General features: G+C 48.5%; 188 protein-coding genes, 1 tRNA gene and 1 pseudogene (1 of these 190 cut by a window edge). 99 read left to right on the top strand and 91 right to left on the bottom strand.

The features are described from left to right. Both ald and NT073_RS13835 read left to right on the top strand, forming a co-directional pair. Positions 1-282 carry the end of an alanine dehydrogenase gene (gene ald / locus NT073_RS13840; protein WP_297374365.1) on the top strand. 849 nt of this gene lie to the left of the window's left edge, so only the last 282 of its 1,131 coding nucleotides appear in the window; its start codon lies beyond the left edge, outside the window; its stop codon occupies positions 280-282. Between the two features lie 92 nt (positions 283-374). Continuing rightward, positions 375-860 carry a group II truncated hemoglobin gene (locus NT073_RS13835; protein WP_297374363.1) on the top strand — a complete coding sequence of 162 codons (486 nt, stop codon included), beginning with the start codon at positions 375-377 and terminating at the stop codon, positions 858-860. Here the strand turns inward: NT073_RS13835 and NT073_RS13830 are convergent. From NT073_RS13830 to NT073_RS13805, 6 genes are all read right to left on the bottom strand, one after another. Further along, on the bottom strand, positions 857-1,153 hold the full coding sequence (locus NT073_RS13830) for a hypothetical protein (protein ID WP_297374361.1): 297 nt from the start codon (positions 1,151-1,153) through the stop codon (positions 857-859). The genes NT073_RS13835 and NT073_RS13830 overlap by 4 nt on opposite strands. 12 nt (positions 1,154-1,165) lie before the next feature. Continuing rightward, positions 1,166-1,963 (bottom strand): RsiV family protein, encoded by a 798-nt coding sequence (locus NT073_RS13825; protein ID WP_297374359.1) that lies wholly within the window; start codon positions 1,961-1,963, stop codon positions 1,166-1,168. 67 nt (positions 1,964-2,030) lie between these two features. After that, complete coding sequence (locus NT073_RS13820; protein WP_297374357.1) at positions 2,031-2,768, bottom strand: response regulator; 738 nt, start codon at positions 2,766-2,768, stop codon at positions 2,031-2,033. Between the two features lie 77 nt (positions 2,769-2,845). Next, on the bottom strand, positions 2,846-3,934 hold the full coding sequence (locus NT073_RS13815; protein WP_297374354.1) for a histidine kinase: 1,089 nt from the start codon (positions 3,932-3,934) through the stop codon (positions 2,846-2,848). Between the two features lie 44 nt (positions 3,935-3,978). Beyond that, positions 3,979-4,104 (bottom strand): hypothetical protein, encoded by a 126-nt coding sequence (locus NT073_RS13810; RefSeq protein WP_297374351.1) that lies wholly within the window; start codon positions 4,102-4,104, stop codon positions 3,979-3,981. After that, positions 4,101-4,736: a histidine phosphatase family protein gene (locus NT073_RS13805; protein ID WP_297374348.1), complete on the bottom strand. Its 636-nt coding sequence runs from the start codon at positions 4,734-4,736 to the stop codon at positions 4,101-4,103. The genes NT073_RS13810 and NT073_RS13805 overlap by 4 nt, the downstream gene beginning before the upstream one ends. A gap of 68 nt (positions 4,737-4,804) precedes the next feature. On the opposite strand from NT073_RS13805, the gene NT073_RS13800 reads away from it, so the two are divergent. From NT073_RS13800 to NT073_RS13780, 5 genes are all read left to right on the top strand, one after another. Then, positions 4,805-5,221, top strand: coding sequence for a hotdog fold thioesterase (locus NT073_RS13800; RefSeq protein ID WP_012927452.1), 417 nt, complete (start codon positions 4,805-4,807; stop codon positions 5,219-5,221). Between the two features lie 101 nt (positions 5,222-5,322). Beyond that, positions 5,323-6,273 carry a hypothetical protein gene (locus tag NT073_RS13795; protein WP_297374342.1) on the top strand — a complete coding sequence of 317 codons (951 nt, stop codon included), beginning with the start codon at positions 5,323-5,325 and terminating at the stop codon, positions 6,271-6,273. A 73-nt stretch (positions 6,274-6,346) separates the two neighbouring features. Continuing rightward, positions 6,347-8,614 (top strand): NADP-dependent malic enzyme, encoded by a 2,268-nt coding sequence (locus NT073_RS13790; RefSeq protein WP_297374338.1) that lies wholly within the window; start codon positions 6,347-6,349, stop codon positions 8,612-8,614. Between the two features lie 213 nt (positions 8,615-8,827). Continuing rightward, positions 8,828-9,805, top strand: coding sequence for a tryptophan--tRNA ligase (gene trpS, locus NT073_RS13785; protein WP_297374335.1), 978 nt, complete (start codon positions 8,828-8,830; stop codon positions 9,803-9,805). 114 nt (positions 9,806-9,919) lie between these two features. After that, the gene (locus NT073_RS13780; protein ID WP_297374332.1) at positions 9,920-10,153 is read left to right on the top strand and encodes a helix-turn-helix transcriptional regulator; all 234 of its coding nucleotides are present in this window, start codon (positions 9,920-9,922) and stop codon (positions 10,151-10,153) included. A gap of 82 nt (positions 10,154-10,235) precedes the next feature. Here the strand turns inward: NT073_RS13780 and NT073_RS13775 are convergent, their stop codons facing one another. Further along, a complete protein-coding gene (locus NT073_RS13775; RefSeq protein ID WP_297374329.1) occupies positions 10,236-11,279 on the bottom strand; it encodes a hypothetical protein in 1,044 nt (347 codons plus the stop codon). 198 nt (positions 11,280-11,477) lie between these two features. Here NT073_RS13775 and NT073_RS13770 point away from each other — a divergent pair, with 198 nt between their 5' ends. From NT073_RS13770 to NT073_RS13760, 3 genes are all read left to right on the top strand, one after another. After that, positions 11,478-12,392 carry a sugar phosphate isomerase/epimerase gene (locus NT073_RS13770; protein ID WP_297374326.1) on the top strand — a complete coding sequence of 305 codons (915 nt, stop codon included), beginning with the start codon at positions 11,478-11,480 and terminating at the stop codon, positions 12,390-12,392. A 3-nt stretch (positions 12,393-12,395) separates the two neighbouring features. Further along, positions 12,396-12,971, top strand: a complete 576-nt coding sequence (locus tag NT073_RS13765) for a phosphatase PAP2 family protein (RefSeq protein ID WP_297374323.1) — start codon at positions 12,396-12,398, stop codon at positions 12,969-12,971. Positions 12,972-13,084: 113 nt separating this feature from the next. Further along, on the top strand, positions 13,085-14,239 hold the full coding sequence (locus tag NT073_RS13760; RefSeq protein ID WP_297374321.1) for a glycosyltransferase: 1,155 nt from the start codon (positions 13,085-13,087) through the stop codon (positions 14,237-14,239). 152 nt (positions 14,240-14,391) lie between these two features. Here NT073_RS13760 and NT073_RS13755 read toward each other — a convergent pair whose 3' ends face one another. The 3 genes from NT073_RS13755 to NT073_RS13745 are packed head-to-tail and all read right to left on the bottom strand — an operon-like array spanning position 14,392 to position 16,844. Further along, complete coding sequence (locus NT073_RS13755; protein ID WP_297374318.1) at positions 14,392-14,979, bottom strand: SAM-dependent methyltransferase; 588 nt, start codon at positions 14,977-14,979, stop codon at positions 14,392-14,394. Continuing rightward, positions 14,942-15,736, bottom strand: coding sequence for a PIG-L deacetylase family protein (locus NT073_RS13750; RefSeq protein WP_297374315.1), 795 nt, complete (start codon positions 15,734-15,736; stop codon positions 14,942-14,944). Before NT073_RS13750 ends, NT073_RS13755 begins: the two co-directional genes overlap by 38 nt. After that, complete coding sequence (locus NT073_RS13745; RefSeq protein ID WP_297374312.1) at positions 15,720-16,844, bottom strand: acyl-CoA dehydrogenase family protein; 1,125 nt, start codon at positions 16,842-16,844, stop codon at positions 15,720-15,722. The genes NT073_RS13750 and NT073_RS13745 overlap by 17 nt, the downstream gene beginning before the upstream one ends. Before the next feature lie 231 nt (positions 16,845-17,075). Between NT073_RS13745 and NT073_RS13740 the strand changes: the two genes are divergently transcribed. Beyond that, positions 17,076-18,017, top strand: a complete 942-nt coding sequence (locus tag NT073_RS13740; RefSeq protein WP_012927466.1) for a ribose-phosphate pyrophosphokinase — start codon at positions 17,076-17,078, stop codon at positions 18,015-18,017. Between the two features lie 93 nt (positions 18,018-18,110). Then, positions 18,111-18,677: a 50S ribosomal protein L25/general stress protein Ctc gene (locus tag NT073_RS13735; RefSeq protein WP_297374308.1), complete on the top strand. Its 567-nt coding sequence runs from the start codon at positions 18,111-18,113 to the stop codon at positions 18,675-18,677. A 131-nt stretch (positions 18,678-18,808) separates the two neighbouring features. On the opposite strand, the gene NT073_RS13730 is transcribed toward NT073_RS13735, so the two are convergent. The 3 genes from NT073_RS13730 to NT073_RS13720 all read right to left on the bottom strand — a co-directional run bounded on the left by NT073_RS13730 (position 18,809) and on the right by NT073_RS13720 (position 23,309). Next, the gene (locus tag NT073_RS13730; protein ID WP_297374305.1) at positions 18,809-21,112 is read right to left on the bottom strand and encodes a heavy metal translocating P-type ATPase; all 2,304 of its coding nucleotides are present in this window, start codon (positions 21,110-21,112) and stop codon (positions 18,809-18,811) included. A 7-nt stretch (positions 21,113-21,119) separates the two neighbouring features. After that, the gene (locus tag NT073_RS13725) at positions 21,120-21,326 is read right to left on the bottom strand and encodes a heavy metal transport/detoxification protein (RefSeq protein ID WP_297374302.1); all 207 of its coding nucleotides are present in this window, start codon (positions 21,324-21,326) and stop codon (positions 21,120-21,122) included. 123 nt (positions 21,327-21,449) lie between these two features. Next, positions 21,450-23,309, bottom strand: a complete 1,860-nt coding sequence (locus tag NT073_RS13720) for a sugar-binding domain-containing protein (RefSeq protein ID WP_297374299.1) — start codon at positions 23,307-23,309, stop codon at positions 21,450-21,452. A 256-nt stretch (positions 23,310-23,565) separates the two neighbouring features. On the opposite strand from NT073_RS13720, the gene NT073_RS13715 reads away from it, so the two are divergent. From NT073_RS13715 to NT073_RS13705, 3 genes are all read left to right on the top strand, one after another. Beyond that, entirely contained in the window at positions 23,566-26,664 is a 3,099-nt protein-coding gene (locus tag NT073_RS13715) for a CusA/CzcA family heavy metal efflux RND transporter (protein ID WP_297374296.1), read from the top strand. A gap of 475 nt (positions 26,665-27,139) precedes the next feature. Then, positions 27,140-27,817 (top strand): response regulator transcription factor, encoded by a 678-nt coding sequence (locus tag NT073_RS13710; protein ID WP_297374783.1) that lies wholly within the window; start codon positions 27,140-27,142, stop codon positions 27,815-27,817. Between the two features lie 104 nt (positions 27,818-27,921). Beyond that, positions 27,922-29,325, top strand: coding sequence for an ATP-binding protein (locus NT073_RS13705; protein ID WP_297374293.1), 1,404 nt, complete (start codon positions 27,922-27,924; stop codon positions 29,323-29,325). A gap of 124 nt (positions 29,326-29,449) precedes the next feature. Here NT073_RS13705 and NT073_RS13700 read toward each other — a convergent pair whose 3' ends face one another. Next, positions 29,450-30,754: a 3-phosphoshikimate 1-carboxyvinyltransferase gene (locus tag NT073_RS13700; protein WP_297374290.1), complete on the bottom strand. Its 1,305-nt coding sequence runs from the start codon at positions 30,752-30,754 to the stop codon at positions 29,450-29,452. 107 nt (positions 30,755-30,861) lie between these two features. Between NT073_RS13700 and nagA the strand changes: the two genes are divergently transcribed. After that, the gene (gene nagA / locus NT073_RS13695; protein ID WP_297374287.1) at positions 30,862-32,031 is read left to right on the top strand and encodes an N-acetylglucosamine-6-phosphate deacetylase; all 1,170 of its coding nucleotides are present in this window, start codon (positions 30,862-30,864) and stop codon (positions 32,029-32,031) included. A 12-nt stretch (positions 32,032-32,043) separates the two neighbouring features. Here nagA and NT073_RS13690 read toward each other — a convergent pair whose 3' ends face one another. Continuing rightward, entirely contained in the window at positions 32,044-33,459 is a 1,416-nt protein-coding gene (locus tag NT073_RS13690) for a tetratricopeptide repeat protein (RefSeq protein WP_297374284.1), read from the bottom strand. 608 nt (positions 33,460-34,067) lie between these two features. Here NT073_RS13690 and NT073_RS13685 point away from each other — a divergent pair. Together NT073_RS13685 and NT073_RS13680 are read left to right on the top strand one after the other, a co-directional pair. Beyond that, complete coding sequence (locus NT073_RS13685) at positions 34,068-37,022, top strand: TonB-dependent receptor (RefSeq protein WP_297374281.1); 2,955 nt, start codon at positions 34,068-34,070, stop codon at positions 37,020-37,022. A gap of 14 nt (positions 37,023-37,036) precedes the next feature. After that, the gene (locus NT073_RS13680) at positions 37,037-37,546 is read left to right on the top strand and encodes a hypothetical protein (protein WP_297374280.1); all 510 of its coding nucleotides are present in this window, start codon (positions 37,037-37,039) and stop codon (positions 37,544-37,546) included. A gap of 93 nt (positions 37,547-37,639) precedes the next feature. Here the strand turns inward: NT073_RS13680 and ribD are convergent, their stop codons facing one another. After that, positions 37,640-38,698: a bifunctional diaminohydroxyphosphoribosylaminopyrimidine deaminase/5-amino-6-(5-phosphoribosylamino)uracil reductase RibD gene (ribD, locus tag NT073_RS13675; RefSeq protein WP_297374780.1), complete on the bottom strand. Its 1,059-nt coding sequence runs from the start codon at positions 38,696-38,698 to the stop codon at positions 37,640-37,642. A 184-nt stretch (positions 38,699-38,882) separates the two neighbouring features. Between ribD and prmC the strand changes: the two genes are divergently transcribed. The 3 genes from prmC to msrB (NT073_RS13660) all read left to right on the top strand — a co-directional run bounded on the left by prmC (position 38,883) and on the right by msrB (NT073_RS13660) (position 41,383). Further along, on the top strand, positions 38,883-39,731 hold the full coding sequence (gene prmC / locus NT073_RS13670; protein WP_297374279.1) for a peptide chain release factor N(5)-glutamine methyltransferase: 849 nt from the start codon (positions 38,883-38,885) through the stop codon (positions 39,729-39,731). A gap of 99 nt (positions 39,732-39,830) precedes the next feature. Beyond that, positions 39,831-40,808 (top strand): AAA family ATPase, encoded by a 978-nt coding sequence (locus tag NT073_RS13665; RefSeq protein ID WP_012927481.1) that lies wholly within the window; start codon positions 39,831-39,833, stop codon positions 40,806-40,808. A gap of 62 nt (positions 40,809-40,870) precedes the next feature. Then, positions 40,871-41,383: a peptide-methionine (R)-S-oxide reductase MsrB gene (msrB, locus tag NT073_RS13660; RefSeq protein WP_297374278.1), complete on the top strand. Its 513-nt coding sequence runs from the start codon at positions 40,871-40,873 to the stop codon at positions 41,381-41,383. Positions 41,384-41,403: 20 nt separating this feature from the next. Here the strand turns inward: msrB (NT073_RS13660) and NT073_RS13655 are convergent, their stop codons facing one another. The 3 genes from NT073_RS13655 to NT073_RS13645 all read right to left on the bottom strand — a co-directional run bounded on the left by NT073_RS13655 (position 41,404) and on the right by NT073_RS13645 (position 43,216). Further along, a complete protein-coding gene (locus tag NT073_RS13655; protein WP_297374277.1) occupies positions 41,404-41,664 on the bottom strand; it encodes a hypothetical protein in 261 nt (86 codons plus the stop codon). 307 nt (positions 41,665-41,971) lie between these two features. Continuing rightward, on the bottom strand, positions 41,972-42,583 hold the full coding sequence (locus NT073_RS13650) for an MCP four helix bundle domain-containing protein (protein ID WP_297374276.1): 612 nt from the start codon (positions 42,581-42,583) through the stop codon (positions 41,972-41,974). Positions 42,584-42,823: 240 nt separating this feature from the next. Then, the gene (locus NT073_RS13645) at positions 42,824-43,216 is read right to left on the bottom strand and encodes a hypothetical protein (protein WP_297374275.1); all 393 of its coding nucleotides are present in this window, start codon (positions 43,214-43,216) and stop codon (positions 42,824-42,826) included. Between the two features lie 214 nt (positions 43,217-43,430). On the opposite strand from NT073_RS13645, the gene NT073_RS13640 reads away from it, so the two are divergent. The 6 genes from NT073_RS13640 (at position 43,431) to NT073_RS13615 (ending at position 52,063) form a co-directional block, all read left to right on the top strand. Next, positions 43,431-44,102: a response regulator transcription factor gene (locus NT073_RS13640; RefSeq protein WP_297374274.1), complete on the top strand. Its 672-nt coding sequence runs from the start codon at positions 43,431-43,433 to the stop codon at positions 44,100-44,102. A 148-nt stretch (positions 44,103-44,250) separates the two neighbouring features. Continuing rightward, entirely contained in the window at positions 44,251-45,606 is a 1,356-nt protein-coding gene (locus tag NT073_RS13635; protein WP_297374273.1) for an ATP-binding protein, read from the top strand. Positions 45,607-45,973: 367 nt separating this feature from the next. Beyond that, positions 45,974-46,264 carry a hypothetical protein gene (locus NT073_RS13630; protein WP_297374272.1) on the top strand — a complete coding sequence of 97 codons (291 nt, stop codon included), beginning with the start codon at positions 45,974-45,976 and terminating at the stop codon, positions 46,262-46,264. Between the two features lie 55 nt (positions 46,265-46,319). Further along, positions 46,320-47,411, top strand: coding sequence for an efflux RND transporter periplasmic adaptor subunit (locus NT073_RS13625; protein WP_012927489.1), 1,092 nt, complete (start codon positions 46,320-46,322; stop codon positions 47,409-47,411). A gap of 25 nt (positions 47,412-47,436) precedes the next feature. Continuing rightward, a complete protein-coding gene (locus tag NT073_RS13620; RefSeq protein ID WP_297374269.1) occupies positions 47,437-50,640 on the top strand; it encodes an efflux RND transporter permease subunit in 3,204 nt (1,067 codons plus the stop codon). Between the two features lie 34 nt (positions 50,641-50,674). Continuing rightward, entirely contained in the window at positions 50,675-52,063 is a 1,389-nt protein-coding gene (locus tag NT073_RS13615) for an efflux transporter outer membrane subunit (protein ID WP_297374264.1), read from the top strand. An 87-nt stretch (positions 52,064-52,150) separates the two neighbouring features. Here NT073_RS13615 and NT073_RS13610 read toward each other — a convergent pair whose 3' ends face one another. From NT073_RS13610 to NT073_RS13575, 8 genes are all read right to left on the bottom strand, one after another. After that, entirely contained in the window at positions 52,151-53,683 is a 1,533-nt protein-coding gene (locus NT073_RS13610) for an MBOAT family O-acyltransferase (RefSeq protein ID WP_297374261.1), read from the bottom strand. Between the two features lie 169 nt (positions 53,684-53,852). After that, entirely contained in the window at positions 53,853-54,821 is a 969-nt protein-coding gene (locus NT073_RS13605; protein WP_297374259.1) for a glycosyltransferase, read from the bottom strand. Between the two features lie 31 nt (positions 54,822-54,852). After that, positions 54,853-55,854, bottom strand: a complete 1,002-nt coding sequence (locus tag NT073_RS13600) for a glycosyltransferase family 2 protein (protein ID WP_366107270.1) — start codon at positions 55,852-55,854, stop codon at positions 54,853-54,855. 129 nt (positions 55,855-55,983) lie between these two features. Then, positions 55,984-56,718, bottom strand: coding sequence for a glycosyltransferase (locus tag NT073_RS13595; RefSeq protein WP_297374253.1), 735 nt, complete (start codon positions 56,716-56,718; stop codon positions 55,984-55,986). Positions 56,719-56,725: 7 nt separating this feature from the next. Next, positions 56,726-58,156: a DUF6056 family protein gene (locus NT073_RS13590; RefSeq protein ID WP_297374250.1), complete on the bottom strand. Its 1,431-nt coding sequence runs from the start codon at positions 58,154-58,156 to the stop codon at positions 56,726-56,728. Between the two features lie 53 nt (positions 58,157-58,209). After that, positions 58,210-59,157 (bottom strand): DMT family transporter, encoded by a 948-nt coding sequence (locus tag NT073_RS13585; protein ID WP_297374247.1) that lies wholly within the window; start codon positions 59,155-59,157, stop codon positions 58,210-58,212. Between the two features lie 86 nt (positions 59,158-59,243). Further along, a complete protein-coding gene (locus NT073_RS13580) occupies positions 59,244-60,320 on the bottom strand; it encodes an LptF/LptG family permease (protein ID WP_297374244.1) in 1,077 nt (358 codons plus the stop codon). A gap of 94 nt (positions 60,321-60,414) precedes the next feature. After that, positions 60,415-61,071, bottom strand: coding sequence for a metal-dependent transcriptional regulator (locus tag NT073_RS13575; protein WP_297374242.1), 657 nt, complete (start codon positions 61,069-61,071; stop codon positions 60,415-60,417). Between the two features lie 243 nt (positions 61,072-61,314). Between NT073_RS13575 and NT073_RS13570 the strand changes: the two genes are divergently transcribed. Next, on the top strand, positions 61,315-62,661 hold the full coding sequence (locus NT073_RS13570) for an Nramp family divalent metal transporter (RefSeq protein WP_297374240.1): 1,347 nt from the start codon (positions 61,315-61,317) through the stop codon (positions 62,659-62,661). A 288-nt stretch (positions 62,662-62,949) separates the two neighbouring features. On the opposite strand, the gene NT073_RS13565 is transcribed toward NT073_RS13570, so the two are convergent. Together NT073_RS13565 and NT073_RS13560 are read right to left on the bottom strand one after the other, a co-directional pair. Beyond that, complete coding sequence (locus NT073_RS13565) at positions 62,950-64,263, bottom strand: exo-alpha-sialidase (RefSeq protein WP_297374238.1); 1,314 nt, start codon at positions 64,261-64,263, stop codon at positions 62,950-62,952. A gap of 74 nt (positions 64,264-64,337) precedes the next feature. Further along, complete coding sequence (locus tag NT073_RS13560) at positions 64,338-66,182, bottom strand: hypothetical protein (RefSeq protein WP_297374236.1); 1,845 nt, start codon at positions 66,180-66,182, stop codon at positions 64,338-64,340. Between the two features lie 701 nt (positions 66,183-66,883). On the opposite strand from NT073_RS13560, the gene NT073_RS13555 reads away from it, so the two are divergent. Next, on the top strand, positions 66,884-67,471 hold the full coding sequence (locus NT073_RS13555) for a sigma-70 family RNA polymerase sigma factor (protein WP_297374234.1): 588 nt from the start codon (positions 66,884-66,886) through the stop codon (positions 67,469-67,471). Then, positions 67,468-68,259, top strand: coding sequence for a hypothetical protein (locus NT073_RS13550; protein ID WP_297374231.1), 792 nt, complete (start codon positions 67,468-67,470; stop codon positions 68,257-68,259). The genes NT073_RS13555 and NT073_RS13550 overlap by 4 nt, the downstream gene beginning before the upstream one ends. 6 nt (positions 68,260-68,265) lie before the next feature. Here the strand turns inward: NT073_RS13550 and NT073_RS13545 are convergent, their stop codons facing one another. From NT073_RS13545 to NT073_RS13510, 8 genes are all read right to left on the bottom strand, one after another. Beyond that, positions 68,266-69,870 carry a LamG-like jellyroll fold domain-containing protein gene (locus NT073_RS13545; protein WP_297374227.1) on the bottom strand — a complete coding sequence of 535 codons (1,605 nt, stop codon included), beginning with the start codon at positions 69,868-69,870 and terminating at the stop codon, positions 68,266-68,268. A gap of 92 nt (positions 69,871-69,962) precedes the next feature. Beyond that, positions 69,963-70,871, bottom strand: coding sequence for a hypothetical protein (locus tag NT073_RS13540; protein WP_297374224.1), 909 nt, complete (start codon positions 70,869-70,871; stop codon positions 69,963-69,965). Between the two features lie 10 nt (positions 70,872-70,881). Beyond that, complete coding sequence (locus NT073_RS13535; protein ID WP_297374222.1) at positions 70,882-73,101, bottom strand: serine/threonine-protein kinase; 2,220 nt, start codon at positions 73,099-73,101, stop codon at positions 70,882-70,884. Positions 73,102-73,134: 33 nt separating this feature from the next. Continuing rightward, positions 73,135-73,920: a caspase family protein gene (locus NT073_RS13530; RefSeq protein WP_297374219.1), complete on the bottom strand. Its 786-nt coding sequence runs from the start codon at positions 73,918-73,920 to the stop codon at positions 73,135-73,137. Further along, on the bottom strand, positions 73,910-74,731 hold the full coding sequence (locus NT073_RS13525; RefSeq protein ID WP_297374216.1) for a protein phosphatase 2C domain-containing protein: 822 nt from the start codon (positions 74,729-74,731) through the stop codon (positions 73,910-73,912). Before NT073_RS13525 ends, NT073_RS13530 begins: the two co-directional genes overlap by 11 nt. Before the next feature lie 3 nt (positions 74,732-74,734). Further along, the gene (locus tag NT073_RS13520; protein ID WP_297374214.1) at positions 74,735-75,337 is read right to left on the bottom strand and encodes an FHA domain-containing protein; all 603 of its coding nucleotides are present in this window, start codon (positions 75,335-75,337) and stop codon (positions 74,735-74,737) included. 5 nt (positions 75,338-75,342) lie between these two features. Continuing rightward, a complete protein-coding gene (locus NT073_RS13515) occupies positions 75,343-76,320 on the bottom strand; it encodes a hypothetical protein (RefSeq protein ID WP_297374211.1) in 978 nt (325 codons plus the stop codon). A gap of 80 nt (positions 76,321-76,400) precedes the next feature. Beyond that, positions 76,401-77,195 (bottom strand): FHA domain-containing protein, encoded by a 795-nt coding sequence (locus NT073_RS13510; RefSeq protein ID WP_297374208.1) that lies wholly within the window; start codon positions 77,193-77,195, stop codon positions 76,401-76,403. A 672-nt stretch (positions 77,196-77,867) separates the two neighbouring features. On the opposite strand from NT073_RS13510, the gene NT073_RS13505 reads away from it, so the two are divergent. The 9 genes from NT073_RS13505 to NT073_RS13465 all read left to right on the top strand — a co-directional run bounded on the left by NT073_RS13505 (position 77,868) and on the right by NT073_RS13465 (position 87,589). Further along, the gene (locus NT073_RS13505) at positions 77,868-79,820 is read left to right on the top strand and encodes a KUP/HAK/KT family potassium transporter (RefSeq protein ID WP_297374205.1); all 1,953 of its coding nucleotides are present in this window, start codon (positions 77,868-77,870) and stop codon (positions 79,818-79,820) included. 2 nt (positions 79,821-79,822) lie between these two features. After that, positions 79,823-80,884 carry an NAD-dependent epimerase/dehydratase family protein gene (locus NT073_RS13500; protein ID WP_297374202.1) on the top strand — a complete coding sequence of 354 codons (1,062 nt, stop codon included), beginning with the start codon at positions 79,823-79,825 and terminating at the stop codon, positions 80,882-80,884. Between the two features lie 576 nt (positions 80,885-81,460). After that, positions 81,461-81,841, top strand: a complete 381-nt coding sequence (locus tag NT073_RS13495) for a helix-turn-helix transcriptional regulator (protein WP_297374199.1) — start codon at positions 81,461-81,463, stop codon at positions 81,839-81,841. Positions 81,842-82,046: 205 nt separating this feature from the next. Next, positions 82,047-82,229, top strand: a complete 183-nt coding sequence (locus NT073_RS13490; protein ID WP_297374197.1) for a hypothetical protein — start codon at positions 82,047-82,049, stop codon at positions 82,227-82,229. A gap of 281 nt (positions 82,230-82,510) precedes the next feature. Beyond that, positions 82,511-82,684, top strand: coding sequence for a hypothetical protein (locus NT073_RS13485; RefSeq protein ID WP_297374193.1), 174 nt, complete (start codon positions 82,511-82,513; stop codon positions 82,682-82,684). Positions 82,685-82,800: 116 nt separating this feature from the next. Next, the gene (locus tag NT073_RS13480; RefSeq protein WP_297374190.1) at positions 82,801-83,481 is read left to right on the top strand and encodes a hypothetical protein; all 681 of its coding nucleotides are present in this window, start codon (positions 82,801-82,803) and stop codon (positions 83,479-83,481) included. Continuing rightward, positions 83,478-83,987 (top strand): hypothetical protein, encoded by a 510-nt coding sequence (locus tag NT073_RS13475; protein ID WP_297374187.1) that lies wholly within the window; start codon positions 83,478-83,480, stop codon positions 83,985-83,987. The genes NT073_RS13480 and NT073_RS13475 overlap by 4 nt, the downstream gene beginning before the upstream one ends. A 102-nt stretch (positions 83,988-84,089) precedes the next feature. Then, entirely contained in the window at positions 84,090-86,270 is a 2,181-nt protein-coding gene (locus NT073_RS13470) for a peptidase domain-containing ABC transporter (RefSeq protein ID WP_297374185.1), read from the top strand. A gap of 170 nt (positions 86,271-86,440) precedes the next feature. Then, the gene (locus tag NT073_RS13465) at positions 86,441-87,589 is read left to right on the top strand and encodes an aldose epimerase family protein (protein WP_297374182.1); all 1,149 of its coding nucleotides are present in this window, start codon (positions 86,441-86,443) and stop codon (positions 87,587-87,589) included. An 81-nt stretch (positions 87,590-87,670) separates the two neighbouring features. Here the strand turns inward: NT073_RS13465 and NT073_RS13460 are convergent, their stop codons facing one another. After that, complete coding sequence (locus NT073_RS13460) at positions 87,671-88,753, bottom strand: dienelactone hydrolase family protein (RefSeq protein WP_297374179.1); 1,083 nt, start codon at positions 88,751-88,753, stop codon at positions 87,671-87,673. 34 nt (positions 88,754-88,787) lie between these two features. Beyond that, a complete protein-coding gene (locus NT073_RS13455; protein ID WP_297374176.1) occupies positions 88,788-90,536 on the bottom strand; it encodes a hypothetical protein in 1,749 nt (582 codons plus the stop codon). Positions 90,537-91,185: 649 nt separating this feature from the next. Between NT073_RS13455 and NT073_RS13450 the strand changes: the two genes are divergently transcribed. The 4 genes from NT073_RS13450 (at position 91,186) to NT073_RS13435 (ending at position 92,703) form a co-directional block, all read left to right on the top strand. Then, positions 91,186-91,497 (top strand): carboxypeptidase-like regulatory domain-containing protein, encoded by a 312-nt coding sequence (locus NT073_RS13450; protein ID WP_297374173.1) that lies wholly within the window; start codon positions 91,186-91,188, stop codon positions 91,495-91,497. Positions 91,498-91,672: 175 nt separating this feature from the next. After that, on the top strand, positions 91,673-91,867 hold the full coding sequence (locus NT073_RS13445; RefSeq protein ID WP_297374170.1) for a hypothetical protein: 195 nt from the start codon (positions 91,673-91,675) through the stop codon (positions 91,865-91,867). A 322-nt stretch (positions 91,868-92,189) separates the two neighbouring features. Next, on the top strand, positions 92,190-92,378 hold the full coding sequence (locus NT073_RS13440; RefSeq protein ID WP_297374167.1) for an outer membrane beta-barrel protein: 189 nt from the start codon (positions 92,190-92,192) through the stop codon (positions 92,376-92,378). Continuing rightward, on the top strand, positions 92,350-92,703 hold the full coding sequence (locus tag NT073_RS13435; protein WP_297374164.1) for an outer membrane beta-barrel protein: 354 nt from the start codon (positions 92,350-92,352) through the stop codon (positions 92,701-92,703). Before NT073_RS13440 ends, NT073_RS13435 begins: the two co-directional genes overlap by 29 nt. A 148-nt stretch (positions 92,704-92,851) precedes the next feature. Here the strand turns inward: NT073_RS13435 and NT073_RS13430 are convergent, their stop codons facing one another. Beyond that, positions 92,852-93,082 carry a helix-turn-helix transcriptional regulator gene (locus NT073_RS13430; RefSeq protein ID WP_297374161.1) on the bottom strand — a complete coding sequence of 77 codons (231 nt, stop codon included), beginning with the start codon at positions 93,080-93,082 and terminating at the stop codon, positions 92,852-92,854. A gap of 5 nt (positions 93,083-93,087) precedes the next feature. Beyond that, positions 93,088-93,726, bottom strand: a complete 639-nt coding sequence (locus tag NT073_RS13425) for a DUF2975 domain-containing protein (protein WP_297374158.1) — start codon at positions 93,724-93,726, stop codon at positions 93,088-93,090. Positions 93,727-94,062: 336 nt separating this feature from the next. Between NT073_RS13425 and NT073_RS13420 the strand changes: the two genes are divergently transcribed. From NT073_RS13420 to NT073_RS13370, 11 genes are all read left to right on the top strand, one after another. After that, positions 94,063-95,820 carry a phospho-sugar mutase gene (locus NT073_RS13420; protein ID WP_297374155.1) on the top strand — a complete coding sequence of 586 codons (1,758 nt, stop codon included), beginning with the start codon at positions 94,063-94,065 and terminating at the stop codon, positions 95,818-95,820. Positions 95,821-96,030: 210 nt separating this feature from the next. Continuing rightward, positions 96,031-99,369 carry a TonB-dependent receptor gene (locus NT073_RS13415; protein WP_366107260.1) on the top strand — a complete coding sequence of 1,113 codons (3,339 nt, stop codon included), beginning with the start codon at positions 96,031-96,033 and terminating at the stop codon, positions 99,367-99,369. 90 nt (positions 99,370-99,459) lie between these two features. Beyond that, the gene (locus NT073_RS13410; RefSeq protein ID WP_297374152.1) at positions 99,460-101,172 is read left to right on the top strand and encodes a RagB/SusD family nutrient uptake outer membrane protein; all 1,713 of its coding nucleotides are present in this window, start codon (positions 99,460-99,462) and stop codon (positions 101,170-101,172) included. Positions 101,173-101,360: 188 nt separating this feature from the next. After that, positions 101,361-101,783 carry a tRNA (adenosine(37)-N6)-threonylcarbamoyltransferase complex ATPase subunit type 1 TsaE gene (gene tsaE, locus NT073_RS13405; protein ID WP_297374149.1) on the top strand — a complete coding sequence of 141 codons (423 nt, stop codon included), beginning with the start codon at positions 101,361-101,363 and terminating at the stop codon, positions 101,781-101,783. A 92-nt stretch (positions 101,784-101,875) separates the two neighbouring features. Further along, complete coding sequence (locus NT073_RS13400; RefSeq protein WP_297374146.1) at positions 101,876-103,087, top strand: alanine dehydrogenase; 1,212 nt, start codon at positions 101,876-101,878, stop codon at positions 103,085-103,087. 102 nt (positions 103,088-103,189) lie between these two features. Further along, on the top strand, positions 103,190-103,594 hold the full coding sequence (locus NT073_RS13395) for a hypothetical protein (protein ID WP_297374143.1): 405 nt from the start codon (positions 103,190-103,192) through the stop codon (positions 103,592-103,594). Positions 103,595-104,064: 470 nt separating this feature from the next. After that, on the top strand, positions 104,065-106,065 hold the full coding sequence (gyrB, locus tag NT073_RS13390; RefSeq protein WP_297374140.1) for a DNA topoisomerase (ATP-hydrolyzing) subunit B: 2,001 nt from the start codon (positions 104,065-104,067) through the stop codon (positions 106,063-106,065). 68 nt (positions 106,066-106,133) lie between these two features. Continuing rightward, positions 106,134-108,500 carry a polyphosphate kinase 1 gene (gene ppk1, locus NT073_RS13385; protein WP_297374138.1) on the top strand — a complete coding sequence of 789 codons (2,367 nt, stop codon included), beginning with the start codon at positions 106,134-106,136 and terminating at the stop codon, positions 108,498-108,500. 143 nt (positions 108,501-108,643) lie between these two features. Beyond that, positions 108,644-109,885: a nucleoside transporter C-terminal domain-containing protein gene (locus tag NT073_RS13380; RefSeq protein ID WP_297374134.1), complete on the top strand. Its 1,242-nt coding sequence runs from the start codon at positions 108,644-108,646 to the stop codon at positions 109,883-109,885. 187 nt (positions 109,886-110,072) lie between these two features. Further along, positions 110,073-111,764, top strand: a complete 1,692-nt coding sequence (locus tag NT073_RS13375; RefSeq protein WP_297374131.1) for a fatty acid--CoA ligase — start codon at positions 110,073-110,075, stop codon at positions 111,762-111,764. Positions 111,765-111,806: 42 nt separating this feature from the next. After that, positions 111,807-112,298 carry a metallophosphoesterase family protein gene (locus NT073_RS13370; RefSeq protein WP_297374128.1) on the top strand — a complete coding sequence of 164 codons (492 nt, stop codon included), beginning with the start codon at positions 111,807-111,809 and terminating at the stop codon, positions 112,296-112,298. Between the two features lie 49 nt (positions 112,299-112,347). Here the strand turns inward: NT073_RS13370 and ftsH are convergent, their stop codons facing one another. Both ftsH and rsfS read right to left on the bottom strand, forming a co-directional pair. Then, complete coding sequence (gene ftsH, locus NT073_RS13365) at positions 112,348-114,378, bottom strand: ATP-dependent zinc metalloprotease FtsH (RefSeq protein ID WP_012927540.1); 2,031 nt, start codon at positions 114,376-114,378, stop codon at positions 112,348-112,350. A 145-nt stretch (positions 114,379-114,523) separates the two neighbouring features. Next, positions 114,524-114,919: a ribosome silencing factor gene (rsfS, locus tag NT073_RS13360; RefSeq protein ID WP_012927541.1), complete on the bottom strand. Its 396-nt coding sequence runs from the start codon at positions 114,917-114,919 to the stop codon at positions 114,524-114,526. A 115-nt stretch (positions 114,920-115,034) separates the two neighbouring features. On the opposite strand from rsfS, the gene NT073_RS13355 reads away from it, so the two are divergent. Next, positions 115,035-115,811 carry a biotin--[acetyl-CoA-carboxylase] ligase gene (locus tag NT073_RS13355; protein ID WP_297374119.1) on the top strand — a complete coding sequence of 259 codons (777 nt, stop codon included), beginning with the start codon at positions 115,035-115,037 and terminating at the stop codon, positions 115,809-115,811. 61 nt (positions 115,812-115,872) lie between these two features. Here NT073_RS13355 and pafA read toward each other — a convergent pair whose 3' ends face one another. Then, positions 115,873-117,561, bottom strand: a complete 1,689-nt coding sequence (gene pafA / locus NT073_RS13350; protein WP_297374116.1) for an alkaline phosphatase PafA — start codon at positions 117,559-117,561, stop codon at positions 115,873-115,875. Between the two features lie 201 nt (positions 117,562-117,762). Between pafA and NT073_RS13345 the strand changes: the two genes are divergently transcribed. Then, positions 117,763-118,584 (top strand): sterol desaturase family protein, encoded by an 822-nt coding sequence (locus tag NT073_RS13345; protein ID WP_297374112.1) that lies wholly within the window; start codon positions 117,763-117,765, stop codon positions 118,582-118,584. A 72-nt stretch (positions 118,585-118,656) separates the two neighbouring features. On the opposite strand, the gene NT073_RS13340 is transcribed toward NT073_RS13345, so the two are convergent. Beyond that, positions 118,657-119,631: a polyprenyl synthetase family protein gene (locus NT073_RS13340; protein WP_297374109.1), complete on the bottom strand. Its 975-nt coding sequence runs from the start codon at positions 119,629-119,631 to the stop codon at positions 118,657-118,659. 243 nt (positions 119,632-119,874) lie between these two features. Here NT073_RS13340 and NT073_RS13335 point away from each other — a divergent pair, with 243 nt between their 5' ends. Further along, positions 119,875-120,870 carry a patatin-like phospholipase family protein gene (locus tag NT073_RS13335; RefSeq protein ID WP_297374107.1) on the top strand — a complete coding sequence of 332 codons (996 nt, stop codon included), beginning with the start codon at positions 119,875-119,877 and terminating at the stop codon, positions 120,868-120,870. On the opposite strand, the gene NT073_RS13330 is transcribed toward NT073_RS13335, so the two are convergent. The 3 genes from NT073_RS13330 to NT073_RS13320 all read right to left on the bottom strand — a co-directional run bounded on the left by NT073_RS13330 (position 120,871) and on the right by NT073_RS13320 (position 126,462). Beyond that, positions 120,871-122,130, bottom strand: coding sequence for a hypothetical protein (locus NT073_RS13330; RefSeq protein WP_297374104.1), 1,260 nt, complete (start codon positions 122,128-122,130; stop codon positions 120,871-120,873). It lies immediately after the preceding gene. 15 nt (positions 122,131-122,145) lie between these two features. Continuing rightward, positions 122,146-123,015, bottom strand: a complete 870-nt coding sequence (locus NT073_RS13325; protein ID WP_297374101.1) for a glycerophosphodiester phosphodiesterase family protein — start codon at positions 123,013-123,015, stop codon at positions 122,146-122,148. Between the two features lie 75 nt (positions 123,016-123,090). Further along, entirely contained in the window at positions 123,091-126,462 is a 3,372-nt protein-coding gene (locus NT073_RS13320) for a carboxypeptidase regulatory-like domain-containing protein (RefSeq protein ID WP_297374098.1), read from the bottom strand. 327 nt (positions 126,463-126,789) lie between these two features. Between NT073_RS13320 and selD the strand changes: the two genes are divergently transcribed. The 7 genes from selD (at position 126,790) to NT073_RS13285 (ending at position 132,337) form a co-directional block, all read left to right on the top strand. Beyond that, entirely contained in the window at positions 126,790-127,869 is a 1,080-nt protein-coding gene (gene selD, locus NT073_RS13315) for a selenide, water dikinase SelD (RefSeq protein WP_297374095.1), read from the top strand. 3 nt (positions 127,870-127,872) lie between these two features. Continuing rightward, complete coding sequence (locus tag NT073_RS13310; RefSeq protein WP_297374092.1) at positions 127,873-128,646, top strand: alpha/beta fold hydrolase; 774 nt, start codon at positions 127,873-127,875, stop codon at positions 128,644-128,646. Positions 128,647-128,726: 80 nt separating this feature from the next. Further along, a complete protein-coding gene (locus NT073_RS13305; protein ID WP_297374090.1) occupies positions 128,727-129,428 on the top strand; it encodes an SAM-dependent methyltransferase in 702 nt (233 codons plus the stop codon). A gap of 72 nt (positions 129,429-129,500) precedes the next feature. Next, complete coding sequence (locus NT073_RS13300) at positions 129,501-130,142, top strand: MBL fold metallo-hydrolase (protein ID WP_297374776.1); 642 nt, start codon at positions 129,501-129,503, stop codon at positions 130,140-130,142. Positions 130,143-130,222: 80 nt separating this feature from the next. Next, positions 130,223-130,921, top strand: a complete 699-nt coding sequence (gene pssA, locus NT073_RS13295) for a CDP-diacylglycerol--serine O-phosphatidyltransferase (protein WP_297374087.1) — start codon at positions 130,223-130,225, stop codon at positions 130,919-130,921. A 53-nt stretch (positions 130,922-130,974) separates the two neighbouring features. Further along, positions 130,975-131,226 carry a phosphoribosylformylglycinamidine synthase subunit PurS gene (gene purS / locus NT073_RS13290; protein ID WP_297374084.1) on the top strand — a complete coding sequence of 84 codons (252 nt, stop codon included), beginning with the start codon at positions 130,975-130,977 and terminating at the stop codon, positions 131,224-131,226. Positions 131,227-131,329: 103 nt separating this feature from the next. Beyond that, entirely contained in the window at positions 131,330-132,337 is a 1,008-nt protein-coding gene (locus NT073_RS13285) for a beta-ketoacyl-ACP synthase III (RefSeq protein WP_297374081.1), read from the top strand. Positions 132,338-132,431: 94 nt separating this feature from the next. On the opposite strand, the gene NT073_RS13280 is transcribed toward NT073_RS13285, so the two are convergent. Continuing rightward, entirely contained in the window at positions 132,432-132,803 is a 372-nt protein-coding gene (locus NT073_RS13280; protein ID WP_297374078.1) for a CoA-binding protein, read from the bottom strand. A gap of 377 nt (positions 132,804-133,180) precedes the next feature. Between NT073_RS13280 and NT073_RS13275 the strand changes: the two genes are divergently transcribed. After that, a complete protein-coding gene (locus tag NT073_RS13275) occupies positions 133,181-133,774 on the top strand; it encodes an NUMOD4 domain-containing protein (RefSeq protein WP_297374076.1) in 594 nt (197 codons plus the stop codon). A 48-nt stretch (positions 133,775-133,822) separates the two neighbouring features. Here NT073_RS13275 and NT073_RS13270 read toward each other — a convergent pair whose 3' ends face one another. Both NT073_RS13270 and NT073_RS13265 read right to left on the bottom strand, forming a co-directional pair. Beyond that, positions 133,823-137,671, bottom strand: a complete 3,849-nt coding sequence (locus tag NT073_RS13270; protein ID WP_297374073.1) for a HAMP domain-containing sensor histidine kinase — start codon at positions 137,669-137,671, stop codon at positions 133,823-133,825. 112 nt (positions 137,672-137,783) lie between these two features. Next, positions 137,784-138,062 (bottom strand): iron-sulfur cluster assembly accessory protein, encoded by a 279-nt coding sequence (locus tag NT073_RS13265; RefSeq protein WP_297374071.1) that lies wholly within the window; start codon positions 138,060-138,062, stop codon positions 137,784-137,786. 107 nt (positions 138,063-138,169) lie between these two features. Here NT073_RS13265 and NT073_RS13260 point away from each other — a divergent pair, with 107 nt between their 5' ends. Continuing rightward, on the top strand, positions 138,170-138,694 hold the full coding sequence (locus NT073_RS13260; protein WP_297374068.1) for a hypothetical protein: 525 nt from the start codon (positions 138,170-138,172) through the stop codon (positions 138,692-138,694). A gap of 71 nt (positions 138,695-138,765) precedes the next feature. Here NT073_RS13260 and NT073_RS13255 read toward each other — a convergent pair whose 3' ends face one another. The 3 genes from NT073_RS13255 to NT073_RS13245 form a co-directional block, all read right to left on the bottom strand. After that, complete coding sequence (locus NT073_RS13255) at positions 138,766-139,608, bottom strand: hydroxymethylglutaryl-CoA lyase (RefSeq protein ID WP_297374065.1); 843 nt, start codon at positions 139,606-139,608, stop codon at positions 138,766-138,768. Continuing rightward, positions 139,605-139,955: a transmembrane 220 family protein gene (locus NT073_RS13250; RefSeq protein WP_297374062.1), complete on the bottom strand. Its 351-nt coding sequence runs from the start codon at positions 139,953-139,955 to the stop codon at positions 139,605-139,607. Before NT073_RS13250 ends, NT073_RS13255 begins: the two co-directional genes overlap by 4 nt. 112 nt (positions 139,956-140,067) lie before the next feature. Beyond that, on the bottom strand, positions 140,068-140,787 hold the full coding sequence (locus NT073_RS13245; protein WP_297374059.1) for a tetratricopeptide repeat protein: 720 nt from the start codon (positions 140,785-140,787) through the stop codon (positions 140,068-140,070). Positions 140,788-141,054: 267 nt separating this feature from the next. On the opposite strand from NT073_RS13245, the gene galK reads away from it, so the two are divergent. From galK to NT073_RS13225, 4 genes are all read left to right on the top strand, one after another. Then, complete coding sequence (gene galK, locus NT073_RS13240; protein ID WP_297374056.1) at positions 141,055-142,224, top strand: galactokinase; 1,170 nt, start codon at positions 141,055-141,057, stop codon at positions 142,222-142,224. Between the two features lie 89 nt (positions 142,225-142,313). Beyond that, complete coding sequence (gene fsa / locus NT073_RS13235) at positions 142,314-142,979, top strand: fructose-6-phosphate aldolase (RefSeq protein ID WP_012927566.1); 666 nt, start codon at positions 142,314-142,316, stop codon at positions 142,977-142,979. 70 nt (positions 142,980-143,049) lie between these two features. After that, the gene (locus NT073_RS13230) at positions 143,050-143,730 is read left to right on the top strand and encodes an ATP-binding cassette domain-containing protein (RefSeq protein WP_297374050.1); all 681 of its coding nucleotides are present in this window, start codon (positions 143,050-143,052) and stop codon (positions 143,728-143,730) included. A 132-nt stretch (positions 143,731-143,862) separates the two neighbouring features. Then, positions 143,863-145,032: a glycosyl hydrolase gene (locus tag NT073_RS13225; RefSeq protein WP_297374047.1), complete on the top strand. Its 1,170-nt coding sequence runs from the start codon at positions 143,863-143,865 to the stop codon at positions 145,030-145,032. 48 nt (positions 145,033-145,080) lie between these two features. Here the strand turns inward: NT073_RS13225 and NT073_RS13220 are convergent, their stop codons facing one another. The 5 genes from NT073_RS13220 to NT073_RS13200 all read right to left on the bottom strand — a co-directional run bounded on the left by NT073_RS13220 (position 145,081) and on the right by NT073_RS13200 (position 157,784). After that, a complete protein-coding gene (locus NT073_RS13220; protein ID WP_297374044.1) occupies positions 145,081-146,403 on the bottom strand; it encodes a vanadium-dependent haloperoxidase in 1,323 nt (440 codons plus the stop codon). Next, positions 146,400-149,789: a VCBS repeat-containing protein gene (locus tag NT073_RS13215; protein ID WP_297374041.1), complete on the bottom strand. Its 3,390-nt coding sequence runs from the start codon at positions 149,787-149,789 to the stop codon at positions 146,400-146,402. The genes NT073_RS13220 and NT073_RS13215 overlap by 4 nt, the downstream gene beginning before the upstream one ends. A gap of 131 nt (positions 149,790-149,920) precedes the next feature. Beyond that, positions 149,921-151,522, bottom strand: coding sequence for a SusD/RagB family nutrient-binding outer membrane lipoprotein (locus tag NT073_RS13210; protein ID WP_297374038.1), 1,602 nt, complete (start codon positions 151,520-151,522; stop codon positions 149,921-149,923). An 85-nt stretch (positions 151,523-151,607) separates the two neighbouring features. Beyond that, positions 151,608-154,709 (bottom strand): SusC/RagA family TonB-linked outer membrane protein, encoded by a 3,102-nt coding sequence (locus tag NT073_RS13205; protein ID WP_297374035.1) that lies wholly within the window; start codon positions 154,707-154,709, stop codon positions 151,608-151,610. A gap of 522 nt (positions 154,710-155,231) precedes the next feature. Further along, a complete protein-coding gene (locus NT073_RS13200) occupies positions 155,232-157,784 on the bottom strand; it encodes a prolyl oligopeptidase family serine peptidase (RefSeq protein WP_297374032.1) in 2,553 nt (850 codons plus the stop codon). A 266-nt stretch (positions 157,785-158,050) separates the two neighbouring features. On the opposite strand from NT073_RS13200, the gene NT073_RS13195 reads away from it, so the two are divergent. Continuing rightward, positions 158,051-159,625 (top strand): VCBS repeat-containing protein, encoded by a 1,575-nt coding sequence (locus tag NT073_RS13195; protein WP_297374029.1) that lies wholly within the window; start codon positions 158,051-158,053, stop codon positions 159,623-159,625. A gap of 101 nt (positions 159,626-159,726) precedes the next feature. On the opposite strand, the gene NT073_RS13190 is transcribed toward NT073_RS13195, so the two are convergent. Both NT073_RS13190 and NT073_RS13185 read right to left on the bottom strand, forming a co-directional pair. After that, entirely contained in the window at positions 159,727-161,325 is a 1,599-nt protein-coding gene (locus tag NT073_RS13190) for a SusD/RagB family nutrient-binding outer membrane lipoprotein (protein ID WP_366107250.1), read from the bottom strand. Between the two features lie 19 nt (positions 161,326-161,344). After that, complete coding sequence (locus tag NT073_RS13185) at positions 161,345-164,668, bottom strand: SusC/RagA family TonB-linked outer membrane protein (protein WP_297374023.1); 3,324 nt, start codon at positions 164,666-164,668, stop codon at positions 161,345-161,347. Positions 164,669-165,451: 783 nt separating this feature from the next. Between NT073_RS13185 and NT073_RS13180 the strand changes: the two genes are divergently transcribed. Continuing rightward, positions 165,452-166,684, top strand: coding sequence for an ROK family transcriptional regulator (locus NT073_RS13180; protein ID WP_297374013.1), 1,233 nt, complete (start codon positions 165,452-165,454; stop codon positions 166,682-166,684). Positions 166,685-166,763: 79 nt separating this feature from the next. Here NT073_RS13180 and NT073_RS13175 read toward each other — a convergent pair whose 3' ends face one another. After that, positions 166,764-168,338, bottom strand: coding sequence for a PglZ domain-containing protein (locus tag NT073_RS13175; protein ID WP_297374010.1), 1,575 nt, complete (start codon positions 168,336-168,338; stop codon positions 166,764-166,766). 357 nt (positions 168,339-168,695) lie between these two features. Here NT073_RS13175 and NT073_RS13170 point away from each other — a divergent pair, with 357 nt between their 5' ends. From NT073_RS13170 to NT073_RS13155, 4 genes are all read left to right on the top strand, one after another. Beyond that, positions 168,696-169,895, top strand: a complete 1,200-nt coding sequence (locus NT073_RS13170) for a LysM peptidoglycan-binding domain-containing protein (protein ID WP_297373999.1) — start codon at positions 168,696-168,698, stop codon at positions 169,893-169,895. A 7-nt stretch (positions 169,896-169,902) separates the two neighbouring features. Next, entirely contained in the window at positions 169,903-170,115 is a 213-nt protein-coding gene (locus NT073_RS13165) for a hypothetical protein (protein WP_297373996.1), read from the top strand. Between the two features lie 19 nt (positions 170,116-170,134). Then, the gene (locus NT073_RS13160; RefSeq protein ID WP_297373992.1) at positions 170,135-170,956 is read left to right on the top strand and encodes a TIGR02757 family protein; all 822 of its coding nucleotides are present in this window, start codon (positions 170,135-170,137) and stop codon (positions 170,954-170,956) included. A 287-nt stretch (positions 170,957-171,243) separates the two neighbouring features. After that, a complete protein-coding gene (locus tag NT073_RS13155; protein WP_297373989.1) occupies positions 171,244-172,281 on the top strand; it encodes an aldose 1-epimerase in 1,038 nt (345 codons plus the stop codon). Positions 172,282-172,283: 2 nt separating this feature from the next. On the opposite strand, the gene NT073_RS13150 is transcribed toward NT073_RS13155, so the two are convergent. From NT073_RS13150 to NT073_RS13105, 10 genes are all read right to left on the bottom strand, one after another. Further along, positions 172,284-173,012, bottom strand: coding sequence for a DUF1080 domain-containing protein (locus NT073_RS13150; RefSeq protein ID WP_297373986.1), 729 nt, complete (start codon positions 173,010-173,012; stop codon positions 172,284-172,286). 324 nt (positions 173,013-173,336) lie between these two features. Next, positions 173,337-173,783, bottom strand: coding sequence for an NAD(+)--rifampin ADP-ribosyltransferase (gene arr, locus NT073_RS13145; protein WP_297374774.1), 447 nt, complete (start codon positions 173,781-173,783; stop codon positions 173,337-173,339). 74 nt (positions 173,784-173,857) lie between these two features. Beyond that, positions 173,858-174,361, bottom strand: a complete 504-nt coding sequence (locus tag NT073_RS13140; protein WP_297373983.1) for an SRPBCC domain-containing protein — start codon at positions 174,359-174,361, stop codon at positions 173,858-173,860. Further along, positions 174,358-174,678: a metalloregulator ArsR/SmtB family transcription factor gene (locus NT073_RS13135; protein WP_297373981.1), complete on the bottom strand. Its 321-nt coding sequence runs from the start codon at positions 174,676-174,678 to the stop codon at positions 174,358-174,360. The genes NT073_RS13140 and NT073_RS13135 overlap by 4 nt, the downstream gene beginning before the upstream one ends. A 532-nt stretch (positions 174,679-175,210) precedes the next feature. After that, positions 175,211-175,909 carry a hypothetical protein gene (locus NT073_RS13130; RefSeq protein WP_297373978.1) on the bottom strand — a complete coding sequence of 233 codons (699 nt, stop codon included), beginning with the start codon at positions 175,907-175,909 and terminating at the stop codon, positions 175,211-175,213. Between the two features lie 211 nt (positions 175,910-176,120). Next, positions 176,121-176,384 carry a hypothetical protein gene (locus tag NT073_RS13125; RefSeq protein ID WP_297373975.1) on the bottom strand — a complete coding sequence of 88 codons (264 nt, stop codon included), beginning with the start codon at positions 176,382-176,384 and terminating at the stop codon, positions 176,121-176,123. A 318-nt stretch (positions 176,385-176,702) separates the two neighbouring features. After that, positions 176,703-177,446 carry a hypothetical protein gene (locus NT073_RS13120; RefSeq protein ID WP_297373971.1) on the bottom strand — a complete coding sequence of 248 codons (744 nt, stop codon included), beginning with the start codon at positions 177,444-177,446 and terminating at the stop codon, positions 176,703-176,705. Positions 177,447-177,988: 542 nt separating this feature from the next. Further along, entirely contained in the window at positions 177,989-178,621 is a 633-nt protein-coding gene (locus NT073_RS13115; protein WP_297373969.1) for a hypothetical protein, read from the bottom strand. Between the two features lie 2 nt (positions 178,622-178,623). Next, positions 178,624-179,958, bottom strand: a complete 1,335-nt coding sequence (locus NT073_RS13110; RefSeq protein ID WP_297373966.1) for a hypothetical protein — start codon at positions 179,956-179,958, stop codon at positions 178,624-178,626. Between the two features lie 447 nt (positions 179,959-180,405). Then, positions 180,406-181,230 carry a hypothetical protein gene (locus tag NT073_RS13105; RefSeq protein ID WP_297373963.1) on the bottom strand — a complete coding sequence of 275 codons (825 nt, stop codon included), beginning with the start codon at positions 181,228-181,230 and terminating at the stop codon, positions 180,406-180,408. Between the two features lie 211 nt (positions 181,231-181,441). On the opposite strand from NT073_RS13105, the gene NT073_RS13100 reads away from it, so the two are divergent. Then, positions 181,442-181,705 carry a hypothetical protein gene (locus NT073_RS13100; RefSeq protein WP_297373961.1) on the top strand — a complete coding sequence of 88 codons (264 nt, stop codon included), beginning with the start codon at positions 181,442-181,444 and terminating at the stop codon, positions 181,703-181,705. Positions 181,706-181,917: 212 nt separating this feature from the next. Here the strand turns inward: NT073_RS13100 and NT073_RS13095 are convergent, their stop codons facing one another. Continuing rightward, positions 181,918-182,577: a class I SAM-dependent methyltransferase gene (locus NT073_RS13095; RefSeq protein WP_297373959.1), complete on the bottom strand. Its 660-nt coding sequence runs from the start codon at positions 182,575-182,577 to the stop codon at positions 181,918-181,920. A gap of 54 nt (positions 182,578-182,631) precedes the next feature. Then, positions 182,632-184,140 (bottom strand): NosD domain-containing protein, encoded by a 1,509-nt coding sequence (locus tag NT073_RS13090; RefSeq protein WP_297373956.1) that lies wholly within the window; start codon positions 184,138-184,140, stop codon positions 182,632-182,634. Between the two features lie 996 nt (positions 184,141-185,136). On the opposite strand from NT073_RS13090, the gene NT073_RS13085 reads away from it, so the two are divergent. Together NT073_RS13085 and NT073_RS13080 are read left to right on the top strand one after the other, a co-directional pair. Beyond that, entirely contained in the window at positions 185,137-185,313 is a 177-nt protein-coding gene (locus tag NT073_RS13085; RefSeq protein WP_297373954.1) for a hypothetical protein, read from the top strand. Between the two features lie 203 nt (positions 185,314-185,516). Beyond that, entirely contained in the window at positions 185,517-185,702 is a 186-nt protein-coding gene (locus NT073_RS13080) for a hypothetical protein (protein ID WP_297373951.1), read from the top strand. 124 nt (positions 185,703-185,826) lie between these two features. On the opposite strand, the gene NT073_RS13075 is transcribed toward NT073_RS13080, so the two are convergent. The 3 genes from NT073_RS13075 to NT073_RS13065 form a co-directional block, all read right to left on the bottom strand. Then, positions 185,827-186,060 carry a hypothetical protein gene (locus tag NT073_RS13075; RefSeq protein WP_297373948.1) on the bottom strand — a complete coding sequence of 78 codons (234 nt, stop codon included), beginning with the start codon at positions 186,058-186,060 and terminating at the stop codon, positions 185,827-185,829. A 425-nt stretch (positions 186,061-186,485) separates the two neighbouring features. After that, complete coding sequence (locus NT073_RS13070) at positions 186,486-186,731, bottom strand: hypothetical protein (RefSeq protein ID WP_297373945.1); 246 nt, start codon at positions 186,729-186,731, stop codon at positions 186,486-186,488. Between the two features lie 249 nt (positions 186,732-186,980). After that, positions 186,981-187,415 (bottom strand): hypothetical protein, encoded by a 435-nt coding sequence (locus NT073_RS13065; protein WP_297373942.1) that lies wholly within the window; start codon positions 187,413-187,415, stop codon positions 186,981-186,983. A gap of 387 nt (positions 187,416-187,802) precedes the next feature. Here NT073_RS13065 and NT073_RS13060 point away from each other — a divergent pair, with 387 nt between their 5' ends. Next, positions 187,803-187,952 (top strand): hypothetical protein, encoded by a 150-nt coding sequence (locus tag NT073_RS13060; RefSeq protein ID WP_297373939.1) that lies wholly within the window; start codon positions 187,803-187,805, stop codon positions 187,950-187,952. A 159-nt stretch (positions 187,953-188,111) separates the two neighbouring features. Here the strand turns inward: NT073_RS13060 and NT073_RS13055 are convergent, their stop codons facing one another. From NT073_RS13055 to NT073_RS13040, 4 genes are all read right to left on the bottom strand, one after another. Next, positions 188,112-188,777, bottom strand: coding sequence for a hypothetical protein (locus NT073_RS13055; RefSeq protein ID WP_297373936.1), 666 nt, complete (start codon positions 188,775-188,777; stop codon positions 188,112-188,114). A 100-nt stretch (positions 188,778-188,877) separates the two neighbouring features. Next, complete coding sequence (locus tag NT073_RS13050; RefSeq protein ID WP_297373933.1) at positions 188,878-189,468, bottom strand: hypothetical protein; 591 nt, start codon at positions 189,466-189,468, stop codon at positions 188,878-188,880. 548 nt (positions 189,469-190,016) lie between these two features. Beyond that, positions 190,017-191,189 (bottom strand): site-specific integrase, encoded by a 1,173-nt coding sequence (locus NT073_RS13045; protein ID WP_297373930.1) that lies wholly within the window; start codon positions 191,187-191,189, stop codon positions 190,017-190,019. A 114-nt stretch (positions 191,190-191,303) separates the two neighbouring features. Continuing rightward, complete coding sequence (locus NT073_RS13040) at positions 191,304-191,873, bottom strand: GIY-YIG nuclease family protein (protein ID WP_297373927.1); 570 nt, start codon at positions 191,871-191,873, stop codon at positions 191,304-191,306. 67 nt (positions 191,874-191,940) lie between these two features. Between NT073_RS13040 and NT073_RS13035 the strand changes: the two genes are divergently transcribed. Continuing rightward, positions 191,941-192,198, top strand: coding sequence for a hypothetical protein (locus tag NT073_RS13035; protein ID WP_297373925.1), 258 nt, complete (start codon positions 191,941-191,943; stop codon positions 192,196-192,198). 55 nt (positions 192,199-192,253) lie between these two features. On the opposite strand, the gene NT073_RS13030 is transcribed toward NT073_RS13035, so the two are convergent. Beyond that, entirely contained in the window at positions 192,254-193,780 is a 1,527-nt protein-coding gene (locus NT073_RS13030) for an aldehyde dehydrogenase family protein (protein ID WP_297373923.1), read from the bottom strand. Between the two features lie 139 nt (positions 193,781-193,919). On the opposite strand from NT073_RS13030, the gene NT073_RS13025 reads away from it, so the two are divergent. The 6 genes from NT073_RS13025 to NT073_RS13000 all read left to right on the top strand — a co-directional run bounded on the left by NT073_RS13025 (position 193,920) and on the right by NT073_RS13000 (position 201,201). Further along, the gene (locus NT073_RS13025) at positions 193,920-194,960 is read left to right on the top strand and encodes a fasciclin domain-containing protein (RefSeq protein ID WP_297373921.1); all 1,041 of its coding nucleotides are present in this window, start codon (positions 193,920-193,922) and stop codon (positions 194,958-194,960) included. A 182-nt stretch (positions 194,961-195,142) separates the two neighbouring features. Then, positions 195,143-195,697, top strand: coding sequence for a sigma-70 family RNA polymerase sigma factor (locus NT073_RS13020; RefSeq protein WP_297373917.1), 555 nt, complete (start codon positions 195,143-195,145; stop codon positions 195,695-195,697). Further along, positions 195,694-196,518 carry an anti-sigma factor gene (locus tag NT073_RS13015; protein WP_297373914.1) on the top strand — a complete coding sequence of 275 codons (825 nt, stop codon included), beginning with the start codon at positions 195,694-195,696 and terminating at the stop codon, positions 196,516-196,518. The genes NT073_RS13020 and NT073_RS13015 overlap by 4 nt, the downstream gene beginning before the upstream one ends. A gap of 118 nt (positions 196,519-196,636) precedes the next feature. Next, positions 196,637-197,104: a peptide-methionine (R)-S-oxide reductase MsrB gene (gene msrB / locus NT073_RS13010; RefSeq protein ID WP_297373910.1), complete on the top strand. Its 468-nt coding sequence runs from the start codon at positions 196,637-196,639 to the stop codon at positions 197,102-197,104. A gap of 271 nt (positions 197,105-197,375) precedes the next feature. Then, complete coding sequence (locus NT073_RS13005) at positions 197,376-199,940, top strand: transglycosylase domain-containing protein (protein WP_297373907.1); 2,565 nt, start codon at positions 197,376-197,378, stop codon at positions 199,938-199,940. Positions 199,941-200,214: 274 nt separating this feature from the next. Beyond that, entirely contained in the window at positions 200,215-201,201 is a 987-nt protein-coding gene (locus NT073_RS13000) for an alpha/beta hydrolase (RefSeq protein WP_297373904.1), read from the top strand. Positions 201,202-201,304: 103 nt separating this feature from the next. Here the strand turns inward: NT073_RS13000 and NT073_RS12995 are convergent, their stop codons facing one another. The 4 genes from NT073_RS12995 to tsaD all read right to left on the bottom strand — a co-directional run bounded on the left by NT073_RS12995 (position 201,305) and on the right by tsaD (position 204,551). Further along, positions 201,305-201,697: a VOC family protein gene (locus tag NT073_RS12995; RefSeq protein WP_297373901.1), complete on the bottom strand. Its 393-nt coding sequence runs from the start codon at positions 201,695-201,697 to the stop codon at positions 201,305-201,307. Positions 201,698-201,772: 75 nt separating this feature from the next. Beyond that, positions 201,773-202,615, bottom strand: a complete 843-nt coding sequence (locus NT073_RS12990) for a hypothetical protein (RefSeq protein ID WP_297373898.1) — start codon at positions 202,613-202,615, stop codon at positions 201,773-201,775. 62 nt (positions 202,616-202,677) lie between these two features. Continuing rightward, positions 202,678-203,541: an MOSC N-terminal beta barrel domain-containing protein gene (locus tag NT073_RS12985; protein ID WP_297373894.1), complete on the bottom strand. Its 864-nt coding sequence runs from the start codon at positions 203,539-203,541 to the stop codon at positions 202,678-202,680. After that, entirely contained in the window at positions 203,538-204,551 is a 1,014-nt protein-coding gene (tsaD, locus tag NT073_RS12980; RefSeq protein ID WP_297373891.1) for a tRNA (adenosine(37)-N6)-threonylcarbamoyltransferase complex transferase subunit TsaD, read from the bottom strand. Before tsaD ends, NT073_RS12985 begins: the two co-directional genes overlap by 4 nt. A gap of 133 nt (positions 204,552-204,684) precedes the next feature. On the opposite strand from tsaD, the gene NT073_RS12975 reads away from it, so the two are divergent. From NT073_RS12975 to NT073_RS12955, 5 genes are all read left to right on the top strand, one after another. Beyond that, complete coding sequence (locus tag NT073_RS12975) at positions 204,685-209,379, top strand: translocation/assembly module TamB domain-containing protein (RefSeq protein WP_297373888.1); 4,695 nt, start codon at positions 204,685-204,687, stop codon at positions 209,377-209,379. Between the two features lie 73 nt (positions 209,380-209,452). Then, positions 209,453-210,496, top strand: a complete 1,044-nt coding sequence (locus NT073_RS12970; RefSeq protein WP_297373884.1) for a glycoside hydrolase family 43 protein — start codon at positions 209,453-209,455, stop codon at positions 210,494-210,496. Between the two features lie 58 nt (positions 210,497-210,554). Beyond that, entirely contained in the window at positions 210,555-211,703 is a 1,149-nt protein-coding gene (locus NT073_RS12965) for a cellulase family glycosylhydrolase (RefSeq protein ID WP_297373881.1), read from the top strand. A gap of 187 nt (positions 211,704-211,890) precedes the next feature. After that, a tRNA-Asp gene (locus NT073_RS12960) sits at positions 211,891-211,967 on the top strand. Between the two features lie 384 nt (positions 211,968-212,351). Next, on the top strand, positions 212,352-214,073 hold the full coding sequence (locus NT073_RS12955) for an ATP-binding protein (protein ID WP_297373878.1): 1,722 nt from the start codon (positions 212,352-212,354) through the stop codon (positions 214,071-214,073). A gap of 28 nt (positions 214,074-214,101) precedes the next feature. Here the strand turns inward: NT073_RS12955 and NT073_RS12950 are convergent, their stop codons facing one another. Next, entirely contained in the window at positions 214,102-214,512 is a 411-nt protein-coding gene (locus NT073_RS12950; protein WP_297373875.1) for a hypothetical protein, read from the bottom strand. 381 nt (positions 214,513-214,893) lie between these two features. Beyond that, entirely contained in the window at positions 214,894-219,150 is a 4,257-nt protein-coding gene (locus tag NT073_RS12945; RefSeq protein WP_297373871.1) for a CheR family methyltransferase, read from the bottom strand. 170 nt (positions 219,151-219,320) lie between these two features. Between NT073_RS12945 and NT073_RS12940 the strand changes: the two genes are divergently transcribed. Beyond that, positions 219,321-220,346, top strand: coding sequence for a chemotaxis protein CheB (locus tag NT073_RS12940; protein WP_297373868.1), 1,026 nt, complete (start codon positions 219,321-219,323; stop codon positions 220,344-220,346). Positions 220,347-220,461: 115 nt separating this feature from the next. On the opposite strand, the gene NT073_RS12935 is transcribed toward NT073_RS12940, so the two are convergent. Beyond that, positions 220,462-221,280, bottom strand: coding sequence for a LytTR family transcriptional regulator DNA-binding domain-containing protein (locus NT073_RS12935; RefSeq protein WP_297373864.1), 819 nt, complete (start codon positions 221,278-221,280; stop codon positions 220,462-220,464). Between the two features lie 112 nt (positions 221,281-221,392). Next, complete coding sequence (locus NT073_RS12930; protein ID WP_297373861.1) at positions 221,393-222,379, bottom strand: glycosyltransferase; 987 nt, start codon at positions 222,377-222,379, stop codon at positions 221,393-221,395. 252 nt (positions 222,380-222,631) lie between these two features. Here NT073_RS12930 and NT073_RS12925 point away from each other — a divergent pair, with 252 nt between their 5' ends. The 6 genes from NT073_RS12925 (at position 222,632) to NT073_RS12900 (ending at position 229,568) form a co-directional block, all read left to right on the top strand. Beyond that, complete coding sequence (locus NT073_RS12925; protein ID WP_297373858.1) at positions 222,632-223,939, top strand: glycosyltransferase family 1 protein; 1,308 nt, start codon at positions 222,632-222,634, stop codon at positions 223,937-223,939. Continuing rightward, positions 223,936-224,535, top strand: a complete 600-nt coding sequence (locus tag NT073_RS12920) for an HAD family hydrolase (RefSeq protein WP_297373856.1) — start codon at positions 223,936-223,938, stop codon at positions 224,533-224,535. Before NT073_RS12925 ends, NT073_RS12920 begins: the two co-directional genes overlap by 4 nt. Positions 224,536-224,604: 69 nt before the next feature. Next, positions 224,605-225,681 carry a glycosyltransferase family 9 protein gene (locus NT073_RS12915; RefSeq protein WP_297373852.1) on the top strand — a complete coding sequence of 359 codons (1,077 nt, stop codon included), beginning with the start codon at positions 224,605-224,607 and terminating at the stop codon, positions 225,679-225,681. Positions 225,682-225,692: 11 nt separating this feature from the next. Next, a complete protein-coding gene (locus tag NT073_RS12910; protein WP_297373849.1) occupies positions 225,693-227,483 on the top strand; it encodes a carbamoyltransferase C-terminal domain-containing protein in 1,791 nt (596 codons plus the stop codon). A 6-nt stretch (positions 227,484-227,489) separates the two neighbouring features. Next, positions 227,490-228,467 carry a glycosyltransferase gene (locus tag NT073_RS12905; RefSeq protein ID WP_297373846.1) on the top strand — a complete coding sequence of 326 codons (978 nt, stop codon included), beginning with the start codon at positions 227,490-227,492 and terminating at the stop codon, positions 228,465-228,467. 36 nt (positions 228,468-228,503) lie between these two features. Beyond that, positions 228,504-229,568, top strand: coding sequence for a glycosyltransferase family 9 protein (locus tag NT073_RS12900; RefSeq protein WP_297373843.1), 1,065 nt, complete (start codon positions 228,504-228,506; stop codon positions 229,566-229,568). A gap of 106 nt (positions 229,569-229,674) precedes the next feature. Here NT073_RS12900 and NT073_RS12895 read toward each other — a convergent pair. Further along, a pseudogene (locus NT073_RS12895) lies at positions 229,675-230,686 on the bottom strand (malto-oligosyltrehalose synthase); the annotation flags it as partial.

Genomic DNA, 230,686 nt, shown 5'->3' with positions numbered 1-230,686 from the left:
GAAAACCCGACCTTTATTATTGACGGTGTGGTGCATTACTGCGTCGCTAATATGCCGGGCGCTGTGCCTTATACAAGCACACTTGCCTTAACAAACGCTACTCTCCCCTACGCTTTGCAACTTGCCAACAAAGGCTGGCAGCAAGCGTGCCGCGACAATGCCGATCTTAAAATGGGCCTGAATGTGGTTGACGGAAAAGTAGTTTACAAAGGGGTTGCCGAAGCATTTAATCTGCCGCTTACCGAAGTTAGTACAGTACTGACCGAGGAAGAAATGGCTTAATAAAATATTACCTATTCATCGACAGACGCAGGTCGCATTCGCAAGAATGCGGCCTTTTTTTGTAATTTGTCAGAACACTTTCAACGCATCTTATGAATCCGCAAGCAGAAGCACCGGGTCCACCCACCCTATACGAATGGGCGGGTGGAATGGAAAAATTTGAGGCCTGGACCGATTTGTTTTATCAGCGGGTTCACAAAGACACGGTGCTGGAGCCAGTTTTTCATGGTATGTCGGCCGAACATGCCCGGCATGTGGCTCATTTTATTGCTGAAGTGTTTCGGGGTCCGGCTACCTATAGTCAGGAAGGGGGGAGTCACTATGACATGATTCACCACCATTTGGGAAAACACCTGACCGAAGCCCAGCGTCGGCGCTGGATTGACCTGATTCTGGATACCGCCGATGCGGTCGGCTTACCCGATGATCCTGAGTTTCGCTCAGCCGTGGTGGGTTATCTGGAGTGGGGTTCCCGTTTGGCGGTTATTAACTCAAAAGCAGACGTTGTGACCCAGCCACAGGATGCGCCCATGCCAACCTGGGGATGGGGCGAAACGGGCGGGCCTTATGTTCCTTAACGTTCGTTCAGAAATTGCCGTACTAACACATGCCACTCTTCCTCCAGGGACCCGTCGAAAAACGGCGCTTTTGCCCGTCGATACCAATAGTTAGCGTTAAAGCGATCTCCTTCTTTACGGTGTAAATAGGCGTGTAGCCGGTCGTACGGAAGTTCTCCTTCCCGACTTTGCGCAATGTTATGAGCCTCCTCCCACTGGTCTTTAGCATCGAACCAAAGGCCTTTCAAAATAGGATTAAGTCCACTGGGTGGGTTTGTTTGCGTAAGGGTAGCGGTAAATTGATCCAGTGTCATTTGAATGCATAATTAAAGCCAGTCTTCACGAAGTATTCCCTTAAGTTGCTCATAGGGAACTGTCACCTGAATGGGTCCAACGGCGTAGGCCGCAATTTCGTAGGGATTGTAATAGAATAGCATACCTGCGCTGCTCATACCAACATTAGCGGGGAGAAAAAAATGACCATCGCGTAAAAAGTAGCCTTGCTCTTCGAGGTTGTTTTGTGGAGATAACGCCTGCTGCTTTCGAAAAGCTTTTTCAACCAATGCTAACAAAGCCGTTGTGTCCGATACCATATCGGATAGCGTTAGCAGCCGACCCGTTTCGCGGTCGAAATTATACAAAGACATGTTTGTATTTGGGTGAGCACCACCCGTATACGCAAACGTTTCGAACTTGGCCGTCAATGCTTTTTCACCAACATGAAGCGTATCGGCAGCGGTTTTCACTTCCCAGCACCCGCCCAGGCTTCCCATATCTTTTCGAACGGTTTCATAGTCAGCAGCAAAGAGGGCGGCTGCTTTGGCCAGGTCTGTCCGGGCTTGTGGGTTATTGGCAATCGTTGTACTATCGAGCCAGCCTGTTATACTGCTTACGGCCAGTTGACGCAGACTATCATTGATTTTTCGGCCACCATCCGACTCATCTTTCAGAAGAATATACGAAACGGCTACATCGACGCCACTATTTTTGGTCGTATCACATCGGTTTGCTCCGGCATAGGTAAAGTGCTGTTTTCCGAGTAAAGGCAGCTCCGAAGTTCGGGAATGGCAAGCGGAGAGTAGTGTAATTGAGCCGCCGAGAAACAGGGCCAGAAAGTACTTCATGAGAACGTTGTAGTAGAATCACACGTAAGTTCCTGAGCATTAATTCAGGCAACCTACGTGCCATAGACTACAAACTTAGCAAATCTTTAAATCGAATAGCCTGACGGCGGCTAATTTCAATTTTATCCCCACCTCTCAGGGTTACCAGCAAGCCGCCACTAAACCAAGGTTCAATTTTTTCAATCCATTGAAGATTGATAATGTGTTTACGATTAGCTCGGAAAAACGTGGCCGGGTTCAACCGATCCTCGAGCGCATTCAACGACTTGAGAACGAGCGGCTTTTGGTCGTCGAAATACAACCGGACATAATTACCCATCGACTCAAACAGCCGAACTTTACCAAGTTTAACGAACCAGCATTTTTCGCCATCCTTCACAAAGACCTGGTCGTTTTCGCCCAATATTTTTGTCGAAATACCGCTTGAACCAGCACCGGAAGCTTCCGGAATGTGCTGCTCCTCTTCAACCCGATGAATAGCTTCTGAGAGCCGGGCCAGTTCAACGGGCTTCAGCAGGTAGTCGAGCGCATTATACTCAAACGCTTTGATGGCATATTCATCGAAGGCCGTCGTAAAAATAACTTCGGGGGTTTTGCCTTCAATAGACTGCAATAGTTCGAACCCATTCTTACCGGGCATCTGAATATCCAGAAACAGCAATTCGGGTTCCAGCTCCTCGATCATGGGCAGTGCTTCATCCGCATTGGCGGCTTCACCGATAATCTGAACTTTAGGGAAATTTTCGAGCAACCGGCGTAGTTCGTTACGAGCCAGGCGTTCGTCGTCAATTATAAGCGTCTTCATTTATTTTTTTGCTTTTTGGAGTCAGGAACAATAACAGATTGGGAAGGTAAGAACCGTACAGGCGTATGGATATGCGTTCAATTCAAGCTCTTTGTAGCAACCTCTTTCCTGCGAAATATACTTTCAGACTGGGCCGGAATGGTTATTTCGGCACACACAATGGATCCGTTTTCGGCAGATTCTTCTTCCTGGAAAATCTGGAACCGGGCCTCGGGGCCATAGAGTAACTCTAAACGCTGGGCTGTATTGGCCAACCCGAATCCGCCAGAAGCACTCTTATCTCCCAGCACACCCGTATTGCGAATGATGATGTGAAGTTTATCGGCAACCAGATTTGAGCGCACCTCAATAAATCCACCCCGGATGGCCGTTGATACGCCGTGTTTGATAGCATTTTCAACCAGCGTTTGCAGCATCATAGGCGGCACCTGCCAGAACAGCGTCCGACCATCGAGTTCAATGTGCGATGTCAGCCGGTCCTCATAACGTACTTTTTCGAGGGCCAGGTAATCCTCAACGGTTTTGATTTCTTCGCGCAGCTCAACGGTTTTCCGCCGATCGGCCAGGAGCGAGTTACGAAGCAGGTTCGAAAGCTGGGTGATGCTCTGCTGGGCTTTGGCCGGATTTTCGAACACCAGAGCCCGGATACTGTTCAAGGCGTTGAACACGAAATGAGGATTCAGTTGCGACCGCAATACCTTTGCTTCCGTTTCGCGGATACTGGTTTTCAACAGAATCTTTTCAATTTCGGCATTGCGGTTTTCTTCTACGTAATGATAGGCGGTGTAGCTTAATACCCAGGCCAGCATTGTTTTTCCCCAGGTCATGATATATCCAAAAAGCGGCCAGGGCTCATCCATCAGATGCTGTGGTACAATCAAACGGTCCATGGGCAGATTTACCATAGTCATGATTAGGGCCAGTACAAAAACTGACAATAGAACGCGTGGTGCCAGGCGAAAGAAAGGCAACCGTACCCAGTTCCACCGCTGAATCATCAGCCGGTAAAGGTGCGTCAGCGTAATGCCCAGAAAGATATTGGCAACGGCTAAGTAAAGCGTATCCGGATCGAAGCCATCTTCCAGCAAGTAGGCAATATACTCTACCAAGATGAGGAGTGACCACCCAAATAACTGACAAAACCAATATATTTTTTGTTTAGACATACCTGTTTCCTCTGGCACTGCCGGTCAAAAAGCGAATATACTCATTAAGGGTCCAGATGGTCGGTACATACTACACCAATGGAGAAAAAGGAGGAAGGTCGGGCCATCTGGCGGAGAAACGAAAAAGCGGGACTTTCGTCACCGCTCTTTTCCGAATTGTATTTAATCATGCCAGCGCCAGGGACAGCAAATGGGCCGTATCGTTGGCCAGTTCGATGGTAAACGTGGCTTTTTTGTAATCGTACTGGAGTTTATACAGACACAGGTTGCTATGCTCAAACTGGTCCATCGTCGACAGCGGCTGGTTGGTAAGCCAGCAGAGCAGAATGCGCATAGCCCGACCGTGCATGGCCACCAAAACCGTCGACTCGTCGGGATGAGAAAGGATGGTCTCCATAGCCACTTTCTGCCGGGTCGCCACCTGTTCCGGACTTTCTCCGCCTTCGGTGGTCTGGTTGGTTTTGCCCGACTCCCAGGCTTCGATTAGATTCCGGTAATATTCATTATCCAGATTTCCGGGGGCTTTCCCTTCCATAACACCCCAGCTAATCTCGTTGAGGCCGGTCAGTTTTTCGTACGGCAACCCCAGTTCAATAAACGGTTCGGCGGTTTGAAAAGTCCGCTTTAAGCCAGAGATGTAAATCTTGTTGAAGGGTACATGCTGATAGGCCTGGAAAAAAGCCTGCGCCTGCGCCCGTCCCATCTCGTTGAGATCTGAATCTACACCACTTCCCTGTACGACCCCCCGCCGGTTGTAGTCGGTTTCGCCGTGGCGAATCAGATAAATTGTTTTTTGTATCAAGCCCGTTTCCTTGCCTATTGGCAAATTTTACCAATTTTGAGTGCAAAATTACACAAAACGCGCTCTTTATGAAAGCTGGCTTCGATCTTAGTACACTTGATTTTATTCATTCCGACTCTATCGGTACGCACTTGGGTATCGAGTTTACCGAAGCAGGCGAAGGGTATCTAATAGCCCGTATGCCCGTCGACAAGCGTACCCATCAGCCGTTTGGTATTTTACACGGTGGAGCCTCCGTCGTGCTGGCCGAAACGCTGGGCAGCGTGGCGTCTTATCTGATGCTGGACGACCCCACCAAACAACGGGCAGTAGGTCTGGAAATCAATGCCAACCACATTCGTTCGGTGCGCGATGGCTGGGTCTATGGCCGCTGTACACCCATTCACGTAGGCCGTACAACACACGTTTGGGACATCCGCATTACGGACGAACAAAACAAACTCGTGTGCGTTAGCCGATTAACCATTGCCGTCATTGGGAGTTAATAGAATAACTCCAGCGTTCGTTTATGGTAGCTCAACGGGAAGAAACGTTTCGAATAAGCAGGCGTACTATAAATTGGGTACTGTTTGGCCTTGTTATGATTATGACAGCAACAGTTGTTTTGCCCGTTTTTATTGCCGTAGCCGGGCAACTCTACCCCGATCTTAGTTTCGCTCCTTTTTATGGTGCAGCCTGTGCTTTTTTATGGATACCTTATTTAACCGAATGCTGGCGTCTGACCACAACAATAACCCTCACCGACCAGGGTTTCAGTGTTCGTAAACTGGCTCAAAGACCCCGTCAATTTCGCTGCAGTGGTATTATAGCGTACAATGAACGGAGAGAAGTTGGCCGGGGAGGCTCGTTTCTGGTGTTGACGGTTTACCTGAGAAATGATTTTTTCATCGTCAAGTCGAACGCGTTCCCTGATTATGAGCGCATAAAGGCCTACTTCAGTCAAGTTAGCGAGTCGATCCCGTATCAGAAAGTGGTAACCCGACCGGAACGAAATCGACTTCGCTGGCTGTTATCCGGTCTGGCCTTGTTCATTGTGGCCAATATCGTTTTTGGCTATCTGGCCCATAACCATGTTGACCACACTAAGGCGAGGCTGACTGCCGTAACTGATGTAGTTGACCGAGTTACAGAAAACCGGCCTAAAGGAAACTTCAAGGGTGTTTACTTTCGGTTACGCCGATGGCCGGAACTAAACTTTTACGCCAGCAGGAGAGCTTACACCCTATCCCTGCAACCGCTTAAACAAGTAGTTCGTATCAATCAGCCGATCACGCTGTTGATTCCAGATAGCGAATTTCGTAAAAAGATTGCCTACACCGAGCCACTGACCATCGGCGACAAGTACATCAACTACAGCCTGGTTTCGGTATATGGCATTTACCAGGAGCATGCCGTCCGTATTCAGGCGGCAGGGCCCGCTCTTGAACCAACCCGGACAAACCCTTTATTTCGCACCATTCTGCTGGTTTTTTTGCTGCTGGTTTGTTGGGCTGGTTGGGTTTATGTGGACCAGCACAAGGTTATCCGAACAGATTGATACGCTACCCGGCCTACTTTTTCCGTACCTTCGCGCTCCAGTAAGCGAGACAATAATCCTCGCCATCAACAATATGAATCAGAAAATCCGGCGCGAAGATGCCCTCGACTACCACGCCAAAGGGCGTCCGGGAAAACTTGAAGTCGTGCCCACCAAAGAATACAACACGCAGCGCGACCTTTCACTTGCTTATTCGCCCGGTGTTGCCGAGCCATGCCTGGCCATTGAAGCCAACCCGGATGATGCCTTCAAATACACTGCCAAGGGAAATCTAGTGGCCGTCATCAGCAACGGAACGGCCGTTCTTGGGCTGGGCAATATAGGCCCGGACGCCAGCAAACCCGTTATGGAAGGAAAAGGGCTGCTGTTCAAAATCTATTCGGACATCGACGTTTTTGACCTTGAGCTGAACACAACCAACATCGACGAGTTTGTCCGGACGGTCAAGATTCTGGAACCCACCTTTGGCGGAGTCAATCTGGAAGACATCAAAGCGCCGGAGTGTTTCGAAATTGAAGAACGGCTCAAACGGGAGATGAACATCCCCGTCATGCATGACGACCAACACGGTACGGCTATTGTGAGCGGGGCGGCTTTGCTCAACGCACTCGAATTAGTACACAAACCCATCGAAACCGCCAGATTCGTCATTTTAGGCGCTGGAGCAGCCGCTATATCGTGCGCCCGCCAATACATTGCCCTGGGAGCCAAACACGAAAATATGGTGATGTTCGATGTGAACGGCCCACTACGCACCGACCGCACCGACCTGAGCGAACTCATGCAACCGTTTGCCACCAGCCGCGACATCAAAACGCTGGAGGATGCTTTTGCCGGAGCCGATGTGTTTGTGGGTTTATCAAAGGGAAATATCGTTAGTCAGGATATGATTCGCCTGATGGCCAAAGATGCCGTTGTGTTTGCCATGGCCAATCCGAATCCAGAAATCAGTTATGACGACGCAATGGCCGCCCGACCCGACATTATCATGGCTACGGGCCGCTCCGATTACCCGAATCAAGTGAATAACGTTCTCGGTTTCCCGTACATTTTCCGGGGAGCGCTCGACGTTCGGGCTACGGAAATTAACGAAGCGATGAAGCTGGCCGCTACCTACGCGCTGTCTGAATTAGCCAAAAAGCCCGTACCAGACCTGGTCAATCTGGCTTATGGTGAATCGAACATGGTATTCGGCCGGACATATATCCTGCCCAAACCCGTCGACCCCCGTCTGCTCTCTACCGTAGCACCGGCGGTGGCGAAAGCCGCCATGGAATCGGGAGTAGCGCGGTCGCCCATTACGGATTGGGAGGCTTACGAACACCAGCTCGCCCGCCGATTGGGACAGGATAACCAGATTTCGCGGGTGATTCTGACGAAAGCCAAAGCGAATCCCAAACGGGTAGTTTTTGCCGATGCCGAAAACCTGAAAGTGCTGAAAGCCGCTCAGCAGGTACGGGATGAAGGCATTGCGCACCCAATTCTATTGGGCGAACGGGCCAAAATTGAACGCATCATTCAGGAAAACAGCCTCGATCTGGGCCACATTCCGATCCTCGATCCCCGTGCGCCTGAGCAGGCGGGGCTGATCGAGAAATTTGCGAACGTATATTTCGATAAGCGGAAACGCAAGGGGGTTAACCCGACCGAATCGCGGAAAATGATGTACTACCGCAATTATTTCGGAGCCATGATGGTCGAAACCGGCGAGGCCGACGCGTTAATTTCGGGGCTAACGGGTTCGTATCCCGAAACCATCCGGCCAGCACTTCAGATCATTGGTATCGAGCCGGGCGTTAAACGCGTAGCGGGGATGTACATTCTGCTCACCAAGCGCGGGCCGCTGTTTTTCTCCGATACCACCGTAAACTTTAATCCTACAGCAGAGGAAATCGTTGAAATTACCGAACTGACCGCTCAAACCGTGGAGCGGTTCAATATAAAACCCCGCATTGCGCTGGTCACTTACTCGAACTTTGGCAGTGCCAAAGGGGAAGATGCCGAGAAAATGAATCGCGCCACCGAGATTCTGCAACGCAAACACCCCGACCTGGTGGTGGATGGGGAAATTCAGGCCCACTTAGCATTCAATACCGAACTGCTCCAGCAAAACCACCCATTCAGTAAACTTGTCGGCGAAGGGGCGAACACGCTGATTTTCCCAAACCTGTCGGCGGCAAACATCGCCTACAACTTAATGAGTGAAGCCGCTGGTTTCGATGCTATCGGGCCAATTCTGCTCGGTATCCGCAAGCCGGTTTATGTGTTGCAGCTGGGTTCGTCAGAACGCGAAATTGTCAATATGGTCGCCATTGCGGTGGTGGAAGCACAAGGGAAGTAAAATGTTAGTATTAGGGGTTAGGAGCGAGGAGTGAGGAGGGCTGGCGCGGCATTTGCCCGTGCCTGTTCATGTTGCAAGCCGGTCCGGCGCTCCGGTTCGCTTGCGTCAGTAAATACTGACTTGATAAAAAGGCACGGGCGAATACCCGCGCCAGCCGACACGCGTCAGCCCTCCTCACTCCTCTCTCCTAACTCCTCACTCCTATAAAAAACCATGTCACGAATTTTAACGGGTATTCAAAGCAGCGGTCGACCGCATTTAGGCAACATTCTGGGGGCAATTAAACCCGCCATCGACTTATCGAAACAGCCCGACAATGAGTCCTTTTTATTCATTGCGGACCTTCACTCCCTCACAACCATCAAAGACGGCCCCACCCGTCGGGAGTTTACCCGGGCCGTTGCAGCTACTTGGCTGGCGTTTGGGCTGGATACCGCCAAGAACACCTTCTGGCGGCAGTCGCGGGTGGCCGAGCACACGGAACTGGCATGGCACCTGAGTTGCTTCACCCCGATTCCGATGCTGAATAACGCTACATCGTTTAAGGAAAAATCGGACCGGTCCAGTGGTCCGGTCAACACGGGTCTATTCGTTTATCCGGTATTGCAGGCCGCCGATATCCTGCTCTACGATGCCGAAATAATACCCGTTGGGAAAGACCAGCGGCAACACATTGAAATGACCCGCGATATTGCCAGCGCCTTTAACAGGCAATATGACGAAGACGTGTTTGTACTGCCCGAAGCCAGGATTGACGATCGGCTTATGACAATTCCGGGTATCGACGGGGCTAAAATGAGTAAGTCGTATAATAACTACATTGACATTTTTCTGCCGGAAAACGAGCTGTGGAAAGTGATCAAGAAAATAAAGTCGGACTCAACACCACTCGAAGACCCTAAAGACCCTACTACCGATATTACCTTTCAGTTGTATTCGTTGCTGGCGTCGGACGAAAAGGTTGCCGAAATGCGAAGCCTTTACGAAGGAGGAAATTACGGGTATGGAATGGCTAAAAAAGCATTTTACGAACTCATTCTGAAGCAGTTTGCCGAAGAGCGTGAGCGGTTCACCTATTACATGACCAACAACGATGCGCTGGAAGCTGAGCTTCAGGCGGGCGAGGCCAAAGCCCGGCTTGTGGCTGGTCAAACAATAGCCCGGGTACGCGAAAAACTGGGTTTTAACTAGCTGGTTAATAGAAAACTACCGTTAACACAGATGATTTAGGAAAAAGCGTAGGCGCTGTTTATTTTCACCGTTATCTACCGAAGTGAACACTCCAACTCTCCATATCCTGAAATCATGACTAACCAACGCCCTGCTTATAACCTGAACCCGGTTCAACTGAACCCGCGCGAACGTCATTTTTTACAACTGGCCTGCTCCGAATTAACGTACGTTCAAATTGCTGACCAAATGTGCGTCAGTCCCCGTACGGTAGATGGGTATCGTGAAACGCTTTTCGAACGATTCAGTGTAAAAAGCAGGGTTGGACTGGCGCTCTGGGCTGTACGAACCGGACTGGTAACCCCCTGATATCGACTATTTTAAAAATAGATTTACCAAAAAAGAGGTGCATGACGGACACCTCTTTTTTTCAGTACTTTATCTGAACCGATTACTTCGTCGAATTGGCATTACCGGTCGGGCGACGGGCCGTATTGCGGATATTGACCAGCTTGAGCAACAGATCGAACCAGAAGGGAGCCCCAAACGAAAGGGCAGCAACCGTTAGCACCCAGCCTAACAACGCGACGAGATGATCCTGCCCCGGTAACCAGGGGCCTTGTTTACCGGTAAGTACCCAGCCTACCGGCAACTTAAGATCGGCTACCCGACTTTTCACAAAATCGACATAGACCGCCTGCACCACAAGGCTATCAGCACTCGTCAGCGATGGTTTAATCTGAATCTTCCTGCTGTCGAGCGAGTCTTTCTTAACGAGACTGGAGTCATACCGGGCAAGATGGCTTACAAAAGCAGCATCTTTTTTGAAGGATGCCCCTCCATCCGACGTCGTTTTCACGGCGGCCTCTACTAACCGATCCCGCAGACCGTTGTCGTTGAAAAGCTGATTGGTGAGGTGAATGGTGTCGACATTCAGCACTAGGGTTACGGCGATAGAAACACCCCATACCACCCCCTGTGCGTAGCGCTTAAACCAGCCCGATACTTGCTCCATATATCCGTTATACCATTTTTCCAGCTCCGATTTGAACATCTGAAAGTTGTTGGATTTGGCCAGTATGGGTTCGATTAAGTCAATGACAGTCTTAAATTTTTCGGCATCAGGTTGGCTGCTGAATTGTTTTATCCTGTCAAATGTCGCTTCTGTAGGCTTTAGTCCTGACGGCACTGGCCCGGCCGAGCGAGTTAATAAGTCAATCAGCACCGTTGAAAACGACTCGGCCGAGAGGTAGTTGATGGGCTTAAGGAAACCGGCAAACCGCTGTTGCTTTATTTTTGTAAGCTGATGGTCAAAAAAATCGTTTGCCAGGGCTTGCCCCAGTAATTTATCCAGCGCGATGCGGAGCAGCTTCGCCCGTTGCTCAATCAGACTGTTGATCAATTCAACAATCCCCGAAACAAAAATACTGAAAACGAAAAAGATGAAAATGAGCCCAATGGCAACATCGAGCAGTGTAGAGATGTTAATGTGCATGGCAGCTAACTTGTTTAGTGTGGTAATTCAAAGATATAATCTCTGGACAATTGTTTAAAAATCAACCCATTAAGCGGTAGAAAAACCAGTACACGCCGTGTTATTTAGCGCCTTCCTATAGCCTGTACACGACAATCGCTTAACTTAGCCCGCCATTTCCCGATGAACCGGTTAGTACCTTAAACCATACAGTATTCCATGCTTAACCTTGGCTTTGTTTCGGCTATTCTGGCCGATTATGATCTCAACAGCGTATTAAAATTTGCTTCGGAACATCAGTTTAAATGCGTTGAACTAATGTGCTGGCCATCCGGCAATGCCGATGCACGTCGGTATGCCGGGGTAACGCATATCGACGTCGACAACCTCGATGTCGACCAGATTCATGCGCTGACCCGCCAGTATCAGGTGTCGATTTCAGGACTGGGTTATTATCCTAACCCGCTCGACCCAAACCCGGAACAGGCCGAGTTTTACCGGGAACATATCAAAAAAATCATTCGGGCGGCTGCCCGGCTTGGAGTACCGGTGGTCAATACGTTCATCGGCCGGAATCCATCGCTGAGTATTACCGATAACCTTAAACTATACGCCGAGTACTGGCCCGCTATTGTGAAAGAAGCGGAAGCCTGTAACGTCAAAATCGGCATCGAAAACTGCCCGATGTGGTTTACGGACGATGAGTGGCCGGGCGGCAAAAACCTCGCGACGACGCCAGCCATCTGGGACCGGATGTTCGAGATTATCCCCTCGCGGGCGCTGGGCCTTAACTACGACCCAAGCCACCTGATCTGGCAGATGATGGACGAAGTAAAACCCATTTACGACTATCGCGACCGCCTGCACCATATCCATCTGAAAGACGTAAAACTGTACCGCGACAAATTGAACCGGGTGGGCATTATGGCCAATCCCCTGGAATACCACTCGCCCAAACTGCCCGGCTTGGGCGACGTTCGCTGGCGTGACTTTTTTGCTGCCCTGACCGACGTTCGTTACCGGGGGCCGGTTTGTATCGAGGTGGAAGATAAGGCGTACGAAGGTCATCCGGAAGATGTGAAAACTGCCATCCTGACCGCCCGAAATTACCTACGTCAGTTTCTGGTACTGTAATTCATGATTGAGACACTTAATCAACTGGACATCCGGTTCTTTCTCTGGCTGAATGGCCGTTATCTGCCCTGGCTCGATCCAATCATGATCTGGGTTACGGAGCGAAACAGCTGGATTCCGTTTTATGCGCTACTGATCGGCTGGCTGATTTATCAGTATCGCAGGCAGGCGGTTGGATTCATTTTAACCATTATCGTGTCAGTTGCCCTGGCCGATCAGGTGGCGTCTTCGATAATTAAGCCCCTAACCCATCGGTTGCGGCCCTGCCATGAGCTATCTCTTCAAAAACTCATTCATCCGGTGCTTGAGTGTGGCGGGCAGTACGGTTTCTGCTCGTCGCACGCATCAACCACGTTTGCGCTGGCAACCAGCCTTTGGCTGATGTTAGGAAAAGCACATACCTGGCTTCGGTGGGGATTTTTATGGGCTGCCGTCGTTTCTTACAGCCGGATTTACGTAGCCGCTCACTACCCGCTCGATGTTCTGGCTGGCACCGGCGTTGGCGTACTGGCAGCCGCCATCAGTGTAACAGGTCTTAGAAAATGGCAGGATCGGTTCGGAAGCCGTAAAATAGCTTGATCTCTTTTCGAGAATAACTTCCTGTGCGGTCCCTAACAATCCGGCGAACATATGGTTGAAAACTACGACGTGTCCGAAAAAAATATTCGCATACGGACCCCACGAGTAGTTCTATGCAAACGTATCCAACGGAGATTAACGGCACGACTGGCAACCAGTTCTTATTCAGTAAGACATCGCCCTCATCAACGCTGCAAGTAAGTGTCATTGTACCGGTACGGAATGAAGCGCACCATTTAGCCGACACACTCGATGCGCTGCGCAAACAGTACGGTGCCAATAACATGCCGCTTGATCCGGCTTGCTACGAAGTGCTCTTACTGGCCAACAATTGTACCGACAGTTCACACGAGATCGCCATCCGGTATCAGGATCAGTACCCTGAATTTTCTCTTCACATCGCTCAGGTCCATTTACAACCGGCCAAAGCAAATATTGGTACAGTAAGGCGATTGCTTATGGATGAAGCCTACCGGCGGTTAACCAGCAGCGGCCAGCCAAACGGTATTATCGCATCAACCGATGGCGACACGATTGTCGACGGTCAGTGGGTGCATAGTATTATGGTTGAAATTGCGAATGGCAATGATGCCGTTGGCGGGCGTATTCTTACCCACCCCGATCGGAGTCAGGTACGGCTGTACCATCTGCGCGACGTTATGTACCGTACCTTAGTGGCCAAGGCCGAAGCCCAGTTCGATCCTAGTTTACACGACCCCTGGCCCCGGCATTTCCAGCATTTCGGAGCCAGCATTGCGGTTACTTGCCGGATGTATGATCGGGTGGGCCGACTGCCGGAAAAACCTTTTCTGGAAGACGAAGCCTTTTATCGGGCGTTGATTCGGATGGATGCCAAAGTTCGGAAAAGCCCCCTCGTTAAAGTATACACCTCCACCCGAACGCAGGGCCGAGTGGCCGTTGGTTTTTCGGAGCAGCTACGGTACTGGTCGACCATGACAGAAAGCAACCAATGTCAGTTAGCCCAGCCCGCCGAGGCAGTCATCACCCAGCTTCGTAACCGCCAGCAGCTACGGCTATGCTGGCAACAGCGAACGCAATCGATTCAACTCCCTTTACTACAACGAATTGCCAACGAATTACTGATCGACTTCGACTGGCTGGCCGCGGAAATCAGGCAGAACAGCTTCTTTGGGTCCCTATGGGAAAAAGTTGAAGAGAAGATGCTAATGGGGGCTTGGGCAACCCATTGGCAACCCGTTTTAATAACAAAAGCTATTCAGGATCTGCGCGCTTATCTGGCCTCCTGACACCGTAGTAATTAAGTCTACTAAAGGGTAAGCGACTTAGGTTATGTACCTACGGGCTTCAGCCCGTAATTCGGACTACTGCTACAAACGGGCTGAAGCCCGTAGATACAACTTAATCACTCAATTCAGGTAAGACTTGGTTTAATTCGACCTCAAATCTTTTGGAACAAATCGAGTCGATACGTTTCCTCACGCTGGCCTAGCAGGTGCTTTAGTGGTTTATCAGGACCCGACATTTCCATAAACGTTTCGTGAACCTGATCACCCGTCAGCGGATAATCATGAACAACCGGCGTCCAGTGAACCAATAACAAGTGGCCGTCCTTCGTCAACTGGTCGATCATTTTCCGGCGAGCCCGTTGCAGATCTTGCACTGCCAGATAATACCCTACTTCCGAAAGCAGGATTAAATCAAATTGTCCTTCTGGAAACTCATTCGGTATGCTCATTTGCCGGACGGTCACATGCGTGTAAGGTTCCAGTCGGGCACGGGCTGTTTTTAAAGGGAGTTCACTGGCGTCGACCGCTAACAGAGCATCACACCGGCTTGCCAGCAGTTGACTGAGTACGCCTATCGAGCACCCTATTTCAAAGGCATTTGTATAATGTTCACGGGGCAATGCCGCCAGCGTGGCCTCGTATTTCGCCCGTTCGTATGGGCTGGTTTCAAAAGACCAGGGGTCATTACTGGCTCGGTAGACATCATCGAAATACCTGGTATTCAGGCTGGACACTGGCATAGTGCAGTTGGCGTTTAGGTTCTTCCAGAAATAATTCTCTTGGCTCTTTAAAATGCTCCAGCAACTCGGGAGACAGATAAAAAGCAGTTGGGTCATCATTAATCATCCGACTTACCTGCGAGCGATGAGCCGAAATAGCCTGATTCCGCAGGTCCATTACCGATTCGATTGGAACACGCCAAGCCAGCATTTCATTTTTTTCCGGCATATCCTGCTCCGTACCCAGTTCCCACAACCAGATGAGGTACTCGAGCACGCGAGGCTTGCGCTCAAGTTTGTCAACAGCGGCCGCCAGTTGATACCAGGTCGCCCGGTGGTCACGGTGAGGGTCACGTCGCCAGGGAACGAGCACTGTTGTTGGCTGGTAAATCAGCAACAGGTCATGAATACAGTCGACCGCATTACTGAAACAAAGACTATCGGGCATGGCCACCTGCGTATCTTTTTGTCGCATGAAAATGACGTTTTCACGCGGCACCCCCAAAATAGCCAGGGCTTCCAGTGCTTCCTGTTCGCGCACTTGCCGGAGCCGATCGGCCGGGTAGCTCATTGATTTGGGATGCGACATGGTACCGTCACTGATAAACAACACATGTACGGCGTATCCCCGTTGGCATAATTGGGCAATCGTTCCCCCGCAACCCAGTGATTCGTCATCCGGATGGGGGGCCATTACCAATGTATTGCCAAAGGTATTGAGTTCTGCCGTACGGGCTAATTCGTCCAGAATATGTGCTTTATCAATCCCAGAGTTCATGTGCATTTGCGTGATTATCAAGAACAAATCGACCAATATCAATCAGGGTGGCATCGGGTGCGGGTTGCCGGAGGTAAAACGTCAGGTCGCGGTGAATTCGCTCGAAGGGCAGCGGGCGCATCAGCCCACGGGCACCTACCGAGCGTTCGGCAAGAGGCATCATCCGCAGACAGATTTCTTCAATACTCGTCCGGGTCATGTTTGCGTAGGCAACTAGTTTATCAGCGTTGGTTCCACTGGCCTGCCATTCATCGGTTTTCATACCGGCGGTGTTGAGCCATTGATTCCCCGATTCAATCAGGCAGGCCATTTCGGCCAGACGCATCCGTTGAAACGCATCATCTGTACGGCCCATCGATGCCAGAAACGAACGTGTTGCATCAAACAAAGCCTCTGCCCCACCCAGTTGAACGGCTGCAAACCGGATCGCTCCCCCGCTAAAATACGGTTGCCGATAATAGTCATCGGGCTTCCCCAGCAGATCCTCCTCATCGAGTTCAACCCCGGTAAAGTCCAGCTTATAACTAATGGAAGCCCGCATCCCCAATGGCTGCCAGAATCGGTCATCCTGCGGAATTTCCGGTACACTCTCCGTCGGAATTATGCACATCTGCCAGCCTTCGTTCGGCGCGCCTACCAACTGTCCCGTTACGAGTGGACGCTGGATGCGCCCTGCCCCGGAGCAAAAGGTTTTAGACCCTTCCAATCGGTAACGGCCATTGCCGATAAAGTGAATTTTCACCCCGTCGTTAGCCTGCGTATTCCAGACGCTGAACAAGCGGTTATATTGATTTGCATCGGCAAACCATGTTTTTTTTTGCGTTGATGTACCGTAATGCTGAACCAGACTCAAGGCATTGATATGCCCTTCATACACCCGTCCAACCGACAGATTAGCCGCACCAATTCGCTTCAATAACTGCAATAGGCCGCTCGTTCTGGGTAGTTGCTGGTCGAGTTGATGTCCGGGCAGCGTTACAGCCAGCAAACCGGCGTTTGCAAGCCACTGGAACGCTTTTTCCGGAAATTTTTTTTCGTCGTCGGTTTGGTCGGCAGCCGCATAAATCCGGGCCAGCAACTCCGTTAACTGATTTGAATCAATGTTCACCGACGGTTTTGGTATAGAATCTATTACCAGGGTAGTAGTGGAAACTTCCATACTTGTTTAAGTCATTGTTCGCTTAATTGTTTGGACTTTAAAAGCCTATTTATGGTTCTTCTTAGCGACTGGTCAACTCTTGTTGACTCTGCCAGCGTACCCATTCTTAAAGAAACTTAAAAACAAACCGAAATTCGGCCCATTTTTTCCGTACCTTTGCGGGAAATTTGTCTGGCACTTATGGCTTCGTTTAACCCCGTCAAGATTTTTTCTGGTAGTCAATCCACATATCTGGCAGAAAAAATTGCGCATTATTACGGCAAAGACTTAGGCGGTTATACCTGTCGGCGGTTCAGTGATGGCGAAATGTCACCCAGTTTTGAAGAATCCGTTCGGGGCTGCGATGTATTTCTCATTCAGTCGACACCTCCTCCCGGCGATAATCTGCTGGAACTAATGCTGATGGTTGATGCCGCCCGGCGTGCGTCGGCTCACTACGTAACGGTGGTGATTCCTTATTTCGGATACGCCCGGCAGGATCGTAAAGACAAGCCCAGGGTATCTATTGCGGCCAAGCTGGTTGCCAATATGCTGGCTGCATCGGGTGTCGATCGGTTGATGACCATTGACCTCCATGCCGGACAGATTCAGGGCTTTTTCGACTTCCCGGTCGACCATCTGGAGGGTACCTCGGTATTCGTACCTTACATCAGGAGCCTGAATCTGGAAAACCTGGTTGTAGCATCGCCGGACGTGGGTGGCGCCAACCGCGCCCGTACATTCGCCAAACATTTCAACGCCGATATTGTCCTGTGCGACAAACACCGCAAACGGGCCAATGAAATTGCCTCCATGCAGGTAATTGGCGATGTGGAAGGGGCTAACGTAGTACTGGTGGATGACCTGATTGACACAGGTGGCACCATGGCGAAAGCCGCCCAGATTATTCTGGACAAAGGAGCTTTATCGGTACGCGCGGTGTGTACGCACCCCATCATGTCGGGCAAAGCCCACGAAAATATTGCTAATTCGGTGTTGGAGGAATTAGTAGTTGCGGACACGCTGCCCTTGAAGCAGACCAACGAAAAAATCAGAGTGCTGTCGGTGGCCGAATTATTTGCCAAAGCCATCGGACGCATTCGCGACCATGAATCTATTAGTTCACTGTTTATAAAATATTGAACGATAGAATTAGTGAATGATAGAATAGACAAAAAACACCTCCTATATCATTCAATGATTTTATCATTCTATCAGTCAAAATCAAATTTTATCATGAAAAAAATCGAGATTGTAGGGTATCAACGAGCGAATCTCGGCCGCACGGAATCACAGGCGATTCGGGCCGAGGGCAATGTTCCATGCGTGTTATATGGTGGAGAAGAGCAAGTGCATTTTTATGCGCCGGCTATTCTGTTCCGTGATTTGATTTATACGCCCAATATTTTTGAAGTAGCCCTGAACATCGAGGGTGCTGAATACCGGGCTATTCTTCAGGAAACACAATTCCACCCAGTAAGTGACGTGCTGCTGCACGCCGACTTCCTGTTGGTAACGGATAAAAAACCAATCAAAATTGCTGTTCCAGTTCGGTTAGTAGGTACAGCTCCAGGGGTACAAAAAGGTGGTAAACTGGTAACCCGCGTTCGTAAACTGCGCGTGAAAGGTACCGTTGAAAACATCCCTGATTTTATTGATGTAGACGTAACTGGTCTTGACCTGGGCAAATCTGTCCGTGTTGGTCAAATCCCGGTGACAAACATCGAGATGCTTGAAGAGGCATCTAACCCGGTAGCCAGCATCGAAATCCCACGTGCACTGCGTGGTACGGTTGGTAAATAATACCGCGAATACACTAATAGATCATAAAAACGCCCGACTAGAAAACTGGTCGGGCGTTTTTGTTTGTATTCTGATGTACCTACTCCACCCCTAACCTCTCCCCTTTTTTAAGGGGCGGAGAATTAGCACTGCTATAACCGGATGCCTCGAAGGCGCAGGCTATTACTAACTACAGATACTGAGCTTAGCGCCATGGCCGCCCCGGCAATCATCGGGTTCAGCAGAAAGCCAAAGGCCGGATACAGCACCCCGGCAGCGATGGGGATACCGATCAAATTATAAATAAACGCCCAGAACAGGTTTTGCCGAACGACCCGAACAGTTTGCTTCGACAGTTGAAGCGCCTTAGGCACACTGGTCAGGTCTGACGTGATCAGCGTTATTCGGGCGACATCCATAGCAATGTCGGACCCTTTACCCATAGCAATACTTACGTTAGCCTGGGCTAATGCCTGTGAATCGTTGATCCCATCGCCGACCATCGCCACAATTTTTCCGGCCGCCTGCAATTCCCGCACGAAATCCGCTTTATCGGTGGGCATTACCTCGGCTTTAAAGTGGCTGATGCCTACCTGTTTTGCCACGGCGGCTGCGGTCTGCGCATTATCGCCGGTCAGCATATAGACAGCAATACCCTGGCTCACCAGCCGGTCAACGGCCTGCTTCGAACTTGCTTTGACCGGATCGGTAATGGCGAGAATAGCCAGCACCTCTCCTCCTGGAGTTTCCGGCATCCGGCGGGCGAAAAACACGACCGTTTTCGCCTGATTTTGCAGTTCCAACGCCTGACGGGCTAGCTCAGCGGATAAATAAATCTGATTTTCGCCTAATAAAGTCTGATTACCAACAAGATATACGCCGTTATTGTATCGGGCACTTACTCCACGCCCCGTAACACTGGTAAACGTTTCCAATTGTACGGGCCCCGACTTCGTCAGATGGGCAACGACCGCTTCGGCCAGTGGGTGCTCAGACTGTTTTTCGAGTTCGTAAAGCACGGCTTCCAGTTGCGGCTGTTCGTCGGTTTTAACAGACCAGAGCAAGTCAGTTACCACGGGTTTTCCTTCGGTAATCGTTCCGGTTTTGTCGAGAACGATTGCATTAACGGTATGCCCAATCTCCAGGCTTTCGGCATCCTTGATCAGGATGTTATTCTCGGCTCCTTTACCAACCCCCACCATAATGGCCGTTGGAGTAGCCAGTCCCAGCGCACAGGGGCAGGCAATGACCAGAACCGTTACCGAAGTTAGCAGGGCGGTTGTTAAGGAATCTTGTTCTGGCATGAGATAGCGACCAAAAACTGCCCAGACAATGAATGTCAACACGGCAATGCCAAGCACAACCGGCACAAACACACCGGCTATCCGGTCGACGGTGCGCTGCACGGGGGCCTTACTGCCCTGTGCGTCCTGAACCAGCCGGACAATCTGGGCTAATAACGTATCGGCCCCCACTTTCTCGGCATACAACTGAAAGCTCCCTTTCTGGTTTATTGTCCCGGCGAAGACCGGAGCCCCAGCCAGCTTTTCAACCGGTACCGGCTCCCCACTAATCATGCTTTCATCGACATACGATTGCCCCGACGCTACCCGGCCGTCAACCGGGATTTTTTCGCCCGGCCGAACGAGCAGCCGATTTCCAACCTGTACGGAAGCGATCGGAATCTCCTGTTCGCTATCGCCCACAACCAGATGAACCGTTTTAGGCTGTAAACCCATCAGCTTCTTGATGGCCGAAGAGGTATTTGACTTTGCGCCTTCTTCGAGCAGTTTCCCCAGCATGATGAAGGTGATAACAACCGATGCGGCCTCGAAATAAACATGCGGATGAACACCGCGGCTATGCCAGAAATCCGGATTAATGGTTGTAAAGGCACTAAACAGAAATGCAATACCGGTACTTAATGCCACCAGGGTATCCATGTTGGCGCTGCCATGCCGGGCCTGTTTCCAGGCATTACCAAAAAACGACCGGCCCAACCCGAATACCACGGGAGCCGAGAGCGCCATCATAATGTAATTGCCATAGGGGATTCGGTCCATAAAGAACATACCGATGACGACTACAGGCAACGACAGAATCACGGCCCAGATCGTTCGCTGTTTCAAGCGTTGTACCCGCTGCTGTTGTGCCTCCTCCTGAACCTGACGGGCATCGACCCCCGTCTCCTCTGTTTCAATAACGATGTCGTACCCCATTTCCTGAACGGCAGTCTGCAATTCGCTGGGTGTAACGACACTCGGATTGAACTGAACCCAGGCCGTTTGCGTGGCATAATTCACCCCGGCGGCACTCACGCCGGGCGTGTGCTTTAGGATCGATTCGACACTAACGGCACAGGCCGCACAGGACATTTCCAGCACTGGGTATGTTTTCCGTATTTCACCGGCCAAAACCCCGGAATCGGGTTTTCGGTCTGTATCGGCGATGGTCATGGCTTTTTTAGTTAAGTGGCTCGGCTTTGTAGCCAGCCTTTTCAATAGCCTGACGTACTGTATCGGCCGTTGCAGTAGAAACGGTCAGCACCTTTTTAGGGTCTTTTACATCCACCTCCCAGTTTCCCTCCCCAACGGCTTCGTTAAGGAATGGCGTTACTGTGGCAATGCAATTACCGCACTTTATGTTGGTTTTGAATTTCAGGGGCTCCATAGTTTTTATGTCTTTAGTAGGATAACACAAAGGTCAGCCCGATGCATCCATTTTATCGTATATAATTACAGGTAGCCTGTATAGAATTAAGGAAGGCAACGGGCGACTCTGCTCACGAACGACCTACAGCGGTGTATTGGGCATGTTTTCGTAGCCGCCAGTAGCCAGCAATCCGGCCGGTACGCTGAGTTCGCCGGTTTGTGGGTCGATCAACCCATTGCGTTCGTCTTCAATGTTAGTGGCCTGCGTGTAGACATCCCCCGCAATGGAACGTTTCCGCATCTCCTGCTTGAACAGGCGGATACGTTCGGTGCGATCTTCGGCGTCCTGCGGCCCGCCATAGTTAGCAAAGCCGAAGCCTCCCCATTCGCTCACGATCAGGGGAACCTGACGCCGGTAGAAGAACGGGTCGCCCACCACCAGCGGAAACGCAGCGACTGTTTCCAGATCACCGGCAACCAGCCGGTCGAGGAGAGATTGCCAATGGCCCAGGTCGGGTGTGTACAAGTGAGCCGTGAGCAAATCGGACTTAAGCCGTCCTTCGAACGAAATATGCTGCCAGCCGTCGTTGTCAACAACCAGAAACTGCGGGTAGGCCAGTTGCATGAAATGATACATATTCATAATGTACTCACGGGTTTCGGGATTAGTTGCAATATCCTGAGCACCCCAGTCTTCATTATACAAGCTCCAGATCACTACCGAAGGGTGCGTCCCGATGAGAGCCAACATCCGCATCAACTCGGCCCGGTGATTCTGGCGGCTGCGGGTCGTTGAGCTGTGTGGGCTGGGCACTTCCACCCACAGTAACAAGCCCAGTTTATCGGCCAGGTTGTAAATCCGGGGGTCGATACCGGCAATGTGAACCCGAACCAGATTGCAGCCCAATTCTTTCATGGCCTGCATATGCCGCTTCATTTCTTCGTAGGTTGCGGTGCCGGGTTGATACAGAATCCCATCAAGATAGATGGGTTTGTTGTTCAGATACACGTACCGACCCCGGGCTTCTATTTTACGAAGACCAAACTGGGTCTCGATCTGGGCAGTGTGCTCTTCAGAATCAATTAACTGAGCCACGAGCCGGTAACGAACTGGTGTTTCCGTCGACCAGAGTTCCGTACCCAAAACTTCCATCGACACCCGCTGCTGTTTCTGCCCGGCTTCGAGCCGCAACGGAAAATCGGACGTCGCCAGAGGGGGCGCTGACTCGGGGGCCTTCCGCTCAAAAACCTGAAGCCGTAGAATATAATTGCCCGGATCATGGATACGAATTGTGAACGTAAACCGAACCAGGTGGTCCTCAATGGTGCTGACCACCCCTACCCTAGACCGCAATCGGTTTCGTTCAACAGTTTCCAGCCACACAGAACGCACCGCGCCCGTATACGTCTGATACCAGATGCCTCCTCGTTTGTAGACGTGAGATTCCTGCTTTCCGCGTGGGGTTTCGGCATCCATAGTATCCGCGATACGTACCGTAAGGCGGTTTGTAGGCCGGAGGTATTCATCGGCCAGTTCATAAGAAAAGGATGTATACTCGCCATAATGCACCTCGTCTCCTTCGATGGTGCTTAGTGGGTGTCCGTTGAGCCACACCCGCGTTTCGTACCCGCAAGCACCAAACGTTAACTGAATGATGGAGCGTGAAAGCGGCTCGCTACGTTCCGGAAGAGAAAACTCGCGCTCGTACCAGGCAATCACTTTATCGTGCCAGATTACTGGATCGTTCTGCCCTTTGGCACGCGCCATGTGCGCTTCTATCGAGCCCGGCCACTGAGCCACCCCATCATAGTCGTGGCCCAGGTACCATCTGTCGCGTAGGCCGGTGTCTTTAGGATCGAGGGCAAACTGCCACTCTCCATCGAGCAACCAGTGGGTGTTGGGCCGTAAAACGGCTCGGGGTAAGGGATTTATTGGGTCTTCAATAAGTGATGTTTCTTCTTTACTGGAGGCAAGGCCAAAGTTTGATTGAATGTCAGACATACGTGTTGAGTCAATTAAGCGATGTAGAAAACGTAATTACCTAGTAAACGTAGCAAACGCCTGACTGGCACAAAAATTTAGTCTTTATCCACTTCTAAAAGCCTCACAGGGCCGGTAAGCCCCGGTCTAGTACACCCCGCTGCACAACTACTACTAGAGATAGATACTATTTAACTCACTTTTAACAGCAGGTTAAGCTTAATTTAAGTTCGGCCCGGCACATTTGTACGTAACCAAGTCGCACACCGAAGCCGGTATGAACAAATTCATCAAAAGCATACTTTCCTTCTCACTGAAGAATAAGTTTTTTATTTTCTTTTTGACAGCACTGTCCGTTGTTGCCGGTGTTATCAGCTATCAGAATACGCCAATAGAAGCCTTTCCGGATGTAACGAATACTCAGATTACCCTTATCACCCAATGGCCCGGACGGTCGGCGGAAGAGGTCGAAAAGTTCGTTACCATACCGATTGAAATTGGACTAAACTCAGTACAGAAACGGACAGACATACGCTCTACCTCCCTGTTTGGCCTGTCGGTTGTTAAAATCCTGTTCGACGACGGGGCCGACGATGCCTTTGCCCGCCAGCAGGTAAACAACCTGCTCAGTGGCATCGAACTGCCCGAAGGCATTCGGCCTGATGTACAGCCACCGTATGGCCCAACGGGGGAGATTTTCCGGTACACCCTTCAATCGTCTACCCGAACCGCCCGTGAACTGAAAACGATTCAGGACTGGGTCATTGACCGTCAGCTTAAAAGTGTGCCGGGCGTAGCCGATGTGGTTAGCTTCGGCGGTGAGGTAAAGACCTACGAAATTTCGGTCGATCCACGCCGGTTAATGGATTATAACATCACACCCCTCCAACTCTATCAGGCCGTGGCGAATGCCAATGTAAACGTGGGGGGCGACGTCATCGAAAAAAATTCGGAAGCCTATGTGGTACGGGGCATTGGCCTGTTGAAAAACCAGCAGGATATCCAGAACATCATTGTAAAGAATATTAAGGGAACGCCCATTACGGTTCAAAATGTGGCGCAGGTCTCGGAGTCGGCCCTGCCCCGGCTCGGACAAGCGGGGCGCGACAAGAAAGATGATGAGGTAGAGTGTATCATTATTATGCGCAAGGGCGAAAACCCAAGTGAAGTAATTGAGCGGGTAAAGGCTAAAATCAATGAGTTAAATAATAGTATTCTGCCCAACGATGTGCAGATCAACACGTTCTACAACCGCGAAACGCTTATTAACTTCGCTACCCACACGGTAACGCATAACTTAATTGAAGGCATCATCTTCGTAACGGTCATCGTATTTCTTTTCATGGCTGACTGGCGCACTACGGTCACCGTGTCTATCGTGATTCCCCTGGCCCTGTTGTTTGCTTTCATCTGCTTACGGCTAAAGGGCATGTCGGCCAATTTGCTGTCGATGGGTGCTATTGATTTCGGCATCATCGTCGACGGTGCAGTAGTGATGGTAGAGGGCATTTTCGTTACGCTCGACGAACTGGCCCATCAGCAGGGCATGGCTAAGTTCAACCGCCTGGCCAAGTTGGGCATTCTGCGCCGAACCGGAACGGAAATGGGCAAGGCTATTTTCTTCTCCAAAGCCATTATTATCACCTGCCTGATCCCGATTTTTTCCTTTCAGAAAGTAGAAGGAAAAATGTTCTCCCCACTGGCCTGGACACTTGGTTTTGCACTGCTGGGCGCGCTTATTTTCACCCTGACACTGGTTCCCGTTCTGGCCAGTATTCTGCTAAAAAAGAACGTTCGCGAGAAACACAACCCGTTTGTCAACTTCGTCACCAACTACTCGACCCGGCTCTTTGGTTTTACGTTTGCGCATAAGAGAACAAGCATACTGTTCACGGGTCTTCTTGTGCTGGTTGGCTTGTCGGGTTTCACCCTGCTTGGCACGGAGTTTTTACCTGAATTAAATGAAGGCTCCATTTATGTGAGGGCCACCATGCCGATGAGCATTTCGCTGCCCGAATCAGTGAAACAAAGTGTGCAGATGCGCCATATTTTCGAGCAGTTTCCGGAAGTAAAAGGTGTTATATCGCAAACGGGCCGACCAAACGACGGTACCGATCCAACTGGTTTTTACAACATCGAGTTTCTGGTCGATATTTATCCGCAGGACGATTGGAAAAGCGGATTGACTAAGGAAGAACTAGTCGAGAAAATGCAGGAGAAACTCAGCGTTTTTCCGGGTGTAAATTTTGGGTTTTCGCAGCCCATTATGGATAACGTAGAGGAAGCTGTTTCGGGCGTGAAAGGCTCCATCGCCGTCAAGATCTATGGCCCCGATCAAAGCATACTGGAAGCCAAAGCGGGCGAAGTCCGAAATCAGCTGGCCACCGTTAAGGGCATAGAAGACCTGGGGGTAATTCGCACAACGGGCCAGCCCGAGATGCGGATCGAACTGGACGAACATAAACTGGCGTTGTACGGCATTAATAAAGCGGATGCCGAAGCGGTCATCGAAATGGCCATTGGTGGTAAAGCAGCTACGCAGATTTACGAAGGTGAGCGAAAATTCGACCTGCGTATCCGGTACGACCGACCTTTCCGGTCCAGCGAGCAGCAAATTAGCCAGTTGATGGTTCCAACTGAAAACGGCAGTATGATTCCCATCAAGGAGATCGCCAATGTCTATACCCAAACCGGCCCCGTATTGATTTTTCGGGAAGGGGGCCAGCGCTACGGGGCTGTGAAGTTCTCGGTTCGGGGCCGCGACATGGGTAGCGCGGTGGCCGAGGCCCAACAAAAAGTACAGGCCAATGTAAAGCTACCCGCGGGCTACACCGCTAAATGGGCGGGTGATTTTGAAAACCAGCAGCGAGCCACTGCCCGACTGGCTCAGGTTGTTCCCATTAGTTTGCTGGCTATCTTCTTTATTTTATTTATTCTTTTCGGCAACGTAAAAGACGCTGGGCTGGTGTTATTCAATGTTCCTTTTGCCATTATTGGCGGCATCGCTGCCTTGCTGCTTACGCATGTCAACTTTAGCATTTCGGCAGGCATTGGTTTTATTGCCCTCTTTGGCATTTGTATTCAGAATGGCGTCATTCTAATATCTGTTTTCAAGAAGAATTTACGAAATGGGCTTCCCCTGAACGACGCAATCCGAGAGGGTGTTGTTTCCCGTATACGTCCGGTCGTCATGACCGCCATGATGGCTGGAATTGGTCTGATTCCAGCGGCCATTTCCCACGGAATTGGCTCTGAAACAGCAAAACCGCTGGCTATTGTTGTTATTGGTGGCCTTATTACAGCAACTCTATTAACCCTGTTTATATTTCCCCTTATTTTCTATGCTTTTTATCGGCAGAAATTTAGGGATATTTAAATTACAGCTCATTTTTTTTACAAGGCAAATAATTTTAACCTTGTTTTCACGTTTATTTAACAGGATATTGCAAAATTTGCATAGACTTACAAGGATAGAAAAAGAAATAGTTTTTTATCCTGTAAAAAGAAATTGCTTACTTTAGCATAACAATCCTTTACAAAGGGAAGGTTGAACATCAAGATTTAATGGCCGCTCGGTCATTAATCTTGAAATGGTGTGGATAGAAGCGGAAAGCCGCCCCGAATTTCGGAGCGGCTTTTTTGTATTTGGTGCGCTCATCGCCCAGTTTAATTTAACTCTCTTTTAATTCTGTTTTCAACTCCTTTTAAGACCAGCCAGCGAGTTTTGGGGGCTCATGGGAGCAAAGCATTCGCCGGCGTTAATATGGCTATTTTTGCCAGGCTGTGTCTCATTAACTAAATAATTTATTCTGCCGTTTTTAAATCAGCCAATAGCTATGTATGTTGCCGATATGAAGATTCTGGTAGTAGAAGACGAGCCTAAACTTGCCTCGTTTGTTAAGAAAGGGCTGGAAGAGCAATCTTGCGAAGTGGATGTAGCTTATGACGGCCAGGTTGGGCGTAATATGGCGCTTAACAACCTCTACGACGTTATTGTGCTGGATATTAATCTGCCCAAGATGAACGGCTTCGACGTTGTTCAGTCAATCCGGCAGGAGAAAAACCGCACACCCGTTCTGATGCTTACGGCAATGGGCTCTGTAGATGATAAGCTCACCGGTTTCGAAGCCGGCGCCGACGACTATCTGGTAAAACCCTTTGAGTTCCGGGAGCTGATGGCACGGCTGCGGGCGTTGACAAAGCGAAGCAGCGATGCCGGCATGCAGACCAATGTACTAAAGGTGGCGGACCTTGAACTTGATCTGAATGAAAAAGTAGCCCGTCGGGGCGAAAAACGGATCGAACTGACCGCCAAAGAATTTGGCTTGCTCGACTATCTGATGCGCAACCGGGGCCGGGTAGTCTCGCGCGTTGACATTGCCGAAAAAGTCTGGGATATTCACTTCGACACCGGTACGAACGTAATTGATGTGTACGTCAATTTTCTTCGAAAGAAAATCGATAAAGATTTTCCCACTAAGCTTATCCATACGGTTATTGGTATGGGATATATGCTGAAGGAAGACTAACTACTAGTATTAGGAGTGAGTAGTAAGAGTGGCTGACGCAGGATAAAATGTGCGTCAGCCACTCTTACTACTCACTCCTAATACTACCTTCTCACTCCTGAAAAATGAATATCCGTACCCGCCTGACCCTTCTGTTTGTGCTGCTGGTCGCTTCGATTGTGCTGCTCTTCACAGTTTCGGTTTACTATCTTTATGATCAGTTCAGGGAGCAGGAGTTTCAACAACGTCTTCAGGAAAAAGCATTTACCACAATACGGCTTCGCGAAGATGTAGGCGAAGTGCCGCAGGCCGATTTGCCGGTTATCACCAACGAACAGGTAACGGTTTACAATAAGCGGGGAGTTGTTCTTTTCAACCAGGGAAACCAGCGGCCCCGCTTCCCGGTAACCCCCGATTTCCTGCGCAAAATAACCCTTCGGCAACCTCAATACGTTCGGATCGGCGATTTGGAAGCCGTTGGTGTCCTTCATCTGAACTCACGGGGCGAAGTGTTACTAATCGTTGCTTCGGGCAATGACCGATACGGCTTGACTAAACTCGACCGGTTGCGGGAAATTTTATTTTCGGGTTGGCTGCTGAGCTTGATTATTGTTGGAATTGCCGGTTACCTGTTCGCTACGGATGCGCTCAGACCCGTAGCGGAATTAATTACGCAGGTCAATGCCATCTCGGCTACCAACATTCACCAGCGATTGAGCGTGGGGCGCCAGCGCGACGAACTGGCAGATCTGGCCCGCACCTTCAACGACATGCTTACACGGCTTGAAGAAGCGTTTGTTTTGCAGAAGAGCTTCGTTTCACACGCGTCGCATGAGTTACGGACGCCACTGACCGTCATGATGGGTCAGATTGAAGTGACCCGCCTGCAGGCGCGTACGACCGAAGAATATGAGGTGGCGTTTGACGCCCTGCTCGATGAAGTGAAAAGTATGATCCGACTGGTGAATGGCCTTCTTGAATTAGCCAGGGCTAACTCCGACATTGTCACGCTTAATTACCAACCCGTCCGTATCGATGAGTTATTGTGGCAGGCTCAAAGCCTGATTGTGAGCAAAAAGCCCGCGTATCAAATCGACATTGATTTTGACAATCTGCCCGTTCAGGAAGAAGACCTGGTTATTGTGGGTGAAGAATCGCTCCTGCAAACAGCGTTCCAGAACCTAATGGAAAACGGCTGCAAATACTCGCCGGACAATCGGATGTCGGTTCGGATCCTGTTCATGCCGGGAAAGATCAAACTCACCTTCAGCGATCATGGATATGGCATTTCCCAAAGCGACATCGCCCATATTTTTGAGCCCTTTTACCGGTCAGAATCAACCATGACCATCTCGGGTCATGGCATTGGCCTCGCGCTGACGCAACGCATCATCGAGTTGCACCACGGTTCTATCGAAGTGGAATCGACCGTGGGGGAAGGCACCTCATTTCGCATTACCCTGCTAACCTCCAGCCCTTTAAAAAAACAGGTTCTCCAGTCAGGAGAACCCATGAGTTCCAATTCGTAATGTTTTGAAGCGGCAAACCTGCCTGTTGTACGTTCGATAACGGGTTTAGGAACCAGTCATCTGTTTCGCCCAATTGGGTAAGTTGACCGGACTAGTAAACCTGCAGCCCAGAGCCAGCCCTACACTATTCGTTTATAAACTTAACGGTTGTTACCCTCGCCATATCTTCCCAGAAGGATGGGTACGATTTGGCTACAACACCCGGCTCATCGATAATGATCTCCTGCTGCATGGCTACGGGAGCAAAGGCCATAGCCATCCGATGGTCGTCGTATGTGTCAATGGTTGCCGGGCCGGCGGGAGCTATTGCCAGTTGATGAACTTCGTACAGATGATTGGTTTCGATTTCTACCAGCTCCGCACCAATCTTCTGTAGCTCGGCCTGTAGCGCAGCCACCCGGTCAGTTTCTTTGATTTTCAGACTTTCGATTCCTGTCATCCGCAAGACAACACCTTTCACGGCTGCGCACACGGCAACGGTCTGGGCCAGGTCCGGGCAATCGGTAAAGTCACAGGTTAGCGATTGCTGCGTCGGTATCTTTGTTAGCCGAACGCCCGTATCTGTAAACGTGCTCTTCACGCCCAAGGAACGCATGATTTCCACAATAGCACTATCGCCCTGCAAGGATCTGGCTTTAAGGCCCAGCAAATTTATTTCAGCCCTTTCATCCGTTGCCAGTGCGGCTACACTGTACCAATAACTGGCTCCCGACCAATCCGACTCGATGGCATACGGTTTGGGTACATACGGGCTGGAGGCTACCGTTATCGTTTTTGTTTCCCAATCAGCCCGAACATCGGCTCCGAAGTAACGCATCTGCTCCAGGGTCATTTCTATGTACGGCCGGGAACCGATGGCGCCGGTCAATTCCAGTGTTAGCCCATTGGGCAGCAACGGGGCAATCATGACGAGCGCCGAAATGTATTGACTACTCACATCGCCACGAATGCTGAGCCGGTTGGTCGATTCGGCGGAGGGCGAAAACCCTTTGATTTGCAGGGGTGGATAGCCTTCATTTTTGAGGTAGGTAATATCGGCACCCAGCGAACGCAGGGCATCGACCAGAATACCAATCGGGCGCTCACACATCCGGGGTGTGCCCGTCATCGTTTTCTGCTGCCCCGTTACGCTGAAATAGGCGGTCAGAAACCGCATCGTAGTTCCGGCGTCCAGCACATCAGCGGTGGCGTCCTCCGATTTCAGCAGCCGGATCATCGTCTGGGTATCGCGGGCGGTTGAAAGGTTTTGCAAATCGCAGCGAAAGCCGGTAAGCGCGTCGATGATTAAAGCGCGATTACTTTCGCTTTTGGATGAGGCCAGTGGAATCGTGGTCCGGACCATCCAGTCCGGAACTAGATTATCCAGTCCGGGATTGGATGGTCCGGACTTTGCCAGTGTAGCGGGGGGAGTTAAACGAACGGCGTTCAAAAGAAAAACAGGTTGGTACTCACATGAAACAGTTCGCAAAAAAACGAAAAATCGACTACATTCCGGCCATCATTTGACGTACCAATCAGAAATCAGGCTCAACCCAAATGGCGTATAAATTTGTAAATGCTCATGTTTTTACCGGAACCGACTGGTTACCCGGCAGTTCAGTAAAAATAAGCGACGATCGTATCACCGAAATTATCCCCGCATCCAGTATCGACACGACTGATGCGGATACGCCAGTCATTGATTTTAATGGCGACTATCTTATACCGGGTCTGATTGACTTACAACTTTACGGTGGATCGGACTTGTTTCTGAACGATCAGCCAACGCCCGAAACAGTCCGGCACATTTATGCTTCGCACGCCCGAAATGGCACTACTACCCTGCTCCCTACCATTCATTCGACTTCGCTCGACATTATGCGGGAGTCGATGGCGGCAGTGCAGGTTGTACGAACCGAAAACCCATTGGGCGTACCGGGCATTCATATTGAGGGGCCTTATTTCAATCCGATCAAACGGGGGGCCCACAGCACGGCTTATGTTCGTACTCCGGCAGAGGGTGAACTGGAAACCCTCTTCAGTACCGATGCGGATGTTATCCGTATTCTTACCCTGGCCCCGGAAATTCTAACCCCCGCCCAGTTGGCGACGATTAACACGTTAAAGCATTCGAACACGCTTCTTTCTCTCGGTCACAGCAACGCAACGTACCAGCAGGCAACGGCAGCTTTCAACGAAGGAATTCCGCTGGCTACACATCTGTACAATGCCATGCGCGGGTACGAAAGCCGTGAACCGGGTGTGGTAGGTGCGGTTTTTGATCATCCTACGGTTCGTGCCAGTATCATTGCCGACAGCTACCATTGCAACCCAACTACCATCCGGATTGCTTACCGACTGCTGGGCGAACGTCTTTTCCTTATTTCCGATGCCCTGTTCGCTAACCCACCCCGACCAACGTTTGAACTCGGCCAGTTTGTGGTACACTATGAACCCGACACCAATGGACCCGGCCGGTATGTCAACAACGAGGGGAATCTGGCCGGGTCGGCTATTACGCTGATCGATTGCGTAAAGATTGCCGTTGAGCAGGCCGGTATTCCGCTTACCAGTGCGTTACGTATGGCATCGGTAATTCCGGCCGAGATCATTAATCTGGGCGACCAGCTGGGTAAAATTCAACCTGGCTATGTGGCGAATCTGGTACGGCTGGATCAATCCCTGCGTGTAAAAGGCGTCTGGACATCAGGCCAGTTGTTTGCCTGATGTCCAGACGGGCTATCGGGTACTCTTGACCACGGCCTGCTCGTAGCTTTGGTTGAGTGTTTCCAGGAACTTACCCGTTACCCAGCTAATGTCCGAATCCCGGATGAAGACGAAGCGTTTGGGAACGGATGTGTTGGCGTAGGCCCTAAATACAGACTCTAGCAAGAGTGCTCCTGCGATCAGTTGCTTCTCGTTGAATTGATTCTGAACATTATTGATATCGGCTTCTGCCTTCTGCCGCACAACCGGATCGGTCAGATCGGTCAAATCCGGCTGGATCAGGCTTTGGTAATCGGTCATAACTAAGCGGGCAAATCGCTGTGCGTCACTCAGGGTGAGGGGTACAGCCGTTGTGCCCGCTTTTTCAGGATGCAGATACACGGTCATAGCCCAGGCAATCCCCCCACCAATGGCTACCGTTTTACGTTGGTGCAATCCGGGACTGGCCGTATTAAATTCAACATTCACAGCGGTATCGGCAATCACCTTTATCGCCCGTCGAGCTTCCTCTTTGTAGGCTTCTATGGGTAACGACCTATTTCTGTCGATCAGGTTTGCCAGCGTTTTGGTGCCATACGGCAAGCTCACCGCATGAAACCTCCGACCACCATCGTAATAGCCTCCCTTTGTATTTCCACTTCCAATATCTATGCACGATGTGGCAACCCATAACCGGCGGGGCACAGAGCCAATCAAAAACAGTTCAGCTTCGCGGGCAGCCGTCAGGGTGGTATCAATACGCAGACTGTCTGTGCCGCTTACCAGCGACGAAAACAACTCATAGAGTTTCTTTTTCCTGGCCGGTGTTTTCCCCAAGGTTTCATTAACGCCACTGCTAAAGGCGATATAGGTATGATCTGCCGGAATTTTGTATCGCCTGATAGAGTCAATGTAGGCCTTCATAACGTCCTGCCCATCTTTGAATGACTGTGCGGTACCTGATACCAGGGTTACGTTTGGAGCAACGGGTTTGACTTTGATGTCTTTAGTAAAAAAACCGTTCTCGTACACCGATCTAAAGATGGCCAGCTTAACACCCGATGCACCAATATCAATACCCGCATACAAATCTTTCCCCGACATTTCACCGATTAACTGACGCATGGCGGCTGCACTGGCCCCGTAGTTAAGTTTCTGATACAGGTTATGGGCCTTGTATAAATAGCTTAATGCTGTCTGCCCGTTTTCCAGATCCGTGTAGGCAAACCCAAGATTCTCATAAGCAACGGCCTCTAGGTAACTATCTTTCGATTGAACGGTCGGCAGCGCCCTGAGTAACAAGTCAATAGCCTGTTGTGGCCTGTCAACCATTCGGAGCGTGTTCCCCAACTTAATAAAGTGCAGTGCTTCGACAGAGTTTGCCGCATTCTGGGCACAAACGGACAGCGTACAAAAAATCAACAAAAAATTGAGTAAACAATACTTCATAAAATGTAGAGGAATTTAGGGTCAATCTTCCGTTACCGGGTCATTCATAAAATTGTGTGACCAAGTTTATCAAAGTCTACTTATAACCAATAGCTTGTTGGCATAATATTAGGTAAAGGCCCAACTTGAGCATACGAAACGAAGTAGATAGACTGATGCTTCGCAACAAACCGAATGAAAAGTATGTCAATACCAGAATTACCTGATCATGTCATCATTAAAAAAATATTCGACTACCAATTTTATATTGCACAAATCAAATAAAACAGTATTTAATTCTATTTAAGTATTTGATCTCATAATTTTAGTAGGCATATTTGACAAAGTACAACAAAACACTATCTCTCATTTCGTGCGCACGAATCGTTAAGCAGAGAGTCATCTTACAAAAGAACGTGTAGTTAGACGGTTACGGCTGATCGAGCCGATTACCGTCGGTATTCAAGCATCCAGTTTACCTACTCACAGCGGTCGAAAAAATCGGCCTGTGGCAATCTATTGCCCAAACTTTACTAACCCTAGTTGGCTGTATCCAGCTAAAAAGAACCTACTCAGAAGTAAATAGTGACCTAACAATCAGTGTGTTCAACTTTATCTAAATGCTAAACATGGAAATAAAATTACGTAAGCATGACATTCTTCCTGTATTGGTTGCCATGTTCATGGTGGTCGCCCTATGTCCGATGTCTGCTCTGGCGCAGAGCAAGCGAATAACCGGTAAGGTAGTTTCCAGTGTTAACTCCGAACTAGTACAGGGAGTCAACGTATTAGTAAAAGGCAACAGCCGAAAGGGCGCTGTGACAGATGGTGAAGGTAAGTTTTCTCTGGAAGCCACACCGAACGATGTGCTTGTTTTCAGTTTCATCGGCTTCAAATCGAAGGAAATTAAAGTAGGTAGCGAAACCACCTTTAACATTTCGCTGGACGAAGATGCCACCCAGTTGACGGAATTAATTGTGACTGGTTCGCGCAATACCGGGCGTACAATTCTGGAAACCCCGGTTCCGGTCGACGTTATTTCGATCAAGGACATAATGGGCGAGCTTCCGCAAATTGATTTGGCACAAATGCTGGCTTTTGTCGCACCAAGTTTCAATGCCGTTCGGTCGCAGGGAGGTGATTTGAACTCTCACGTCGATCCCGTTCAGTTGCGCAACATGGCTCCCAACCAGATCCTTGTGCTGGTAAACGGAAAAAGACGGCACACATCGGCCCTCCTTATTACCGAAACCGCCGTTGGCAGCCCGTCTACAACGGTCGATCTGATGACGATTCCGGTGTCGGCTATCGACCGGGTTGAAATCCTGCGGGATGGTGCTGCTGCGCAGTATGGCTCTGACGCCGTTGCGGGTGTGGTCAATATTATTCTCAAGAAAGGCACCAACAAACTAACGGCTAACTTAACCGGCGGTGGGTATGCCAACACGGGTGGTCAGGCCGGTGCGCTGACAAAATCGGGTAAACCCGATGGCTTCAATTATCAGTTCGACGCCAATTATGGCTTCAAAATCGGCGACAAAGGCTATTTCAATATGTCTGGTCAGATCACACAGCGTCGGCCAACACTGCGCCCCTTTGTGAATGACTGGGGATTTTTCGATAAAACCTACCTCAACAACCTGAGAACCGACAAGGCGGGCAATCCAGTCATTACTAACCCTGAATTAATCAATGCTCAGGCGGCAGGTAACACCTCACAAATTGCCGCACTGACAACCGAAGCCGGATTAATGACTGCACGCGGCCTAACAAAAGCAGACTTCGCCGTGTATGCCGGTATGCCCGCTATTACGCTTGGCAGTACCTTCTACAACGCAGGGTATGAGATTAACCCAACCACAACCATTTACAGCTTTGGTGGTGCTTCGTACAAATATCTGGAAGGCTTCTCCTGCTATTTCCGCCGACCCGCCCAAACCGACCGTTTCAACTACTTGCTCTACCCGAACGGTTTCCGGCCTCAAATGACATCCAACACCTCGGATGTATCGAACACCATTGGTCTTAAAAGCAAGATCGGTGAGTTCAGCGTTGACTTCAGCAACACCTTCGGCCGAAATACGATGCGGCTTGGCATGGTCAACACTATGAATGCGTCTTTAGGCTCCAATTCGCCGGTGAACATGAACTTGGGAACTCACCAGTTTTCCCAGAACTCGACTAACCTCGACATGTCCCGTTACTTTAAAGGCATCATGAATGGGCTGAACATCGCGTTTGGTGCCGAAATGCGCATTGAGAACTACAAAATCATTAAAGGGCAGGAAGAAAGTTACGCTTATGGAACGGCAGGCGTTGTTACCGTTGGGAAAGACGGACTCTTGGTTGGCCCTGACGGAAAACCGCTGGAGAATGCGAGCAGCGTTCCCATTGTTGATGCCAATGGAAACCCGCTGGCTGTCGAAGCAGGTCAGCAGGTAACGGTTAAGTCACTTTCGTCCAACTGCCAGTGCTTTGCAGGTTTCGGCCCCAAAAATGAGCGCAATGAGTTCAGAACGACAATGGCCGCCTACCTAGACGCTGAACTGGAACTGACCCGAAAATTCCTCGTCGCCGGTGCGTTCCGACTGGAGAATTACTCGGATTTTGGGGGTGTAACCATTGGTAAACTGGCCGCTCGCTATTCGATCACAAAAACGCTTTCGTTACGCGGATCAATTGCCACCGGTTTCCGGGCTCCTTCGCTACAGGAATTGAACTATACGCACACAGCTACCGCTTTCGTACCCGATGCCAACGGTATTCCCCAACCGCTTGACGTGACAACCTATCCAACAAACAGCACTGCTGCCCGCGTATTAGGTATTAAAGGCCTAAAACAGGAGCAGTCGCGTACGTACGGCATAGGCCTTACTTATCAGCCCGCACCGGGCTTTGAAGTAACCCTGGATGCCTACCAGATTGATGTTGACAACCGAATTTTCCGGACTAGCTATTTCAACGCGTCGGAGGTTGGCAATAACTACAGTGAGGTAATCGGCGAAGGCGAGGCCCAGTTCTTCGTTAATGGTGCTGATGTTCGCTCGAAAGGTCTTGAGGCCGTTGGTAACTACACCCTCAACCTGCAGAAAGGCAAAAGCCTGACATTCACGCTGGCCACTATTCTCAGCAAAAACACAGTTCTCAACCGGAAAGTCCTTGACCTGAATGTGGCTAATCTTACGTCGGAGCAGATTGTGGGCAAGTACCTGAGCCGTGATGTGATCGGGCAGTTTGAAACAGGTACACCACGAACCAAACTGATTGGATCGGTAACGTATCGGGTAAATAGATTTAACGCTATGCTGCGCGGCACCTACTTTGGCACTGTAACGGAGCGGTCAGTTTCTTCAGACAACGACGGCAACTTTTACGATCAAACTTTCTCGCCACAGGCCGTTTTTGACCTGAGCTTCGGCTACGACCTGAACCGGAATGTAAAAGTATCGATTGGTGGCAGCAACATCTTCGATAAATACCCGCAAATACTCCGTCCCGAGAACCAGGGTTTCTATCTGTACTCCAACAATCAGCAGGGGTCCAATGGTGCGTACTACTATGGCCGTTTAACCTTCAACTTCTAACCGCAACTTCAGCTATGAATCGATTCGTCAATAAAGGAAGCGTTATTCCAGCAATAGGTCTGTTTCTCGCCATGCTTGTTTTTCTGAGTTCATGCGAGCAGAATAAGTATGAGCCAAATACCAGTGTAGCTCCCGGCGGTGGTACCGTAACGACGTATAAATCGTACGCGTTAACCTCGGCAGCCGGATCAACCGTTTCCGGGCGGGTGGTATTCTACAAGTACAGTGCTTCGGTTACGATGGTTGAAATGGGACTTTACAACACTGTTTCAGGAACCGCCTATTCGTCAGCTATTTATGAAGGTAAAGTTGCTGACAACTCGACCAAATCTCTTAAGACACTCGACGCAATTACGGGTGCTACCGGAGATTTTGCAGCCAACAAATACTTCATTATAAACGAAGCAGGCTTCTACGACAAGTTGGCTACCTATAATGCGAATGTGAAGATTATGTCGGGCAACAAAGTAATGGCCAGCGGTAACATTGGCAGTAACGCACTGCCGGTTGCTCAATCCCAATAGGACCGGATAGCCGTTGAAATGACCGTCTCCGGCAGATGAGCACATCTGGACAGTTATCCAGATGTGCTCATCTGCCGGAGCTTTTTTAGCTGTTTATGGCTTTATATAGCTAGTCAGCTCATCGTCGCCGACTTTTTCGCGGCTGTGAATAATTCCCCGCACGGTTGGTGCTTTTACACCGTTGCCGAGCATCTTCCGGCTCCGAAATACGCGCATTTCGTCCCAGAGACCGGCCTCCATAAACGCATTCAATACAATTGCGCCCCCTTCTACCAGAATGGATTGTAGTTTACGCTGGTAAAGGTCGCTCATTACCTGATGTAGTGATTCGGCGAATACATACTGTACGTTAGGGAGGTCAGGCAATGCATCAGTTTGAGAAGCATGGTAAACCAGAGTCGACTGCGTACCATCGAACAAATTCAGATTAGGGGCTAGCGTGAGCTTTCTGTCCAGCACAACACGGATGGGGTCTTTCCCTTTCCATAAGCGCGTGTTCAGACGTGGATTATCCAGACGGGCCGTGTTGGCCCCTACCAGAATGGCATCTTCTTCGCCCCGCCAACGATGAACCAGCCGATGTGCCAGATCACCACTTATTTTCACCGGTTGACCTCCTGCTCCGGCAATAAATCCATCAATTGTTTCGGCCCATTTCAGTAGTATATAAGGGCGTTTCTGCTCGAAAAATGTAAAGAACCGAGCGTTGAGCAGGCGTCCGTCTTCTGCCAGAACGCCCGTCTCGACCTGTATCCCGGCCGCTCGTAATTTTGCAAATCCTTGACCAGACACCAACGGGTTGGGGTCATCATTGCAGCAAACAACCCGCCTTACACGCCGTTCAATCAACAGATCAGCGCAGGGGGGCGTTTTGCCCCAGTGTGAGCAAGGTTCGAGGGTTACGTACACAGTGGCTTCGGAAAGCAACTGCTGGTGTTCAGGTAACACAGCGTTGACCGCATTAACTTCGGCATGCCAGTCGCCATACCGCTTATGCCAGCCTTCGCCAATGATGCGTTCCTGACTCCCGGAGCCATGTGTTATAACGCAACCCACCATTGGATTAGGACTTACATGGCCCCGACCAAGGGTAGCCAGTTCGAGCGCACGGCGCATAAAACGCTCATCAACCCATAAATCAGACACATTCATCATTTAAAGTCAGGCAGAAATTACTGGCAGACAGACCCTTTCCGGGTTCTGGGCCTGTCGCCTGGTATTGTTCGCTCAGCCGCTGGACAGGTCGAGTAAGCGCTGAGACACTCTTGAATAAGAAGTAAGCCGTGTTTCAGGGAAAACTTCCCTATTTTTGGCAAAATTACTAGTCCCGACTCAAATGGCAACTGCCAAACCTTTATACGAACGGCTCAGCAAGAATATTACCGTATATCCGCCCGAAGAAGCGCGGGAAATGGCCTTTATGCTGCTCGACCATTATTTCGGTCTGCGTAAGACCGATGTATTAACCGACAAGCCCCTACCCCCCAATCGCACCGAGCCAGACTGGTTCAAGATTCTGGAACGGCTTAACCGGCAAGAACCCATCCAGCATGTTATTGGCACGACGATCTTCTGTGGGCTGGAGTTCGAGGTATCGCCCGATGTGCTGATACCCCGTCCCGAAACGGAGGACCTCGTCCGGCTGATCATGCATGACTTTGCGGACCGCGTCGACGATGTTCCTATTCTGGATATTGGTACCGGCAGCGGCTGTATTGCCATTACGATGGCCCGATTCCTGCCCCAGTCGGTGGTAACAGGCTGGGATGTTTCGGAAAAGGCTCTCACATTGGCGCGGCAAAATGCGGAACACCTGAAAGCTGATGTCCAGTTTTCAATTCAGGATATTTTAAATGTTCCGGCCGACTTTAGTGAGCGTTTCGACTGTGTGGTGAGCAATCCACCGTATGTAACGCGTTCAGAAGCCGCCGAAATGGACCGGAATGTGCTCGATTACGAACCCGATCTGGCGCTGTTTGTGGAGGACAATGACCCGCTGGTCTTTTACAAAGCGGTAGCTGATTTCTGCGTTCGACACCTCACCAAAGATGGTGCCTGTTATGTAGAGATAAACGAACGCTTTGGCGAAGCAACACGTCAGGTATTTGCCGACCGGGGTTTCACGAAGATTCAGGTGTACAAAGACATTCACGGCAAAGACCGCAGCATCCGGGCAACGTTTTAAAAATAGTCAGATAAGTCGGTAAGTCAGTAAGTGGCTGGCGTATGAACAGGACTAGCGTCAGCCACTTACCGACTTACTGACTTACCAACTTATAAGTTTATGCAGCCAACATCTTCCTTTACATACCACACTAAAATCCGTGAGGTATTTAGTGAAATGAGCCAGGTTGTAGTCGGTCAGGACCGGCTTCTCAACCGGCTGCTCATTGGCCTGTTTACGGGTGGGCATATTTTGCTGGAAGGGGTTCCGGGTCTGGCTAAAACACTCACCATCAATACTCTCGCAAAAGTACTCGAACTGGATTTTCAACGAATTCAGTTCACCCCCGATCTGCTCCCCGCCGACTTGATTGGGACTATGATTTTCAATCAGAAAACCGCTGAGTTCGAGGTGAAGCAGGGGCCTATTTTTGCCAATTTGATTCTAGCTGATGAAGTCAACCGATCGCCGGCCAAAGTACAGGCGGCCCTGCTCGAAGCCATGCAGGAGAAGCAGGTGACAATTGGGGAAGAAACGTTTGTTCTCGACCGGCCCTTTCTGGTGTTGGCCACCCAAAATCCGGTCGAGCAGGAAGGCACTTATCCGCTTCCGGAAGCCCAGGTTGACCGATTCATGATGAAGGTCTTTGTGGACTACCTGAGCCGGGAAGATGAAATGGAGGTCATGCGTCGAATGTCCAACATGAATTTCGCCTATGAGGTAAAACCCGTACTGGGAAAGGAAGATCTGGTAGCCATCCGCAATGAAATAAATACCATCACCATCTCCGAAACCCTTGAGCGATACATTATTGAATTGGTCTTTGCCACCCGCCGACCACTGGAGTACAGCCTACGGGATGAAGCCCGCTACATTCAGTTTGGGGTATCGCCCCGCGCCAGTATCAACCTGAATCTGGCAGCTAAAGCCCTTGCTTACTTCGACCGGCGCGATTACGTCCTGCCCGAAGATATCAAAGAAGTAGCCCCGGATGTGTTCAACCACCGCATTATGCTAAATTACGAAGCAGAGGCCGACGGCGTTACAACCTTACAGGTTATTGATTCTATCCTGCGTAAAGTTGCGATTGGACGGTAAGCGTTTGTGAACGTCAGACTACCCGTTTTGCGTTTCGTAATAAACCCCTAGGGACTTAATCTATGCGGCAATACAGGCTTTTCTTTTTAACAGCTCTGCTTCTGACGAGCAGTTTATGGATTTACGGAACCTACCTTGCTGCCCCACGGCCACCCCATAAACGACCACCGGGCACTACCTCTCCCGGTAATCGACGAGTAGAGAAAACCGATGCCGATTGGAAGGCGATACTAACGCGTTCGGAATATAATATAACCCGAAAAAGCGGCACCGAATGGCCCAACAGCAGTGATCTGACACACGAAACGCGCAAGGGCGTATATCAGTGTGTTTGCTGCCACAACTCGCTTTTTTCGTCCGACACCAAATTCGACTCACACACGGGCTGGCCCAGTTTTTACACCCCTGTTGTAGCCAACGCTGTTTATACGGAGCCGGACGGCAACCGAACGGAAGTGCGCTGCTCAGTTTGTGATGCCCATTTAGGCCACGTTTTCAAGGATGGGCCAGACCCTACAGGACTGCGGTATTGCATGAATGGAGTAGCCTTGTCCTTTAGTTCGCCGGACAGGTGACCGTGCGGCCAACACACTCATCAGGAACGGGAGTGGCAGGAATGGGCTCTCTTCTCAACGACCCAGACGCTCCAGATAGCGGCTCCTTGAAGCAGCACACCGCCCAGTAAAAACCAGATTCCGTTCAAGTCCCGGCTGATCAGTCTGGTCAGGCCCAGGGCCACACTGCTCATGGACAGAAAAAACAGCACCCCAGCCAGTATTATTATTATCCAGCCCCCCAGGCTGTGAACGTACTTTGTTTTCTGCCAGAGGCTAACCCCTCGTGTAGGAAAAGACATATTCACCGATCTATAAGCTGAGTACTTGGTGCGTTTATTGGGCGTCTCCAGACAAAACCGTTCAATAGATTAGTCTGGCAGACCGCCATGTACACTGAGCCTGCCTTTTGACAGGTTTCGAAGGAACTCAATAAACTACCGCGACTCTAACATAGAGGTGCGTATCTCTACCACCAAGCAAACGTTGCGGAAAGGCCTGTAAATGTGGCGGAATGCCTTGATTCTGACCTTGAATATGTGGCTCAGTTGGCTTCCCAAACGATGAACAAGGTCATGAATGAGTCATTAATACCGTTTCTGCAGAGCCTTAGAAACGGTGCCAGTACAGACTCAACCCCACAAACAGCACCAGCCCTATTTGTAAAGCGGTTAAAATGTAGACATCATTTGTCTGTCCTCTCGACCGTTCGAGTAATTCCTCGCCTACCGTAAGTTGCAGAGAAGATAATTCGTTGAGGGTCTGAATAATCTGACTGAAGGCCGTACTGGCCGTACGCGTAAGCTCAACTTGCCGAGCTTTTGGTAACGACGTAAATTTGGTAGCCACTTCAGCTTCCAATCGGTCATATCTGTTTAGCTGACGTTTAAATAGCTGAAGGTGGTCAGCTTCTTTGGTCGTTAGCCTGGTTCGTCCAAATTCTGTCAGCAGTGAATCGGCCCGACGATTAAACTGATCCAGGTTAGAGCCCACCAGCCCCGAATCAGGCTTTTCGATAGCAAGTAGCCTGGTTTCGAGCAGCATCCGTTTCCCGTAGATCGTCGACATCAGATTAACAAGAATAGCCGTCGGCACCAACCGGTCCTTATAGATTGATACCGATTCTTCCTGAATCTTGTGTGTACTGCGTCGGCTCAGGAAGATACTTGTCAGAATTAAGCCAAGCAGGCTAATCACAAGCAGGACAGAACGTACTGGCAAAGGATTATAATAAGTTTTCGACATATACATAAGCCAGACAGAAGGGAGATAAACTAAAAACTACCGGCAAGGCCGCGTCAACAACAAAAACGATATATGTTGTATTTGACTACGGGGTACGCAATGGTTTGTGTTAAGCATAAATCACGTCTGGCCGCTCAGCGGCCAGACGTGATCCTTTATTAAGTAAACCAGGCAGCAAGCTCCGGCACTGGCGGCAGAAACATGCCGATCACCTGCTTATTGGTTACCGCCCGTAACTGGCTGAACAGGTAGCCGTTCAACGGCAATAGAACCCGGTTGCGTACTCGACCGAATCACATTGCTGTGCTGGGCCTTATAATTCCGTACGGCTACGTCCATAACCGGTGTATGCGGTAAGGTAAGGCCACCAGCAGGCTTACTACCTGGTACCGGCTGTTTGTAGTTGGCTATCATTCCCTGGTTGACAACGGGCGCCTGAACCACAATTCCCGATTGCCCTTTCCAGGACTGAGCCGTTGCGGCCTTGTTCGGGTGCTTGTAATTGTGCGTTGAGTAGGTATGGTCGTTACGTAGTTTACGATCATCCTGGGCCGAAGCAGTAAAGAATAAACTGCTGCCGAAAGCGAGGATAAACAGATATGTTTTCATGGTTTGTCTTGTTATTTGCTAGGTCAACCAGGTTGAATTGGCACTTTATCGATCCATTCCCTGGTTGACTTTACAAAGGTGAAGACCCCGCGTTAGGCAGGTGTTAGAACCAGATTAGAACAGGATTAGAAAATCAGTTCGCCAACTAAACAGGCGAAGTTCGAGTTGATTGTTAACTACGAGTGCACTATACTACTCAACCAGAAACTTTTTCATGAAAATCCTTTTAGTTGAAGACGAAGAGCGGTTAGCTTCTTTTATCCGAAAAGGTATATCGGCCGAAGGCTACGAAGTTGAAGTCGCCTACGATGGACGTACCGGCCTGTCACTCTTCCGCAGGGACATTTATGATATTATTATTCTGGATGTCAATCTTCCACACATGAATGGCTTTGATCTGTGTCGGCATATCCGGTCAGAAAATGAGGCTGTCCCCGTGCTGATGCTCACCGCGCTGGATAGCATGGCCGACAAATCGGACGGGTTCAACGCCGGGGCCGACGATTACCTCGCCAAACCCTTTGAGTTCCAGGAACTGCTTTTACGGCTTAGAGCCCTGACCCGCCGGATCGGCTCACGTCCTAAACAGGTGCTCCAACTGGCCGATTTAGAACTTAACCTGGATAGTAAGACTGTAACCCGCGCCGGCAAACGTATCGACCTGACCACCCGCGAATACGCACTGGTAGAATATATGATGCTCAATAAAGGGAAAGTCATTTCGCGGGTCGACATCAGCGAACGCGTCTGGAGCCTCAACTTCGACAACAACAGCAACGTTATTGATGTGTATGTCAGCTACTTACGAAAAAAAATTGACAAGGGTTTTTCACCCAAATTGTTGCATACCATCGTAGGTATGGGCTATGTTCTTCGGGAGGATTAGTTAATGGTTAATGGTTAATGGTTAATGGTTAATGGTTAATGGTTAATGGTTAATGGTTAATGGTTAATGGTTAATGAAAACAGTCCAACCTCAGAAGTATCTACTTATTAGTGAATAAGCTATTAATCAACAACTATTAACCAGCGTTATGCTCATTCGGAACCGCCTGACCATCATTTTTACGTTGCTGGCAACGGCTATTCAGCTTACGTTGTCGCTGCTGGTGTGGTACTTCTACTCGTTGTACAGGCAGGAAGAGTTTTATAGTCGGCTGGAATCTAAGGCCCGCGTGGCCGGACGGGTGCTGATCTCCCGACGGCATTTGCACGATGATTTTTTTAAGAATATGGTTCGTACCGACCTACTCACCATTGTAGAGGAGCAGATCAGTATTTACGATAACCGACACAATCTAGTATTTACCAATCGAACCTTAAAAGAGTCCGAGTATTATAAAGAAAAGATACCTCTCCTCTCTTCCGACCCACTGGTTGAGTTCAGAAGCGGCCACCTCGAATCCATCCTGATGGCGTATCGGGACCGGGGGCAACTGTTCTACATTTTTGCTTCCGGCTATGACCGAATCGGCTTTGCCAAACTGGGTACGCTTCAACAAATTATGCTGTTGGCTAATCTGTTTGGTTTCACATTGATTGTGCTGGCGGGCTGGTATTTTGCCGGTCGGGTGCTGAATCCCATTTCCCAGATTGTCGATGAAGTGGAGCAGATTACCGCCACACAGCTTTATAAGCGGGTGAACGAAGGAAATCGTCGGGACGAAATCGCTCAACTCGCCATGACCTTCAACCAGATGCTTTTTCGGCTAGAAGATGCCTTTGTTTCGCAGCGCAGCTTTGTGGCTCATGCTTCCCACGAACTGCGAACCCCCCTCACCAATACCCTGGGCACCCTTGAAACGTCCATTCGCTACGATCAGAACCCGGCCGACTGGCGCGACAGTATGGTAATTGCCGTTGAAGAACTGAAAAAAGTAATTGCCCTGACGAATGGCCTGCTGGGTCTGGCCAAAGTTACCGATGGAACCGTTGCGCTGACGGCCGTTCAGGTGGACGATTGTCTGCTCACCGCTGTTGGGCAAGTCCAGACCAAGTATCCGGGCCGGAGTCTGCCCCTTCAATTTATGACCGGCGATGAAGCCGTGTTCACGGTAAAAGGCAGCGCCACCTTGCTGACAACGGCTTTTTTGAACGTGCTTGATAACGCCTGCAAATACTCCGGCGAAGCGGTTACTGTCGAACTTCAGGCTAAGGAAGACCAAATCACAATAACCATAACCGACCGCGGCCGGGGCATCTCCGAAGTAGATGCGGCTCACATTCTTGATCCGCTTTACCGGGGCGAAAATGTAGAAGGTGTCCCCGGCTATGGCATTGGTCTGGCGGTAACGCAGAAAATTATTGATTTACATCAGGGTTCTCTTCAAATTACCTCCCAAGTGAATGAGGGAACGACCGTTACCATTACCCTGCCTGGTCAGGTGTAAGTTATTCGGCCTTGTTTACTATTCTGTGTACTAGTGAGGGCTTCCTGGTGTTGTCAGGTTCTTAAGCCCGACATTCCTAAAACAGCCCATCTATCCTTTTGAGATGAGGAGAAGCATTAATTTTAATCTCTTTTAAATTTGGCTCTTAAGAACATAAAATAAAACTTTTTCAATAAAGACCAGTAGTATTAATAATTAATAACTTCACAAAATCACGGTTAACTTGCTGCAATACAGCCATCTAGATACAACAATAAAAATAAACATTAATATGCTATTGGACATTTTTAATGTGTTCTAATTTCTTTCTCATACCGTTTTAATGTTGCCGGGCTTGATTTGTGTCGAAGTAACAAGGACACAAGTTATGCAACGCCGAAATTTTCCCTCGATTTTGCTCTACGGTTTTGGACTGGCTCTGGCTCTTTCTCTGGGGTTTAATGGCTTTTTGCTTTATGAGCAAAGCCATCAGCTAAGTCTTTACGAAGACGAGTTAGGCTACACTGTCCATCCGGTCGATCTCGTAGCCTGGCAACAACAGCTCTCCGAATGCAAACGAGCCAATCAGCAGAAAGATAGCCTAATCAGCCGGTTGGAGCAGTTGCCAACTGCACACTCAGGTCAGACGGTTATCACCCAGCACATGTCTTCACGCTAACAGTACCCAAGCCATTAAACACTATCAAATAGATTCTCGTAAAATTAAGATCGGTATGAAAAAAACGCACATTCTCCTGAGCTTGTTTGGCCTGTTCGCCCTCTTTGGCATGACAGGCTGTTCATCAAATGCAGAAGAGAAAAAAGAAGAGGAAGTTAAATTTCTGGTCACAAGCCCCTTGCAGAAAGATACCCTGGCTACCAAAGACTACGTGTGTCAGGTTCATGCTATCCAGCACATTGAGGTAAGGGCGCTTGAAAAAGGTTACCTTCAGAAGATATTTGTAGACGAAGGGCAGTACGTAAAGCAGGGGCAGATGATGTTTCAGATCATGCCCGTGGTTTACAATGCCGAACTGCAGAAATCGCAGGCTGAAGCCAACTACGTAGGCATCGAATTTCAAAATACCAAACGACTGGCCGATAGCAACATCGTTTCTAAAAACGAGCTCGCACTGGCCCGTGCCAAGTTCGATAAGGCTAACGCCGATGTAACACTCGCAAAAACGCACTTACAATTTACAGAAATACGTGCCCCATTCAGTGGCATTATGGACCACTTTCAGGTACGACTGGGAAGTCTGGTCGATGATGGTGATTTGCTGACAACCCTGTCTGACAACAGCAAAATGTGGGTGTATTTCAACGTGCCGGAAGCCGAATACCTCGCCTATAAAATCCACCACGACGACAACATGAAACATGTAAGACTGGTGATGGCCAATAACGAACTGTTCGACCAGCCCGGCGAAGTGCAAACCATTGAAGCTGACTTCAACAACGAAACGGGTAACATTGCCTTCCGGGCTACCTTCCCAAATCCTAAAGGTCTGCTAAGACACGGCGAAACCGGTAGTGTACGCATGACTGTACCACTCAAAAATGCCCTGATCATCCCGCAGAAAGCCACTTTCGAAGTACTGGAGAAGAAATATGTATATGTGGTGGATAAGAACAATGTGGTGCGGTCGAGAGAAATAGCCATAGCTGCCGAAATGCCGCACATTTTCGTCGTTCAGTCCGGTTTGACCAAAGGCGACAGAATTCTGTTGGAAGGCTTGCGTCAGGTGAAGGAAAACGAAAAGATCCACGTCAACTACGTTCAGCCTGCTTCTGTCATCTCGAATCTGGGTCTATACGCCGAGTAATCAACCATTCTAAAACAGGGAAGACATGTTCAATAAATTCATACGTAGACCTGTATTCGCTATCGTGATCTCCATCATGATCGTGTTCATAGGTGTACTGGCTATCAAGAGCTTACCTATTTCTCAGTTTCCGGATATTGCCCCAACAACCGTAAACATATTTATTGCTTATCCCGGCTCCAGTGCCGACGTACTGGTAAAATCGACGTTGATTACGTTGGAGCAGGCCATCAACGGCGTTCAGGACATGCGCTACATTGCCACCGATGCAACCAGCGCCGGTGAAGCTACGCTCCGCATTATTTTTGAGCCGGGTACAGACCCTAATACGGCCGTTATCAGGGTAAAGACCAGGGTCGACCAGGTTATGCCGCTTCTTCCCGAACTGGTACAGCGCGAAGGGGTTATCATTTCGCCTGTTCAACCCAGTATGCTGATGTACGTCAACCTCTTTTCAAAGGAGAAGAGTATTGACGAAAAATTCCTGTTTAACTATGCTACCGTTAAAATGATCCCTGAAATTCAGCGGACCAAAGGGGTAGCCAGGGCACAGATATTGGGTAGCCGACGCTATGCTATGCGCGTTTGGCTCAACCCCGAACGGATGCGGGCCTACAACATCTCTACCGAAGAGGTTATGAAGGCTATCGGTGAGCAGAGTATCATTGGTCGGCCGGGCCGGATTGGTCAAAGCTCCGGTATAGCGGCCCAGTCGCTGGAATACGTACTTACCTATAAAGGCCGTTATAACAAACCGGAAGAGTACGAAGGAATCATTGTAAGGGCCAATTCATCCGGCGAAAGCATTCACCTGAAGGATATTGCCCGTGTAGAATTAGGCAGCGAGTTCTTTGACATCTATTCCAACCTGGATGGTCATGCCTCAGCCGCTATCGTGTTGCGGCAAAACTACGGCAGTAATGCCAGTGACGTTATCAACGAAGTAAAGGAGAAACTTGAGGTAATGAAAGCCTCCTTCCCGCCAGGAGTTGACTACAAAATCAGCTATGACGTGTCGAACTTCCTCGATGCGTCGATCGAGCAGGTTATTCACACCCTTCGCGACGCGTTCATTCTGGTGGCTCTGGTTGTGTTCCTGTTCCTGGGCGACTGGCGGTCTACGCTGATTCCGATCCTTGCGGTTCCGGTATCGCTGATCGGTGCTTTCTTCGTCATCCAGGCATTTGGGCTTTCCATCAACCTGATTACCCTGTTTGCGCTGGTTCTGGCCATTGGTATTGTGGTTGATGATGCCATTGTGGTGGTGGAAGCGGTACACGCCAAGATGGAAGAAGAGCCGCATTTAACCCCCTTCCGGGCGGTTCAGAAAGTGTTGGGTGAAATTAGTGGCGCCATCATCGCTATTACCCTCGTGATGGTATCGGTATTCCTGCCTATTTCCTTCATGTCGGGTCCGGTGGGTACCTTCTATCGTCAGTTCTCTATTACGATGGCGAGTTCTATTGTAATCTCGGCCCTGATCGCCCTGACCCTAACGCCCGTACTGTGTGCCATGCTGTTGAAAAACCATCATGGACATCCACCTAAAAAGAACCCGCTAACCCGTGCGCTCGACAGCTTCAACCGGGGATTTGATAAAATGACCGGCTGGTACGTAGGCCTGCTAAAATTGATCGTTAGCCGCCGATTTGTGACGTTCGCCATCCTGATTGGGTTCTGCGCCGGTATTGTCGTTGTAAATAAAATTCTGCCCGCAGGCTTTATTCCGAACGAGGACCAGAGTACCATCTATGCAATTATCCAGACGCCACCAGGTTCTACCCTGGAAAAAACCAACGAGGTATCCCGACGGCTCCAGAAAATTTGCGAAGAGGTTCCGGGCATTGAATCGGTATCGTCTCTGGCTGGTTATGAGATCATGACTGAAGGTCGGGGCTCCAACGCCGGTACCTGCCTGATCAACCTGAAAACTTGGTCGGACCGTGATAAGAACGTGAAGGAAATCATGGAAGAGCTGGAAGAGAAGTCGAGAAACCTCGGCGCGACGGTCGAGTTCTTCGAGCCACCGGCAATCCCCGGATTTGGTACGTCGGGTGGTTTCTCGATGCGTCTGCTCGACAAAACGACCGATACGGACTACAGCGAGTTTGACAAGATCAACAAGCAGTTCATGGAGAACCTAAGCAAGCGGAAAGAGCTTACAGGCTTGTTTACCTTCTTTGCGGCCAACTATCCGCAGTACGAACTGGAAATCGACAACAAGCTGGCTATGCAAAAGGGCGTATCTATCGGAAAAGCGATGGATAACCTCAACATCATGATCGGTAGTACTTACGAACAAGGGTTTATCAAGTACAACCAGTTCTTCAAAGTGTACGTGCAGTCGGACCCTAGTTTCCGGCGCCTTCCAACCGATCTGCTGAAGCTTTTTGTCAAGAACGATGCGGGTGAAATGGTGCCTTACTCGGCCTTCATGCACCTGAAGAAAGGCCAGGGGCCCAACGAAATCACCCGCTTTAACTTGTACAACTCGGCTGCTATTCAAGGCCTTCCTGCAAAAGGCTACACTACGGCCGACGCCATCGCGGCTATCCGGGAAGTAGCCGCCAAAACGTTGCCCAAAGGTTACGACATTGCTTTTGAAGGACTTTCGTACGATGAATCGATTCGGGGAAATGAGGCTCTGTATGTGTTCCTGATCGTACTGGCCTTCGTCTACTTTGTACTGGCAGCTCAGTACGAGAGCTTTATCATTCCGTTGGCGGTGGTGTTCTCGCTGCCGGTTGGGGTATTCGGATCGTTCCTGGTGTTGAAAATGATGGGGCTGGAAAACAACATCTATGCGCAGATCGGACTCATCATGCTCATTGGTCTGTTGGGTAAAAATGCCGTACTGATCGTTGAGTTCGCTGTTCAGAAACGGCAGCAGGGCGAAACGATTCTCAACGCAGCTATTGAAGGGGCCAGGGTCCGTTTCCGACCGATTTTGATGACCTCGTTCGCCTTTGTAGCCGGTTTGATACCGTTGATCATTGCAACGGGTGCAGGCGCTATCGGTAACCGTACCATTGGTGCATCGGCCTTGGGAGGTATGTTATTCGGGACCATTTTCGGGGTCATCATCATCCCCGGATTGTACTACATTTTTGGTAGTCTGGCCGATGGCCGCAAGATGATCAAAGATGAGGAGGCTGATTCGCTGACCGAAAATCTGGTCCATCAATTAGACGAATTTCCTGTAACCGAAGAAAGCACGAACCATGTTTAAAACACGCATTTATATAGGCTTGGGGATTACCTGCATGACGTTATGGCTAACGTCATGCAAAACCCCGGCATTGGTTACCCGAACCGAAAATAGAACTGTACCTGTCAATTACAATACGGGGCAGGACACGCTGAACACAGGCAAGGTCAGCTGGCGGGAGTTCTTTACCGACCCCCACCTGGCGGCCCTGATTGATACGGCTTTGGGAAACAACCAGGAGCTGAATATCAGCTTGCAGGAGATCCAGATTGCCCAAAACGAGATTAGAACCAGAACCGGGGAATATCTGCCGTTTGTGGGTTTACAGGCGGGAGCCGGTATCGATAAAGTAGGCCGGTACACCCGATCAGGCGCTATTGAAGAGAGCACCGAAATTCGGCCCGGTCATAATTTCCCCAATCCCCTGCCCGATTTTCTGTTATCGGCCAATGCCTCCTGGCAGGTTGATATCTGGAACAAGCTGCACAACGCCAAACGGGCAGCTGCCATCCGGTATTTGTCGTCTATAGAAGGGAGAAACTTCACGGTCACGAACCTGGTTGCCGAAATCGCCAACTCGTATTACGAGCTGTTGGGACTCGATAGCCAGTTGGATATTGTGAAACGAAACATTGACATTCAGACCAATGCCTTGTCCATCGTTCGGCTGGAAAAAGAATCAGCCAAGGTGACGGAACTGGCCGTACGTCGATTCGAAGCCCAGGTGCTCCGTACCCAAAGTCTTCAGTTCGACATTCAGCAGCGAATCACGGAAACCGAGAACCACATCAATTTTCTGGTGGGTCGATTCCCGCAGCCCGTTCAACGGACTACGCAGGATTTCAATACGCTGATACCCGAGATTATGCATGCCGGTATTCCAACGCAGCTGTTGCAGAACCGGCCTGATATCCGACGGGCCGAGCGGGAGCTGGAAGCGGCCAAGCTAGATGTTCAGGTAGCACGAGCTAACTTTCTGCCGTCGCTGGATCTGTCAGCCGCTATAGGCTTCAATTCGTATAAACCAACGCTTCTGTTAACGCCCGAATCGTTTCTGTATTCATTGATCGGCGGCTTTACCCGGCCCTTAATCAACCGGAATTCAATAAAAGCTTTGTACTATAGCGCGAATGCCAAGCAGATTCAGGCCGTTTACAATTACGAACGTACGATTCTCAATGCCTATATCGAAGTAGCGAATCAGATAGCCAATATCAACAACCTGCAAAGGAGTTATGATTTAAAAGCCCGGCAGGTGGATGCGCTCATCCAGTCGACCAATATCTCCAATACGCTTTTCAAATCGGCACGTGCCGATTACATGGAAGTGTTGCTGACCCAACGCGATGCACTGGAATCGCGGTTCGATCTGGTTGAAACGAAAGTACAGCAGTTGAATGCCATGGTCAATACGTACCGGGCATTAGGTGGAGGCTGGAAGTAACGGTAGAATAAATAGTAAAAGGGGGTAGTGTAAGCGCCATATCTTGAATATACAGCGCTTACACTACCCCCTTTTACTATTACCTCGTTAAAACTGGAAGTAGATAAACTGGTTGGACGAAAATACCCCGAAGAGATACGTTACGAACGTAGTCAGCCCAAACAATATGACAAATCGGATTGTACTACGAGTTGGGATTGTCAGGTAAAACTGTTCTTTCAGCAGCAGGAACACGATCAGGAATATACTAAACCACATCTCTACCGAATTTAGTGGGCTATCGATCGTATCGTTCAACGATGCCGTTGGTATTCGCTTCAGAATCAGAAAGGCGTCGGCCAGGTTGCGGGCTCTAAAAAACACCCAGGTGAGCATGATTAATGTGAATGTAATCAGCACATTAATCACCACTCGTACGGGCGACTTACGACTTTCTTTGTCCTGCACCGGCGAGGTTACCAGACTGGGAGGGGTTCGCGAAAAGCCCATCTTTGCTAATAGCTTGTCGCGCAAAACGGCCAGAATCTGATACAGACCGTTTAGGCCACCCCAAATAACATAAGTCCAGTTAGGGCCATGCCAGAGCCCGCTGGCCAGAAAGACGATGAGCATGTTGATGTACTGCCGGACTTCCCCTTTCCGGTTGCCGCCGAGCGGAATGTACAGATAGTCGCGAAACCAGGTTGAGAGCGAGATGTGCCACCTACGCCAGAACTCGGAGATGGATTGGGCAATGTATGGCGTTTTGAAGTTATCCATCAGAGTGAAACCCATAACCCGCGCAGCTCCAATGGCGACATCAGAATAGCCCGAAAAGTCGCAGTAGATCTGGAATGTATAAAAGAAGGTGGCCATTAACAGCGTCAGACCATTCTGCTGTGCCGGATCGGCGTAGGCATGGTCAACGAGTATAGCCAGTCGGTCGGCAATGACAAGTTTCTTGAAAAGCCCGAACGCCATCTGCATCAGGCCTGCCTTTACCTTCTCGACATCGTATTTGAAATAATCATGAAATTGCCAGAGCACATTCTGCGGTCGTTCGATAGGCCCCGCTACGAGTTGCGGGTAAAACATGACGTACAACGCGTAGATGCCAAAGTGTCTTTCGGCTTTCTGATTGCCCCGGTACACTTCTATGGTGTAACTCATGGCCTGAAACGTATGGAACGACAACCCAATGGGCAGAATGCTCATGTTGTCTTTGTACGACGAAATACCGCTTTGCCCGAACACATGCAGTACTTTTACAAACACCCGGTTTACCTGTTCCGTAACTGATTCGGCAACGCCGGGCATGCTTAGCTTCTCAAAAAGCAGGGAAATGTTTTCGGTAAAAAAGCCGAGGTATTTAAAGAAGGCCAGAATTCCAAGGTTTGAAATCAGCGACAGAATCAGCAGCCAGCGCCGGGATTTGCCAGTTGCTTTTTCAATCCAGATTCCGGCCATGTAGTCGATTACAATGGTGAGAAAAAGAATGAGGATATAAGCGGGCTGGAAAACCATGTAGAAGTAGCAACTGGCCACCAGCAACAATATCCACCGCCCCTGCCACTTCAGACTGAAATAGCTAAGAGTAACGACCGTAAAAAAAAGTAAAAACTGTAGTGAATTAAAAAGCATGGTTAAATACGTGGTAAGTCGGGGGAGCCAGTCAGTAAGTCTTTTTAGTTGGTAAGTGGCTGACCGCACCGGACGGACTCGCGCAACCGCAGACGGTCGGCAGACCAGCGAGATGTTCTGTGCTTCCGCACTTACTAACTTATTGGCTTACTGACTATCTTCGACTCCGTTAATATACCTTCTCGACCTTCTCGACAAAATCCTGAAACTGGCGTGCCGGGATAAACTGAGGCTGCGTACGGTAAGACAGAATGATGAATACCAGCAACAGCGAAATCAGGAAAGCCTGTAAAATAACAATCAGGAAAGAAAATACCAGATAACTGGCCCAGCCCGGCACCGCCGTATCGGTGAATAAACGCAAGGCCACCACTACCCCAATACCGAACACCGATACTACGACCATAATGACACAAAACAATGCCAGCCGTACGGCGGTGGTGTCCATAAGCACCGAAACGGCACTCAGGCCATGCAACACAAGCGAAACAAAATTCATTTTGGATTCGCCCGCCAGTCGTCGTCCCCGTTCCAGCGGGACAGCCGTATAGGGCAAGCGAGAGCGGATAACACCACCAGGGTAGTTATTCCAGATCTCGGACACATGCGTTAGCTTCCGCAACTGCTGCGCTGGAACAAGGCTGAAATTACCAAACGTAATTACTTTACCGGTGAGCAGTTGAAATACCCGTTTGTACACTTCATAGAACAGACGAAAAATCAGACTCTCGTGCCGTTTGGCCCGGTGGGCGAACACAATCCGATTTGGACTATTCAGCCCGGTTTTTATAAGCTCTGGAATATCTTCGGGCCGGTCTTCCCCGTCCGAATCCATGACAATTGTTGGGTACTGCTCCGGTAGGGAAGCCAAATGCGAAAGCCCCAGTGCAATGGCTTTCTGATGGCCAACATTCCGGAATAACCGCAGGATAGAAAGCGACTGTCCAATACCGGCTGGCAAGGCAGTATAGTTTGTAGAGGAGCAATCATCCACGATCAGAAAGTTCATTCGGCTGACTAACGTTGCTTCGTTTACCGCCTGAATACGCTCTAATAAAAGTCCAAGAGCCTGCCAGTCATTAAACAAAGGAATGACGACATTGATGCGGTCGGGATAGTTGGCTAGCGTTTTATCCAATGGTATCGGGTTCCTAACAATGATTACTGAATTACAACGAAGACTGTGGGGGCGTCGTACCCGAAGGTCCGGGCGGGTACAGTCCCGTCAGAGGTTGGCGTTTCTGATGCCGGATGATGTCCCTAACCACGTAGAGGGGCCTGCCTTTTGACTGAAAAAAGATCCGTAAAACGTACTCACCAATCAGTCCCAGTGCAATAAGCTGCACACCACTAAACAGTACTATGACGAACAAAAGGGCTGTAAACCCCTGTGGTACATCATGGTAGACAAATCGCTTGATTAGTGTCTGGATAAGGTAGATGACGGCAATACCAATGGTCAGCATACCCAGGCGGGTGATGATCTTGATCGGAAATTCACTAAAATTGAAGATGCCATTATAAGCCAGCCGTTTCAACATATCGAATGAATATTTCGATTCGCCGGCCAGTCGGGCATCCCGTTCGTATTCGATGCCTATCTGGCGGAAGCCAATCCAGCTACGCATCCCGCGGATAAACCGGCTTTCTTCCGGCATTTGCTTCAACACATCCGCCACCCGGCGGCTAATAAGCGAGAAATCGCCACTATCCAGCGGCATATTTACGTACGAAATAGACCGGATTAGCCGGTAGAACGACGCATAGGCGATCCGCTTGAACCAGTTTTCCTTCCGTTTTTTCCGCACTGCGTACACGACATCATAGCCCTCCTGGTACTTCTCAAAAAATTTGGTGAGCAGTTCGGGGGGATCCTGCAAATCGCCGTCTATTATAAAAAGGGCTTCGCTGCCGCAGGCAGCAGCGATCCCCGCCGACAAGGCGATCTGATGCCCGTAATTTCTCGATAAAAAAACACAGTGATACCGGCTATCAGTCAGGGCAAGTTGTTGCATTAAAACAGCCGTATTATCGCGACTCCCATCATCAATCAAGACCACTTCGATTGCAAGAAGAGATGTGTCCATCACGGCATTTAACCGTTCTATAAGACGCGGAAACGACTCGGTTTCGTTGTACAATGGAGCAACAATAGAAATCTGTGGATTCAACAAAACAAATGGAGTTGGAACAGTGTCAAACTGAGCAAAAGTAAACCTTTTCGCACGAAAACCCGCCAACGTCTATCCTTCAGCCCACTAGTGACATATACAAATTGAGCGTATAGCCATCAAAACGGGTTATGTTCGATACGTCTGGTAGATTCGGAACAACTCGTACCACATTTTGAAAACATAACCGGAGCTGATCCGTGAATCGCTTTGCTCAATCCATTGCCGGAGTGGGTATTCGGCTACATGGGCCAGCACCTCGGGGCGACCGTGCTTCTGGATAAGCCGGGCCAGCAGTTCGACGTCAAACAGCCAGGGACTGATAAACGACTCGTCAAACAACCCAGTTACGGTAGCGCGTCTGAACAACTTGGCTCCACATTGTGAGTCGTAAACGGGTAAACTCAAAATGTTACTGATGATGGTGGCAATAACCCGGCCGACATAATGCCGAAATGGGTCGCGCCGAATGTCTACACCCAGAAATTTTATACGCGATCCCATCACCATATCCAGAGCCGGGTTAGCATCCAGAACGGCAGCTAAGTCGGTAATGGCCGTTAAAGGTGTGGCCAGGTCTGCATCCAGAAAACCCAGATAATCGAACGGCCGGCTGGCGCAATGCAACATACCGGACCGCACAGCACCCGCTTTCCCCTGATTCCGGGGCAGGATTAACGCGTCGATGCAGTCAGGATACTGAGCCTTCATCGTTTCCAGTACCGTTCGGGTAGCATCGCTGCTGCCGTCGTCGACGAAGCAAAAGTTTACATTCTCTGTTTGCCGGATATACGAAAGAAACGCATCGACAGGGAGCCGGGTGGCTTCGTTATAACAGGGAACAATGATACAGACAGACGACATAAAGCCTTTAGCGATTGGCAGTTAGAGTAGAATCAAGTACAAGGGCTTTATGACCGTAATAGCCAGATTGACAGCGGTTCCACCAATGTGTACGATCGGGCTTAACATCTTCCACAAATAAACTGGGCGGATATACACTGATAGGCTGGAGTCGGACCGTATCCGCCGAGGTCAGTAATTGCTGATGCCGCTCGGTCATTTCCCGGTCGTAGGTAGCTGCCCGGCCACTCAGCCAGTCGGCATACAACTGGTTAACGGCATTGCTGGTTATAATGCTACCAATCAGCCAGATGCCCGTAAGCAGCCACACGGGTGCGGGCCATTTTTGTGCAATCGTGAGGCTACGCCCCCGCCGGTCGAGCCAACCGATCCAGACGGTAACGACGTAAAACCAGCCTATCGCAAAAAATACGAACAGGATGTTCATGGTTCGGGCATAGGGGGCAATGCCCAGTCCATAGTATGACGGGAAAATCATAGCCGCCAGCAAGCCCAAATAGACGACGGTCAATAATCCTGCCGGAATCATAAATAAATCTCGAACCGGGCTTCCCTGCCGGTTGGCACGCCGGGCAAAGGGGACGTAGAGAAGCGTAAACGGCAAAATAGGTGTTTTCAATAACCAAAACGCTATGGAACGGCCCAACCAGATAAATGACCGGGCAATTGATGGGAACAATTCACCGGCTTTAGCCTCGTTGCTTCCCATACGGATGGCATTGCCCGGTGCCCTGAACAACAGCCAGGCAGATACCAGCGAGACAACAACCAGCCAGGCCATCAGTGAATCGAATTTTCGACGGAACACCAGCCGATAGCCCGTTATGGCCAGGAGCAACAGAATGAGCACAACCAGGTTTGTCTCCCCGGAGCCAACAATGGCAAACACCAAAAAACTGGTCCATACGATGGTCAGCCATTTTTTTGGGCCATCCGACAAGCGATTGTACCGTATCAGAACGGCCATCAGGTAAATTGTCAGAATAGTAGGTACCGTATAGGTAGCCATGGCGGCTGTCCAGAAAAATGCCTCCACTGTGCTCTGAAGTGACAACACCACAAGAAAGAAAATCAGGGCAGTAGCTTTGACCCGGTTTATCAGCGATTCAGTTCGTAATAATTCGCTGACGGCCGCGTAGATGGCCCCGACCAGAGCCGTAGCCATCAAAGCGGGAATAAACCGGTATCCATCGTACCAGCCCCATACCAGTGGACTACCGTGGACCAGCATATTGGAAAAATAGCGACCTGTCCACCCATCATAATAGAATTTCTGCGCTTGCCAGAAACCGTATTTTAGGGATGTGTCGGCAAAACAGTAATCATCGGCGGCTGATGGATGGTTATGAAACGAGAGCCATACCAACGGCAGGTAAGCCAGAAGAAACAGAAAAATAACGATTACGGTCGCCAGCCGGTCAATAAGCGGATGTTTCATGTACTATTCGCAGGCGTACGCAAGTCAATGACTCGGGTTTCCTGCGTTCTATGTTAATGTAGATCTATTTCCAGATCGCCCCCGGTGGGCGTTGTGGTTGCGGGCTTCTGACGGTTGAGGAACGGATACGCCAGCACAGCTACTAGAATCACCAGCGTGCCAATATAGAACCCTGATGTCATGTGTTCAGTATCACCAAAAATCAGAACGGCCAGCAGAATACCATAAACCGGTTCCAAATTTACAGTTAATATGGCCAGGTAAGGCGAAAACTTACGCAACAGGCTAACCCCAACGGTATAGGCATACACCGTACAGACCAACGACAGCACCAGTAACCATAGCCACTGCATGGACGTATGGGGTGTATACTGGGTCACACTACCACTTACCGCCCCATCAAATTGCTGCACCGCCAGCCATAGAGCCAGCGCACTCAGGAGCGCACCCGCCATTTCATAAAACGAGATAACCAGCGCATCATACTTGTGGGTAAAGCGGCTGTTAATAATCGTAAATAGCGATGATAGCATAGCCGAACTGACGGCTACCGCCAGCCCGATCACCTTGTCGAACTCGAAGCGAAAAATCAGGTATAGCCCGGCCATAACAACGGCCCCTAACGCCACCTCAATCAAACGCACCCGCCGACGCAACAGCAGGGGCTCCAGCACACTCGCCCAAAGTGAACTCGTTGCCATTCCTGCCAGACAAACGGATACGTTAGACAGCCTGGCGGCCAGAAAAAACAGGACCCAGTGCAGCCCGATCAGGCCACCGGTTGCTAGTAACCGCCAGCGGTCTGTCGATGAAACCTGGATGGATTGCCGTCGAACCAACAGCACAATACCGATGCCAAAAACGGCTAGCAACGTCCGAAACAAAACAACCGCCGACGAATCGAGCGGTACCAATAATTTGCCCAGAATAGCCGTAAATCCCCAGATCAGTACAATGAAATGGAGTTGAAAATAGTCTGTTAACGAAGCCTTTTTCTGCATAGGGCTGAGGAACGAAGATCGTGTATTGAGGAGCCATCCGGCCAAAAACACATTGAAGGCTCCTCAGTCCTCAGTCTTCATTCCTATTACCTTGGAATCGTATTGTACAGCAATACGCCGATTGCTGCAAAAATAGCGTTTGGCAGCCAGACTGCCACTATCGGATTGAGATTCCCGGATTCGGCAATACCTTTCGCCAGCATAAAGAAGAGCAGATAGGTGAAGGCGAGAAAGAACCCCAGCGCGACCTGCCAGCCTACCCCCCGCCGACTTTTACGAGCCGACATAATTACGCCGATGACAGTCAGGATAATAATGGCGAAAGGACGGGTATCCCGGCTGTATTTTTCGAGCAGATAGGTTTCTACGCCATCGGCGCCCCGGCTTTGCAGCAACTCGATGTGGTTATTCAACTCCGGCCGGGTGAGTGTTTCGTAGAGGTTGAAATCCGAACTAAAATCATCCGGTTTCAGGTTGAGCGTGGTATCAATTTTGGCACCGGGGGTGAGGGTTTCCTGCTGGCCGTTGATGGTGCGTATTCTATAATCGAACACTGTCCATTTTTTCTTTTTAGCATCCCACTCGATATGGTCGGCGGAGAGTTTCTGCTTTAGTTGATTACCTTCTACCCGCTCCATAGTGAACTTATAGCCTGTATTGCTCTGGTTATTATAACTCTCCAGGTATGCGTATGTATTGGGCGCAATTTTCAGGTGCACATTCCGCCCGGAGAAGTTATAGGCATCGTTAATGTATTTAATCTCAAAGGCAATACGAGTTTTATTGGCTTTGGGAATCACGTAATTTACCATAAAATAGGTTGCCACCGCCAGCACGGTAGCCCCGAGTACATACGGTACCAACAGCCGGACAAAGCTGACACCACTACTCAGAATGGCAATAATTTCGGTGCGGGCCGCCAGCCGGGAGGTTAAAAATACAGTGGCAATGAACACCATCAGCGGACTGATGTAATTGGCCCAGTAGGGAATAAAATTAAGGTAGTAATTGAACAGAATTTCGTTGCCGGGAGCGTGGGTTTTATGAAAATTATCCACCTTTTCGGTGTAATCAATCATTACTACCACAAGCACGATCACCATCACCACAAAGATGTAGGTCTGCAGAAAGCGCTTGAGAATATAGGCGTCTAATAGTTTCATTGACGAGTTGATACGTTTCTTTGTCGGTAAGTCAATAAGTCCAGTTGCATTATGGTCACTGGCGTTAGTCACTTACGGTCTTACCCATTACCGACTAATTCTTAACTAATAAATTCCTGGCGACCTCGTGGCTGATAAACACGGAACGACCACTTTCAATTTGCACCAGTACGGATTTATCGAAAGTGTTGATTTCATTAACCGTTACCTGGCAGCCAAGCGTTAATTGCGAATGATCGAGGTGTTTAAGAAACTCGGTGGAGTGTTCCAGCACGGCCATCAGGCATACCCCTTCTCCTGCCTCCACTTCCGATAACTTCCGGTAGCCGGTTTCGGGCATCTGCCCGGCAGGGGTCGGAATTGGATCGCCGTGCGGGTCAAACTGGGGATAGCCCAGATACGTATCTAAACGCGTTACGAGCTCTTCAGATCGAATGTGTTCCAACTCCTCCGCTATTTCATGGACTTCATCCCAGCCAAAGCCAAGCTTTTGCACTAGGAAAACTTCCCAGAGCCGATGTCGGCGAATAATCTGCAATGCCAGCCGTTCGCCTTCGTCGGTCAGACGAACACCCTGGTATTTTTTATAATGAATCAATTGTTTTTCAGCCAGTTTTCGCAACATATCTGTCACCGAAGCCGCTTTAGTCGCTGTCATTTCAGCCAGGGCATTCGTGCTGACTTCTCCCTGCCGACGGTTAGCCAGGTAATAAATAGTCTTCAGGTAATTTTCTTCGGTGAATGAGTGCATGAACAAGACGGCTGCTTACCTAAAACGGTGCAATAAACGTAAACAGTTTACTTACAAAGGTAATTTTTATGTTAAACTTTCTAAAAATTTAGGGTCGTCTAAATTTTTATTTCAACAATCCATATCTTTGATACGTTATAGGTTTGCTCGGTTGATTGAAGATGCTTCAATAATTGACTTCGACAAGAACAATTTATTGAACAGTGAGGTCGAACAAATAGTAGTAAGTGTGTAACGAAACCAATGGAAGCAACGAATACGTCTATGAAAGGCTGGCGGCAGGAGAATACAACAAATTCACTGTCCGACGTACATAGTTCAGTTCATGTGCCCATAGGCGCGGGATTTTTCAAGACCTTACGGGCTTATGCAGGCCCTGGCCTTATGGTTGCCGTTGGGTATATGGACCCCGGGAACTGGGCTACGGATATTGCCGGTGGTGCGCGTTATGGTTACAAACTCCTATCGGTTGTACTGATATCCAACCTGTTCGCTATTCTGCTACAGCATTTAGCTCTGAAACTTGGTATTGCTACCGGCCGTGACCTTGCGCAGGCCTGTCGGGATAATTTTAGCCGTCCCGTTGCTGTGGGGCTGTGGCTGCTGGCCGAAATTGCCATCGCGGCAACCGATCTGGCCGAGGTTATTGGCTCGGCTATTGCCCTGAATCTGTTATTTGGTTTACCTCTAACTATTGGTATTCTGCTGACAGCGCTGGATGTGTTGTTACTGTTATATCTGCAGAATAAGGGATTCCAACTACTGGAGCGAGTGGTTGCCAGCCTAATTTTTCTTATTGTCGGCTGTTTTGGGTACGAATTGATTGTATCTCGTCCCGATATTGCCAGTGTAGCAAGTGGCCTGATTCCACGTACCGAAGTTATCACCAACCCGGGTATGCTTTACATTGCCATTGGGATTTTAGGAGCTACCGTCATGCCGCATAATTTGTATCTGCACTCCAGCATCGTACAAACGCGCGATTTTGGCCGCACAGATACTGGCCGGCAATCGGCCATAAAGTTTGCTACAATCGACTCTACAGTTTCGCTCTTTCTGGCGTTTTTTATCAATGCCGCCATTCTGATTCTATCGGCCTCTGCTTTTCACTTTTCGGGCAACCAGCAGGTGGCAGACATCACCGATGCTCACCGCCTGCTCGACCCGATTCTGGGTGTAAAACTAGCCGGGATTCTGTTTGCCGTTGCCTTATTGGCATCGGGTCAGAATTCAACCCTAACAGGCACCCTGGCTGGGCAAATTGTTATGGAAGGGTTTGTGAACCTACGCGTCAAGCCATGGCTGCGTCGGCTGATCACCCGGCTGGTAGCCATCGTTCCTGCCTTAGTCGTTGCTATTCTTTACGGTGAACACGGCACCAGCGAACTACTCGTTTTTAGTCAGGTAATCCTTTCTCTTCAGTTAAGTTTTGCTGTTGTTCCGCTGGTTTCCTTCACGAGCAACAAAGCCAAAATGGGTCGTTTCGTCAATCCGTCCTGGATAAAATGGCTATCCTGGGTCGTGGCTGTGCTCATCATCGGACTAAACGGTTATCTGCTGTGGGACACGGTTTTGAAGATGTTTAGTTAAGTTTTACTCACTTTTTACGTCTTGTTGCACCGCTTACTTAAGGTAAATCATAGACTAGGTTAACTTACGACCATGGTGCAATACAGAGAAGTTTAACCACATAGACGCAAAGCACACAGAGACTGATCGGGGAAGAAAGTGATTCCATCAACGTCTGAGTACTCCGCGTTTCTGTGGTAATTTTTTAGTGGGCTAGGTATTAAACGCGAATAAGAGTTCTGCGTACAGGTTAAATATTTATTTTATCAACTCATTCATTGAAATAGATAATAAGATCAGTGAGATGCTCTAGTGTTTTTCAGTGATCTTGTAAATTTGATGCCGGTGTTGCTCTTCCTGATCACCAAATTCAGTTACAGATATATACAAATCAGTAGTTGGCTCGTGCGAAGTACTGATCAGACGTACTTTGTGTCTGGTACCGTCAAATTCTATGACCCGCGTCCAAGACTTACCCCCATCTTTTGAGTACATCAACAAGCTTCTGGCTTGAGCAGAAAGGCAGCTGTAGGAAGATGCCCAAACTTCGTTCCCGGAGGCTGATTTCCTTGTTATCATATTCATAACCGGACTACGACGGTACGGATCTGGTAATACCCGTTTATCAAATTGCTTGCCATCGGCCGTTGAAACGATAAAATTGGTCCCTGCCAGATAGTCACTGCCTAGTAAAACCTCTTTCTCTGTTTCGGCCATGGATGTGTACCCACCCATTTGGTGATGGTACTTGTTAATTAGATGCCAGCCATCCGTAATCTGATTACTTTTTCTGTCCAGACAGGTCAACGATTTATTCATCCACAGCTGTTTTTTGTTGTCACCATCAGTTAAGACTAAGGCTTTGAGTAGCTTGCTGTATTTTAGCAGATGAACGTGTTTATTCACCCCCTGCTGAATCAGAAAATCAGATGTTTTCCAGGTATTACCGCCATCGGTCGAGATATACAGGAAGGCTAGATTTTTCCAAGTTTTTTCTCGCCATAAAGAACCATACTCACCAAGCACAAGTGTTTGATCCGGCAACTCCGACATGCCGTTATTGAATAGAAAATAACTTATAGATGTTGACAGTTGTAAAACCTGCCTGAACGAAACTCCGTAGTCGTGACTCTTATAAAGGGCACCAGTCGTGCAAACAAAGAGTACATTACACCGATTGATGAAAATCGATTTAATAGGTTGCTGGAAATCATAAACGGCAGTCGCAGACTGGCTGCCGTCATCACTTCTGTACAAGACAGTCAATGAGGAGAACCGGCATCCCCATAAAATGCTATCGGAGTCCCAAAAGCAATATTTCCAGTCAACTGTCACTAGCTGACAAGTAATCTTTTGACTATCTACCCCCAATCGGATGGGTATCAGGCCGCCCAGCAAATCTGTCTCTGTGGCCTCCAGTGACCCTACCGTTTGTGTAAATTTTACGTACCTGCGGTTGAGCTGAAAGAAACGCAATTGATGCATAAGCTCCCACAAAACAAATGAAATAGCTTCCATTACTTTTCCGACTCTGTAAATGTCAAGCAGAAATGCATAGCCATGTTTTAAGCTGTAAAAGCCCGGTTGCTGTAATTTGGAGAAGTACTTTGATGAGATGTCCATGTGTGGATAAAATTTGATTGACTGAACGGGTGAACCTTGGCAAACAAAAGACCTATAAAGTGATAGTCAGTCACCTAATAGAGACTGCGTTTCGTTGGCAGTAGAGAGATGGTTGAGTTGACTTGTGACGGTCGGTGGTTAACGTTAATAGACTCCATGCCATAAACGGCGTGCCAACGATCATTCCGTTTGTATAAAACACCCAGCTGGTAAGAAGAGGCAGGTAGTAAGTCATCATAAAGCGTAGCGACATAGCCCGCTGGCTGAGACTTTCCATTCATCAGGTAGTAAGCCAATTTGTAGGGGCTCTGATCAATTGGCCAAACGAATGTGTGCTGGTTTGAGTGTAATAACAGACACGCGTCATCCATGTACGCCGGAAGTTTGTCCTTATCAATTGTTATCTCGTCGAGATGACGTGTGACAAAGCTGAACGAGTTTTCTTTCTTCACAACTCGCAGGTAATTGTTTACAAGCGGATGAGCAATTGCAGTTTCAAACTCAGGTTGAGGCAAACGATAGACGCCTTCCTTCACCGCATCTCTGATGATTAAGCTGTAATAACTGTCAAACTGCTTATCATTGGAGGGCATAGTAACCAGCAATGCATTTTCGCGCCAGTTATGTAAATCACTCATCAGCGATTTATGAATGGTTGTGGCTTCACCGATACAGCAGGTATACGCTGTCAGGTTAAACCCAAAGCTGATGCCTAAAAAGACCGTACTCACCCGGAACCGATAACCGGGCGACAACAGTAGCATAATCAGAACGTAACCAACCACAACAAGCACCGTTGCAAACCAGATGAAGCGGGGAACCAGTAAGCTATAATGCCAACCAATACTTCGGGCAAACGCAATACCCAGCAATGTAACGAGGGTATATACGTAACACCCGATAAAAAACAGCGCAGCCTCTTCACGAATTACCGTCGATAACGGAATAGAGACTCTTCGCAAAACGGGAAGTTTTCGATTCAGCCAGGTACGAGCAGGTACGAGCCAGGTACGAACGGTTGTCAGGCGAAGCATAACCAGCAGCACTGTTACCATCAGTATTCCCTGTATACACCCCCCCAGCGCACTTAATCCGGTAAGCGAACGGGTAACCAACACCCCCATAGACCCACTGACCAGTAAAAAACCAGCCAGTACGCGGAAGGGATGACTCAGGTTTGCCAAATCTATAGTTGCCCCGTGAAGCGACGACATGTAGCGTGACAGCAGCAGTACCATCAGCGAAAATATAGTCCATATAGCTAATCGCCTGTAGAATCCACCGAGCAGCAAGAGTGCAAAACCCGCTATGGGCACCGCCATCCCGTTTCCGTTCGAAAAAACCGCCAGTAAGGCAATAGGGAAGCTGGCGATAAACCCCAGTCGTGATGGACGCAAGAGTAAGTAAAAGCTAAAAAAAGCGAAGAAAAGGGCCGGCAAATGCTGCAAAGCACAAATGGCCCAGGTGATTGTTGACTCATAATACTGAGGTTGAAACGACAGGAACATGACCGGCAAGGTCTGTATGGCCGACAGGCCAGCCCGCTTTGCCATATGAATGAGCAGTATTACTGTAGCGACCAGCGTGGCATTGCCGACAAAAAACAAGGTCCTGAAGTTCAAATGGCCCTCGGCCAGGTAATCAAGAAGGGCAGCCAGCCGGGCAAACACGATCATGTGCTCTTTATGCGGCCCGTGGGGAGCCAGCAATATATCCAATAATTCACGAAGCGTATGACCTCCTCGCTGAAAGACCATGACATCCACCAGGAAGGTATAATCGTCCATAAAAGGCATATTCACCGACAGCCGGTTAACAGTCCAGAAATGGACGACAAGGGGAATCAGTAATCCAATCAGCCAGACTAGTTGAGAGGTAAATGGCGCTCGGAAAAAGGGCCGCTGTGAATGTAAAATCATGACAAACGATGTAGATATGGTAGAAAATTGAAAGCATTCTTAAAGCTGCACCCAACTCGTAGGCATATCGAAGTAGCTCGTTCAGATGAACAGGCACTTACCTTTTGCTCTGTATCGATCATACAGGCAGTGCGTTAGGGCACGTAAGTCCACACGTAGGTCTGCTTCCGGAGAAAACCTGATGAACTCAGAAAAAAGAGGAAAACAAACGCCTGAATAGGCTTATAGAGATAAACGTTGAAGATTTACCAACGGCAGAGCAGCAGGAGTGTATTCCACAGCAACCTAGTCGCAATGGATTTTTGAGTCTCAGCGGTATGAACTTGAACAAAGTCAAGTTTTGGACAGAAGGTTATCATATAAGGTTCGGTGGGTATACTAATGATTGTATAAAGTTAAAAAAAGTATTTATTTATAGTGTGGATAGAAGCTAAATTAGTAGTCTTTATCAACAATAATACCTACTAATACTATAGGCATATATCTTACTGCTACGCTAACTTCAACTCTATATAGGAGAAGCTTTCAGAAGGTGAGTAGCGAAATGATATTTTTTTAAATCTGTAAATACCAAAACAATAACTTCTCCTAATCAGGGATACAATCACTTACCTTTTTCAGGTCTCTCCTATACATCAATAATTGACCATTGGAGAAAAGGATATGCGTTCAGGTTCTATCTTCGCTCATCCAATTTTCCCATGTCAATACGTCCACTACCTATTTTTTCAACAGAGCAGGCCTTGTTCGATGGCCTGAGCCGTCGCGATGAGCGGGCCTATTCGTTCTTATATGCTGAGACGTATCCGTCTTTCCGCTACTGGGTTTTAACAAATAGTGGATCAGAGATGGATGCTGAAGATGCTTTTCAGAAAGGACTGATGAGTTTTCTGCTTAACCTGGAAACCGGCCAGTATCAATTACAGACAGGCACCCGGATCACTACCGTTGTTTTTGAATACTGTAAACGGGTATGGCTGACGGAACTAAAGTCGGCCAGGCTCCAAAAACGAGCCGTTATGCCGGATACCATCGACAGCATTGATACAACGGATGTAGCCAGAGATATGGAACGAATGGAGGTTGTTAATGCCGTCCGGCAGTCGTTAGGGCAGCTTAAAGACGAATGTCGAAAATTAATTGAGTGGTTTTATGTCGACGATTTATCCCTTCGGGAGATTGCCGAGCGCCTGGGCATGAAAGAGTCATCGGTTAAATCGAAGCGCTATGACTGTGCCGAAAAATTAAAAGCGTTTTATCAGCAAACCGCTACAAAACTAGGATTATGAAGTTATCGGAAGATCAATACGAGATTATTGAAGCGTATTTAACTAACGAGTTATCAGCACCCGACCGGGCCTCGTTCGAGCGTGATCTGTTGGCCGATGCGGAGCTTCGTGCGGAGGTTGACCGGCAGCGCACCATCCGGATGGGCTTGCGGGCGCTGGGAATTGAACGGGCACTTGAACAAGCAAAAAGCCAGTACAATGCGGAGTTGGAGCGGACTGAAACAGCACCGGCCGATCAGTCCGTTGTCCGGCCGTTCATCAGTTGGCGGTATTGGGCTGCGGCAGCCTCCATCGTCGTCGTATTGGGAGCGGGCTACTATACTTACCAGCAAACAACTAGTCAACAAACGGATGTCGCTTTCGCAGAAATACTCGCATCTGACCCGGCAACTGAGTTAACGAAAGACTTTCCGGCTGGTGAGCTTACACCCTCTACCCGTACCGAGTTTCTGGAGGCACTTAGAAATTACAAATCGGGTAAATACGATGAGGTAATCGCCCGGCTCAAAACCCTCCCCGCCGACAAACAGTCGGTACATTATAAAAACTATTTTCTTGGTTTGAGTTACCTGGCTAATAAACAACCCGGCGCAGCCATTCCGTTATTAACTAAGGCCCAGGCGAGCCCTTCGCTAACCATCCGACAAAAAGCGGAGTGGTTTCTGGCGCTGGCGTATGTCAAAAATGGCCAAAAAGAGAAGGCTCTGCCCATGCTGACAAAAATCAGCACGAACAGAGCCCATCCGTTCAATTCACTGGCCAAACAGGTGTTAACTAAGATTCAGTAAACTGGTTTACTGTTTAAATAACGTTTCAACTTCGGCGTCCGTAATTGCCCGTTTGTAAATACGAATGTCGTCCATAGCACCCTTAAAATACCACGGAAGCGACTGATACTGTGCACCAAACTTAAGCTCCCCACCGGGACATTTGTCGATTGTGGTGGCGGGAAAATCATCCTTCCTGAAGACGAGAACGTTGTTAAAGTACATTCGCGCCGACCGGCCGCTGTAGGTAAATACCAGGTGATACCAGGTATTCAGGACGATCGGACTGGTAAACTCCAGATCCTGCCAGCCCTTTCCACCTTCGCAATTGCTATTTTGTTTAATATCCGTCATGAACGTATAAGCAGGACCTCTGTCATTTTCCAGCTTAATCAAGGAGCTATAGGTCTGGGGCAGGCCATCGCTGAAGCGGGATTTATTGTAAATCTGCATTCGTCCGTTGATGCTTGCTATGGCTTCCGGCTTAATCCACAAACTAACGGTCATAGCATCCGGATTCAGCGTGTTATTGTCATCCATGTAGAAATAATCGCCCGAGCCATCGAGTAGAATAGCCGAATTTGCCCGCCCTTTACGATCCGTTGTAAAGGTGGCATTATCAACCAGTTTCACGTGGTTATTGTAGCCACTAACATCCTGAAGCGATTTATCATTGAACGATACGGAGGCAATTAAATCCAGGGATACAGGATCGGCCTGGGTTGTAAAGGACAGAATAGGGCCATAGATTATTTCGCCGGATGACAGTCTGGCATACGCCCGATAATAGTATGTTTTGCTGGGCGTCAGATCATTAAGTGTAATGACTATAGGATTCCCTACTGACGGGCTGGCAACTTTGGCAGCCGGACTGTTCACATCCGGTGTACTGGTAGTAGAGGAGTAGTAGATACCAAACTCATAGGCTGCCGGATTACCAAGGTTTGATACAATGAAATTAATCCCAGCCGTTGTAATACCTACACTCGCAGTGCCGTTTACAGCCACCACCGGATTCTGCCCGGTCTGGAATGTTTGTACCGTACTATAACCAATTATCCCAGCGGAGTTCACCGCAAAACTTCGTACGTAATACAGTGTATTTGGCTGAAGCCCCGTTAGCGAAACCGACAACGCGGTATTGAGTGGAGCTGTAGTTGTGAACGACTGCGTTGGATCTGCATCGACTTCCGGTGATTGTTTGACAGTTGAATAACATACCCCATACCGAATAATTGGTGCGTTGCCATTGGATGTTATGGACATTCCTGCTACTGCTGTGGTGGCCGAATATGCAGTAATAGCCTGCAACGTTACTGTGGGCTTCACCGCATCGCTTACCGTAACAACCTGCTGAAGTGTGGTTTCAAGACCGCAGGTGTTTGTCAGGGTAGTCTTCACGGTATACGTACCATTGGCTGGATACGTGTACTTAGTCGTTAGGCCGGTAGTGGTGGCAGTAGAGCCATTGCCAAAATCCCAAACCACTTTATCGATGGTACCACTGCCGCCACTGATTGAAAAATCCACAATTCGCTGTTGAGGTTGGGCATTGAGCGTGCCCGATGGTTTAACACACTCGCGCTGCGACTTTTTAGTTGGTAAGTCCCACGGGTTGCAACTTAAAATCATTACTCCGCTACAACAGGCGAGCAGAAAGCAAAGTATACATGTAAATAAGCGATTCATTACGGGTAAGAAGTTTGTATGGTATGAATAGGATTTTAAAACGTGTAACCAACGGCCAGGCCCCACGACTGCGACGACGACCTCCATTGCAATGCGCTGGTACGCGGCTTAGTCTTGTGAAGCAACAGGTACAATTCCGCGACGGTGGCTATGGCGGCCACACCAACGCAGGCCTTAAACAAGCCGTTTTTCTGTTGGGCTGCTTCGGCGGCACTGTAGGCCTCGTTGTACTGCCGATAGGCATTTGGGTCGGCAATGATGCCGCTACCCGTAGGGTCGGCCGTTTGGCTGATCTGATTGAGGGCGCTGAATTTCGAGTTGTAATCATTCCTGAGAAGCAGGGCATAGGCCCCGGCACCAACCGCTACCAGACCCGTTACTACTTTTGGAACAACTGATGGCTTTAAAATTTTGTCGATCGTTTGAATCTGAAGACGAATCGTCTCCCGCCGGGTGGGCAAAGCGGTGTAGCTGAGCGCTTTCGTATAGCTATCTCTGGCTGCACGATACTTATTCTGGTTGAAAAGTTGGTTACCTTCACGCTCGTAATGGTCTGCAAACTGCTCCTTAGTGATGCGGTCCTCAGGGTTTAAATTCAAAAGTTGATTCAGAAAGTTGAGCGCTTCAGCTATTTTCTTTTGCCCAAAGGCATCATCGGCCTGCTTACGTAAAGCTAGTCCGGTCGTACATTCCTGTATTTGCTCTTTGGCGTAGGTGTCGTTTTCAAAGCCCGGTACTTCGAGGCAGTTTTGATACTGTCGGCGGGCTTCTAAATACTTGCCTTCTTTAAATAAATCATCCCCTCTTTTTCGGTAGCGGTCATATTCCTCGTCGACAACAATGGTTTTGGCCGTCTCACGGCTTCCGCCCATCACTCGCCGGGAAGGCATCAGAAAAACAGTCAGCAACAACAGCAGGATGAACGGGTGTATTAGTTTATGCATAGAATTGATTTTACTGGTTTGTGGATTGTTTAATTTTTCGTCTGACTTCTTCGGTGTCTTTCAAGGCTTGTGCTACCAAGTACCAACCTTTAGCACCATCGAATTCTTCTCGATCAAAATAACTTTTGCCTTTACCCAGCACAAATGTGTAGACTCCATCGGCTTTGGCAGTACTTAGTTCATTTTCTTTCGCGAATGACTGCGCTTTGTTGAAGGTCGATATGGCCTTTGCTTTATTATTCCCACCTATGGCTTTGACTCCTTCTTCAATGAGTTGATCGTACGTCTCCTGTTGTAGTTGCTTTTCTTTCAGCCGTTTGCTGTTGGCATCTTCAGTAGTTTTGGCTTCATCGGGTTTAGTCTCTTCAGGCGCAGACTGTCTGGGAGATTCGGTTGGTGGCGTCACCGGGGCAATTTGCGGATTTGTAGATACGGCTTTCTTCGCGTCGATGGCGGCTTTATACAGTGAAGCCACATCTTTTCGGGAGGGGTCAAGCAGTAAGGCACTGTTAGTCAGTTCGATTACCCGATCATAGTCTTTGCGATGGTAAGCCAGCCTGGCTTTGGCATAAGCAACATCTATACGGGTAGCCAGTAACTCTTTTGTCTCACCAGGCATGGGTTCTATTGCACCTGTTTGCGAACGCTCTGGTGAAGATTCCGTTTTAGTAACAGCACCCGGTCCAATACCCGCGACCGATACACTGTGTGGCTTTTCAGAGTGGCCTGTTTTTGCGCTAAATGGGTTGATGTACCAAACCAGCGCAGCCACCACGATAGCTGCTGGAACGACAGCCGTCCACGGAAAAGTCCGCCCCGGTACTTGTGTACTTACAACAGGCGGCAAAACAGGTACTGGTGGTGCGGCTTCCCACTGAGCAGATGGAGTCGCTGCCCGTTGTAATTGTGCGTAGGTCTCGACAGTTGGTTTGTGTTTGGCAACCGGCAGATTGATGACGGGTGAGCCCGGCTCGTCAAACACATCGGTACGCTCCTCTACATACGCATCGGTCAACTCAGGTTCCTCAGTTTTCGGTTGAGGCTTTGCCTGAGGTCTCAACTGCTCGATGCAAAAGGCTAACCCGCGAATGGCCGCTTCATGCGTTGGCTCACTGCCCAACACTTGTTCGTAGCAGCTTTTAGCCGGTTCAAAAAGCTGTTGTGCAACCAGCCGTTCGGCTTCGTCGAGCAACTCCTTAATTTTCTGTTCCTGAATCGCTTTTCTACTTTGCTCAATCCCGCTCAGTGCTTCGGCATTCTGTTCACGTTTGGCAAGTATCTGGTCAAATAGATAAATGGCCTCTTCGTACCGTTGTTCGTTAAGCAGCGCGCGCGCATCGGCCAGTTGTTGCGGAATAGAATCCAGCAAGTCCAGTAATTCGGCCTCTTTGCGAACCCGTTCGTGAATATCCCGTACTAAACACCGGCGAATCATGGCCTGGTACGGTTCGGCAATCTGGTCAAGGCGGGCGGGTAGCTGAACGGTAATAATTTTCTTTTCGATCTCCCGCCGAACAGACTGCTCACTGCTGTTGCGCAGGTCGGACCGAAATGGTTTTTCGCCCGTCATTAGCTCGTACAGAATGACGCCAAAAGCCCATAAGTCGAGGTTGAAACTCACCCGACTCCCTTCAATCTGCTCTGGGGCTTTGTAGGATGGCGTACCGCGTCCATCGCTCAGGTCGAAATCCGAGCTATCCAGTTCATCGTCGCTCACCAGTTTACTAAGACCGAAATCAGCAATTTTCGGAATAAACCGCCCGGCATTATCACGCGATATCAGGATGTTCGCCGGTTTAAAATCACGGTGAACAATCCGGTTTTTGTGCAGATGCTGAAGCCCCAGCAAAATGCCTTTCGTGATGTCGTACTTTTGGGTGGGTGTGAGGGGTTCCCGTCGTAATAAGTCAGCCAGATTGCCATCGGGATAGTACTTCATGATCGCAAAATCGCTGACGCTGGTATCTGTCTCAAGTCGGTAACAGGCATCATATCGGGCTATGTTAGCCTGCCGGGGCACTCGCTTGGCCAGTTCAACTTCGGCTCGAAGGGATTTCGTGTCGTTCCCCTTGAACTCGCTGATCTTTATGGCTACCCACTCCGTTTCCAGCTGATCTTCGACTTTTATTACTCTGCCATATGAGCCACTACCCAACAAAGCCCCATCATCATTGGGGCGAATTGGGTAGCGTTTCTTAAAGTCCTGAAAGGTCGTAAACGGTTGATTCATCGCGTTCGGTTAAAGTTCATTTACAGATTTTCGTCAACGATAGGCCAATGGCAGGCTATCCGAAAAACGCCCGTAAAACATGGGCGTTTGCCGTCCCTGCGTTCGCTTTTTCAGCTGCGGAGATACGTATTGATGTAATTCTTTAATGGTGACAATACCATTTCCGTCAAGGTCGGCCTTACCAGACAGGCCCCGCAGCAAGAAATACGTAAAGGCCCCACCCGCCAGCCGACTATCCTCAACGGCCAATTGGGTCGACCGGCTGGCCAACAGCATGGCTACGTTACTGCGGTCCGTCTGGCTTGGGGTAACGATCTGTTGGGTTTCGCGCTGGGTTGTCAGCTTCCGGGTCATACCGCCCGAGAGGCAGGCATCAGCAATGCATAATTTTGTTTTCGCGCCGGAGCGGTAAAAGGCAGTTTTTATATCCCGGTATGTGAGTAAGCCATCGGGCTTGCCGGGCTCAACGTCGTAGGGGACAAAACTGTCTGGCATACCGTGTCCCGAAAAATAAAGAATGATTCGATCCGCTTCCGTAGCCTGCTGAAACACAGCAAGCTGCAGCTCAATAGCGGCCTGCGTAGCCTGGCGATTCGTCAGCAACCGAATATTGGAAGCGGGTACGCTCCCACCCGATTTACTTTGTAAGAAAGCCGCAAACTGACGGGCATCCCGATCGGCAAACCGCAAATCGCCGGTTGCATAAGACAGCGCTTTGTAGTCGGAAATTCCAACAACAACGGCATAGGTTTGCCCGGCAAACGCCCGTTGCTGAGCAGGCAGTAACAAACTCAACCCCAGGAGTAAATTAGTCAGCATAATTTGTGACGGTATGGATAGGCTGCGCCGAATCGGTGTGAGTTACATAACTAATACCGATCAGATAACCGGAGTAATTATCTTTCGAGTGCGCACTACAGAGGGCCTGCAATGACTCCGACTTGGCTTGGTCGGGCATGTTGCTGGCCAGTACGGTTTCCAGAATATACGTATCGACGGCTTCGAGAACGCCATCGGTGCACATAAAGAAATAGTCGCCCGCCTGAACATCGGTAAGTGTAACGATATCGGCTATCAGTTTTACCGGCTCACCTTCCTTATCCGTCACACTTGCCATGACTGCCCGGCTCAGCCGATTTCGCCAGGGGTGCGTTAGGGCTTGCGTGGCCGTGATGATACCGGCCTCCACCATATCGTTGACCTGTCGGTGATCTTTGGTCTGAAAAATCACCTGACCTGCCCGCAGCTGATACACCCGGCTATCACCAATATGACAGATGGTAACACCCTGTTGGTGCAGTTGCAGCAACGCCAGCGTTGATCCCATCCGGCTAAGCAAAGGGTTCTCTATCAGATAAGTACGATAAGCCTCGTAAGCTCGGTTGAGTATGACCTGTATGTGGGCAGCATCCAGCGTTGGATTGCCCATCGTTACAACATAGTCTGCTACGGCCTCACAGAGCAGCTTACTGGCTACTTCCCCCTTGTCGGCCCCGCCCATTCCGTCACAAACGACAAAAAGCTCTGTTTGCTCAGTCGCCTTGTCGACATCTGGATACAGGTAATCCTGGTTATTGGTCCGTTGGCCGAGGTGCGAAAAAGCCATTGGAAATGTTCGATAGATTTTCATACGTTATTGGGTACGGTCGGGGTTGAAATCCAGCTCGACTTTGTAAGTGTCGAGCATGGCTGAAGGAATCACATAATGCGACAGGCGAAAGCTATCAACGCCACCGAGGGTAACGATTCCTTCATTTTCCACATCAACAATTTCTGTCTTCTGCAAGGGTGTAGCGTTCAGCTTCGTCCCGTTCAGGCTATATTGATGCGTTTTCCCATCATTATCTATGGCCCCATCCTGCAAGTGGTAGCGTAACTGACCGGTCCATTTATCGAACGCGACAGTTAGGGTGCTGTGTCGGCGGCTGATGAAACAGCGGCCATTATGCATAAACCGATCTAACTGAACGGTGCATGAATCCGACGTACCAATAACATTTCGTCCAAATTGGAGTGAATAAATCAGTTGAGAATCGCCCAAGTAAGTTAGCTGCCCAAAAGCGGGCAAGCCACGCACAATGTTCTCGTCATACTGAAAACCAGCAGACAAGGTATTGATGGCCCCGCAACCAAGGTGCGAGCACACAATTGAGCCGCGTTCGGTGTCGGCAGCACGAACCATAATTCGACGGCCACACTGCCGACAGTTGATCAGTGTTGTTTTAAATACGCTCATGCCTGTTACTCGTCCATGTCGTGTACATCTCCATCGTTGACGTAGGTATCGTCGGGCTCATGGGAATCGGCCAGATACACGGTGTCGTCATCCCCTTCGGTTTCATTCAGGAGATGGTCGTCTGCGGGGGCTGCGGGTGCAGGTGTAGGATCAACCAGCTCTGGCTCAAGGATTGAATCGACCACTTCTTTGCCCATACTGGCTTCCAGCCCTTGGCTAAACTGATCGTTGCTCAACACAAATGGTTTGTCAATCCTTTCAATTTCTACCAGTTCGCCGTTCAATGAGTCAAAGCGCATGATTGTATCCAGACCATCATCACCACGGGCATCAACAATCCGGTAGGTATACCCATCGGCCCCTTCCATCACCAGCGTATCAATAACGCCATCCTGGTCGAAATCGAGCCCCATAACGCGTTGGCCATTTAAGTGTCCTTCAATAATGGTTGGCTCTGCGGCTTCGGTTGAGGAATGTGTCGCGGGAGCACCTGCCACTGTCTGTCTGTAAGGCCTAACGGGCAGTTCCTCTTGTGTAATCATTTCCGTGAATTCCTGACGTTGTTCCAGAGAAAGGCTGCTCCACTCTTCTTTCTCGAAGGTATTGTACCAGCGTCCGTGCCAGCTGAAAACCCCACCTACGCCCACTTCTTTACGAGCCGTTTCAAAGGCCTGCTCGAAAGACATGGTGTCGCCTACTTTACCGGATGCGTCGATATCCGTCGGTAAAGCAACTGGTTGAGTTGAGGTACTGGCTCCGTTGGTGGATCCTGCTGGATCTGAATCAGTTGGACTAGTCGTATCAATAGACTTCCCTGGCCCTCTTGTTATGGCCCAGGCCGCCCCGCCCATCAATAAGGTAGCGGAGGAGATGGCCAGTAATTTTTTCTGGTTGGTGCTAAGACCTGACTTGGCGGGTGTGGTAGCTTGTGGCATGGAATAAGCGTCCGTTGGTGAATCGGTTGAATTAGAAAGCTGTGACATGGTCGATAGAAACTATGTGTTGAAAGTTGCCGGTATATCTGCTCCGGCCAAAAAAGGTGAGTCGGAAAGGCAATTTTTTTTTAGCTGACCCAGATTGCCTGACAACGGCGGCAAGTCTTTTGTGCGGCCAGAAGGTCCCAATCGCGTGTACCGAATGGATCGCGGCAGGCCGGATTCGGACACCTGTACACGTCACGGTACTCCCTATCGATTATTTCCAGTTTCTCGTCGGTCGACAGCAGCGTAGAGCTGAGCGTAGGGATGAGCACACTCAGCCCCGCCCCCGACATAATCTGAATAAAGGGCAACGCACCTCCGCCAGTAGACAGCACGGCACTTATGCCCACGATGGAGGAAAGTATAACGCTACCCGTTCGAATCATTTTCTCCCGGTTGCGGCAATCCCGACGTAGCCGGGGGTATTGCTCATAAACCAGTTTCAACGCTGTGAAAGAAGAAGTGAAATCGAGCGGCTGTGCTGCTACTGTTGATTTGGCTGGTGGCCGGGGAGCTTCCGGGGTGACAACGGGCTGCGGCTGCGCTTTGGCAAGTGGCCGGACGGCCTTGTCAGCCAACAAAGCGATTAGTTGCTGACAGATCATCTCTGTTTCGGCAAGTCGAATCAGGTCCTGCTCACCCACTACCTTTCGGGTAACTCTCAGGCCATTAACGTAAGAGCCGTTTTTACTGTGAAGATCTTCAAGAATGAACGTTGAGGGCGTACAATAAATCAATCGGGCATGATGCCCACTAATTTTACTATCTGAAAGAACAAGCTGATTATCAGCAGCTCGGCCTATCGAATAGGATGGCAGGTGACTTAACTCGTCAATAAATTGTTCGAGTCTATTCTCACTTAACGATAAGGGTGGCATGGAGTAAGTAACGGGTACTACTTAGCAATATATAGTATGGATAACTTTTAATATAAATATTTCTTATTTATTTTTTTATCGGTATGAAAACACAACTAAAAAGCAACACTTAATTAGCTTTTGAAAAAGGAATGCATACAAATTATAACATTTCATTATATACATTTTAACTATTCTTCCGTTGGCACATTGCCATAGTAGGCTGTCGGCAACCTTATGTGAGAGTAAGCGCACGGGTGCTGAGCCGGGCCTGCAGCAGCAAAAAGAGATGGCCCGCTTACCAAACGAGCCATCTGCCAAACACACCTAATTAAACAAACCCCATAGAGCCTGTTCTATAAAACAGTCTACTTACGTCGCTTTCCATAATTCGGTTTTACTTAACTGCATTTTTTAGGGCAATCGGGCTGTATAAAAGCACATTCTTCAATCAATTCACAAAATGGCAGACTTGCATTTTTCGTTTGTATATGGGGTGCTGAAATTCGGTTAGCTATTCGTTACACTGCACCTTGTTCGGTCCTCAGTATTATAAAAATTACCTTTTTCAACACATTACCCAGATACTGTCTGGTGCTAACTTTTAGCTAAAAAACAGCAAAGAAGGCAAACATCGGTTATCTTTGCGCCGTTTTGACCCGCTCGTAAGGCAAGAAGGCGTAAGCCTATTTTATGGAAGATAAGAAACATTTGGACACCGTTACGGCCGCTGGCTTGCTGGTGGCAATGGGTATCATCTACGGCGATATCGGTACATCGCCATTATACACACTTCGGGCTATTATTGGAGCCGAAAATGTGATTCGACCGGATGTGGTTCGTGGCGCACTCTCCTGCGTTCTCTGGACATTAACCCTCCAGACAACCGTCAAATATGTGGTCCTGATCCTTAGGGCCGACAACCGGGGAGAAGGTGGCATATTTGCTTTATATGCACTCGTTCGGCGACATGCCCGCTGGCTTACGCTACCGGCCATTATTGGGGGGGCCGCTCTGCTCGCCGATGGGATTATTACACCGCCTATCTCCGTTTCGTCGGCAGTTGAGGGATTACGACTTCTCTATCCTGCTATTACCCCTACGGAGATCATTGAGATTGTCATTGCTATTCTCACGATACTCTTCCTAATTCAGGCCTTTGGGACCAATGTGGTGGGTACCGCTTTTGGACCTATCATGCTGGTATGGTTTGTTATGCTGGGTACGCTCGGTGCCATTCAGATTGCGCATGATCCGGGTATTCTGGCGGCCGCAAACCCTTATTACGCCTGGTGGCTTCTGTCCGAATATCCGGGTGGTTTCTGGTTACTTGGCTCCGTTTTCCTGTGTACAACCGGTGCCGAAGCGCTGTATTCCGACATGGGCCACTGCGGCCGGTCTAATATCCGGGTAAGCTGGGTATTCGTAAAGTCCTGCCTGATTCTCAACTATTTTGGACAGGGTGCCTGGCTGATTAGTCAGCAGGGACAAGTTCTCAACGACCGTATTCCGTTTTACGAAGTTATGCCTTCCTGGTTCTTGACCATCGGGATCGTCATAGCTACAGCCGCCACCGTTATTGCCAGTCAGGCACTCATCAGCGGCTCATTTACACTCATCAGTGAGGCCATTCGGCTCAATTTCTGGCCTAAAGTACAACTTCGCTACCCAAGTGTTCAGAAAGGACAACTGTATGTACCAAGCGTAAATATGCTGCTTTGGGCAGGTTGTGTAGGCGTGGTACTGTACTTCCGCGAATCGTCGAACATGGAAGCCGCTTACGGGCTGGCGATCACCCTAACCATGCTCATGACTACTCTGCTGATGTCGTATTATCTGTACACGCACAAGTACCAGGCCTGGTGGGTTGTCCTGTTCCTGACGGTTTATCTGGGCATTGAAGGCTCCTTTCTGGTTGCCAACCTGATCAAGTTCCCGCACGGCGGCTGGGTATCGGTCATGATTGGAGCTACCATTGCCGGGGTGATGTACATCTGGCTACAGGCCTTCCAGATCAAACTTCGCCTGACGGAGTACGTCCGCATCGACCAGTACACCCAGGCGATCAAAGAACTTAGCCGGGACATTAGTATCCCGAAATACGCTACGCACATCGTCTTCATGAGTAACGCGGCCCGGCAGTCGGAAATCGAGTCGAAAATCATCTATTCCATCTTTCAGAAACGTCCCAAACGCGCCGATATCTATTGGTTCGTCCACGTCGATACGACCGATGACCCGTACACGATGGAATATAAAGTCAACACCATTGCGCCCGACGATGCCTATAAAGTGACGTTCAAACTTGGTTTCCGGGTCGAACAGCGCATTAACCTGTTCTTCCGGAAAGTGATTGAAGACATGGTAAAAAACAAGGAGGTGGACATTACGAGCCGCTACGAATCGCTGAGTCGGCAGAATGTTATTGGCGACTTCCGTTTCGTGGTGCTGGAGAAATTCCTATCGTTTGAAAATGAACTTCCCGTTCGGGAGCGGTTCATCATGAACCTGTACTTCACCATTAAAGGATTCACGACGCCGGAAGACCGCTGGTTTGGTCTGGACAGCAGTTCGGTAAAAGTCGAGAAAGTACCCCTCGTTATTCGCCCGGTCGAAAACGTGCAGTTAAAACGCATCACATCTTAATCATGAAAATTCTCATTACCGGCGGTGCCGGATTCGTTGGTGCATCGCTCGCCATTTCGCTCAAACAGAATTACCCGCAGTACCAGATTTTTGCGCTTGACAATCTCAAACGTCGCGGTTCCGAACTAAGCCTGGCCCGTCTGAAAGCCGCAGGTATCGAGTTTCTGCACGGCGATATTCGCAATAAAGAAGATTTTGACGCGCTACCCGCCGTCGATACTGTGATTGAGGCCTCCGCAGAGCCTTCAGTACTGGCGGGTCTGGACGGTACGCCCGACTACCTCATCAACACGAACCTCTTCGGTACGGTTAACTGCCTGAATTACACGCTGAAGCATAAGGCTAACTTCATCTTCCTGTCGACGAGCCGCGTGTATCCGATCAAAACCATCGAAACCCTCAATTTCGAGGAGGCCGACACGCGTTTTGTACTAACAGACGATCAACCCGTGCCGGGTGTATCCTCAAAAGGCATTGCCGAGAATTTTCCGCTCGACGGTGCCCGGTCGCTTTATGGCACAACTAAACTAGCTTCGGAGCTGCTGATTCAGGAGTACAACGAGTTTTACGGACTGAAAACGGTCATTAACCGTTGCGGTGTGATCACCGGTCCGTGGCAAATGGGTAAGGTCGATCAGGGTGTGATGGTGCTCTGGATTGCCAAGCACTTCTTCGAACAGCAACTGGCGTATATTGGGTACGGTGGTACCGGCAAACAAACCCGCGACATGCTCCACATCGCCGACCTTTATCGGCTAATCGACTGGGAATTACACCATTTAGACGCTGTTGATGGTAAGATTCTGAATGCGGGTGGTGGTGTAGAAAGCAGTGCCTCCCTCCAGGAGCTGACCAAAATCTGTCAGGAAATAACGGGTAAAACGATCCCGATTAACCAAGTTGCCGAAAACCGGGCCGCCGACATTCGCCTGTATATCACTGACAATACCAACGTCACGAATCTAACGGGCTGGAAACCAGAGCTGGGCATCCGCGAAATAGTCACCGATATACATGAATGGCTTAAAGAAAACCGAGCGGCCCTGGAGCCGATATTGAGCTAACGAAAAAGGGCCTGAGTTTAAACTCAGGCCCTTTTTCGTTAGCTCAATATCGGCTCTGTTAATTTATCAGAAGTAGATTCAATTTATTTCCACATGTTCGCATTGCACCTCTCAAAATTCCCTTCTCCCACCGTTCGATTACCGCTCTGAGCAATAGACTAGATGGCGCTAAGTCACACAAAGGTCATAGTTCACTAGTTCTATAACGTGCAAAATAGCAATGACAAAAATAAACTTTATTTAATTTTTTGAATACAAAATTTTTATAGTTTAGCAGCCAATCCGCTACCAGTTCTAACATTCCAAATTACCATACTGTATGTATGTATGTCTTTACTTGCCTTATGCCACCGTCGTTCAATCCTATTAAAAATTGCTGCAGCTACAGACAAAGCTGCGTTGAACTGGCGAACACCCTCAGTAAATGCATCGCTTCTTAAGGAGCAGATCTTAGACCAACAGCCAGGCTTCGTGCTTATAACAAACGAAAACCTCGGAGACGCTGCCCTATTCACCACCATAAGATCGACTTGTCCGCAGACATTAATTGTTGTTTGCCTGACCCTGGAACCAGTCATGGACAATCACTTGTGGGCAATCCTGGACAATCTGGAGTTCGACGTGCTTTGTTCGCTCGATGAACTAACCGACTGCCTGCTTACGCTAAAAGCTGGTCGTTTTTATCAATCTTCTTTGTTGGAAACGCACTCCGGTTATCAGGCGAAAGAACCCCTACCTGGCTGGCACGAACTGACACCCAGTGAGCGACGTGTACTCAAACTGACTACGGATGAAAAAACCGGCCCACAGATTGCGGCTATTCTGTTTATCAGCGAAAAAACCGTAAACAACCACAAGGCCAAAATCTCTCAGAAACTAGCCATTAGTGGCGGCCCCGGTAGCCTGACCCGCTTTGTCCTTACGCACCGGAAACAGCTACTGGCCCTGCTGGAATAAAGCCCTTTTTAGGATTATACAGGTAAGTTATGGGTAATCTTACCTATATAAAAATGAGCAAGGTTACCCATTTAAAATAGGTAACCTTGCTCATGCATGGGACCGTTTCATCCTCCACTTTTGTTTCGTTGACGCGCAACAAAGGCGGATGCCGAAAAGCCTGAAAAAGAGTAGGTAAAGAATAATTTCTTCAAAACTATTAAACATGAAAAAACTTACGATAGAAGAGGTTACTTTCTCGAGAGTTAAGGGTGGCGACAATTGGGGAGATACCGTTACCGCAGCTTGTACAATTTCATCCGCATTAAAGTGGGGATATGCTTTAGCTTATCTACCAGTCACATCATTCTGTGTAGGTTGGGGCGTATCAAAATTGCTTTATAAATAGTATAAAATTTACGTTCCATTTCAAAAAATCAATGCAATGAGCAAATTAATTTTAGAGAGAATGGAGAGCATTCAAGGCGGCAAAATAACACCAAATTGGGCCGACTGCACTGTACTTACCATAGCTGCTGGTGCTACATTAATATGGGCCACTCCTATGATGGGTCTTATGGTTGGAGGTATGGCTGTCGGCTGTTGGAATAAAATGCATTAGGGTGATAAGAGGATGTAAGAACGATATAAGTTTTTGCATCCTCTTCTAAACAACTAAACTAACTTCTCATGCCAAAACTAAAAACAATTAGGATCTTTTCCGGCCTTATTTTGGCTACATATTTTTTAATAGATTATTTAAAAAATGATGGTCAAATGTCCACATTGAGCATCATTCTTATGATCGTTATTAGCCTTGCTAGTATTATAGCTGATTTATATTTTAACAAAAAGAAAGAATGACCACTACACTCATTGTCCTTCTCATAATCATTGCTGCTAGTATCGGGAATCGAGCCAGGAAAAAGAATAATCCGTTTTTAAAAAAAATGTCCGCCAAATAATCTTGAATTAAGAAGATGAACCTTTCCAACACCCTATCAATTGAGGATGTCGAAAAACGTCCTTCTTCAGAAAATGGCTGGCTGCTATTTAGCGTCATTACCGTGGTTAGCCTTCTACTTACCTTCGCAGGTCAACATCTGCTTTTTTCCGACGAGCTTTATTTCAACGCACTTGCGGAACAAATGACGTATGAGCAAATTCAGAAAACTATTGCTCAAAATCATGAATGGTCGTGGCTGGGTTACTGCATCATACCTCTCTTCAATCTGCTTAAATTTTCCCTTGTCACTTCCTGCATCAGCCTGGGTTATTACTTCGTAGCTGATCGGTGGGTGTTTAAATCCTTTTTCCGGGTGGTCGTTCAGGCAGAACTGGTGTTACTCTTTCCAGCGGTAGTGAAATTAATCTGGTTTCTGTTTGTGCAGCAGGACTATAGTCTTCAGGACTTGCAGTATTTCTATCCGCTTAGTATGCTCAATTTCTTCGAGCCAACCGCCATAGCCCCCTGGCTGGCGTATCCCTTACAACTTGGTAATCTGTTTGAACTGGCTTACTGGCTGGTACTGGCCTACGGCGTTTCACAAGTTATCGAAACACCTATGCCTAAAGCCTTTGGGCTGGTGGCGGCTTCATACGGGTCGGGCTTACTGGTTTGGGTTGTTTTTGTCATGTTCTTAACCGTTAGTCTATCATGAAAACGTACCTAAAATGGGGATTGCCTCTGTTGGTAGCTGGCCTGATTGCCTATCTAAGCTGGGAATTCACGACTAAGCTGCACCGCAAACAGGAAACCGCCGGACGAATCCAGACACTGCCAGCCTTCAACGCGTATACCATCAACCGTTCAGCCATAAACCAAGCGGCCCTAGGCAATCGCCCGGCGGTACTTATCTACTTCGACCCCGATTGCGACCACTGCCAACGCGAAGCCGATGAACTTCGCCGAAAGGCATCTTCACTAAGCTCCGCCCGGGTCATTATGCTTTCGTCGGCACCGTTACCCGCTCTGGCCACGTTTGCCAGGGTGCATCAACTCAATGGACTGCCCACAGTGCAGGTAGCCCACATGGATAGAAAAGCAGCCTATGAAACCTTCGGCTTTGCGGCTGTTCCTGACGTCCTCATCTACCATGCTGATGGTTCACTGGCCAAACGCTTCCGGGGCGAAACCAGTATCGAAGCCATTGCCCGTCATCTCTAACCAACACTATTTTTCCAGCCTCCCAACCACTATGGAACAGACGATTTTTGTTCTGCTGCTACTGTTTTGCCTACTGGTTCAGTTTGTTAACCATCCCATCGTATGAAATCCCACAAATACATCGAAAAAACGATCGTTCGGCAGCAGGGGCAGGCCGATTGCGGTGTTGCCTGCCTGGCTTCGCTGCTGGCGTATTACGGGGGATATAGTCGGTTGGAACGGTTACGGGAACTCAGCGGCACCGACCCACAGGGCACCTCGCTGCTGGGGCTTTATCAGGCAGCTTCGCAAATTGGATTCGATGCCGAGGGGATGGAAGCTGACTCCATTGAAAACCTAAAGACCGATATCAGCGAGCCGGTTATTCTGCACGTGATCATTGACAACGGACCAACCGGACAGCGACTCCAGCATTATATTGTCTGTTACGGCTGGGATGCCACCCGGCAACTATTCATCATAGGCGATCCTGCGCAGGGGTTACTTACCTATACAACCAGCGAATTAGCCAGCCTCTGGTCGTCACGAATACTATTGACCCTAACCCCCAATGCCACCTTACAGCGGCAGCAGGATGAACAAAAAGCCAAACGTCGCTGGTTGCTGAGCCTCATCAGCGACGACACGCCATTGCTGGCCATTTCGACCGGCTTAGGCATTATAACGGCCGGACTGTGCTTATCGACGGCCATTTTTTCACAAAAGCTCATCGACGACATTCTCCCCAAACACGAATCCAACCGACTGATGTTGGGATTATTACTGCTAACGTTTCTTTTGGTGGCGAGGGCTGTGGTCAGTTATTTACGGGATTTTCTGCTGAATCGGCAAAGCCGTGATTTCAACAATCGTATCATCAACAGATTTTATGAAGCCTTATTATACCTACCCAAGTCGTTTTTCGACAGCCGAAAAACCGGCGAACTCATTGCCCGGCTGAATGACACGGGCCGTATTCAGCGAGCCATTAGCCACCTCACGGGTACGGTGGTCATCAATGTACTCGTCGTGCTGGTATCGGCGGGATACCTGTTTACCTTTTCGGTGTGGATCGGACTGCTTAGTTTGCTCAGTATTCCGCTCTACGGTGGATTGGTTTGGCGATATCACCAGCGCATCATCGACGGGCAGCGACTGGTTATGGCGGCATCGGCCCATACTGAAAGTAATTATGTCGATACCATTCAGGGCATAGACGTGATCAAGGCAACAAATCGGGAAGCCTTTTTTAGCACGATTACGAAAGCGGTTTATGGTAATTTCCAGAATAAGGTCTATTCCCTGACAACCGTTGGCTTGCGTCTAAACTTGTCGGCCGAGTTGATCAGTATCTTGCTGATTGCCGGGTTACTGGCCGTTACCTCTTTTCTGGTTGTTGACAAGTCACTGCAATTGGGTGAGATGATGGCGATTTTAACGGTCGTAGGCAGCATTTTACCGGCTGTAGCCAGTCTGGCAATGACAAATCTTCAGATTCAGGAAGCCAATGTCGCCTTTGAGCGAATGTATGAATATGCTCATCTTAATCCCGAATATCCAAAAGCAACCCAAACAAGTGTGCCAAACTTTCGTTTTGAATCACTCACGATCGATGCCCTGAATTTTCGTTTTGCCGGACGGCCATTACTTCTGGAAAACATTTCGTTGTCTATTCAAAAAGGGGAAATGATTGCCCTGTTTGGCGAGAGTGGGCATGGAAAAAGTACATTGCTTCAATTGATCCAACGCTTTTACACACCTGAGTCCGGACAAATCATGGTGAATGGGACCGACTGGCATTCAATAGATACGGCTCTGTGGCGACAATCCATTGGCGTTGTTCCCCAACACATCAAGCTATTTAACGGCACCTTACTCGACAACATAGGCCTGGGTGATACGGCTACAGACGCGGAGCAAATTGTTAGCTTCTGCCAGGAGTTTGGCTTCGATCACTACTTCGAAACCTTTGCGCAGGGCTATCTAACCTTGCTGGGCGAGGAGGGCATCAATTTATCGGGAGGGCAGCGGCAACTGGTCGCGCTGGCGCGGGCTTTCTATCAAAAACCTCAGTTGTTGCTCCTCGATGAGCCAACGGCGGCTATGGATAAAAATACCGAGCAATTTGTCATGAATCTACTCCAGAATGTACGTCCGCAAATGGCCATTCTTCTGATTACGCATAAGCCGAGTCTGGCTCATTCGGCTAAACGGGTATACTCAATCGCAAACGGGCAATCCCAACGAATATATACAAATTACATGAACGAGAACTGGGCCGCGCTGGAGCCTATTTTGAAGTAAAGCATCGTACCAGATTTGATTGACCGCCCCCGATTCATAACCGAGTTGGGGGCTTTTTTATCTATTACAGCTTCCTGTCAAACTTATGGAAATTGTCGAGCAGAAACACAGTAAATGAATTATAATCTCTACTTAGAGTAAACATAGTGCAGACCTAAACCCGCACATCCATGAAATTCTTTGTTTCTGCCTTATTTATCAATCTGGTATTAGGCCTGTTAAACAGCTATGCCGGACCGAAGCCTACCCCACCGATCAAAAAAATGGCTGGTATTGAAAAATCACTCTTTGGAAAATTTCCCGATGGTCGTGACGCTGACCTGTTCACGCTTCGGAACGCGGCTGGCATGACCGTTAAAATCACCAACTATGGCGGGTATATCGTGTCGATGACTGCACCCGACAAATCAGGCAACTTTGAAGACATTATTCTGGGGATGCCCACCTTTGCCGATTACTTAAAAGGTACCCCTAGCCTGGGTCCAATCATCGGCCGGTTTGGCAATCGGATTGGTGGGGCTAAGTTCACGCTGGATGGGAAGGAATATGTGCTGGCCGCCAACAACCGGGGCAACCAAATTCACGGTGGACGTGTTGGATTCGACAAAAAATTATGGAATGCCACGCCTGTAGACGGGGATCAACCAATGCTCAAACTCACCTACACCTCTCCCGATGGCGAAGAAGGCTATCCCGGCACTTTGTCTGTACAGGTTGCTTATACTTTACAAAAAGATAACTCCCTGCGTATTACATATCAGGCTGTTAGCGATAAACCAACGGTTATTAACCTGACCAACCATGCCTACTTTAATCTTTCCGGCATGAAGCGGGATGTGCTGGGCTACGAGCTGATGATCAAAGCCAATTCATTCCTACCCACCGATGCCAGTCAGATTCCCACCGGAGCCATCGAACCGGTAAAAGGAACCCCATTCGACTTTACCAAACCTACCGTAGTAGGCGCCCGCATAAACGATACGACGAACATTCAGATCAAATATGGTTCGGGCTACGATCACTGCTGGGTACTTGATGGCCCCACCAACAAGCTCAGACTGGGGGCGACGGTGCACGACCCGGAAAGTGGCCGACTCATGACGATGTACACTACCGAACCGGGAGTACAGGTTTATACGGCCAACCACCTGAACGGCCTGAAAGGGAAAGAAGGTGTTGCTTATACGAAACGCTTTGGCATTTGCCTCGAAACGCAGCATTTTCCCGACTCACCCAACAAGCCCAACTTCCCATCAACGGTTCTCCGGCCGGGCGAGACCTATCGAAGCATAACAGTCTACCACTTTTCGGCTAAATAGTTTTTTAGTAAGTTAGTAAGTAGCTGACGCGAATGCTACTGATGCGTCAGCTACTTACTGACTTACTGACTTGCCAACTTACTACCCAAGATGCCGGGCGAAAACCACTTTCGTGTGTTCCCACATGGCCTCCGATAAAACGTGACCTCTACCGGCTTCGATAAAGGAGGTGAAGTTCTGCGATGCGCCCGCTTGCTGGTAAACCTTTTCAATGCGGATTAATCCACGTCGGACGGAATCGATAGGTGAGCCGCCATCCTCTTCACCAAAATTAAGGTGCAGGGCTCTGGGGGCAATGAGTGCGGCAATATCGGGCGTGTCACCGTATTGAGACCAACCCGGAACAAAATTGGGGAAGCAGTGTAATAGATGCTCGGCTTCGATGGCTTCGTAGGTTGGCAGGCAACAGTTCCCGACTACGCATTTCAGCCGGGTATCAAGCGGAGCCGCCAGCCAGGCGTGGGTTGAGCCCATCGAATGCCCGTAACAGCCAATTCGAGTAGATATTACGTCTGGACGTCCGGACAGGTAGTCGATAGCCCGACGCATTTCCAGCGCATTCTGCCAGGCCATACTACGTCCGCGTACTACCTGCCGCAAAAACTCAAAACGCTCATAGTCGCCACCTTTTAGCTTGCCGGTCGGGTCCTGCCGTTCTTCGAAGCAAAGGGCATCTGGGCACAAAACCACGTATCCTTCGCGAACCAGTGCCACGGCGGTATGGTGCATGGGGTTTCCGGCCAGTCCCGCCGGTTCTGACTTGCCCAGATGGTACTCACCATTATGCTGATGCCAAACGGCAATTCCCGGAGCCGGACGGGTAGTCGTTACGTGGTCTGGCACAAGTAACAAAGCTGGAACCCGTTCGTTCTGCCCAACCTGGTAGGTAATGGACTCGATCCGATATCCATCCTTCTGCATCGTCTCCCGAAGTATCGACAGCAAAGGTACTGAGGCTGGAAAAGGCCCGCCCAAACAGGCCTGATAGTGCTTGAGAAGTGTTTTAGGCGGTAATGATTCGGCCTTAGCAGGTATATTCATGGCATAGGTTCCGGCTGCCAGTCCAGACGTAGCGGTCAATGCGCTCAGACCGCCAACGAACTGCGCCTTCATAAAATCCCGTCGGTTCGACGTTTGCTCTGGTGAAAAGGCATCCTGTTCCATACCTATGCATCGGTTTAAGTCTACCAGGTTTCTATTACTTGGGAATCGTCAACGACTTGGGAATCGTCAACGACTGGCAACTGAATTGAACTGGTTGGCTTGGTTGTGAGGGTGTCAATACGCCTACCTGATAACGCCCCGGTGCCAGTACGATAGTCAGGATTTCTGAATGTGCCGATGTGACCGGTTTGTTCAGCCAGAAATTCCGAAACGTAAAGGGCGTTTCAGACGCATATAGGATTGTGTGCCGGTTCGACTTAACAACAATAGCCGCCTGGCCTAAACCCGTTGGGTACGCATTAGCCATCGTGGCAGTTTTATAAATTACCCCTCCTCCAGACAGGTCCATCGACAAACAGGAATCAGTCGTTACGGTGCTGTTCATCGACATCAATAACGGTTCAACTGGCGTAATATAGCTGTCGGGGTAATGGTATATACCCCGGCTGACGGACTCCCGCATCATTGAACGGGCCACATCGGCGAAGGGGGTTCCCCAGGTAGCACCCAGCCCAATATCATTATGTTTCTGGTTCATCGCACTGGTCAGCAACATTTCTTTACGAAAGGCCATTTTGGGCCAGTAATACCCGTATGTAAACAGCCAGATCAATATGCTGCCTGCTAACCCGATACGAAGGCACCAGCGCTGTGCCCGCCAAGTGACGCACTCACTCAATATATTGAGGTAGACCAGTGCTGTCAGAACCGCCGGGTAAATCATGTAATTGCTCACAACCATCACATCATAGCCGTACCGAAGCCGCAGCAGGGCGATAATAGCCGCGTTGCCGTAAAAGAAAATATAGGCTCCACTAAAAAACAACCGTCGCTTCTGCAAACGCTCGTCCACCCGTTCAGCGTTAACCGTCCACAAGTTTCGATTCATACGGTAAAGCAGGCCTAACACCAGGATGGCCAGCACCACACCACCCACTGTTGGCGGAGCGTACCGCCATACGTTTTTGACGGCCGGTAAAAAGTCGAACAGCCCCCCTGTGAACGTAAAAAGAGCAGCTAACGCCTGTAGCGGATGTGCCAGACTATAGGCTAGACTCTCGCCGGTACGGCTTGCGCTTTGAAAATTATAGAAATAGAGTACTATAGCAAGCACACTGCCAGCCAGCCAACCGGCCAGCTTATACCATTTTTTATGGAGGGCCAGCACCAATCCTCCGGCGACCCAGCCCATAAGGCCATTACTCATGGACAGGGTCGCAAATACCTGCATAATTACCGCTCCGGCAAACTGGCTCCGGCCAGACCTTGTTAGCAAGTACAGCGACGACAGCGTCAGACAGATAACCACCGGATGCTGGAGCCCCGGTATAGACCACAGGCTAGTCAGGTAATACTGTGGTTGCAACATTAGAAAAGGCACCGGTGCAAACAACAGCCACGACACCCGCATGGACCGAAACACACGACCAAACAAGGCCAGTGTACCCAGCATAAATAGTAACGCAATAAGAATAAGCCACCGGAAATTGACTTCTCCCGTCAGATAATACATGGCGAGGGTAATCAGTTTGGCGACTACAATCCGATGCTCATTGTTAGGGACAAAGATGTTATAGATTTTATCGGAAAGGTCCGCAGCATTGGTATAGGCCAGGGTAAATCCAAGAAAAGCGTCAATATCATCGAACCAGGGCACGTTTACGGCATACGCCCATACAAAGAGAACAAAGCAGAAAATTGGTAACGTAATCAGTAGAGAAGCAACTTTCTGTAAACGGGAAGCAAGAGGACTTGTAATTGGTGCGGTAAGCGTCGCAGACATAGGAGCGTTTATTTTTTAGCTTTTATAAGGTAAAAACAACAAATGACAACCGTTAACCTGCCTATCCAGCCGTTGTACCTGTATTCCAATCTCCACCTACTTAACTCTTGGTCAAAAGCACTGATTTGTACACTTTGTAAAACCAACGTCTATTGAACACAACGACCAGCTACTTCTTAGATAGTTCCAAAGCGATTGTAGGCATGCCTTCAGTTGATTACAGCTCCCGACAAGGAACATAATTACTTTTTGACGTTGAGCAGAGGAGCACAAATTTAGGCTATTCCAAATAAAGGTCCGTATAAATCGCCTGTTCGGGCAGCTTCATGCGCTTTAGAGACGGATACGGTCAATCAGTCGGCCAATGATCCGATCTGCCAGGATCGTTTAAAGCGGGCCGCCCAACTTCTGCTGGCGGGCCATAATGTATCCGAAACCGTCTATCTCGTCGGGTGAGACCCCAGAGCATCTCTCACTGATTTTCAGCTATTTTAAGCAACAAACACCCAAAGAATATTTCTAACAGTAGGTATGGCTCAATACCAATTGGATCTGGTCTAAAACAATAACTTACAAGTTAGCTAGTAGTCGAATATTGCAGGGCAGTTGAGAACAGCTGTACACGTTTACCATCCCACTGGATACGTCTATGAAACTACGCTACATCTGTCTACACGTTACGAGCCTTTTAATAGCCTTCGGGACCTCAACGTCTGCTCAAACGACCATCATCCGGGATGCAGTCGGCAAACACTTACCGTTCATAAGCATGGCCCTGACGAACGCCCGCGATACGAGTTTGGTTAAAGGTACCATCAGCAAAGAAACGGGAGGGTATGTATTTGAAACCATTAAACCAGGACAATACAGGCTGATAGCCTCGGGGGTGGTTTATACCTCAACCCGAACGAAACCGTTTGATGTAACAACGAGCTCTCAGAAGTGCCCGCCATTACCCTGAGCGAGTCTGCCAGGACACTTAAAGAAGTAACCGTAGTGACTAAGAAACCCTTTGTTGAGCAGGAGATCAACCAAATGGTGATCAATGTAGCGGGCAGCATCATTGCCACCGGTAGCACAGCTCTCGAAGTACTCGAAAAAGCGCCCGCGTAACGGTCGACCGGCAGAACGACGCCTTGCAACTGCGGGGAAAAGATGGCGTGATTGTTCAGATCGACGGCAAGCAGACGTACCTCTCCATGCAGGACGTAGTCAATATGCTGAAAAATATGCCGAGCGATAACATCGAAAAGATTGAGTTGATCACCAATCCTGGTTCCCGCTACGATGCCTCCGGTAATTCTGGCATCATCAACATTCGCCTTAAGTAAAACCAGAATCTTGGCACCAATGGATCGGTGTCTCTTTCGGGTGCCGCAGGCCGGTTCGACCGCGAGCGGGGTAACCTCCAGCTCAATCACCGCGAAGCCAAAGTCAATCTGTTGGCAATTACAGCTTAAACCGGGGCAGTGATTACTGGAATTTTGTATCAGATCGCGACCAGCCCGCTCAGAGCGATGGGACGGGTGCCAACAATGACCTGACAAAACGGAATTTTATTGAGCAGAGTACGTATCTAAAGTTACGCTCGTTATAACTACTGTTTTATCGACAGACGGGGCATCATATCCCGTAGCCCTGGTCGACAACCAGATGCCCACATCGGTCGACATTCGGACGGCAAAAGCTGATTACAGCCGTTTGCTTTCTAACAAATGGAAGCTGGAAACGGGCCTTAAGAGTGCCTTTGTTCGCACCGACAATACCATTACGGCACAGACAGGAACAGCTGAAAAATATACAGGTCAACCCCTTGCAATCCAACCACTTTCAGTTGGGTAAAGGCTGGACGGCTGAGTTCAGTGCCCGGGTGAGTGCGCAGAGCGTAGTGGCAATTTATACAGTACCCTGGCTGGGATCGATGAATACAGGTTTGCAAAAGGCGGTTAGCACCAAGCTAAAGGTTAAGCTTAGTATCCAGGATTCAATACATACGAACCGGACTATAGCCACGTTAAGTGCGCCGGCAAATATCCAGCATGTCCGCATCAGTTACGATACGCGGGTAGCGTTGCTAAACGTATCGTACACCTTCGGCAATCAAAAAGTAAAAGCTGCCCGGCAACGACGTACGGCTGCCGAAGGAGAAAGGCAGCGTGCCAACTAAGCAACCGAATCAATAAACAATCTGTTACACTGCCTTTCTCAAGCCTGCCCGATCTTTTTAACCACAGAGCCATAAAGTGAACAAGACAAAACTGCGTACGCTTTATGGCTCTGTGATTATTATTTCTTTCTGAGCTAACGTCAGTCTACTAGTCAGTAGTTGTTTTTTGCTTTTCCTCAGGAACGTACTCGAGCAAATCGCCCGGTTGGCAGTCCAGCGCCCTGCATAGCGCTTCGAGGGTATTGAAGCGAATGGCTTTGGCTTTACCCGTTTTTAAGATGGATAAATTTGCCAGTGTCAGGTCTACTTTTTCAGCTAGTTCAGTGAGCGACATTTTTCGACGTGCCATCATCACGTCTACATTTACAATTATTGGCATGGTAATTAGACGGTTAACTCCTGCTCCTCTTTGAGATATAACCCGGAACGGATTACTTCGGCTAAGCCGAATAATAAAAAGCCAATAAAAAAACTACTGGACAATAAAGTGGGTAGTCCATAGCTGCCCAGGGTATACGCAGCATGATGTTTTTGAAGTAGTGCCACGACATCATTCTTAATTAAGAACCAACATAACGGCTCGTCAAAATTATTCATTAGCAAAAGAATCCCCAATACCCGGATTCTGGCGACGTTGGCTGTACTAAAAACATTGATTGTGCCGACCGTGTCCAGAATCAACTTTACCTGACGCAACATCATCACAATGATAGATACACCCAAAAAAATGCAGATGACATTCTTCCAATAAAGTCCAGCATCTTCGTCGAACATACTTCTGTCAAAACAATCGAAATTAAGCCATGAACTATATGAGTTATAGGTCGTAACCACAAATCCTCGGTCGCCATAGACAGCCTCTTCCCCCAGTCGAATCGGGACGTTGATATAGAATTTAAGATGCTCCAGAGGGCTAAAATAAGCATAAATTAATGCAAGCGCTCCCCCAACCATTCCAACTAATGAAGCATAATAAACAAAGGCAACAATCCCTTTTAATGTCCGAAGATAAGATATGTGCATGGTGGTAGATTGTTAAATGCATATAATTATCGGCAATTATTTACTAAATAACAATAAATATTTACTGAATAGGCAAGATATGATGCTCAATATCAGGTTATCTATTATATGTGTTTGCAGCGTAGTGGTATAATTGTAATTTTGACCGGCAAACACTGAACGCTTGAAAAGCCATCGACAAAGTCATTTGCAATCAGTAACCTGAAGAGTAACTTCCTGCTTATATCAGTTGCTGATTTTATAAATAAAGTTTTTGGTGTATTCCCAAAATAATTATCTTTTTTGCAACGTAACGACAACGTTACTTACAACTAATTCCAGTCTGATTAATATACGATGACAACTTCCCTTGACTCCTCTACTCAGCAACGCGTTGATAAGTGGCTTAGCGGTAATTATGATGCCGCCACCAAAGAATCCATCCAACACCTGATCGACTCGGGTAATAGTACCGAACTGACCGACTCGTTCTACCGGGATCTTGAATTTGGTACGGGTGGCCTGCGGGGCGTTTTGGGCGTTGGCTCAAACCGCATGAACCGCTACACGGTTGGCGCTGCTACGCAGGGGCTTTCCAACTACATCAATGCGGCCTTTCCCGGCCAGGATATCAGCGTAGCCATTGCGCACGACAGCCGCCGGATGAGCCCGGAATTTGCCCGCCTGGTTGCCGATATCTTTTCGGCTAACGGCATTAAAGTATACCTTTTCAGCAGCCTGCGGCCAACGCCAGAGTTGTCTTTTGCTATTCGGCAGTTAGGTTGCCAGAGTGGTATTGTCGTGACAGCCTCGCACAACCCCCCCGAATACAACGGCTATAAAGTTTACTGGAACGACGGTGGGCAGGTGGTTTCTCCCCACGACAAAGCCATTATTGCTGAGGTAAACAAGATTACGTCCGTCGATGATATCAAGTTTGACGGCATTCCCGAACGGATTCACCTGATCGACGAAGAAATTGATGCCCCTTACGTTGAGCGCGTTAAATCCAATGCCGTAAACCCGGATGTGATCAAGCGTCAGGCCAACCTGAACATCGTTTACACCCCAATCCACGGAACAGGTATCACACTTGTACCCCGCGTTCTGGACGCGTTGGGCTTCAACAACGTGCATATCGTTGAGCAGCAGGCCACACCCGATGGAAATTTCCCAACGGTGAAATCGCCAAACCCCGAAGAACGGGCCGCTATGCAGCTGGCACTCGACCTGGCCAATTCGCTAAACGCCGACCTCGTAATGGCCACCGACCCCGATGCCGACCGCGTTGGTGCCGGTGCCCGCAATCATCACGGCGAGTTCGAATTGCTGAACGGTAACCAGATGGCCAGCCTGATCATTTACTACCTGCTCAACGCGTGGAAAGATGCGGGAAAGCTGACGGGTAAAGAGTTCGTTGCCAAAACCATCGTTACCACCGACCTCATCGATAAGATGTGCGAACGCTACGGGGTCAACTGCTACAATACCCTGACGGGCTTCAAATACATTGCCGAAGTTATTCGCGAGCTGGAAGGCAAAGAGCAGTTTATTGGTGGTGGCGAAGAAAGCTACGGCTACCTGATCGGTGATTTCGTACGCGACAAAGACGCCATAGCGTCCTGCGCCATTATTGCCGAACTAACCGCCTATGCGAAAGATCAGGGCAAAAGCCTGTTCGATATGCTGATGGCCATGTATCAGGAAAATGGCTTCTACTACGAAGCCCTGGTTTCGCTCACCAAAAAAGGTAAATCGGGTGCCGAAGAAATTCAGCAGATGATGGCTGATTTCCGGGCCAATCCACCCAAATCCATTGCCGGTTCTGCCGTTGTTCGGGTGGACGACTACAAAGCATTAACTCGTATTGATCCATCGACGGGACAAACATCGGTTATTGAATCCGGCAGAATGGGCATCGAACCATCAAACGTGCTGCAATTCTTCACCGAAGATGGCACCAAAGTATCCGCTCGCCCGTCGGGTACGGAGCCCAAAATCAAGTTTTACGTCAGCGTTGTGGAGCCTCTTGAAAGTAAAGAAGCGTTCGATGATACGTATGCGCAACTAAAGGCAAAAGTACAGCGGGTTATTGATGAGCTGAACCTTAATTAAGGGCAATTACTCAATTTTCCCACAGTACTCATAGTACCAAAAAAGGCCACTCGGTTAGCACTGAGTGGCCTTTTTTGGTACTATACGATGCTAAAACAAAAATATTCCATCAAAAATGAATTAAATTTCCATTAAAAACATTTTTATTTGCGATGAGTATTAATACTCATCGCAAATCACTCATCACTTATCTAATCTAATTAGTCTATCATGAAAAACGCGTACCCAAAAGTTTACCGAATACCTTTGCTGTTTCTGCTCAGTTGGTTCGTATTCACAGGGACTAGTATGGCTCAGGATCGCCGGATTACCGGCCGAATCACGGACGGCGCCGAAAACAGCCCGCTCCCTGGTGCCAACGTTGTTATTAAGGGCACCCAAACCGGTATGGTTACCGATGCCAATGGGCAGTACACGATCCTTGTACCCTCCGGACGGAATGTGCTGACCATCTCAGCCATAGGATTTACCGCCCAGGATGTTACGATTGGGAATAAAAGTGAAGTGAACGTCGCCCTTGTTGCTGACGTCAAAACCCTGAACGAAGTCGTTGTAACCGGTTACGGCGCCCAGTCCAAACGCGACATTACCGGAGCCATCGCCACCGTAAGTACACGGGAGTTACTATCTGTTCCCGCAACCAACGTGGCTCAGGCCCTCCAGGGGCGCGTAGCGGGCGTATCGGTCGGTAACGAAAACTCGCCCGGTGGCGGTGTTATCGTTCGGATCAGGGGCTTCGGTACACTCAACGACAATTCCCCCCTTTACATCATTGACGGAGTACCCACCAAAGGAAACTTAAATACCATCAACCAAAACGATATTGAATCCCTGCAAGTGTTGAAAGATGCCGCAGCGGCTTCGCAATATGGTGCCCGCGCCGGTAATGGCGTAGTAATCATTACAACAAAAAAAGGGAAAGCCGGTAAACCCAAACTAACCTACGACGCCTACTATGGTGTGCAAAAACGCGGCAAACTCCTCGACCTGCTCAACACCCAGCAATACGCAGACCTGTGGTGGGAGTCACGCATTAACTCGGGGGTCCTGGTCAACGGTAACCCGCGAAATGCTCAATTTGGAAATGGCCCGCGGCCGGTTATTCCGGACTATATCTTCCCGGATGGCGCTATGGAAGGCGACCCACGTGTTAACCCCGCCAACTATTCGACTGACATTGACGCGGCCGACTTCCGGCGGAGTAAATGGCTGATTACCAAAGCCAACAAAGAGGGCACCAACTGGATGGAGGAGATTTTCAACCCTGCTCCAATGCAAAACCACCAGCTGGGTGTGTCGGGAGGTACGGAAGGGGGCCGATACGCCATCTCCCTCAACTACTTCAACCAGGAAGGTATTATGAAGTATACGGGCTACAAACGGTACTCGGCCCGTGCCAACACCGAATTTAACGTTAACAAACGAATTCGCATCGGCGAAAATATTCAGGTTGCCTATGCCGAACGCATTGGTGGCCCCTTCTCAACCCGTGGTATTGCCAGTAACCAGAGTGAGAGCAACGCCGTTTCGTTTGCCTACCGGATACAGCCAATTGTTCCCGTCTATGATATTGCCGGAAACTTTGCCGGTACCAAAGGTGGTGACCTCGATAATGCCCGCAACCCGGTGGCCGATCTATACCGCAACCGCACCAATATCAACAAGGAAATCCGCTTGTTTGGCAATGCCTACGCTGAACTGGATCTGGCCAAAAATCTGACGGCCCGTACTAGTTTTGGTATCGACTATAACCTGTTCAACGTTCGGGTGTATACCCCACGCGATTTTGAATCATCGGAGTCGGCCGGTACTAACCAGTTGCAAACCCGTAACGATTACGAAGCAACCTGGACCTGGACCAACACGCTGAGCTATAACACAACGCTGTTTGATAAACTTCGGTTGAGTGCCATTCTGGGAACGGAGTCGATCAAAAACTATTACGAATTTGTGAACGCCGTTCGGAGCCGGTTTGCTTCCGACGACATTAACAATCAATACCTGGCCGCTGGTAATGCCGGTACACAAACCAACGATGGCAGCGCTACCTACTGGCGCCTGGCCTCTGAATTTGCCGTAGCGAACCTGTCGTTCGATGAAAAATACCTGCTGAGCGGTACGTTGCGCCGTGACCGGTCGTCGCGTTTTGCCTCCGATTACCGCATCGCTTATTTCCCGGCCTTATCGGCAGGCTGGCGTATTTCGGAAGAAAAGTTTCTGAAAAATTCGACAGCTGGCTGGCTTAATGACTTGAAAATTCGCGCAAGCTGGGGCCAGACGGGTAACCAGGAGATCGGTAACTTCAACCCCTACACGTTCTATGGCACCAGCCCAGCCAACAGCTTTTACGACCTGAACGGCTCACGCACATCGGCGCTGCAAGGCTACGACCTGTTCCAGTTTGGTAATGCACAAGCCAAGTGGGAAACCACAACCCAAACCGACTTTGGTTTTGATGCGTCACTGCTAAAGGGTAAAGTTGATGTCAACTTCGACTGGTTTAACCGCGTTACGACAGATGCGCTCTTCCCGGTCGATCTACCCTTTACGGCGGGTAACGCCACGAATCCCTTCCGGAACATTGCTTCGTTCCGCAACCGGGGTGTTGAGCTCAACCTGTCGTATAACGGCAAAGCGTTGAATAATGAACTGACCTACACGCTATCCGGTAACATCTCAACGTATCGGAATACGGTGCTAACCACCAATGGCGACCCTAACACCCAGTATTTTGGTTTCGCCACCCGTCTGCCTGCCGTGACGGTTACCCAGGAGGGCTATCCCATTTCGGCGTTTTACGGCTATAGCATCGACGGCATCAACAACACGCCCGAGCAGGCGGCCTCCGGTCCTATCTGGAAAGGCTATAACGATGTTGTTACCTACCGGCAGGCCAATGGTACCGGCGTTGTTGGCGCTGGTACGTTCCGGTACCGCGACCTTAACGGCGACGGACTCATAACCCCAGCCGACCGGAGTATTATTGGCTCGCCCCATCCTGATTTCAGCTATGGCTTGAACGTAAATGTAAACTATAAAAACTTCGGTCTTCAGCTATTCGGACAGGGAGTTCAGGGTAACCAGTTGTTCAACTACGTTCGCTACTGGACCGATTTCCCAACGTTTGGCGGTAATCGCAGCCTGCGCATGTACGAACAGTCCTGGCGGCCCGGTGCCGATAATTCCAGGGCTATGCTCCCCATTGTACGGGCAGCCGACAACGTGAGTTCGGTACCATCGACTTACTACCTGGAATCCGGTTCCTACCTGCGCATGCGCAACATACAGTTGTCCTACAACCTGCCGCGCACGCTGATGAGCAAAATGGGCATGAGTGCCGCACAGGTGTACATACAGGGACAGAACCTGTTTACTATTACCAAATACACGGGTATGGATCCTGAAATCAACGTGCGTAACTCGCAGGGAGCGGTTTCAGGTAATACCGGCACTACAGCGGGCCAGAATCAGGATCGCCAGATTGGCGTCGATGAAGGTTTATATCCAGTAGCCAGAACGGTGCTGGTAGGTTTGAGCTTAAGTTTTTAATCCAGGAAAAATCATAATGTAACACGAAGATGACCACGTCCTGAAAGAACTGGTCATTCCGGTGCATCATTCGTCATACATTCTAATCTAATGAAAAAGACACTTCTAACTTCTGCATTACTGACAGCCTTATTGGTGACAGGCTGCAAAGAATCCTTTCTGGAAGTAAAACCCCCGGCTGTCTTCGATGAAAGCGGTTTACAGAACCGGGCGGGCGTTAACTTCCTGCTCATTGGTGCTTATTCTATGCTCGACGGTGTCGGATCAGGCGCAACGTCATGGCATGGCTCGGCCGATAACTGGATTTATGGTAGTGTAGCCTCAGATGACGCCTATAAAGGGTCGACATCCGGCGACCAACCGGAAATCACGTTTATCGAGATAAAAAATATCCTATCCGATAATTCACACTTCCGGGGTAAGTGGCGTACCGTTTACGACGGAGTAGCCCGTGCCAATGACGTCTTACGTGTTGTTGAAAAAACAACGGAACTCACCGATGCCGAGAAAGTACAGATTCGGGCGCAGGCTCGTTTCCTGCGCGGCTGGTACCACTTCGAAGCCAAACGGATGTTTAATCTGGTGCCGTACCTGGACGAAAAAACCTATAATCCAGAAGACCCGAACAGCACCAAAATCCCAAACGATAAAGATATCTGGCCTAACATTGAATCAGATTTCAAGTTTGCGTACGAAAATCTGCCTAGCACACAGTCTCAGCCGGGCCGGGCAACCAAATGGGCCGCTGCAGCCTCGCTCGCCAAAGCTGAAATGTATCAGAAAAACTGGGCTGATGCCAAAGTTTTGTTGACAGCTATTGTCAACAGTGGCCGTTACAGATTGATGGAGCGGTATCACGACAATTTCCGCGCGGCTATGAACAACAACGCTGAGTCGATTCTGGAGGCACAAAACTCGGTAAATGATGGTGCTGGCGGGGGCGAAAATGGAAACAGCGGTGCCACCCTGAACTACCCCTATGCCGGGCCAACTACCTGCTGTGGTTTCTTCCAGCCCTCACAGAACCTGGTCAATGCCTACAAAACAAACGCTAATGGCCTGCCGCTGCTCACTAATTTCAACGACTCCGACGTAACCAGTGACCAGGGGATAGAAGGGAATCAGCCCTTCACAGCCTTTACCGGTAATCTGGACCCTCGCTTAGACTGGACAGTTGGCCGTCGGGATATCCCTTTTCTTGACTGGGGCCTCATGCCGGGTAAACCCTGGATCCGCGATCAGGGCAACGGTGGTCCTTACATTGCCAAAAAGCACCTGTTCTACCGCTCGGATGTGGGCACCAACACCTTTGCCAACAACTCACGTCTGAATGCCAACAACACCCGCCTGATCCGGTACGCGCACGTGTTGCTGATGCTGGCCGAATGCGAAATAGAACTGGGTAATCTGGAACCAGCCCGCGCACTCGTGAACCAGGTCCGGAAGCGGGCCGCGAACCCCGACGGTTTTGTAAAAAAAGCGGATGGTACCAACGCGGCCAGCTATGTCATCGGTGAGTATACGGCACCCTGGACCGATGCAACTGTAGCGCGTAACGCCCTCCGTTTCGAAACTCGTCTCGAACTGGCACTGGAAGGGCATCGCTTCTTTGACCTCGTTCGATGGGGCATTGCCGATCAGGTGCTGAACGCTTATATGCAGCGAGAAGCCCGGTTACGCCCCTATTTCACCGGAGCCACTTTCGTAAAAGGTAAGCACGAGTACTACCCTATCCCGCTTCTTGAAATAACAAACAGCGCGATTAATGGCAAGCCCGTACTCAAGCAAAACCCAAACTATTAATTCTTAACCCATAAGCGAAGGCCTCTTTCCGTGTAAGTCATTGCTTTTTCCGTGGTCGTTTGGCAAGTACAACTTGTCGATCGACCACTTTTTCTTGTAAACCCATCGACTTGTTGTAAGTCGACCAATGTGAGCCAACCAGACCATCTAAAAATTTCTATCTTTGCCGGTTGTTGCTAAATAACGCTATGATTATTCATATTGACCACCTTGATGAACTCGACACGATGGCCCGTAAACTACTGGCGGAAGGCCGGGAACATCCGGTCTGGCTGTTTGAAGGCGATATGGGGGCCGGTAAAACAACCCTTATCAAGTCCATTTGCCGATCACTTGGCGTGCTCAGTATGGTGCAAAGTCCAACGTTTTCAATTGTCAACGAGTACAGCACACACGAAGGACATCCGGTTTATCATTTCGATTGCTACCGGCTTCGAAACGAAGCAGAAGCGTTGGATATTGGGATGGAAGAATACATGGATTCAGGCAACTATTGCTTTATCGAATGGCCGGAACGGATTGCATCTCTCTGGCCCGCTACCTATTATCAGATCCACATTTCGGCAGACACAGCAGGCCGTCGAACTGTGAAAACTGTACTGGTGGAGTAGGTTAGAGCATCCGATTCAGGGCGAGCTTACTGTTCGTAGGCCATAAACGGAATGCGATACACCGAATACCATAAACCGTAAACTTTTTACAAGTGACTGGATTTGAGGAACTGGCCAAACAAACGGCCCTATACCCGAAAGAAGCGCCATTGGCCGTGAAGACCAATCGAAATAGTCTACTTATAGGCTTACCGAAAGAGGTATCGCTTCAGGAAAACCGTATCGCACTCACACCCGAAGCGGTGTCTATCCTCATCCGTAATGGCCATAACGTGATCGTTGAACAAGGTGCCGGAGAGAAGGCCAAGTTCTCCGATACGGAATACAGCGAGGCAGGAGCACAAATTGCCCGCTCGCCCAAAGAGGTGTATGAGGCTAATCTCATCTTAAAGGTTGAGCCGCTTGTCGACGATGAATTTGAGCACGTTCAGTCGGGCAGCACTGTAATTTCGGCCCTGAACTTACCCGTTCATGACCGGTCTTATTTTGAGAAAATAAACAGCAAAAACTTAACATCTTTCGGATACGAATTCATTGAGGATCAAGGGGGTAACCTCCCCGTAATTCGCTCAATGAGTGAAATTGCCGGGAGCACCGTCATGCTTATTGCCGGTGAATACCTAAGCAATGCAGATAACGGACGAGGCATTATCCTGGGTGGTATAACGGGCGTTCCACCAACAAAAGTGGTTATGCTCGGTGCCGGAACGGTTACGGAATACGCCGTTCGAACGGCGCTGGGTATGGGAGCCGATATAAAGGTATTCGACAAACATCTGTATAAACTTCAGCGGCTCAAATATGCCGTTGGCCAGCATGTGTACACCTCGATTATTGACTCCGACACCCTCGCTGAAGCCATTCAGCGAGCCGATGTCGTGATTGGTGCGATGCGGGCCGACGATGCCCTGAGCCCGGTGGTTGTCACGGAAGAAATGATTGGACGGATGAAACCGGATTCCGTAATTATTGACGTGTCCATCGATCAGGGAGGTAACTTCGAAACGTCCCGTATGACTACGCACAAGCAGCCGACCTTTAAGCACATGGGTGTAATTCATTACTGCGTGCCCAACATTGCCGCCCGCGTAGCGTATACAGCCAGCATGGCTCTGAGCAACATCTTCCTGCCTTTTCTACTCGAAACCGGCACAACCGGCGGCATTGAACAGATGATGTACGCGAACCGTTGGTTTATGAAAGGTGTTTATACCCACAACGGTACGCTAACCAACGCCTATATCGCACGTAAGTTCAACATGCGCTTTAAAGATCTGGACCTCTTGCTAGCAGCTAGATTTTAAAAACAGTATTGAGAAGTCAGGAGCGAGGAGGGCTGACCGGCGTCACCAAATGTATGCGTCACGTCAGTCCTCCTCGCTCCTGACTCCTAACTCCTTAAAAAAATGATTAACCACAGCAACGAAAACACATTACTTGACGACGCTAACTCGTACGATGTCAACAAAGAGCTGATGGGCAAAATCTCGTCGGACTTTGTGAAAGTGGCTGACCAGTTGAAAGAAGCCTCTTATCAAATCAGGAAACGTGGTTTTTCTGATTATCCAATATTCGTTGCATCACGTCGCGATGTACCCATGGGCCAACTACTCATTGCCGCCGAAGAACTAGGCAATCACTGGAATTACAAGGCCTCGTTTGTCGACGAGTTCATTCAGCGCGAATTAATTGGTACAGAGTCACTTGATTTATGGAAAGAGAACTATAAAGCGGCTGATGAATATTGCTGCTTGTTTGTTGTGCATGGTGACTTTGCAGGCTTTGTTTACATTCCGTTTCCGGAAGACTAACAAAACGCATGTCAGACCTTCACCAAAGCCGATTCATTCTGAACCGGCTTTATTTTTTACTGTTTTCATGGAAGCAGCTCTGTTAATATTTTACAATTAATTACTTATCGATTGTTGAACAGGAAGCCGACAAATTTCAAACAAAATCATGCTAAACAATACTATTTAATAATACTTTTTTTAGAAAGCGTACGTCAGAAAAATATCAGCCCGATTTCTTTATTTTTCCATCATTCATACCATCTCACAACCTGCTTATATCTGCCGTAAAAAGCCCTAAAAATCAACGCTGAGGCATTATCTATGAGCGCAACTGCTGTTCAGGCATTTTTTTCGCACATTAAGTTTTTCTTAAAGAAAAGGCATTGGAAATGAGTAATTTTTTTTGTATTTTTACAATCTGTTAGACCTGTATAAACAGGCTATTTTTAAGCATAAAACAACAAATTTCAGACACGCGCCCATTCCGTATGACCAACGAACTAGTTGAAGCAGACGCTCCCGTTGACACAAGCAAGAGCAATTATGGTGCTGATAATATCCAGGTATTAGAAGGCCTGGAAGCCGTTCGCAAACGCCCATCCATGTATATCGGCGACGTAGGTGTGCGTGGTCTTCACCACTTAATCTGGGAGGTCGTTGATAACTCCATTGACGAAGCGCTGGCAGGCTACTGCGATAAGATTAGCGTAACCATCAATCCTGACAATTCGATTACAGTACAAGATAACGGGCGGGGTATTCCAACGGGAATTAACACCAAAATGGGTAAGTCGGCGCTGGAAATCGCCATGACCATACTCCATGCTGGCGGCAAGTTCGACAAAGACACGTATAAAGTTTCGGGTGGCTTACACGGTGTCGGCGTTTCCTGCGTCAATGCCCTTTCGACCGACGTACGCGTTGAGGTTCACCGCGAAGGCAAAATATTTGAGCAGGAATACAAAATCGGTATTCCTCAGTATGATGTGCGAATCATTGGTGAAGCGACTGACACGGGTACAACCACACACTTCAAGCCCGACAGTAGCATTTTCACCGAAACCGTTTATAAGTACGACACGGTTGCCGGTCGACTGCGTGAACTAGCCTACCTGAACAAAGGCATTCATATCTTCCTCAAGGATATGCGCGAAGTTGATGAAACAGGTGAACCGGTTCGTCAGAACGATTTCTTTTCGGAAGGTGGCCTGGTCGAATTTGTTGAGTTTCTCGATGAAACCCGCCCCGCCCTCGATGGGATGAAACCCATCTACATGGAAAATAACAAAGGGGCTACACCCGTTCAGGTGGCCCTGGTGTACAACTACGAAGCCGGTGAGAACGTCCTATCGTATGTTAACAACATTAACACCCACGAAGGTGGTACGCACGTTCAGGGCTTCCGATCAGCCTTAACACGGGTATTGAAAAACTATGCCGACAAAAATCCGGGCGTCCTACCCAAGAATTCGGGTAAAGTAACGTTTAGCGGAGAAGATTTCCGCAAAGGGCTTACCGCTGTGATCTCGGTGAAAGTTCAGGAACCGCAGTTTGAAGGGCAGACCAAAACAAAGCTTGGTAACCAGGAGGTAGTGAGTGCCGTAAGCCAGACAATGGCTGACCTGCTCGAAACATGGCTGGAGGAAAACCCTAAAACCGCTCAAGGTATTGTTAAGAAAGTGCTTGTTTCAGCTCAGGCACGTATTGCGGCCGATCTGGCCTACAAGCGCATCATGACCGAGCGCAAAGACTTTATGGGTGGTATGGGCCTGCCCGGCAAACTTGCCGACTGTTCCGACACCGACCCGGAAAAGTGTGAGTTGTACCTTGTAGAGGGTGACTCCGCCGGTGGAACGGCCAAACAGGGCCGCAACCGGGCGTTTCAGGCAATTTTGCCCCTCCGTGGTAAAATTCTGAACGTAGAAAAGGCCATGGAACACAAAATCTACGAAAACGAAGAGATAAAAAATATCTGGACTGCCCTCGGTGTACGTCTTGAGAAAAAGGACGATGAGACCGTTATGAACCTGGATAAACTCCGGTATCATAAAATCATTATCATGACCGATGCCGACGTAGATGGCAGCCACATCCGTACCCTCATTTTAACGCTGTTCTACCGCAACATGAAGGCGTTGATCGACAATGGCTACATTTACATTGCTCAGCCCCCGCTGTACCTGGTTAAGAAAGGAAAGGAAGAGCGCTATTGCTGGACCGAAGCCCAGCGCGAAGCCGCGGTAAAAGAACTGGCAGGCAGCGGTCGGGAAGAAAATGTTGGCGTACAACGCTATAAAGGCCTTGGCGAAATGAACGCCGAACAACTCTGGAGCACCACAATGAATCCAGATACCCGGTCGTTAAAAATAGTGACCGTTGAGTCGGCGGCTGATGCCGACCACGTTTTCTCGACGCTGATGGGTGATGAAGTTGCCCCCAGACGAGAATTCATCGAACGAAACGCAAAATACGCCCGAGTGGATGTTTAACCGAATGATAACATAAAGCGGGCTCTTTAGTCCGCTTTTTTGTTTTACTTCACAGTTCTGTAGACAGTATGCGTTACTCCCTAAACTCAAACCGAAATATATTGGGTAACTTAGTTTCCCGTTTCACCAATAAACAGGTCAATACGCCTGCGCAGGGGACAGACAAAATGGCAAAAGTTAGCGAAAAGGTTACCAGCGTCATCGACCAGAGTAATTACTTGAGTCGTGATTTAAGTTGGCTCAAGTTCAATGAGCGAGTTCTGGACCAGGCCCGTGATACGAAGCCACCGCTAAGCAATCGTACCCTTATGGAGCGGCTGAAGTTTCTGGCGATTTCGGCGTCGAATTTGGACGAGTTCTTTATGATTCGCGTGGGTAGTCTATATAATTACCTCGACTACCATAAACAACGCGTCGATTACTCAGGACTGCGCGAAGTACCATTTCGGAAAGCGCTGTACACAACCGCTCATAAGTTTTTCAGGGAACAGCAGACCGTTTTTTCTGAACAGTTATTACCGCTTTTTGCTGAAAATGGTCTTCAGTTGCTAACGCATTCCAGCCTTACTGCCGAAGAACAGGCAGAGGCAACCAATTACTTCGATCGGGCGATCTACCCCACGCTGACGCCGATGCTGTATGACTACACGCATACATTTCCGGTGTTGCTGGCGAAAGTGCTCATCTTCGGTGTTGTCACTCAGAATCCGGACGACGTCGAAATCAAGAGTTTACGGGCTGAAGATGAAGACGAACGGCAACGGCTTTCGTTCGTTCAGATTCCGGCTAACCTCCCCCGTTTTTTGTCTTTTGAACGAGAGGATACTATTGTTTTTATCCCAATTGAGGAAATCGTCCGACACAACATTAAAAAGCTGTACCGGAACGTCGAAATTTTGTCGGTGAACTTGTTTCGCATTACCCGAAACGGCGATTTTACACTGGATGAAAACGACGATGATGAAGTCGATTTTATCGATGAAGTCAGGCAGAAAATAAAAAACCGGCGTCTGGGCCGGGTTACCCGGGTTGAAATAGAGACAGAAGGCAGTGCTGCGGGTAGCCAATCTACGATCAGTTCTCCCTGGATGCTGAATCTGTTGAAGAAGCGCTGGGAAATTGATGATTTGAACATTTTCGAATCGCACACCCTCCTCGACTTTTCGTCCCTGTGGCAAATCATCGGTAATCCGGAATTTAAAGACGACATGCCCCTCCCCCACGCACCGGTGCAGCCACTTGGGGTAGGCCGCGACAAAACCGATGATATTTTTGAGTTGATCAAACAGCGTGATTTGCTGCTACACCATCCTTACAACAATTTTGAACCAGTACTTCAGTTGCTGGAACAAGCTGCCGAAGATCCAAATGTACTGGCTATCAAGATCACCGTTTACCGCTTAGCCAAGCGCTCCCGCATTACCGAAGCCCTGTTGAAAGCCGCCGAAAACGGCAAACACGTTTCTGTATTGTTTGAAGTAAAAGCGCGTTTTGATGAGGAAAATAACATCCGGGAAGCGCAGCGGCTGCAGAAAGCGGGATGCTTCGTCATTTACGGTATCAGTCGCTTTAAAACGCATACCAAACTACTGCTCGTAGTTCGGAACGAAGGCAGCCGGGTGGTGCGCTATGCCCACATGGCTACGGGTAACTATAATGAAGATACTTCGAAGCTCTACACCGACATAGGGCTGCTCACCACGAACGAAACCTACACGCACGATATCTCAGAGTTTTTCAATGTAATTACAGGACACTCGGTACCAAACGAATACCAATACCTGATTACGGCCCCCCGCGACATGCGTGAACAGTTGCTAAGACTGATTCGCCTGGAAGCCGAAAATGCGAAGCATGGCTTGCCAAGCGGCATCTGCATTAAGGTCAATTCGCTGGAGGATAAACTGGTTATTGACGAATTATACAAAGCATCGCAGGCGGGTGTGCCCATCCGGCTCATTGTTCGTAGTATTTGCTGTTTGCGCCCCCACCGGGCCGGACTCAGCGAAAACATTACGGTTCGCTCCATTGTGGGTGATTTTCTGGAGCACACCCGTATCTATTATTTCCATAACAACGGCGACCCGAAAGTATATGGCGGAAGCGCCGACGTCATGGTTCGTAGTTTTGACCGGCGCATTGAATCGTTATTTTATCTGGCCGATCCGCGTGTAAAACAGCAATCTATTTTAATTCTGAAGTATAATCTTCAAGATAACGTCAACGCTTATGAACTGAAGGAGGATGGTGACTTCAAAAAATGTGAAGTGCCAACCACGGGAGAGCCATTTAGTATACACCAGCGTTTCTTCGAAATTACAGAAAAAGAAGTGATGGATGCCCGCCTTTTCGACGGTGAGCTTAAGCCTGCAGAGGTGGCTCAAATTGAGGAAGAATATCAGGAAGGAGCCGAGCGCGCTATCGCTAATATTTAATCCGGTAGTAAGCAAAACGGGGAGGTTTGACGAATAATATTCGTCAAACCTCCCCGTTTTGCTTAGGCTTGTTTTTTTATAGACCCGTCCCATCCCTTCTTTTTGTATATTCGCCAACCTAACTGTAATTGTGTCGTCACTGAATGGAGCGTTTTACCGGCCTAATTGGCATTGTTTTAATTCTGGGCATTGCTTACGCCCTTTCTGATAATCGTAAAGCCATTAATTATCGTACTGTTGGGGTAGGTCTTGCGCTTCAATTTGGTCTGGCTGTTTTCGTCTTAAAAACGGACATTGGACAACGTCTCTTTCAGAGTCTTGGCTATTACGTTGATCGATTGCTACAAAAAGCCAACATTGGTGCCGAGTTTGTTTTCTCCTCTTTGGTGAGACCTGATATTCTTACAAAGGCGTTTGGTCCAGAAAACAGCTTCATTTTCTTCTTCAAGGTCGTTCCAACCATCATTTTTGTAGCCGTTCTGGTCAACATTTTTTATCACCTGGGCATCATGCAGCGCATCGTAGCGGTGATGGCCAAGGCTATGAAATGGTTGATGGGCGTGAGTGGAGCCGAAGCGTTGTCCAACGTTGCTAGTACATTTGTTGGGCAGGTAGAAGCGCAGATCATGATCAAGCCGTACCTCAATGGCATGACCAACTCTGAGCTACTCGCCAGCATGACCGGTTCGTTCGCTTGTATTGCCGGGGGTGTACTCGCGGTTTACATTTCTCTGGGCGTGCCTGCTCCCTATCTATTGGCGGCCAGCATTATGGCTGCACCGGGGGCACTGGTAATCAGTAAGATCGTGATGCCGGAAACACAGATTTCGGAAACCCAGGGAACGGTTAAAGTTGAAATCAAGAAAATTTATGCGAACCTACTTGATGCCATTGCCGCCGGAGCAAGCGAAGGACTTAAAGTAGGTTTCAATGTAGTGGCCATGCTGATTGGTTTTATCGCTCTGATCGCACTGATCGATAGCTTGATGTTCCGCATAGGTTTCTACATTTTCAACGTCGATTTCTTGAGCCTTAACTACCTGCTTGGTAAACTTTTCTCTCTGTTTGCCTGGGCAATGGGCGTACCAGCTAAAGACATCGAAGCCGCTGGTGCCCTGATGGGGACAAAAATGGTAGTTAATGAATTTGTTGCGTATCTGGACTTAGTTAAGATAAAGCAGACACTTGACCCCAAAACAATCGCTATCGTTAGCTTTGCTCTGTGTGGCTTTGCCAACTTCAGTTCGATCGCTATTCAGGTGGGTGGCATTGGCGAACTAGCGCCAAAACGCCGAAGCGATCTGGCACGCATTGGCTTTAAAGCACTTATTTGCGGTACGCTGGCAAGTTATATGTCGGCTACCATAGCCGGGCTACTCTTGTAGATAACCGCTTTTATACATATTGGAATTTATTCCTTCAACCAGCTGATCTGTTAGATTAGCTGGTTTTTTATGCATCGAATACAGTGAACCCTTAGCTTACAGTCCTTTTAGGCTACACCATTTTTTCTTTCAATTATTCAATTCTACCTTCGACTTATCCATTTGTTAAATAATATAATTAGGCATTATGATTCAGACAAAGCTTATCCCCCGCACTACCGAAGCTCACGAGCCCCCTTTACTCATAAAAAACCTGCTCGCACAGTCACTTAGATATGAACCCCAGCGCGAAATAGTCTACCGGAATCTTTTCCGAATGAATTACACCCGATTTAATCAACGTGTCAGGCAACTCGCCAACGTTCTGATTGATTTAGAGGTGAAACCGGGCGACACAGTAGCTGTCCTGGACTGGGATAGCCACCGATATCTTGAATGTTTTCTGGGCGTTACCAGTGCTGGCGCCATACTGCACACGATAAACATCCGGCTGTCACCGTCGCAGATTCTGTATACAATGAATCACGCTCAGGACAAAGTCGTTTTCATCCATGAGGATTTCCTTCCGATCCTGGCTGCGATAAAACCTCAACTAACCACCGTTGAAACGTATGTTCTACTAAGTGATAAAGTATACACCGGTACCTCGGGGACTAAATCACTTGCTGAATTACCGGAAGGCTTTTCGGGCGAATACGAAGCCCTGCTCAAAGGGGCTTCGGACCAGTACGAATTTCCAGACTTCGACGAGAATACCTGGGCAACCACCTTCTATACAACTGGGACGACAGGCAATCCAAAAGGTGTTTATTTTTCACACCGACAATTGTTCATGCATACGATGGGCCTTCTGACATATATCATCGGTTATGAAGCCATGCCATTTAAAGGCTCTACGGATGTTTATATGCCCATCACACCCATGTTTCACGTACATGCCTGGGGATTTCCTTTTCTGGCAACGATGATGTCAGCAAAGCAGGTTTACCCCGGCCGGTATGAACCGGAAGTGCTGCTTAACCTGCTTATCACCGAAGGCGTGACCCTGTCCCATTGTGTGCCTACCATCCTGAATATGCTGGTGAGTAGCCCGGCCGCGCCAAAATTTAAACAGAACCTTAGCCGGTGGAAAGTGCTTATTGGTGGCTCGGCTCTTACAAAAGGACTTGCCAAAGCAGCAACAGAGTTGGGCATTACGGTCATGTCGGGCTACGGCATGTCAGAAACAGCTCCGGTTATGGCAGTCGGTTATTTAAATGAGCAGGAAAAACAACTATTACCGGAAGAGCAGATTGAGCTACGGACTCGTGCCGGGCGGATATCGCCATTTATTGAGATGCGGCTGATGGATGACGACGGCAATTTCGTTCTACATGACGGCCATTCACTAGGTGAAATTGTAGCCCGTGGCCCCTGGCTTACCCAAGGCTATTACGAAGACCCCGAACGAAGTGCTGATCTGTGGAAAGGCGGCTGGCTTCATACAGGCGATGTCGCCAGTATCACGCCCGACTATTGGGTAGTTATTGCTGATCGTACCAAAGACGTGATTAAGACCGGGGGTGAATGGGTATCTTCGCTGGATATGGAAGATGTTCTCTCGCAGATCGAGGGGGTAGCCGAATCGGCCGTTATTGGCTTGCCGGACGACCGCTGGGGTGAGCGTCCACATGCGATTATCGTGCAGAAACCAGGTTACACCCTACAGGCCGAAGGGATAAAAGCAGGTTTACTGGCCAAAGTGGAACGGGGCGAACTTCACAAATGGTATGTTCCCGACCGTATACTTTTTGTTACAGAAATCCCTAAAACCAGCGTTGGTAAAATTGACAAAAAGAAGATACGCAGTGAGATGAAAGAGCTAATTTTGGGAAAATAAGTTAGTACCCTCCTACGGATTTACTAACGCACTACTTGTTAAATGACTCGCATAGGACTATTATCCGACACCCATAGCTATCTGGACCCGCAGGTTTTCACTCATTTTGAAGCTTGCGATGAAATATGGCATGCCGGTGATGTTGGAAACATGGAGGTCGCCGATGCCTTAAAACGCTTTCGCCCTTTACGAATTGTATGTGGTAATATTGACAACGAATCAATTGAGTTACCCTTGAACCAACGTTTTACGCTGGAAGGGCTCGACATTTGGATGACACACATTGGCGGAACTCCCCCCAGTTATAATCCAACCACTCGCCCACAACTCAAGGCAAATCGACCCGATATTTTTATTTGTGGCCATTCGCATATTCTTAAAGTTGTTCGCGATCCAGCCATAAATAATTTATTATTTATGAATCCTGGCGCAGCTGGCAAAACGGGTTTTCACAAAATGCGCACCATTTTACGCTTTTCGCTCGACGCCGGTCGTATTCTGGACATGCAGGTTATTGAGCTGGGTAAAAAGTAAAAAAGGTCTCGTGCAAACACGAGACCTTTTTTACTTTTCTTTACTTATATTAAATCGGAAGCGATTCTGGTTCCGTTTCGGCAGGTTTTGACTCCTTGCCGATCTCTTCCTTCACTTCTTCAGCTACTCCTTTGTTCTTGTAGGCCTGATAAACCGTTTCACGCTCAAATGGACGCTTACCGATCAGACGAACCAAGTCGTTTTGGTAAAGAATCTCTTTTTCAAGTAACTCTTTAGCCAGAATTTCCAGAGCATCGCGGTGTTCAGTCAACAGGTTTTTCGTACGCTCGTAAGCTAGGCTGACAATCTTACGAACTTCATCATCAATGTGCTTGGCTGTTTCTTCTGAATAAGGCTTATTGAAGTTATAATCCGACTGTTTGGAATCATAGAAAGATACGTTACCAATTTTGTCGTTCATACCATACATCGTCACCATACTGTAAGCCAGTTTGGTAATTCGCTCCAGATCACTCAGCGCACCGGTAGATACTTTACCAAAGATCAAATCTTCGGAAGCACGGCCACCCAACGCCATACACATCTCGTCCATAAGCTGCTCAGTACGATACAAGTACTGTTCACGGGGCAAATATTGAGCATATCCCAGAGCGGCTACACCACGCGGTACTATCGTCACTTTCACGAGGGGGTCGGCATGTTCAAGATACCATCCTGCCACTGCGTGACCAGCTTCATGATAAGCTACGATCTCTTTTTCCTCCGGAGATATGATCTTATTCTTCTTTTCCAAACCGCCAATCACACGATCCATTGCGTCCTGGAAGTCTTTCATGTCAACGGCTTCTTTATCACTGCGAGCAGCAATAAGCGCAGCCTCATTACAAACGTTGGCAATCTCTGCACCCGCAAAGCCAGGGGTTTGAGCCGCTAACTCTTTAGGATCAACATCAGCAGCCAGTTTAATCGGCTTCAGGTGAACCCGGAAGATAGCTTCACGACCAATAATATCCGGCTTGTCGATGCTGATTTGACGGTCAAAACGGCCAGGACGCTGCAAAGCGGAGTCCAGTACATCAGGGCGGTTGGTTGCAGCCAGGATAATGATACCCGAATCGGTGGCAAAACCATCCATTTCTACAAGTAATGAGTTTAGGGTGTTTTCCCGCTCATCATTTGCACCGGGCATAGAACCACGACCACGTGAACGACCTACCGCATCAATCTCATCAATAAAGATGATACAGGGTGCTTTCTCTTTAGCCTGCTTAAACAGGTCACGCACCCGTGCCGCACCCACACCAACGAACATCTCAACGAAGTCGGAACCCGACAGGGAGAAGAAGGGAACACCCGCTTCACCGGCTACGGCTTTTGCCAACAGAGTTTTACCTGTACCCGGAGGGCCTATCAGCAAAGCACCTTTGGGGATTTTCGCACCCAGCTTCGTGAATTTGGTTGGGTTTTTCAGGTAATCAACGATTTCTTTAATCTCCTCCTTCGCTTCGTCAAGGCCAGCAACGTCGTTGAACGTGATCTTTACCTTGTTGTCAGCGTCGAACAGAGCAGCCTTAGATTTTCCAATGTTGAAAATCTGCCCACCGGGTCCACCGGCTCCTGACATACGTCCGAGCAGGAAATACATGGCCAGTATCATCACGATCAGGAAACCCCAAGTACTGATGATGCTACCGAAGTCACTTCTGGTCTCGAACTTAAGGTCGATTTTTTCGTTGTCGGGTTGCCCTTGCTGGAGTTGGTCCAAATCCTTTTTGAACGTTTCGCCAGAGGCAATCTGAAACTGAAAATGTGGCCCCTGATTGTTTCCAAAATAGGGCTTATCGGCAAATCGATTCTTGTATCTGGGACTCTGAGCGGCTTGTTGCGTAAGCGTCACTTCGGCGATCTTGTCATTAACGACAATAGCCTCGGCAACCTCATGATCTTTGACCATACGCTCAAACTGCTTTTGCGAAATTTCCTGGGTAGCCGAACTTCTGTTAAAGAACGTAATGCCAAGGATAGCGGCAATCAGCAACGCAACAATCCAGCCTTGGAAATTGGGTTTACGTGGCCCACCACGGGGTACTAACGGATTTCTATTATTATTTTCTGCCATTTCCTCAGGTTGTACTAACGGATTACATGGGTAACACCGTTTTGCGGTTGATTGTTTCTATCGCGAAACGGTTAGGACAGACGGTTCGTCAGCCCCATAAACGGGCCGTTTAAATGGTATGTTTAAACGGCCCGGCAAATTTTCTCTAGGAGGCAACTGCCAAATCGTTGTCTGCTATCAAACTGATTTCTGCATCGCCCCAAAGCTGTTCAAGGTCATAAAACGAGCGTCTGTCTTTCTTGAACACGTGAGCAACTACATCCACATAATCAAGCAAAATCCACTCCCGATTCAGCTTTCCTTCCCTATGCCACGGATCTTGCTTACTGGCCTTATAAACTTCTTCTTCAATGGAGGTCGAAATAGCGTCAATCTGTGTGTCGGAGTTTCCTGAGCAGAGGACAAAGTAATCGCAGATTGCGTTTTTTACTTTTCGCAAGTCCATCACAACAATATCCTGTGCTTTTTTCTCCTGCATTCCCCGAACTACGAAATCACGTATCTGCTCGGCTGTAAACTCACTATTTTTGTTAATTCTCATGCTTTCGGTTTAACATTGCACGATAAGCCAGTTAGCGGGTACATAATCAATATTAGGGTGTTGAGTTCCCCGGCACCATACATTGGCTCTCTATACTACTAAATTATATATTATTTTGTACAAAATCCATCCCAAAACGCTTTTTGTTGGGCAAATTATCCAATACCTGCCAAGCTGTCAGTCAACTAACGACGAAGCTTCCGTTTTGATTGCACAAATCGACCCGAATGAAGGACTAGTTGTCATAACTGACAATCAAACCGCTGGCCGGGGGCAGCGGGGTAATCAGTGGGAAGCCAAAGCAGGTGAAAATCTAACCTTTTCCTTGATTTTGAAACCCGGATTTTTGATGGCTACCGAGCAATTTTGGTTGAACATAGCCATTTCCTTAGGCATATACGATGCGCTCCAACCTCTTGTCGGACCCTTACTCCGCATCAAATGGCCAAACGACATTTACGTCGGCAATCAGAAATTAGGAGGAATATTGATAGAAAATACGCTGCATGGCTATAGTATTGCCTGGTCGGTAGTTGGTATAGGTCTTAATGTAAATCAGATTGACTTCGGCTACTCGACCGCCACTTCCTTGCAGGCATTGGCCCCTTTACCCAATACCTACGATCTGCCAGGACTACTTAGCAGGCTTTGTGAGACTCTGGAACAACGTTATCTGCAATTGTTGGCGGGCCAGCGCGACACACTAAAGATCAACTACCTGCAAATACTTTATCGCTTTCAGGAAGAACACCGCTTTGAAAGCGAAGGACAATCGTTTAGAGGCACTATTACCGGGATAGACCCCTACGGCCGACTCGCTATTCAGGTCAACGGCCAGATTCGTTATTTCGCCTTTAAAGAAGTAAGTTTTGATGTAGAAGGTAAAAGTTAGGAGTGAGGAGTTGCTGACGCCAGCAGTATTCGTGCGTCAGCAACTCCTCACTTCCAACTCCTCACTTAATCGCTTCTTCTACGGGGTTACCGATACAGCCGCTTGGCTCCAGCAGACCGAGTAGAGCGGTGATGGTTGGAGCAATGTCATGGATATGTGTCCGGCGAAGCGTTTGCCCCGGTCGAACGCCCCATCCGTAAAGCAGAAATGGTACGTGCGTATCGTAGGCATAGGTTGTGCCGTGGGTTGTCCCTTTATTACGTCCTTCAAGCCAACCGGGTTGCTGCATGACATAAAAATCACCGCTACGGTTAGGATGATACACATTCCGGAACAGGTTTTCCTGTAATGCGGGCAATGCCTCTGCGCCGAGGTTATGAAGATTGACAACGTTAACCACCGCTTTTTGCTTGAGTAACACCGAGCGAAGCAGTGCGTAAACATCCTGCATAGCGACCTTCTTCTCCGTCAGCAACGCATGGTTGAGATAAATCTGCTGATTCATGTACGAAAGTACCCATTGCCCGGGTCCATATGCCTTTTCGAGAGTAGACTTTACCACTTCACCAATCTCACCGTAGCCCCGTACACCAGCCGGAATCCGATACTGTTGCAAAAAACCGGGTGCATCGACAACACCATGGTCGGCCGATAAAAACGCTACCCACTGCCCTTTACCAACGCTCGCATCCAGTTGATTGAATAAATCAGCCAACTGGCGGTCCAGCCGAATGTATTGATCTTCGGTTTCAATAGCATGTGTACCAAACGCGTGGCCAATATAATCGGGCGATGAAAAACTCACGCATAACATATCGGTTACATCGCCTTGCCCTAGTTTCTCCTCTTTAAGGGCTGCCAGTGCAAACTCTTTCGTGATTTCATCCCCGTAAGGGCTTGTGCGCAGGGGTTCATATTTGCTACCACCCGCCTGAATGGCAAACGCATGTGGAAAAACAGACTTCGTCTCACCGGCTAATACAGTCTCGTAAGGTTCATCGTCCTGCGTGCTTTCTGTATACTGGTTTAGGGGCAGTGTCGTTTCCCACGTCTGGCTAAGATACTTATCAGACAGTTTTCGGGCATTGAAAGCCTGTACCCACTGCGGTAACTCATTCTGATAAAATGTACTGCTGATGAAATTGCCATCTTTGGAGTCGTACCAGTAAGCCGCATTGGCCGCATGACCAGCGGGTAAAATAGCGCCCCGGTCTTTTAAAGCAATTCCAATAACTTTAGCCCGACCATCGGTGGCTAGTTTCAGTTGGTCGCCGATGGTGGTAACGAGCAAGTTGCGGGGCGACATTTTACCCGCTGTACCCGTATTTCCAACAGTCTTAACGGTTGTATCTTCTGCGCAATACAGCAAACGGCCAATGTTTCGCTCGTAAAAATCATTCCCAACAATACCGTTCAATGCAGGAGCCGAACCTGTATAAATAGCGGCATGACCAGGACCGGTATAAGTCGCGGCATAATGATAATGGTTGTTTCGGGCGTTGAACCCACCGTCCATCATTCGGCGAAAACCACCAGCGCTGAACTTGTTGTAATAGCGGTATAAGTAATCATACCGCATTTGATCGACAACGATTCCAACTACAAGTTTGGGTTTTGCCAGCCGTTTACCCGGCACAGGCTGTTGAGCAGACGTAACAGATTTCGCGGTACCCGGAAACGTTTTCTTAGGTTGTGCCAAGGTCGTGATAGAGACCATTGACACCAGAAAGACAGGGATAATCAGGCGCATAAGCCGTTTTTATAAAATAATTGAAAGACTTCGGCAAATGTACAAACAAATTGTTCGGTCAACGAAGGGACTAAATTAAGGGACAGTAAACTCATTTTAATGAAACCTTATAGGCTTATAACTCGTATTGGTTATCAGTTAGTCAGGCACTAACACGCTTTGCCGGTTAGATTAATCGGACAAATACGTTTTTTGTACTCTATGATTTACTTAACAAGTCCAGCTACGGTAGGGCTGACGGCTTTACTTTTTTTTATCGCTATTTTTGGACGCTACGTTCTTTTTTCGTTGGGTTTTTGGTGGCTGTTCAACGTTTCCCTAAAAGAGCAATTTGCTCACCGGGCAGTTCAGACGCGTCCCCGGAAAGCTGGGCAAGATTGGCGCGAAATAGGCTGGTCGGTTGTTACATCGCTGATTTTTACGGGTATTGCAATTGGGGTCATCTACGCCTACCAGCTTGGCTATACCCGGATTTATACCGATATACATGCCTATCCCCTACTGTGGTATCCGGCCAGTATCTTGTTGGTCCTCTTCATTCATGAGACGTACTACTATTGGCTCCACCGGTGGATGCACCGACCGGGCATTTATAAATTGGTACATAAAACTCACCACGACAGCATTACAACCTCACCCTGGACCGCTTTTTCCTTTCATCCAACCGAAAGCACCTTACAAGCAATCGTCATTCCGGCTCTCACGTTTATTTTACCGCTGCACCTATCGGCAGTAGGGCTTATTTTGATGATCATGACCCTATCAAGTGCCATAAATCACCTGAATACAGAAATTTATCCGCAGGATTTTAATCGGCATTGGCTGGGCCGGTGGCTCATTGGAGCAACCCACCATAGTCTTCACCACACCCAGTTCAGGTTTAACTACGGCCTTTATTTTACCTTCTGGGACAAATGGATGAACACCGAAAGCCCAGACTATCATCGCTTGTTTGGGGAGAAGAGTAAGAAAGTAGTGGGAAGTGAGAAAGTATCAGTATTAGGAGCGAAGAGTGAAGAGTGAAGAGTTGCTGGCACGTGCATACTGCTGGCGTCAGCAACTCCTCACTCCCAACTCCTACATACTAACACTGGCTTACTTACTCCGATCAATTGTGTACTGTACCAGCTTGTGAAGGGAGGAGCGATAGGTAGAATCGGGAAAATCATTTAATAGTGCCTGAGCCTGAGCAACGTAGTCGTTCATTGCCCCGGTGGCGTACTCGATACCACCGGATTTTTTCACAAAGTCGATTACCTCATTAACTTTTTTCGGCTTCTCGCTTTCGTTCTTGATGATATTGATGATTCGGCGTTTTTCCAGATAACCCGCACTGTTTAGGGCATAGATAAGGGGCAGGGTCATCTTTTTCTCTTTGATGTCAATACCCAGCGGCTTCCCCACTTCAGCCGTACCATAATCGAACAGGTCGTCTTTGATCTGAAATGCAATGCCAACTTTCTCGCCGAAAGCATGGGCCTTCTCAACAATTTCAGGGCTGATACCAGCCGACCTTGCACCTACGGCGCAACAGGCGGCAATAAGCGAAGCCGTCTTCTGCCGAATGATCTCGTAGTATATATCTTCCGTTATGTCGAGCCGACGGGCTTTGTAGAGCTGCAATAACTCACCTTCGCTCAGCTCCCGCACGGCAGTGGACACTATTCGAAGCAGGTCGAAGTCGTTGTTATCGACCGATAGCAACAGCCCGCGCGACAGCAGATAGTCGCCCACTAACACAGCTACTTTGTTTTTCCAGAGTGCATTGATGGAGAAAAAACCCCGGCGATAGTTCGACTCATCAACCACGTCGTCATGAACAAGCGTGGCGGTATGGAGTAACTCAATTAACGACGCTCCACGATAAGTAGCTTCTGTGATGGAACCGCACACACCGGCCATCAGGAACACAAACATTGGACGCAATTGCTTGCCTTTCCGCTTCACGATGTAATTCATGATTTGGTCAAGCAGCATGACGTCGCTTTTCATTTGCCCTTTAAACTTCTGCTCAAATAAGTCCATTTCAGCAGCAATCGGGGCTTGTATCTCGGCGACGGTAATAGCCATGAAGAAGTTATCAGTCAATAGTCGTAGTCAATAAGCAGGAAGCGCAGGCTATTGCCTATAATAATGACTCTCGACTAAATTTCCAGCAAGTATAGTAAGGAAAGTGCAGACGCCGAAAAAGCGTTTTAGAAAACAGGGCGTCGGTTTCATAACTATCCGTGTGTCAATTCGTTTTGATTATTAGTTGAAAAACATCAACTTTCCACACTTCTGATGTTATAACGTTACCTGCTATAGGTGTATATGATTGATAACCCTACCCCGCCCCTTCCCCATCCGGCGTCTATTTCTACCACGCCCCAGTCGTCCATGCGAGCCCTCGTCCTGGGCGGGGGGTCACTTAAAGGAGCATTTCAGGTAGGGGCCGTAATGGCTCTTTTTGAGTCAGGTTTTGTTCCTGATCAGCTTTATGGTATTTCGGTGGGCAGTCTGAACGCTACTTTTATTGCCCACGAAGCCGCACGTCAGCAAGCGGCAACCGGACGTGTTGACTGGGAAAAAGTTGGTAAGTTTTTAATTGAATTCTGGATTCGGAACATCACCAAACCCGACGATGTAGCAGTTATTCGTTCACGCTTCCGGATGGGCTATGATACGGTTATGAGCCGTTTTGATGGCTTATTGGATAATTCTCCAATTCAAAATCTGATTCGAAATACCATAGACGTCGAAGCGCTTAAAACGGGGCCGGTGAAACTTAAAGTTGGGGCTGTCGATATTATCGAAGGCGACATGTGCTATGCCGATGCCCATGACCCTCATTTCCTGGATTATGTATACGCCAGCAGTTCGCTACCCTTCCTGATGCCAGCTGTGCAAATTGGGGGCGACCACCGGCGGGCCTTTCTGGATGGTGGGTTACGGGAAGTAGCGCCCCTACGGGTAGCCATTGAGGATGGAGCTACAGAAATTGCCTGTGTTGCATGTCATGCAAAGAAAATCTACAACGAAAAGTTCAACTACCGTAACCTGCTGAACCTCATGGACAGGGTTAAAGACATTACGGTTAATCAGTTGGTAAACAATGATATTGCCTGGGCCGAGCGTTTTGCCAGCCGGGAACACCTCCACGGGCGGGAACTGGACCTGACAATCATTCGCCCAACCGAACCGCTTTCCCTTAATCTGATGAAGTTTACCTCCGACGACATTGGCCGAATGATCGTACAAGGCTATCAGGCCGGAACAGACATGCTGAAGATAAACAGGAAAAAAGGGGGGTCGACGGTGCTGCCTTAATTAAGATTTCGATTTATACGGGCCATAAATTGCCTTCACGGTATAAATTTCGTCATTGTCATCCAGTACAATAACCCGGTATGATTTTCCACCGGGTTCAACCCGTATGATAACATGTCCTGACTGACTTTTCAATCGCGGCAACAAATCATGTATAGCCGTTTTTGCTTCTGGAAGCAGGTTTATGGCGAACACATCCCGCTCATCGGAATAAATTTCTTCAGAGAAAAGGCGCCCGAGTACATCGGGCGCCGGATGAGACGATGCCCAGGCTGGGATCACAAAAACGCGGGGTTGCAAACTTGCCAGCAGTGCCCCATTTTCAGAGTCAGCATATCCGTGGTGATCAAGCAGTTGCACATCAACTCGCCCAAGGACGCTAGCTAACGGTGTTTCAACATCGTGCCAGGCAGGTGCCCCAAACTGAAGAACGCCCTGAATGTCTCCACCTGAAAAGTAAGTAAACTTGCCATACCGAAGCTGAAATGCAATGCTACACATATTCTCATTTGGATACTCGGTCGACTTCAGCGTGTTCAGGTCAGGGAATAGCAATCGTATTTTGTCTCCGTCACCCGTCCACACGGCTCCGTTAACCATCAGGTTTCTAATAGCCACCGGATACTTCCTGTTCAGTTCCGGTTGTTTAACAAACGTAATCTGATTCGTTAATCCGGCGGCAAATCGCTCGGCAATCAGACCTTTGTGCTTAACCTGCCAATTAAGAAACCGACGGTAGTTGATGACCATTGAATCAGCGTCAAATGGACGAGGATAACTGTAATCCGGCCAGCCCCGGTCCAGTACTTTACGAATAGGAATGTATTCGCCTACCTCAGTAATGCCCGTTAACACGTACCCGCCTTTCCCACGTTTTGTCACGTGTGCCGGTGTCCCCATATGGTCATCATGAAAATGCGTGATGATGGCATAATCAAGGACAGGGTTAGCCTGAAAACGCAGCACATTCCGTACATAACGCGCAATCCATTCGCCAGCCTGACGGTCATTGCCGGGCTTCACTGGAATGTTTCTGGGCATATTCGTTCGCCAGTCGTGGGAATTTATAGCACCCGCATCGACCAAAAGTGTTGTTCCGTCAGGCAGCACAATGAATGTAGCATTACCCTGACCGGTATTGATATGATGAATATCGAGCTGACCGATATGCCAGACGGGCAGTGGTTTTCCTATCCATTGTGCCTGTGTTGAAAATCCTACAAAAAGAATCAGGTAAACTGACAGTCGGGCGAACTGCATACAGTGGTTAATGAATTAAAATAAAATGGATACGTCAATCGGTCGGTCGGTGGTAATAATGTCGCCACCTTGCCGGAATACTTCCCGATAGCCGCCAGCCGCTTCCGTCATCGGTTTTTCATCCAATTGTGTGGCACCATATGTACCAACAGAAGCAAGAACCCCGAGTTTGTGAAGCCTTTCGTAGAACGAAACAGGCTGAAGTTTCTGAGGAGTCAGCGCAATCAATCGTCGGTCGGACGCAAGTTGACTTGTTTCGAGCCGGTCCAAATCAGCCGCGCTATTTACGCCTACAGCCAGCCAAAGCGTTGGATATTGGGCCCGAACGCGCTGTGCTTCGGCCATTGAGTAACAGATAACGAAAACCGAATGCACGGCCCGGTGCTTTTCTACTTCCTTCATCACCCTAAGCGGGTCTGTTCCAGGTTTTACATCCAAGGCCAGCATATACCTATTACTGTTCCAGTTCAGTACATCTGTAAATGTTGGTATAGACTGTTCTGTCAGCGCTCCAGACATCGTTTTGAGTTTGACGTTAGCTAGTTCAGTCGAGGTTCGTTCTGCAACGGCCCCTTTTGCGTCCGATTCGCGATCTAATGTGGCGTCGTGAAGCAGTACAAAACTGCTGTCTGCGGTCATGCGCACATCCATCTCTATGATGGCGTCGGGAAGTTTTTGCGCCGTTTTGGCAAATGTCACAATAGAATTTTCCGTATCGGATGGACCGGGCCCGCCCCGATGCGCCAGAACAAGCGGGTGTTTACGAACGCTTTTTAACGAAAAAAACGAATCGACCGTCTGGCTGTTTTGAAATCGGTTCAATCGTTGTGCCATTGCTCCGTTTATTACGAAGAGAAGCACGAGTACAAGTAGTTTGGTTTTCATGACGTTAATGAATGTAAAGAAAAATCCCCCGTCACAGTACCTGTGCGGGGGATTTTTCTTTACTCAATAGTTTACTTAGAATGAGTAACGAACGCCAAGCTGTGCCTGCCAAACGTTATCAATCGTAATGCTCTTTACAAATGAATCCTGTAACAAAACCGTCTGACCGTTTACGTTCTGTGTACCAAGACGATACGAAGGAACACCAGCAGCGTTAGGCGTGCCAGAAACCAGAGATAATGGCTGTGTAGACGTGTTTGCATACCCTACACCCCATTTGTTGTTGAGCAGGTTACCAACGTTCAGGATATCGGCCCGGAACTGGAGTGTATGGCGTGTGCCTTTAGCTCCCGTTGCGATGTAAAACTCTTGAATAGCGGTGAAATCAAACCGAGTTAACCAGGGAGAATAGCCACCGTTACGCTCAGCATACTGCCCACGACGAGTTTTCAGGTATTCATTATTGTTGATATAAGCGTCAAAAGCCGCTTGCTGTTGCTCCGGAGAGTACGTTTGTGCTGTAGCACCAGAACCTACTGTTAACGGTGAAAATGTCAATTCTGAGGCAGTCTTCGGTACATAGATCAGATCATTTGCTGTCTGGCCATCGCCGTTCAGATCACCACCCACAACGTACGACACTTTGTAACCGCTGGTCGACTGCGTACCTAAGGTGAAGGTTGTCGATCCACCAAATTTACCGCCGTAGTTCAGCCGATAGTTTACGTAACCAATGATCCGGTGACGCAGGTCGTTATCAGCAAATGAAACGCCCAGATAGTTTTGACCCTGTACGGTCGGAATGTTTGCCTGTACTGTGCTACCAACCGATTGTAAATCTCTGGCCAGACCATAGGTGTAGGCGAGCATACCCCCAAACCCATTCGATGTTGGCTTCTCAAGTTTAGCGGTGAAGGTATACGCATCACCTTGAGTCGAGTTTTTCAGAACGAAGGCGTTCGTAACAGCCGTGTTATAGAAACGGGCAATGTTAACAGTATTGTTAGCACCCGATCCTGAGCTGGCTACACCCGATGCAGGGAAACGACCTCGGGTATCAGTACCGCTAAGCGTACGATCCGGAGCTTTCAGGTTAGCATCGATATAGCGCAGCCCCTGAAGCGTTTTGTTATAAATTACTTCAAGCGTTCCTACTAAGCCCCATGGTAGCCGTTGGTCGATGGCCAGGTTGGTTTTCCAAACGAGTGGGTACTTCAGGTTTGGGTCCGTAGCATTGATCACGTAAGGCGGCAGCTTTGAAATATCCGTTGTACCAGGAACAAACCGGCTCGGATCAGTTGTAAACGGATAAGCATTTGTGCTCGTAACGTTGATAACAGCTGTATTTACACCATTGTTACCCAACTGATTAGACACAAGCACTTCTGGGATACGGGATACAAAGAAACCACTACCACCCCGAATCTGCGTCATTTTGTCATTTTTCACATCCCAGTTGAAGCCAACGCGGGGAGAAATCAGCAAACGCGCTTTGGGAAAAGCACCGGTATTAATGCCGTAGTTAGCACCATTTTCATCCCGGAAATTAAGGGCACCCACCACAGGATTGTAGAAATCCTTAGCGGTCGAGTTATCGTAGGCAAAGATATCAGCGCGAATACCGGCCGTCAGTTTGAAATTTGGTCGTACCTGGAATTCATCCTGAACGTACGCACTATAAGTACTCCGGTTCAATGTCTGCAACGGTTCTGCTCCACCTGGCAGCAACGAATAACGGAGGTTATAACGCGCCACTGTGACTGGCGACGTTGTCGCGTTCGGATTATCCAGGAAAGCTTGTGCCGCCGTCTTGAAGTCAGCAATTGAGTTATATACATAAACGCCGTTCGAAGCCGGGAAAAATACGTTGTTCGAGGTAAACTTTTCGTAAGATAACCCAAGTGTCAGCGTATGGTTACCCGCAAAGTAGCTGAAGTTATCTGTGATATTCAGCGTCGAATAGTTCAACTTGTTGTTTGGCGTGAAGGGATCAAAGCCAACCGTTGTGTAGGTCGTATTGTCCTTCAGAATATCAACCGTTGGGAAGACACCCGTCTTGTAAGTCCGGTCCTCAATCTGCTTGTTGTAGGTAGCAACCAGTTTGTTGGCAAACTTACCATTAAACGTTGAGTTCAATTCAGCGGCAATAGACCGAGTGTTGTCAGCAATAATGTAACCTGTGTTTTCTGCAGAAAGTGCCAATGCCGAGTTAGTACGGTTACCATTACCGGCGGTGTTACTGCTGTTGCTATTACTGATAATCTGGCCCGACTCCGAATCGTGGTGCGAATAACGTACAGACAGTTTATGATTGTCGTTAATGTTATAGTCCAGACGAATCAGCCCTTTTGTACTTTTCACTTCATTGTTGAAGTTATCAAAAGCACCCAGCGAGTAGTTAAACTTCGACTGCATGAACTGATTGAGGTCTGTCAGATCAGCTTCCGTTACACGAGATTTGTTACCAGCTGTGTTAGGTCCGCGGTCAACTACGAAATCTAAAGCTGGCTGGCTGCTTTTGAACTGCTCTACGTTAGCGAAGAAGAATAGTTTGTTTTTGATGATCGGTCCACCAATTCGGAAACCGGTTGTTTTCTGATCAATCGTAACCGGTGGCAGATCTTTACCGTCGGCTTTTTTACCAGCTAAACTGTTATTTCTGAACAGATAATAAACCGAGCCAGAAAAATCGTTGGTACCGGAACGCGTTACAGCGTTGATGCTGGCACCCGAGAAACCAGTCTGACGAACGTCAAAAGGAGCAACGTTCAACTGAACTTCATCAAGTGCGTCCAGCGAAACGGCAGTCGTACCCGTCCGGCCACCAGCCGAAGCACTGTTGCCCAAGCCGAAACCGTTATTGAACACAGCACCGTCAATCGTAATATTGTTAAAACGGGCATCCTGACCACCAAACGACTGTCCATTACCATATGCATTGTATTTGGTAATATCAGCAATGGTACGGCCCAGTGTTGGAATTGTATTGATCGTTCCGCGGCCGTACGAGGTTGCGGCACCAGTCCGGTTGGAACTGATAATACCGTTTTGATTACCCGAAACAACGATTTCTGATAACTGCGTGCTGTTATCAGCCATTTTAAAACTTACATCCGAAGACGTACCCAGGTTAGTGAAAACACCTTCGGTTACCTGATCTTTAAACCCTACAAATGTGGCTGTTATTCTGAAAGGACCACCTACCCGCACACCTGGCAGTGTATAACGACCCGAAGTGTTTGTCGTTGTACCATAACGGCTACCCGATGGTTCGTGCACAGCTACAACCGTAGCACCCGGTAAGGCCGCGCCTTTATCGTCTGTTACCAGTCCATTAATAACAGACGTCGTTACTTGTGCTATGGCTGCGTTCCCACTGAGAACAACCATCAGAATACTGCCGATTAGCACGAGCGCCAGTCGAAATTGCAGTAAATTTTTAGACATAGAAGTGTTTGATTTGGTTGATTGTCTTGGGACACAAGTCAAGTTCGGTGAAGCCCCAATTTGGAGACAAATATGCTTTATTTTTTTGAGCTGCGAGATGGGGGTTCTTAAAAAAGTACCAGATTATCAATACCTGTATATAAAATTCTAAAAATAACCCAATTTAAGACTGGATACGTTCTATTGCATGTGATTACCAAATTGTTAAGCCCATTTTGCTCGGCATCGAGTATGCTGAAGAAAGAAGAACCATTCTACTTGTTGATATGTACATAAAGAATGGTTATGTACAATACTCAACTGTTTCCGTCTTAGCTTTGTCACGTTATGATACCAACCGAAACAACTGCCTTTAAACTCACCCAATACAGCCACGGAGCGGGTTGTGGATGCAAAATATCACCCAAAATTCTGGACCGGATTCTGCACGGTCAGACTAGCGGCCCTAAAGGCCTGGCAGCCGAACCGAACAACGTTCCGGTTTTTGCCAATTTACTCGTTGGTAACGACTCCAGAGATGATGCTGCCGTGATGGACGTGGGGAATGGGGAGGCTATTATCAGCACCACCGATTTCTTTATGCCTATCGTTGACGATGCGTTTGACTTTGGGCGCATCGCATCGGCCAATGCTATTAGTGATGTGTATGCTATGGGGGGTGAACCCATCATGGCCATCGCTATCTTAGGCTGGCCGCTGGACAAACTTCCCCCCGAGGTAGCCGCACAAGTGCTGGAAGGCTCACGGGCGGTTTGCCGCGAAGCGGGTATTCCACTGGCAGGCGGCCATAGTATCGACTCGCCCGAGCCTATTTTTGGTCTGGCCGTTACAGGGCGGGTTCGGCTCGATCACCTTAAACAGAACAATACGGCCACATTGGGTTGCAAACTGTACCTGACAAAGCCCCTCGGCGTTGGCGTTCTGACAACAGCCCAGAAAAAAGGAATTCTTAAACCCGAACACGCCGATATAGCGCCCGCTCAAATGGCAAAGCTCAACAGCTTCGGAGCAGTTCTGGGTAAGCTCCCTTATGTGAAAGCGCTCACCGACGTAACGGGCTTCGGCTTGCTGGGCCACCTGACCGAAATGGCAGAAGGCTCGGGCTTAAGTGCCGTCGTAACCTTTGCTGATGTACCCAAACTCGCCCTTTTACCGGAATACCTGGCACAAAAAAGTTTTCCGGGTGGTACTGTCCGTAACTGGGATAGTTATGGGCATAAAATAAGTGACGTTACGGAACTGGAGAAATATACCCTGGCCGACCCGCAAACGTCGGGCGGCTTGCTGATTGCGGTTGAGCCGGAAAGCACCATTGAGTTTGAACGGGTAGCCCGCGAAAATGGATTCGACCTTCAGAGCTTCGGTGAACTGGTGGAACAACGCGAGAAAGTGGTTTACGTACATTAAAATATGAAATTATTCTTCCGGCAAACGGGCGAAACAGGCCCGGCCATTGTCATCTTACACGGCCTTTTCGGCTCCTCCGATAACTGGCTTACCACCAGCAAAACCATTGCCGCCCAGGGATACCGCGTGTTTCTCGTCGACCAGCGGAACCACGGGCAGTCGCCCCGTGCCGATGACCAGGATTATCAGCATATGGCCGATGATTTACACGAATTCCTGACTGACCAGAAACTGGACCAGCCCATTCTGGTCGGGCATTCGATGGGTGGCAAAACCGTTATGCAGTACGCTATGTCGTATCCCGGTACATTTGCCAGACTTGTGGTTGTCGATATTGCACCCAAGTTTTACCCGATACACCATGCCGAGATCATCCGGGGCCTGAAAGCAATTAATCTACTGGGTATCAAAGGCCGCAACGAGGCCGATGCCGTCCTACAGGCTTACGAACCTATATTACCCGTTCGGCAGTTTCTGCTCAAAAACCTGTACCGGAATGAAGAAGGTGTATTCGACTGGCGAATCAATATTCCGGTCATTGAACGGGAGTTGCACGGCATTGGCGAAGAGCTAACAAATCCAAGCATTGTAACCACCCCAACGTTGTTTATCCGGGGCAGCGAGTCGCCGTACATCATCGACGACGATATCCCGGCCATTAAACGTATTTTCCCGAATGCACAGATCGAGACAATTCAGGGGGCCGGGCATTGGGTGCAAGCCGAAAAGCCCGTCGAGTTTGTAGACGCACTGATGAACTTTATACATAAGAATTAACCACAGGGCCACAAAACGCACGCAGATAAAGTAGTCTGATCCTTGCAATGCGCTTTGTGGCCTGTGGTTAACATCACTTTATGCCAACATTATATCTTATTCCTACTCTCCTCGCCGACGACACGGCTGAGCAGGTACTTCCGCCACATATTCGGGACGTTATCGAAAAAACCGATGCTTATTTCGTCGAGAATGTTCGCTCCGCACGGCGGTTTATTACTGGATTGAAAACTAATCGAGTTATTGACGAAACAACTTTTTTTGAACTTAATAAAGACACACCACCCGCCGACACGCGCCGACAGATTCAGGAAATGATGGAGCGTAAACGCAATGTTGGCGTCCTGTCCGAAGCCGGTTGTCCCGGTGTGGCAGATCCGGGTTCTGTTGTTGTTGGCATGGCCCACACGTTGGGCTGGCGGGTTGAACCACTGGTTGGCCCATCGTCTATCTTGCTGGCCTTGATGGCGTCGGGAATGAACGGTCAGTCGTTTGTCTTTCATGGGTATCTGCCCATTGAGCGGCAGGATCGGGCCCGTGCGTTACGGTTTCTTGAAAAAGAAGCGCAGACTCGCCAACAAACGCAGATTTTCATGGAAACACCCTACCGCAACGATGCGATGTTTACCGAGATATTAGCCAATTGTCAGGGTAATACGCGCGTCTGTGTAGCCTGTAATTTAACCGGTCCCGATGCCTTTGTCCGTACCCTGACGATCCGGGAATGGAAAACACAGGTGCCCGACTTACGTAAAAAACCAACGGTGTTTTTACTTTTGTAACGTAACGCGGGTGGAAACCCGCGCTGTATGCATATATACGATGAGCCTCAACGGGTTTCCACCCGCGTTACCATGATTCAAACCTTTGAGTTTTCTCCCTTGCACGAAAACACGTACGTCATTGCCGACGACGCGACTGGTGAAGCGGTTATTATTGATCCAGGGTGTTATGAACAGGCGGAGAAAGAAGCACTCGGACACTTCATCACGAGTAATAACCTAACCGTCAAATACTTACTACTCACTCACTCGCACCTCGACCATGTGTTTGGCGTAGCGTACGTAAAGCGAAAATTTGGGGTTAAGGCATACCTGCATGAATCGGATATGGTGATCTATAACGATGTACCAACCCGCTGCGCGCTCTACGGTCTGCGAGGATATGAGCCGTCAACGATTGATGCGTTTCTCAAAGAAGGCGACCAGTTTCGATTTGGGAACACTGTGCTGGATGTCATTTTTGTTCCCGGACACGCGCCCGGCCATGTAGCTTTTGTGAACCATGCCGACCGATATATTATGGGGGGGGATGTTTTGTTTAATGGAAGCGTAGGTCGTACAGACTTTCCTTACTGCAATCATGCCGACCTGATCAACAGCATTCGAAACAAGTTCTTCACCCTGCCTGACGATTACACCGTATACGCCGGACATATGGAATCAACCACTATAGGCAAGGAAAAACGGAGCAACCCTTTTGTTAAAATGGCCTGAGAGGGTTTTTCGACCCTGCTTTTTTAGTAATACCGATTGGTCCTGGTGACCTGACGGGCTGACAGCTCGTTATTACATACATGAACGTACTCAAACACCTTCCCAACGCCATGACCTGCGGCAATTTGCTCTGCGGTTGTATCGGCATGGTTATGGCACTCCGTGGTCATCTGGATACAGCGGCCTGGTTAATTGGTCTGGCCGCCATTCTTGATTTCGGAGATGGCTTCGTGGCCCGCATGGTACACGTTTCTGGACCATTTGGCAAAGAACTTGATTCACTGGCCGACGTGGTAACGTTTGGCGCCTTGCCCGCCATGATTGTCTTTCAGCTATGCTGGTTTCAGAACCTGGGCGCTATTTCGTACGGAGCCTTTTTAATTGCTGTTTTATCGGCCCTTCGCCTGGCCAATTTTAACATTGACACACGCCAATCGGAGTCATTCATTGGTTTGCCTGTTCCGGCTAATGCGATGCTTATTGGCGCGTTTCCGCTTATGGAACGCTATCAGCCCCAGTTCGATGCGATCTGGAAAAACGATATTGCGCTGGGTATGATGATTGCCTTTTCGTTCATGCTGGTGTCCGATCTGCCCCTGTTTGCGTTAAAATTCAAAACCTTTGGCTGGGCTGAAAACCGGATAAAATTCAGTTTTCTGATTGCATCCGTATTGCTCTTGCTATTTTTGCAGTTCGCAGCCATTCCATTGATTATTCTGCTGTATATTCTTGTTTCACTTTTTACCAATGAGCGAAAGAACGAGAGAGCGAAAGAGTGAATCATGTCACTCATCGAGCGCTCTTGCCTTCTTTCACTCTTTCACTCTGTATAATGAAATACATCGCTGAAATTAACATCATGACCCGTTCGGAAATTTTAGATCCGCAGGGCAAAGCCGTTAAACTGGGTCTTCATAACCTTCACATGGACACCATTGATAATGTCCGGATTGGCAAACACATTCGCCTTGAGGTTGATGCCGACACCGAAGAACAGGCCCGCGCAACGGTCGATGCAGCCTGCCGTCAATTACTGGCCAACATGATTATGGAAGAATACTCATTTGAACTACATGCGGCTTAAGGTACCATTGACTTTTTTGTACCACAAATAGTACCCGCACACGGCATAAGATAAGCACCACAAGAATAAGTGCTATTTTTGCGGACTATTTTAGCAGCAACAGATGAATACAGTTCACTCGACAATTAAGGGCTTAGGCTTTTATGTGCCAGACAATATCGTCACAAACGATGATCTGACTCAATATATGGATACGTCCGATGCCTGGATTCAGGAACGGACCGGTATCAAGCAACGTCGGTATTTCACCTACGGCAAAGACACCAACGCCAGCATGGCTACGGCCGCTTCCCGTATGGCGCTGGATCGGGCCGGTCTGGAGGCATCGGCGGTTGATTTGATCGTTTACGCAACCATCACCCCCGATTATTATTTTCCCGGCTCTGCTTTTTTGATGCAGCGCGAACTGGGCTTGGATGGCATAGGCGTTATTGATATTCGAAACCAATGTTCTGGTTTTGTTTATGCCCTTTCCATTGCCGATCAGTTCATTAAAACCGGCATGTACAAAACGATTTTAGTGGTTGGCTCCGAGATACAATCATCACTGCTCAACAAAAGCAATGAAGGCCGTGGGGTAGCTGTCATTTTTGGGGATGGCGCAGGGGCGGCTGTGCTACAAGCCACCACCGACCCAGAGCACCAGGTTCTCTCCACGCATCTCCACGCCGATGGTCGTTATGCCGAAGAGTTGTATATCCGTGATCCCGGTAGCAGCCGGGATGGGCAATGGCTGACCAATGCGACTATTGCCGAAGGTAATTACAATGTTACCATGAACGGTAATACGGTCTTTAAGCACGCGGTTGTTCGATTCATGGAAGTTATCAACGAGAGTTTGGCGGCTAATGGGTTTCAGCCCGAAGACCTTAGCCTGCTGGTGCCACACCAGGCCAACATCCGTATTTCCGGCTACGTACAGCAGCAAATGAATTTACCCGACGAAAAGGTATTCAATAATATTCAGCAGTACGGGAACACCACTGCCGCTTCCATTCCCATTGCGCTTACAGAAGCGTTTGAGCAGGGGCGAATCAAACCCGGCGATCTGGTTTGCCTGGCCGCTTTTGGAAGCGGATTCACCTGGGCATCAGCTTTAATTAAGTGGTAAACTGGTGGAGTAGTGCAATAAGTAAAGGAGTCAAGAGGAGGTTGGTTACTACTGCACTTACTCGACCAACTACTTACTGCACTATTCCACCACCTCAATATGTCCCTACTGATAACATAACCAGCGTACAGGCCTCAATTGGCTCTATGCCTTCGGCTTTTAGCTGTCGTTCAAATTCCGGATTTTCTGCACCAGGATTAAAAATAACCCGTCGGGGCTTGAGACGTTTAATGTACTCATACAAAGGTGGCTGATTTTGAGGCCCAACGTACATTGTCACGGTATCGATGTCTTCCAGAGCAGGTTGGCCTACCTGAATCGGGCGCCCTTCTATTTGCCCCTCTTTTAAGCCAACCAGCGCTATATCGAACCCATGTCGAAGCAGCCGATAGGCGGCCAGATTGGCGTAACGGCCTGCTTTTTCAGTAGCGCCTACAATCAGGGTTTTCTTCAAGCTTGTATCCATATCTTCAAGTCAGCATGATCAGCGTATAGTATGCCTGACTATTTTTCTTAACAAAGAAGTGGCTTTGCCTGTTTCAGCCTTTGCCAGTCTATGCTAAAACAGGTGTACGTTCGTTACTGAATTGCCTGTAATCTATTCGCATTTTCCCTTATTTTTTGTACAAAAAGCAGGGGAATTCGAGAAATAGGTAACCATTTTAGTTTATTCTGGTTTAAATTTCAATAACATCCTATTTACCTGTATGAATCAGACACAGTAGCACATTGTTACCTGATAATCAAACAGTTGATTAGTATAACCTTAAACTTGTCTGCCGTATCTTTAGACAGGCAGCAATATGTTTGAGACATTAATTACGCTTAAAATTTGCTTCATTCATGAATGCCAGGGAGAGCCAGAGTTTTTGGAATGAGAAGTGGGTACCGATTGTGTTTGAGGGCGTTGAGAATCCACCTCATTATGAAGTCTCCAATTATGGACGGTTGCGTAGCTTTCAGTCAGCTTCAGCAACAAGAGCAGGCATACAGGCCAGCCAGCCCACCGGGAAATTTATTAAAGGTTCGGTAATTCAAGGATACCGGTCACTGAATATTCGCTCGGCCGGAAAAACGCTCAACCGTTATGTTCACAAATTAGTAGCCGAACATTTCGTTAAGCAGGATAAGGCCGATCAGGTATTTGTCATCCACCTGGATCACGATAAGCTGAACAACTACCACTTAAACCTGCGCTGGGTGACGAAGGATGAAATGATTGAGCACAATCGAAACAATCCTAACCTTAAGAACAGGCAGTTGCCCCGCCAAACGCGCAATTACAAGCTTACAGAAAGCAAAGTCCGAATTATTAAGAAGCTGTTGCTGAACGATAAAAATCGCCTGAAAATGATTGCCAAGCAGTTTGGCATTACACACACGCAACTCAATCGTATTCGGTCGGGCGAGAATTGGAAACACGTTACGCTCGACTAAACAGATAATCATTCCGATTAACAACCTCCGGTAGACTAGTCCGCTGATCTAAAAATTTACAGACTCTCCTACCAGAGGCCCCGGAACCCCTGCTAATGGCAGTGATATAAAAAACGATGTGCCTGTATCCTCAGTTGTTTCGAACCATATAGTACCTCCGGCGTGTTCAACACCACGCTTGGCAATAGCCAGACCCAGGCCTGAACCGTCCCGTTTCGTACTGAAATTCGGCAGAAACACCTTGCTTCGGATCGACTCTGGTATGCCGGCCCCATTGTCGTGAATTTCGATCTGAACGTTGTCGGCATTGACAAACAATTTGAGGCCAATTATAGGTCTACGATCCACCGGAACCGATTGAATGGCATTGATGAGTAAATTGGTTAGAATACGACCAATCATCTGCCGGTCACCAACTGCCATAACGGGCCCGTTCGTAATTTCCCGCTGAAGCGAAATCCGCTTGTCATCAGCGTATAAGTCAGCCGTTTTGTTGAATACATTTGTTACCTCAAACACCTCTTTTTTGGGCAGGGGCATCTTGGCAAATTCAGAGAACGAGGTAGCAATATCACTCAAATTATCAATCTGGTCCAGAAGTGAGTCAAACGCCCGAAGCATAATTCGGCGGGCAGGATCGTTTGCATTCCCCGACTCATTCCCCCCCGGCAGTGTCCGTTGCAAATGTTGCAGCGTCAGCTTCATTGGTGTGAGTGGGTTCTTGATTTCATGGGCTACCTGTTTGGCCATTTCCCGCCATGCCGATTGTTTTTCATTCTGTGCCAGCGCCTGCTTACTTTCTTCCAGCTTGACCAGCATCCGGTTATATTCCCGAATTAATAAACCGATCTCATCATCCGATTGCCAAGGTAAGGGGTCGTTGGGCAGTTCAAGATTTGTTTTCCTGATTTTCTGGGTCAGCAACCGGAGTGGCTTTGTCAATACGTGCGATGCGAAATAAGACAGGACAAGAAAAAACAGGAAAAGGCCGGTAAAAATGCTTAATGCAGATGCGACAACTTCAATAATTTGATGGTCGAGTTCGGGACGGGCATAAAAATAGGGAATACTTAATACTCCAAGCAGTCGCCCGTCGTATGATTTGATACCGGCATAAGCCGTCCGGTATTGTGTGTCACCCAACGATTCGTTCAGCAAACGCTCGTTTTCCTTGTCTTCGATAATATGCTTGTAAGCCTCCGGATTGATGTATTTAGATAGGTAACCACTTTCGTAAATGATCGGGCGGGTGGAGGTGTACAAATGGCCACGTGTATCGAAAAGGGTGATATTAATGTCAGCGTCGCGGGCAATTTTCCCTAACTCCTCCTCCATCGATGCTTTGCTCCGTTTTTTTGCATTGACATGCTCATCCAGATAGGTCAGGAAATTGGCCGCTATATTGCGCGTATTACTGATGTAGGCACTTTCCTGGTTGGCGATGTAGTTAGAATTAATCACCTTCACAATAATGACAATCACAAACAGCAGCGGCAGAAAAAAGGCCACATTCAGCAGGATCTGAATTCGGGTCGAGTAATTAATGCTGAATTGGGAAAAACCATAATTAACAGCATAGCCCAGAATAACAATAATAACTGTAAGTACCAGCAGCAGATACAGGAAGGAAAAATTGGAGAATATATTCCGGAATGGATACTCTGCCGACGACACGACCACGATTCGGCCATCCTGGCTTCGCTGGGCAACATGCAGATAACCATTGCTCAACACACCGTTCACAAATAATGCCATATTGTCCAGCAGAGACAAATCCAGTTTCCGGTCATAATTATAACTGCCTGTACTAAACAGGCGTTTGTGCCGTTGTGTCTGCCCCTGCGAATAACTTCCGGACACAGGGCCACTAAAAAAAGCATAACTATAATCCTGCGTATCTGCGCTTTGAATAAACCTACTATCAATCAACAGTTCAGGGTAAACACTTTTCGGGCGCTCGTTGCGCAGACGCAGATCCAACATGACATACCCCAGGGTATCATGAGCAAAGCCTGCTCTATTTTCGCCAGAAGCCGATTGCAGTTCCGGTAGCCGTATGGCAATAAAGCACACGTACTGCTTCACGAACTGATTACTGACTTCATTAATAAAGTAAATGCCAGGGTGTTCTGTCTGATAAGACTCCTTCTGATAGCGTTTCGTAAACGTCTCTAGCGAAGCGGCATTTGGGCTGATGTCGAGCGGATGACCATTGGCCCGGAAAGAGAATACTTCAATATCATACTTGTCAAAGTATTTGTCAAGGTGCTGGCTTTTAACCCGCTGCTGAATTCGTTCACGCACGAGCACAGTGTCGATTTGCAATGCCCGGCCAATATCGGCATCGCGCTGAATAGACTCCTGGGCTTTCGTCATCAGGAACTCCCCGAATTCATCATTTTCGGCCAAAAGCTGAGCAGCAAACTCCTGCTCATGTATCAGCTGCTTTTTTATCTCCTGATTATAAACCACATAGGCTGTCATTACGGCGCAAACAAAGGCCGCCATAAACAGGTAGATGGATGTTTTATACCGAAATGTATAGAGTGTCTTGGTAAACTGACTGACGTAAACAAGCAGGAAATAAGCCCCATTGAGTAGAGTGATGCTCTCAAGCGGTAAGCCGAAGGCAAACCACAGACCGCAAGTAATAAGTGTACCAACTAAAATCAGCAGAACACCCATTCCTATTCGTTTTACCCCATTGTAGCGTAAAAACAGACTTGCCAGCAGATGAGTCGTTAAAAAGTAGATAAACGATACGGTGATGAAAACAATCAGGCAAACAATTTTAAGAAACGAGAAGTGAATGTTGAGGGTAATGTCGAGGGTAAACTGCGATTTTTCGTATATGTTATTGAGTTCCACACAGCATACCGTAAAGACCCCGTAGCTCGCAATAACACACACTATTGACACAAGCATTCTGGAGCCAGCTGGCAGTTGTATCAAATACGCATAGCTATGAGAACGGTAGTAATTCCGGACCCAGTAAAATACAAGTGTGGCAATAACAAGTGCATTCAACAGCAAATCGCCCAGCGAAGGGACCATCACGGAAGATGCGTAAAATTTAGGGTTGAAGAGGTCTGTTTCAAAAAATAGAAAGGGTACGCCAAAATAAAGCATGACCGCCCTAAGTAGTACTAAATAAGCGGCAAGGCAGATGAACCCTAACTCATACCTGCGTTTGCGCCTTAGCCGTATCATTAGCTGAATAACGTATAGGCCAAAAAAAATCACCGCCAGCGTGGCTAGTATAACGGTATTGACAGGAGTAGAATGATTACGATACGCATCGACTTTAGGCGGAACGACTGAGAACAAAAAATCGGAAGCGTTACTATAAATCGTTTGATACGTACTCAACCGCTTGTCCGAAATAGACGCCGGATCGAGCGAAAAAATATCAGGATTATAACTCGACTGTAAATAGGCGTTGTTGCTGTGGTAATACCGGTAGATCGTAATCAGGGAGTAAACGTCAAGTTCGTCAGCCCCGTCAGCAACGCGCTGGTGGCTAACGATATAGCGCTCTTTTCCGAAGTCTACGAGTGTCGGTTTCGTGACTGGTGCAAGCCGGGCATAATCCGGCACAAAGCGGTGATCGGCCCAGTAAATAAGCTGCTTGTTCCGAAAGACAAAGTATGGATACTTGGTTGGTTGGCAAAGGGCGGCAAAGGTGGGATTATGCTTTCGCTTCAGCAACGTGGTTATGCTGTCGAGTTCACTGGCGCTAACCTGCAATTCCTCCTTTACACGTTGCTGAACAGAACTCAAATACTGCTCGTCAGTAGCTCCGGGCGCGTTTTGCTCCAGCAGCAGGAAGAACACAATAGATAACGTGACAGCCAGTATGGCTAACAGCAAAAAAATATGTTCTTCTATGCGCTTCACAAAATGGCGAAATTGTCTTTAGAAGAAACAATCCTAAAATCATGCCAGAATTAAAACAACGGTCGTTTGTATGGTATTATCTGGTGCATTGTTCGGTATGCAAATTAGTAGTTTAGCTCTTTTCGACGGTGAAGCCGCCTGGCTCGTAACCAATTTGTACCCCCAGCACGTAGAGCAAATGTTTGCGGTCGATAATGACCTGTACACCTTCTACGTTATAGACTTCGTCGGAAGGGCCGGGAATATCAAAGCCAAGCAGCCAGGATGAGCCGCAGCCTCCGCCCCGAACGCCAACGCGTAAGCCGTATTCACCCGGAATTTTATTGGCACGTAGTGTGTCCTGAATTTGCTGACGCGCTTCCGGCTTAACAGTAACAGGATTATCGAGCATGTTTGTGAACGAGTAAACGAACCTCTTCAACCGGCTGGCTGGTTGACAAGGAATGAATGATTGACTACTGTAAAATTACCTTTTTCCGCTAAACACGTTTGCCTTTTATGGACCTATTGAGTGATTTCTTAAAGTTGATAGTACCCGCCGGACTGGTGTTATACGGCATGTATTTGACCGTCAAACTATTACTGGAACGCGAAGCCAGTCGCTACCAGTTTGAGGTTAAAAATAAGTACACTGAAACGGTGGTACCCATACGCTTGCAAGCCTACGAACGAATGGTTCTGTTTCTGGAGCGTATCAGCCCCAACAATTTATTACTGCGTTTGGGGGGGAGTTCGACCACAGTGCTGGAACTTCAGCAACGGCTTTTGCAGGAAATCAGAGATGAGTACAATCATAACCTGTCGCAGCAGGTGTATATGAGCCAGATCACCTGGGACCAGATTCAGGCGGCCATGAACGACGTGACGATATTGATCAACCAGGCATCCGGCGACACTCGTCCCGATGCGCCCGCCCTCGAACTCTCCAAGCGGATCTTCGAGCGAATTATTCAACAAGACAGGCAACCGACCTACGAAGCCCTGAAATCCGTAAAAGAAGAGATTCAGGTGATGTTTATGTAGCCTTGTAGTAAGGACGTGGGGCCTAGTAACTTAAGAAGTTTAACCCTATGTTTCACGTCCTTACCTAAAGCCTAAAATACACCCGCCGATAAAGTCAAAGCTTTCTGAAATGCTTCCTGATTGATTGTCAGGCTAAGGCCTTCCTGAGTCAGCGTCTGAATAATCTCTTCCGTTGGCAGATTGCCAGTAAGCTGGTCGGTGGCCATTGGACAGCCGCCAAATCCCCGCAGTGCTCCGTCTATGCGCCGGACACCTGCCCGTAGCGCTGCTCTGACTTTAGCAGGCGCATCGCCCGGCCGAGCGTGCAGATGTGCCCCAAACTCAACGTCAGGAAACTGACCGATCAGGCGTTTGAACAAAACTTCAATTGCCTCGGGCGTCGATGAGCCTACGGTGTCGGAGGGAGCCACAATCCGAACGCCTAGCTCCACCAGCTGCCTGGTAAACTCACTCACCAGATCCGGGCTGTAAGGATCGCCGTAGGGGTTTCCGAAGCCCATCGACAGGTAAACAACCAGTTCTTTCCCTGCCTTTTCACAGAGAGACTGCATCGCGGCTATATCCGTTAATGCCTCAGCTATCGACTTTTTGGTATTGCGCTGCTGAAACGTTTCGGAAACAGACAGTGGAAAACCAACGTAGTGAATAAGACCGGAAGCAAGCGCCTGCTCGGCCCCGCGAACGTTTGCCACAATAGCCAGCAATTTCGTTTTTGTCTCAGCTACAGTCAAGCCAGCTAACACCTCGGCGGTGTCGCGCATCTGCGGAATGGCTTTGGGCGAAACGAAACTCCCGAAGTCAAGTGTGTCGAAACCAACCGCCAATAAAGTATTTAAATACTTTATTTTGAGGTCTGTCGGCACAAAATGTCCAAGGCCCTGCATAGCATCGCGGGGACATTCTATGAGTTTCATGCGTGTATGGGCCGACGCGTGAGCACCGCAAGAACGGCCATAACCGCTGCACAAATAGCCAACCCACCGGCCTCGCGGGCCATTTCAATGTTCAAACTGCGCATCCCGACTTCGCTGAACAGGAATCCTTCAAAAACGGGAGGCCATTGATACACGGCAGCTACGATATACAGGATGGCCATCGCCACGAAAAACCACCATTTCCCTACTCCGAAATAAGCCATGAAGCAAGCTACGGCCGCAAAGCCATAAATTGGAATCCAGACCTCGGGATCGGGGTCGTTGTATTGAAAAACGGCGAACAGGACAAATAGCAGGCCAAAAATGACAGCAAAGGTCTTTTTCATTGATTTGTAGTTAGGCGAATAATCCGGTAGAATAAGATCACGGGCAGATGGACTTACTGAATCCGAACGATCCAATTTCTAAATGTTAACTTGTCGGGGTGAGACCTGCAGGCTATTTGCAGTATTCTGCCACTGCATTGGCCGCATCAGCATACCCCAGATTTTGCGCTTGTTTCAGACTAAGGCAGGCACTCTCACGCTCATTATTGATAACCTGAGCAATGCCAAGGCCGTAAAACGCTTTCCCGAATTTAGGATCAGCCTGAACGGCCTGCTGGAAATCGGCAATGGCACCAACCAGATCTTTCTCCTGAAAGCGCAGATTACCCCGATTATAGAGCGCCAGCGAGTTTTCGGAGTTAAGTTCAATGGCTTTCGTAAAATCGGTGAGGGCAGGTTGAATCTGGCCTTGGGAGGCAAACAATTGGCCCCGGTTCAGGTAAAGCTCAGCGCCGATACTTCGACTGGTATCCGGTACAAGCCGAATGGCATCCGAATAGTCTTTCAGAGCCCCAGTCTGATCGTTCTGTGCAACTTTCAACAGACCCCGATTGTAATAGGGTCGATAAAAATCGGGCTTCAGTTTAATAGCCTGATCGTAATCGAGCGTGGCATTGGCGTACTCTTTTAGCTCAAAATAAGCCACGCCCCGCGAGTTAAAAGCTTCCACATTTTTATCGTCGGCCTCAATAGCCTGGTTCAAAACCTGCACGGCCTCCCGAAATTTGCCCTCTTTTAAATAATTTCGACCCTGTTCGACGAATTTATCCGACGAACTACAAGCACTGATACTGAATACAATACCGATTATTACTGCTACTGAATGCTTCATACTTTCTTAATTTACCAGCAAAGGTACGGGTGAAATTTGGTCGTTTGACGAACAATTAGTTAACTTTGCATCGGCAAATCGGTGCTACCAGCTCCTGCTGAATCCCCCAGGTCTTGACCGAAGCAAGGGTAGGTGGTCGTAGCGGTGAGACATTGGTTTGCCATTTTTTGTTTCCGTCCCTTAAGGTTTTATTCTGACATGGCGGTTACCCTGTTCAGCGGGTTATGCGTTTAGCTGTAGTAAACCGCTAAATTTCCAACGCCCAACATGGACCTACTTACCCAGCTCACCAGCTCATACCAGCAAGCCTTCCCGGCTGAGACTGCCGACCTACAGACCCCATTGTTGATTTGCTCCCCCGGTCGTGTCAACCTAATTGGTGAACATACAGATTACAATGAGGGATTTGTGCTGCCAGCTGCTATCGACAAAGCAATTTACCTAGCCGTTGGTCCCCGTGCAGATGATGAACTTCATTTTATAGCCCACGACCTCAACAAAACATTTCAGGGCTCTTTAACTGATTTGACACCTACGCATACCTGGGCTGATTATTTGCTCGGCGTTGTTGCGCAGTTTCGGCAGGCGGGCCATCAATTTAGTGGTTTCAACTGCGTATTTGGCGGCACCATTCCAATGGGATCAGGGCTATCGTCGTCGGCAGCGCTCGAAAACGGAGTCGGTTTTGCGCTGAATGAGCTTTTTCATCTGGGCATCGATCGGATCACGCTGGTAAAACGTTCACAACGTGCCGAAAATGAGTTTGTAGGAGCCAAAGTGGGCATTATGGACATGTTTGCCAGCATGATGGGCAAAGCCGATCATGTTATAAAACTCGATTGCCGCTCACTCGACTATACCTATGCTCCCTTGCAGATGAACGGCATCAGCATTGTTCTCTGCGACTCCAAGGTAAAGCACTCCCTGGTAACCTCAGAATACAATACCCGCCGGGCTGAATGCGAAGCAGGGGTGCGATTTCTGCAAACTTTCTACCCCGAAATCAGGAGTTTACGGGATGTAACTATGCCTATGCTGGACCAGCATCTGCGCGATACAGAGCCACTAATTTATCGTCGGTGTGCTTACGTTGTTCAGGAAAACCAGCGACTGCTCGATGGTGTAGCGGCTCTGGAAGCGGACGATATCGACACCTTTGGCCAACTCATGTACGGCTCGCACGAGGGATTAAGTCACTGGTACGAAGTGAGTTGCCCCGAGCTGGATATTCTGGTTGACATTGCCCGTCAGCAGCCGGGTGTACTGGGTGCTCGAATGATGGGTGGTGGTTTTGGCGGCTGCACAATCAATCTCGTGCGCGAAGAAGTTCTTGAGGATTTTACCAAATTGATTACCGAACAATATAAAGCCCGAACGGGGAAAGATACGTACCTTCACGTCTGCAAAATCCAGGACGGGACGAATGTAATCAGTTAATCAGGTAGTTGGGCAGCTAAATTCTCTTTTACTACCAGCACCTTCCGCTGATTAACAACTCGACTGTTTAACTGTATAACTGTTTAACCATGAAATTTTTCATTGACACAGCCAATCTGGCTGACATTCGCGAAGCCCAGGATATGGGGATTCTTGACGGTGTTACAACTAACCCTTCATTGATGGCGAAAGAAGGCATTACGGGCAAAGACAACGTAATGCGTCATTACAAACAAATCTGCGAAATCGTACAAAGCGACGTTAGCGCCGAAGTTATCTCGGTCAAATACGACGAGATGATCAAAGAAGGCGAAGAACTGGCTGATATCGACGAGAATATCGTCGTGAAAGTGCCCATGAGTGGCGATAGCATCAAAGCGATCAAGTATTTCTCTGAAAAAGGAATTCGCACCAACTGCACGCTTATCTTCTCGGCTGGTCAGGCTTTGCTGGCTGCGAAAGCAGGTGCTACCTATGTGTCGCCGTTTGTTGGCCGGTTAGATGATATCTCGACCGACGGTATGGCCCTCATCGAGCAGATCGTTACCATTTTCACCAATTACGGTTATTCGACAGAAGTCCTGGCGGCTTCGGTTCGTCACCCAATGCACGTAATCCAGTGCGCGGAGATTGGTGCTGATATCATGACGGCTCCATTGAGCGTTATGAAACAGTTGCTTAACCACCCACTCACCGACAGTGGTCTGGCTAAATTCCTGGCTGACCACGAGAAAGCGAATCTGCCAGTAAAATAAAACTTTTGAATTACGAGGTACGGTTTGCGGGGTTAACTCCGCAAACCGTACCTCGTATCTCGTAAATCCTATGTTTTCGACGGAACCCGTTCTGACGCTCACTCATGCCGACATCTACCAGGGAAAGAAGTTGGTACTGGGCGACGTATCCTTTCAGATTAACAAAGGCGATTTTGCCTATCTTATCGGCCGAACGGGCAGCGGAAAATCTTCCCTTCTGAAAACATTATACGCTGACCTCTGGCTGCAAAACGGAAAGGGGTTAGTAGCGGGTTATCCACTGGATGCCCTAAAACCCCGCGATGTACCGCAGCTCAGGCGTAAAATAGGCATCGTCTTTCAGGATTTTCAACTGTTCTTTGACCGCTCAGTCGAAGACAACCTGAAGTTTGTTTTGAAAGCAACGGGCTGGAAAAATAAAACCGACATGAACAACCGCATTGCCGAAGTACTCATGCAGGTTGGTTTAGGCACTGCCCAGAAAAAGATGCCGCATCAGCTTTCCGGTGGTGAACAACAACGGGTGGTGGTGGCCCGAGCTATGCTAAACGAACCACAAATACTGATTGCCGATGAGCCCACGGGCAATCTGGACCCTTCCGTGGCCGACCAGATCATGAAGGTTTTTCAAACTATTAACAATGCGGGTACCGCTGTTCTCATGGCGACTCACAATTACGACTTACTACATAAATATCCGGCCCGTGTGCTTCGTTGCCAGGACGGACAAGTGGTTGAGTTGAAAGCATAACCCCTCCCCTATTTCTCTTTCCTGTAATCTGCACTTTTTCGCTGTTTCCGCAATCAGTTGATTGTCGACTATTACCAGTGAACAAACATCACCTTTCAGGTACAGCCCTGATAGCTTATGCGGGATAGATATATGAGCACACTCATGATAAAAAAATCGTATCCAACAGCTTGGGCAGGCTTTCTTATTAGTCTATTATGGTCTGGGGCGCTTCTTGCCGACAACGGCAAAAACAAGCCTATCGATTCTAAAGCTACCAAAGAAACAAAAGCATTATACCAAAACCTTCGTAAACTAGCCCAAAATCACATTCTATTTGGCCATCAGCACGCCACCGAATATGGGCATGGGTGGGCGGGTGAAGACAATCGGTCCGATGTTAAATCTGTCAGCGGGTCACATCCGGCCATAATCGGGGTCGACTTTAGTGGTTTGTCGGGCAGGCCATCTGCGGCCATTGACAAAGTAAAAGAGGCACTTCGAAAGCAGATTGTTGATACCTATGACCGGGGTGGCGTAACTACGGTAGCCTGGCACTTCTCAAACCCAGCTTCTAAAGGAGGCTTTTACTGGATCGATTCTGTTTCCGCTCCTGCCGTTTCGTTGTTGATTCCCGGCGGCTCTCACCACGAACAATACAAAGAAATACTCCGTACGATCGGCGATTTGGCAAAGTCAGTGCAAGGAAAAGACGGAACGTTAGCCCCAATGATTTTTCGCCCCTATCATGAATTTGACGGGGGATGGTTCTGGTGGGGAAAACCCCACTGTAAACGGGAAGACTTTATTTCTCTTTGGCAGTTCACCGTTTCCTATCTGCGTGACAGCCTCCAGGTACACAACTTCATTTATGCGTTCTCGCCCGATTGCCTGTTCAAAACCGAAGCCGAGTACCTCGAACGGTATCCGGGGGATAAATGGGTCGACATGCTCGGCATGGACAATTACGCCGATTTTGGGCGTAATGGGCGTTACAATGTGGCCGCTGGTATTCAGAAACTCAAGATCGTGTCTGACTATGCCCAAAAAGCTGGCAAACTGGCCGCATTTACAGAGACAGGGCTGGAATCTATACCCGACACAACCTGGTGGACAAACAGGTTGTTGAAAGCCCTGAAAGCGGAGAAAATGCGGCTTTCCTATGTGCTCGTCTGGCGAAACGACAGGCAAAGCCCCACGCATTTTTATGCCCCTTATCCTGGTCAGGCCAGTGTGCCGGATTTCCTTAACTTTTACCGGGACCCATACACCCTGTTCGAGACCGACCTACCGAATATGTATAAACGCAAGCTATTTTTCTAAGGCTGGTTAGCTAGCATCTCAGACAACTGGGAGTTGTTTAAGATACTATCAGAGTATGGGTTTAATACCCGCTTTTTTTAATCGCTCAATAACAAACTCGCCGATAGCCCTGCCTTGGGCCTGCCCGTTTTCAATAGCATCACGATAATGTATACCGCCATACAACCGGGAAATAGCAGCCTCCGAAGCTGCTTGGCGGAATGAGGTAAACCGGCGCTCAGGAAGTTCAAAAATCACCTCAGTGTTATCTGTAAAGCTAAAATTATCACCCATCAGGTAGGTTAGCAATTCGGCCACGGCGGTTGAGATAACACTATGGCCGCTGGTGTATTCCGGAAAAGGAGGAGTTTGCAGGAGTGGTTGCCAACGCACGTTGATATAGCGATTAATGACCGTTTCAGGACGAATTCGACTGCTACGGTATTTCTCGTCCCAGCAACTGATAAAGGCGTCCATCAGCGTCATGGCAACCAGCGATTGCACCATTAGAGCGTTGTCGAACGGTAGCCCGGCTTTGGTGGTTGCCAGGCTTGTTATATTCATCCAATGCCCGCCGGGGCTAATTTTCTTAAACCCAATCGACATATGGCCCGATGTGTTGACGGCAAACGGATTGCAGTCCCAATACGACGCGATAAACCGTTGTTCGTCGGTCAGCTTATTTCCTATCTGATATACTTCCTGTGCCAGTTTATGAAAGTCGCTGGTTGTGTCTTTACTAAAAGCAACTGGAGGTTTTGGTTTGAACTGGTTACAGGAGTCCATCATCATAGGGCGAATAATGCGCCAGTGCGGCTCAATAGCCTCAATATAAGCTGGTGGTGTTGGATACCAGAAGCCATCGGCTTTGCTCGGTCGATAACGGGTGCGGGCGCTTAGATTTCGGTAATTGTCGGCAGCAGCATAGGCCAGTACTTTTTTCGCCATCTCCTGTGCAACACTCACTGATTGCTGAATAACTGACTCCGGGTATTTTTCAGTCCGAAGCTGATCAAGAAGTTTCTTTTCTTCCTCCTCCAGCATGTAGCCCGAGGGCAGAATCAACCGCCCGGTTTCGAGAATGCAGTACAAAGCCGCTATCTGGTAGTTCTCGGCTTTAGCGACATCCAGATTCACCTCGCCAAGACTGCGGACAAAAGCGGTTGGCGACACCACCGTTTTCTGATGCCGGGCCACGATTTCGTGGGCACCCAGCAGGCAGTAGGTATAAAACCGGCTGGCAGCGGGCGGATTGACCACATCATGGATCATCACCATAGTTACTGCAAAAACCGTTGGTTGAAGATGCCGACCAAGCTCTTTTGGACTAGCTTCCGCCTTTAGCGAAAAGCTCAACCCCAGCCACACGCACATGAAAAGAACCCGGTTCATTGCTTTTGTTTTTTATACGCCTGTAAAGGCTCATTGAAGGCTCCAATCAGTAGGTACTTGGTTCGATGAATGTCGATATCTATAACAGACTTAACATCGCCGATCACGGATAAACCCGAAGCGGGCTGGTTCACATACGTAAAGCCTCCTTTCCCATTTCCTTTCAGAAAACAGCCATAGTTAGCATCCATACTTCCTAGTTTTAACCGGTTATCCGACTTATTACCCAGTAGTAATACGTCCAGTTGCCCATCCTGGTCAAAATCATCGCACACGATATTTGTAATCGGGGCAAACTGTGCTTCTACAGGCAGAATCTGTTTTTCAAATTGTCCTTTTTTTGACAAAAAACAGGTCGAATGACATTCGGTAGCTGTCAGTTTCGGCGCGTTTGCCAACTCATCGGCAGGAAAGATCGTGCTGATCGTCGCATTGGCGTAGTCTTTGTAAAAAGCAAATTTCTTACGCATAGCATAGATCTGATCGTTCAGTTCATCCCGGCTCACAAACGGGTAGGCTGTTCCCTGAACGTAAAAACTAACGAAGGGATCGATGGACCCGTTGTTATCAAAATCAGCGTAGACCATTTCGACGGGCTCTTTTGACGAAAACTTAATCTGTGAGTTCGTACCAAGATTGCCAGCCAGGATATCGTTTTGTCCATCGCCGTTTACATCGGCAATGGTAAGCGACAACCAGAATCCCTTTTCTTCTTCCGGGAAGTATTGTTTGGTTCGATCGACGAACCCTTCTTTTGTATTCAGGTAAACTTTTATGGGCATGAACTCGCCACAAAGTACCAGATCGGCCCGTTTATCGCCATCCATATCAGCCCATTTCACATCCGTCACCATCCCTATTTTGGCAAACGGAATGGGCACTGCTTTGAACTGCCCTGCGCCCGTATTCTGAAGTAGATACGAAACCGGTGCTTCGGGATAGCGTCCGGGAACGATACGTCCGCCCACAAATAAATCGATGTCGCCATCCTGATCGTAGTCGTACGGACGAACGCAGGATTTACTGCTGGCGCTCAGGTTTGGCAGAGCTGTCTTTAACAAAATCAGGTTGCCTTTCCCGTCATTCATGTACAATTCATCCTGAAAAGAGGTTGTATTAACTTCGAAGAGTGAGTACCCTCCTTTTGCTACGTATAGATCATCAAACCCATCACCGTTGGCATCGAAAAAGGCGGCAGCAGAGATGGATGAAATCGATTCGTCGCCAATAACCAATCCGGCTTTTTGTTTGAATGTCCCGTTTGTCTGCTGCATCCAGACGCCAGCGGGTTTGCTTTGGTCGCCACTGATAAACACATCGTCCAGACCATCTTTATTAATGTCGCCCTTCGCCAGTATCGGCCCCGTATGCGAGTACATCCAGAGCATGAGCGGCTGGCGTTTGAAATCATTTTCCAGAAAGCCTTCGTGCGTATGCGCCAGCACCGGGTCTACTTTGGCAAACACAGGTGTTCCCTTTTTCTGAGCCAACTCACGACTTCCAGTTGCCGTCGTGGCCTGCTGCTGAACCACCAGTTGCTGGTTGATAGCAACACTGGTTAGCTTCTGTACGGATTGATCAGGCCAGATGATAGTCATAGAATCAATACGCGTGGCCGTTCCAACGCCGAAATGAAGCATTAGCGGTTGGCTTGATAAATACCCCCGCACCGGATTTACTTCCTGATACTGTAAATTTCCATTGGTAAACAGCGTGACTTTGGTTCCAATTGCGGTTTTGCCTTTTCCGGAAGGCACCAGTTTTAGCTGGAGAAATCCATTGGCAGATTGCTCCCTGCTCATGTTCTGGTACACGAAAGCCGGTTCGTTAATGTTATTGACGACCAGTTCCAGATCACCGTCGTTATCGAGGTCGGCGTAAACGGCCCCGTTCGAGATGGCGGGCGTCTGAAAACCCCACTCCCGCTGTTTGTTGGTGAACGTTAAGTCGCGATTGTTGCTGAAAATGTAATTGGCAATTTTGGTCGAGGGCATGGCTTTTACCAGATCCATCAGTTGCACAGGCTCCCGATCAATGGCTTTTTTGATTTTATAATCGCCCCAGTATTTCAGGAAGTCTTTATTCGTATAATCACGCAGATAGCCATTGGTAATAAATAAATCTTTATAGCCGTCATTGTCAAAATCGGCCAGCAACGGCGACCAGCTCCAATCGGTATTCGACACGCCCGCCGTCTGTGCAATCTCACTGAATGTTCCATCGCCGTTATTCAGTTGCAGCATATTCCGCATGTACTGACGTTGTAGTTTTTGCTGCTGCATCAGCTCAAACGACTCGTAATTTTCCTGAAGCTGCAACAGTTTCTGCCGTCGGTTATCTTCCGGCAGCATATCCAGCGACATGATATCGGGCTGGCCATCATTGTTATAATCCGCAATATCCACGCCCATCGAGAACTGTGCCAGATGCCGGAAGTAGGCTTGGGTTTCGTCTTTGAAAGCCGGTCCGCCCGACCGCCGGGCTGCCAGATCAAATCCTTTTTGATTTATGTAGAGGTAATCGGGCTCGTTATAATCGTTCGTTACGTAAATATCCGGCCAGCCATCTTTATTGACATCGGCAACGGCCATGCCCAGACCAAACGTCAAAGGGTATTGATGGATGCCTTCTTTCTGGGAAACATCGACAAAGTGGCCATTCCTGTTTTCGAGTAATTTGTTGCCAGCCAGCAGGTCGGTTTCACCGTGCAGCTTGGCCAGTTCCATGTTGTCGTACTTCTTAACATTGTGATGCAGCAGGAACAGATCGAGGTCGCCATCCCGATCATAGTCAAAAAAGGTAGCCTGGGTATTGTAGCCGTTATCGTCGACACCGTATTCCTTCGCCTGATCCACAAACCGGACAGCTCCCTTAGCGCCTGTTCCCTGGTTGATAAACAACTGATTCCGGCGCTTGGTCTCATCGCCTTTACCCGAATAGCAGACATAAATATCCAGCCAGCCATCGCCATTGACATCGGCCATGCTGACGCCCGTTTTCCAGCCGCCCGATCTACCGCCCAGCCCGGCCCCGGCCTCACTGGTAATATCTTTGAATGTTAATCCGCCAAGATTGAGGTATAGTTTGTTGGATTTCAGATTAGCGGTAAAGAACAAATCCATCAAGCCATCATTATTAATATCGCCAACGGCAACTCCTCCCCCGTTATAAAAATATTCGTAGGAAAGTACATTCAGGCTTTCGTTCTCGTCAATATCGTTCTTGAAGTCTATACGGGTCTGCTTGGCAGATAGAAGCTGAAAGAGCGGATTCTGCGCGTATAGACTCGAATAACACAGGCATATCAGAAGAAACGGAACGCGTATAGTACACCGTAAAAAATAAATCAGCTTTATATAAGTGCTATAAGGAAATCGGCTATTCATTATATTATTGGCATTACAAAGCGGGCTAACTGCGAGATAGCTATACTATTCAGGATTTTAGCTAGTCAATATAAGCCAAAAAAGGTAAGATAGCACGAGACCATCTTACCTTTTTTGACTCCTAAAACAGATTATTTATCCCAGTAGATACGAGACGTCCAGGTATCACCGCCCGAGAGTTTGCTAACGGCGGCACTGTAATTAGCCGAGTTCAGCGTTGCTTCGCCCGTTGGGTAAGGCTGCCGACGGGGAATTGTCCCGTTGGAGAAGTTACCAACATAGTTTACAGGCGTTAAGACGGGGAAGCCCGAACGCTTCCAGTTATTCCAGGCTTCCGAGAAGTTCAGCAGCAGGCCCGTGGTGGCCCAGTACTGCTCATTGATCTGCTTCAGGGCATTGGCTGGTACCAGTGGGTTAGCATCTGCATAAGCCGTTGCCACCGCTGAACTGATCGTAGCTGCTGCTCCATAGCGCGACAGCGCCTGGATACCCGCTACAACACCATTTCTATAGTGTCCGGCAGCCGTACCACCCACCGCAAAACCACGGGTAACCGCTTCGGCGAGCAGGAGTTCAACTTCAGCATAGGTCAAGACAAACAGTGGAGCATTGCGGTCGCGGAATACTTGCGTAGGCCGGGAATATTTTCCGATTGGAGTAGCATCGGCACCCGCACCTGTTCCACCCGGATAACCCGGCGCTTTACTGATGTCCGTAGCTCCACCGTTCAGGTCGTAGCCGTTGGGTAGACCCAATTGAACCGCTGGTGTTGTATTACCTGGTGCAGCAATCGACTGATTAGCGGCCAGCCCATCTGCCGGTACTTCGGCGATAACTCCCAAACGTGGATCGTTCGTTGCTTTCAGGTAGTCGATCATCGTTTTGCTCCAGCGAACCTGATAAATATCGGCCAGGGTGCTTAAGGCAGCACCATTGCCATTACCATAGCCATTGGCGTTATCGGCCCGAACGTAGGCATCGTCATCGACACTGGTAAAAACACCACCTGCAACAGCTTTCTCGGCATAAGTTTTAGCCGTCGTGGGATCAGCCTTGGTTAAGCGCATTGCCATTTTGAGCATGAGTGAGTACCCATACTTTTTCCATTTGGCAACGTCTCCTTTATAGGGAAACGCATCGTTGGTTGGCAACAGGGTGGCTGGGCTCAGGGCTGCCGTAGCTGTTTCAAGTTTGCTCAGCATGCCTTTATAGGCACTTTCCTGGCTGTCGTAAACGGGCAGGGTTGTACCCCCTTTTGCCTGCAATGCCTGCGTGAAGGGAAGATCGCCATAGGTATCGGCAATGGATGCCAAACACTGCACCTGCATAATTTTAGCAATGTTGTTCAGATTGGCCAACGCAGGTTTATCCTTGGTAAGCTGCTCCATTTCATACGCATAGCTGGCCGCGCCATAATTACCATTCCAGGTACTGGCCAGGTATGAGTTCGTATTGCTCGAAATAACATACTTGTCAGCATTGGAATAATAGTTGGCCGCCCCCGAAGAGGTCGATGCGAAAATCTGAACCCACATGCTCTGGAACAGGATAGGACCACTGTACCCTGCCATAGCACTTACGTGGCTGAACTGAGTGCTTGGTAACAGCAAATTAGGGTCGAATATAGTCGCTGAGGCCCGAGTAGGGTCGGTGTTGATCGCGTCGAAATTATCGGTACACGAAACCTGTAAAGACCCTATTACAAGGGTTAATGCTATCAGTCTTTTTTTCATGATTCTTGTATTTATTAGGTGTGTATGATGACGAGTCTTTAACTCGTCATCAAGCGTTGCACACCGAATTCTTGATAGAAATACCTTACTTGAACCGGATATTTAGGTTAACCCCGTAGTTACGGCTTGATGGAAGGCTCGTTCCTTCAATACCAGCGTAACGCAGGTTAGCACCAAACGTAGCCTCAGGATCAATGTTGGTGGTTTTCTTCATGATGTAGAACAGGTTCCGGGCCACAAAAGAAATATTAACCGTACGAATCAGAGGCACTTTTGTTAAAACACTGGCAGGAATGTTGTAGCCAAATGTCAGCTGACGCAGTTTGATGAAATCGCCATCGACCACACTTATTTTGGTTACGTTGTTGGCCAGCGCCGTGTAATAATCCTGTGCAGTGGCACGAACTGTGTTGGCAGCGCCCCCTTCAACAACACCTGTTGTTATACCCCCTTCACGACCTACCAACGTCGCTTTGTGCAAACCACGGCGGTACGCGTAGTTTTCAGTAGCCGAAAGAATCTTGTTGCCGTAGTTATAATCGACCAGGAACGCCAGGTTAAAGTTACCGAACGAAAATTCGTTATTTAAACCACCGTATAGCGTTGGTAATACCGTGCCCATGTTGATCAGGTTGCCCCGAACTGGTAGTCCGGATGCATCCACAATGATTTGGCCATTCGACGCATACTTGTAATCATACGCCCGAATTTGCGGCCCCGACTCGCCTACGACAAACGCAGTAGTCGCATTACCCAGAGTAGCGCGGTTAGAGCCCAGACCCAGCGGATTGTTATTGGCATCGGTCTGGAGAATTTTGTTCTTAACTGAAGTCAGGTTGAACGAAACATTCCAGGCTAATTTAGCCGTTTTCACGGGTGTGCCGGTTACCAACACTTCCAGACCCCGGTTCTGGGTAGAACCGGTAGCCACTACACCACTGGTATACCCCGTTGCCGGGCTATAGTTGGCAGGCAGAATTTCATTTCTCGTCTTCTGGTCGTAATAGGCCAGATCGAATCCTAAGCGGTTTCCAAAAAACTTAAGTTCTAAACCAACCTCAACTTCGCTTTTGGTAAAGGGTTTTAGGAATAGGTTAGGCAGGCTGGAACTGAAATTACCCGTTGGGACACCGTTAATAGCACTACCTACGCCGTAATAAACACTGGTTCCATAAGGGGCACCTGGCTCACCACTGGTAACGGCATACGATGCGCGCAGTTTACCAAAGCTCAGGCTAGGCGATTTTACAAATTCGGAGAAGATGAATGCACCGGTTACCGATGGTGTAAAGATGCTCCGATTGGAACTGGGTAACGATGAATAAGTATCGTAACGACCGGTTGTACTAATGTTTAAAAAACCTTTGTAGCTGAAATCAACGCTATAATAAGCCGACTGAACCTCCGATTTAGCATAGCTATAACTCCGGTTGAAGTTCACAACGTTGTTAAAGCTGTAGAGGTATGGTAGCACAAAAGGCCCACCACCGATCCCGATTTTCTCGTAATCATTTTTGCGGATGTTACCACCCACGATAGCATCAATAGAGAAGTCAGGCGTAATGGATTTGTTGACACCAATCAAACCGTCAATGTTCAATTCGGTTGTTTGGGCGTTCGACTGTTCGTCCAGGCCACCTTTAGCATCCTGCGAATAAGCTGTTCCGTAGGGTGTAACCCGGAAGATCCGGTCATTGGCGTTATCATATCCAACACGAGCCTGTGCATAAATCCAGTCGGCAAACTGATATTTGGTCGCAATCATCGAGATCAATCGCTTACGGCTTACGTCGTTCACGTACTGATTGGTAACGAAGTAAGGGTTCGTTACGTACTCGTCATCACTAAAAATAATCTCACGTCCGGTGGTGGTATTATAACCCGGAGCAAGAATCCGCTGATCGATGTTCGTTGCCAGGAATAAACCATTGTTAGCGTTCATTGGACCATCGCTCAACTGCGGCTTTGCCGTAATCTTCTCGTCGATGTAGTTTGCCAGCAGGCTCACACTCAGCTTCGAAGTGATGTTCTGGTCGGCCGTTAGGTTGAACGTTTTACGACCCAGACCACTGCTTGGCAGGATTGACTTGGTATCAAGGTTCGACAACGACAGACGGAATGACCCGTTATCGCCCCCCTTGGTTACCGAAACCGTATTGGTGAAGTTGGTGCCTGTCCGGTAGAAATTTTTGATATTATCTTTCTGAGCCGAGTAGGCATATTGCTTACCGTCGAACTGCGTAATTTGCGAGCCATCCAGTTTAGCACCCCAACTCTGCCGACCCGTTTGTTGAGCAGCCGCAATGGTAGCGGGTTTTACGCCACCGGTTCCCTGTCCGTACTCATACTGAAAATCAGTGAAGTTAACCGGACTATCAGCCGTCAGGTTTGTGTTGTACTCAATGGCGTAATCACCTTTCTTACCCCGTTTGGTTGTAATCAGGATGACACCGTTCGTAGCTCTTGTGCCATATAAAGCAGATGCCGACTGACCTTTTAGAACCGTCATGGTTTCAATATCGTCTGGATTCAGGTTACCGATACCGTCACCGCCATCAGCACCACCCCATTCGCCGGCGCTTCCCCGCTGGGTATTGTCCATGGGTACACCATTGATAACGATTAACGGTGAACCGCCCGAGTTGATACTGGGCATACCCCGCATCAGGATTTTAGCCGTACCACCGGGGCCACCGCTGGTTCCTTTTACATTCAAACCGGCAACCCGGCCAGCCAGCGAATTACCAACGTTGGTTTCACGAGCTTTTGTAAATGCTTCACTACTGACCGTCGTAACTGCATAGCCAACCTTACGGGCTTCTTTCGATATCCCTAAAGCCGTTACTACAACTTCATCGAGCACTGCGCTGCCCGGCTCCAGTTTTACGTCGATAACAGAGCGGTTGCCAACGGTAACTTCCTGCTTGGTGTAGCCAATGTACGAAAACACCAGTACGGCACTTCCGTTTGGTACGACAATTCGATACTTACCACTGGCATCCGTATTGGTACCCCGATTAGTACCTTTGATGGTGACAGATGCACCAACCACGTCGTTCCCTTTCTCGTCCGAAACCCGGCCCGTAACTTCGCTGTCGACAGCAAGGACGGGAGACGCAGCAGCGGAAATCCATATTCCCAGAAACAGTAATAGCCCGGGAATGGCTTTACGTAATTTTGACTTCATAGTAGTTAGACACTTGATTAAGTTAATGAAACAAACTTTACTGATACTGATTGGTGGGCTTGTAATCACCGATAAGAGACGGATTCTTACTTCAAAAATGCACTGGCCCTTACACGCACTGGTACATAACGCAAATAAAATACTCTGTTAAGAGCGACCCATTTGCCAAATTATATTAGGCAATTATCGCTACCCTTTCATGGAATTTTTACTTATACGCTTGTATTGACAAATATATAGATTGAAATACTAAGTTTGTAATTTTTTTTAAAAATCAGTCCCCAACAAATGTACACTATATATCTTAACAACTACTCAAACTTTATTCAATATAATTGTTTCCAGCAATTATACAATCATACGTTCATTTAATGACGTTTACCAAAGGCTACACATCAATTGGTAGCTTTTGGTGAACAATAAAAAAATAAGTAGATTTATCTTTATGTATGCACAAAATCAATGTTACAGATCACCCTAGTTGACAATTATTTGCGCGTGTTCTTTAATCAGTAAACAGACCTATTTGGTGGCATTCTTCTGGTTGTTTATTACAGCGTGTTCCGGTACCAGTTTCCAGTCGTTGTCGAAGAAACCCGCCATCCGAACCCCCTTGCTACCTACACGAACCATATCTAGGCCGAAAATCATGAAGTCAGGGAAGCCACTCGCCCCGGCGAAATATTGGTTAGCCGAAGCTGCCCGCATCCCTTTTAGCCCTGTTCCGCCGATAACAGCTACCGATGCAGTAGCCGACCCTTTGATAGGCCAGACGAAATAAGCACCCAAATCGTCGCCCTGCCACTGCTGATCACCAACCCGAATATGACTACGTTCCATTTGAATAGGGCAGTCGGCTAACAGTAACCTCCAGGCTGCATTGTTTGTCGCATTTCCAAAAAGCACAACGCCCCGATCGGTGTATTTTTCCAGCGAGTAATCGGTGTCACTTATTATTTCAATACCCCCGTTGCCCCGGTAATACCAGGTTTCGGCATCATAGCGTGCCTTCTGCCAATTCCATTCGTTTTCTTCTTTCGTGCCCTTCGTTCCATACACGAATACCATTCGGTTATTGAACGCATCTTTGAACGTTCCATTTCGATGAGGCCCTTTCTGGGCCATGTCTGGACGTTGTGCCTGTTGCCACTTCCCGTTTTCCCGACGGAGGAAGAGTGTATCCTGTGCACTCCCAGTCGTGTATGTGATGGCCGGGGTGCCATCCAGTGTTATGGTTAACGGTGTGTTTGCAGCAAAGTCATGCAAGGCCAGTTTCAGAAGGGCTACGTTCGAGATTGTACCAACAATCGTTTTTCCCCGCCGGGTGAGCTGCATCCGGCTGTACAGTAATGGCTGTATCTGTTGCTCAATAGCCGCCCACCGATACGTGGATGAAATGCCGGGATTAGCAGTGATAAAATCAATATCGTTCACCGTAGAATCGGTGGCAATCCGGTGCCACTTAAAGAAATCGAATAGAGGTTTCCAGTCAACGCTTTCGTCACCAAACCAGTGACTTCCACCGGGATATTCATAGTAACTCATGTCGGGTTGCGACTCCCCAAGCAATTTTCGCATTTGCCGGGCGTAGGTTACGGGAACCGTCCGGTCGGCATCACCGTGCAGTACATATACACCCAGCGGTTTGTAGTTGCTTGTTAGCTTCAGCACATCACTCTGGTTGCCAGCTCGCAACAGCATCTGTTCCAATGGGTCGCTGCTGGTTCCGGGGATTACCCCATCGGCAGAGCCGTACTCTTTCAGGGTCGGGTAACCCGCGCAGGGAGCTATGGCCGCCCACTTATCGGGATAAGTAGCCCCAAGGAACCACGTACCATGCCCACCCATGGAGTGACCGGTCAAATAGATGTGCTGCGGATCGGGTTTAAACCGGTTTTTAGCAATAGTCAGTACTTCTAGGGCGTCTAACCGGCCCCAGTCTTCCCAGTTGAAACCGCGTGGCCGACGGTTGGTAGCTGCAACCAGATTTCCCCAGTCTTTGGCTTTGTATGCCCGTGCCTGGCCAATGGCTTCAACACCCGCGCCGTGCACCGACAGGAAAAGGGCCGAAGGCGCGGTCGTTTCCGACGATTGTGGGGTTACGGCATAATATTGTAAACTCCCGTCGATGCGGCTAACGAACGTTTGGCTGTACGATGCCCCGGCTGGAACGGCTTCCACGGAAATCGTCCCGGTGTCGAGCGACTTGCCTTTCTGAACGAGGGTTAACTCACAGGGCTGGGCACCTTTCGCAGTGACGCCACTCCCGTCGAATGTGAAAGCTACCTTCCGGCTCGATAAGGCCGGGATAACGGGCAGGGACGTTGTATGTGTTTTGCCGACCAGCTTACTGGTCAGTTGCAGCCCATTCAGCGATGTTGCTGAGGTATTGACTACTACCACCGCTGCCTGAAGCGACGCATTCGACTCGCCTAATCGAATACTCGGCAAAGTTGGATCGTCGGTAGCCAGCATGGCGGACTTGTTCGGAAAACTCAGACTGGCCGTTATCATGACACCCCGCACGTATAACTCATTCAATCCTTTCCTGAGCTTAACGGGAATATGCATGTAGCCCATACTGTACACATCGCCCATGTGCAGTTCGCCATTTACGTAGACATTACTATTTCCTTTAATATCAAGTACCGCAATCTCCTCCTTAGCCGATGTATAAGTCAGGTAGGTATAGCCCCCGCCCCCGCCAATTCCTCCCCGAAGGTTACCAGCTACCACGCCGGGGCCCGCCGGGGCACCAGCATTACCCCGAAAACCGCCCCGCAACCGAAGTCGGTTCAGACTGTCGGCCGTTACCGCAATCCATTTGATGTCAGCACCCTGCTCATCTTTACCAAACACTGCGCCTTCAACAGGCTGTTGAAGTGCGCCAGTGTACAACTGATAAGCCAGAGGATCAGTGTAGATGGCCTCCCGCCCATAGCGACTGCCGGTTAGAGCCACCAGGCCTTTTGTAAACGAATAAGGTTTAGGGCGAGCCTTTTCTGAAGTTTGCTGAGCCACTAGTGGACAAACGCAAAGCAATGAGCAGGTAAGTAAGATAAATGATTTGAGCATAGTAGGCTAAATGAAAGGCAAAGGTATCAATATTTTATTTTTTTAAGAAATAGCAAATATTTTACAAAAATAATCAATAACTACAGTTACAATAAGTGAATCTACTTCAGGCATTTAAGATCTTTGGTATTTAGTCAAAATCCCAAAAAGCGATTGCTACGCATTATAGAAGTAAACCCGGAGAGTAATGAAATACCATTTCTCCAGTCAGTCGTATCATGTCTGGTTCATTTCTCTTCTTTACTTTTACAGTAAATTCACCGCCAATGCCATCCCCCAGAACCGGTTTGCTTCTTGTGCTCTTTCTGGTGACAGCTTCGTTTTCTATTGCTCCGCAGTATAAAACAGGCATTACCCCTGCCAGCCCTGCATCACAAGGGATTGGCCCGGCTCCCATCGGCCAGCAACTGGCGCGTCAATACTGCGGGAGTTGCCACCTGTTTCCAGAGCCTGAACTGCTAGACAAAAAGACCTGGGTTTCAGGAGTGCTGCCTACTATGGCCCTACGCCTTGGCCTTAAACTACCGGGACAAGATACTTTAAGGCCCCTGGCCCCCGAAGAGGAAGAAGCTATTAACCAATTGCATATCTATCCCGAAACGGCAGCCTTGTCCCTATCTGACTGGGAGAAGATCGTTCGGTATTATGAAGAGGCCGCGCCCGAAGCACCTCTACCACAAAAGCCCCACGCCCCTGTAACCAACAAACTGCCCTTATTTGCGGCTAAAGAAGTAACAATCGGTGATAAACCCGTACCGCAAACAACCCTGCTGAAATACGATAAACAAAGCGGGCAACTCTATGTAGGTGATGCCCAACATGCCTTGTACGTCCTCGACAAGCAGCTTCAATTGGCCGATACGTGGTGGATCGACACCCCACCAACGGATATTGACTTCCCCAAAAATACAGCCCCGAGATTACTCACTATCGGTATATTTAGTCCGTCAGACCAACAACTGGGCCGACTCATGACGCTCGAGAGAGTCGCTAAGCCGGGTTCCAGCCCTATCAATATTCGGCAATTACCCCGCCCCGTACAGTTTGCGTCCAGCGATCTGAATAGCGACGGTAAAGAGGATGCAATTATCTGCGGATTCGGCAACAATGCCGGAAAACTATTCTGGTATGATGGTTTTGATCCGGCCAAAGAACATGTTTTAAAAGCCTTACCCGGCGCCAGAAAGGTGGAAATTGCCGATTTCAACCATGACGGCAAGCCCGATATTCTGGTTCTGATGGCCCAGGCGCGGGAAGAGGTTTCCCTCTTTTATAACCTGGGAAACGGGAAATTCAAAGAAAAGACCGTACTCCAATTCTCCCCGCTGTTCGGCTCCAGTTACGTCGAACTTGCTGACTTCAACAAAGATGGTTATCAGGATATACTGCTCACTAATGGCGATAACTGGGATTACTCTTCCGTCAACAAAAACTACCATGGCATACGTATATACCTCAACGACCGTAAGGATAACTTTAAAGAAGCCTGGTTTTACCCGATCTATGGCGCGGCAAAAGCCATAGCCCGCGACTTCGACAAGGATGGCGACCTCGATATTGCCGCTACTTCTTTCTACACCAATCTGGACCAGCCTGAGCAGGGATTCATTTACTTTTCTAATCAGGGCGGACTAACGTTCACGCCCTTTAGTACGTCGGCGGGTGCCGACGGAAAATGGCTAACTATGGAAGCCGCCGACGTCGATCAGGATGGTGATCTGGATATTGTACTGGGTTCTTACTTTCACACGGTTGGCGAAATGACTCAGTTGCTTTTTAAAGGTATCACCTCTTTTCCACAACTGCTGGTGCTGGAAAACCAGGGAAAGAAATTACGTTGATCTAAAAACAAAAAAGAGACAAACCAACTGGTCTGCCTCTTTTTACCAACCTAATTTAAACTTACTGGTAGTAGCTGCACTAGTCAGCAATAGCTAAATCCTTATTTCACATCCCAGAAAATCTTGGTAATTAGATTATCCGTCGCTTTCACCGTAGCATAATTGGCGGCATTGTAGGTGATTTCATTACCCGGAATTGTCCACCGAACGGGGGGTAACGTTTGGTTATTCGAAATGTCGGTCTGGAAGCTTAGTACCGGATAGTCCAGACGGCGAATGTCGGCCCAGTTTTCGTAAGGCTGAACCAGGTTATAATGCAGCCATTTCTGGGTAGCAATCAGCTTCAGCTTATCGGTCGTGCTGGTGGCGCTGGCCCAGCTAACCGCAGGCTTCGCAATATAGGCGCTGATCGACGCTGCCGTGGCGGCTGTCGGTGCTGGAGAACCCGTAATACCGGTGGCATTGCTCAAGGCCAAAATGCCGTTGTAGAATTGTACCGATTGGGTAATGGCCGTTTCGTAAGCCGTTCTGGCCGACGCATCGTTGCCCGTTCTCAGGTAATACTCCGCCTTAATCAGATTGATTTGCGGGGCATTGATCAATATACCAGGAAAAAACTGGTTACGGCTCAGCGTATAACGGTTGTAGATAGCAACCTGACCGGCATTAAAGAGCTCCGTTTGTGAGGCTTCGGTAGCTGTTGGGTCGATACCAATGTATTTACCGGCAGCATTGGCCCCTGGTTCAAACAGGATAGGTAAACGTGGGTCGCTATTGGCGTTCATGTTATCAATGATCGCCTTACCTGCCGTATTGCCGTACCAGCCTGCCGACTCCAATCCATCCTGGAATCCTTTCGAGTTGATATCGGTATTGATATCATACACATTAATCTGGATATTTTGCGCGTTGGTTTCAACGATTGGATAGGTCGTTGCGTTACCCAGGATCTCCGCAATTTCGCTGTTAGAACGGGACTTGAAGCTTTCCACGTCCGATACCCGGTTCAGAATCCGCAGGCGAAGTGAGTTACAGTACCGTTTCCAGGCTGTTACATCCCCTTTGTTCACGAAATCCTGCGTCGTAAATGACTTCTGATAGCCTGCGTTCAGCGTAATGCCGTTCAATTCGGTAGCAATCCGTTTCAGATCGTCTAACAGGAATGTATAGATACCCTCAGCTGTATCGAACTTGGCGCTGGAGGCTATGTAATCACCCCCGTTGGTACTCAGCAGACCGGCCGTACTAAATGGAATAGAGCCGTGTACATCGACCATCTTCTGCGTGTAATCGTACACATATACCGCTGCCGCCAGCATAAAAATCTTGCGGTCGGCCTGTTGATCGGCGGGTCGTGATGCGTACACCCGTTGCAGCTCGCGATACTGAGCCAGCATGTTGTAATAATTGTACCACACATCCTCAACCCCCGACGAGCCCGGAACATACTGACCCGACGAATTGACCCACCCCGTTGCCTGAGTATAGTGGTTGATGGACGTTCGCAGCGTAACAAAGTAATGCCGGTAGGCTGGAAGTACATAATCTTTGTTGGCGTACAGCACCCCGGTAAACTGCTTTTCAACGGTCGTTGTGGCAATTTTGGATGGGTCCGGGTAGGCTTCGGTGAACTCTGACTCCTTACAGGAAATATTTGCCAGTAACAGTCCGCCTAAAAATAGAACAGATATTTTTTTCATTTTCATGATTGTCATAAGATTAGAAGCTGGCCCGTAGCATTACCCCCATAGTGCGGAACGACGGGTTATTACCAGCATTATTGATGTTGTCTGCCCATCTTGTCCCTACGTTAGTCTGCTCTGCATCCAGATCTTTGATGGTTCTGTAGATGAAAAACAGGTTACGGCCAAATACCGACAGGGTCAGGTTCTGGGTGCCAATCTTGCGGGTAATGTTGGCCGGAATACGGTAGCCCAGCGAGATCTCTCTCATTTTGACGTAGGTGTTCTCCTTCACATACAACTCATACCGCGCGTTGCCGTACTGAGGGCCGCCCCAGTTGTAAGTGCTGTTGTAATAGGTAGCCTGAGAAATCACATTGCTGTTAGCCTCACCGGTTGGCAGCACGCCATCCATCAGCATACCATCATGGTAAACGGTTTCACCTTTGGGTCCGGCAGCAGCCGATGTCTGAATACCTTTTCCGCTGGCGTCTTGGTAGTAACTCAAACCACCGTGTTCGGCATCCATAGCCGTCAGACTTTCTTCGGTTAATCCGCGTGAAGTCATCCAGTTGATACCCGTAGGCATAATGGAGCCACCATAGCGGAAGTCAACGACTACGTCCAGGTTGAAGCCTTTGTAGCCGAAGCTGTTAATCAGACCACCCGTCAGTTTCGGCATAGCGTTGCCAGCTTTGATCCAGTTGGCACCGTCCAGTTGGTAGAGGCCGTTCGGGCCAACAATATTCCGGCCGCTGGCATCTTTCAGAATACCGTGTACGTAAATATCGCCCATGGGTTGACCCACAACTGAGCGTAGCTGCGCTGCGTTGCCGTCATAGTCGGCGTGTAACAGTTCTGTCGAGTTGTTGGCCAGTTTTTCAACTTTGTTGCTGTTTTTGGCCAGGTTCAGGGTCAGGTCCCAGTTCAGACTATTAATATCTTTACTTCTCAACGGCGAGATGTTCAGGGCTAACTCCAGCCCCTGGTTCCGCAAAGTACCAATATTGGCCAAAATGGTACGAGCTCCTGCCGTAGCCGCAATCGTCAAAGGCAGAATCTGGTCAACGATCTGTGCGTTGTAGTACGACAGGTCTACACCCAGCCGGTTTTTGAACAGTTTAGTTTCCAGACCAAACTCAAATTCACGCTTCTGCTCAGGCCGGATCTTGTCGTTGCCGTAGTCGCTGCTAATGTTAGTATACAGTACCGAGCTGCCACCCGCCTGCTGCAGACTCAGGCTTCCCTGGCTATAGGCGTTGTTGGCCCGGTATATGGTCGGGTAGTTACCCACAATACCCCACGAACCTCTCAGTTTGGCATAGCTGATAACCGTTGGCAGTCGGAACAGGTCGCTGATAACAAGGCTGGTGTTAACCGATGGGTACACAAATGCGTTGTTTCCTTTGGCGAGCGTCGAGGTGCGGTCTCTCCGTATGGTTCCTTCTATAAAGAAGAAGTTTTTGTAATCGAAGTTAACCGTACCCAGGAAAGCATCTCGCACATAGCGATCACGGGTATTGGTACCACCCGACGTATTGACCGAAGCTGAAATATCGAAGAAGTTTTCCGTACTCAGACCGCCATTGGTTGACCGGCTCATCGACGTGTTCAGCATTTTGTTAGCAGTATACCCACCTCGTGCCGAAACGGTAATGTCTTCGTTCACCTTCTTGGTATAGTTAAGCAGAATGTCGGTATAGACATTGTTATACAGGTTATTGCTCATCGAAAAAGAGCCTGAATAGCCAAACGCCAGCGGAATGGAGCTGCGCTGTTTGTCTTCAAGCCGCTCGGAGGTAAAGTCTGTTCCTACCCGGCCGCGCAACGACAGTTCGTCGGTGATCTGCCAGTTCTGTGTAATGCTGGCAATGATGCGGTTGCTGTACTCATCGTAGGTGTTAGCACGGGTGCTCCATACATAATCTCCGATATCGCTTTTGAAGCCGTTCCGGATAATGTTCTCGCTGGGTGTCAGGCTCTGGTTGGTACCAGTTACATACTTGTATCCCTGGCTTGTCTGATATTTATTGAAATACCAATCGGCCGACTCGAAGCGGTTCATCATTCCGGAGAAGTTGTTAATCATACGATCCACCTTGAACGGGCGATTGTGCGTATACTGGTTGACGTAATTGACCATCAAATCCGTTTTCAGCTTTGAGTTAGCGTTAAAGCTGGCATTCAGATTCATGATATTCTTCTCGTTTTTGGCCCCATAGCTGATCATGCCGTTATCCTGCCGGGTGTAGGAAAAGCGCAGATTTGAGTTTTCCGACGATTTAGAAATAGCCAGGTTAATATTGGCGCTGTGAGCGTTCTGGAACAGATTCGCATAGCTGTTGCCCGATGCGACGTAGGGGCGAACAACGCCATCGAACGACATGACGGGTTGACCGTCAAACTTGGGGCCGAAGTTAACCGTAGCATTTAGCAGACCTCGGGTGTCGCCTTTTCCATCACCATCAGTATCATAGTAAATGAACCCGTTGGCATCCTGACCACCGTTGGCGTAGTTCAGCATATAACCGGGACCTCTTACGTTCTGATAACGGGGCAGGTAAGCAATCTTGTCGACGCTGTAGCTGGCGCTGAAATCTACACCAATACCTTTCTTACCTTTTCCGGATTTGGTCGTTACCAGCACCACGCCATTAACGGCTTCCGAGCCGTACAGGGCAGCCGCCGAAGCACCTTTTAGGATCGAAATATTCTCAATATCGGCGGGGTTCAGGTCGAGAAGACCATTACCTCTGATTCGCTGATCGCCCCAGTAATCGTTGTTCCGTACTTCACCGTTACGAATGGGGATACCATCCATCACAATTAAGGGTTGTGTATTACCCGTGATGGACGAAAAGCCCCGAATATTAATGCTTACCGCACTAGTGGCTCCACCGGGTGTTGCGTTGATCGTTACCCCCGGTGCTTTACCGTATAAAGCAGTGGCAAAGTTTGGCGATGCCGTTTTTATAAGCGCTTCGTTGTTGACAACCGCAGTGGCATAACCCAGCGCACGCTGCTCTTTAGGAATGCCCAGAGCGGTTACAACAACCTCTTCCATCATAGACGCATCCTCTTCTAGGGAAACGTCGACAGACGGTTTGTTGTCAACAATAACTTCTTTGGTCTTGTAGCCGATAAACGAGAATACCAACACCTTATTCTTTGCTACAGCAATGCTGTATTTACCATCGGTGTCCGTTATTGTACCGGACGTTGTTCCTTTTACCAGAATGGAGACACCTGGTAGTGGCTGCCCATCAGTGCCAGCCGTGACCCTCCCCGAAATCGTCTGAGCGAGCGCGGGAGTACTTATTACCCATAGTATGATAATAAGCATTTGTAAACCTTTTGCCATAGAATAATCTGTTTTAAACTGTATTGAGGAAAGGTTATATAATAAAATTGCTTAAATTTATACTTAAGAATACATTATTATAATGCTTAAGTAAACTGTTCAAACAATTTCATTTTCTATACTGACACAACTTATTTAAATAATAACTTTACTATTGCATCAGTATTGACAAATATATAGACCCGTAGCCTAAGTTTATATATTTTTTTAAAATCTATTTCCACAAATGTTCATTACAGCATACAATATTTACTTTATATAGAATAAATTATATGTTTAATCTTTATAATTCAATAATAAGCTTTATACATAGAAGCTGCTTACTTGTCTTTATGAGTCAAAGCTTAGCACAAAAAAATAATATACAGGTAACACCCCTTTACTTCTTCGGTGTTACTAAAACTTAATCACTACTTCTCTTGTAGTACGCCTAATTTATTCTGACTAACTAGTTTTACATATTGTTCGTCAGCATAACGTACCTGATTTGTAGGTATAACTTATAGAAGCTATATCTTAGAAAGCGATTGAATTGAAGTCTGATTCGTAGCTGTCATTGATAACATACAGTAATATGGCTACTAGTTGAAAGTAATAACTTTTATTACTTTTTTTAATATCAGCTTATCATTATGCACTTGTACCATTAGAAATCAGGTTAGTTTTTAAAAAAAATAGCTATTATCGAGATAAGTAGTTCAACTATGGGCTATGCTTTAAATTTAAAATTTATATTGCCGTATATCTGTACTTTCCGTAACGACTATTTCTTGTCCCACAAAAATGAATACACCTTTTACCATTGATGAAGAAGTGCCGACCTCTCAGTCGGTTGTTGATTACAAAAAGAACCAGAAGCAGCGGAAAGTACTTGCTCATCTGTATTCAGAAGGCACCTGTACGCTGGCTCATTTGACCAGAATGCTGCACAGCAGCGTACCATCTGTAACCTCACTTGTTGAAGAGCTTATTGATAATCAATGGGTAACGCCCATCGGCACCGCTACCGGAAGTAATGGCCGTCGCCCGGTTTTGTTTGGGTTAAACACAAAGAGCCATTACGTAGCCGTGCTGGATGTTAGTACCCACGATACCAAGATCCTTTTCATGAACGTACAGCGAAAGGTAATCTTTCGGGGAGACTATGACCTGCGGTTAAACGACAATCCAAGCTTTCTCACTTCGCTGGTTCACTACTTTCATAGTGCCTTAGCCGATTCAGGGATTAATATCGACGACCTCATTGCTGTGGGTATTTCAATGCCAGGTCTGGTAGACGCCCGCCGGGGACTAAATCTTACCTACAAGAATTTACACCAAACAGGCGAATCACTTCCCCAATTGCTGTCGGCCGAGCTTACTAAGCCGGTCTATCTAATTAACGACACAAAGGCGACCGTACTGGGCGAAAGCCGGTTTGGTGGAGCACAGGGGAAAAAGCAGGTGCTGGCCATTAATATTGACTGGGGCGTTGGGTTAGGTATCGTTGTTAATGGTGAAGTCTTTCAGGGAGCCAGCGGATTTGCGGGCGAACTGGGCCACATTCAGGTCGACCCAGATGGTGAGTTGTGCTTTTGTGGCAAAATAGGCTGTCTGAGCACAATAACGTCAGCCTCTGCACTGGTAAAACGAGCGCAGACAGATATTCTGGCCGGACAAGTCTCCAAACTGGCCACCTTTCGCGATCATGTCGATCAGATCGATATTGACGAAGTCATTAATGCCGCTAACTCCGGCGACTCTTACGCCATTGACATTTTGCACGAAACAGGCTATCAACTGGGCAAAGGGCTCGCAATAGCCATCAGTCTGTTCAACCCGGAAATAATTGTTGTTGATGGTGTTCTTTTCAAGGCAGCCGCCTTCATTCTCAATACTATTGAACAGGCAATCAGCAAATATTGCCTGAGTGACTTTCGAAATGACATGACCATCGAGGTGACACAGCTAAACGGTACGGCCAAATGGTTGGGCACTCATGCTTACATGATGGAGGATATTTTCGCAAATTATTAATATGGTGTAGTAGTTGATTAGTGAAATGAGTGGAGCGAGTAAAACAGATACAACTCACTCCACTCATTTCGCTAATCAACTACTTCGCCTTTAAATAGGCAAACGGAATAATCATCTCTTCCAGCGATACGCCCCCATGCTGGAAGGTGTTCCGGTAGTGATTCACGTAGTAATTGTAATTGTTGGGATACGCGAAGAAATAATCTTCCAGCGTAAACACATAAGCCGTTGACACGTGCGGCTTGGGCAGAAACAAGCGTTCCGGCTTACGACCGACAAATAGGTGATTGTCATCGAATCCAAGATTCTTGCCTTGTTTGTACCGTAAATTAGTATTCGTTTCGCGGTAGCCAACAATTTTAGCGGGCTTCTGTACCCGAATCATACCGTGGTCTGTCGTGATAATTAACCGGCCACCTTTCGATGCAATTTTCTGAACAAATTCCAGCAGCGGTGAGTGTAGAAACCACGACCGGGTAATGGACCGATATGCTGATTCATCAGGAGCCAGCTCCTTGATCATAGCCATATCCGTACGGGCATGAGACAGCATGTCTACAAAGTTGTACACAACCACGTTCAACTGATTCTGAAGTAGGTTATTGAAATTATCGACGAGCGACTTACCCTGGCTGACATTCAGAATCTTGTGGTACGACATCTTGATGTTCAGACGGCTCTGCTCGAGCTGACGACGCAGGAATTCCTCTTCATGGTTGTTAAGCCCTTCGTCTTCGCTATCGTCATTCACCCACAGATCGGGGTGTTTTTTTTCCATATCGCTGGGCATCATACCTGAGAAGATGGCGTTACGGGCAAATCCGGTAGTAGTTGGCAGGATTGAATAATACGACGACTCTTCTTCGACGGTGAAATAGTCGGCCAGTAAGGGCTGGATTACTTTCCATTGGTCGTATCGCAGATTATCGATCAGAATAAAAAACAAGGGAGCTGACCCAGACGATGCGGGCGTTGACTCAACCAATGGAAAAACCTTCTTACGCATCAGTTGATGCGACATAATGGGGCTTTCGGTTTTAGGATCGTTCAGCCAGTCTTCGTAGTTATCAATAACAAACTTACAGAATTCGGAATTAGCTTCACTCTTCTGCATATTCATTACCTCCGACATGCTTTTATCCTGTGAGCTGTCGAGTTCGAGTTCCCAATAGATGAGTTTCTTGTACACATCGACCCATTCTTCAAAATCCATACGGTCGTTATACTGCATGGAAATGTTCCTGAAATCCTGTTGGTAGCCGATGTTGGTACGCTCGGTAACAAGTCGCTTATTGTCCAGAATCTTTTTCACAGACAGCAAAATCTGATTCGGGTTGAGCGGTTTGATGAGGTAATCAGCAATTTTAGAGCCGATAGCCTCTTCCATAATATGCTCTTCTTCGCTCTTGGTAATCATTACGACGGGCAGGTTCGGACGTATCTGTTTAATCTGCGAAAGCGTTTCCAGCCCTGTCATACCCGGCATCATTTCGTCCAGAAAAACAACATCGTAGTTGGTTTGCTCAACCTGATCGAGCGCATCGGCTCCACTGTTTACGGAAGTAACATCGTAGCCTTTATTCTTCAGAAAAAGGATGTGGGGTTTCAGGAGATCAATTTCATCGTCGGCCCAGAGTATCGAATAATTTTGCATAATTTTTAAATAGTTAGAAGCGAAAAGCGGGAATCAGGAGTGCACTGACGCAGGATTTATGGCATCGGCAATTCGTTATTCCCAACGTCTCACTACTTTATTGGTAAACATCAAACGACCACTTCTGTTTATGTGGTTCTTATTTAAGGTTTTTTAACAAGCCCATAAACGTACGTTTATCAAAACTCCAGCCAAATTACTGAATCAGGAACAAGATTTATTCAACAATGAACCTAAGTCACTAAAGCCACAATCCATAACAACAACTCCATTTTTGCGTTAATTTTACGCTACAAGCCGTTTAGCCATGCGATCATAACCACTTATTTCGATCCGTTAAGCGGTGGATACCAACCCATGAAAAAATTTCCTCTTTACATTCATTTGAGTCTGCTGGCGGGTATGGCATTCACTCAGGTTCTGGCGGCCCGCCCGCCCTTACCAACCAGCATAACAGTTGCCGATTCGATAGGTGTTGAAAAGAAAGATGGCAAACGGTTCATTCTGCATCGCGTTGATGAAGGACAAACGTTGTTCGGTATCGCCCGTCGCTACAAGCGTTCAGTTGCCGATATCCGGGCAACTAACCCTGAACTGAAAGATGGCGTTAAATACGGCCAGGTTGTTCGAATCCAGATTCCGGACGGTGCCCTGACCCGGAAGGAAGAAAAAGTTATCGACAAAGCGATAAAGAAACAGGATAAGGAGAAAAAAAAGGACGCTAAGGTAGCCGCGACCCCAAAGCCCAAAGAAATAAAACCGGAGAAACAGGCGGACAAAACCGTCATCAGAAATGATGATCCGGCAAAAGCAGGTATCCATGTTGTTGAAACCGGACAAACATTGTACAGTCTGGCTGGTCGTTATGGCGTCTCGCAGGCCGACATTCGAAAATGGAATAATCTTCCGGGCAACAATGTGCTCATAGGACAGGCGCTTATCGTTTCGGAAAAGGCGTATCAAGCGCGTATGCCCGCTACGCCAACGCCCGCTACAACCCCTAAACCGGTTGATACGCCCCCCCGGCGTTCTGAACCGGATGCGTTGACGCCCACCGCTGGCCGCCCGGCAGAGCCACATAAATCCGAATCCCGGCCAGCACCACCGGCCGACGCCAAACCGGAGCACCATGCGGAGACACCGTCGACTCCTGCTGTCACTAAACCGGTCGAGAGCAAGCCCGCTGAGTCAGAAGCGAAAGCCACTGCCAAACCTGCCGACAAGCCAGTTGAAGAAGTGGAACTGCCGCGACCCGGAAATGACGCCCCCATGCCAACGCGGGGTCGGCGGATTTCCAGCAGTGGGGTTGCCGAGATGATTGAAGGAAATGATGGTTCGGGAAAGTACCTCGCCCTGCACCGAACGGCCCCCATTGGCACTCTGGTGCAGGTACGTAATGAGTTCAATAATCAGAGCATCTGGGTAAAAGTCATTGGCAGATTACCCAATACGGGTGTCAATGACAAGATCTTAATTAAATTGTCGACGCAGGCTTTCGCGAAACTTTCACCCGTAGATCGACGTTTTCGGGCTGAGGTCAGTTACATTGTTCGATAGCTCAATTATGGAAACAAAAGAAGAACGCATTGCCCGTCGCCATCAAAAGCGCGACGAACAAATGAAAGCCTCACCGGGCTACGTAACATTCAGTATTATGTTTACGCTGGCATATCCGTTCATTGCCGTGTTCACCTTTGCCATGTCTACCCTGCTGGCCACATTTTCCGGTATCTCCCGGGCTATGGCCTGGGTCGTCAGCGGTGGTAAAAGCAAGTAACCCGCCGGGCAGCCTATTGATGAAGACTGATGAATTGCCAGTGACAACAACACAGATTACTACCATAAAAGAGTTTTTAGATGCGAAGGCCGATCTATACAATCGGCCTTCCTTTATTGAGCGCGACCCCATCAGCATTCCGCACCGTTTCAGTAAAAAGCAGGATATTGAGCTGATGGGTTTCTGGGCCGCCGTGCTGGCCTGGGGCCAGCGCCCGGTCATTTTAAAAAAGGCTAATGAGCTGGTCGAGTTGATGGACAGCGCCCCGCACGACTTTGTGCGTAATCATGAAGAAGGTGATCTAAAACGCTTCCTGAACTTCAAGCATCGTACCTTCAACGCAACGGATGCGCTCTATTTCCTGCACTTCTTCCGGCAGTATTACCTGGACAACGACTCACTGGAAGACGCTTTTTTACCCACAGCCACCGAGTCGTTCAACAGCCCGTCTGCACAAACCGTCGAATCACCCCTTATTACCTTCCACGATCGGTTTTGTGGCCTAACCGATTTCTTTCCCGAACGAACCCGCAAGCATATTGCCACACCGGCCCGCAACTCATCGTGCAAACGACTACTAATGTTTCTGCGCTGGATGGTCCGGCAAGACGATCGCGGTGTTGATTTTGGCATCTGGACACGCCTTCGCCCCCATCAGTTGGTGATTCCTATCGACGTGCATGTCAACCGAGTAGCGCGCCATCTCCAATTACTATCCCGCCCTCAAACCGACTGGAAAGCTGCCCTTGAGCTTACCGAAACACTGCGTCAGTTTGACCCCGAAGACCCCGTGCGCTATGATTTTGCTCTTTTTGGGCTGGGTGTCGAAGGAGAAATGTAAGCGTACGGTACCAACCAGTGGGTCAGCAGGTATTTTTGAGGAGCCTAACCAAACAATACGTAGCCTGAAGGGATTATCTTTTTGTGTGCTTCTTCACCAGCACTGCGTGTTTGGTGTTGACTATTCATTTATTTAGACAAATTCAGACCTTATCTTATCCTTCAGAACACTGTCTTAAGTATTGGTTACTGAGTTATAGAGTTGTTGCTACTGATCAACAAGCAACTGTCAACCAACAACTTAACAATCAATAACCTTTCAACTTTTGCATATCTACTTATTATATCATGCCTTTCCAAATAACGACACAACCTTTCGGTACGCTGCCAACGGCTTCCGCTACCGAACCGCTTACTGAATACATCCTCGAACATACTGAAACGGGTGAATTTATCACCGTCTTACCTGAGTATGGCGGTATACTCCGCCGATTGGTTCTGCGCAAAGGACAATTCCTTTTGCCCTTATTATTAGCGCCCGATTCAACCCAGGCACTGCTAACCGACGAAAGCTATTCGAGTGCACTTCTCTATCCGTTTCCCAGTCGAATCCGGCATGGTATCTACCATTTTGAGGGGGAAGATTACGCCCTGAAGATGAATGAGATAAGGCGTGATAACGCCCTGCATGGGTTTGTTCATGGGCGCGCCTTCAGTGTAATCAGTCAGGATGTAACCCCAACGTACGCTCAGTTGGTACTTCGGTACGACTACGATGGCGACACGGCTGGCTATCCTTTCCCGTTTGCACTCACGGTTAGCTACAAGTTAATTCAGGGTAATCAGTTGTTGCGCGGCAGCATGGCGGCCAATGACCGTATGTGCGCACTGGAGGTTGCCTACTCGGTGGTTAACACAGGGACCAGACGTAGCCCATCGGCTTTCGGATGGCACCCTTACTTTACCCTGGCCGATCAGTCGGTTGATGAAATGAGCTTGGCCCTGCCAGGCCGCACCCCCATTCTTCTCGACGAAAAAATGATTCCGTCGGGCAGGCAGGCGGCAGAACAGGCGGGTGTCATTAGTCTGAAAGATCAGCAACTTGATACTGCATTCGCCATTGAGCCTACCAGTGACTCCGCCGGTCAGGATTCTTTCGCCGAAACCGTTTTGACTTCGCTCAATACGGGTGTCCGGCTTATTGTTGGGCAGCAAACCGGCCCCGGCAAGCTTAATTATCTGGTTTGTTTTACCCCTACCCGGCGCGACAGCATCGCCATTGAACCCCTAACGGCCAATGTCGATTCGTTCAACAACGGTGACGGATTAACTATCTTGAACCCCGGAGAAACCATGTCGGGTACGATGTGGGTGCGTTTGGACTAGCTTCAGAGCGCGCGCATCTTGATATTCCGGAACCAGACACTGCTGCCCCAATCCTGTAACCCAATGTGCCCCGTAAACTGACCTTTGCTGATTGGGGCATCCTTAAGTTTACTGGCCGCAACGCGCTGTTTCCATTCGGCACTGTTCAGATCGTGTTCCTGAATGCTAAATCCGTTCAGGGACACGGTCAGCTTATTTTTCTTCAGGATTAGATGAACCTTATTCCAGCTACCCACGGGCTGCAACTCGCGAACGCGGGCGTTAGCTACGCTAAAAAAATCGCCGGCGCGGTGCTTGTTTTCGTCCGCACCTTCGTAAATGGCATCATCCAGCACCTGAAGCTCGAGTCCTGTATCGAAAATATTTTTGTACTTCGGATCTTCCTGAACGAAGAAAAAGATGCCGCTATTGGTAAATCGCTCCACCTTCCACTCGGCTTTAAACTCAAAATCTCCCGTTATAACGGCGTCGGTTACCAGATCGCCCCCATCCGGTGCTTTGTTGCCTACACGGTTGGGTACGTTTAGATTTAAAGCTCCCTGGTCTATTTTCCAGGAAGAACCAACACCTTTAGCGCCATACTTATGCCATCCAGCCACATCACGACCGTTGAACAACAGTTTCCAGCCTTCTTTCTTTTCCTGAGCTGACAGGACATTAATAGCCTGAGCTTGAGCACACAGGCTGGCAAAACACATAAACAGACTGAGGGCCGATCGTTTAAGGAACATACTGTTTTTTGGAGATTCAGCACACAAAAGGCAGATGCTATTCATAAACTCCTCATGAGTTAAGGGGAATATGAAGACTTATTTCCTTTTCGTCTGCCATTGTTGAACTACCCGGCTGTTTGCTGGACGTGTTTTTAATCGCCGGGTCGAGTTAAAAGCGATTACAATCTACAAATTGGGCAAGCATTTTATACGCTTTTCGGCAAAATCATTCGTTCCGAAACGAACTTCGATAACCTATGGTGAATCACACACAGCGACCACTTCCGTATGTCTAATTTACACGGTCTACAGGATCAGAACGAAACGTTTGGCTAAGTTCAGTTAGTCGTTCAATGAATTGATACCTTGTTCTTTAAGTCTGGCTAAACCGTCTTTCATGGCTTTGACCTGTTCAGGTGAGTGACCCTGCCAAAGAGCGATTTCTCCAACAACCTTAAATGGATGTACTGACCGATACGATTTTGTTGGGTTGCCCGGAAACTTTTTGTCGGTCAGATCAGGGTCATCCTCAATTAACCCAGTTGCTTCTACCAAATAAATTCGTTCCCGTCCTTCCCCAAAGGCGAGTTCAGCCCCCCATATAGCAGCATCGAGCGTTGCTGTCAGGAAAATATATTTTGCATTCTTTCTTTGCCCGAAGTTTGAATTAAACCCAACTTCAATAAAATCTCCAATCTGTAGATCAGCCTTAGTGCCGTGGAAGAACGTCTGAAGAAAAGGAGTTGCACTTCGTCCATTCGATTTATTCTCCCTGTTACCGTTTTCCATTTTCATCTAGTTATCCTGCCCTATTGGGTTGGTTAGCCTACCGGTGACAGGCCGATAGTGATGCCATTTTCTTTCTACTGTCGTTGCGATAAAGTTAATAGTAAATCTTCCAGATTTTTCATTGTCATAGCAGACCCTTCCTTGAAGCCCATTTCAAGCATCTTCTCCAGACGGGCAAGGGATTCGTTATAAATCGTAATATCGACTTTTGTTGTTCCACTTTGTTCGCTAAAAGTAAAATCCCACTCAGAACCGGGCAGTTCAGGGTTTTCATCTTTGTCGGAAAAAGCATTCGACATCTTGAAATTTGTTTTTGGACTAATGGATGTATATCGCTGAATTGACCAGCGCTCCTCTCCTTCCGGACTTACCATCGCATAGAATCGTCGTCCGCCAACCTCAAAATTCATAAATTTTGTTCTTGATGTCCAGGGTTTAGGCGCCCACCACTGATCAAGAATTTCTTGCGTCGTGAACGCATCCCATACGAGCGACAGGTCGGCAGCAAACGCTCTACTGAAAGAAACTGTTTTTGTCGTTTTGTCAACGGTAAAATCAACCAGCATATCATTTCTCATTTTTTCTGCTCTTTAATTATTGATAATACATTGTCCAGTTGGTCAAACCGAGTTTCCCAACTTTTTCTAAATTGGCTTAACCATTGATCAACTTCCTTCATTTTTTCAATTTCAAGTGAGTAGTAAATTTCTCTCCCTTGTTGCTCCTGTTTTACGATCTGGCACTCTGTTAATACGCGAAGGTGTTTAGAAACAGATTGTCGAGTAGTGTTGAAATTGTCGGCAATGGCGTTCGGTGTCATTGCCTGTAAGGCAAGTAAGGCGATAATCGACCGCCTTGTCGGGTCGGCTATGGCCTGAAAAATATCTCGTCTCATGTTACTCATTAATCTATATATCCGCAACCAACTGGCTGCAAATATACGCGCAACTATTTGGTTGCGCAAATTTTCAGATTAATAAGATGTGAATTAAATTTATCAGCCTGGTTTGTAAAGGGTTTACCTAAACATTCGTGCTTAGGCCCTTACTTTGTACAGCTATTTCCGTTGGGCTGCCTGTTTTCCCCCGACATACTCCGTGTTAACGAACATAGGACGGCAGCACGAACGAAGGTAAAGTACTAGCCTCTGAGCTTGCAGTTCTTGTGAATGCCTCCTCCCTCTCCGTAGACATGCTGTTTGTAGAAGCCGTTTAAAGCGTGTTTGATCGTTATCCGTCAAAAAGGTTTTGCCCCGTCCAAAGACTCCTGTGTCACATGTAACTTCTGGCTGGCTTCTATTTTCTCTAGGTTTCGCTCTGTCAGGTTGGGAATCACAGAGCAAATGCCCAAACATCCCTTAAAAGACGCAGAATCTTTCGTAGTAGCCCGCCTTTAACGCCTATTTTGAACCCGCCACCTAACGCCTGTTACTTTTTCAGTTCATCATCAATTTCTTTAAGAAGATTTACAGCAGCCTTCTTAGCGGAAATAAATGCATCCATAGTAGCCTTTTTATAAGTAGAGTTTGCCAATAGTAAATTTCTTATTTTTTTTAACCTTAAAGCTTTAACTTTTTCTTGTGAAGAAATACGGTTTAATGAATCAACCACGACTGGAAAATAAATACTCATTTCCGGAATTACCTGTGTCATAGTATGCACTTCATCTATTTTACACCATTCCGTACAATAAGGTATCTTTACCGTATAATAAGATAAAAATAATGTTCTTAAAGAATCATTTTTTATTAAATTAGTATGTGCCGTTTGTTTAATTTCTTCATAAGCCATCTGATTTGACTTGAAAGCTAAGTAACTGGCAGCGTTATCAATATAAAAATTAATATTGCCTGTTATCTCCGAATCTTGTTTAAAATAGGCTAATTTATTAATACTATTTACTAATCTATTACCATGGTTTATATAAGCTGTTAATTTCAGCGTATCTTCGGCTAAATTTGTTCTTAAAAAAGTCAGATGTTTTTTTACAGTTTCATCATCTTTTCTGTTATCTCGCCATTCGTCAAAGAAAAAAGAAATGGAAATACCGATGAAAATAACGAGGATTTCAGAAATATATTTCCCAATTGTATCTCTAATAATACTTTTTGTTTTACTGTCTTCCATATTTATAAAGCTGTGTCTAACTAATAAGTTGAGAGCTTTTTAGTTCAATATAGTTTTATGTAATTATTGAGTTAAACTTGATTCACTGTTCAAGTTGTTTCGATACGTTATTCGAAGATGTTGATTAGCAGTACAGCTCTTGATTAAACGTGAGTAACCTGCTGCCTTTACACACCTGCTAATTTAGGCTGTTTGACTGACACACGAACAATTACCGGATGTTTCGGCTACGAAGTTCGGATGCGATGGCTTTGAAATTCTCTTCATTTTTCTTACCGCCACTACCCAGACCACCAAAAAGAATCACTAAAAGCATTATTTTAACTAATGAAGCGTGAAGCATAACAGCCCAAAAAATAATACCGATGAAGCCTCCGATAATGAAAGCCCACATGATTCGCTGCTTCTTGATTTTGGCTTCTGCGGCCAGCAACTCATCTACGGTTAATTTTGAGTAATCAGTAGTCGTAGTCATAGCTCGTTTTCGTTGTAGATGAATAAATGAAATTTAGAGACCTATCCAATACTGGGCTAAAATACACAAAATAACCACCTGCCTTACTTGTCGAGGTGGGCTTTCCGGGGAAATTTCTTATCGACAACTGCGCTGAAATATATCCGTTAACCTGCGTAGTTGGGGCATTCCTGCTATCGCCTAAACCCTACCAACGAGCCAATAAACTGGCCTGTTGAGCCGGTCGACCGTAACCCGCCTAACGAGCAAAAAGCCCAACCTATGTGACCCGCTGCCTGTTGCCCGCTACTTAACCTACAGTTGCCTTGTAACCGTGCGTTAAAAAAGAGAAACATTTGCTGTAGTCAGGAATCGACTCAAATCATTAATAAGTTCAGTGGTTTGAGGACCAGGATTATTAGCCTTCAAACGAACTAATAGTTGTTGAGCTTCAGTAACTTGTTGTGGGCGCCAAACTCCTCTATTTGTCTGTTTTAAGAAGTATAAGCCGTTAATTATTCCACTTGGTGATAACTTACTAAGTTGATCTGGTTTAAATTGTTGCAACACTAATTCAATTGCTTCTGGAGATGATTTATAAGCAGTTAATTTTCCAAAAGCTTCTTTACGCAATTCTGCTTTCGGATCATTCATTGTAGTCGATACTAAAGGGTCTATAATTGAAATAAGCCCTAGTTGACCTAAAGATTGTGATTTCTCATCAGGTGACACCTTTAAGCCATTAAATAGTTGTCGTTCTTCACTGTCATCTAAAGCTAATTTAACTAAATTAATAGTAAAGGTTTGTTTATTTTCATTAACATCATACAAGGCGGGGAATAATCCAAATACCCAGTTATAACGAGCTACACGCTCACGAGATTCGTCCAACGTTGTTGTTCGCTCTTTTAGACGGAACTCTAAAGAATCAAGTCGATCTTTCTGATCACGTATAAGCTGTTCGTTTCGATAATTTAAGTATCCAAGTATCAGCGTAAATATTGAGCTGATGATACCGATATAAGTCGTTACTCGATTTACAAAATCAACTGGCTTTGAATTTGCTTGTTCTCTATTTTCCATGTTTAACTAAAATTAGTATGAGCCATAGCTCTATTTTTATGCAGAAGAAGTAAAATAACAACACAACGGAATCCATTTTGCTCAACGAGCCTTTCTGAGCGTTTTCTCTATCGCAAAAGACCAAGGAAATGGAAACTTAAAAGTTAACCTGTTAGTACGTGTTACTTGTCGTCGGAAGGCTGGCACTTACGCATTTTAATGCTTTTACCCGTCACCCAACGCCCCAAAGGATGTTGATGGTGGGCGCAAGACTCCACCGAACACACGTATCTGAACCTTTACATACCCGTTTAGTTGGGTCGCAAACTCACTCACGGGATGAGCGTCTTGTCAGCGGTAAATTGCCCACGCGGAGCGTACAAAACGCACGTATCAGCTTCTGTCAAGTTGTATCACCGAGAAGTCCTCATGTCGAAAGTAAGGACAAACTGACTCACCTCTTAAACATGGCTAAACCAATCCTTTGCTCTACTATCAGATGCTGGGAAAGTAAATTCAAACCGTTCTAGTAAGGAACTTACAAGTTGTCAACAATAGCTCATTCAATCTATTTCTTTGATAAAAACTTTACTATCGGAGGAGGAAAATTTAATTATTCCACCATAATAAATAATACGTTGTGCCTGAGCTGAAGGAATTGAAATTGAGATAGTATGACTGTTGTTAATTAATACTACATCATTTAATGTTGGTAAATGGCCGCACGACCAAATAGCAGGATCAGCCCATTCCCCTGATTTAACGGATTCACAGTAGTTTACCTCTGGAGCTACTTTATAAAGTATGGTGATAAGTTCTCCTGTAATATCTAAATCGTCGTTCGTATAATGTAAGGAGTTTTTAATTTTTAATTCTTTATAACTACTAGTTAATAGTTGACTTGTATCTTCATCTATAACTAAATATTGATCATTATATAAAGACCAAGTACCTGACTTCGGCAAATTAACTATATCAGTTCCGATATATAAATTATTACGTTTGAATTGTAAGTTAATAGCCCTTAAATTATATATATTACTTACAGAATCAGCATTATACAAATCTAAAGAATCAGTGGAAGAGGCTAATACCAATCTACTATATTTCCATGTATGGTTTAGCCAGTTTATTCCCTGTCCTTTTGCGTTTGACAATAAGGCCAGTAACACCAGTGTAATGAAAGTAGATCTCATTTTTACTTGCCGATTAATTGTAAAACTCTTGAATCTACTTGCTCAAATAGCCATGCTCCTCCTGTCGTATTTGCTACACCCATTGCTTGCCCTGCGGGCGTATTGCCTAAATAAGAACGCCCTACGCCAACCGTTTTAATTTTAATCTCTCCGCATTCTTCTACGACTGTCCTGACGACTCTACCAGGATAAAGAAAATGACCTATTTCCGTATAATTAGATATGGAATGCGTATTTTCATCAATAATTTGGGTTATAGGGTTTCCTGTAATGTTTTGGTTGATATATCTTCTTATTGCACCATTAAACGTTACGCCATATTTTGCTAGTAGCTGCAGATTTAGAAGAACTGAAGTGACAGCAGGCAAGACTAAACGGCCGCAGTTCTCAACCTCTTTATTAAAGGTGGTAAATGCCAGTTGCCCAAAAACTATACCCGCATTTCCGGTATTGGCATGAGCTATATCTTGAGGAAGTGGTGCATTGTTCCAAACATTGCTTTTCAGCGTTAGCCAAACATTTTCAACCGTACACTTACTATTCCCTGAGTTTGTTTTACAAGCGGTGGTAGTTACGTTATACTGATGGTAATCTATTCTATCATCCCTACCATTCCTGGTAAAATTATAAATATTTTCAGCTAAGGGATTTTGACAATTAAGGTTGCTTGGGGGAGGTGTATCCCTAATTATATTTATTGGCCTACTAGGGTCACTTTTACCAACATTACAAACTTTAGTATCACACCTTACTCTATATGTTCCTATACCTACCGTTAGTTGATTTGTTGGAGATTTAGTCCAGAAATTATCACAATCGTTTTTCCATTCGTAGTCATTATCTGTAACACACCCGTCACCAGTAAGTACAGCAGCCTCATTCAATAATAAAAGACCTTTGGAGGAAATAACCGAGGGTTTTGGATCAACAACGGTTAGGCTAAAACTACCTTCATAACTTTGTGTTGTTCGTGAAATGGCACCATTTCTATCAATTAGTGTATATGATGTTGTAAATCTAATGGAGTAATCAGTCTTTCCGCTTACAGTATTTAATGGAGTAACATGGGCAACCTCTTGAGAAAAATCTATTGGTAATCCTGGAGTTATCTCTATTGTTGGTATTGTATAGGTGATAGTCCCTGTCATTGCGTTATTAATTTGACTATAAACTACATCGAAACAGAATTGTGCAACTTCACCCTTACAAATATACCATCCAATCGCTTGGTCATGTTTAGCTATTCCGTCACAATTGCGAATAGAAATTGATGCTGTTTGGCAGTAGGATTGGCTAATTACCATTCCGTACAAGAGTAATATTAACCAATTACGCATATATGCTATTTGAGATTAAAACTTCCTCATACCCAATCAAGAATTGATTCGACCAGCTTAGAGTGTTTGCTCTGTCATACACAACCCACCTAATTAATCTATTCAAACCCGACTAATGGGTCATTTACTCTGCCAGTGTGAACCGCCCAACGAGCTTAAATCACCCTGTCGCGGGACTACGTCCTGTCGCTGAGACGCTGGCACACACGTACCTTTTTTTACACCCAACACCCACAGGTGTTGACGGTGAGGGCACTACGTACCTGAACACAAGCTGCTTGCAACTTTTCACACCTGTCATGTTGGGCTGATGCTCTCCTAGAGAAGGAGCTTTCTGTCGCTGGAGCGACGGCATATTAACACTGTCACAAAAACTTAGCAGATCAATTGTAGTTGGAAACTCTTCAAGTTGTGCAACAAAGCGCAGCAGTCAGTAGTTACTACGGCTTAGTCATTAATTTGTATCTTGGTCAATAGAAAGTTGACTCGACTAGCAATCCTTATCAATTTCCAATACGCTCTAAAGTAATAGTATTTGCTGCAAGTTTTACAATTTCTGCAGGGGAAATAACCTCCAGCAGAAATTGTAAAAACTATTCTATATAAACTTAAAAGAGTTGAATCAGTCAATAAAAATTCCCTCAACATACTCCAAGTATCTTTATTACAGCTGAGAGTAAGTAAACATAATATCTCACCATTCTGAATAGTTTTCAGTAAGTAATTAACGTTCTCCGAACTAAATTCGTAGATACACGTAGTTACTTCATTTGATGTTTGTACGTTTATATTAGGTTTTGGGTCTTTCTTATCATTTATACTAATCAGTGCTTTTTTGAGTTCTTCATTCGAAGAATAGGTATTTAAATGAAATGATATTGTTAAATCTCCGAATATTTCATTAAAACAAAATATATATTTATTTCCTAAGATGCTTGTTTCCCATTGCTCTTTATTGTACTCATATAGTAATTGAGAGTGAGAATTAGTAATCTTACCCACTCCTTCTCTATAGAATATAAAGTCATAATTATTAGCGTCAATACTCACTGCGAATGGTCCCTTCAACAATAAGTATTTCATTTGCTCTTTAGTGACTTTATTATGTATCTTAAAAATTAATTGGCTACGTAAATTACTCTTAGAGGGTGAGGTTGGCACTTCTAAATATAATTCCTCAGTAGTATTTGGTGATGGTTTTAGCAAAAATTCTATTGGAGAAAGTCTTTGCTGAAAGTTAGGTAGTTTGAAAATTAATGGAAGTGATTTCATTGGAAAGAATAGGTTAAATTAGTTTTTAGTACAACTGGTCACAACTAAAAAAATCAAACTGTCACCGAAGTGACAGCAAACGCGTTTTTTATGCTTGTGCTTTGCACCCAATGACCCAGGGGGTTGATGGTGGTCGAGTTACTCCCCTCAACAGCTACAACTTACACCTTTACACACCCGACATGTTTGGCTGAAAGCCTTCCTACGGGACGTGCTGCCTGTCGCCCGAAAGCCACACCACACGGAGCGGACAAAACGCACAATCCGCTTTTTAGGCCGACGGGCGAAGCTAAAAAACACACCCCAATCTGATTTATCCAACTCCCTTTTTGGGGCGGTTGCCCTGTCGAAGGTAAGCCGCCACAGCTTGCCAACGGCACCTCACTCAGGCATTCGTCGTGTCGACTGGAAGCTGACCAATGAGCCAAGACTTGCCTGTCGGGGCGGCTCCCCTGTCGCCCGTCCCCCCCCTTGAACTCCCATTGTGGCCGGTTCATCCAACGAGCCAAGTAACTGATGGTGAGTAATTTGACTAAAACAACAAACGCATCCCGACCTTTACACCCCTGCCTTCGTTGGGCTGTCCTTGCCTTCAGGGGCGACAGGATGCTAGCCCGCCAACCCACCCATGCGGAGCGTCAACAGCGAACGGCTGAGAACAAAGCCGAAACGCGAAGCCACGATTTATCAGACAGGTTTACGTGCCACTACCCGGCTCTGTACATACTGCGACACCCGAAAAAAGCCGTACACCCGGCAACTCAGATCAAATACCCTACGACCCAACTTGGCGATTTGGGTATATAGTGGAGGCCAACGATTTATCAACGATTCTGATTTAACAACCTCATAACCAGACTGCTGAAACAAATTACCTAAGCACATTGGACTCCAAGTATAGAGGTGGTGGTCAGGGTTTTTGGGGTTGTAAGAATTCATAGCACCTTCTGACGGAACAATAAACACAATTAGGCCACCGGGCCGAACTTTGGCTTTCAACCGCAAAATCTCATCTAAGGGGCGAGCGGTGTGTTCAAGGGCGTGGCTGGAGATAATGACATCGGCCCAGTCATCAGACACATGGTCGGCTGATTCAACGGTTTGGATGCCGTTTTCGGTGGCCACAAGACGCGCACGCTCATTAATTTCAATACCTAACTTCTGTGCGCAGTTTAAGGCTTTGAGTAAATAACCTCCGCCACAGCCAAAGTCAATCACTTTATCGTTAGGTTTAATAAAAGGCTGGAAAAATGGACTATTGGCCCAGCCCCCAAACTCTCCCATTCGACGTTGATAATCAAAATAGGTTTGGTCGTATTGGACTTCAACTTTCGGTTCGTCGTTCATGTGTTTTAATTTGTTTATGTGTTTAGTAATAGAGGAGAAAGGCTTTATTTTCCATTACGATATGATATTAGCAGCATTGATATAATAGCCTGCTTTAGCGGTTCCGGGAGCAGGGTCTCCAAAAGGATTATCAGTAAATGGTGGGACATTACCATCAGATACGTTAAATCGATATACATACTTACTATTAGTTCCATAAGCTAAATTATTAGGCCCCGGAGGAACACTGCCACTACTTGATAGGGCTTTAGTAAAACCACTCGGAGCTCCCTGTATGTACAGTGGATTGTACTTCTGTCGGCGACTATAAAACTGTTTGGCCATCCCTGGCAGTGGATCTCCGAAAGCACCATCATTGAAAGTTAAGGAGGTGGCGCACCCTAATATGTAGCTAAATTTACCTTGTGCGCCGTAAGCATAATCAGTTGCTATTGTAGGTTGAGTTTGGTTTGGTTTGTAAGGCCTAAAACCATCAGGAATTCCGTTTATTAAATTAGGGATAAAAAATGTATTCAATATTGGATCATTGACCGTTTCCTGACCATTCAGGAGGGTGTGTTGTAAATAGTTCCGTGCAGCACCATTCATCTGGCCAAATGGATTTGCACACGTGAGCGATCCACCCGAAAAGAGATTATTATAAACACCACCCCCTACAAAGCGAACAGTATTGTAATAATCTGTAGGCTTAGCATTGTTCTTACTAATCACATTATCCTCGAAAAGGTTGTTGATAATTAATCCTGCTGGATTTGAATTAGAATCCATTAATATTCCATAGTAGCCGCGCGAGATTATAGTGTTACGAACTATTAAGTTGTTTTGCGCTCTTTGAATTGTTACCCACGAAGCTACTGGAAAAGTATTGTCCGAGATGTCGCAGTTGAGAATTTGGTCAAAGAATACTCTAGTTTGGGGAGATGAATCTGTACATTTATTAAACCGAACAGTACAATTTGAATTAACTCCTTGTCGCTCTACTACAGCAAGAGAAATCAAAGACAATGTTAAGCTCTCTTCCGTCCATAATCGTATACAGTTCAAAAATGTTTTGTTTGTTATTTGTGAATTAGGTGAACCGCTTGTTACTTCAATTGCAATTGAATAGGGGTTATCAATGATATTATTATCTACAACATGATTTCTACCTCTACCACTGATGCTAATAGCTTGTCCCCAGTGTTGAACTGGCATTTGGTTGGTTGCATCGTTTCCTATTCCTAAATTTTGAAAAAGACAATTCTTAATTGTGCAATTAAAAAGGCGTTCAACTTTATCTAAATGGTTTTGAAACTCTATTGCCATTCTTTTTATATTTTCGAATGTACAATCAGTCACAACAACATTATTAATTATAACGCCAACCGCATCTGCAATTATATTTATACCATTTGTTATGGTTTGAGACGATTGAAATGAACAGTTAGAAATAGTAAGGCCATTAATTGACTTCAGGTTCGAGGTAAATAGTCCATAATATCCCTCCACATTAGTACCCATACCCGTGCAAATAAAATCAATCCCATCTAATTGGACATTAGTAATAGCAGCCCCCACTTGCATTGCTATTGAGCATTAGTTTGGATGGTAGTTCTACCGGCTGATCTGATAATAGTGCTGCTAACGGACAATGGCAAAATATTGTCAATTGTGTATGTGCGGGCTGGTAGAATAACGGTTGTACCAGAACCGTTATTAATAAGTAATTGAAGTTCGGTATAGTCACTCATGTTTATACGCTTAGTATGAAAAATTTTATGTTACTAACTAACGGTTGGGCAAAACTTGCCTGTAAAATTTATAGTATTAAACTAGTGATTGAGAAATTAAAAATGACTTTTTATTAAAAACGAAATTTTTATTAAAAAATCATCGTCTAAAGCCGACTGTCGGGATGTGCCGCCCATTGCAAGGAATTCACTAGCAAACCTAAACCAGCCTACTGAGACATTCATTTTTTCGTAAGAAACTCGGAAATCCAACTGTAAACCCACCTTGTAAGTTGGGTGACTTATCAGACGTAACCATATTCATAAAGTAACAGCTTGCTCAATCCATCCAATATCCCAAAGGGCTAATGGTGGGCGCGCAAGTTGACATAACGAACGTGCATGAACCTTAACACAATCAATGGGTATGCTGTAATTATTTAACGCACTGATAATTCACGAGCTAAATTTTACAACTTTTGGGGGTTAATTCGCGCGCGAACACCGGGGTAGCTGGGCTGAAAACCCATTTGTGAAAGGGCTTCTTGGCACAGTTAACCCACCCATGCGGAACGAGCAAGATCGGTGCGCCGAAGCGGCACAATCCGTTTTTTTGTGTCGAGCGCAAAGCCCAACAACGTAACAAAAAACCTCTCTACCCAACCTGCCTAATCAGGGCGTTTGCTTTGTCGCAAGCGACCTGTCCAAGCCCGAATTACGGGGCGGTTGGCTTGTCAACTAGAGCCGCCGAATGAATCTAAACCGCCCTGTCGCGGGACGTGCCCCCTGTCGCTCGTGACCTGCCTAACACTCCCATCATGTTGTGTTCACCCAACCCCCCTGAGTGTTGATGGATGATAACGCTACGTCCCTGAACAATAACAACTTTCAACCTTTTCACCCCTGTTTGGTTGGGCTGTCAACCGACCACCGGGACGCGCTGCCTGTCGCCCGCCAACCCGCCCACGCGGAGCGAACCACAATGCCTACCTCTAATCCGATTTTTTCAGATTGGAATAAACGATAGCGACTGCCACAGCTAAATACGTGAACGGGATTTTGTAATTGTCTGTAATTTCTGAAAAACTTCGGCCCCGAAAGAGCTGAAACCCAGACTCGATAAACCAATCAATCAGTACAATCATGACAAAGATGCCAAGGCTGCGGAGATAAAACTTAGGATTCTTCCAGACGGACATTATTCGAGAGTTCAAAATTTTGACTTGAAATGTGGTTGGCTTTTCAGCCGAGGCCCGAAACGCAAATCTAAACTTGTCTAACCGGGGCGTTCACCTTGTCAGCGGAGCCCCCGAAATGGAAGCCCTTAAGCCTGCCTGTCGGGACGTGCTGCCTGTGGCTGAGACGCTGCCCCGTAAGAGCAGCTTGTTTGGGCCACCCAACGCCCCAGAGGGCTAATGGTGGTCGAGTCACTCCCCTCAACAGCTGCAACTTACACCTTTACACACCCGACATGTTGGGCTGAAAGCCTTCCTACGGGACGTGCTGCTTGTCGCCCGAAAGCCACACCACACGGAGCGATTTACAAGAGTTTTCTGTTAACCTGATTTTTATACTTCTCCACAAACTCCTTTGCGTCTCTCAAATTTTCAGGGTACTCAACATATACCTCCCTACCGTTGGTAATCTTCCCAAATTCGCCTGGCTCATAGATATGCTGGTAATTAAAGCCATTCTCAAGCAGATACTTCACCGTTACCCATTTTGAATCATCAGACTTTTTAGGAGGGCGGAATCTATGTGGATAAAGGGTCATAGGCTTACCACAGTCAGGACATTTATATTCTCGACCTGAACCAAAGTCAATTTCTCGACTAAAGGTTTTTCGGCAATCAATACAAACCTTTTTGTACCCCATCTTTTAAATCTGTTAAGCCTTCCTAACTCAGGCGTTCATCTTGTCGCAGGCAACCCGACTAACGAGTATAAAGCTAACCTTTGAGTTGTGCCGACTGTCAACCGGAAAACGGCAAACGAACTCCAAAGCTACCTTGTCGAAAGGTGCGCCCTGTCGCCGGTAACCCGCTTTACACGCCCATTTTGACTGTTCACCCAACGCCCATGAGTGTTGATGGTGAGTGAGTCACTCACTAAAACGAATATACCTGAACCTTTACACACTCATCATGTTGGGCTGCAAACTCGCTTGCGGGACGGGCTTCCTGTCACAGGAAAGCTACCCTATTCGTAAATGGTTGCCCCTTTCAAGAGGTCAGCAAACAAACGCCAACTTGGGGCATCTGCATTCAAGCCTAACTGCAAATTATCGTAATAGCCTTGAATGTCTTCAGTGTATCGGCCCATCGCTTCTAGAAAATCGAGCAAGTTCACGTTTTCCCAAGATTCAGGATTTGCCTGTAAATCCTGCACTAAGAGTTGTAAAAAAGTAGTGAAAGATTGTCTGTCTGTAACCTCGAAATTCAGCATATTTTCAAAATCTGCCTTACTGGGGCGTTTCTATTGTCGCACACAACCCTGCTAACTTGTCCAAGCACCTTCACTCAGGCGTTCGCGCTGTCAACCGGAACCCGACCAACGAACCTAAAGCTTGCCCGTTGGCGCAGTTCCACTGTCGCCCGTAACCCGCCTTAAACTGACATCTTGGCCGGTTCACCCAACGCCCCAGGGGGCTGATGGATGAGGAAGCTACTTGACTGAACTCACGTATCTGAACCTTTACACCCCCCGTTTGTTGGGATGTAAATCTTCCTCCGGGACGGGCTGCCTGTCGCCCGACGAGCCGCCCGCGCGAAGCGAAAGATGACGCTCGTCTAAATAGTGAGTATCACTCACGCGAAAGGTTAATTTCTTGATCTTGTCGACTCCTAACTTGCCTTTGGAATGCAGCAACAATCCCAAGGGTGCATGAGAAGACTTCTTCCAAGAAGGCTTTTTTGCCTCGTCAATACGATTCTCGATTTGATCAGTATCCTCCTTATCAATTGGTGAATTAAGGATATGCTTAATCTCTTGACGATAAGTTTGATTGACCCACCGTTTTCGCCAGCGCACACTTTTAGCCGCACTTGACTTGCTCTCGCCGTAGTCATCACGCCGGTCGTGTTGGTAACTGAGTCGTTTCTTTTCTTGGGGCGTCTTGAACTTTCCCATTTTTGATTTGCCCTTTAGGGGCGTTTGCTTTGTCGACCGCAACCTGCATGACGAGTCTAACTGATTGGCTGTCGAGTTGTGCCGCCTGTCGACCACAACCCGGCCAACTCACCAAAAGCCTACCTCATCGGGGCGTTTGGCCTGTCGACCGAAACATACCTTGCACTCACATCTTGTTTGGCTCCACCCAACGCCTTGAAGTGTGATGCTACGGGGCATAAGCCAACTGAACGTACACAAGCTGTTCCGTAGTTTACACACTTCATCTTGTTGGGTGACGCCAACCCCGCATTCGCTCAAGCTGGCTGCTGGATTTAACCCGCAGATAGACCATAAGCTAGATACCCCTCACCAAGTACCCTGTAAGAAACAACCCGCTAACGGAACATGACTACGCAACAAGAAGAAGACGCGATAAAGGAGCTTGACGCTATGATGCTTAACTGCTACACGCCTATGACGCGGGAAGAGTGGGAGCGTAACATGGAGATTTATAATAGGGTGCTGGATGAAGTGATGGGGGCTGAAAAAGAATAAATATTGCAAGTATTTTAATTTTAAATCAATAAACCACAAATATCATGGACCAAGAAAAAAATGACGAAACAACGCAGGGACTAGAAAACTACATTCGAATTTTGGAGTGGCTTGCCTTTATAGGGTGGGCGATTGTGGTTATAATGGCATTTTCATGATCTATGGCTTAATTGGGTAGATTACAATGTCACATTCAAGCGAATCATTAGAAAGCGAGTATTCAATTAATCCAAACTTTTCCTTTGGTACATGTTCAACCCTTAACCCCAAAGGGCGAACCGCAATTATATATCCGTTTGATTCAAAAGTGTCTAACAATTCATTTCCATATTTTATACTTTCAGCGTCAGAGTTAAAAATAGATCCAGTAATGAACTTTGTTTTATCTGGAAGTATATTTTTAAAGGCATTAAAATTAGATTTACTAAAGTGCCGCTGTGGAATCTCAGGGTTTATTTGTTGGTTATACGTATTGCCATTACCGCCTTGATTCAGGAATCCATTATTAATAATTGGTGTGCCTTTTTGAGTATCTTTTGGTTGATTATAATTATGGTATATTTTTTTGTCTCCAGAGACAAACTCATTTTTTACATCACCTAAATTAGAATTACTCTGATTGACTTGATTTATATTTTGGCTCGAAGAGTCATTGCCTACGTTATTTATGGACGGCAAATTAGGGCTGGGGGTAAATTTAGTTGAAATATCAACAGGAGGCTCTTTTTCAAAAAGACTCTTTATATATAGACTCCCTCCAAGAAGAATAAGCCCAATTACGCCACCAATTAATTTGTCTTTGTGTTTTGTGGGTAGATTGAACATGAGCCTTATTTTGGGTATTAAGATTGTTAAGTTGTTTGATTTTGTTTAAAAATGTGCGATATTAGGGAATATAACGCACTGATTATGAACAACAAAAAGACTATTTCTTCTGCTTTTGTAGAATGGGTTCACTCTTCAAATGGGCGGAGCTTTTTTGTGGGGTGGACACTTGCGCTGGTAATCGTACAATTATTGATTTTCTATTTGACTCTAAAGAGGTGACTCTAGTTTGTAATGAATCAATCTTTTTATCTTGACTATTAGAGTTTATGTACTGGTAAACTCCAAATAACACTGACACTAATGTTAGTGCTGCTGAAATGGCGGCAGACCCTGCCGATACTTTAGCCGCGCTTGTACTAACTTCTGTAGCCTTTCGTGTTTCTTCTGCCCTTTTTTCCTCAAGCTCTTTTTTTTGAGCTTCCTGAATTAGCCAGTTTTTATACCCTATTCGGTATGCCCTGATGCCCTTAGCTGTAATTTTAGCAGAATACTTACTTGGTGGCACTACCTCCACCAAACCTTCATCTTCAAGGAGTCGAGTGATGGTCACACCGTATTTTAATTGCTTGTCGCCAAGATCAACCCCTTCAAAAGTCCCTAAGAATTCGGATGCCTTAGTTTCCGCTTCAGCATTATCTGCCAGGTATTTAAGATATGCACCAGCATGGTCTATTTCTTGTGGAGTCATGTAATTTTTTATTAGCACATTCAAGCCCGCGTTGTCGGTCTCTAGCTGGCATTAGGCACGAAAGCTAACAAAGCGGCAAACTCATTGGCTGGCTGCTGGATTTAAGCGGCATAGGAACACACATCGCGTAGCAAAGCTGTTTCAGCGCACAACATAATAAAGGACGAAAGTTCGCTTAATATTAATGCATTGATAGTCAGCATATTAATATTAAGTGTTTGTTGCATATTTTCTATCTTTGTCAGGGTAACCTAATGCACGGAAAAAGTTTCTACAATCATAGAAATATACATGAAGTTTTACAAACTATATGGCGGAAAAAGTTTCTGTTAATCAGTTAGTTGAGCGAGTCTGGGATATTGAAGGCTATCCAAACTACTTTTTTGGACATGATAAGCGGTTATACCGGTTTAACTCGCGTGGGCAGGTCAGGATAAACAAACGAATAGTCATTGGCACTACACAAGGCTATATCCTGAAAAGCAAATTTTTCAGTCTTGAACAACTTCGTGCTAGAATTTTGCGACACAAACCACAGGAACAGCCATCTACAAAGCATCCAACGGACTTTTAAGCTTGCTTATCGTATCGGCCGATACGTGCGTATAGCGCATGGTCGTCAGGATATTCTCATGCCCAAGCAATACCTGAATTTGGCGAATATCAGTCCCTGATTCCAACAAGTGAGTAGCAAAGCTATGACGAAGGGTGTGAATGCCTCCTTTCTTCGTGATTCCCGCAAATCTGACTACATCGCTATAGACCAGCTGAATTACTCGATTTTGCAATGGCTCGCCGTTTCCCGAACCTTCGAACAAATAAGCTTTGGGTTTATACTGAGCCAGGTACTCGTTTATAACGACTTCCAGTTTATCGCTCCACATCACAATCCTATCTTTTTTGCCTTTACCGCCCCGAACGGTCACTAGTCTGCGTGTACGGTCAAGGTCGGTGATACGTAGATAAGCCACCTCGTTTAACCGTAAACCAGTACCGTAAACAAGCATAAACAGCGCGCGGTATTTTAAACTGGTCGTCGCATTAAAAATGGCTTTCACTTCAGCTACACTATAAACTGTGGGGAGTTTTATCGCCTGACGCGGATAGGCTATGTCATAAAACTCCTTCTCGCGTTGCAAAATTTTCTCACAATAAAACTTATATGCGTTTATGTGAACGTTTAGCGTAGCGCTACTCAGCCGTTTTTTCTCAATCAGAAACAACAGATAGGTTTGATACTGCTCTTTCGTCAGCGAATCAACGGCCTTCGGCTCGGTAAATCGGATCAAGGTAATAAGCGCCTGTTTATAATTCTTGTACGTTTTCCGGCTGTAGTGCTGCACCCGCATGGTTGCCGAAACCGCCTGAATAAGGGGATGTTGATCGTATTCCCGTTGAGGTGGCGCATACCGAAAGGTTTTGGACAACTGCTCTTTCCCCACCGGAGGCCAGGGTGGGTTGGTTGCCTGATCAAGGGCAGCGAGCGAAGACGTCGGTTTGTATAACCGCACGACGGCTTCGTCGAACCGGCAATACGTTTTCCCAAAAAGCAGGCCGATTTTCACTACACTGTTGCGCGTGTTAGGTAGAAGCCAGCACCGTCGCGAATAACTCCAGCGCCTTCCGGGCACTTCGCGGATCAAGTCGTTCGCTACCGGATCTTCGGCAAATAACACCGCCAACAGCGTAGGTTCTTTTTCGTCAATACGAATGGTAATCATACAGAAATGATGAAATAGATCAGTTAACTGTAGACGGGCGACACCCTCAATTGTTTCGAAGGCATTTCGGAGACAATTGAGGGTGTCGCTGCATCTGACGACTAGCGCGCCCCATCATTTTGTAAAGAGCTGAATTTGCCTGGTTCGGCTGCTGATACCTACGGCCAGATAGGTAGGCGTGGCCTGTAATACATGTCGGCCCGACAAAACCAACCCTTTAAAGCGCCTTACCCAGGCCTCCACCTCGTCGGGCTTGTAATATTTTGCATTACCGAACGAACTGGCCGGTTGCAACCCGAAAGCCTCCCGAAGTCGCTCAAAAGCCACAGGAGTAATGTTGTATTTTAGGCAAATAAAGGGTTTGCTCAGGTTGCCGGGTACAGAGACGGCCCTGGGCTTCGATACCCGGTTAAGAATAGGGTCGAGCCGCTCAATGGCTCCCCGCTCTAGTCGCTCCAGATCATTTTCGTCACAGGTGAAGTAGCGAAACCGAACAAATTTTGTCCCCTCTTTCCGGTGCTCCAGCAGGCTGGTATACAGGTTTAGCGTCTGTCCTACATAGACAACTTCATTCCGGAAATTAATCAGATAATAAATGCACGGCTGGGGCGGAAATAACGCTGCGCTATCCAGAATTTGGCCTAAATCAAGGCTCTTTTGGGTGTTTCCATCGGCGATTTTCATGTTTTAAATATACTACAAACAATACTTATATACAACTAAAAATACATATATTTTTTATCTTTGTTTTATGGCAGGACGACGAGAAAAAAAGACCAATATTCAGGGAAAATGGCTCAAAGAAGCCCTGGCCGTACAGGAAGTAACGGTCTACCGGTTAGCAAAAGAATTGGGGTATAGCCGGGAAAAATTCTACCGGCATATTGGCAATAAAACTTACCTCAGCAGCGAATCACTGGCCGAAATAGCCACTAAATTTCCAACGATGAATATGCGCTATGTACTTACGGGGGAAGGGAAGCCTGTGATTGAAAAAGCAGTCAGTTAGAAACGAATCACCGCAGTTGGATTCGCTTCTAACTGACTGCTTTCTAACTTGTTTACTACAATTCGAACGCAATACCCTGCGCGAGCGGCATGGTGGTGCCGTAATTGATGGTATTTGTTTGTCGGCGCATGTAGGCTTTCCAGGCATCGGAGCCCGACTCCCGACCACCGCCGGTTTCCTTTTCGCCCCCAAATGCTCCGCCAATTTCTGCGCCCGAGGTGCCGATATTGACGTTGGCAATGCCGCAATCGGAGCCGGTAGCCGCCAGGAACCGCTCCGCTTCGCGCATGTTCAGGGTGAAAATAGAAGACGACAATCCCTGAGGCACATTGTTTTGCTGACGGATGGCGTCGTCCAGCGTAATATATTTAAGCATGTATAGAATAGGCGCGAAGGTTTCACGCTGTACCACCGGCCAGTTGTTTTCGGCTTCGGCAATGCACGGACGGACGTAACAGCCCGACTCAAACCCTAACCCATCCAGAATCCCCGGCTCGACAACAAAACGCCCGCTCTGCCCCCGAATTTCATCGATTGCGGCCTGGTACTGCGCCACGGCCGCTGTATCGATAACGGGGCCAACATGAAAAGATTCGTCTAACGGATTGCCTATACGTAATTGCGCATAGGCATTTTTGAGCCGACTTTTTACATCTTCATAAATACTTTCCTGGACAATAATTCGGCGGGTACTGGTGCAACGCTGCCCAGCCGTACCCACCGCGCCAAAAACAATGGCCGGAATGGCCAGATCGAGGTCGGCATGTTCCGAAACAATAATGGCGTTATTGCCACCTAATTCGAGCAGGCTTTTACCTAGCCTACTGGCAACGGATTCGGCAACGGCTTTCCCCATGCGGGTGCTGCCCGTAGCCGATACGAGTGCAATACGCGGATCACGCGCCAGCCACTCACCGGCTTCGCGGCCACCCGTAACCAGGCAAGACACCCCCTCGGGCACATCGTTGTTCCGCAGCACATCGCCAATGATCTGCTGACAGGCCAGTGCCGTAAGCGGTGTTTTCTCCGATGGTTTCCAGATGCAGACATCCCCACAAACCCAGGCGAGCATGGCATTCCAGGACCAGACCGCAACAGGGAAGTTAAAGGCTGAAATGATACCGACTACACCCAGCGGATGCCATTGCTCCAGCATCCGGTGGGCGGGTCGCTCAGAATGCATGGATAAGCCATAAAGCTGACGCGACTGCCCTACGGCAAAATCGCAGATGTCGATGATTTCCTGTACTTCTCCCAAACCCTCCTGCAAAGATTTACCCATTTCGTAGCTCACCAGCGTACCCAGTTCGCGCTTGTACCGACGAAACTGATCGCCCATCTGCCTGACAATTTCGCCCCGACGTGGAGCCGGAACCAATCGCCATTCGGCAAAAGCCGACTGCGCAGTTTCAACAACGCGGTCATAATCAGCGCGGGTAGACAAATAAACACGGGCAATCAGTTGTCCATCGGCCGGCGAATAGGAATCAACGGTTTTAGCGTTGTCTGCATGCCAGAAAGCCTGACCCGTACTAGTGCCCGGCTTAACAGGCTGGGTAGGCAGAGGAAGAATAGATTGCATAATCTCTTAAAGTTGTTTGTTGTGATGGTAGCAAATCTACCCGCCTTTAGGCAAACAATGCACATAAGCCAACAAACTTTTTGTAGACAAATCGGTTAAAACATGACGAATAGTTGATACACTTATTCCCGACAACGTTATGAAAATCAAGCACAGTTTTAGCCTTTTAGCGTTAGGAACAACGCTGCTGGCAATACCCGCATGGGCGCAGACAACACCCACTGGAGCCGTTACGTCAACAACTTATCCGCAGGGGGCAATAGCCACCGATTCTATGCCCGCCAAGCCCTCACGGGAACAAAAACGAGCCATGAAACGAAACAAAAGAGCGACCAACCAGAAAACTGGCAGCACGGGTACGACCACCAATACCTCCCCGCAGGATGCTGCTTATCGGGAGAGTTCATCCAGTATAGGCACGGCGGTAAACAACAGTAATACCACCAATTACAACAGCAATAACGTTACCAATGCACCCACCGGTGCAGGCAGTAATCCAAATGCGATGGGAGCTTCGAACCCATCGCCCACCCCTGCGAATCAGGTGAGTAACGGGCAAAATAACAGCGCAATCCGTAGTTCGTCGAGCAGTGCAGGAGCCGCTTATTCACCTAATATGGGAGCTACAGATTCCAACGCTGGCACAGCCGCAGCTGTAGCGGGTGAAAAGAACAGTAAAGAGCCTGCTATAAAAGCCGGTAGCACCGAACGGAATACCAGCATCGGGGATTTCGTATCGTCGTCACCTAATTTCATTACCTTGCAAAACGCCCTTCAATCGGCCAATCTGTGGGAAACCCTGAAAGGATCGGGTCCATATACCATTTTTGCTCCGACGAACAACGCTTTCAAGAGACTCTCTTCATCGGCACAGGGGGCACTTCTGGACGGCAGCAACCGGGAAGCCCTAAAACGTCTTCTATCGTATCATGTAATGGATGGTTCGCTGAATTCGGAGGAATTGGCCCGCCTGGCAAAAGCCGGAAATGGGAAAGCACAGCTTAAAACACTGGCAGGTAGCACACTAACCATACAGGAATCAAACGGTCGACTGACTGTTACAGATGAGCAGGAACATACGGCCACGGTAGAAGATACCGGCAATCGACAGTCGAACGGGATGGTTTACGGAATCAGCAATGTGTTAATGCCAAAATCGGGCGTGGAAGCCTTCAAATAAGACTGGTAATTCAATATATGAACCTGATGAGAACGTTCATTCATGCAGCGAACGGCCCCATCAGGTTCCTTTATAAGCGTATACCTGTTATGGTTTAACTTTACAAACGTTTCACTTTATCCGGAAGGTATCGTTCATTTTTTGAAATTCTGTATATATTTGGCTCAATTAACACCCCCCTCGTGAAACGCCAATCTTCATTAGTTTCGGAAAGTGTCCTGATTGAAAAGCTAACCCAGCGCGATCAGCAGGCTTTCCAATGGCTCTACGATCAATACTCACCAGCTCTGTATGGTGTTGTGCTGCGCATCGTTCGCGATGATGAGCAAGCCGCCGATCTGCTGCAGGACATCTTCGTCAAAATCTGGAAAAATCTAGACGCATACGACGCCAGCAAAGGTCGTTTGTTTACCTGGATGCTGAATATCGCCAGAAATACAGCCATTGACTCCTTACGTTCTCGTAAAACACAACCCTTTGCGGCAATCCGAACCGACGAAGACAACGTACATATTGTTGACCGGCAGCACAACACTGAGCAGCCCAATCCTGATCACATTGGCGTTAAAGAAGTGGTTAGCCAGTTAAGGCCTGAACGAAAACAGCTAATTGACCTGGTTTATTTTGGCGGATACACTCACGAAGAGGCCGCCGAAGAATTGAATCTACCATTAGGCACGGTTAAAACCCGTGTACGAGCTGCCTTGCAGGAATTAAAGCAACTATTCAAATCATGAACGTCACAGAATACATAGCGTCTGGTATCTTAGAGTCTTACGTCATGGGTGCGGTGAGCGACCAGGAACGACGCGAGGTCGAGTGCCTGTCTTCTATATATCCTGATATAAGACGCGAACTTGATCAGCTGTCTGAAGTTCTGGAAGACTACGCTCTTTCGCATAGTGTAGAACCACCCGCATCGTTAAGATCGAAGATCCTTAGCCAGATAGAGTTCAAAGAGCCGGAGAAGCCGGAAACGATTGTCAGACCTCTACCGGTAGATGTGCCAGCAACAACCGGCCTTGCCTTCCGCATGTCCTGGGTAGTAGCTGCTTCTATGGGGTTGCTGTTATTGCTCTTTTCATTCTTTCTGCTCTCGCAGTTGCGCTCAAACCAGCGAACACTGGCTTCTATACGCACCAGTAATGATCGAATGCAGGCTGAGATTCGCCAGTTGAGGGAAAAGAAAAATCAGACAGATCAGTTACTGGCTGTGGTTCGTCAGCCGGGTACCCGAACATTAAAGCTACAGGGAAATGAGAAAGCTCCTAATGGCAACATGCTCATTTTCTGGAATAGTAACACCCAGCAGGTAGCCGTTCAGGTACAGTCTATGCCCCCCCTACCCGCCGATAAACAATACCAGCTTTGGTCGATGGTTGACGGGAAACCTGTTGATGCAGGGGTGTTTGATGGGTCTACTTCGTCAGATCAGATCCAACGATTGAACCGGCAGGTCGGGCGAGCCGATGCGTTTGCCATAACCATCGAGAAACGGGGCGGAAGCCCAACCCCCACTCTGTCAACCCTACTGGCTATGGCGCCGGTCAATGCCTGAACGCAGCCCTTCCGTTTGGTGTTATTCCCGTAGTTAAGCAGTTCAAAAACACGGCTATAGCTCCCCTGTTCACGTCATCGAGCTGCGATTTTCATCAACATTACTACAAAAAAACGTCATGAAACTTGCCCTGATTGCCATTTTAAGCAGTTGTCTGCTCATAAGTCTGGCTTTTACATCAGACGATACGCCACCGCGCCGGGTTGTAAAAACCGATGCCGAATGGAAGAAAATTCTTACTCCCAACCAGTATGCGGTTTTGCGCGAACATGGTACCGAACGGGCGTTTACAAGCCCACTTAACGACATCCATGACCACGGTACATTCTATTGCGCCGGTTGCCATTCTCCATTATTCTCTTCCAGTACCAAGTTTGATTCCGGAACAGGCTGGCCCAGCTTCTACGCGCCAATCTCAAAAACTGCCGTAAAAGAGAATGTGGATAAAAGTTACGGTATGGTACGTACTGAAGTTGTCTGTAACGTTTGTGGGGGTCACCTAGGACACGTTTTCGAAGATGGTCCTAAGCCTACCGGCCTTCGCTATTGCATGAATGGAGTAGCTATGACCTTTGAAAAGAAGTAAAAAAATCCTTTTGGTTTACTAAAATATCGACCAAAAAGACTATCGAGTTACCTATTCGATAGCTCCGATAATAACTTCCTGTAAACGAACCGGGTCGCTTGCACGACCCGGTTTTTGTGTATCAGATCGGCCGAAAATGCATTATATTTGAGCCCGGTCTGGATGGGCCTGATCTGAGGGGGCCGATCTTGACAGACGCACATCTGGACAGGTTCGTCCTGGAGGAGCAGAAGCCGTATCCGACTAAATAAGTTTCTTGGATTTTTAACGCATGAGTCAATATAGGGAGCGATTCCGCGCTGTCAGGCACGCTTTTGGCGCATTTCGGCAACGTCAAAAATTAACTGGCAATGTCAGACGCAGAGTCGGCCGGCATATCGCACGAGTTGCAGGCGAAGAGCGCGTCAATGCATGGGTCAATACGTATGATACGTACCGCAACCAGTTTCGTTCATTCGTTCACCGGTATATCGATCCTGATTCCTGGTATTATCCCTACGTCAAAAATACAGTTAAAGGGGCGCTTGTTGCGTTTATGGCCCTGGGCATGTACGTGTTCGTACTTAACTACAACTTTCTCTACCTGACGGGTGCCATGCCCAGCGTTGAGGAGTTAAAGAACCCGAAACTGAATCAATCGTCAGAGATATACTCCCAGGATGGGGTAATGATCGGTAAGTTCTATGCCGAGAACCGAACGCCCATTAAATATGAGAACATTCCCAAACAGCTGATCAATGCGTTGGTAGCTACGGAAGATGCCCGTTTCTACGACCACGGTGGTGTTGACCCCCGCGCCATTGGCAGGGCCGTAATTAGTTTCGGCCGCGAAGGAGGTGGCTCAACCATTACGCAGCAATTAGCGAAAAACCTCTTTAAAACCCGTCGAAAAACCAATACAGGCCTGTTGACCCGCATTCCGTTCATCCGGAAGGTCATCTATAAATCGAAAGAGTGGCTTATGGCCCTGAAGCTGGAGCGTAATTTTTCGAAAGAGGAAATTATCACTTATTATTTCAATACGGTCGACTTTGGCAGCAATGCTTTTGGGTTAAAAACGGCGGCCCGTACCTTTTTCAACAAAGCCCCGGATAGCCTGAACGTACAGGAAGGCGCAGTACTGGTTGGCCTGCAAAAAGCTACGACCAATTACAACCCGCTCAAAAATCCCAAGCGCTCCCGCGAGCGCCGGAATGTGGTACTGGCACAGATGGCCAAGTATAATTTCCTGACCAAGCCGCAGGCCGACTCCATCAGTGCCCTACCGCTCGAAACGGAATTTACGCCGGAAAACCCCTACTCGGGCCCAGCCAGTTACCTCAAAAACGCCGTTCAGGATTATGTAAAGAAATGGGGGGAAGAAAACGGCTACGACCTGTATACCGATGGACTTCGCATTATCACGACTATTGACTCCCGGATGCAGACTTATGCCGAAACCGCCACCAGTGAGAAGATGAAGCAGCTTCAGCGCACCTTCGATAATCACTGGCAGGGCCGGAATCCGTGGACCGATGAGAGAGGGGCTGAGCTGCCCGGCTTCATTGATTCCGTGGCCCGGCGTACGGAACGGTACAAATCCCTAAGCCGACGGTTTATGCCGTTGTACCCAGACTCGATCATGTACTACATGAAAAATGTGAAGTACAAGATGCGGGTGTTCAGTTGGACAAGCAAGCGCGGGTATGATTCCGTCGAAATGACCCCTTACGACTCCATTGCCTATTACAAGCACTTTCTGCAGGCGGGTATGGTAGCGATGGACCCTCGTACGGGCTACATCCGGGCTTGGGTGGGTGGCCTGGATTATGACTATTTTAAATACGACCACGTAAAACAAGGCAAACGCCAGCCGGGGTCCACCTTCAAACCCTTTGTGTATACGACTGCCATTGATGACAGCCTTATCAACCTCAGCCCCTGCGACCGTATTCAGGACAAACCCTTTCGGAAGGAGTATCGGGAGAATGGCGAGGACAAAATCTGGGAACCCCGAAATTCGACCGGTTATTACTCGTATTCGAATATGACCCTCCGCCGGGCTATGGCCCGTTCGGTCAATTCTATCACGGCGCAGCTAACCGACCGCGTTACCCCCGAACGGGTAGCCCAGTATGCACACCGGATGGGGATAAAGAGCCGGCTCGAAGCTGTACCCTCTATTGGTCTGGGTTCTTCGGATGTGTCGCTCTACGAACTGGTGGGTGCCTACTGCACCTTCGTGAATGATGGCGAATCTACCGAACCTATTATTGTTCAGCGCATCGAAGACCGGGATGGCAACGTAATCGAAACGTTCACGAGCCAGCATAAGCGAGCCATCAGTCTGGAAACGGCTTTCTTGATGCGCTACATGCTCCAGGGTGGTTTGCAGGAACCGGGCGGCACATCACAGAACCTGTGGTCGTTCGACCTCTTTAAGAATCATAACGAAATGGGTGGTAAAACCGGCACAACCTCCAACAACTCCGACGGCTGGTTCGTGGGCGTATCCAACAACCTGGTTGTAGGGGCCTGGGTAGGTGGCGATGACCGCAGTATCCACTTCCGGTCTACTGACCTCGGCGAAGGAGCCAAAACAGCCTTGCCGCTGGTGGGTAGCTTTTTGGAGAAAGTTTACCGGGACCCAAAATTCAAAAACCTGCAAGGGCCTTTCCCGAAGGCAGTAGGCATAACAAAAGAATACTTGAACTGCGGTTACTCCGGCGACGAAGAAACGTCTACTGAATCAGATTCGACCGATATATCGGACGTTGACACTGACTCAACTATAATCCCAGCCCCCCCTGTTCCAGATGCGGTGACGCCACCAGATACGGCCAAAAACGGTCAATAAAACCTTCAGTATAAACAATGCCAACATGGGAAACGCATGCCACTTACTTAATTAGCTGCCATCGTATTTTCCCTGTTGACATTGTTTTCAATCTGATTTTATAACAATTCACCGGCTTAAGAAGTAATTTATACAAACCCCTTAAGCAGCGTAAGGGTATAGTTGATAAAACTAGCTGGCTTCCTGTCAGAATCTGCTTTGTATATCGACAGAAGAGTTGGTAGGCAAAACACTTGTCGATATATTGGAAGTTAGTAGGCTACACCATATTACCATGAAATTACTTAAACGTATTCTTAGCTGGACTGCGCTCACAATAGTAATACTCGCTGTTGGCGGATTAATTATTGCCTGGTTTGTTGACTCCCGTCAATCAGATCAGGAATTGGCCGAAGAATTTAAAGACCAGCGTATTAAGCCAACAGTTCATTATTATCGGGTTGGCAACGGGCAAGCCACTGGCGTTAAGCGCAATGAAGCGCCCCGAACCATTCGGTTCATCGAAACACCGGCCTCCCCGGCCGATTCTGCTTTGCCAGTAGTGATTTTTGTACATGGCGCCCCCAGCTCACTGTCTTTCTTCAAAGCGTTCTTCAAAGATACGACCCTGCTCAACCGCGCCCGCCTGGTGGCCGTTGACCGGCCGGGCTACGGCTATTCCGATTACGGACGAGTAGAGACATCCATCATACGGCAGGCTCAACTGTTACAGCCCCTTATCGACCGCTACAAAAAGGCTCCTTATCTGATGATTGTCGGCTCGTCGTATGGCGGCTCGGTAACGGCGCGGCTGGCCATGAACAATCCCGATTATGTCGACCATGTTGTGTTTGTTTCCTCTGCCTTGGGACCGGGACTCGAACGAACCTACCCCATTAGCTACTTCGCCGACAGCCCGCTTATCCATTGGGGCGTACCGCCATTGCTTCGGCTGGCGAACGACGAAAAACTGGCTCACCGCCGTGCACTGGAAGCCATTCTGCCCGACTGGCCTAAAATTCGGGCCAATATCACTATGCTTCACGGCCAACGGGACGAACTGGTTTATCCAACTAATGTTTCGTTTGCCCAAAATCACCTGGTCAACGCGCGGGTAAAACAGTTTCTGCTGCCCGAAAACCGGCACGACATTGTCTTCAACAAACGGGAATACATGACCGAAATCATCCTGAATATCCTGACGCAACGGGAAGTTAAGGAGACAGTTACGGCCAAGTCGATAGCCGTAAAAACGAAATCGAACGACACAGATCGTCTGTAATGTACCCACGGGCTTCAGCCCCTATATTACTCTTTATAACGTATACTACTTACCCATTATAGAAAGTAGTACACGGGCTGAAGCCCGTGGGTACACCAACAACTTACGCCATAATCTCAATCCGGTTCTCTTCCGGGTCCAAGATCACGCTTTCGTAATAGCCATCACCCGTTCGGCGGGGTTCGCCTATAACAGCGTATCCATCCGCTCGAAGCCGGTTGGTGAGAGTGTCGACGGCAGCTTCACTGCCTAGCGATATGGCGAAGTGAATGAGTCCGATAAACTGCGCGAGGGCGTTATTCTGTGAATCCGGAATGCCCGCCATCTGCATAATTTCCAGACGCGCCCCTCCCGCCGGGAATGTCAGAAAGTACGAAGAGAACCCTTTTACCCTATTGACGTATTTATCATTCGACGAAGCCGAAAAATAGGTTTCGTAAAATGTCCGCATTTGCTCAAGGTCACGGACCCAGATGGCCAGATGTTCGATTTTCATGGCGCAAAGATTTATTTATTTCAGGACACTTACTACGCTACTGTTAGCTAACATAACTACGCCGTCGCCAATTGATCATAAAACCAGAATGGGCATCCAGAATACACTATCGCCGAGCCACCGATATCGTTCATGTTTGAGAAAGTAAGCCGGATACCGCTGAATACCGTACAGCGTAAGGCTCATCAGCGAAAGCATCAGTGCCGACCGTTGAGCAAATCGGTCGGAGACAATGAAGCAGATAGCAAAAGCCGATAGAACAACAAGTATCGTCAGCCAGCGTAAAATATGTTTACAGGTAGCCAGTCCCCAAGCCGTTGCCAGTGAAAACAGTGGTTGTTCCGGCGTTTCGAGTTGCTCCATCACCGCAAACAGTAAAAGATTCTGAAACGCTATGCCTAAAAACATGATTCCTTCAACAAGATCAATGTAAGAGACGGAGGGTCGCTGTACCCATACACTTCCCCACACCCCAGCCGTGTACAGAATCGCTACAAGTGGTTCTTTAAGCAGCAAAACCGGGTGCCGGGTCGGCAAGCGAAACACACTTCCGACATAGATAGCGCAACTGATACCCATGATCATCCCGAACCGGATGACACGTTCGGGCAGAAAGAACGTCAGAGCAAGCGCCAGGACTGCGGCTGCAACCGCCATTCGCCAAAGTAACGGCGCATGCTCGCGATGAAAGGCATGACGGGCCGTAAGCGGCTGGCTGGATGCATCCGTACGAATTTTTCGAACATCCAGCAGCCGATCGACGGTATAAATGATAAAGATCACAAGGCCGAGTACAAATGGTGTAGCCCAGTGTATAGGGTCAACATCCGACAGCCGGGCCGCCATCCGATTGGATAATACAGCCCCTATCACCACCGGAAAGCTTAGATAATAAAAGTTGCGTAAAGACTTAAGCAAAAGATAATAGTTAGAATTGAGTGTAGAACGAAGGATGGTGCTGTTGGGTTTTAGCGTCCTCGTCAAAGCTGAACGGGCGGTGCCAGCCAAGGTTCGTGCCGCGCGAGTACCTCAATTTGCTGCCCAACCCGTACTGGAACCGGTTCGCCCGTTAGCTTTACAAGAACGTTCTGGCCAAACAGGATTTTGTGCTTCCATTGGCGATAAGTCGACAAGGTCCGCAGGGGCTCTCTGCCGGTATGGCCCGTTTCGGGGTCAATGGTCGTCAGTACGCAGCGGGCGCAGGGCTTTACACCGTAAAAACTGGTTTCCCCAATACAAAAGCGACTCCAGGCATCTTCGTCATTAGGCAAACTGCTGCTAACTACAATATTGGGCCGAAATCGCTGCATCGTCACCGGGTCGGTAAGTCGTTGATTCAGCGTATCGAGCGAAGCCTGACCAATGAGTAAATAGGGATAACCGTCGGCAAAACTAACCGCATCCTGTTGACGGGCATAGGCCGGATCGACCGGGCGATGGGTTGTTTCGGGCATGAACACCAGTCGGCAGGGTTTGCCGAGAACGACGGAAAACCATTGGTCGGCTTCGTCACTTACTGTCAACGCGGGCACGTCTTTATCGTCCCAGATTGTGACGTTCAGCCAGTCACGACTGACGCCCGGCTCCACCTCAGGTATAGTCAGGGCTAAGTCAAGCACATCGTCCGGACGATGGCGGTGCCAGACGCGCAGGATATCGCCCTGAATGTCCACATCGAGTAAGGCCATTTGATGATTGGCGCGCTGGGTCATAAACGTACCATCCGGTTCAACCAGCATAAACCGCCGGTCATAACGAAAGCCCTTTTCTTCGACAATGGCTTCGGTCAGCGAAATACCACCCAACGATTTTATGGGGTAAATATAGAGTTCTGAAATTGTCATGGCTTTTTTACTTGCATACTCATTCGTGGCAGGGGACTTACGGTCTGGGGCGTAAAATCGCCCTGTTCGTATTTAAATTTTGCAGCCATCGCAATCATGGCGGCATTGTCGGTACAGTATTCAAACTTAGGAATGTAGATGTTCCAGCCCTGTTCTTCGCCAAGTTTTGTCAGCGCCGTTCGCAGCCCGCTGTTGGCCGATACGCCACCGGCCACTGCAATTTCGGCAATCCCGGTTTCGCGAGCGGCCCGCTTCAGCTTAGCCAATAATATCTGCACTAAAGTGTGTTGAATACTAGCGCAAATGTCGGCCAGATGCTGGTTTATAAACTCAGGATTAGTTCTCATGTTGTCGCGCAAAAAGTACATGATCGCCGTTTTAATACCGCTGAATGAGAAATCCAGATTGGGCATTTCGCTCATTGGAAACTTGTAGGCCAGCGGGTTACCATCTTTTGCGTACTTGTCGATCAACGGCCCGCCGGGATAAGGCAAGCCCAGTAATTTTGCCGATTTATCGAAGGCCTCTCCTACGGCATCGTCCAGCGTTTGGCCCATAACGCTCATGTCGAGGGGCGCGTCGATACGCACGATCTGCGTGTGGCCTCCGCTCACGGTCAGGCACAGAAACGGGAAAGTTGGCTGACGTGTCTCGATGAAGTGCGCCAACACATGCGCCTGCATGTGATTGACTTCAATAAGCGGGATATTCAGGCCCAGGGCCATCGCTTTAGCAAAGGACGTTCCAACCAGCAGGGAGCCCAGCAAACCGGGTCCACGGGTGAACGCAATGGCCGATAACTCACTTTTTAGTAGATTTGCGTCGGCTAATGCCCGCTCAACAACCGGCAAAATATGTTGCTGGTGTGCCCTTGAGGCCAATTCAGGGACAACTCCTCCGTATTGTTCATGAATTAACTGGGTGGCAATTACGTTCGATAGTATATGCCCGTTGACTAACACAGCCGCCGACGTTTCGTCGCAGGAAGATTCAATGGCTAAAATATTCACTGTACAAAACTAATGGATAATGATTTCTACAAAAAGAACAATGCAGGATGAGACTAAACCGTTCACTCGTTTATAGTGTCTAAGCTTTCGTAAATTCTGTTTATTTGTTGTAGATTAAGCATTTCCGCCCCGGATGCGTCAGTTTTTCGCCATATTTCTCAAAACACTGCTTTACCTGGTCCTTACGGTACTAGGTGTGTTCTTGGGCATTTTACTGAGCATTCAACTCCCGGCCGTTCAAACACGACTGGCTCAGAAAGGTGCTGACTGGCTATCGGAAAAGCTCCTTTTTCCGGTAACACTCGATGGGGTTTCAATTAAATGGTTCGATTCGCTGACGCTCGAAGGCGTGCATATCAACGACCGGCAGGGCCGACCCATGATCACTATCAAGCGGCTCGATGCCGATTACAATCTTAAAAACCTGCTCGATTCATCGGCCCATAACATCCATCTGGATGAAGTGGTGCTGTATAAGCCTGACGTCAAAATGATCAAAAATCTGACGAACGGCGACACCAACCTCGATGACTTCATTGCCCGCATCGAAGAACTCACCTCCGATCCTACCAAACCCAGCATCCCGAATCAGAACGTGCCCTTTACCATTGGCCATATCCATCTGGTAGACGGTGCCTATACGCTCGAAGACCCGCGGGAGCCCTTCATGCACAACCGTGCCAACTTTGATTACAACCACTTTACACTCCAGCATCTCAACGCCGAGGTTAGCGACTTTCTGGTGCTGGGCGATACAATCGCCTTTAAGGCAAAGGGACTATCGGGCATTGACCGCGACTCCCGGATAAAAATACGACAGCTCGATACCCATTTCCTGTATTGCAATACCAAGATGGAACTCGGGCGCTTGTATGCCCATATCGGTAATTCGATTATCCGCAATGAACTGACGTTCTTCTACGATAGACCATCAGCGTTCGGTGATTTCAATAGCCGGGTACGGCTGTACGCTAACTTCCGCAACAGCAAAGTGGAATCGAAAGACCTGGGGTTCTTCTCAGATTATATGCGGGGCCTTAACGAAACCTGGCTCCTGAGCGGCATCTTCGCCGGCACGGTGAACGACTTTCAGCTTCGACGTACCGACCTTCGGTTCGGTGCCAATGGCCGCAGTAAGCTAGCGGGCGATATAGCCTGGAAAGGACTACCCGATATGGACCACACAACGGTCAATTTCGCCTTTACGCCCTCACTGGTTACCATGGCCGATATTCGCCAGTATTACCCTGATTCGTCGTTTAACAAAACTATTCAGAAGTTAGGAACGGTTGCGTTCAACGCCATGTTTGTAGGAGCCTTCGATGATTTCAAAACAAGAGGCACCTTCCGGACAGCCATTGGCAGCGTAACTGGCGACCTCGCACTGAAACTTCCAGCCAATGCCGATCTGACAACGTACACGGCGAAGCTGAAAGGCGAAAGTTTCGATCTTGGTCAGTTGTTGAACCAGCCTGGCCAGTTTGGCAAACTCGACGGCGAAGGCCGGATGACCGGCCGGGGCACCGACCTAAAACGCGCCAACGTTGATTTCGACGGAACCTTCGGCCAATTTGGCTGGCAGGGTTACCAGTATCGAAACGTAACGACCCGGGGTAATTTGCAGAAAGGTATTTTTCAGGGTCAGCTAGCTGTCCAGGACCCTCATCTGGCCTTTAACCTCGATGGCGAGTTCAACCTGAGTGGTCTGCGTAATCGTTATGATCTGCACGGTACCGTTACCCATGCCGATCTGCGGGAGCTGGGGTATCTGCGCGATTCGCTGGAGATTCAAACGAACCTGAATGTACAACTGGAAGGCAGCAAGCTCGACGATATTGTTGGGCAGGCCGTCTTTACTAACTCAACACTGACCCTTAACCAGGCCCAGCGTACCCTGGCGGTCAATAAACTCACACTAGCCTCATCCATCGAACGACACGCCGGAGCCCGTCCTGACTCGGGTGGTACGCAGCGCTATTTCGACCTCGACTCCGATTTCCTGACGACGCGGCTACAGGGTACGTTCGAGCCGCAGCGTACTATTGATGACCTGACAAAATTGGCAAAGGAGTATCAGCTTTATTTTGCGGGCGATGCTGCGGGTATGAAGGCCTATTACGAGCAGAAACAACAGCGGGCCACCCGGCTCTCAAAGCGAATAGGGGACGCTGGCACCGGGCGGTATGGCATTGATTACCAGTTTATCTCGAAAAACAGTGCTCCCCTACTGGATTTCTTCCGATCGAAGGTGTACATAGCGCCCGATACCCGACTGGAAGGGCGTTTTACGGTCGATAATACATCATTCCTGACGGCAACGGTTAAAACAGATTCGCTCCGGTTCGGTAAAATAGGGTTCGGTCCCAGTGACCTCGATCTGACCACGTCTAAATTCACCTACGGACAGGATGTACTGGCCTCGGCCATTATTTCGTCGAAACGGCAGGTGTTCACGTCGCTCCTTCCCACGCGTAACCTTCAGGCCGAAGCCTTCTGGGATGTCGACCATATTGAGTTTACAAGCCGGATAGAGCAGGCCGACAGCACCAGCCGGTATGTGAACCGGGCCGACCTGAACGGCGAACTTCGCTTTAAGGGTGATGCGATTGATTTAACCTTCAACCAGTCTAAACTTCGCGTGCTGGATGGCGACTGGGTACTCAACCCACAAAGTTTAATTCGGAAAGTTGGCGATGAGTACACGATTCGGGATCTATCGCTGCTAAACGAGAATCAACTCGTCCAGGCATCAGGTAAAATATCGGCGGACTCTTCGCAGCACCTGGCCGTAGAAGCCCAGAACTTTCTGCTGGCTTCGCTTAACTCTCTCCTCAATACTACCCTCGGCGGTACGCTCAACGGGTCGATGGCCATTCGGAATTTGTACGATACGCCCATCATAGAAAGCGCCTTATCCGTTAGAGCCCTATCGTACGAAAACGCACTGATTGGCGACGTTCGGGGGCAGGGCGAATGGGACCAGCAAGCCCAACGACTTAATGTTGATGCCCGGGTGAACCGCGAAGGGACCGACGTGGTCATACTGTCGGGTAACTACACCCCCCAGCAGAAGACAAACCCAATGGCCATGAGCGCAACGGTAAACAATGCCGATCTGGCCCTGCTGGAGCCGTTTACAAAAGGGCTGTTTTCCAACCTCGGCGGAATCGCCAGCGGTATTGTCTATGTTACCGGCAAACCCGCCGTACCAATCCTGAAGGGCGAAGTAGCCATAAAGGGAGGCCGTGGCCGGTTTGATTATCTAAAAGCTGATTTTAGCTTCGACGATAAGATTTACTTCGGAGAAAACGAAATCATTACCCGGCAACTTACCCTGCGCGACCCGCAGGGCAACACAGCATTGCTGCGCGGAGGTGTTTATCACAACGGATTTCGCTCCTTTACGCTGGGCTTCGATGCCGATTTCAAGAATTTCAAAATCATGAATACGGCCTCCCCGGACAATGATGCCTTTTACGGACAGGCGGTGGTAACGGGTAAGGCGGAGCTTTACGGTCCGACGAATAACCTGACAATTCGCGCCAATGTTACCAGCAACAAAGGCACCCGAATTTATATCCCACTAGACGGGGCGACATCTGTAGCCGCCGATGAGCAGATTCGGTTTATTGACCGTACAGCAAGCCTGATGCCCGGAAGACCAGGGAGCCAGACGGCCACCAAGTCCGACAACGACATTGATCTGTCCAGGATTCAGATGGACTTCAACTTCGACATTACCCCCGATGCCTACTGCGAAATCCAGCTTGACCGTCAAACGGGCGACATCATCAGTGCCTACGGACAGGGGCGCGTCGCGATGAAAGTTGACACCAAAGGCGACTTCACGATGACGGGCAACTACGACATTCAGAAAGGAGAATACACGTTTACCTTTCAGAATATCATTAATAAGCGCTTCCAGATTAAGCCGAATAGCCGCATAACCTGGACCGGCGACCCTTACGGCGCTCTTCTGGACGTAACGGCCGCCTATACGCAATATACATCACTGGCTCCCCTGCTCTACACCAGTGGAGCATCCAGCCGGGCCGACCAGAGTCGACGGTATCCGGTCGATCTGGTCATCAAGCTAAACGGCGAACTGGGCGCACCCGCTATCAGCTATGATCTGGACATTAAGGAGTATCCCTCCTCATCCGATTTCCGGCAAGCGGTTACGGCATTTGAGTCGCGGATTCAAAGTAATGACCAAGAGCTTACCCGGCAGGTCAGTAGTGTTTTGCTATTCAATCAGTTGCTTTCCGAGGGTACCAGCCTTTTCGACCAGGGCCAGGTAAATACAGGAGTCGCTAACAGCGTCAGTGAATTGATCTCCAATCAGATCAGCCGTCTGGCATCGAACCTCAACGAAAACCTGGATGTCGGTGTGTCGTTCGGCGGATTTACCAGCGGTACACAAAACGAAAACCTGCTGAACAACCTTCAGCTTCGCTTCTCGTACCGGCTGCTGAACGACCGATTACGCATTAGCCGGGACGGCGGATTTACGTATGGCCAGAGTCAATACAATGCAGCCAGTTTACTTGGCGAGTGGACGCTGGAGTACTTCATTACATCGGATGGGCGTTTGCGGGCCAAAGTGTATAACCGTAACCAGCAGAGCATCCTGAGCCAGACCAGTCTGAACAGTACCATCACGACGGGTGGCGGTATGAGTTTGCTGTATACCCGGTCGTTTAACCGGCTGTTTGGCGGCAAACGGAATACACCCGGCCTGACGCCCAACAAGCCTGGTGATGAGCCTACAGCGTCTCCCAGCCCCGTATCGACGTTCAATGTAAACGGACGAAGCACCATTCGGTAGAAAGAAATAGATCGACGAAGGGTTAAAAGAATACCTTTTTCTCTTTATCTGATTATATTCTCTCCTACGATCCATGAACACTGGTCACCGTCTGCTTCTTGTTTTACTATTTATTGTTTCAGGTCCTACCCTGCTGGCACAGCGTACCTTCACAAATCCCGTGAAATCGTCAGGCCCCGACCCCTGGGTATTGCAGAAAGATGGCTGGTATTATTACATGAATACCACCGGCCGAAATCTCACCCTCTGGAAAACCAGAAACGTAGCCGACCTCGCTACGGCGGAGAGTAAAGTCATCTACACGCCCCCCGCCGGACTACCCTACTCGCGGGATTTATGGGCCCCGGAGATTCACTTCTTCAACAACAACTGGTACATCTACTTTTCGGCTGATTCGGTCAATAATCTGTCACACCGCGTATGGGTTATTGAAAACACCTCGCCTGACCCCATGCAGGGCGAATGGATATTGAAAGGAAAGATCGGCGATAAAGCTGACCACTGGGAAATCGACATGTCAGTGATAGAATACAGGGGGAAACTGTATGCTGCCTGGTCGGGTTGGGAAGGCGCAACCAACGGACGGCAGGATATCTACCTGGCCAAGCTGAAAAACCCTTGGACAATTGATGGCAAACGGGTCAAAATATCACAGCCTGATCAGCCCTGGGAGATGCACGGCGATGTACCGCAGGAATGGCAGAAGAATGGCGAAGTCCCCAAAATATACGTAAACGAAGGACCCGAATTTCTGTTAAATAAGGATAAGTTATTCATCGTTTACTCGGCCAACGCCTGCTGGCTCGACTACTGCATGGGTCTCTTAACATTTACGGGCAAAGGGGATCTGCTCAACCCAAAAAACTGGGTAAAGAGTGCCGGACCCGTTTTTGAGCAATCGCCAGAAAACGACGTTTGGGGCCCTGGCCATGGCGGCTTTTTTCGCTCACCCGATGGCACACAGGACTGGATGATCTACCACGCAAATCCATCTGCGACAGACGGCTGTGGCAACAAACGCGCTCCCCACATCCAGCCATTCACCTGGAATACTGATGGCTCGCCTAACTTTGGCAAGCCGGTCCGCAAAAAGCCCATGCCCGTTCCGGCAGAATAATTCGCCCCTTATTACCTTCTGTAAATTCCTTATTACACCTAATACCAATCAATTACCTATGAAGCGTTTATCGTTTTTAGTGCTCCTGTTTATTTCTACCCTTTCGCTGGCACAGCAAACGGGCGGCTCGGCTCGCTGGTCGGCGACCAAAGCGAATGCCTGGTATGACAAAGAACCCTTTCTGGTGGGGGCCAACTATGCACCGGCCAATGCCATCAATGAACTGGAAATGTTTCAAGCCGAAACCTTTGATCCGGCCACTATTGACAAAGAATTGGCCATGGCCGAGAGCATTGGTATGAACACCATGCGGGTTTTCCTGCACGACCTGCTTTGGCAGGACCCTGCCGGGTTCACCAAACGGCTCGATCAGTTTCTGACCATTTGCGCCAAACACAAAATCAGGCCAATGCTTGTCTTGTTTGACTCGTGCTGGGACCCAAATCCCAAACTTGGCAAGCAGCATGCGCCAACACCGGGCATTCATAATTCGGGATGGGTACAAAGCCCCGGAGCTGATGCCTTAACGGATGTATCGCAATATCCGCGTTTGGAAGCGTACGTAAAAGGGGTAGTTAGTGCGTTTAAGAAAGATAAGCGCATACTGGCCTGGGATGTCTGGAATGAGCCCGATAACACCAACGACAACAGCTATGGACAGAATCACACTTTGAAAACAGAGGTACCCAAGCTCCGGAAGATAGCCATCGTGACGAGCCTGTTGCCACACGTTTTCGAATGGGCCAGAGCAGCAGGTGCCACACAACCCTTAACCTCGGGCATATGGGTGTACCGCACACCGGAAGAATGGCAAAACCCGGCCAGATGGACCCCTATGGAGAAAGTGCAGATGGAAAACTCAGACATCATTACCTTTCACCAGTACTCCAATCCTGAAACATTGGAAAAAACGATTCCTGCCATGCTTTCGTTTGGCCGTCCGGTCATTTGCACCGAATACATGGCGCGTGGTGTCAACAGCAAATTCCAAACACACCTGCCCATAGCGAAAAAAGCTAAAGTTGGTATGATTAACTGGGGTTTTGTAGCTGGGAAAACGCAAACATTCATACCGTGGGATAGCTGGCAGAAGCCCTACGTAAACGGCCGCGAACCGGCAATCTGGTTCCATGAAGTATTTAAACAGGACGGAACACCGTACGATCCCGAAGAAATCACCGCGATAAAGGCAAATACGGGTAAATAAGTACCAGGCACTAAAAAATATTTAAAAAAATTCACCTCCCAAACCAACTGATTCCCAACGTATAGCCTTACGCAGACAGTTTGAAGAAGATTTTTTTTTAACCTTGCCCTTGCGCTGAATACCATTAACCCCTACTTTTGTGCCACGATCAAGGAAGACGGCAACGGCAACCGGAAGTCAGAAAGTTGGTTCGGTAGTTCAGTTGGTTAGAATACCTGCCTGTCACGCAGGGGGTCGCGGGTTCGAGCCCCGTCCGGACCGCCAACAAATGCAAAGCCCTTACAATGTAAAAATTGTAAGGGCTTTTTTGTTGCCATACATTCCAGTGTACAAATTGAGTGTTTGAATGCACAATTTTCCGCTCCCCGTTTAATCAGAGAGCAGGCCCCCCTGGACCGACTCGTACGATCTTACGACTCAAAACACTCTCCTGCAAAACCTTAATTTATCTAGCTATATAGAATTACGATACTATCATATCAGTAAGTTGTTTTACTTTTACCTCTGTTTACTCGTACAAACGCGGTACAGCTTATACTATACGCCGTACTCATGCTTGACAATTGAGTGAATATGAAGTATCAAACTCTACTCTGTAGGCCAATTTACCCATAAAATTTACCCGTACTCCGTTTCGACGCCTTCGGTATGAATCTGAAGACCTTGCTGCCATTTCTACTTGCCCTTACCCTGCTGACCGTTGTGATCCTCATTGACCGCTACAACTTTAACCAAATGAGGAATTACACGATTCAGGTAGACAGAAGCCGGGACATCATCAACCGGCTCGAACGTCTATCCAATCACTTCAAAAGTGCACAAATATACAGCCCGGCGGCTGCGGCCAAGGCCCCGTTAGACTTTTACCAGCTGTATAAATTCGAAGCCATCGATTTATGCCGGGAACTAACTCAGCTGCGTCCTTTGCTGAAAGCCGACTCAAATCAGTACAAACGATTCCTCATTGTCAATCGGCTGATCGAGCATCATTGGAGCACCCTGATGGAGAACAACATTGCTGAACTTATCCAGCAGGAACAAGGGTGGCGTCTTGATGACCTGTTTCGGGTACACCAGCTTATTAACCAGGCTGTCGATTATGAGAACGCCCTGCGTCAGAGTCGTCAGCAGGAACTGACCCGCTCAACGGCCATTAGCCAGACAGCTTCGAATATGTTTTCGCTTATGGCCCTGTTTATACTGTTGGTAACGTTTGGGGTTAACGTGCGGCTAAATCACCGCCGAAAAATGCTACAAGGCTTTCTGGGCTCAATCCTGAACACCTCCCGCAACGGAATCGTCAATTTACAGCCTGTTCGGAAGCAGGACCGAGTGGTTGACTTTAAAGTAAATTATGCCAATGCTGCGGCAGAAGACCTGCTAGGTATAACACCAACCCAGATTAAAGGGCAACATCTGCTTAGTTTACCCGGCTTTGAGAACGGAAAGACTGAACTGATGAATCATTTTCTGAGGGGCATGAACACCGATCAGGCTGAACCATTTGAATGGTCGCTTCAAATAAAAGGGGCCACTGTCTGGCTGTACATTATTTCGGGGCGACATAATGGAGGCTTAACCGTCACTCTCCAGGATATCACCTCCCTGAAGCATTATCAGCAGGACCTCCAGGCCAAAATTGAACAACTCAACCGGAGTAACGAAGACCTGCAGCAGTTTGCGTCTATTGCCAGTCATGACTTGCAGGAGCCGCTCCGAAAAGTGCAGTCATTTGGCGATATTCTCAGAAACCAGTACTCAGCTCAGTTGGGTGAAGGTGTCGACTATTTGCTGCGAATGCAGAATGCCGCAACCCGAATGTCAATACTTATTAAAGATTTGCTGAGTTTCTCCCGGATTTCAACGGGAGAGCCCAGCAAGATAGCAGTAAACCTGGAAGACATTGTTCAAAAGGTACTGACTGACCTGGACTTGCAGGTGGCAGAAACCAGGGCAGCAATTGACGTGGGCGCGCTGCCAACGTTGCCGGGAAACGCGTCGCAACTAAGACAGCTATTTCAGAATCTGCTCAGCAATGCACTCAAGTTTCATTCGGCAGACTCAACGCCCATTATTCGAATAACCTGTCAACCGGCCGGTGCCGACGAGTTGCCCGCTGGCATGCACATTGTGCAGCCAACAACGGCATATCATCGTATTGATGTGATCGATAATGGTATTGGTTTCGAGGAGAAGTACCTCGACCGTATCTTCCAAATCTTTCAGCGGCTGCACAGCAAACAGGCGTTTGCGGGTACGGGCATTGGACTGGCTATATGCGCTAAAGTGGTGGCTAATCATGGCGGATTCATTACAGCCCGGAGCCAAACGGGTCTGGGAGCCACCTTCAGCGTATACCTACCGGTTTGATGCACTCATTCCGGTTAGTCGACACCCATTAGATTTCCAGGCTACTATCCGACTCGAACGGCGCTATTTCATTGTACGTAATCAACAGGTCGTTCTCTAAGGGAACAGCTGAGATAGCAAACAGACGAGTCTGGGCTTGATTTAACTGCAGGCTGCGGGTTTTAAAACGGACCGGCTTTTTCGTGCCAATTACCTGCCAATATGTAGCCATAGCTTCTTTATCAGCCAGTTGAGGGAAGTGCGTTCGTACTGACTGGCCGAGTACTTCGGTAGCCGGGTGGTCAAGATCTTCGCGAGCGACCGAGTTAATCGCCCTTAAAAATAAATCCAGTGGGGTTCCTCCGACACCGAAAACTGGCTGGAGTACTAGTACGCCGTTAGGCGAGGCCATCAATACACTTTGTACTAATCTGGAAGCCTCAACAATTGACTCATTCATCCCTGATAACTGATTTTTCCACCAGCCAGAAATGCCGGGGTAACTCCTATCCCTTACGTTGACGTTGAGCAAGTTTAACCCTATTAGTAAATGTGCAGCCGGATTGATCCGGCACTAGCTGTGCTTATGCACTCTGTAGTTCGCAGCAGTTTGCCTTGCCGGACTACAGACCTTTTGGTAAAAATAGTATTTTCTTCGCATTTATATAGTCCAGAGTATGTAAACCACATACAAAAAAAAGGCTACAACAGTAACCTTTTTGTCATCGCGAGCTCTAAATTAAGAATTTATTGCAAAATAAATCTAATTTTAATGATAAAATATATTGGCATTTTTACAAAGGAGTAAATCGATCTATAACGTTTAATTAACGAAGGCGACTTACCGCTTAGCAAAGCGTACTTCAATCAACGTCCCCTGGCCCGTATTGCTTTCTACAGTCAGGGTGGCCTCTAACAAATTACTAAGCTGCCTGACTATTGATAGACCGATCCCTTCACCAGAACTGCCCTCTTTGGGTACCAACTCCATTTTGTTAGCATCGGGCGATCCCGAATTAAGCGAATCGACAAGCTGTCGGGCGGCTTCTTCGGGTAAACCGGGGCCGGTATCTGATACGCTGAACCGCCAGCCGGTATTCTCTTCGCCCAACTCCCACGATATGGTTACTCCCCCCTGGCGGGTGTATTTCAACGCATTCAGAATAAGGTTCTGTGCAATACGCTGCACTTTTACCATGTCGCCGGTAACGGGCAGAGTGTCAGGACCATTTACTTGTAGCCAAAGCCCTCGGTCTTTGGCTAAAGGTTCCATACTCGTGCTTAACTCCTTAAACAGATAAGACACATCGAAAGGCTGGCTGAATACCTGCTCCTGGCCGGACTCTAGTCGAGAATAGTCCAGAAGCTGAGTCAGTAGGGCTGTTACCTGGCCCAGGTTTCGGTTGAGCATACTCAGCATCTGCTCCCGCTCCTCTTTGGTATCCATCAGGTTGAGGAGAGCAGCCGCCCCCTGAATAACCCCGAAACTACCGCGCAGATCGTGCGAGGTAGCCCGTAAAAACTCGCCCCGTTCCCGAACATAGCGACGCATCTGCTCCAGATCCTGCATCGTTTTCTGGGAATGTGCCAATTCCTGAATCCAGCGATCCTGTTGAATCTCAGCCTGCTTTAAGGCTGTAATATCCAATCCGGTCAAGATAACCCCATCGTCATGTTTATCGATCGATATACCCATCCAATGGTCATAACCGGCCATTTGGGTATGCTGTTCCCGATAGGCCACTTTGCCGGTTCTATGAACCTGCCGCAGTTGGTTAAGGGTATCTTCCTGCCACAACACGGGTGCCAGTTCGGTCGCTAATGTTCCTGCCAGATTAGAAATTGGCAGATGGGCCATCTGGGCAAATTTCTGATTACAGACAATCACCTTAAAATCGACTAATTCCCCTTCTGGTGTGCGTACAGCTTTCAGCAGGCCGATAGACGCTGGCGATGTATTAAGTACGGCCTGTAGATTTTCGGCAGTTTGTGCCAGTTCTGTATTGGATTTCAGAAGCTGTGAATTGGCTTTCGTCAGCTCTTTAGTGCGAGACTGAACCCGGCTATCCAGCTCCTGGTTGAGGCTTTTCTGCACATGAACTTCAGCACAGGTGCCAATGTAGCCGCTAAAATTACCGTCGGTATCGAAGGTTGGCTGGCCATTTTCCATCATCCAGCGGTATTCGCCATCGTTCCGTTTCAGGCGATATTCGGCCTGGTATGGCTGGCGGGCGCCAAAGTTTGTGATGACCGTAGCAATGTAGCCCGATCGGTCTTCAGGATGAATATCCATCATCCATCCCTGGCCAGTTGCCTGCTCCGACGACCGACCGGTATAATCAAGCCAGGCTTTATTGAAAAAGCTATATCCGCCGTCGCTATCGGCAACCCAGATCAGTATAGGTGCCTTATCGATCAAGGTATGAAACCAGGCCTGACGTTCTTCCAGCAACTGCTGTACCTGCTGCTGTTCGGTAATATCTTCAATAGCCAGCAGAATGGCCTCCTGCCGGTGCTGCTCAATAACCCGGCGGGCGTGAATCAACATCACTTTTTCGCCCACACCCGGAAACTGGTGCCTCACCTCAAACGATTGAATCAGCACATTTTTCTGGATAACCTCTTCCAGCAACTCGCGCAGACGCGGAATATCCCACTGCCGGTTGTTAAGTTCATAGATCAGCCGCCCGATTGTCGCTTCTTCGGGTATTTTGAATATTTGAAAAAAGGCCCGGTTGGCACTTTTCACCCGCAGGTGTTTATCAAGTACGATGGTGGCTTCGCTGATGGTCGAAAAAATAGCTTCGGCGTACATGTACGCTTCAGCCAACTGGTCATTGCGTACCTGCAATTCCTGATTTATGGTCTGCAACTCCTCATTGGTCGATTCTATTTCTTCTTTGCTGGTTTCCAGCTCTTCGTTGATGCTCTGCAGCTCTTCATTGCTACTCACGATCTCTTCGTTGACCGACTGAAGCTCTTCGCTGGCAATTTCATGCTCTTCAATAATAGCGCGCATGTCTTCCCGCATCGTGGCCAGTTCTTCTTCTAGTTGTTTAACCCGACTATTTCGGCCGTTGCCCGAGGCCGGATCATCTAGTAGCAGGCCCCGCTCCTCCCAAAACAGGATTAAAAACAATCGTCCTTCGGTAGCATCATTCAACGGTACTACCTCAATGGAAACCATGTATTTTCTGCCGCTTACCGTTATTTCAATGCCTGTTCGGCTTTCTTTCTGCCCCGATTTCCGGGCTTTTCGTACCGCATTGCGAATTTCGAACGCCAGGGCGGGACGAGCCATTTTCGACAGATTCAGGCTGGCACGCCCCGACACATGTTCCAAAAAAAGGCTGGTTTCTCCCCGAAACTGGAGAATATCCAGTTCCTGATCTACCACCACACTGGCGGGCGTAAATTGGCGGAGCAGTACCTGATCCACAATCTTATCTAACTCGTTCACAGTCTGGCGTGCTTTACTTGGTTGATTTTTAGGGCTCCCTCCATCGCTCAGCCCGAGGCTTGACGAGCGGGATTGCTCCTGCCCATCTTTTCGATCAATAACTACCTGGCTTACCACTACCCCGGCAGATCGATCATTTTTACGGACAAATATCTTATAATTTTTGTCAATGAGCCTGAACAAAGCCGAAGAAGCCGATACCGTTTCTGATTTACCTAGCAGTAGATACCCGTCATGATTCAATGCATAGTGAAACGTGATGAGTGCTTTTCGTTGTAACAGGGTATTCAGGTAGATCAGCAGATTGCGGCAGCTGATCAGATCAATTCGGGAAAAAGGAGGATCTTTAAATATGTTGTGCGGGGCAAACACGCACATATCCCGGACCGATTTGTTGATCTGATACATCGACTGGTGCTTTGTAAAAAAGCGCTGTAGTCGCTTGGGGGATATGTTCACCACCTCACTAACGGAGTAAAGCCCCTGCCGAGCCCGGTTAATGGCGTTTTCGCTGAGGTCGGTAGCAAAAATCTGGATGGTTATGCCCGGTTCTTCCTTATCGAGCGTTTCCAGCAAGAGCATAGCCAGCGAATAGGCCTCCTGCCCGGTTGAGCAACCGGGTACCCAGATACGTAAAGGGAGACGGTCGTTTTTTTGCCTGATAAGTTCGGGAATAATGTCCGTCTTTAGAAACTCCATCGTTTCCTCATCCCGAAAAAAGCTGGTTACATTGATCAGCAAATCATTGTAAAGCATACCTGGTTCGGTAGGATGCTCGCGCAGGTACTGTAAATACGCTTTGAGCGTGTCTAGTTTGTACAGTAACATACGACGAATGATCCGCCGGCGAATAGTGGTCATTTTATAGTTACTGAAGTCGACACCTATAGTTCTTCGCAGAAATTGAATGATGGGTTGCAGTTCTTCACTGGTCGATTCCGTTAACTCATTGGCATCAGGTTCAGCATAAGTTTCGGCTACGGCCGTTTGCTCAAAAATAGCGGCTTGCTTACTAAGATGTTCCAGTTCGTGCGCTATTTCGGCTGGCGATAGAATCATATCGACGACCCCTTCTGCAATGGCAGACTGAGGCATAACCTGAAATTTTGCGGATGAGTCCTGCACAATCGTAATGCCACCGGCTACTTTAATCGCTTTAAGACCCAGTGTTCCGTCGTGGGCCATTCCGGAAAGTATAATGCCAATGGCACCCTCCTTCTGCCGTTCGGCCAGAGATGTAAAGAACTGATCGACGGGCATGTGCGGGGGCTGAACTGCCTCCGTAGACTCGCCGTTTACGACTTTCTTCCAACGGGGCATGAGTGTCAGTACCCCATCCACGATTTCCATATTCTTGTCCGGCGGAATTATATAAACCGTATTGGCTTCAATTTTCACCAGGTGTTCTGCTTCCTTAACAATCATTTCTGTTGTCCGGCCCAGAATAGACGACAAATGGCTTTCAGCCGATGTGTTAAGGTGTTGGATGTAAACGTAAGCCAGACCAGTAGCTGGCGAAAGATGTTTTAAGAGTTCAGAAAAAGCTTCCAGTCCACCGGCTGATGCGCCGATAGCGACTACTGGAATTGATGATACTGTTGAGGAGTTTGAAGCGTTAAAGGAACGTTGACTTGGCATGAGTCTTTTTTGTGTAAACCAACTGACAGTTCAATTGTTGACATATTGTTTTGAGGCACTAATTATACGGCTTAAACTAATTCGCACAGGCTAAAGCAAGCAAATTCTTTATCTGTCATTTCACTGGCCTGACACCAGAAGTACCCTTCCTGTAAATAACCCTACTCATAATGGCAAGACGAAATATTGTTGTAATTGGCGCATCGGCGGGTGGTGTGGTGGCGCTGAAAGAGTTAGTACGCTCGTTTCCACCCGACTTCAACGCCACTATTTTTATTGTTCAACACATTGCGGCTTATGCAACAAGCATGTTGCCGGAAATACTTAACCATGCCGGTTCGCTCAGAGCAGTTCACCCAGCCGATGGCGATTCGTTTCAGCCGGGCATGATTTACATTGCCCCGCCCGACCACCATATTCTAATCGAAGAAAACCGGGTATTGGTGAAGAAAGGCCCCAAAGAAAATAGGTTTCGGCCCTCAATTGATGCCTTGTTTCGGTCGGCCGCCTATAATTTCGGCGAACGGGTAATTGGTGTTGTATTGACTGGCCTGCTCGACGATGGTACGTCGGGAATGTGGTCGATTAAACGGCTGGGGGGCATTGGCATCGTTCAAAAGCCGGAAGATGCTGAGTACTCCAGTATGCCCTCCAGCGTACTCGAATATGTGGATGTAGACTATGCAGTACCACTGGCCAAGATGGGGGCGCTGCTAAATCAGCTGACCTCCGAAGAGATTACCCTACCCCACCTCACCCTTTCTCCCGAAGAGGAGCAAATCTTGAAGACAGAAGTTCAAATAGCCTCCCAAAAAAATGCGTTCGAAATGGGAATACTCGAGATGGGCGATCTTTCGCCTTTTACCTGCCCGGAGTGCAGCGGTGTGCTGGTCCGCTTCAGAGAAGGCAAACTGATCAGGTACCGATGCCATACCGGACACGCTTATACGGCGGGGTCGCTGTTGGCCGAAGTAGACAAATCTGTGGAAGACAACCTCTGGAAAGCCGTCCGGGTTATTGAGGAAGCCATTATGTTGCTGGAAGAGTCGGGCAAGGCATCTGCTGAGGGGGGCGACGACCTCGGGGCTGAGCGGTTTTTCAGCAAAGCCCGCGAAAACCGTGATCGAGCCAACATGCTGCATAAATTCATTTTTCAGCACGAGCCAGTCCTTCAGCAAAACGGTGTTCCTAAATAAAGCTAGCTAACCGTTAAGACACCCGACAGCAGCCGTTGGGCGTAGTCTGAGACTACGCCCAACGGTGTTGACTATGACCAACGGCCACTATATTAAAACCGGCAAAATTATATGCTTAGCAATAGGCGGGCAGTTCCGCAATTTTCAGCCAGAACTGACAGATGCGGTCAATTACCTGCGCGAACGCCATATCGCCTTCCTTCATCGTGATTACGGAGTTGGCCTGCCGTTCATAGCCTTCAATGACCGACTTATCGGTTGGCAATGCCAGCAAAACAACGGGCACCCGGCACAGACGCTGATCGTTCTTTAACCGTTGTAGAGTCTGCAATTGCTCCAGGGTATCGGATCGAGCATCCAGAAATACCAGCGCAGGTAGGTCCGACTGCGCTAAGTCATCGAGCAACTCCGGTAAATGGATGCTTTTCGGGATCGTCTCGACCCGATAATCAGGCCAGTTTTTTGTAATGATCTGCCGGGCCAGAAACGCATTTTGCTCATCGCTGGTCACCAGAAACAGCGAAGCTACCGAACGCCCCACATTACTTTGTTCGTTTGCCGGACGCGCATCGTCCAGATACACCGACTCCTGCAATGGTTCCTCGTTGTTGCCGGGCGACAGATGTTCGCCTAGCGACTGGGCTACCTGATTCCACCGGCGACGGCTTACGGGAAATGTTTCTCCGCTCTGGAGCTGGATTTTGCCCGCCATTTTCTGGCGCAGTGGGCGGTGTAGGCTTTGTACATAGTCAGGATTGATCAGGGCCGTTTTATGGACCCGAATAAATCCCGGCAGCCGACCCTCCAGGTAGCTGATCGGTTTTGATAGCAGTTTCTTCTCTCCATTTCTGAAATGAAGCCAACTGTAGTTGTTGGCACCTAAAAAGTAGGCGATTAATTCCGGGCGCTCAAGGGCTGGGTTTATAATGCTCATGAAAATAGAGGAAGTTCAGGATTGTAAGGTTGAGTTTTCTATACACCAGCAATTAGCCAGGCCTTGGGTTGAGTAGTATGATCTCCCCGTCAGCGGGCTAATCTTCCGGGTATTAATAAACTACTTCGTTCGCCGGATTTACGTTGGACGCCTGGCTGATTACTTCGGCAAACACAGCATTCCAGTCGTCAACGAAACGAGGTAAGCCAAACTCACGAGCCGCCAGCTCTCGGGCCTTGTCGCCCATACTCCGGGCTTCGGTTGGGTTATCCAGCAAAAACTGCATACCCGCCAGCAGTTCTGCGGGGTCGGCCGAAACAAATCCGTGAACCCCGTTCTGAATCACCGTTGGCAGCTCCGTAGTAGCTACGGCCACAATGGGCATACCAATCGTCATGGCTTCGATAACTGCCAGTGGCAGGCTGCTGTAACGCATCGGGCTGAACAGAAACCTGTATTGGGCAACAGTATGGTGCAGGCGGGTGTAATGAATCTCGCCGATGCCGCCAATCTCCGCCGATTTCATGCCCGCCACCGTGAGGGGCAACTGCTGCCGCAACTGCTCGAACAGATCGAAACCCGCCATACGGCCCCGGCGCTGGAGTTCGTTGACAACCACAATTCCCTCCCGGCGCTGCCCCGTATACTGTATCGTTGGGTCAATGGCTACGCTATGTTTAATAACGCGGGTAGGCGTCTGACCATTATCCCACATCAGTCGGTTGTAATTGGTTACATGAACGAGCGTAACGGCCGGATCATCGGCTGCCGGATGCCGGGAATCGGTTGGGTGCGGCTCAGGCGTGTTATGCTCCAGATAAATGGTGGGCAGTTTCCGCTGTTCGGGCGATAGAATCTCGAATCGATCGGTCTGATAATTCCGGGGAGTTTGGCAAATAATCAGATCCAGGTCGAGGTTCTGAACGTCCCCAGCGGGTATTTCCCGAACATAATCGGGCATGGACGAATCCTGTCCACGACCGCAATAGCCTTCCGGCGCACCAGGTTTAACCGGCAGATACCAGTTATGCTCTGCCTGCGTGATAGCGGTTAGATAGGCTCCGTGAATGTGCCAGATCAGAATATTCAATCGTTGCATTAGTTAGTCAATCAAGCCATTGAGGGGCAAAGTCTGCCCAGTAAGATTGTGTTGACTAACGCCCCCACCTGATCAACTGTTTGCCAGCTTCACCTAATCTACCGGTTTTTTAGCCCTGTGCTCCGTTACCTCACTATTTGAACATAAACGGTTCGTCATACGGGCACTCATTAACCTTAGCGAACAAGGTGCAGTTAATCCCATACTTTATACCAATCACTTGATTACCTCAACACATAAAAAGACTGGGCTATGGATAAAAAGCTGGCGCTTATCTCCGAACATGCGTCTCCAATGGCAACCATTGGTGGTATCGACGCAGGTGGTCAGAATATTGCCGTTGCCGAGTTGGCAAAGGAGTTGGCAAAACTAGGCTTTAGCGTAGATGTGTTTACCCGGAGCAGCTCTCCTACCGAGGCCGAAATCGTACAGTGGCAACCCCGAATACGCGTCATTCATGTGACCGCCGGAGCGCGGCAATACCTGCCTAAAGAAGCCTTGCTGCCTCACATGAACGAGTTTGCCCAGAACATGAGTCGATTCATCCGCAAACATGCCCTCAACTACTCCGTTACTCATGCACACTTCTTCATGTCGGGACTGGTAGCCCTCAGAATCAAACAGTTGCATCGCATCCCGTTCGTTGTAACGTTTCACGCACTGGGGCTGGTTCGGCGCCAATGCCAGGGCAATTCGGATGGGTTTCCAATCGAGCGTATTATGATCGAAAAGCGGATCATGCAGGAAGCCGATGGTATTGTTGCCCTCTGCCCGCAGGACAGCGACGACATGATAAAATTATACGGTGCCGATGCATCCAAAATTACAATCGTTCCGAATGGCTACAACCCGCAGGATTTCTTTCCCATCCGGCAGGAGCTGGCCCGTCAGACGCTGGGCCTCGATAGTCAGGAACCTATGCTGCTTCAACTGGGCCGGATGGTTCCGCGCAAAGGAGTCGACAATGTAGTGCGGGCGCTGGCTATTCTCCGGCAGAGGCACGGTATTGCGGCAAGACTCCTGATCGTGGGGGGCGATTCGCGCCAGCCGGACCCCGAACTCACGCCCGAAATCGGCCGACTTCAGGCACTGGCGTCATCGCTTAAGGTAACGGACTTGGTTACGTTTACCGGCAGCCGCACGCGCGACGAACTCCGGCATTATTATAGTGCCGCCGATGTATTTGTGACCACACCCTGGTATGAACCGTTTGGCATTACCCCGCTGGAAGCCATGGCCTGCGGAACACCCGTGATCGGAGCGGCCGTGGGGGGCATCAAACATACGGTCCTGCTGAACAAAACGGGCTTTCTGGTACAACCGAACGACCCCTCGGCGCTGGCCGAAAAACTGGCGGTGCTGATTACGAACAAACCCCTTCGCCAACGATACAGCGAGCAGGCCATTCAGCACGTAAAGACAGGTTACACCTGGGCAAGAGTGGCCCAGCAAACCGCCGATTTATATGACTTGATTACCAACGGCCGGGTTCAGACAGGTTTCTGGCTACGGGGCACCGGCCATCAGACCTCTTCAATGCCAATTCCTGACAGATCGTGAACAAAGCTATTTTTTGGGATAAAGACGGCACCCTCATTCCCGACATCCCGTACAACGTTGACCCTGCTAAAATCACGCTCTATACCGATGCCGGAAGCAGTTTATGCCGACTGCGGGCCGCCGGGTTCAAGCTAATCATCATCTCCAACCAGTCGGGGGTGGCACATGGGTATTTCAAAGAAAGCAAACTTTCCAGCGTCTGGAACCAGCTCACGGAACTGCTCAGCCCCTATGGTGCCGAACCCGATGGATTTTATTACTGCCCGCATTTTCCGGGGGCATCCATCAAACAGTACGACTGGGTATGTACTTGCCGAAAACCCCGACCGGGCCTTCTACTCAAAGCCGCCAGAGAACATCAGATAGACCTGAGCCAGTCGTGGATGGTTGGCGATATCCTTAATGATGTAGAAGCCGGCAACCGGGCCGGTTGCCGTACGGTGTTGATTGATCGGGGCAACGAAACAGAGTGGCTCATCAACAGCCACCGGCTGCCAACCACGCGGGCCAAGTCGCTCAGTGAAGCTACGGATTACATTCTGGCCACCACCCGTCAACTGGTGCGGCCGGATGGCTCCGATGCATACCCGATTTGACCCGTCACTAGCTGAATGTCATCAGCCCGTAAATTAGTAAACCATGTACCTCAACGCACTGCACTACGTATGAATTTCTGGAAAGACGGGCTGCGTCTGTTGTGCGTCAGGCTGGATAATCTGGGCGATGTACTGATGACGACACCGGCCTTTCGCGCCATAAAAACGACCTGGCCAGCTACCCATCTGACGCTGCTGACTTCGTCGGCGGGAGCGGCTGTTGCGGAGCTTGTACCCGACATTGATCAGGTGCTGTCGTTCGATGTGCCCTGGGTGGCCGGGCAGCAGCAGCAACCGGACCGGGTCATTTCCCTGGCCGACCGTTTGCGCGGCCATAACTTCGACGCGGCCATCCTGTTCACGGTGCAGAGTCAGAATCCACTACCGACGGCCATGCTCTGTTATCTGGCCGGTATTCCCCGCCTACTAGGCTATTGCCGGGAGAATCCGTACCAGCTTATAACAGACTGGGTTCCCGATCCCGAAATACTGGTAGCTACCCGGCACGAAGTTGTTCGGCAACTGGAACTGGTTCGGGAAATTGGCTGCCAAACCAGCAACCGTCGCCTTTCCCTGACGCCCTCCATAGCCGATCAGCAACGGGTGCGCCAGCAGCTAACCAATGCCGGACTCGACTTTCAGCGCCCTTGGCTGGTGCTGCATCCGGGCGTGAGTGAGGAGAAACGTCGGTACCCGGCCGAAAAATTCGTACAGGCACTTTTGCCGCTTATGCAGGACTCCGGGTATCAGGTAGTCCTGACGGGCAGTAGACAGGAGCAGTCGCTAACCAGCCAGATTCAGCACCGGCTGGCCGGGCGGGCGCTGGATCTGGCTGGTCAACTCGGCCTGGGCGAGTTGGCGGCTCTTCTGGCCGAAGCCCCGCTGCTCCTTGCCAATAATACCGGCCCGGTACATATGGCGGCTGCGCTGGGAACGCCCGTTGTGGTACTGTATGCCAAAACAAATCCGCAGCATACGCCCTGGCAGGTACCTAACCGGGTGCTCTATTTTGACGTTCCAGCCAATCTGCGGTCGAAAAATAAACTCTTACAACAGTTTCCGGAGCCAGCGGAACCAGCCGCATCGCCCGAGGCCATTGTCCGGGCTGTGCATGACCTTATGGCTCAATGGCAACCAATCGCTTAACCAATCAACGAATGTATACTTTAGGAATCAATGCGGCTTTTCATGACCAGGCCGCTGCACTTGTCAAAGACGGTGTCGTGCTGGCCGCTGCCGAAGAAGAACGCTTCACGCACATCAAGCACGGCAAGCGTCCAATCCCTTTTTCTACCTACGAACTGCCGTATAACGCCATTGATTTTTGTTTGAAAACGGCCGGTATCAACCTGACCGACATCGACCATATTGCGTACTCCTTCGACCCGAACCTGGTCATTGCCGACCACGAGACGAAAAACACCGTCGAAATTCCGCTGAAGCCGGGGGTCAGTTCACTCAATGGCTGGCAAAATCCTTACGACGGACTTTTTCTTTCTTCCATCCTGAACGCGCCCGGCCATTTGGTCGACGGGGTGCCACACCACCTCTCCGACCGGTTTCGGGGTGCTACGGCGCAGGGACCTTACCAGTGGCACTTTGTAAATCATCACCTTGCGCACGCAGCGAGTGCCTTTCTTCCCAGCCCCTATGAGCGGGCTGCGGTGCTGGTGATCGATGGCCGCGGGGAGGTCGCAACAACAAGCTACTGGCTGGGCGACGGCAACGACATGACCCTGCTCGATGAGGTTAAACTACCACATTCGCTCGGGTTACTGTACGAAGAGCTGACGACCTATCTGGGATTTCTACACTCGTCGGATGAATACAAGGTGATGGCGGTAGCCTCCTATGGACAGCCCATGTATGTCGATTATTTCCGGCAGGTTATCCAGTTGGGCGAGGGCGGACAATACACCATTGCCCCGCTGAAACTGGAAGAAACCTTTGGTCCGGCCCGTCGGCGCGGTGGTCCACTGGAACAGTTCCACTTCGATCTGGCACATTCTGTTCAGGCCGTTCTGGAAGAAACCGTTCTCCATTTGCTCAACTGGCTTCACGAGAAAACTCAGGCCGATTCGCTCTGCATGGCCGGAGGGGTAGCGCTCAACTGTGTGATGAACGCCCGTCTGCGCGACCGTGGACCATTCAAGAACATCTGGGTTCAACCGGCCGCTGGTGATGCCGGTACCGCACTTGGCGCTGCCATGTGGATCGACGCCCAACAACGGCCGTTGCCCGAGCGTGCCGAACGGCGTTATGAAATGCACCACGCCTACCTAGGCCCCAGTTTCAGCGACGACGACATTGAAGCGTTTCTGCGCTGGTCGAAGTTACCGTACCGTCGACTGACAGACCGCTCGCAGGAAGTTGCGGCTTATCTGGCCTCGGGTCATATTATCGGCTGGTTCCAGCAGGGAATGGAATTCGGCCCGCGTGCGCTGGGTGCCCGCTCCATTTTGGCACCCCCGTTTCCGGCCGAGATGCAGGCGAAGCTGAACGACCTGAAAGACCGCGAAGATTTCCGTCCGGTAGCTCCGGCCGTTTTGGAAGAAGCCGCCGACGCGTACTTTCTGAACGCCCGCCAATCGCCGTTTATGTTGTTCGTCAACGATGTACGACCGGAGATGGTCGATGCCATTCCGGCCGTTACCCATACCGACGGAACCGCCCGCATCCAGACTGTAAACGAGCAGCAAAATAAGCCTTACTATGACCTGATCAAGGCCTTTGCTGAGCAAACGGGCGTTCCGGTGCTAGTCAACACGTCATTCAATACCCGTGGCGAACCGGTTGTTTGTACCCCCCGCGACGCCGTGGAATCGTTCTGGACATCGCCCCTCGACGCGCTGGTGATCGGCTCGTTCATGCTGGAGAAAAACCGGGATGGTCTGGGCGAAACCTACCGGGAACTAACCCAATCGGAAACCGTCACCGCCGACGCCTAGTAACGTATGGAACAACCTGTGGTTACCGTTATCATTCCTACTTATAAACGACCGGCTTTGCTGCGGAACTGCCTGCTCGCTCTTAACCAACAAGTGTTGTCAAAGGGAACATTTGAGGTCATTGTAGTGGACGATGGGAATGAAGCAGCCGTGGCCGAACTGGTAGCGGAGGTTGCGGAACAGACCGGCTTAAAGGCCCGTTACCTGGGTCAGCATGAACGCCAGGGACCGGCTGCCGCCCGTAATGCGGGCTGGCAGTCGGCCCGGACGCCGTTCATTGCGTTTACCGACGATGACTGCCTACCTCAGCCGGGCTGGCTCAGTACGGCGCTGGTACAGTTTAATCGGGGGGCACAGGTACTAACCGGGCGGGTTAAAATGCCGATGCCCGACCAGCCTTCGCATCACGACAAAACAACGGCACTGCTGGAAACCGCCGAGTTCGTTACGGCCAATTTATTCTGTCGGCGGGTGGTGCTGGAGCAAGTAGGTGGATTCGATGAGCGGTTCGATATTGCCTGGCGCGAAGACAGCGATTTACATTTCAAAATCATTAAGGCGCGAATTCCTATTCTTTCCTGTCCCGATGCCGTGATTATTCACCCCATTCGGTCGGCACCCTGGTACGCACCCCTCCGCGACGAACGAAAGAACCGCTACGATGCTCTCCTTTTCAAAGAGCACCCGACTTTGTTTCGTGAACGCATTCCGGCTTATAAATGGCTCGTGATCCGGTACTATACCAGTGTCGTATCGCTACTGATTGGACTCATTGGTTTACTAACCACTAATAGTCAAGTAGTTGCCATAGGCTTTACTCTTTGGCTATTGCTCACACTGGTACTGATGAGCGAACGGTTAGCCAACCAGCCAATCAACGGTAAGACGGTAAAAGCGGCCCTGCTTACCAGCCTGGCCACCCCTTTTCTGTCGGTCTACTGGCGATTGTACGGTGCCTTTTCGTATCGTGTCTGGTACTGGTAGTTCGCTACCTCTTGATGACCTACTACGCTACAATACATGGACAATTTAACGAACACGCTGGGGTATCCCCCCCGGCGAATTGCTGTATTCCGGGCTATCCAGCTCGGCGACCTTTTATGTGCGGTACCAGCATTCAGGGCCTTGCGGGCCGCGTTTCCAGACGCCCATATCGCGCTGATCGGCCTACCCTGGGCAAAGGAATTCGTTGCCAGCTACCCACGCTATTTCGATGAGTTTATTCCGTTTCCTGGTTGGCCCGGCCTGCCCGAACAACCTGTTGACCCCGTGAAAACGGTTCTTTTTTTGCAACAGATGCAGAACCGGCACTGGGACGTGGTTTTGCAAATGCAGGGAAATGGTACGCTCGTCAATGCCATGCTAAGTCTCGTCAACGCCAAAGCGCTGGGTGGCTATTATCCGGCCGGTACGAAGTCGGAAGAATGGGCGGCACGCACGGGCTTATTTTTTGACTATCCGGTCAAAAGTCATGAAGTGCATAGGCATACCAGCCTGATGACCTTTCTGGGCATTGCCTCGCAGGGAGACGCGCTCGAATTTGAACCCAACGAAACGGCCCGCCAGCAGGCATTAACAGTATTGACAGAATGTCGGCTGAAACCCGGCCAGTACATATGTATTCATCCCGGCGGGGTATCGGGCCGACGGTGGCCTGTCCATCGCTTTGCCGAGGTGGCCGATGCGCTGATGGATAAGGGGTATACGGTTGTACTGACCGGAACGGCGGGCGAAATCCCGATCATTGATGAGGTTCAGAGCCGGATGGAACACCCGGCCGTATCTCTCGCCGGGCGCACCAGTTTAGCTACGCTGGGTGCCATTCTACAATTTACCGCCCTGCTGGTCAGTAATGACACGGGGGTTGGTCACCTGGGCACGGCCTGCCACACGCCCAGCATTATCCTCTTCACCTCCGCCGATCCCGCCGAATGGGGACCGCTGGACACCAGTCGGCATCGGGTAATTTATGAAGACGATGCCCAAGACACCCATCGGGTTATGACCGAAGCCAATATGCTGTTGACGACTTATCGACCCTATTATCTGGAAACGCAAACAAGGACCAACAATGCCAGCGCGTAGTCTGTGATTACGCGCTGGCATCCATTCCGGTCAGAGACCGGATAACACATGGGCGTAGTCACAGACTACGCCCAGCGTATCCTAACAAGCCCAAAAACTTCCTGTTTCAGTGCTGGTTCATTTCGGATAGGGGGACACCTGCATTCCGATTATAGTTGACAGACTCCAGACTAAGTACCGCCAAAGGCAGAGCGGCAAACAAATCCGATACCGCGATACCATTTCCTGTTTCTCCGCGACTATTCACCAGTTGGTGCTGCCAGATTGCAGGGGCTTCGGCGGGCAGGCTGATGCGCGTATCCTGCCAGTCCAGACCGAACGCATCGGTTGACTCCGTACTGCACAAGTGAGCCAGCCCCAACGGAATAGCAACCACGTACCAGCTTTCTGCACGACGCCGGGCAAACGCCAGCACATGCTTCTTATAACGCCCCTCCACAGCCAACGGCAGGTACTCGCCCGAAGCGAATAGATCAGGATACCGGTTTCGTTCAGCCAGCAGGGTATGCACCAGCCACTGCTTGATACGGGCATCGTACCGATTCGCCCACAAATCGGCCCATTGGTTGCCGGATGGATTGTTCAGCAATTCGGCGAGCGATTGCTGACGACTGACAAAGTCGACCGGACGCCGGTTGTCTGGGTCAACCAGGCTCAGGTCCCAACCCTCGCAGCCCTGATAAATATCCGGCACGCCGGTAGTGGTGCATTTGAGCAGCACCTGTGCCAGCGAGTTGATAATGCCAAAGTCGGCCACACGCTGGTGGAATTGCCGAAAACTGGCCCAGAATGGACGGCTTCTGTCCAGTAGGTTGATGGCAAAGTTCTGGGTGGCGGTTTCGTAGGCTTCGTTGGGGGCGTCGTAGGTCGAATTGCGTTTGGCTTCCCGTAAGGCTTTTTGCAGGTACTCCGTCAAACGATCTGGAAAATCCGTCTCCTCAGAAGTAAACGCAGCGGAATCATCACCGGGCATTGGATAGGCCCCGATTAGGGTCTGGTAAATAAAATACTCGTCGTTGGCGTCGGGCGCTTCGGAGGTGGTGTCGCTGCCCGTATCGGTCGACTTCAGGTCTTTGTTGAGCTGCTGCCATTCCTGCACGGCGGCAATCCATTCGTCG

Source organism: Spirosoma sp., from assembly GCF_026391055.1.
GTDB lineage: Bacteria > Bacteroidota > Bacteroidia > Cytophagales > Spirosomataceae > Spirosoma.
This window is presented reverse-complemented; position numbering and strand designations above follow the sequence as displayed.

Excerpts from the sequence above, each read along its gene's own strand:
- NT073_RS13835 (WP_297374363.1), top strand. The coding sequence starts at position 375 with ATGAATCCGCAAGCAGAAGCACCGGGTCCACCCACCCTATACGAATGG.
- NT073_RS13830 (WP_297374361.1), bottom strand. The coding sequence starts at position 1,153 with ATGACACTGGATCAATTTACCGCTACCCTTACGCAAACAAACCCACCC.
- NT073_RS13825 (WP_297374359.1), bottom strand. The coding sequence starts at position 1,963 with ATGAAGTACTTTCTGGCCCTGTTTCTCGGCGGCTCAATTACACTACTC.
- NT073_RS13820 (WP_297374357.1), bottom strand. The coding sequence starts at position 2,768 with ATGAAGACGCTTATAATTGACGACGAACGCCTGGCTCGTAACGAACTA.
- NT073_RS13815 (WP_297374354.1), bottom strand. The coding sequence starts at position 3,934 with ATGTCTAAACAAAAAATATATTGGTTTTGTCAGTTATTTGGGTGGTCA.
- NT073_RS13810 (WP_297374351.1), bottom strand. The coding sequence starts at position 4,104 with ATGATTAAATACAATTCGGAAAAGAGCGGTGACGAAAGTCCCGCTTTT.
- NT073_RS13800 (WP_012927452.1), top strand. The coding sequence starts at position 4,805 with ATGAAAGCTGGCTTCGATCTTAGTACACTTGATTTTATTCATTCCGAC.
- NT073_RS13795 (WP_297374342.1), top strand. The coding sequence starts at position 5,323 with ATGACAGCAACAGTTGTTTTGCCCGTTTTTATTGCCGTAGCCGGGCAA.
- NT073_RS13790 (WP_297374338.1), top strand. The coding sequence starts at position 6,347 with ATGAATCAGAAAATCCGGCGCGAAGATGCCCTCGACTACCACGCCAAA.
- trpS (WP_297374335.1), top strand. The coding sequence starts at position 8,828 with ATGTCACGAATTTTAACGGGTATTCAAAGCAGCGGTCGACCGCATTTA.
- NT073_RS13780 (WP_297374332.1), top strand. The coding sequence starts at position 9,920 with ATGACTAACCAACGCCCTGCTTATAACCTGAACCCGGTTCAACTGAAC.
- NT073_RS13775 (WP_297374329.1), bottom strand. The coding sequence starts at position 11,279 with ATGCACATTAACATCTCTACACTGCTCGATGTTGCCATTGGGCTCATT.
- NT073_RS13770 (WP_297374326.1), top strand. The coding sequence starts at position 11,478 with ATGCTTAACCTTGGCTTTGTTTCGGCTATTCTGGCCGATTATGATCTC.
- NT073_RS13765 (WP_297374323.1), top strand. The coding sequence starts at position 12,396 with ATGATTGAGACACTTAATCAACTGGACATCCGGTTCTTTCTCTGGCTG.
- NT073_RS13760 (WP_297374321.1), top strand. The coding sequence starts at position 13,085 with ATGCAAACGTATCCAACGGAGATTAACGGCACGACTGGCAACCAGTTC.
- NT073_RS13755 (WP_297374318.1), bottom strand. The coding sequence starts at position 14,979 with ATGCCAGTGTCCAGCCTGAATACCAGGTATTTCGATGATGTCTACCGA.
- NT073_RS13750 (WP_297374315.1), bottom strand. The coding sequence starts at position 15,736 with ATGAACTCTGGGATTGATAAAGCACATATTCTGGACGAATTAGCCCGT.
- NT073_RS13740 (WP_012927466.1), top strand. The coding sequence starts at position 17,076 with ATGGCTTCGTTTAACCCCGTCAAGATTTTTTCTGGTAGTCAATCCACA.
- NT073_RS13735 (WP_297374308.1), top strand. The coding sequence starts at position 18,111 with ATGAAAAAAATCGAGATTGTAGGGTATCAACGAGCGAATCTCGGCCGC.
- NT073_RS13730 (WP_297374305.1), bottom strand. The coding sequence starts at position 21,112 with ATGACCATCGCCGATACAGACCGAAAACCCGATTCCGGGGTTTTGGCC.
- NT073_RS13725 (WP_297374302.1), bottom strand. The coding sequence starts at position 21,326 with ATGGAGCCCCTGAAATTCAAAACCAACATAAAGTGCGGTAATTGCATT.
- NT073_RS13720 (WP_297374299.1), bottom strand. The coding sequence starts at position 23,309 with ATGTCTGACATTCAATCAAACTTTGGCCTTGCCTCCAGTAAAGAAGAA.
- NT073_RS13715 (WP_297374296.1), top strand. The coding sequence starts at position 23,566 with ATGAACAAATTCATCAAAAGCATACTTTCCTTCTCACTGAAGAATAAG.
- NT073_RS13710 (WP_297374783.1), top strand. The coding sequence starts at position 27,140 with ATGAAGATTCTGGTAGTAGAAGACGAGCCTAAACTTGCCTCGTTTGTT.
- NT073_RS13705 (WP_297374293.1), top strand. The coding sequence starts at position 27,922 with ATGAATATCCGTACCCGCCTGACCCTTCTGTTTGTGCTGCTGGTCGCT.
- nagA (WP_297374287.1), top strand. The coding sequence starts at position 30,862 with ATGGCGTATAAATTTGTAAATGCTCATGTTTTTACCGGAACCGACTGG.
- NT073_RS13690 (WP_297374284.1), bottom strand. The coding sequence starts at position 33,459 with ATGAAGTATTGTTTACTCAATTTTTTGTTGATTTTTTGTACGCTGTCC.
- NT073_RS13685 (WP_297374281.1), top strand. The coding sequence starts at position 34,068 with ATGGAAATAAAATTACGTAAGCATGACATTCTTCCTGTATTGGTTGCC.
- NT073_RS13680 (WP_297374280.1), top strand. The coding sequence starts at position 37,037 with ATGAATCGATTCGTCAATAAAGGAAGCGTTATTCCAGCAATAGGTCTG.
- ribD (WP_297374780.1), bottom strand. The coding sequence starts at position 38,698 with ATGAATGTGTCTGATTTATGGGTTGATGAGCGTTTTATGCGCCGTGCG.
- prmC (WP_297374279.1), top strand. The coding sequence starts at position 38,883 with ATGGCAACTGCCAAACCTTTATACGAACGGCTCAGCAAGAATATTACC.
- NT073_RS13665 (WP_012927481.1), top strand. The coding sequence starts at position 39,831 with ATGCAGCCAACATCTTCCTTTACATACCACACTAAAATCCGTGAGGTA.
- msrB (WP_297374278.1), top strand. The coding sequence starts at position 40,871 with ATGCGGCAATACAGGCTTTTCTTTTTAACAGCTCTGCTTCTGACGAGC.
- NT073_RS13655 (WP_297374277.1), bottom strand. The coding sequence starts at position 41,664 with ATGTCTTTTCCTACACGAGGGGTTAGCCTCTGGCAGAAAACAAAGTAC.
- NT073_RS13645 (WP_297374275.1), bottom strand. The coding sequence starts at position 43,216 with ATGAAAACATATCTGTTTATCCTCGCTTTCGGCAGCAGTTTATTCTTT.
- NT073_RS13640 (WP_297374274.1), top strand. The coding sequence starts at position 43,431 with ATGAAAATCCTTTTAGTTGAAGACGAAGAGCGGTTAGCTTCTTTTATC.
- NT073_RS13635 (WP_297374273.1), top strand. The coding sequence starts at position 44,251 with ATGCTCATTCGGAACCGCCTGACCATCATTTTTACGTTGCTGGCAACG.
- NT073_RS13630 (WP_297374272.1), top strand. The coding sequence starts at position 45,974 with ATGCAACGCCGAAATTTTCCCTCGATTTTGCTCTACGGTTTTGGACTG.
- NT073_RS13625 (WP_012927489.1), top strand. The coding sequence starts at position 46,320 with ATGAAAAAAACGCACATTCTCCTGAGCTTGTTTGGCCTGTTCGCCCTC.
- NT073_RS13620 (WP_297374269.1), top strand. The coding sequence starts at position 47,437 with ATGTTCAATAAATTCATACGTAGACCTGTATTCGCTATCGTGATCTCC.
- NT073_RS13615 (WP_297374264.1), top strand. The coding sequence starts at position 50,675 with ATGACGTTATGGCTAACGTCATGCAAAACCCCGGCATTGGTTACCCGA.
- NT073_RS13610 (WP_297374261.1), bottom strand. The coding sequence starts at position 53,683 with ATGCTTTTTAATTCACTACAGTTTTTACTTTTTTTTACGGTCGTTACT.
- NT073_RS13595 (WP_297374253.1), bottom strand. The coding sequence starts at position 56,718 with ATGTCGTCTGTCTGTATCATTGTTCCCTGTTATAACGAAGCCACCCGG.
- NT073_RS13590 (WP_297374250.1), bottom strand. The coding sequence starts at position 58,156 with ATGAAACATCCGCTTATTGACCGGCTGGCGACCGTAATCGTTATTTTT.
- NT073_RS13585 (WP_297374247.1), bottom strand. The coding sequence starts at position 59,157 with ATGCAGAAAAAGGCTTCGTTAACAGACTATTTTCAACTCCATTTCATT.
- NT073_RS13580 (WP_297374244.1), bottom strand. The coding sequence starts at position 60,320 with ATGAAACTATTAGACGCCTATATTCTCAAGCGCTTTCTGCAGACCTAC.
- NT073_RS13575 (WP_297374242.1), bottom strand. The coding sequence starts at position 61,071 with ATGCACTCATTCACCGAAGAAAATTACCTGAAGACTATTTATTACCTG.
- NT073_RS13570 (WP_297374240.1), top strand. The coding sequence starts at position 61,315 with ATGGAAGCAACGAATACGTCTATGAAAGGCTGGCGGCAGGAGAATACA.
- NT073_RS13565 (WP_297374238.1), bottom strand. The coding sequence starts at position 64,263 with ATGGACATCTCATCAAAGTACTTCTCCAAATTACAGCAACCGGGCTTT.
- NT073_RS13560 (WP_297374236.1), bottom strand. The coding sequence starts at position 66,182 with ATGATTTTACATTCACAGCGGCCCTTTTTCCGAGCGCCATTTACCTCT.
- NT073_RS13555 (WP_297374234.1), top strand. The coding sequence starts at position 66,884 with ATGTCAATACGTCCACTACCTATTTTTTCAACAGAGCAGGCCTTGTTC.
- NT073_RS13550 (WP_297374231.1), top strand. The coding sequence starts at position 67,468 with ATGAAGTTATCGGAAGATCAATACGAGATTATTGAAGCGTATTTAACT.
- NT073_RS13545 (WP_297374227.1), bottom strand. The coding sequence starts at position 69,870 with ATGATTTTAAGTTGCAACCCGTGGGACTTACCAACTAAAAAGTCGCAG.
- NT073_RS13540 (WP_297374224.1), bottom strand. The coding sequence starts at position 70,871 with ATGCATAAACTAATACACCCGTTCATCCTGCTGTTGTTGCTGACTGTT.
- NT073_RS13535 (WP_297374222.1), bottom strand. The coding sequence starts at position 73,101 with ATGAATCAACCGTTTACGACCTTTCAGGACTTTAAGAAACGCTACCCA.
- NT073_RS13530 (WP_297374219.1), bottom strand. The coding sequence starts at position 73,920 with ATGCTGACTAATTTACTCCTGGGGTTGAGTTTGTTACTGCCTGCTCAG.
- NT073_RS13525 (WP_297374216.1), bottom strand. The coding sequence starts at position 74,731 with ATGAAAATCTATCGAACATTTCCAATGGCTTTTTCGCACCTCGGCCAA.
- NT073_RS13520 (WP_297374214.1), bottom strand. The coding sequence starts at position 75,337 with ATGAGCGTATTTAAAACAACACTGATCAACTGTCGGCAGTGTGGCCGT.
- NT073_RS13515 (WP_297374211.1), bottom strand. The coding sequence starts at position 76,320 with ATGTCACAGCTTTCTAATTCAACCGATTCACCAACGGACGCTTATTCC.
- NT073_RS13510 (WP_297374208.1), bottom strand. The coding sequence starts at position 77,195 with ATGCCACCCTTATCGTTAAGTGAGAATAGACTCGAACAATTTATTGAC.
- NT073_RS13505 (WP_297374205.1), top strand. The coding sequence starts at position 77,868 with ATGGAAGATAAGAAACATTTGGACACCGTTACGGCCGCTGGCTTGCTG.
- NT073_RS13500 (WP_297374202.1), top strand. The coding sequence starts at position 79,823 with ATGAAAATTCTCATTACCGGCGGTGCCGGATTCGTTGGTGCATCGCTC.
- NT073_RS13495 (WP_297374199.1), top strand. The coding sequence starts at position 81,461 with ATGGACAATCACTTGTGGGCAATCCTGGACAATCTGGAGTTCGACGTG.
- NT073_RS13490 (WP_297374197.1), top strand. The coding sequence starts at position 82,047 with ATGAAAAAACTTACGATAGAAGAGGTTACTTTCTCGAGAGTTAAGGGT.
- NT073_RS13485 (WP_297374193.1), top strand. The coding sequence starts at position 82,511 with ATGCCAAAACTAAAAACAATTAGGATCTTTTCCGGCCTTATTTTGGCT.
- NT073_RS13480 (WP_297374190.1), top strand. The coding sequence starts at position 82,801 with ATGAACCTTTCCAACACCCTATCAATTGAGGATGTCGAAAAACGTCCT.
- NT073_RS13475 (WP_297374187.1), top strand. The coding sequence starts at position 83,478 with ATGAAAACGTACCTAAAATGGGGATTGCCTCTGTTGGTAGCTGGCCTG.
- NT073_RS13470 (WP_297374185.1), top strand. The coding sequence starts at position 84,090 with ATGAAATCCCACAAATACATCGAAAAAACGATCGTTCGGCAGCAGGGG.
- NT073_RS13465 (WP_297374182.1), top strand. The coding sequence starts at position 86,441 with ATGAAATTCTTTGTTTCTGCCTTATTTATCAATCTGGTATTAGGCCTG.
- NT073_RS13460 (WP_297374179.1), bottom strand. The coding sequence starts at position 88,753 with ATGGAACAGGATGCCTTTTCACCAGAGCAAACGTCGAACCGACGGGAT.
- NT073_RS13455 (WP_297374176.1), bottom strand. The coding sequence starts at position 90,536 with ATGTCTGCGACGCTTACCGCACCAATTACAAGTCCTCTTGCTTCCCGT.
- NT073_RS13450 (WP_297374173.1), top strand. The coding sequence starts at position 91,186 with ATGAAACTACGCTACATCTGTCTACACGTTACGAGCCTTTTAATAGCC.
- NT073_RS13440 (WP_297374167.1), top strand. The coding sequence starts at position 92,190 with ATGCCCACATCGGTCGACATTCGGACGGCAAAAGCTGATTACAGCCGT.
- NT073_RS13430 (WP_297374161.1), bottom strand. The coding sequence starts at position 93,082 with ATGCCAATAATTGTAAATGTAGACGTGATGATGGCACGTCGAAAAATG.
- NT073_RS13425 (WP_297374158.1), bottom strand. The coding sequence starts at position 93,726 with ATGCACATATCTTATCTTCGGACATTAAAAGGGATTGTTGCCTTTGTT.
- NT073_RS13420 (WP_297374155.1), top strand. The coding sequence starts at position 94,063 with ATGACAACTTCCCTTGACTCCTCTACTCAGCAACGCGTTGATAAGTGG.
- NT073_RS13415 (WP_366107260.1), top strand. The coding sequence starts at position 96,031 with ATGAAAAACGCGTACCCAAAAGTTTACCGAATACCTTTGCTGTTTCTG.
- NT073_RS13410 (WP_297374152.1), top strand. The coding sequence starts at position 99,460 with ATGAAAAAGACACTTCTAACTTCTGCATTACTGACAGCCTTATTGGTG.
- tsaE (WP_297374149.1), top strand. The coding sequence starts at position 101,361 with ATGATTATTCATATTGACCACCTTGATGAACTCGACACGATGGCCCGT.
- NT073_RS13395 (WP_297374143.1), top strand. The coding sequence starts at position 103,190 with ATGATTAACCACAGCAACGAAAACACATTACTTGACGACGCTAACTCG.
- gyrB (WP_297374140.1), top strand. The coding sequence starts at position 104,065 with ATGACCAACGAACTAGTTGAAGCAGACGCTCCCGTTGACACAAGCAAG.
- ppk1 (WP_297374138.1), top strand. The coding sequence starts at position 106,134 with ATGCGTTACTCCCTAAACTCAAACCGAAATATATTGGGTAACTTAGTT.
- NT073_RS13380 (WP_297374134.1), top strand. The coding sequence starts at position 108,644 with ATGGAGCGTTTTACCGGCCTAATTGGCATTGTTTTAATTCTGGGCATT.
- NT073_RS13375 (WP_297374131.1), top strand. The coding sequence starts at position 110,073 with ATGATTCAGACAAAGCTTATCCCCCGCACTACCGAAGCTCACGAGCCC.
- NT073_RS13370 (WP_297374128.1), top strand. The coding sequence starts at position 111,807 with ATGACTCGCATAGGACTATTATCCGACACCCATAGCTATCTGGACCCG.
- ftsH (WP_012927540.1), bottom strand. The coding sequence starts at position 114,378 with ATGGCAGAAAATAATAATAGAAATCCGTTAGTACCCCGTGGTGGGCCA.
- rsfS (WP_012927541.1), bottom strand. The coding sequence starts at position 114,919 with ATGAGAATTAACAAAAATAGTGAGTTTACAGCCGAGCAGATACGTGAT.
- pafA (WP_297374116.1), bottom strand. The coding sequence starts at position 117,561 with ATGCGCCTGATTATCCCTGTCTTTCTGGTGTCAATGGTCTCTATCACG.
- NT073_RS13345 (WP_297374112.1), top strand. The coding sequence starts at position 117,763 with ATGATTTACTTAACAAGTCCAGCTACGGTAGGGCTGACGGCTTTACTT.
- NT073_RS13340 (WP_297374109.1), bottom strand. The coding sequence starts at position 119,631 with ATGGCTATTACCGTCGCCGAGATACAAGCCCCGATTGCTGCTGAAATG.
- NT073_RS13335 (WP_297374107.1), top strand. The coding sequence starts at position 119,875 with ATGATTGATAACCCTACCCCGCCCCTTCCCCATCCGGCGTCTATTTCT.
- NT073_RS13330 (WP_297374104.1), bottom strand. The coding sequence starts at position 122,130 with ATGCAGTTCGCCCGACTGTCAGTTTACCTGATTCTTTTTGTAGGATTT.
- NT073_RS13325 (WP_297374101.1), bottom strand. The coding sequence starts at position 123,015 with ATGAAAACCAAACTACTTGTACTCGTGCTTCTCTTCGTAATAAACGGA.
- NT073_RS13320 (WP_297374098.1), bottom strand. The coding sequence starts at position 126,462 with ATGTCTAAAAATTTACTGCAATTTCGACTGGCGCTCGTGCTAATCGGC.
- selD (WP_297374095.1), top strand. The coding sequence starts at position 126,790 with ATGATACCAACCGAAACAACTGCCTTTAAACTCACCCAATACAGCCAC.
- NT073_RS13310 (WP_297374092.1), top strand. The coding sequence starts at position 127,873 with ATGAAATTATTCTTCCGGCAAACGGGCGAAACAGGCCCGGCCATTGTC.
- NT073_RS13305 (WP_297374090.1), top strand. The coding sequence starts at position 128,727 with ATGCCAACATTATATCTTATTCCTACTCTCCTCGCCGACGACACGGCT.
- NT073_RS13300 (WP_297374776.1), top strand. The coding sequence starts at position 129,501 with ATGATTCAAACCTTTGAGTTTTCTCCCTTGCACGAAAACACGTACGTC.
- pssA (WP_297374087.1), top strand. The coding sequence starts at position 130,223 with ATGAACGTACTCAAACACCTTCCCAACGCCATGACCTGCGGCAATTTG.
- purS (WP_297374084.1), top strand. The coding sequence starts at position 130,975 with ATGAAATACATCGCTGAAATTAACATCATGACCCGTTCGGAAATTTTA.
- NT073_RS13285 (WP_297374081.1), top strand. The coding sequence starts at position 131,330 with ATGAATACAGTTCACTCGACAATTAAGGGCTTAGGCTTTTATGTGCCA.
- NT073_RS13280 (WP_297374078.1), bottom strand. The coding sequence starts at position 132,803 with ATGGATACAAGCTTGAAGAAAACCCTGATTGTAGGCGCTACTGAAAAA.
- NT073_RS13275 (WP_297374076.1), top strand. The coding sequence starts at position 133,181 with ATGAATGCCAGGGAGAGCCAGAGTTTTTGGAATGAGAAGTGGGTACCG.
- NT073_RS13265 (WP_297374071.1), bottom strand. The coding sequence starts at position 138,062 with ATGCTCGATAATCCTGTTACTGTTAAGCCGGAAGCGCGTCAGCAAATT.
- NT073_RS13260 (WP_297374068.1), top strand. The coding sequence starts at position 138,170 with ATGGACCTATTGAGTGATTTCTTAAAGTTGATAGTACCCGCCGGACTG.
- NT073_RS13255 (WP_297374065.1), bottom strand. The coding sequence starts at position 139,608 with ATGAAACTCATAGAATGTCCCCGCGATGCTATGCAGGGCCTTGGACAT.
- NT073_RS13250 (WP_297374062.1), bottom strand. The coding sequence starts at position 139,955 with ATGAAAAAGACCTTTGCTGTCATTTTTGGCCTGCTATTTGTCCTGTTC.
- NT073_RS13245 (WP_297374059.1), bottom strand. The coding sequence starts at position 140,787 with ATGAAGCATTCAGTAGCAGTAATAATCGGTATTGTATTCAGTATCAGT.
- galK (WP_297374056.1), top strand. The coding sequence starts at position 141,055 with ATGGACCTACTTACCCAGCTCACCAGCTCATACCAGCAAGCCTTCCCG.
- fsa (WP_012927566.1), top strand. The coding sequence starts at position 142,314 with ATGAAATTTTTCATTGACACAGCCAATCTGGCTGACATTCGCGAAGCC.
- NT073_RS13230 (WP_297374050.1), top strand. The coding sequence starts at position 143,050 with ATGTTTTCGACGGAACCCGTTCTGACGCTCACTCATGCCGACATCTAC.
- NT073_RS13225 (WP_297374047.1), top strand. The coding sequence starts at position 143,863 with ATGAGCACACTCATGATAAAAAAATCGTATCCAACAGCTTGGGCAGGC.
- NT073_RS13220 (WP_297374044.1), bottom strand. The coding sequence starts at position 146,403 with ATGAACCGGGTTCTTTTCATGTGCGTGTGGCTGGGGTTGAGCTTTTCG.
- NT073_RS13215 (WP_297374041.1), bottom strand. The coding sequence starts at position 149,789 with ATGAATAGCCGATTTCCTTATAGCACTTATATAAAGCTGATTTATTTT.
- NT073_RS13210 (WP_297374038.1), bottom strand. The coding sequence starts at position 151,522 with ATGAAAAAAAGACTGATAGCATTAACCCTTGTAATAGGGTCTTTACAG.
- NT073_RS13205 (WP_297374035.1), bottom strand. The coding sequence starts at position 154,709 with ATGAAGTCAAAATTACGTAAAGCCATTCCCGGGCTATTACTGTTTCTG.
- NT073_RS13200 (WP_297374032.1), bottom strand. The coding sequence starts at position 157,784 with ATGCTCAAATCATTTATCTTACTTACCTGCTCATTGCTTTGCGTTTGT.
- NT073_RS13195 (WP_297374029.1), top strand. The coding sequence starts at position 158,051 with ATGCCATCCCCCAGAACCGGTTTGCTTCTTGTGCTCTTTCTGGTGACA.
- NT073_RS13190 (WP_366107250.1), bottom strand. The coding sequence starts at position 161,325 with ATGAAAAAAATATCTGTTCTATTTTTAGGCGGACTGTTACTGGCAAAT.
- NT073_RS13185 (WP_297374023.1), bottom strand. The coding sequence starts at position 164,668 with ATGGCAAAAGGTTTACAAATGCTTATTATCATACTATGGGTAATAAGT.
- NT073_RS13180 (WP_297374013.1), top strand. The coding sequence starts at position 165,452 with ATGAATACACCTTTTACCATTGATGAAGAAGTGCCGACCTCTCAGTCG.
- NT073_RS13175 (WP_297374010.1), bottom strand. The coding sequence starts at position 168,338 with ATGCAAAATTATTCGATACTCTGGGCCGACGATGAAATTGATCTCCTG.
- NT073_RS13170 (WP_297373999.1), top strand. The coding sequence starts at position 168,696 with ATGAAAAAATTTCCTCTTTACATTCATTTGAGTCTGCTGGCGGGTATG.
- NT073_RS13165 (WP_297373996.1), top strand. The coding sequence starts at position 169,903 with ATGGAAACAAAAGAAGAACGCATTGCCCGTCGCCATCAAAAGCGCGAC.
- NT073_RS13160 (WP_297373992.1), top strand. The coding sequence starts at position 170,135 with ATGAAGACTGATGAATTGCCAGTGACAACAACACAGATTACTACCATA.
- NT073_RS13155 (WP_297373989.1), top strand. The coding sequence starts at position 171,244 with ATGCCTTTCCAAATAACGACACAACCTTTCGGTACGCTGCCAACGGCT.
- NT073_RS13150 (WP_297373986.1), bottom strand. The coding sequence starts at position 173,012 with ATGTTCCTTAAACGATCGGCCCTCAGTCTGTTTATGTGTTTTGCCAGC.
- arr (WP_297374774.1), bottom strand. The coding sequence starts at position 173,783 with ATGGAAAACGGTAACAGGGAGAATAAATCGAATGGACGAAGTGCAACT.
- NT073_RS13140 (WP_297373983.1), bottom strand. The coding sequence starts at position 174,361 with ATGAGAAATGATATGCTGGTTGATTTTACCGTTGACAAAACGACAAAA.
- NT073_RS13135 (WP_297373981.1), bottom strand. The coding sequence starts at position 174,678 with ATGAGACGAGATATTTTTCAGGCCATAGCCGACCCGACAAGGCGGTCG.
- NT073_RS13130 (WP_297373978.1), bottom strand. The coding sequence starts at position 175,909 with ATGGAAGACAGTAAAACAAAAAGTATTATTAGAGATACAATTGGGAAA.
- NT073_RS13125 (WP_297373975.1), bottom strand. The coding sequence starts at position 176,384 with ATGACTACGACTACTGATTACTCAAAATTAACCGTAGATGAGTTGCTG.
- NT073_RS13120 (WP_297373971.1), bottom strand. The coding sequence starts at position 177,446 with ATGGAAAATAGAGAACAAGCAAATTCAAAGCCAGTTGATTTTGTAAAT.
- NT073_RS13115 (WP_297373969.1), bottom strand. The coding sequence starts at position 178,621 with ATGAGATCTACTTTCATTACACTGGTGTTACTGGCCTTATTGTCAAAC.
- NT073_RS13110 (WP_297373966.1), bottom strand. The coding sequence starts at position 179,958 with ATGCGTAATTGGTTAATATTACTCTTGTACGGAATGGTAATTAGCCAA.
- NT073_RS13105 (WP_297373963.1), bottom strand. The coding sequence starts at position 181,230 with ATGAAATCACTTCCATTAATTTTCAAACTACCTAACTTTCAGCAAAGA.
- NT073_RS13095 (WP_297373959.1), bottom strand. The coding sequence starts at position 182,577 with ATGAACGACGAACCGAAAGTTGAAGTCCAATACGACCAAACCTATTTT.
- NT073_RS13090 (WP_297373956.1), bottom strand. The coding sequence starts at position 184,140 with ATGCAAGTGGGGGCTGCTATTACTAATGTCCAATTAGATGGGATTGAT.
- NT073_RS13085 (WP_297373954.1), top strand. The coding sequence starts at position 185,137 with ATGGATGATAACGCTACGTCCCTGAACAATAACAACTTTCAACCTTTT.
- NT073_RS13075 (WP_297373948.1), bottom strand. The coding sequence starts at position 186,060 with ATGACCCTTTATCCACATAGATTCCGCCCTCCTAAAAAGTCTGATGAT.
- NT073_RS13070 (WP_297373945.1), bottom strand. The coding sequence starts at position 186,731 with ATGCTGAATTTCGAGGTTACAGACAGACAATCTTTCACTACTTTTTTA.
- NT073_RS13065 (WP_297373942.1), bottom strand. The coding sequence starts at position 187,415 with ATGGGAAAGTTCAAGACGCCCCAAGAAAAGAAACGACTCAGTTACCAA.
- NT073_RS13060 (WP_297373939.1), top strand. The coding sequence starts at position 187,803 with ATGACTACGCAACAAGAAGAAGACGCGATAAAGGAGCTTGACGCTATG.
- NT073_RS13055 (WP_297373936.1), bottom strand. The coding sequence starts at position 188,777 with ATGTTCAATCTACCCACAAAACACAAAGACAAATTAATTGGTGGCGTA.
- NT073_RS13050 (WP_297373933.1), bottom strand. The coding sequence starts at position 189,468 with ATGACTCCACAAGAAATAGACCATGCTGGTGCATATCTTAAATACCTG.
- NT073_RS13045 (WP_297373930.1), bottom strand. The coding sequence starts at position 191,189 with ATGATTACCATTCGTATTGACGAAAAAGAACCTACGCTGTTGGCGGTG.
- NT073_RS13040 (WP_297373927.1), bottom strand. The coding sequence starts at position 191,873 with ATGAAAATCGCCGATGGAAACACCCAAAAGAGCCTTGATTTAGGCCAA.
- NT073_RS13035 (WP_297373925.1), top strand. The coding sequence starts at position 191,941 with ATGGCAGGACGACGAGAAAAAAAGACCAATATTCAGGGAAAATGGCTC.
- NT073_RS13030 (WP_297373923.1), bottom strand. The coding sequence starts at position 193,780 with ATGCAATCTATTCTTCCTCTGCCTACCCAGCCTGTTAAGCCGGGCACT.
- NT073_RS13025 (WP_297373921.1), top strand. The coding sequence starts at position 193,920 with ATGAAAATCAAGCACAGTTTTAGCCTTTTAGCGTTAGGAACAACGCTG.
- NT073_RS13015 (WP_297373914.1), top strand. The coding sequence starts at position 195,694 with ATGAACGTCACAGAATACATAGCGTCTGGTATCTTAGAGTCTTACGTC.
- msrB (WP_297373910.1), top strand. The coding sequence starts at position 196,637 with ATGAAACTTGCCCTGATTGCCATTTTAAGCAGTTGTCTGCTCATAAGT.
- NT073_RS13005 (WP_297373907.1), top strand. The coding sequence starts at position 197,376 with ATGAGTCAATATAGGGAGCGATTCCGCGCTGTCAGGCACGCTTTTGGC.
- NT073_RS13000 (WP_297373904.1), top strand. The coding sequence starts at position 200,215 with ATGAAATTACTTAAACGTATTCTTAGCTGGACTGCGCTCACAATAGTA.
- NT073_RS12995 (WP_297373901.1), bottom strand. The coding sequence starts at position 201,697 with ATGAAAATCGAACATCTGGCCATCTGGGTCCGTGACCTTGAGCAAATG.
- NT073_RS12985 (WP_297373894.1), bottom strand. The coding sequence starts at position 203,541 with ATGACAATTTCAGAACTCTATATTTACCCCATAAAATCGTTGGGTGGT.
- NT073_RS12975 (WP_297373888.1), top strand. The coding sequence starts at position 204,685 with ATGCGTCAGTTTTTCGCCATATTTCTCAAAACACTGCTTTACCTGGTC.
- NT073_RS12970 (WP_297373884.1), top strand. The coding sequence starts at position 209,453 with ATGAACACTGGTCACCGTCTGCTTCTTGTTTTACTATTTATTGTTTCA.
- NT073_RS12965 (WP_297373881.1), top strand. The coding sequence starts at position 210,555 with ATGAAGCGTTTATCGTTTTTAGTGCTCCTGTTTATTTCTACCCTTTCG.
- NT073_RS12955 (WP_297373878.1), top strand. The coding sequence starts at position 212,352 with ATGAATCTGAAGACCTTGCTGCCATTTCTACTTGCCCTTACCCTGCTG.
- NT073_RS12950 (WP_297373875.1), bottom strand. The coding sequence starts at position 214,512 with ATGAATGAGTCAATTGTTGAGGCTTCCAGATTAGTACAAAGTGTATTG.
- NT073_RS12945 (WP_297373871.1), bottom strand. The coding sequence starts at position 219,150 with ATGCCAAGTCAACGTTCCTTTAACGCTTCAAACTCCTCAACAGTATCA.
- NT073_RS12940 (WP_297373868.1), top strand. The coding sequence starts at position 219,321 with ATGGCAAGACGAAATATTGTTGTAATTGGCGCATCGGCGGGTGGTGTG.
- NT073_RS12935 (WP_297373864.1), bottom strand. The coding sequence starts at position 221,280 with ATGAGCATTATAAACCCAGCCCTTGAGCGCCCGGAATTAATCGCCTAC.
- NT073_RS12930 (WP_297373861.1), bottom strand. The coding sequence starts at position 222,379 with ATGCAACGATTGAATATTCTGATCTGGCACATTCACGGAGCCTATCTA.
- NT073_RS12925 (WP_297373858.1), top strand. The coding sequence starts at position 222,632 with ATGGATAAAAAGCTGGCGCTTATCTCCGAACATGCGTCTCCAATGGCA.
- NT073_RS12915 (WP_297373852.1), top strand. The coding sequence starts at position 224,605 with ATGAATTTCTGGAAAGACGGGCTGCGTCTGTTGTGCGTCAGGCTGGAT.
- NT073_RS12910 (WP_297373849.1), top strand. The coding sequence starts at position 225,693 with ATGTATACTTTAGGAATCAATGCGGCTTTTCATGACCAGGCCGCTGCA.
- NT073_RS12905 (WP_297373846.1), top strand. The coding sequence starts at position 227,490 with ATGGAACAACCTGTGGTTACCGTTATCATTCCTACTTATAAACGACCG.
- NT073_RS12900 (WP_297373843.1), top strand. The coding sequence starts at position 228,504 with ATGGACAATTTAACGAACACGCTGGGGTATCCCCCCCGGCGAATTGCT.